The 230,686-nt window shown below is 60.9% G+C and carries 191 protein-coding genes, 1 tRNA gene and 9 pseudogenes (2 of these 201 only partly in view); 94 read left to right on the top strand and 107 right to left on the bottom strand.

Annotation, left to right across the window (positions count from 1 at the left end; all coding sequences use genetic code 11):
* The 7 genes from ACI2KB_RS22385 to ACI2KB_RS22355 form a co-directional block, all read left to right on the top strand.
* A protein-coding gene (locus tag ACI2KB_RS22385) for an FAD-dependent oxidoreductase (RefSeq protein WP_404638030.1) crosses the window boundary here: on the top strand, positions 1-489 show its 3' end. It extends 843 nt beyond the left edge of the window; the window shows 489 of its 1,332 coding nt (coding positions 844-1,332); its start codon lies beyond the left edge, outside the window; its stop codon occupies positions 487-489.
* A gap of 27 nt (positions 490-516) precedes the next feature.
* Positions 517-1,914: a CmpA/NrtA family ABC transporter substrate-binding protein gene (locus ACI2KB_RS22380; protein WP_404638028.1), complete on the top strand. Its 1,398-nt coding sequence runs from the start codon at positions 517-519 to the stop codon at positions 1,912-1,914.
* A 12-nt stretch (positions 1,915-1,926) separates the two neighbouring features.
* Positions 1,927-2,778 (top strand): nitrate ABC transporter permease, encoded by an 852-nt coding sequence (gene ntrB, locus ACI2KB_RS22375; RefSeq protein WP_404638026.1) that lies wholly within the window; start codon positions 1,927-1,929, stop codon positions 2,776-2,778.
* Positions 2,768-3,691 (top strand): ABC transporter ATP-binding protein, encoded by a 924-nt coding sequence (locus tag ACI2KB_RS22370; protein WP_404638024.1) that lies wholly within the window; start codon positions 2,768-2,770, stop codon positions 3,689-3,691. Before ntrB ends, ACI2KB_RS22370 begins: the two co-directional genes overlap by 11 nt.
* Positions 3,692-3,736: 45 nt before the next feature.
* Positions 3,737-4,186, top strand: a complete 450-nt coding sequence (gene cynS / locus ACI2KB_RS22365; RefSeq protein ID WP_404638022.1) for a cyanase — start codon at positions 3,737-3,739, stop codon at positions 4,184-4,186.
* Between the two features lie 61 nt (positions 4,187-4,247).
* Positions 4,248-5,132: an MBL fold metallo-hydrolase gene (locus tag ACI2KB_RS22360; RefSeq protein WP_404638020.1), complete on the top strand. Its 885-nt coding sequence runs from the start codon at positions 4,248-4,250 to the stop codon at positions 5,130-5,132.
* Between the two features lie 8 nt (positions 5,133-5,140).
* On the top strand, positions 5,141-5,959 hold the full coding sequence (locus ACI2KB_RS22355) for a sulfite exporter TauE/SafE family protein (protein ID WP_404638018.1): 819 nt from the start codon (positions 5,141-5,143) through the stop codon (positions 5,957-5,959).
* A 231-nt stretch (positions 5,960-6,190) separates the two neighbouring features.
* On the opposite strand, the gene ACI2KB_RS22350 is transcribed toward ACI2KB_RS22355, so the two are convergent.
* Positions 6,191-6,763, bottom strand: a complete 573-nt coding sequence (locus tag ACI2KB_RS22350) for a tyrosine-type recombinase/integrase (protein WP_404638074.1) — start codon at positions 6,761-6,763, stop codon at positions 6,191-6,193.
* Between the two features lie 23 nt (positions 6,764-6,786).
* On the opposite strand from ACI2KB_RS22350, the gene ACI2KB_RS22345 reads away from it, so the two are divergent.
* The 13 genes and pseudogenes from ACI2KB_RS22345 (at position 6,787) to ACI2KB_RS22285 (ending at position 18,312) form a co-directional block, all read left to right on the top strand.
* Positions 6,787-7,278 (top strand): AvrE-family type 3 secretion system effector, encoded by a 492-nt coding sequence (locus ACI2KB_RS22345; protein WP_404638016.1) that lies wholly within the window; start codon positions 6,787-6,789, stop codon positions 7,276-7,278.
* Positions 7,279-7,429: 151 nt separating this feature from the next.
* Positions 7,430-8,644: a methyl-accepting chemotaxis protein gene (locus ACI2KB_RS22340; RefSeq protein ID WP_404638014.1), complete on the top strand. Its 1,215-nt coding sequence runs from the start codon at positions 7,430-7,432 to the stop codon at positions 8,642-8,644.
* Between the two features lie 9 nt (positions 8,645-8,653).
* Positions 8,654-9,022 (top strand): response regulator, encoded by a 369-nt coding sequence (locus ACI2KB_RS22335; protein WP_108238895.1) that lies wholly within the window; start codon positions 8,654-8,656, stop codon positions 9,020-9,022.
* 23 nt (positions 9,023-9,045) lie between these two features.
* The gene (locus tag ACI2KB_RS22330) at positions 9,046-9,333 is read left to right on the top strand and encodes a lipid asymmetry maintenance protein MlaB (protein WP_404638011.1); all 288 of its coding nucleotides are present in this window, start codon (positions 9,046-9,048) and stop codon (positions 9,331-9,333) included.
* Positions 9,334-9,373: 40 nt separating this feature from the next.
* Positions 9,374-10,085 (top strand): annotated as a pseudogene (locus ACI2KB_RS22325) (Hpt domain-containing protein); the annotation flags it as partial.
* 125 nt (positions 10,086-10,210) lie between these two features.
* A pseudogene (locus ACI2KB_RS22320) lies at positions 10,211-11,410 on the top strand (chemotaxis protein CheA); the annotation flags it as partial.
* Between the two features lie 27 nt (positions 11,411-11,437).
* Entirely contained in the window at positions 11,438-13,090 is a 1,653-nt protein-coding gene (locus ACI2KB_RS22315; protein WP_404638009.1) for a methyl-accepting chemotaxis protein, read from the top strand.
* 33 nt (positions 13,091-13,123) lie between these two features.
* Positions 13,124-13,663, top strand: coding sequence for a chemotaxis protein CheW (locus ACI2KB_RS22310; RefSeq protein ID WP_404638007.1), 540 nt, complete (start codon positions 13,124-13,126; stop codon positions 13,661-13,663).
* Positions 13,664-13,672: 9 nt separating this feature from the next.
* The gene (locus ACI2KB_RS22305; RefSeq protein ID WP_404638005.1) at positions 13,673-14,482 is read left to right on the top strand and encodes a CheR family methyltransferase; all 810 of its coding nucleotides are present in this window, start codon (positions 13,673-13,675) and stop codon (positions 14,480-14,482) included.
* Entirely contained in the window at positions 14,479-14,982 is a 504-nt protein-coding gene (gene cheD / locus ACI2KB_RS22300) for a chemoreceptor glutamine deamidase CheD (RefSeq protein WP_404638003.1), read from the top strand. Before ACI2KB_RS22305 ends, cheD begins: the two co-directional genes overlap by 4 nt.
* Positions 14,975-16,057, top strand: a complete 1,083-nt coding sequence (locus ACI2KB_RS22295; RefSeq protein WP_404638001.1) for a chemotaxis response regulator protein-glutamate methylesterase — start codon at positions 14,975-14,977, stop codon at positions 16,055-16,057. The genes cheD and ACI2KB_RS22295 overlap by 8 nt, the downstream gene beginning before the upstream one ends.
* A gap of 208 nt (positions 16,058-16,265) precedes the next feature.
* Positions 16,266-17,183 carry an AraC family transcriptional regulator N-terminal domain-containing protein gene (locus ACI2KB_RS22290; RefSeq protein WP_404637999.1) on the top strand — a complete coding sequence of 306 codons (918 nt, stop codon included), beginning with the start codon at positions 16,266-16,268 and terminating at the stop codon, positions 17,181-17,183.
* Between the two features lie 76 nt (positions 17,184-17,259).
* Positions 17,260-18,312, top strand: coding sequence for an aldo/keto reductase (locus ACI2KB_RS22285; RefSeq protein ID WP_404637997.1), 1,053 nt, complete (start codon positions 17,260-17,262; stop codon positions 18,310-18,312).
* A gap of 52 nt (positions 18,313-18,364) precedes the next feature.
* Here the strand turns inward: ACI2KB_RS22285 and ACI2KB_RS22280 are convergent.
* Positions 18,365-19,924: pseudogene (locus ACI2KB_RS22280) on the bottom strand (diguanylate cyclase).
* A gap of 262 nt (positions 19,925-20,186) precedes the next feature.
* On the opposite strand from ACI2KB_RS22280, the pseudogene ACI2KB_RS22275 reads away from it, so the two are divergent.
* A pseudogene (locus ACI2KB_RS22275) lies at positions 20,187-20,273 on the top strand (DUF2000 family protein); the annotation flags it as partial.
* Between the two features lie 54 nt (positions 20,274-20,327).
* Here ACI2KB_RS22275 and ACI2KB_RS22270 read toward each other — a convergent pair.
* Positions 20,328-21,092: an aldolase gene (locus ACI2KB_RS22270; RefSeq protein ID WP_404637995.1), complete on the bottom strand. Its 765-nt coding sequence runs from the start codon at positions 21,090-21,092 to the stop codon at positions 20,328-20,330.
* Positions 21,093-21,109: 17 nt separating this feature from the next.
* Positions 21,110-21,814: a haloacid dehalogenase type II gene (locus ACI2KB_RS22265; protein WP_404637993.1), complete on the bottom strand. Its 705-nt coding sequence runs from the start codon at positions 21,812-21,814 to the stop codon at positions 21,110-21,112.
* Between the two features lie 105 nt (positions 21,815-21,919).
* On the opposite strand from ACI2KB_RS22265, the gene ACI2KB_RS22260 reads away from it, so the two are divergent.
* Positions 21,920-22,780, top strand: coding sequence for a LysR family transcriptional regulator (locus tag ACI2KB_RS22260; RefSeq protein WP_404637991.1), 861 nt, complete (start codon positions 21,920-21,922; stop codon positions 22,778-22,780).
* Positions 22,781-22,971: 191 nt separating this feature from the next.
* Here the strand turns inward: ACI2KB_RS22260 and ACI2KB_RS22255 are convergent, their stop codons facing one another.
* Positions 22,972-23,922 carry a helix-turn-helix domain-containing protein gene (locus ACI2KB_RS22255; protein WP_404637989.1) on the bottom strand — a complete coding sequence of 317 codons (951 nt, stop codon included), beginning with the start codon at positions 23,920-23,922 and terminating at the stop codon, positions 22,972-22,974.
* Positions 23,923-24,112: 190 nt separating this feature from the next.
* Here ACI2KB_RS22255 and ACI2KB_RS22250 point away from each other — a divergent pair, with 190 nt between their 5' ends.
* Genes ACI2KB_RS22250 through ACI2KB_RS22240 form a run of 3 tightly spaced genes read left to right on the top strand, consistent with a single transcriptional unit; the run spans position 24,113 to position 26,768 of the window.
* Complete coding sequence (locus ACI2KB_RS22250) at positions 24,113-24,544, top strand: hypothetical protein (protein WP_404637987.1); 432 nt, start codon at positions 24,113-24,115, stop codon at positions 24,542-24,544.
* Positions 24,545-24,546: 2 nt separating this feature from the next.
* Positions 24,547-25,998, top strand: a complete 1,452-nt coding sequence (locus tag ACI2KB_RS22245) for a M48 family metallopeptidase (RefSeq protein ID WP_404637985.1) — start codon at positions 24,547-24,549, stop codon at positions 25,996-25,998.
* A gap of 20 nt (positions 25,999-26,018) precedes the next feature.
* Positions 26,019-26,768 (top strand): hypothetical protein, encoded by a 750-nt coding sequence (locus ACI2KB_RS22240; protein ID WP_404637983.1) that lies wholly within the window; start codon positions 26,019-26,021, stop codon positions 26,766-26,768.
* A gap of 44 nt (positions 26,769-26,812) precedes the next feature.
* Here the strand turns inward: ACI2KB_RS22240 and ACI2KB_RS22235 are convergent, their stop codons facing one another.
* A complete protein-coding gene (locus ACI2KB_RS22235) occupies positions 26,813-27,100 on the bottom strand; it encodes a hypothetical protein (protein ID WP_404637981.1) in 288 nt (95 codons plus the stop codon).
* A gap of 282 nt (positions 27,101-27,382) precedes the next feature.
* On the opposite strand from ACI2KB_RS22235, the gene ACI2KB_RS22230 reads away from it, so the two are divergent.
* Positions 27,383-29,005 carry a hypothetical protein gene (locus ACI2KB_RS22230; protein WP_404637979.1) on the top strand — a complete coding sequence of 541 codons (1,623 nt, stop codon included), beginning with the start codon at positions 27,383-27,385 and terminating at the stop codon, positions 29,003-29,005.
* 216 nt (positions 29,006-29,221) lie between these two features.
* Here the strand turns inward: ACI2KB_RS22230 and ACI2KB_RS22225 are convergent, their stop codons facing one another.
* From ACI2KB_RS22225 to ACI2KB_RS22205, 5 genes are all read right to left on the bottom strand, one after another.
* Positions 29,222-30,235: an integrase gene (locus ACI2KB_RS22225; RefSeq protein ID WP_404637977.1), complete on the bottom strand. Its 1,014-nt coding sequence runs from the start codon at positions 30,233-30,235 to the stop codon at positions 29,222-29,224.
* A gap of 550 nt (positions 30,236-30,785) precedes the next feature.
* Entirely contained in the window at positions 30,786-31,133 is a 348-nt protein-coding gene (locus ACI2KB_RS22220; protein ID WP_404637975.1) for a hypothetical protein, read from the bottom strand.
* A 60-nt stretch (positions 31,134-31,193) separates the two neighbouring features.
* Entirely contained in the window at positions 31,194-31,427 is a 234-nt protein-coding gene (locus ACI2KB_RS22215; protein ID WP_404637973.1) for a phage/plasmid replication protein, read from the bottom strand.
* Between the two features lie 76 nt (positions 31,428-31,503).
* Entirely contained in the window at positions 31,504-31,806 is a 303-nt protein-coding gene (locus tag ACI2KB_RS22210; RefSeq protein WP_404637971.1) for a hypothetical protein, read from the bottom strand.
* 1,209 nt (positions 31,807-33,015) lie between these two features.
* Positions 33,016-33,921 (bottom strand): LysR substrate-binding domain-containing protein, encoded by a 906-nt coding sequence (locus ACI2KB_RS22205; protein ID WP_404637969.1) that lies wholly within the window; start codon positions 33,919-33,921, stop codon positions 33,016-33,018.
* A gap of 191 nt (positions 33,922-34,112) precedes the next feature.
* Here ACI2KB_RS22205 and ACI2KB_RS22200 point away from each other — a divergent pair, with 191 nt between their 5' ends.
* The 7 genes from ACI2KB_RS22200 to ACI2KB_RS22170 all read left to right on the top strand — a co-directional run bounded on the left by ACI2KB_RS22200 (position 34,113) and on the right by ACI2KB_RS22170 (position 40,668).
* Positions 34,113-35,063: a branched-chain amino acid ABC transporter permease gene (locus tag ACI2KB_RS22200; RefSeq protein WP_404637967.1), complete on the top strand. Its 951-nt coding sequence runs from the start codon at positions 34,113-34,115 to the stop codon at positions 35,061-35,063.
* Positions 35,060-36,160: an ABC transporter ATP-binding protein gene (locus tag ACI2KB_RS22195; protein WP_404637965.1), complete on the top strand. Its 1,101-nt coding sequence runs from the start codon at positions 35,060-35,062 to the stop codon at positions 36,158-36,160. Before ACI2KB_RS22200 ends, ACI2KB_RS22195 begins: the two co-directional genes overlap by 4 nt.
* Positions 36,157-36,930, top strand: coding sequence for an ABC transporter ATP-binding protein (locus ACI2KB_RS22190; RefSeq protein ID WP_404637963.1), 774 nt, complete (start codon positions 36,157-36,159; stop codon positions 36,928-36,930). The genes ACI2KB_RS22195 and ACI2KB_RS22190 overlap by 4 nt, the downstream gene beginning before the upstream one ends.
* Entirely contained in the window at positions 36,923-37,639 is a 717-nt protein-coding gene (locus ACI2KB_RS22185; protein WP_404637961.1) for an ABC transporter ATP-binding protein, read from the top strand. Before ACI2KB_RS22190 ends, ACI2KB_RS22185 begins: the two co-directional genes overlap by 8 nt.
* Before the next feature lie 78 nt (positions 37,640-37,717).
* Positions 37,718-38,866, top strand: a complete 1,149-nt coding sequence (locus ACI2KB_RS22180) for a branched-chain amino acid ABC transporter substrate-binding protein (RefSeq protein ID WP_404637959.1) — start codon at positions 37,718-37,720, stop codon at positions 38,864-38,866.
* A gap of 78 nt (positions 38,867-38,944) precedes the next feature.
* A complete protein-coding gene (locus ACI2KB_RS22175) occupies positions 38,945-39,436 on the top strand; it encodes an L-2-amino-thiazoline-4-carboxylic acid hydrolase (protein WP_404637957.1) in 492 nt (163 codons plus the stop codon).
* Positions 39,433-40,668, top strand: a complete 1,236-nt coding sequence (locus ACI2KB_RS22170) for a Zn-dependent hydrolase (RefSeq protein ID WP_404637955.1) — start codon at positions 39,433-39,435, stop codon at positions 40,666-40,668. The genes ACI2KB_RS22175 and ACI2KB_RS22170 overlap by 4 nt, the downstream gene beginning before the upstream one ends.
* 28 nt (positions 40,669-40,696) lie before the next feature.
* On the opposite strand, the gene ACI2KB_RS22165 is transcribed toward ACI2KB_RS22170, so the two are convergent.
* From ACI2KB_RS22165 to ACI2KB_RS22155, 3 genes are read right to left on the bottom strand one after another with little or no spacing between them, the layout of a single operon-like run.
* Positions 40,697-41,638, bottom strand: a complete 942-nt coding sequence (locus ACI2KB_RS22165; protein WP_404637953.1) for a homocysteine S-methyltransferase family protein — start codon at positions 41,636-41,638, stop codon at positions 40,697-40,699.
* On the bottom strand, positions 41,602-42,657 hold the full coding sequence (locus ACI2KB_RS22160) for a glycine betaine ABC transporter substrate-binding protein (protein ID WP_404637951.1): 1,056 nt from the start codon (positions 42,655-42,657) through the stop codon (positions 41,602-41,604). Before ACI2KB_RS22160 ends, ACI2KB_RS22165 begins: the two co-directional genes overlap by 37 nt.
* Entirely contained in the window at positions 42,654-44,732 is a 2,079-nt protein-coding gene (locus ACI2KB_RS22155) for an ATP-binding cassette domain-containing protein (RefSeq protein WP_404637949.1), read from the bottom strand. Before ACI2KB_RS22155 ends, ACI2KB_RS22160 begins: the two co-directional genes overlap by 4 nt.
* Positions 44,733-45,065: 333 nt before the next feature.
* Between ACI2KB_RS22155 and ACI2KB_RS22150 the strand changes: the two genes are divergently transcribed.
* Positions 45,066-46,103, top strand: coding sequence for an ABC transporter substrate-binding protein (locus tag ACI2KB_RS22150; RefSeq protein ID WP_404637947.1), 1,038 nt, complete (start codon positions 45,066-45,068; stop codon positions 46,101-46,103).
* A 69-nt stretch (positions 46,104-46,172) separates the two neighbouring features.
* Positions 46,173-47,477, top strand: a complete 1,305-nt coding sequence (locus ACI2KB_RS22145; RefSeq protein WP_404637945.1) for a tyrosine-type recombinase/integrase — start codon at positions 46,173-46,175, stop codon at positions 47,475-47,477.
* A gap of 11 nt (positions 47,478-47,488) precedes the next feature.
* On the opposite strand, the gene ACI2KB_RS22140 is transcribed toward ACI2KB_RS22145, so the two are convergent.
* A complete protein-coding gene (locus ACI2KB_RS22140) occupies positions 47,489-47,779 on the bottom strand; it encodes a LysR family transcriptional regulator (RefSeq protein ID WP_404637943.1) in 291 nt (96 codons plus the stop codon).
* Positions 47,779-49,257: an efflux transporter outer membrane subunit gene (locus tag ACI2KB_RS22135; RefSeq protein ID WP_404637941.1), complete on the bottom strand. Its 1,479-nt coding sequence runs from the start codon at positions 49,255-49,257 to the stop codon at positions 47,779-47,781. The genes ACI2KB_RS22140 and ACI2KB_RS22135 overlap by 1 nt, the downstream gene beginning before the upstream one ends.
* 226 nt (positions 49,258-49,483) lie before the next feature.
* On the opposite strand from ACI2KB_RS22135, the gene ACI2KB_RS22130 reads away from it, so the two are divergent.
* The 6 genes from ACI2KB_RS22130 (at position 49,484) to mapR (ending at position 58,878) form a co-directional block, all read left to right on the top strand.
* Positions 49,484-50,578 carry an efflux RND transporter periplasmic adaptor subunit gene (locus tag ACI2KB_RS22130; RefSeq protein WP_404637939.1) on the top strand — a complete coding sequence of 365 codons (1,095 nt, stop codon included), beginning with the start codon at positions 49,484-49,486 and terminating at the stop codon, positions 50,576-50,578.
* Positions 50,575-53,691, top strand: a complete 3,117-nt coding sequence (locus ACI2KB_RS22125) for an efflux RND transporter permease subunit (protein ID WP_404637937.1) — start codon at positions 50,575-50,577, stop codon at positions 53,689-53,691. Before ACI2KB_RS22130 ends, ACI2KB_RS22125 begins: the two co-directional genes overlap by 4 nt.
* Before the next feature lie 143 nt (positions 53,692-53,834).
* The gene (locus tag ACI2KB_RS22120) at positions 53,835-54,473 is read left to right on the top strand and encodes a TetR/AcrR family transcriptional regulator (RefSeq protein ID WP_404637935.1); all 639 of its coding nucleotides are present in this window, start codon (positions 53,835-53,837) and stop codon (positions 54,471-54,473) included.
* Between the two features lie 97 nt (positions 54,474-54,570).
* Positions 54,571-55,947: a pyridoxal-phosphate dependent enzyme gene (locus ACI2KB_RS22115; RefSeq protein WP_404637933.1), complete on the top strand. Its 1,377-nt coding sequence runs from the start codon at positions 54,571-54,573 to the stop codon at positions 55,945-55,947.
* A complete protein-coding gene (locus ACI2KB_RS22110) occupies positions 55,944-57,122 on the top strand; it encodes a cystathionine gamma-synthase (RefSeq protein ID WP_404637931.1) in 1,179 nt (392 codons plus the stop codon). The genes ACI2KB_RS22115 and ACI2KB_RS22110 overlap by 4 nt, the downstream gene beginning before the upstream one ends.
* Before the next feature lie 310 nt (positions 57,123-57,432).
* On the top strand, positions 57,433-58,878 hold the full coding sequence (gene mapR, locus ACI2KB_RS22105; protein ID WP_404637929.1) for a GntR family transcriptional regulator MpaR: 1,446 nt from the start codon (positions 57,433-57,435) through the stop codon (positions 58,876-58,878).
* Positions 58,879-59,031: 153 nt separating this feature from the next.
* Here mapR and ACI2KB_RS22100 read toward each other — a convergent pair whose 3' ends face one another.
* From ACI2KB_RS22100 to tpx, 7 genes are all read right to left on the bottom strand, one after another.
* Positions 59,032-59,778 carry an SDR family oxidoreductase gene (locus tag ACI2KB_RS22100; protein ID WP_404637927.1) on the bottom strand — a complete coding sequence of 249 codons (747 nt, stop codon included), beginning with the start codon at positions 59,776-59,778 and terminating at the stop codon, positions 59,032-59,034.
* A gap of 101 nt (positions 59,779-59,879) precedes the next feature.
* On the bottom strand, positions 59,880-61,970 hold the full coding sequence (locus ACI2KB_RS22095; protein WP_404637925.1) for a putative bifunctional diguanylate cyclase/phosphodiesterase: 2,091 nt from the start codon (positions 61,968-61,970) through the stop codon (positions 59,880-59,882).
* 128 nt (positions 61,971-62,098) lie between these two features.
* On the bottom strand, positions 62,099-63,589 hold the full coding sequence (locus ACI2KB_RS22090) for an efflux transporter outer membrane subunit (RefSeq protein WP_404637923.1): 1,491 nt from the start codon (positions 63,587-63,589) through the stop codon (positions 62,099-62,101).
* Positions 63,586-66,693 (bottom strand): efflux RND transporter permease subunit, encoded by a 3,108-nt coding sequence (locus ACI2KB_RS22085; protein ID WP_404637921.1) that lies wholly within the window; start codon positions 66,691-66,693, stop codon positions 63,586-63,588. The genes ACI2KB_RS22090 and ACI2KB_RS22085 overlap by 4 nt, the downstream gene beginning before the upstream one ends.
* Positions 66,690-69,791 carry an MdtB/MuxB family multidrug efflux RND transporter permease subunit gene (locus ACI2KB_RS22080; protein WP_404637919.1) on the bottom strand — a complete coding sequence of 1,034 codons (3,102 nt, stop codon included), beginning with the start codon at positions 69,789-69,791 and terminating at the stop codon, positions 66,690-66,692. The genes ACI2KB_RS22085 and ACI2KB_RS22080 overlap by 4 nt, the downstream gene beginning before the upstream one ends.
* Positions 69,788-71,116, bottom strand: a complete 1,329-nt coding sequence (locus ACI2KB_RS22075) for an MdtA/MuxA family multidrug efflux RND transporter periplasmic adaptor subunit (protein WP_404637917.1) — start codon at positions 71,114-71,116, stop codon at positions 69,788-69,790. The genes ACI2KB_RS22080 and ACI2KB_RS22075 overlap by 4 nt, the downstream gene beginning before the upstream one ends.
* Before the next feature lie 211 nt (positions 71,117-71,327).
* Entirely contained in the window at positions 71,328-71,828 is a 501-nt protein-coding gene (gene tpx, locus ACI2KB_RS22070; RefSeq protein WP_404637915.1) for a thiol peroxidase, read from the bottom strand.
* Positions 71,829-71,973: 145 nt separating this feature from the next.
* Between tpx and ACI2KB_RS22065 the strand changes: the two are divergent.
* Positions 71,974-72,126 (top strand): annotated as a pseudogene (locus tag ACI2KB_RS22065) (aldo/keto reductase); the annotation flags it as partial.
* 86 nt (positions 72,127-72,212) lie between these two features.
* On the opposite strand, the gene ACI2KB_RS22060 reads toward ACI2KB_RS22065, so the two are convergent.
* The 9 genes from ACI2KB_RS22060 to ACI2KB_RS22020 form a co-directional block, all read right to left on the bottom strand.
* The gene (locus ACI2KB_RS22060) at positions 72,213-72,506 is read right to left on the bottom strand and encodes a DUF971 domain-containing protein (RefSeq protein ID WP_404637913.1); all 294 of its coding nucleotides are present in this window, start codon (positions 72,504-72,506) and stop codon (positions 72,213-72,215) included.
* On the bottom strand, positions 72,503-73,474 hold the full coding sequence (locus tag ACI2KB_RS22055) for a HEAT repeat domain-containing protein (protein WP_404637911.1): 972 nt from the start codon (positions 73,472-73,474) through the stop codon (positions 72,503-72,505). The genes ACI2KB_RS22060 and ACI2KB_RS22055 overlap by 4 nt, the downstream gene beginning before the upstream one ends.
* Positions 73,471-74,319, bottom strand: a complete 849-nt coding sequence (locus tag ACI2KB_RS22050; protein ID WP_404637909.1) for an ABC transporter ATP-binding protein — start codon at positions 74,317-74,319, stop codon at positions 73,471-73,473. The genes ACI2KB_RS22055 and ACI2KB_RS22050 overlap by 4 nt, the downstream gene beginning before the upstream one ends.
* Positions 74,319-75,095 (bottom strand): ABC transporter permease, encoded by a 777-nt coding sequence (locus ACI2KB_RS22045; protein ID WP_404637907.1) that lies wholly within the window; start codon positions 75,093-75,095, stop codon positions 74,319-74,321. Before ACI2KB_RS22045 ends, ACI2KB_RS22050 begins: the two co-directional genes overlap by 1 nt.
* Positions 75,095-76,504: an ABC transporter substrate-binding protein gene (locus ACI2KB_RS22040; protein ID WP_404637905.1), complete on the bottom strand. Its 1,410-nt coding sequence runs from the start codon at positions 76,502-76,504 to the stop codon at positions 75,095-75,097. The genes ACI2KB_RS22045 and ACI2KB_RS22040 overlap by 1 nt, the downstream gene beginning before the upstream one ends.
* Positions 76,505-76,655: 151 nt before the next feature.
* Positions 76,656-76,901, bottom strand: coding sequence for a ferredoxin family protein (locus ACI2KB_RS22035; RefSeq protein ID WP_110950700.1), 246 nt, complete (start codon positions 76,899-76,901; stop codon positions 76,656-76,658).
* Between the two features lie 60 nt (positions 76,902-76,961).
* Positions 76,962-78,692, bottom strand: a complete 1,731-nt coding sequence (locus ACI2KB_RS22030; protein WP_404637903.1) for a fumarate reductase/succinate dehydrogenase flavoprotein subunit — start codon at positions 78,690-78,692, stop codon at positions 76,962-76,964.
* The gene (locus tag ACI2KB_RS22025) at positions 78,692-79,450 is read right to left on the bottom strand and encodes a GntR family transcriptional regulator (protein WP_404637901.1); all 759 of its coding nucleotides are present in this window, start codon (positions 79,448-79,450) and stop codon (positions 78,692-78,694) included. The genes ACI2KB_RS22030 and ACI2KB_RS22025 overlap by 1 nt, the downstream gene beginning before the upstream one ends.
* Positions 79,451-79,610: 160 nt before the next feature.
* Entirely contained in the window at positions 79,611-80,078 is a 468-nt protein-coding gene (locus tag ACI2KB_RS22020; RefSeq protein ID WP_404637899.1) for an Lrp/AsnC family transcriptional regulator, read from the bottom strand.
* Positions 80,079-80,286: 208 nt separating this feature from the next.
* Between ACI2KB_RS22020 and ACI2KB_RS22015 the strand changes: the two genes are divergently transcribed.
* Both ACI2KB_RS22015 and ACI2KB_RS22010 read left to right on the top strand, forming a co-directional pair.
* Positions 80,287-81,444 (top strand): cysteine desulfurase family protein, encoded by a 1,158-nt coding sequence (locus ACI2KB_RS22015; RefSeq protein WP_404637897.1) that lies wholly within the window; start codon positions 80,287-80,289, stop codon positions 81,442-81,444.
* Positions 81,445-81,525: 81 nt separating this feature from the next.
* A complete protein-coding gene (locus ACI2KB_RS22010; protein ID WP_404637895.1) occupies positions 81,526-82,668 on the top strand; it encodes a MalY/PatB family protein in 1,143 nt (380 codons plus the stop codon).
* A 43-nt stretch (positions 82,669-82,711) separates the two neighbouring features.
* Here the strand turns inward: ACI2KB_RS22010 and ACI2KB_RS22005 are convergent, their stop codons facing one another.
* The 14 genes from ACI2KB_RS22005 to ACI2KB_RS21940 all read right to left on the bottom strand — a co-directional run bounded on the left by ACI2KB_RS22005 (position 82,712) and on the right by ACI2KB_RS21940 (position 105,386).
* Positions 82,712-83,893: a DUF1624 domain-containing protein gene (locus ACI2KB_RS22005; RefSeq protein WP_404637893.1), complete on the bottom strand. Its 1,182-nt coding sequence runs from the start codon at positions 83,891-83,893 to the stop codon at positions 82,712-82,714.
* Positions 83,890-84,828: a GTP cyclohydrolase FolE2 gene (folE2, locus tag ACI2KB_RS22000; RefSeq protein ID WP_404637891.1), complete on the bottom strand. Its 939-nt coding sequence runs from the start codon at positions 84,826-84,828 to the stop codon at positions 83,890-83,892. The genes ACI2KB_RS22005 and folE2 overlap by 4 nt, the downstream gene beginning before the upstream one ends.
* A 401-nt stretch (positions 84,829-85,229) precedes the next feature.
* Positions 85,230-86,954 carry a gamma-glutamyltransferase gene (ggt, locus tag ACI2KB_RS21995; protein ID WP_404637889.1) on the bottom strand — a complete coding sequence of 575 codons (1,725 nt, stop codon included), beginning with the start codon at positions 86,952-86,954 and terminating at the stop codon, positions 85,230-85,232.
* A gap of 248 nt (positions 86,955-87,202) precedes the next feature.
* The gene (locus ACI2KB_RS21990; protein WP_404637887.1) at positions 87,203-87,865 is read right to left on the bottom strand and encodes a TIGR04211 family SH3 domain-containing protein; all 663 of its coding nucleotides are present in this window, start codon (positions 87,863-87,865) and stop codon (positions 87,203-87,205) included.
* Between the two features lie 208 nt (positions 87,866-88,073).
* Positions 88,074-88,169: transfer RNA gene (locus tag ACI2KB_RS21985), tRNA-Sec, on the bottom strand.
* 8 nt (positions 88,170-88,177) lie between these two features.
* A complete protein-coding gene (gene selB / locus ACI2KB_RS21980; protein ID WP_404638072.1) occupies positions 88,178-90,106 on the bottom strand; it encodes a selenocysteine-specific translation elongation factor in 1,929 nt (642 codons plus the stop codon).
* The gene (gene selA, locus ACI2KB_RS21975) at positions 90,103-91,533 is read right to left on the bottom strand and encodes an L-seryl-tRNA(Sec) selenium transferase (RefSeq protein WP_404637885.1); all 1,431 of its coding nucleotides are present in this window, start codon (positions 91,531-91,533) and stop codon (positions 90,103-90,105) included. The genes selB and selA overlap by 4 nt, the downstream gene beginning before the upstream one ends.
* A gap of 191 nt (positions 91,534-91,724) precedes the next feature.
* A complete protein-coding gene (gene fdhE, locus ACI2KB_RS21970) occupies positions 91,725-92,657 on the bottom strand; it encodes a formate dehydrogenase accessory protein FdhE (RefSeq protein ID WP_404637883.1) in 933 nt (310 codons plus the stop codon).
* A 4-nt stretch (positions 92,658-92,661) separates the two neighbouring features.
* Positions 92,662-93,330 carry a formate dehydrogenase subunit gamma gene (locus ACI2KB_RS21965; RefSeq protein WP_404637881.1) on the bottom strand — a complete coding sequence of 223 codons (669 nt, stop codon included), beginning with the start codon at positions 93,328-93,330 and terminating at the stop codon, positions 92,662-92,664.
* The gene (fdxH, locus tag ACI2KB_RS21960; protein ID WP_404637879.1) at positions 93,327-94,274 is read right to left on the bottom strand and encodes a formate dehydrogenase subunit beta; all 948 of its coding nucleotides are present in this window, start codon (positions 94,272-94,274) and stop codon (positions 93,327-93,329) included. Before fdxH ends, ACI2KB_RS21965 begins: the two co-directional genes overlap by 4 nt.
* Positions 94,275-97,340 carry a formate dehydrogenase-N subunit alpha gene (gene fdnG, locus ACI2KB_RS21955; protein WP_404637877.1) on the bottom strand — a complete coding sequence of 1,022 codons (3,066 nt, stop codon included), beginning with the start codon at positions 97,338-97,340 and terminating at the stop codon, positions 94,275-94,277.
* Positions 97,341-97,775: 435 nt separating this feature from the next.
* Positions 97,776-100,010, bottom strand: coding sequence for a 1,4-alpha-glucan branching protein GlgB (gene glgB / locus ACI2KB_RS21950; RefSeq protein WP_404637875.1), 2,235 nt, complete (start codon positions 100,008-100,010; stop codon positions 97,776-97,778).
* A gap of 2 nt (positions 100,011-100,012) precedes the next feature.
* Positions 100,013-103,333 carry a maltose alpha-D-glucosyltransferase gene (gene treS, locus ACI2KB_RS21945; RefSeq protein ID WP_404637873.1) on the bottom strand — a complete coding sequence of 1,107 codons (3,321 nt, stop codon included), beginning with the start codon at positions 103,331-103,333 and terminating at the stop codon, positions 100,013-100,015.
* A gap of 19 nt (positions 103,334-103,352) precedes the next feature.
* Positions 103,353-105,386 carry an alpha-1,4-glucan--maltose-1-phosphate maltosyltransferase gene (locus ACI2KB_RS21940; protein WP_404637871.1) on the bottom strand — a complete coding sequence of 678 codons (2,034 nt, stop codon included), beginning with the start codon at positions 105,384-105,386 and terminating at the stop codon, positions 103,353-103,355.
* A 316-nt stretch (positions 105,387-105,702) separates the two neighbouring features.
* Between ACI2KB_RS21940 and ACI2KB_RS21935 the strand changes: the two genes are divergently transcribed.
* The gene (locus ACI2KB_RS21935; RefSeq protein WP_404637869.1) at positions 105,703-105,912 is read left to right on the top strand and encodes a hypothetical protein; all 210 of its coding nucleotides are present in this window, start codon (positions 105,703-105,705) and stop codon (positions 105,910-105,912) included.
* Positions 105,913-105,932: 20 nt separating this feature from the next.
* Here ACI2KB_RS21935 and ACI2KB_RS21930 read toward each other — a convergent pair whose 3' ends face one another.
* The 8 genes from ACI2KB_RS21930 to ACI2KB_RS21895 are packed head-to-tail and all read right to left on the bottom strand — an operon-like array spanning position 105,933 to position 116,130.
* Entirely contained in the window at positions 105,933-107,330 is a 1,398-nt protein-coding gene (locus tag ACI2KB_RS21930) for an LLM class flavin-dependent oxidoreductase (protein ID WP_404637867.1), read from the bottom strand.
* A gap of 32 nt (positions 107,331-107,362) precedes the next feature.
* Positions 107,363-109,021 (bottom strand): dipeptide ABC transporter ATP-binding protein, encoded by a 1,659-nt coding sequence (locus ACI2KB_RS21925; RefSeq protein ID WP_404637865.1) that lies wholly within the window; start codon positions 109,019-109,021, stop codon positions 107,363-107,365.
* Positions 109,018-109,896 (bottom strand): ABC transporter permease, encoded by an 879-nt coding sequence (locus ACI2KB_RS21920; RefSeq protein WP_404637863.1) that lies wholly within the window; start codon positions 109,894-109,896, stop codon positions 109,018-109,020. The genes ACI2KB_RS21925 and ACI2KB_RS21920 overlap by 4 nt, the downstream gene beginning before the upstream one ends.
* A 37-nt stretch (positions 109,897-109,933) precedes the next feature.
* Positions 109,934-110,986: an NADP(H)-dependent aldo-keto reductase gene (locus ACI2KB_RS21915; protein WP_404637861.1), complete on the bottom strand. Its 1,053-nt coding sequence runs from the start codon at positions 110,984-110,986 to the stop codon at positions 109,934-109,936.
* Between the two features lie 38 nt (positions 110,987-111,024).
* Positions 111,025-112,374, bottom strand: coding sequence for an LLM class flavin-dependent oxidoreductase (locus ACI2KB_RS21910; RefSeq protein WP_404637859.1), 1,350 nt, complete (start codon positions 112,372-112,374; stop codon positions 111,025-111,027).
* Positions 112,371-113,645, bottom strand: a complete 1,275-nt coding sequence (locus ACI2KB_RS21905) for an acyl-CoA dehydrogenase family protein (RefSeq protein WP_404637857.1) — start codon at positions 113,643-113,645, stop codon at positions 112,371-112,373. Before ACI2KB_RS21905 ends, ACI2KB_RS21910 begins: the two co-directional genes overlap by 4 nt.
* A gap of 38 nt (positions 113,646-113,683) precedes the next feature.
* Positions 113,684-114,616, bottom strand: a complete 933-nt coding sequence (locus ACI2KB_RS21900) for an ABC transporter permease (protein WP_404637855.1) — start codon at positions 114,614-114,616, stop codon at positions 113,684-113,686.
* On the bottom strand, positions 114,613-116,130 hold the full coding sequence (locus ACI2KB_RS21895; RefSeq protein WP_404637853.1) for an ABC transporter substrate-binding protein: 1,518 nt from the start codon (positions 116,128-116,130) through the stop codon (positions 114,613-114,615). Before ACI2KB_RS21895 ends, ACI2KB_RS21900 begins: the two co-directional genes overlap by 4 nt.
* Before the next feature lie 723 nt (positions 116,131-116,853).
* Between ACI2KB_RS21895 and ACI2KB_RS21890 the strand changes: the two genes are divergently transcribed.
* The 5 genes from ACI2KB_RS21890 to ACI2KB_RS21870 all read left to right on the top strand — a co-directional run bounded on the left by ACI2KB_RS21890 (position 116,854) and on the right by ACI2KB_RS21870 (position 122,284).
* Complete coding sequence (locus ACI2KB_RS21890; protein WP_404637851.1) at positions 116,854-119,019, top strand: TonB-dependent receptor family protein; 2,166 nt, start codon at positions 116,854-116,856, stop codon at positions 119,017-119,019.
* Positions 119,020-119,100: 81 nt separating this feature from the next.
* The gene (locus tag ACI2KB_RS21885; RefSeq protein WP_404637849.1) at positions 119,101-119,832 is read left to right on the top strand and encodes a class I SAM-dependent methyltransferase; all 732 of its coding nucleotides are present in this window, start codon (positions 119,101-119,103) and stop codon (positions 119,830-119,832) included.
* A 438-nt stretch (positions 119,833-120,270) separates the two neighbouring features.
* A complete protein-coding gene (locus ACI2KB_RS21880; protein ID WP_404638070.1) occupies positions 120,271-121,218 on the top strand; it encodes an aliphatic sulfonate ABC transporter substrate-binding protein in 948 nt (315 codons plus the stop codon).
* A gap of 93 nt (positions 121,219-121,311) precedes the next feature.
* On the top strand, positions 121,312-121,956 hold the full coding sequence (locus tag ACI2KB_RS21875; RefSeq protein ID WP_404637847.1) for an START domain-containing protein: 645 nt from the start codon (positions 121,312-121,314) through the stop codon (positions 121,954-121,956).
* Between the two features lie 79 nt (positions 121,957-122,035).
* Positions 122,036-122,284, top strand: a complete 249-nt coding sequence (locus tag ACI2KB_RS21870) for a DUF3203 family protein (RefSeq protein WP_404637845.1) — start codon at positions 122,036-122,038, stop codon at positions 122,282-122,284.
* A 42-nt stretch (positions 122,285-122,326) separates the two neighbouring features.
* Here ACI2KB_RS21870 and ACI2KB_RS21865 read toward each other — a convergent pair whose 3' ends face one another.
* The 3 genes from ACI2KB_RS21865 to ACI2KB_RS21855 all read right to left on the bottom strand — a co-directional run bounded on the left by ACI2KB_RS21865 (position 122,327) and on the right by ACI2KB_RS21855 (position 127,204).
* Positions 122,327-123,922, bottom strand: a complete 1,596-nt coding sequence (locus ACI2KB_RS21865; protein WP_404637843.1) for a lactate dehydrogenase — start codon at positions 123,920-123,922, stop codon at positions 122,327-122,329.
* 110 nt (positions 123,923-124,032) lie between these two features.
* Positions 124,033-125,922 (bottom strand): propionyl-CoA synthetase, encoded by a 1,890-nt coding sequence (locus ACI2KB_RS21860; protein ID WP_404637841.1) that lies wholly within the window; start codon positions 125,920-125,922, stop codon positions 124,033-124,035.
* A gap of 148 nt (positions 125,923-126,070) precedes the next feature.
* Entirely contained in the window at positions 126,071-127,204 is a 1,134-nt protein-coding gene (locus ACI2KB_RS21855; protein WP_404638068.1) for an MFS transporter, read from the bottom strand.
* 179 nt (positions 127,205-127,383) lie between these two features.
* Between ACI2KB_RS21855 and ACI2KB_RS21850 the strand changes: the two genes are divergently transcribed.
* Together ACI2KB_RS21850 and ACI2KB_RS21845 are read left to right on the top strand one after the other, a co-directional pair.
* A complete protein-coding gene (locus ACI2KB_RS21850; RefSeq protein ID WP_404637839.1) occupies positions 127,384-127,932 on the top strand; it encodes a TetR/AcrR family transcriptional regulator in 549 nt (182 codons plus the stop codon).
* Positions 127,933-127,991: 59 nt separating this feature from the next.
* The gene (locus tag ACI2KB_RS21845; protein WP_404637837.1) at positions 127,992-129,278 is read left to right on the top strand and encodes a leucine-rich repeat-containing protein kinase family protein; all 1,287 of its coding nucleotides are present in this window, start codon (positions 127,992-127,994) and stop codon (positions 129,276-129,278) included.
* Between the two features lie 174 nt (positions 129,279-129,452).
* On the opposite strand, the gene ACI2KB_RS21840 is transcribed toward ACI2KB_RS21845, so the two are convergent.
* Positions 129,453-130,157 (bottom strand): YebC/PmpR family DNA-binding transcriptional regulator, encoded by a 705-nt coding sequence (locus ACI2KB_RS21840; RefSeq protein WP_404637835.1) that lies wholly within the window; start codon positions 130,155-130,157, stop codon positions 129,453-129,455.
* A 75-nt stretch (positions 130,158-130,232) separates the two neighbouring features.
* On the opposite strand from ACI2KB_RS21840, the gene ACI2KB_RS21835 reads away from it, so the two are divergent.
* A complete protein-coding gene (locus ACI2KB_RS21835; protein WP_404637833.1) occupies positions 130,233-130,364 on the top strand; it encodes a hypothetical protein in 132 nt (43 codons plus the stop codon).
* 131 nt (positions 130,365-130,495) lie between these two features.
* Positions 130,496-132,007 carry a type VI secretion system Vgr family protein gene (locus ACI2KB_RS21830; RefSeq protein WP_404637831.1) on the top strand — a complete coding sequence of 504 codons (1,512 nt, stop codon included), beginning with the start codon at positions 130,496-130,498 and terminating at the stop codon, positions 132,005-132,007.
* Here ACI2KB_RS21830 and ACI2KB_RS21825 read toward each other — a convergent pair.
* The 4 genes from ACI2KB_RS21825 to ACI2KB_RS21810 all read right to left on the bottom strand — a co-directional run bounded on the left by ACI2KB_RS21825 (position 131,994) and on the right by ACI2KB_RS21810 (position 136,458).
* The gene (locus tag ACI2KB_RS21825) at positions 131,994-132,767 is read right to left on the bottom strand and encodes an enoyl-CoA hydratase (protein WP_404637829.1); all 774 of its coding nucleotides are present in this window, start codon (positions 132,765-132,767) and stop codon (positions 131,994-131,996) included. The genes ACI2KB_RS21830 and ACI2KB_RS21825 overlap by 14 nt on opposite strands.
* A 90-nt stretch (positions 132,768-132,857) precedes the next feature.
* Complete coding sequence (locus tag ACI2KB_RS21820; protein WP_404637827.1) at positions 132,858-134,066, bottom strand: acetyl-CoA C-acyltransferase; 1,209 nt, start codon at positions 134,064-134,066, stop codon at positions 132,858-132,860.
* A gap of 29 nt (positions 134,067-134,095) precedes the next feature.
* Positions 134,096-134,863, bottom strand: a complete 768-nt coding sequence (locus tag ACI2KB_RS21815) for a 3-hydroxyacyl-CoA dehydrogenase (RefSeq protein WP_404637825.1) — start codon at positions 134,861-134,863, stop codon at positions 134,096-134,098.
* Positions 134,864-135,063: 200 nt separating this feature from the next.
* A complete protein-coding gene (locus tag ACI2KB_RS21810; protein ID WP_404637823.1) occupies positions 135,064-136,458 on the bottom strand; it encodes an MFS transporter in 1,395 nt (464 codons plus the stop codon).
* 243 nt (positions 136,459-136,701) lie between these two features.
* Here ACI2KB_RS21810 and ACI2KB_RS21805 point away from each other — a divergent pair, with 243 nt between their 5' ends.
* Positions 136,702-137,559 (top strand): shikimate dehydrogenase, encoded by an 858-nt coding sequence (locus tag ACI2KB_RS21805; protein WP_404637821.1) that lies wholly within the window; start codon positions 136,702-136,704, stop codon positions 137,557-137,559.
* A 38-nt stretch (positions 137,560-137,597) separates the two neighbouring features.
* On the opposite strand, the gene ACI2KB_RS21800 is transcribed toward ACI2KB_RS21805, so the two are convergent.
* Both ACI2KB_RS21800 and quiC read right to left on the bottom strand, forming a co-directional pair.
* Complete coding sequence (locus tag ACI2KB_RS21800; RefSeq protein WP_404637819.1) at positions 137,598-138,269, bottom strand: TetR/AcrR family transcriptional regulator; 672 nt, start codon at positions 138,267-138,269, stop codon at positions 137,598-137,600.
* Positions 138,270-138,359: 90 nt separating this feature from the next.
* Complete coding sequence (gene quiC, locus ACI2KB_RS21795) at positions 138,360-140,267, bottom strand: 3-dehydroshikimate dehydratase QuiC (RefSeq protein WP_404637817.1); 1,908 nt, start codon at positions 140,265-140,267, stop codon at positions 138,360-138,362.
* A gap of 304 nt (positions 140,268-140,571) precedes the next feature.
* Here quiC and ACI2KB_RS21790 point away from each other — a divergent pair, with 304 nt between their 5' ends.
* A complete protein-coding gene (locus tag ACI2KB_RS21790) occupies positions 140,572-141,921 on the top strand; it encodes an MFS transporter (RefSeq protein ID WP_404637815.1) in 1,350 nt (449 codons plus the stop codon).
* 58 nt (positions 141,922-141,979) lie between these two features.
* Here the strand turns inward: ACI2KB_RS21790 and ACI2KB_RS21785 are convergent, their stop codons facing one another.
* Entirely contained in the window at positions 141,980-142,984 is a 1,005-nt protein-coding gene (locus ACI2KB_RS21785) for a UV damage endonuclease UvsE (protein WP_404638066.1), read from the bottom strand.
* Between the two features lie 204 nt (positions 142,985-143,188).
* On the opposite strand from ACI2KB_RS21785, the gene ACI2KB_RS21780 reads away from it, so the two are divergent.
* Complete coding sequence (locus tag ACI2KB_RS21780; protein ID WP_404637813.1) at positions 143,189-144,619, top strand: mechanosensitive ion channel domain-containing protein; 1,431 nt, start codon at positions 143,189-143,191, stop codon at positions 144,617-144,619.
* A gap of 23 nt (positions 144,620-144,642) precedes the next feature.
* On the opposite strand, the gene ACI2KB_RS21775 is transcribed toward ACI2KB_RS21780, so the two are convergent.
* The 8 genes from ACI2KB_RS21775 to ACI2KB_RS21740 all read right to left on the bottom strand — a co-directional run bounded on the left by ACI2KB_RS21775 (position 144,643) and on the right by ACI2KB_RS21740 (position 152,982).
* Entirely contained in the window at positions 144,643-145,467 is an 825-nt protein-coding gene (locus tag ACI2KB_RS21775) for an IclR family transcriptional regulator (protein WP_404637811.1), read from the bottom strand.
* Between the two features lie 98 nt (positions 145,468-145,565).
* The gene (locus ACI2KB_RS21770; protein ID WP_404637809.1) at positions 145,566-147,089 is read right to left on the bottom strand and encodes an aldehyde dehydrogenase; all 1,524 of its coding nucleotides are present in this window, start codon (positions 147,087-147,089) and stop codon (positions 145,566-145,568) included.
* Between the two features lie 45 nt (positions 147,090-147,134).
* Complete coding sequence (locus ACI2KB_RS21765) at positions 147,135-148,238, bottom strand: ABC transporter ATP-binding protein (RefSeq protein ID WP_404637807.1); 1,104 nt, start codon at positions 148,236-148,238, stop codon at positions 147,135-147,137.
* Between the two features lie 118 nt (positions 148,239-148,356).
* Positions 148,357-149,430: an ABC transporter substrate-binding protein gene (locus tag ACI2KB_RS21760; protein WP_404637805.1), complete on the bottom strand. Its 1,074-nt coding sequence runs from the start codon at positions 149,428-149,430 to the stop codon at positions 148,357-148,359.
* A gap of 24 nt (positions 149,431-149,454) precedes the next feature.
* Positions 149,455-150,264, bottom strand: coding sequence for an ABC transporter permease (locus ACI2KB_RS21755; protein ID WP_404637803.1), 810 nt, complete (start codon positions 150,262-150,264; stop codon positions 149,455-149,457).
* Positions 150,261-151,175 carry an ABC transporter permease gene (locus ACI2KB_RS21750; RefSeq protein WP_404637801.1) on the bottom strand — a complete coding sequence of 305 codons (915 nt, stop codon included), beginning with the start codon at positions 151,173-151,175 and terminating at the stop codon, positions 150,261-150,263. Before ACI2KB_RS21750 ends, ACI2KB_RS21755 begins: the two co-directional genes overlap by 4 nt.
* A complete protein-coding gene (locus ACI2KB_RS21745; RefSeq protein WP_404637799.1) occupies positions 151,172-152,422 on the bottom strand; it encodes an NAD(P)/FAD-dependent oxidoreductase in 1,251 nt (416 codons plus the stop codon). Before ACI2KB_RS21745 ends, ACI2KB_RS21750 begins: the two co-directional genes overlap by 4 nt.
* Before the next feature lie 254 nt (positions 152,423-152,676).
* Positions 152,677-152,982, bottom strand: coding sequence for a DUF1883 domain-containing protein (locus tag ACI2KB_RS21740; RefSeq protein ID WP_404637797.1), 306 nt, complete (start codon positions 152,980-152,982; stop codon positions 152,677-152,679).
* 114 nt (positions 152,983-153,096) lie between these two features.
* Between ACI2KB_RS21740 and ACI2KB_RS21735 the strand changes: the two genes are divergently transcribed.
* The 3 genes and pseudogenes from ACI2KB_RS21735 (at position 153,097) to ACI2KB_RS21725 (ending at position 155,366) form a co-directional block, all read left to right on the top strand.
* Positions 153,097-153,438: an FKBP-type peptidyl-prolyl cis-trans isomerase gene (locus tag ACI2KB_RS21735; protein ID WP_404637795.1), complete on the top strand. Its 342-nt coding sequence runs from the start codon at positions 153,097-153,099 to the stop codon at positions 153,436-153,438.
* 350 nt (positions 153,439-153,788) lie between these two features.
* Positions 153,789-154,082, top strand: a pseudogene (locus ACI2KB_RS21730) (PAS domain-containing protein); the annotation flags it as partial.
* Positions 154,083-154,334: 252 nt separating this feature from the next.
* Positions 154,335-155,366 carry a methyl-accepting chemotaxis protein gene (locus ACI2KB_RS21725; RefSeq protein ID WP_404638064.1) on the top strand — a complete coding sequence of 344 codons (1,032 nt, stop codon included), beginning with the start codon at positions 154,335-154,337 and terminating at the stop codon, positions 155,364-155,366.
* Positions 155,367-155,651: 285 nt separating this feature from the next.
* Here ACI2KB_RS21725 and ACI2KB_RS21720 read toward each other — a convergent pair whose 3' ends face one another.
* Positions 155,652-156,965 carry a diguanylate cyclase domain-containing protein gene (locus ACI2KB_RS21720; protein ID WP_404637793.1) on the bottom strand — a complete coding sequence of 438 codons (1,314 nt, stop codon included), beginning with the start codon at positions 156,963-156,965 and terminating at the stop codon, positions 155,652-155,654.
* A 233-nt stretch (positions 156,966-157,198) separates the two neighbouring features.
* Between ACI2KB_RS21720 and ACI2KB_RS21715 the strand changes: the two are divergent.
* The 3 genes and pseudogenes from ACI2KB_RS21715 to ACI2KB_RS21705 all read left to right on the top strand — a co-directional run.
* Positions 157,199-158,008 (top strand): annotated as a pseudogene (locus ACI2KB_RS21715) (MCP four helix bundle domain-containing protein); the annotation flags it as partial.
* Complete coding sequence (locus ACI2KB_RS21710; RefSeq protein WP_404638062.1) at positions 158,000-158,863, top strand: methyl-accepting chemotaxis protein; 864 nt, start codon at positions 158,000-158,002, stop codon at positions 158,861-158,863. The pseudogene ACI2KB_RS21715 and the gene ACI2KB_RS21710, both read left to right, overlap by 9 nt.
* A 154-nt stretch (positions 158,864-159,017) precedes the next feature.
* The gene (locus ACI2KB_RS21705) at positions 159,018-159,155 is read left to right on the top strand and encodes a hypothetical protein (RefSeq protein ID WP_404637791.1); all 138 of its coding nucleotides are present in this window, start codon (positions 159,018-159,020) and stop codon (positions 159,153-159,155) included.
* 6 nt (positions 159,156-159,161) lie between these two features.
* On the opposite strand, the gene ACI2KB_RS21700 is transcribed toward ACI2KB_RS21705, so the two are convergent.
* The 4 genes from ACI2KB_RS21700 to ACI2KB_RS21685 are packed head-to-tail and all read right to left on the bottom strand — an operon-like array spanning position 159,162 to position 162,755.
* Complete coding sequence (locus ACI2KB_RS21700) at positions 159,162-160,352, bottom strand: gamma-butyrobetaine dioxygenase (RefSeq protein WP_404637789.1); 1,191 nt, start codon at positions 160,350-160,352, stop codon at positions 159,162-159,164.
* Positions 160,353-160,384: 32 nt separating this feature from the next.
* Complete coding sequence (locus ACI2KB_RS21695) at positions 160,385-160,888, bottom strand: thioesterase family protein (protein ID WP_404637787.1); 504 nt, start codon at positions 160,886-160,888, stop codon at positions 160,385-160,387.
* Positions 160,889-160,891: 3 nt separating this feature from the next.
* Positions 160,892-161,845 (bottom strand): L-carnitine dehydrogenase, encoded by a 954-nt coding sequence (locus ACI2KB_RS21690; protein ID WP_404637785.1) that lies wholly within the window; start codon positions 161,843-161,845, stop codon positions 160,892-160,894.
* 31 nt (positions 161,846-161,876) lie between these two features.
* The gene (locus tag ACI2KB_RS21685; protein WP_404637783.1) at positions 161,877-162,755 is read right to left on the bottom strand and encodes a 3-keto-5-aminohexanoate cleavage protein; all 879 of its coding nucleotides are present in this window, start codon (positions 162,753-162,755) and stop codon (positions 161,877-161,879) included.
* A gap of 245 nt (positions 162,756-163,000) precedes the next feature.
* Here ACI2KB_RS21685 and ACI2KB_RS21680 point away from each other — a divergent pair, with 245 nt between their 5' ends.
* Positions 163,001-163,969: a GlxA family transcriptional regulator gene (locus tag ACI2KB_RS21680; RefSeq protein WP_404637781.1), complete on the top strand. Its 969-nt coding sequence runs from the start codon at positions 163,001-163,003 to the stop codon at positions 163,967-163,969.
* Here ACI2KB_RS21680 and ACI2KB_RS21675 read toward each other — a convergent pair.
* The 3 genes from ACI2KB_RS21675 to ACI2KB_RS21665 all read right to left on the bottom strand — a co-directional run bounded on the left by ACI2KB_RS21675 (position 163,957) and on the right by ACI2KB_RS21665 (position 166,507).
* Positions 163,957-164,715: a class II aldolase/adducin family protein gene (locus ACI2KB_RS21675; RefSeq protein WP_404637779.1), complete on the bottom strand. Its 759-nt coding sequence runs from the start codon at positions 164,713-164,715 to the stop codon at positions 163,957-163,959. The two genes, ACI2KB_RS21680 and ACI2KB_RS21675, sit on opposite strands and share 13 nt — an antisense overlap.
* An 84-nt stretch (positions 164,716-164,799) precedes the next feature.
* Entirely contained in the window at positions 164,800-165,738 is a 939-nt protein-coding gene (locus ACI2KB_RS21670) for a glycine betaine ABC transporter substrate-binding protein (RefSeq protein WP_404637777.1), read from the bottom strand.
* A 217-nt stretch (positions 165,739-165,955) separates the two neighbouring features.
* On the bottom strand, positions 165,956-166,507 hold the full coding sequence (locus ACI2KB_RS21665) for a VOC family protein (protein WP_404637775.1): 552 nt from the start codon (positions 166,505-166,507) through the stop codon (positions 165,956-165,958).
* 110 nt (positions 166,508-166,617) lie between these two features.
* Between ACI2KB_RS21665 and ACI2KB_RS21660 the strand changes: the two genes are divergently transcribed.
* Together ACI2KB_RS21660 and ACI2KB_RS21655 are read left to right on the top strand one after the other, a co-directional pair.
* Positions 166,618-167,538 (top strand): LysR family transcriptional regulator, encoded by a 921-nt coding sequence (locus ACI2KB_RS21660; RefSeq protein ID WP_404637773.1) that lies wholly within the window; start codon positions 166,618-166,620, stop codon positions 167,536-167,538.
* A gap of 151 nt (positions 167,539-167,689) precedes the next feature.
* Positions 167,690-168,100 (top strand): nuclear transport factor 2 family protein, encoded by a 411-nt coding sequence (locus tag ACI2KB_RS21655; RefSeq protein ID WP_404637772.1) that lies wholly within the window; start codon positions 167,690-167,692, stop codon positions 168,098-168,100.
* 26 nt (positions 168,101-168,126) lie between these two features.
* Here ACI2KB_RS21655 and ACI2KB_RS21650 read toward each other — a convergent pair whose 3' ends face one another.
* Both ACI2KB_RS21650 and ACI2KB_RS21645 read right to left on the bottom strand, forming a co-directional pair.
* Positions 168,127-169,446 (bottom strand): LLM class flavin-dependent oxidoreductase, encoded by a 1,320-nt coding sequence (locus ACI2KB_RS21650; protein ID WP_404637770.1) that lies wholly within the window; start codon positions 169,444-169,446, stop codon positions 168,127-168,129.
* Positions 169,447-169,458: 12 nt separating this feature from the next.
* Complete coding sequence (locus tag ACI2KB_RS21645) at positions 169,459-170,412, bottom strand: ABC transporter substrate-binding protein (RefSeq protein WP_404637768.1); 954 nt, start codon at positions 170,410-170,412, stop codon at positions 169,459-169,461.
* A 556-nt stretch (positions 170,413-170,968) separates the two neighbouring features.
* On the opposite strand from ACI2KB_RS21645, the gene ACI2KB_RS21640 reads away from it, so the two are divergent.
* The gene (locus ACI2KB_RS21640) at positions 170,969-171,838 is read left to right on the top strand and encodes an oxaloacetate decarboxylase (RefSeq protein WP_404637766.1); all 870 of its coding nucleotides are present in this window, start codon (positions 170,969-170,971) and stop codon (positions 171,836-171,838) included.
* Between the two features lie 240 nt (positions 171,839-172,078).
* Here ACI2KB_RS21640 and ACI2KB_RS21635 read toward each other — a convergent pair whose 3' ends face one another.
* Positions 172,079-172,987: a LysR family transcriptional regulator gene (locus ACI2KB_RS21635; RefSeq protein ID WP_404637764.1), complete on the bottom strand. Its 909-nt coding sequence runs from the start codon at positions 172,985-172,987 to the stop codon at positions 172,079-172,081.
* 112 nt (positions 172,988-173,099) lie between these two features.
* Here ACI2KB_RS21635 and ACI2KB_RS21630 point away from each other — a divergent pair, with 112 nt between their 5' ends.
* From ACI2KB_RS21630 to ACI2KB_RS21605, 6 genes and pseudogenes are all read left to right on the top strand, one after another.
* Positions 173,100-173,903 (top strand): alpha/beta fold hydrolase, encoded by an 804-nt coding sequence (locus ACI2KB_RS21630; RefSeq protein WP_404637762.1) that lies wholly within the window; start codon positions 173,100-173,102, stop codon positions 173,901-173,903.
* A 113-nt stretch (positions 173,904-174,016) separates the two neighbouring features.
* A pseudogene (locus tag ACI2KB_RS21625) lies at positions 174,017-174,079 on the top strand (hypothetical protein); the annotation flags it as partial.
* A pseudogene (locus ACI2KB_RS21620) lies at positions 174,080-174,241 on the top strand (putative 2-aminoethylphosphonate ABC transporter substrate-binding protein); the annotation flags it as partial.
* A gap of 77 nt (positions 174,242-174,318) precedes the next feature.
* Complete coding sequence (locus ACI2KB_RS21615; RefSeq protein ID WP_404637760.1) at positions 174,319-174,699, top strand: RidA family protein; 381 nt, start codon at positions 174,319-174,321, stop codon at positions 174,697-174,699.
* Positions 174,700-174,888: 189 nt separating this feature from the next.
* Positions 174,889-176,883: a U32 family peptidase gene (locus ACI2KB_RS21610; protein ID WP_404637758.1), complete on the top strand. Its 1,995-nt coding sequence runs from the start codon at positions 174,889-174,891 to the stop codon at positions 176,881-176,883.
* 168 nt (positions 176,884-177,051) lie between these two features.
* Positions 177,052-177,621 carry a GNAT family N-acetyltransferase gene (locus ACI2KB_RS21605; RefSeq protein ID WP_404637757.1) on the top strand — a complete coding sequence of 190 codons (570 nt, stop codon included), beginning with the start codon at positions 177,052-177,054 and terminating at the stop codon, positions 177,619-177,621.
* Positions 177,622-177,627: 6 nt separating this feature from the next.
* Here ACI2KB_RS21605 and ACI2KB_RS21600 read toward each other — a convergent pair whose 3' ends face one another.
* Positions 177,628-177,957 carry a hypothetical protein gene (locus ACI2KB_RS21600; RefSeq protein WP_404637756.1) on the bottom strand — a complete coding sequence of 110 codons (330 nt, stop codon included), beginning with the start codon at positions 177,955-177,957 and terminating at the stop codon, positions 177,628-177,630.
* Positions 177,958-178,252: 295 nt separating this feature from the next.
* On the opposite strand from ACI2KB_RS21600, the gene pcsA reads away from it, so the two are divergent.
* Positions 178,253-178,972: a phosphatidylcholine synthase gene (gene pcsA, locus ACI2KB_RS21595; RefSeq protein ID WP_404637754.1), complete on the top strand. Its 720-nt coding sequence runs from the start codon at positions 178,253-178,255 to the stop codon at positions 178,970-178,972.
* A 125-nt stretch (positions 178,973-179,097) separates the two neighbouring features.
* Here pcsA and ACI2KB_RS21590 read toward each other — a convergent pair whose 3' ends face one another.
* From ACI2KB_RS21590 to ACI2KB_RS21580, 3 genes are all read right to left on the bottom strand, one after another.
* On the bottom strand, positions 179,098-182,790 hold the full coding sequence (locus tag ACI2KB_RS21590; protein WP_404637752.1) for a translocation/assembly module TamB domain-containing protein: 3,693 nt from the start codon (positions 182,788-182,790) through the stop codon (positions 179,098-179,100).
* On the bottom strand, positions 182,787-184,517 hold the full coding sequence (locus tag ACI2KB_RS21585) for an autotransporter assembly complex family protein (protein WP_404637750.1): 1,731 nt from the start codon (positions 184,515-184,517) through the stop codon (positions 182,787-182,789). Before ACI2KB_RS21585 ends, ACI2KB_RS21590 begins: the two co-directional genes overlap by 4 nt.
* 67 nt (positions 184,518-184,584) lie before the next feature.
* The gene (locus tag ACI2KB_RS21580; RefSeq protein WP_404637748.1) at positions 184,585-185,235 is read right to left on the bottom strand and encodes a GNAT family N-acetyltransferase; all 651 of its coding nucleotides are present in this window, start codon (positions 185,233-185,235) and stop codon (positions 184,585-184,587) included.
* 215 nt (positions 185,236-185,450) lie between these two features.
* Between ACI2KB_RS21580 and xthA the strand changes: the two genes are divergently transcribed.
* The gene (gene xthA / locus ACI2KB_RS21575) at positions 185,451-186,263 is read left to right on the top strand and encodes an exodeoxyribonuclease III (protein WP_404637746.1); all 813 of its coding nucleotides are present in this window, start codon (positions 185,451-185,453) and stop codon (positions 186,261-186,263) included.
* A 202-nt stretch (positions 186,264-186,465) separates the two neighbouring features.
* Positions 186,466-187,821 carry a substrate-binding domain-containing protein gene (locus ACI2KB_RS21570; RefSeq protein ID WP_404637745.1) on the top strand — a complete coding sequence of 452 codons (1,356 nt, stop codon included), beginning with the start codon at positions 186,466-186,468 and terminating at the stop codon, positions 187,819-187,821.
* A gap of 140 nt (positions 187,822-187,961) precedes the next feature.
* On the opposite strand, the gene ACI2KB_RS21565 is transcribed toward ACI2KB_RS21570, so the two are convergent.
* Positions 187,962-189,194, bottom strand: a complete 1,233-nt coding sequence (locus ACI2KB_RS21565; protein ID WP_404637743.1) for an acyl-CoA dehydrogenase — start codon at positions 189,192-189,194, stop codon at positions 187,962-187,964.
* A 169-nt stretch (positions 189,195-189,363) separates the two neighbouring features.
* Between ACI2KB_RS21565 and ACI2KB_RS21560 the strand changes: the two genes are divergently transcribed.
* The 8 genes from ACI2KB_RS21560 (at position 189,364) to ACI2KB_RS21525 (ending at position 198,148) form a co-directional block, all read left to right on the top strand.
* Positions 189,364-190,311 carry a LysR family transcriptional regulator gene (locus ACI2KB_RS21560; RefSeq protein ID WP_404637741.1) on the top strand — a complete coding sequence of 316 codons (948 nt, stop codon included), beginning with the start codon at positions 189,364-189,366 and terminating at the stop codon, positions 190,309-190,311.
* 229 nt (positions 190,312-190,540) lie between these two features.
* On the top strand, positions 190,541-190,921 hold the full coding sequence (locus tag ACI2KB_RS21555; protein WP_404637739.1) for a MerR family DNA-binding transcriptional regulator: 381 nt from the start codon (positions 190,541-190,543) through the stop codon (positions 190,919-190,921).
* A gap of 26 nt (positions 190,922-190,947) precedes the next feature.
* Positions 190,948-191,847, top strand: a complete 900-nt coding sequence (locus tag ACI2KB_RS21550; RefSeq protein WP_404637737.1) for a hydroxymethylglutaryl-CoA lyase — start codon at positions 190,948-190,950, stop codon at positions 191,845-191,847.
* A 385-nt stretch (positions 191,848-192,232) separates the two neighbouring features.
* Positions 192,233-192,475, top strand: coding sequence for a hypothetical protein (locus ACI2KB_RS21545; protein WP_404637735.1), 243 nt, complete (start codon positions 192,233-192,235; stop codon positions 192,473-192,475).
* A 94-nt stretch (positions 192,476-192,569) separates the two neighbouring features.
* The gene (locus ACI2KB_RS21540) at positions 192,570-193,733 is read left to right on the top strand and encodes an isovaleryl-CoA dehydrogenase (RefSeq protein WP_404637733.1); all 1,164 of its coding nucleotides are present in this window, start codon (positions 192,570-192,572) and stop codon (positions 193,731-193,733) included.
* A gap of 16 nt (positions 193,734-193,749) precedes the next feature.
* Positions 193,750-195,357: a carboxyl transferase domain-containing protein gene (locus tag ACI2KB_RS21535; RefSeq protein ID WP_404637731.1), complete on the top strand. Its 1,608-nt coding sequence runs from the start codon at positions 193,750-193,752 to the stop codon at positions 195,355-195,357.
* Positions 195,358-195,371: 14 nt separating this feature from the next.
* Positions 195,372-196,193, top strand: a complete 822-nt coding sequence (locus ACI2KB_RS21530) for a gamma-carboxygeranoyl-CoA hydratase (RefSeq protein ID WP_404637729.1) — start codon at positions 195,372-195,374, stop codon at positions 196,191-196,193.
* Complete coding sequence (locus ACI2KB_RS21525) at positions 196,190-198,148, top strand: acetyl/propionyl/methylcrotonyl-CoA carboxylase subunit alpha (protein ID WP_404637727.1); 1,959 nt, start codon at positions 196,190-196,192, stop codon at positions 198,146-198,148. Before ACI2KB_RS21530 ends, ACI2KB_RS21525 begins: the two co-directional genes overlap by 4 nt.
* A gap of 99 nt (positions 198,149-198,247) precedes the next feature.
* Here ACI2KB_RS21525 and ACI2KB_RS21520 read toward each other — a convergent pair whose 3' ends face one another.
* On the bottom strand, positions 198,248-201,727 hold the full coding sequence (locus ACI2KB_RS21520; RefSeq protein WP_404637725.1) for an indolepyruvate ferredoxin oxidoreductase family protein: 3,480 nt from the start codon (positions 201,725-201,727) through the stop codon (positions 198,248-198,250).
* A gap of 209 nt (positions 201,728-201,936) precedes the next feature.
* Here ACI2KB_RS21520 and ACI2KB_RS21515 point away from each other — a divergent pair, with 209 nt between their 5' ends.
* The 3 genes from ACI2KB_RS21515 (at position 201,937) to ACI2KB_RS21505 (ending at position 204,792) form a co-directional block, all read left to right on the top strand.
* Entirely contained in the window at positions 201,937-202,404 is a 468-nt protein-coding gene (locus tag ACI2KB_RS21515; RefSeq protein ID WP_404637723.1) for an Lrp/AsnC family transcriptional regulator, read from the top strand.
* Positions 202,405-203,005: 601 nt separating this feature from the next.
* Positions 203,006-203,536: a DUF4880 domain-containing protein gene (locus ACI2KB_RS21510; protein ID WP_404637721.1), complete on the top strand. Its 531-nt coding sequence runs from the start codon at positions 203,006-203,008 to the stop codon at positions 203,534-203,536.
* A 116-nt stretch (positions 203,537-203,652) separates the two neighbouring features.
* Positions 203,653-204,792 (top strand): M14-type cytosolic carboxypeptidase, encoded by a 1,140-nt coding sequence (locus ACI2KB_RS21505; RefSeq protein ID WP_404638060.1) that lies wholly within the window; start codon positions 203,653-203,655, stop codon positions 204,790-204,792.
* A gap of 111 nt (positions 204,793-204,903) precedes the next feature.
* On the opposite strand, the gene ACI2KB_RS21500 is transcribed toward ACI2KB_RS21505, so the two are convergent.
* Complete coding sequence (locus tag ACI2KB_RS21500; protein ID WP_404637719.1) at positions 204,904-205,449, bottom strand: cytochrome b; 546 nt, start codon at positions 205,447-205,449, stop codon at positions 204,904-204,906.
* A complete protein-coding gene (locus ACI2KB_RS21495; RefSeq protein ID WP_404637717.1) occupies positions 205,446-206,531 on the bottom strand; it encodes a catalase family peroxidase in 1,086 nt (361 codons plus the stop codon). The genes ACI2KB_RS21500 and ACI2KB_RS21495 overlap by 4 nt, the downstream gene beginning before the upstream one ends.
* Before the next feature lie 176 nt (positions 206,532-206,707).
* On the opposite strand from ACI2KB_RS21495, the gene ACI2KB_RS21490 reads away from it, so the two are divergent.
* On the top strand, positions 206,708-207,220 hold the full coding sequence (locus tag ACI2KB_RS21490) for a sigma-70 family RNA polymerase sigma factor (protein WP_404637715.1): 513 nt from the start codon (positions 206,708-206,710) through the stop codon (positions 207,218-207,220).
* Complete coding sequence (locus tag ACI2KB_RS21485) at positions 207,217-207,975, top strand: anti-sigma factor family protein (protein WP_404637713.1); 759 nt, start codon at positions 207,217-207,219, stop codon at positions 207,973-207,975. The genes ACI2KB_RS21490 and ACI2KB_RS21485 overlap by 4 nt, the downstream gene beginning before the upstream one ends.
* 42 nt (positions 207,976-208,017) lie before the next feature.
* Here ACI2KB_RS21485 and ACI2KB_RS21480 read toward each other — a convergent pair whose 3' ends face one another.
* The 7 genes from ACI2KB_RS21480 to ACI2KB_RS21450 all read right to left on the bottom strand — a co-directional run bounded on the left by ACI2KB_RS21480 (position 208,018) and on the right by ACI2KB_RS21450 (position 215,901).
* Positions 208,018-210,420, bottom strand: coding sequence for a TonB-dependent siderophore receptor (locus ACI2KB_RS21480; RefSeq protein ID WP_404637711.1), 2,403 nt, complete (start codon positions 210,418-210,420; stop codon positions 208,018-208,020).
* A 65-nt stretch (positions 210,421-210,485) separates the two neighbouring features.
* Positions 210,486-211,451 (bottom strand): FecR domain-containing protein, encoded by a 966-nt coding sequence (locus tag ACI2KB_RS21475; RefSeq protein WP_404637709.1) that lies wholly within the window; start codon positions 211,449-211,451, stop codon positions 210,486-210,488.
* On the bottom strand, positions 211,448-211,957 hold the full coding sequence (locus ACI2KB_RS21470; protein ID WP_404637707.1) for a sigma-70 family RNA polymerase sigma factor: 510 nt from the start codon (positions 211,955-211,957) through the stop codon (positions 211,448-211,450). The genes ACI2KB_RS21475 and ACI2KB_RS21470 overlap by 4 nt, the downstream gene beginning before the upstream one ends.
* Before the next feature lie 81 nt (positions 211,958-212,038).
* Positions 212,039-212,878 carry a cupin domain-containing protein gene (locus tag ACI2KB_RS21465; RefSeq protein ID WP_404637705.1) on the bottom strand — a complete coding sequence of 280 codons (840 nt, stop codon included), beginning with the start codon at positions 212,876-212,878 and terminating at the stop codon, positions 212,039-212,041.
* Positions 212,879-212,891: 13 nt separating this feature from the next.
* A complete protein-coding gene (locus ACI2KB_RS21460; RefSeq protein WP_404637703.1) occupies positions 212,892-213,440 on the bottom strand; it encodes a cupin domain-containing protein in 549 nt (182 codons plus the stop codon).
* A gap of 153 nt (positions 213,441-213,593) precedes the next feature.
* Positions 213,594-214,574 (bottom strand): D-erythronate dehydrogenase, encoded by a 981-nt coding sequence (gene denD, locus ACI2KB_RS21455; protein ID WP_404637701.1) that lies wholly within the window; start codon positions 214,572-214,574, stop codon positions 213,594-213,596.
* Positions 214,575-214,590: 16 nt separating this feature from the next.
* Positions 214,591-215,901, bottom strand: a complete 1,311-nt coding sequence (locus ACI2KB_RS21450) for an MFS transporter (RefSeq protein ID WP_404637699.1) — start codon at positions 215,899-215,901, stop codon at positions 214,591-214,593.
* Positions 215,902-216,057: 156 nt separating this feature from the next.
* Between ACI2KB_RS21450 and ACI2KB_RS21445 the strand changes: the two genes are divergently transcribed.
* A complete protein-coding gene (locus ACI2KB_RS21445) occupies positions 216,058-216,840 on the top strand; it encodes a FadR/GntR family transcriptional regulator (RefSeq protein WP_404638058.1) in 783 nt (260 codons plus the stop codon).
* 263 nt (positions 216,841-217,103) lie between these two features.
* Here ACI2KB_RS21445 and ACI2KB_RS21440 read toward each other — a convergent pair whose 3' ends face one another.
* The 7 genes from ACI2KB_RS21440 to ACI2KB_RS21410 all read right to left on the bottom strand — a co-directional run bounded on the left by ACI2KB_RS21440 (position 217,104) and on the right by ACI2KB_RS21410 (position 225,035).
* Complete coding sequence (locus ACI2KB_RS21440; RefSeq protein WP_404637697.1) at positions 217,104-219,497, bottom strand: response regulator; 2,394 nt, start codon at positions 219,495-219,497, stop codon at positions 217,104-217,106.
* Between the two features lie 79 nt (positions 219,498-219,576).
* Complete coding sequence (locus tag ACI2KB_RS21435) at positions 219,577-220,038, bottom strand: response regulator (protein WP_404637695.1); 462 nt, start codon at positions 220,036-220,038, stop codon at positions 219,577-219,579.
* Positions 220,039-220,057: 19 nt separating this feature from the next.
* A complete protein-coding gene (locus tag ACI2KB_RS21430; RefSeq protein ID WP_404637693.1) occupies positions 220,058-222,313 on the bottom strand; it encodes an ATP-binding protein in 2,256 nt (751 codons plus the stop codon).
* 263 nt (positions 222,314-222,576) lie between these two features.
* Positions 222,577-222,852 (bottom strand): DUF1652 domain-containing protein, encoded by a 276-nt coding sequence (locus ACI2KB_RS21425; RefSeq protein ID WP_404637691.1) that lies wholly within the window; start codon positions 222,850-222,852, stop codon positions 222,577-222,579.
* A 291-nt stretch (positions 222,853-223,143) separates the two neighbouring features.
* The gene (locus ACI2KB_RS21420) at positions 223,144-223,836 is read right to left on the bottom strand and encodes an RES family NAD+ phosphorylase (RefSeq protein WP_404637689.1); all 693 of its coding nucleotides are present in this window, start codon (positions 223,834-223,836) and stop codon (positions 223,144-223,146) included.
* Complete coding sequence (locus ACI2KB_RS21415; protein ID WP_404637687.1) at positions 223,830-224,234, bottom strand: antitoxin Xre-like helix-turn-helix domain-containing protein; 405 nt, start codon at positions 224,232-224,234, stop codon at positions 223,830-223,832. Before ACI2KB_RS21415 ends, ACI2KB_RS21420 begins: the two co-directional genes overlap by 7 nt.
* 75 nt (positions 224,235-224,309) lie before the next feature.
* Positions 224,310-225,035: a GntR family transcriptional regulator gene (locus ACI2KB_RS21410; protein ID WP_404637685.1), complete on the bottom strand. Its 726-nt coding sequence runs from the start codon at positions 225,033-225,035 to the stop codon at positions 224,310-224,312.
* Between the two features lie 156 nt (positions 225,036-225,191).
* Between ACI2KB_RS21410 and ACI2KB_RS21405 the strand changes: the two genes are divergently transcribed.
* Together ACI2KB_RS21405 and ACI2KB_RS21400 are read left to right on the top strand one after the other, a co-directional pair.
* Positions 225,192-226,403 carry a pyridoxal-phosphate-dependent aminotransferase family protein gene (locus ACI2KB_RS21405; protein ID WP_404637683.1) on the top strand — a complete coding sequence of 404 codons (1,212 nt, stop codon included), beginning with the start codon at positions 225,192-225,194 and terminating at the stop codon, positions 226,401-226,403.
* A 108-nt stretch (positions 226,404-226,511) separates the two neighbouring features.
* Positions 226,512-227,819 carry an MFS transporter gene (locus tag ACI2KB_RS21400; protein WP_404637681.1) on the top strand — a complete coding sequence of 436 codons (1,308 nt, stop codon included), beginning with the start codon at positions 226,512-226,514 and terminating at the stop codon, positions 227,817-227,819.
* Between the two features lie 162 nt (positions 227,820-227,981).
* Here ACI2KB_RS21400 and ACI2KB_RS21395 read toward each other — a convergent pair whose 3' ends face one another.
* Positions 227,982-228,710: a CerR family C-terminal domain-containing protein gene (locus tag ACI2KB_RS21395; protein WP_404637679.1), complete on the bottom strand. Its 729-nt coding sequence runs from the start codon at positions 228,708-228,710 to the stop codon at positions 227,982-227,984.
* Between the two features lie 99 nt (positions 228,711-228,809).
* Here ACI2KB_RS21395 and ACI2KB_RS21390 point away from each other — a divergent pair, with 99 nt between their 5' ends.
* Together ACI2KB_RS21390 and ACI2KB_RS21385 are read left to right on the top strand one after the other, a co-directional pair.
* Positions 228,810-229,928 carry an HlyD family secretion protein gene (locus ACI2KB_RS21390; RefSeq protein ID WP_404637677.1) on the top strand — a complete coding sequence of 373 codons (1,119 nt, stop codon included), beginning with the start codon at positions 228,810-228,812 and terminating at the stop codon, positions 229,926-229,928.
* On the top strand, positions 229,921-230,686 hold the 5' portion of the coding sequence (locus ACI2KB_RS21385; RefSeq protein ID WP_404637675.1) for a DHA2 family efflux MFS transporter permease subunit. It continues 815 nt past the right edge of the window; only the first 766 of its 1,581 coding nucleotides appear in the window; its start codon is at positions 229,921-229,923; the stop codon falls past the right edge of the window. Before ACI2KB_RS21390 ends, ACI2KB_RS21385 begins: the two co-directional genes overlap by 8 nt.

Raw genomic sequence — 230,686 nt, 5'->3', positions numbered from 1 at the left:
GCGCAGATCAGCGGTTGGGCAGATGGCAGCAAAACCCTGAGCACCGAGTGCAATCGCCATTTCGAGTTCGATCAGGTAGTGGCCGCCACCGGTCTGATGACTGAGAGCCGTCTGGCGCGCAACGCGGGCCTGGCGTTCGACCGGGGCATTCAGGTGGATCCACAGACGCTGGTCACCAGTGACGCCGACATCTACGCGCTGGGCGACTGCATCAGTCTGGCCGGGATGCCATGCCGTTTTGTCGAACCGATTGCCTTGCAGGCCCAGGTCATCGCCCATGGCCTGCTGGGGCGGGAACATGCCGGTTATGCCCATGCGCAACCGGTGATCCGCCTAAAAACCCGGTCTTTACCTATCGTGCTGCGTGGCCTGCCATCCATGGCCGGCACCTGGCGGATTGTCGAACAGGGCGAAGGGCACCTGCGCATGGAACAGGATCTGGACGGCCACATGGCGTCCAGCTTGCAAGTTGGCCAGGCAGCCGCCTGAACATCATTTACCAGAAGGACTGCGGGCATGAGCGACGAGAACTTTTACCGACCGTACAGCAGTGACGCGCCCTTGTCGGGGTGCAGCTGCGGCCAGCATGCCAGCCAGTCAGTCCACGACAGCGAGGCGGAGCGCGCACGAATGGCTCGGGGGCAAAACCCCGAAAGCCTGTCCCGTGATTTTGTCGAGGCAGCAGCCGTCCGTGCCCTGTTTCCCCATGACGTCACGCGCCGGCGCTTTCTCAAGGCGGTGGGTGCAGGCGCGGCCATGGCGGCGATCAACAGCTTGTTGCCGATACAGGCCATGCAGGCGATGGCCGAAGACAAGAGCGGCGCGCTGGAGAAGAAAAATCTCAAGATTGGCTTCATCCCCATCAACTGCGCCACGACGCTGATCATGGCTGACCCCCTGGGCCTGTATAAGGCCCAGGGGCTGAACGTGACCTTGCAGAAGACCGCCGGCTGGGCGCTGGTGCGCGACAACATGCTCAACGGTGAGCTGGACGCCTCGCACTTTCTTGCGCCCATGCCGCTGACCATTTCGCTTGGCCTGGGCTCCAACGCTCAACCCATGCGCGTCGCCAGCATCCAGAACACCAATGGCCAGGCCATCACCCTGGCGCTCAAGCACAAGGACAATCGCGATCCGCGCAACTGGAAGGGCTTCAAGTTCGCCATTCCGTTCGAGTTCTCGATGCACAACTTCCTGTTGCGTTACTACCTGGCCGAGCACGGTCTGGACCCCGACCGCGATGTGCAACTGCGGGTCACGCCGCCTGCCGAAATGATCGCCAACCTGCGCGCCGGCAACATCGACGGGTTTCTCGGTCCGGACCCGTTCAACCAGCGTGCGGTGTATGACGAGATCGGTTTTATCCATGTCCTCTCCAAGGACATCTGGGACGGCCATCCCTGCTGTTCGTTCGGCACTTCGCAGAAGTTCATCGAGGAGAACCCCAACACCTTTGCCGCGCTGTACAGGGCGATTCTCAACGCCGCTGCGCTGGCCCGTGATCCGGCCAACCGGACAATGATCGCGCAAACCATCTCCACACCGAACTACCTGAACCAGCCGGAAATCGTCATTCGCCAGGGATTGACCGGCCGTTTCGCCGATGGCCTGGGCGTGGTGCAGGACCACCCACGTCGCTCGGACTTTGACCCGATGCCCTGGTACTCCATGGCAACCTGGATGCTCACCCAGCTCAAGCGCTGGGGCTACATCAAGGGCGATGTGGATTTCAACGGCATCGCCGAGCAGGTGTTTCTGATGACAGACGCCCGCAGGCAAATGCGTGAACTGGCGATGAGCGAAGCCAGTGTTGAACCGCTGTCGGGCTACAAGGCGTTTTCGGTCATGGGTCGGCCATTCGATCCGACCCAACCCAAGGCCTATCTGGATGGCTTTGCCATCAAGCGCACGTAAGAGGAGCAGGCGATGAAAACACTGAGATTCAGGGCGGCCCTGCTGTCGCTGGCCATGCTTGCGGCGTTGCTGCTGGTGTGGCAGTTGGCGACTTTGCCGACAGCAAGAACCGCGAAGGCGGCGATGGACGAAGAGTACGCCATGCTGATGGGCAAAAGCCTCAGCAGCGAGCAACGCAAGGCCAATGGTTTTCCGACGCCAGCGGAGTTCTCGACCCTGGCGCTCAAACAACTGAGCGACCCGTTCTACGACCGTGGCCCCAATGAAAAAGGCATTGGTATTCAGTTGGCGCATTCACTGGGACGGGTTGCCATCGGCTACTTGATCGCCTTGCTGGTGGCGATTCCGCTGGGCTTTGCCATCGGCATGTCGCCGCTGCTGTACCGAGCCCTCGATCCGTTCATTCAGGTGCTCAAGCCGATCTCGCCGCTGGCCTGGATGCCGATCGCGCTCTACACGATCAAGGATTCGTCGGTGTCGGCCATTTTCGTGATCTTCATCTGCTCGGTATGGCCGATGCTGATCAACACCGCCTTCGGCGTCGCTGCGGTACGCAAGGACTGGCTCAACGTCGCCCGCACCCTGGAGGTCAGCCCGTTGCGCAAGGCGTTCATGGTGGTATTGCCGGCCGCGGCGCCGACCATCATTACCGGTATGCGCATTTCCATGGGCATCGCCTGGCTTGTGATTGTCGCCGCCGAGATGCTGATTGGTGGCACCGGCATCGGCTACTTCGTCTGGAACGAATGGAACAACCTGTCGCTGTCCAACGTGATCTTCGCCGTGCTCATGATCGGCGTGATGGGCATGTTGCTGGATCTGCTCTTTGCCACCCTGCAAAAAAAGGTGACTTATGCTGAATGAAAACTCCGGGCGCACGCCTGCGTTCATCAAGGTCGAAGGGCTGACCAAGCGCTACGGTGCCGCTTCTGCGCCGGTTTTCGAAGACATCAGTTTTTCCATCCAGCGCGGCGAGTTCGTGTGCGTGATCGGCCACTCCGGTTGCGGCAAAAGCACCATCCTCAACATCCTCGCCGGGCTGGACGAGGCCAGCAGCGGGACGGTGGTGATGGGCGGCCGTGAGGTGTCCGGGCCGAGCCTGGATCGCGGTGTGGTGTTTCAGAACCACGCACTGCTGCCGTGGATGACGGTGGATCAGAACATTGCCTTTGCCGTGCGCTCGCGCCACCCGGAGTGGTCGAAAGCGCAGGTGGCGGAACACGGTACGCGCTTTCTGGAGATGGTCGGCCTGAAAGGGGCCGGGCAGAAGAAGCCCAGCCAATTGTCTGGCGGCATGAAGCAGCGTGTCGGCATTGCCCGCGCCTTTTCGGTGGAGCCGCAAATGCTGTTGCTCGACGAGCCGTTCGGCGCACTGGATGCCCTGACCCGTGGGGTGATTCAGGACGAGCTGCTGAGCATTTGCGCCGCCACCCAGCAGACTGTGTATATGATCACCCACGATGTCGACGAGGCGATTTTGCTGGCCGACAAGATCATGTTGATGAGCAACGGCCCCCATGCGCGCATCGCCGAAATCGTCATCAACACGCTGCCTCGCGACCGCTCGCGGGAAACCATTCACCACGACCCGCAGTTCTACCGTATCCGCAACCACTTGGTGGACTTTCTGGTGCGCCGCTCCAAAACCATTCAGGAGCAGAACGCGCAAGCTGCCGCGCCCGCCGAGCCCCTGATCGTCTATCCCGGCCTCACCGATGACGGTCCACCTTCGGGGCCGGATGGCCCGTCCAGTTCCAAGCTGCGCATCGTTGCCTGAACCCTGTTTGACAATCCCGCTGCATGACTGATGAGAGAGGTTTCCATGATTTCCAATCGCGACCAAGTGACCCAGATGATTCTCGCCGCCAAAGTCAGCAAAGGCTTGAAATGGCGTGACGTGGCGGAGCGTATCGGCCTGTCCAAGGAGTGGACCACCGCCGGCTGCCTGGGCCAGATGACCTTCGACAAGGCTCAGGCCGAGACCCTGGGTACGCTGTTCGAACTGTCGGATGAGGCCGTGGCGTGGCTGCAAGTGACACCGTACAAGGGCTCGCTGCCGACGTCGGTGCCAACCGACCCGCTGATCTATCGCTGGTACGAATTGGTGAATGTCTACGGCACCACCATCAAGGAACTGATCCATGAGGAGTTCGGCGACGGCATCATGAGTGCGATCGATTTCTCCATGGACATTCAGCGCCAGCCGGACCCCAAGGGCGATCGGGTCAATGTCGTGTTGTCCGGCAAGTTCCTGCCCTACAAAAGCTACTGATCCCGCAGTGCACCGGCCGCACCTGGGTGTGGCCATTCCATGATGGCAAGAGGAGGGCGGCATGCTCATCGACGACAATATTCTGGTCGAGGCCTTTCTGGATGATGCCAGTTCCACCTTCAGCTACCTGCTGGTGGACCGCTTGACCCTGAGCGGCGCGATCATTGATAGCGTGCTGAACTTCGATTCCAAATCAGGCCATACCCATACCCAATCGGCTGACGCGATCGTTGCTCGCGTGCGGGAACTTGGCGTGCGGGTGCGGTGGATTCTGGAAACCCATGTGCATGCCGATCACCTGTCCGCCGCCCCTTATTTGAAAGACAGACTGGGCGGCCAAATCGCGATCGGCAGCCACATCACCGACGTTCAGCGGGCATTTGGTACGTTGTTCAATGAGGGCGATCAGTTCAAGCGTGACGGCAGCCAGTTCGATGCCTTGTTCGAGGATGGCGACCATTTTCTCATCGGCAGCCTCAACGCGCAGGCGTTGCACACGCCCGGCCATACGCCGGCCTGCATCACCTATGTGATCAGCGCGGGCGACCTTACGCTGGCATTCGTCGGCGACACCCTGTTCATGCCGGATTACGGTACCGCCCGCTGTGACTTCCCCGGCGGTGACGCCAGAACCCTGTTTCGCTCCATCAGAAGAATCCTGGCGTTGCCCGCCGCCACACTGATTTTCATATGCCACGACTACCGCCCGAACGGTCGGCCGATTGAATACCTGACGACGGTCGACGCCCAACGCAAGCACAACATCCATGTGCATGACGGCCTCGGGGAGGATGACTTCGTGGCCATGCGCGAAGCCCGCGATGCCACCCTGGCCATGCCCGCGCTGATCCTGCCGTCGGTGCAGGTGAACATGCGCAGCGGACACTTGCCGGAAGCCGAGGCCAACGGCGTGCGGTATCTGAAAATTCCGATTAATGCCCTGTGAGTTCAATCATGTTCGACCATGCGATGCTAAGCGTGCTGTTGGGCGGGGCTATCGGTGCGATCCTCGCCCTGACCGGCGCCGGAGGAGGGATTCTCGCCGTGCCGGTTCTGGTCTTCGGTCTGGACTTGTCACTGCCCCAAGCGGCACCGGTTGGATTGCTGGCCGTAGGACTCTCGGCAGGCGTGGGCGCGGTACTCGGTCTGCGGCAAGGGATCGTTCGCTATCGTGCCGCAGGCATGGTCTCGATGATTGGAATCGTCGTGGCTCCGCTAGGGCTCTACATCGCTCATCGTGTGCCTAATCAACCACTGGCGCTGGGGTTTTCGATGGTCCTGATTTATGCGTGCCTGCGGATGCTGCACAACGCCAATCGGGACCTGCGGCATGGAGAAGCACCACCGCGCCTGACTTCAATGCCTTGCGTGCTCAATCCGGCCTGCGGGCGCTTGCGCTGGACACTGCCCTGCGCACGCGCGCTGGCACTGACCGGAATGCTTTCGGGTTTGCTGTCCGGACTGCTGGGGGTGGGCGGTGGCTTTGTCGTCGTTCCGGCGCTGAGCCGCTGTACCAACTTGGAAATGAAGAGCATCACCGCGACGTCGTTGGCAGCCATCGCCGTTGTGTCAATGGGGAGCGTGACCACCGCGGCAATGACAGGGTCACTGTATTGGCCGGCGGCGCTGCCCTTTGCGGCGGGGGCTGTGCTTGGGTTACTGGCTGGGCGTTTGTTCGCCGGTCAGTTGGCCGGGCCACGCTTACAACAAGCCTTCTCGGTGACGGGGATGATTGCGGCCATCATGCTCGCCGGGCATGCTCTTTGTTCTTAAGTACGGGCGAAAGTCTTGTGTAGCGGAAGGAGCCTCAGTATCCGGCCTGGACTTGCATCCCCTGGTTCGAGTCGGCTGTGATGATCACGAACCCGTGTCCTAAATTTGCCACTCGGTTCAAGTGTATTGCCAGCGCTGCGACGAGCATTGGGGCTCTATCTTCGGGGCAGATGTAGAGCGGCTGCTTCTGGCCGAAAGCGACGGGATGGCTACCCCGTCGCCATTGCCTGCTCACACTTCAGTCTGCTCCGCCATTTCAAGCGCGTCGTCCACTTCGATGCAAAGGTATCTGACAGTGCTTTCCAGCTTGGTGTGACCGAGAAGTATCTGTACTGCTCTGATGTTTTTCGTCCTCCGATAGATCAATGAAGCCTTCGTCCGACGCATCGTATGAGTGCCATATGGGACTGGGTCGACGCCGATGGAGGCTACCCAAGCTTTCACTATGCGTGAGTATTGGCGTGTGGATAGATGTTCGGAAGTTCTTAGCCGACTTGGGAACAGAAAATCCCCATTTCGAAGTCGAGCCTCTTGCACCCATTCCTCCACGGCGAGTCGCGTTTGAGCAGTGATCTCGAACTGTACGGGCCGTTTTGTTTTTTGCTGCATCACCATTGCCCTGGCTACAACTTGATTTCCGTGCGCGACATCACGAACGCGTAGCTTTGTCAGGTCGCATGCACGAAGCTTGCTGTCGATTGCCAAATCGAAAAGTGCTAGATCCCTCACGTTTTGCGCTAGCTCAAGCCTGATCCTGATGCCCCAGATATCCCGCAAGCGGAGCGGTGCTTTTTGACCGACCAGTTTGCCTTTATTCCAAGGCTGATATGAGGAAGACGCAGTGTTTCCGCGAGGGGCATCAAGGCAATGCGGAAATCATCCAGGGCCTGATGGCCAAGGATCCGCATCTCAAGTCGCTGCTCGACACCTTGCAGAAGGTCAGTGGTACCCGGGCTGAGGTGATCCTGGAATTGCGTGACGAAATCAAGGAGCAGATCGAAACCGCCGCCGCCAATGGCACCCTGGACGATGAGCAACTGAAGCGGCTGGCCACCGACCGCAATAACTTGCGCATGAGCAGCATCGCCGTGTTCAAGGCGACCAACAAGGAGGACTCCTTCGTGCTGCCCACCCCTTGGGTGAATTACAGCAGCAGTAGCTCGTTGAGTGTTGAGCGTCTGCAAGGCGAGGTGAATTTCGAGTACGGCAAGGATCAGCTCGAACCCAAGTCCTTCAAGCTCAAAGGCGAACGCGCGCGCAGCGCTGACACGTCGGCCAGGGTCATGGCCGAGAAGGGTGAGAACTGGACACCGACATGAGGGACCAGGCCGGGGCGTGAGCGATCACTCACGCCTCGACGGGTCATGAACCTGACGGAAGGTACACAGACGAGTCTCAAGTTGCGACACAGTGGGCAGATAACCTGTATGTCACTTTTATGTCTGCAACAACGTTCAAGGACCGAACTCCATGACCTCGTCTCGACACGACCGTCAAGCCTTTTCCGATCACCCGCGCTTCTTCGGCGGGGTTGCGTTCATTCCGGTCGTTCCCGCCGTGGCGTGGATCCTCGCGCAGTCCACGTCCCTCGCCAATTGGATCGCGTCTGCCGCTTTGATCGCCATCGGCCTGATCGCCTGTGCCTTGAGCGCATCTAGGCACAAAGCCGTGCTCCAGTCGATGGAACAGGCGCGACAGGCTCAGGCCGGTTCGCATGCGCAGCACGGTGGTTCGGCCTCGCGCAGCCAGTTGGATGAGGTGTTGCTTGGCGCGATGCCCATCTGGTCTCGGCAGGTAGAAAGCTCGCGCCAGCAGACCGAAGAAGCGATCGTCAGCCTGACCAGCCGGTTCACCGGCATCGCCGAGCGCCTGCAGGACACCGTTCAGGCTTCGCAGCAAGCCGCCGGTGAGCTGGACGGGCAAGGCTCCGAAGGGGCGCTCAAGGTGCTCGCCACCAGCGACACCGAACTGAGCCAGGTGATCGATTCCCTCAAAGCCAGCCAGACCAGCCGTGACCAGACCCTGGCCCAGGTCCGCGGGCTGACAGCCTATACGGGCGAGCTGCGGACGATGGCCGCCGATGTCGCTGCCATTGCCGCGCAAACCAACCTGCTGGCCCTGAACGCGGCCATCGAAGCGGCGCGCGCGGGCGAGGCCGGTCGAGGGTTCGCGGTCGTCGCCGATGCGGTGCGCAGCCTGTCGAGCAAGTCCAGCGAGACCGGCCAGCAGATGTCCGCCAAGGTCGACATCATCAATACCGCGATCACGCAATTGGTCCACGCCGCTTCCAGCAGCGCCGACCAGGACAGCCACTCAGTGGCCTCGTCCGAGAAAAGCATCCAATCGGTGCTCGAACGCTTTCAGACCATCACCGCCAGCCTGGCTGAATCCGCCGATCTGCTCAAACAGGAGAGCTACGGCATTCGCGATGAAATGACCGAGGTGCTGGTCAACCTTCAATTCCAGGACCGGGTCAGCCAGATCCTCAGCCACGTGCGCGACAACATGCACGCGCTGCACGAGCATCTGGTGCAGGCCAGTCAGTCGCCCGATCAGGCCGTGGCCATCGATGCGCGCCAGTGGCTCGCCCGAATGGAGGCCACCTACGCCACCGACGAACAGCGACGCACTCACCACGGTGAGGCCGCGACGCAATCCAGTACTCAAGACATCACCTTCTTTTAGGAACACACCATGGCGAAGAATGTATTAGTGGTCGACGACTCCAGCAGCGTTCGGCAAGTGGTCGGTATTGCCTTGAAAAGCGCGGGTTACGACGTGATCGAGGCCTGTGATGGTCGGGATGCCCTGAGCAAACTCACCGGTCAGAAGGTGCACCTGATCATCAGCGACGTGAACATGCCGAACATGGACGGCATTACCTTCGTCAAGGAAGTCAAGAAGCTGGCCAGCTACAAGTTCACGCCCATCATTATGTTGACCACCGAGTCGCAGGAGTCGAAGAAGGCCGAAGGCCAGGCGGCCGGCGCCAAAGCCTGGGTCGTCAAGCCGTTTCAGCCGGCGCAGATGCTGGCGGCGGTCTCCAAACTCATTCTGCCCTAACACGTTGCGCCAGGGAGGCAGCCATGCCGATCACTCACGAATTGGTCGATGACACGATCCAGGTGGCCATCGAAGGCGAGTTGACGATCTACACCGTCGCCGAACTCGCCGAAGCGCTCTTGCGCCACGTTGGCTCGGCCCCGAGCCTGGCGCTGGACCTGTCTCAGGTCACGGAAATCGATGGCGCCGGTGTGCAGTGGCTGGCCGTGATCCACCGTGAAAGCGTCCACGAGGGCACGGCGCTCCGCCTGACCGGGCAAAGCCAGGCAGTCGTTCAGGCGCTGCAACTGTGTGGCCGTGCTGCGCTGTAGCAGCTTGACCACCGACCAGAGACAGACAAAGGAAGTCCAGGTGAGCATCAATCTCGATCAGGCACTGCAGACGTTCATCGTCGAAGCACGCGAACAGTTGCAAGTCATGGAGCAATCCCTGCTGCAATTGGAAAGCGAGCCGGGCGATCAGGACAGCATCGGCGCGATTTTCCGCGCCGCACACACCATCAAGGGCTCCGCCGGCCTGTTCGGGCTGGAACCTGTGGTCAGTTTCACGCATATCGTCGAGGACGTGCTCGACCGCTTGCGCGATGGCAGCGTCGAGGTGGACGACACGCTGATCGCCGTACTGCTCAGGTCCTGCGATCACATGCTGGAGTTGATCGATACCGTCGCCGCCAAAGGTGAGGCGCTCAGCCCCGCAGCCCTTGAGCTCGAGGGGGCGCTGCGGCAGGCGCTGCTTGCCTACCAGGCCACCCACGAGGCCGTTCGAGAGGTTCTGGCCGTTGCGGCTGAGCCGAGCAGCGAAGCGCGGCTGTGGCACCTGTCGTTACGCTTCGGGGTGGACGTTTTCCGCAACGGCATGGACCCGTTGTCGTTCCTGCGCTACCTGGGCACCCTGGGGGAGATGATTCAAGTAACGACCCTGACCGATACCTTGCCCGCGCTGGAAAGCTGGGACCCGGAAAGCTGCTACCTGGGCTTCGAGATCGATCTGCGGTCGGCAGCCAGCCACGCCAGCCTCAATGAAGTTTTCGACTTCGTGAGGGACGACTGTGAGGTCAGCATCGTGGCCATCGAGGACGCTTTGGCCGATACCGTCTGCGCCGACCACCCACTGATTGGACCGGTCGAGGAAAGTCCCTCCGCAGCGCTCGCGCAACGCTCGCCGGCCAACCGCGACGCGAGCAGCCGAGATGGCAATTTCGTGCGGGTCAATGCCGACACGCTGGACCAACTGATCAACCTGGTCGGTGAACTGGTCATTGCCAGTGCCGGCGCCAACCTGCTGGCGCGGTCGTGTCATCACGCCCCGTTGCAAGAGGCGACGTCGACGGTGTCGACCCTCGTCGAAGAAATACTCGACGGTGCCCTGCACCTGCGCATGATCCCGATCGGCGACACCTTCAACCGTTTCCGGCGCGTGGTGCGCGATGTCAGCCAGGAATTGGGCAAGGACATCGAGCTGAGCATCAGCGGAGCGGAAACCGAACTGGACAAGACGGTCGTCGAAAAGATCGGCGACCCGTTGATGCATCTGCTGCGCAACGCCATGGACCACGGCATCGAAAGTGCTGATGCACGGCGTGCTGCGGGCAAGTCGAGCAAAGGCCACCTCAGCCTCAACGCCTACCATGACTCTGGCAGCATCGTCATCGAAATCGCCGATGACGGCGCAGGTCTCAACCGCGACCGCATCCTGGAAAAAGCCCAGGCGCGAGGGTTGGTGGCCAGCGGTGCAGTGCTCACCGATCAAGAGATCTACAACCTGATTTTCGAGCCGGGGTTTTCCACGGCCGAAGCCGTGACCAACCTGTCTGGCCGCGGCGTCGGCATGGACGTGGTCAAGCGCAACATCACCCTGTTGCGCGGCAACGTCGAGCTCGACAGCCAACCGGGCCAAGGCACGCTGGTGCGCATCCGGCTGCCGCTGACGCTGGCGATCATCAATGGCTTTTTGGTCGGTATCGACCGCTCGACCTACGTCATTCCGCTGGACATGGTCCAGGAATGCATTGAACTGGATGAACACCAGCGTGAATCCGGCCGCCAGCAGGGTTATCTGGACTTGCGTGGCGAAGTGTTGCCGCTGGTGGACCTGCGCGCTCATTTCAGCCACGAAGGCCCTCCGGCCCGTCGCCAGAACGTGGTGGTGGTGCGCTATGCCGAGCACAAAGCCGGGCTGGTCGTCGATGACCTGCTGGGTGAATTCCAGACCGTGATCAAACCACTCGGCAAGCTGTTCGGTGCACTGCGCGGCATCAGCGGCTCGACCATATTGGGCAGCGGAGCGGTAGCGCTGATCCTCGATGTACCCGCGCTGCTCAATCAAATCGTACAACTTGAAGCCCGCACCAGCCCGTCGCCTTTACCGGTGTCGGTCGTTGCCCGCTGACGTGTTTGCAAGACAAGGAGATTCTCGATGAAATGGTTTTACGATCTCAAGATTTCAACCAAGCTGGTTGGCTCGTTCTTGGTGGTGCTGGTGTTGACCGCCGCCATGGGGGGATACGCCATCCTCCAACTGGGTGCCGTCAATCAGGCTGCCCAGGACATCAGGGGCAACTGGATGCCGTCGATGCGTGCCGCCTCAGGCATGCGTTTCTTCATCGCAAGCTACCGCTTGCAAGAGTACCGCCATCTGGGCACCGACAGCAGCGATGAAAAGGTCCAGGCCGAGCGCGAAGCGGCAGACGCCGCGCAGCAGTTCGAAACGCGTGTCAACACCTACCAGCAACTGCTCTCGAATGACGAAGACCGTCAGTTGCTGGCGAGCGTCACCAGCGCATGGAGTGCCTACCAGGCCACCAGCAAGCGCTTGTTCGAGCTGTCCCGGCAGAACCAGACAGACCAGGCGCGAACGGTCTTCAGTGGGGAATCCAAGACTCACTACGACGAACTGACGAGCCGTCTGCAAAAAATGGTCGAGCTCAATGCCGCAGGCGGCGCCGCTGCCGGCGACAAAGGCACCGCGCTGTACGAAAATTCACGGCTATCGATCGTTGTGGCGCTGGTAGTGGCGCTGCTGATCAGCCTGACACTGGCGCTGCTGATCGCACGGATCGTTTCTCGTCCGCTGCGCCAAGCCGCGAGGGCGGCCGAACAACTGGCCGAAGGCAACCTGAACGCCCACATCGAGCCGGGTGCCAAAGATGAAACCGGCATGGTACTCAACGCCATGCGCAACATGGTCGGCAAGCTGACGCATATCATCGGAGAAGTCCGCAACGCGGCCGACAATCTGGCCAGCGCGTCGGAGCAAGTCAGTGCCACGGCCCAATCGATGAGCCAAGCCACCAGTGAACAGGCCGCCAGCGTCGAGGAGACGAGTGCGTCGATCGAGCAGATGAGCGCCAGCATCAATCAGAACACCGAGAACGCGAAGGTGACCGATGGCATGGCCAGCAAGGCGGCCAAGGAAGCCACCGAGGGCGGCGAGTCGGTTCAACAGACCGTGGTGGCGATGAAGAAAATCGCTCAGCGCATCAGCATCATTGACGACATTGCCTACCAGACCAACCTGTTGGCGCTGAACGCGGCGATCGAAGCCGCTCGGGCCGGGGAGCACGGTAAAGGGTTCGCCGTTGTTGCCGCTGAGGTGCGCAAGCTGGCCGAGCGCAGCCAGGTCGCGGCCCAGGAAATTGGCGAGCTGTCGTCCAGCAGTGTCGACATGGCGGAAAAAGCCGGTCAGTTGCTGGGGGAAATGGTCCCGTCCATCAACAAGACGTCCGATCTGGTGCAGGAGATCAGTGCGGCTTCGGAAGAGCAGGCCGCGGGCGTCGCTCAGATCAACACCGCCATGACCCAGCTCAATCAGGTCACCCAGCAAAACGCGTCCAGCAGCGAGGAACTGGCGGCCACGGCCGAAGAGATGAACAGTCAGGCGGAACAATTGCAGCAGGCCATGAGCTTCTTCGTCCTGGATTCCAGCCCTCGCGCCGCCGCGCCGGCCGGCCCGCAGGACGGTGCCGCAAGCATGCCGCGTCAGCCCGTGCGCAAGGTGCAGCCGCCGCGCAAGGCCGTGGCCTACGCCATGGAAAGTACATTGGACGAGTCGGAATTCACGCGTTTCTGATCGCAGACGCGAGCGGGTCACAAGGAGAACGAAATGGGCGCAGTGATGACGACGCGTGATGCAGCGGTTGGCGAAGACGAAGGCGCGCAGTACCTGACCTTCATGCTGGGGGGGGAAATGTTCGCCCTCGGCATTCTCGGGATCAAGGAAATTATCGAGTATGGCAGCCTGACCGTGGTGCCGATGATGCCGGACTTCGTGCGCGGCGTGATCAATCTGCGCGGTGCGGTGGTGCCAGTGATCGATCTGTCGGCCCGCTTTGGCCGGGCGAACTCAGCGATCACTCGACGCTCCTGCGTGATCATCCTCGAGGCAGGCTCCGGAACGGGTCAGGCGCAGGATGTCGGGTTGCTGGTCGATACCGTCTCGGCGGTGCAAGAGATTCCGGACGCGCAGATCGAGCCACCGCCCAGCTTCGGCGCACGTATTCGTGCCGATTTCATTGGTGGGATGGCGAAGGTCGATGGCAAGTTCGTGATCGTGCTGGAGGTGGACAAGGTGCTCTCCCTCGACGAGATGTCCAGTCTCGCGGAAGCCGCTCAAACGCCTGCTCTCGATTTCAATCCACGCTAGGGTCGAGCCATGCCACACAACGCATCGCTCGATGACCGTGAGTTCAGCCAGTTCCAGGCCTGGTTGCACCGGGCTGCGGGGATCAACCTGTCGCCGGCCAAAAAAGCGCTGGTCGCCGGCCGGTTGTTCAAGCGCCTCAAACACTATGAACTGAAAAGCTATGGCGATTATTTCAAGCTGATCATGACCGATCAGCGTAAGGACGAGTTGCAGGTGGCGCTCGATCTGCTGACGACCAACGAAACCTATTTCTTCCGTGAGCCGAAGCACTTCGAGTTTCTGCGCCAGCACGTACTGCCCGGTGCGGCCCCCGGCAAAGTGTTCCGCATCTGGAGTGCGGCCAGTTCGTCCGGCGAGGAACCCTACAGCCTGGCGATGACCCTGGCCGAGGCGCTGGGCACCACGCCATGGGAAGTGATCGGCTCGGACATCAGCACCCAAGTACTGGCCAAGGCGCGCACTGGTCATTACCGCATGGAGCGAATCGGCAACCTGCCGCAGTCGCTGCTGACCCGATACTGCCTGAAGGGGATTGGCCGCCAGGCGGGCACGTTCCTGATCGAACGCAGCCTGCGTAACCGGGTGAGTTTCATTCAGGTCAACCTCAATGAAGCGTTGCCCAATCTGGGCGAGTTCGACGTGATTTTCCTGCGCAACGTGATGATCTATTTCGACCCGCACACCAAAAGTCAGGTCGTCGCACGCCTGCTGCCGCTGCTGAAAGCGGGCGGCTACTTGATCATCAGCCACTCCGAAAGCCTCAACGGCGTGAACGACACGTTGAAGCTGGTGGCGCCGTCCATTTACCGCAAGCCATGAAGAAGCCTGTCGGCGCGGCCGAAGTGATCCTGGCACCTGGCGACGTGAGCTTCGCCACCCAGCCAACTCGCCTGCGTACCTTGCTAGGCTCATGTGTGGCCATTACCTTCTGGCACCCACAGCGGCACATCGGTGGCATGTGTCACTTCATGCTGCCGGCGCGTGCGCGCCATGCTCAACCCCTCGATGGCCGTTATGCCGATGAAGCGCTGGAAGTGCTGTTGCGTCATGCCCGCGCCAACGGTACGCGGGCTGAGGATTATCAGGTCAAGCTGTTCGGCGGCGGCGAAATGTTTCCCGGGCAGCCGCCCACGCTCCCCATGCAGGATGTCGCCCGTCAGAATGTGCGGGCGGCGCTGGCCCTTGCCGAGCACCATCATTTGAAGCTCATCGCCCAGGACCTGGGCAGTACGGGCTACCGCACGATCATGTTCGACCTGTGGAACGGCAACGTTTGGGTGCGGCACAAACCAATGGGAATACTCCGAGACAATGCCTAACAGAAAAATCAGCGTGCTATTGGTCGATGACTCAGCCGTGGTGCGTCAGGTGATGCTGGCGATCCTCAATGACACGCCGGATATCCATGTGATGGGGGCCGCCTCCGACCCGATTTTCGCCATGGACAAACTGGCGCGGGAATGGCCGGATGTGATAGTGCTGGATGTGGAAATGCCGCGCATGGACGGCATCACCTTCCTGAAGAAAATCATGAGCGAGCGGCCCACCCCGGTGCTGATCTGCTCGTCGCTGACGCAGAAGGGGGCGGAAACCTCCCTGCAAGCGCTGGCGGCGGGCGCGGTCGAAGTGATCGCGAAACCGGAAACCGGTCTGAAAAATTTCTTGCTCGAATCAGCGAACGAGCTGGTCGCCGCGATCCGCGCCGCAGCCCTTTCCAACGTCAGCAACCTGGGCAGGCGCAGCGTCCGCGCCGCGTCACCGATGGCGCCGCCCGGGAAGCTCACGGCCGATGCAATCCTCCCGGCTGCCAATGGCCAAGCCATGGCACAGACCACCGAACGCCTCGTCGCCATCGGCACCTCGACCGGTGGCACCCAAGCACTGGAGGCCGTTCTGACGGCCTTACCGCGGGTCTGCCCCGGCATCGTCATCGTGCAACACATGCCGGAGAAATTCACCGCCTCGTTTGCCGACCGCCTCAACAGCATCTGCCAATTGGAAGTCCGCGAAGCGCGGAACAGCGACCGCATCCATCCGGGGCTGGCCCTGATCGCGCCAGGCGGCAAGCACCTTATGGTCACGCGCAGCGGGGCCTTCTATCACGCGCAGGTGATCGACGGTCCGCTGGTCAATCGTCACCGGCCTTCGGTGGACGTGCTGTTTCGCTCGGTGGCCAAATCGGCCGGCAAGAATGCCACCGGCATCATCATGACGGGCATGGGCGACGACGGCGCGCGAGGGCTGAAAGAAATGCTCGACGCCGGTGCCTCCACCGTGGCGCAGGACGAAGCGAGCTGTGTGGTGTTCGGCATGCCCAAGGAAGCCATCAAACTCAACGCCGCGCAGCGCATTCTGCCGCTGGACGCGATTCATCAGGCAATCCTGCACAAATGAAGTGACGCCCACTGCGCCTTTGGATGGGCCAGTGGGGCAGGTCATCGCAAAGCGCGGCCCCATCACGTCCTGACACGATGCCCTATCGATAAGCCAGTAGCACGGTTGTCCGGGATGATTGCACGATCCTCCACCGAGGCGAACCAATGCCTGTCGTATGTGCCGAAAGCGTGAGACAACGCTGGACGTCATCACAGGAGGGCACGGTATGTCGCCGCAGGCACGCTTGGCGAATCTCATCTCACGTCGGACCATCGGGGACGGCACGTTCGACACGCCCGTGTCAGCGGTAACGTTGATTCGCTGGTCGGCGCCCAGCGAGCCGATGCCCGCCATCTACGAGCCGACCGTCTGCTTCGTCGCGCAAGGCCGCAAACAGGCGAGCGTGGGCACCACCACCTTGACGTACGACTCTGCCCGCTACCTGATTGCCTCGATCGCTCAACCGGTCATGGGCTCGGTCGTCGAGGCCAGTGCAGAAAAGCCTTATCTGTGCTTGCAGATCAACCTCGACAAAAAAGAGATCGCGGAGCTGGCCGCGCTCCATCCCTCGTCTCTGGACCCTGATTCTCCGCCGCTGGGGCTGGCGATCAACGACGCGCCCCCAGAATTGACCGATGCGGCCATCCGCTTGTTGGCATTGTTCGATGCGCCCCAGGATGTCCCGGCGCTGGCGCCGCTTATCTTGCGCGAAATCTACTACCGGCTGTTGACCGGCCCCAGCGGCAGCCTGCTGCGGCACATGGTCCACAGCCAGAGTCAGTTCCAGCAGATCAGTCGGGCCATTTCCTGGATACGACGGCATTTCCGCACCGCCTGCCGAATCGAGGATGCCGCTGAAGTGGCCGCCATGAGCCGGTCAAACTTTCACCGGCATTTCCGTGCGGTGACCTCGCTCAGTCCCCTCGCGTTTCGTCTGCAGTTGCGCATGCAAGAGGCGCGAAGGTTGATGCTGGCCGAAGGTCTCGACGCCGCCAGTGCCGGTGCGCGGGTTGGCTACAACAGCCCCTCGCAATTCAACCGCGACTACTGCCGAATGTTCGGCGCACCGCCAGGACGGGACGTGGCCCGGCTGCGGGAGTCGGGGAATTACTACTGCATGGCCGTTTCCGAGCCGAACACCTGAGTCGCGTCTGGCGCGCGTCGGCCGTCAGACCTGTTTTTTCAAATGAAGACAAGTATCGTCCTGGGAGGAAGAGCAGATGAAATACAAGACATTGGGCAACACCGGCCTGCTGGTTTCGCAACTGTGCCTGGGCACGATGACGTTCAGCGACGGCACCGGTGTATACGAACACATCGGCAATGTGGACCAGGCTGGTGCCGATGCGTTGGTCAAAGCCAGCGTCGAGGCGGGAATCAATTTTTTCGACACGGCGGACGTCTACTCGGCTGGGGCAAGCGAGCGCACCCTCGGGCAGTCCTTCAAGAATCTGGGCATCGCCCGCCACGAAGTGGTGCTGGCGACCAAGGTCTATAGCCGCATGGGGCCGGGCCGCAACGACGTGGGCGCGTCGCGTGGGCACATCATGGATGCGGTCGATGCCAGTCTCAAACGCCTGGGCACGGACTACATCGACCTGTACCAGATCCACGCCACCGATACGCTGACGCCCCTCGACGAAACCCTTCGCGCATTGGACGACCTGGTACGGCAGGGCAAGGTGCGCTATCTGGGCGTGTCGAACTGGCAGGCATGGCGGATCGCGACGGCCTTGGGCGTGTCCGCGCGGCTCAATCTGCAACGCTTCAATACCCTGCAAGCCTATTACTCTGTCGCAGGGCGCGATCTGGAGCGAGAACTCAAGCCGTTGCTTGAGGCCGAGAAGATGGGATTGATGGTCTGGAGCCCGCTGGCTGGCGGCCTGCTGTCGGGCAAATTCAGCCGTGACCACCAGACGCCCGTGGGCTCACGCCGCTCGACCTTCGATTTTCCCATCGTCGACAAGGCGCGCGCCTGGGACGTCATCGATGTGCTCAAACCGCTGGCCGAAGCGCATGGTTGCAGCCCAGCGCGCATCGCGTTGGCATGGCTGTTGGCCAAGCCGGTCGTGACGTCCATCGTAGTGGGCGCCAAACGCCTCGACCAATTGGAGGACAACCTCGCGGCCATCGACATTGAGCTGAGCCAGGATGAAATCGCCAGGCTCGACGCCGTCAGTGAACTGCCGCCTGAATACCCCGGCTGGATGCTCGACACCCAGATGGCCGACCGCCTGGGCCCCGTGGACCTTTGGGCCGGCAAAACCTCATGACGTGGAGTGCCAGCCGTCCGGGGAGGCCTCTTGCACGCTGCCTCAATCGGGCTCACTGGCAAGTTTCGCCTTTGCGGGGAGGGGACGTTTGGGCGTTTCCCTTGTGAAGGGTCGCGTCCGAACACCATCGATTCCTGCCCGAATGCTTGGCCATGTACAAAAAAGCGTCGGCTGATTTGATCATGCCGGCGGCATCGGTGGGTTCCTTCGCGGGCGTTACCGCTGCGACCCCGGCGCTCGCTGTCACAATGCCGAGCGGGTGGTCGGCATGATCGATGTTCAAGGCGCGAACACGCTGGATCATGTCCTCCGCCACCTAGCCCGCTCCTGTTGCATCCGTTCCCGGCAGCAGCACGGTGAACTCTTCACCCCCGTAGCGAACCGCAAGATCGGCTGGCCGTTTCAGCGCCCCTCTGATGACCTGCGCGACCTGCTGCAGGCACGTGTCTCCGGCAGGGTGGCCGTACCGGTCATTGAAGCGTTTGAAGTAGTCAACATCGAGCATGATCAGCGCCATAGGCTCTTCTTGACGCTTGGCCCGCTCGATCTCCTGCTCCAGGACCATGTCCAGTTTTCGGCGGTTACCCAATCCTGTCAGGCTATCCGTCGGGGCCATATCCTGAAGCGTTTGGTGGGCCGCCCTGATTTCCCGCTCCAGTCGACATCTGGCTCGCAATTGCGCCAGCACGATGGTGCCAAAGCTCGCGAGAAAGCCCATCAGCACCAGCAGCACCATCGCGGTTTTGAACAGGTCGTGGCGCCATGGACCGATGAACGACTCGCGCGACAGCCCGGCCTCCACGACCAGGGGATAGGAGCTCAGCGCGCGGTACGCCTACAGCCTTTGCGTGTTGTCGATGACGGCCCTGACTTCCGCGACCCCCTCGTTGGATTGCGGCAGATAACGCGTAAAAATTTCGCTCCGGGCCAGGCTTTCCTCCGTTGCAGGGGAGATGAAAGGTCGGCGCACGAGCACTTCACCGCTGCGTAACGCCAAAACCAGGGCGCCCTTGTCGTCAATCTTGAAGTCCCCGTAGAAATCCAGGAAATAACTCACCTTGAGGGTGCCGAGCAGAACGCCCCCGAACGAACCGTCGGGTTTATCGAGGCGGCGAGACACGGGGATGATCAGCTCACGGGAGGATCGGCTTCTCACCACTTCGCCGATCCGTATGTCCCTCCCGGGATGCGTGCGGTGATAGTTGAAATACGCACGGTCGGAATTGTTCGCCGTTTCAGGCGTGATGTACTGATTGGTGACGATCCAGGCCCCATTGGGCGCGTAGACGAACAGGCCCTGCAGTTGGGGCATGATCCTGGTTTGCTGATCCAGCAATGCCCGTATGCGGGGTATGTCGATGTTTTGCAGCCCATCGCCCTCAATCCGTTCGCGCAGTTCAGCCGTCAGCACATCCACTTGCCGAATGGCGTCCTCGGCATGTTGTGCTGTCGCCCGGGCGAGGTTTTTCGCAGAGTCCTGAGCGGTGACATACGCATGGCGGTAATCGCGCCATGATCGCCAACCCTCCACCGCCAGAAAACTCGAGACCATCAGGAGCATGAAGGTCAACGTCATACGGAACACGGCCGATGCGCGGCGTCCGCTCGGCATCAGGCCTTCCTCTGCAGTGGTTCCTGCTGCGAAGTGCTTTTCCTGGCGTCCTGGCATCGAAACCTCCCTGGCCAATTCAATCATAGCGTCAGGATGCATGCGCGTTACCGGGTAGACACCAAGTGCGGTTCATAACTCAACGCAAAATCGCGTTGCGCGCTCTGCGGTACGGCATTCCATCTCGAAGCGCGCTTGCACGAACGTTACAGACTGAGGGGGGCAGCGCACTCCATCATCGCCAGCCAGCCCTTAGGAGTTGCCCATGTTTGATACCAAGATCGCTTTCATCGTCCGCAACGACCTTGCTCACTGGCAACGGATGAATGTCGTGGCTTTTCTCGCAACCGGCATCGCCGGCTCCACGTGTTTCCGATTGGCTGTGAAGCCGAACGGCACGATTCTCTTACGCCAGACGCCGCATTGCGCTCGCCAAATGCGCACGGGCGCTTTCAGGGTCGCCCTGGCGCATTTGCTCGTACGCGCGTTGCGCGATGTCGTGGGGTATTGGCTTGAGGTCTCGCTGCGTGGACATCGCCAGCAGTTGCACCTGGGCGGCGCGCTCCAGATAGTAGAGGTCGTCCCAGGCTTCGGCGATGGTCGGGCCGGCAACGATTACGCCGTGGTTCTTCAAGAACAACACGTCGGCTTCGCCCATGACACCGGAAATGCGGTCACCTTCAGACTCGTCGAGTGCCAAGCCGTTGTAGGCCTCATCGACCGCCGTGCGCCCGTAAAACTTCAACGCCGTCTGCCCCAGCCATAACAGCGGAGGTCCCTGCAGTGAACACAACGCCGTGGCGTAGGGCATGTGCGTATGAAACGCCACTCTGACCCTGGGCAGTCTCTGGTGAAGGCGTGCGTGAATATAGAAGGCCGTGGCCTCGGGCTGGCCTTCGCCAGCGACCACCTGGCCATGGAAGTCGCAGACCAGCAGGGTCTCGGCGCGAATTTCCTCGAATGCATGCCCATAGGGGTTGACGAAAAACACGTCATCGCGCCCCGGCACCATGGCAGAGAAGTGGTTGCAGATGCCTTCTTCCAGACCGTGCCGCGCTGCCAATTGAAAGCATGCGGCCAACTCCGCGCGCGCAGTGACGATGGCGGGCGACTCGAGATCCAGGTCGGCGTAGCGGGCGGTACGGATACCGCCTTCAAGGGTGTGCGCCATGGCAATGACTCCGTGGGTTACCAGCCAAGGGATTCGAACAGGGGCACGACTTGATCCAGCGTGCTCACGGTCGCATCCGGGCGGTAGTCGGGCAGTAATTTCCGACCCGTACCGCGGTCGATCCACACGCAGCGAAACTGCATGTCGCGTGCGGCGGTGTGGTCCAGGTGCGGGCTGGCACAGATGTGCACCACGTCTTCACGTTGCACGCCCAGTTGCTGGTGAGCATAGTCGAACAGACGTGGATCGGGCTTGTAGGCACCCGCCTGCTGGGCGGTGATGACCCGGTCAATGTGCCCACCGAGCTGCGCGACGTTGCCGGCAATGATGTCGTCGTCGGTATTGGACACGATGCACAGGTTGAAGCCCATGGCCTTGAGGCGCTCGAGCGTATCGAGCACTTCGGGGAACGGCGGCATCTGGGGAATGGCCTCGGCCAACCGCTGGCTGTCCTCGGCCGAACCGGGCAACCCCAACTCTTCCAGCGCAAGCTGCAACCCCAAGGTACTCAAGTGACGGAACGAGCAGTGAGGCGGCGTCTGCTCCAGCCGATGCTCGTGCCGGTCGTACACCCCGATCAGGCGATGGACATCGACATCGTGCTGGCCCTTGGTGCCAAGAATTGTGGCGGCGACCCTCTGCAAGCCCTCGTCCCATTGAATCAAGGTGCCGTAGCAGTCGAACGTCAGCCATTGGGGACGTGCGGTATTTTCGAGTGTCATGCTGTTCTCCTCTATCGAGAGATTCAGCTTACGAGCGAATGCCGTTAGCGGGAAATTAAATTAATATGCGCGACTCAGTGGAAAAACGAATATCAAGGAACTGCCATGCTCGACCTTGAACTGCTCAAAACCTTCGTGTGCGTGGTGGATGAGGGCAGCTTTACCCGAGCTGCTGAACGGGTCCATCGCACGCAATCGACGGTCAGTCAGCAGGTGCGCAAGCTGGAAAAGACGGTCGGCCACACGCTGCTGCTTCGCGACCGCACGGGGCAGAACATCGCCCTTAACCCACAGGGCGAAATGCTGATTCAGTACGCGCGGCGTCTGTTGGCCATCTCGTCGGAAGCGCTGGACGTGCTTGCCAGCGATTGCGATCTGGAAATCCTGCGTGTCGGCGTGCCGGAAGACTTCGACTCACGGCGCATGGCAAGCCTGCTGGCAGGATTCAATCTGGCCTGCCCGCAGGCACGCCTGGAAACCATCAGCGGCATGAGCATCGAACTCAAGCAGAAGCTGACGGCAGGAGAGATCGACATTGCGTTGGTCAAGCGGGAACCTAACAGCGGGCCCAGTTGGGCAAGCTGGCCGGAACGGCTGGTGTGGGTGAGGGGGGTGGAGCACTGTTTTGCCCAAGGTGTGCTGCCGCTGGCCTTGTTTCCGCAAGGCTGCATTTATCGGCAACGGGCCATTCGCTTGCTGGATGTTGCGCAGCGGCCATGGCGGGTTGCGTTCGGCAGTCATAGCCTGACAGGCATCCAGGCCGCCGTGGCCGCTGGACTAGCCGTCTCGGTACTGCCGATTTCGGCGGTCTTGCCAGAGCACACGCTGTGTACCGACCTCCCCGAATTGCCGCCGACCGAGCTGGCGCTGATCAGCCGCGACGGCGCGTTGACCGGCTTGCAGCGAGCGCTGGTCGAGTTTTTGCGACAGGCACTGGGCGAATCTCCTGAGCCAACGCGCACTTGATGTCCGTGTGCATTCTCGGCATTACGAACCGGGGTGTCTTCCTGCCCAGCTTTACTTGAAGCTCGCGGATGGGCTTGGGTGTACGGGGCAGGTAATCCAAGACGGTGTGGTTCGACGCTTACACGCGAAAGGGGTGATTCCGAGGGTGTTTCGGTTAATCGAGACCTTGGCGTCTACCTGCAATGCGCCGCTCACTCCAGCCTCGGCGGATAACCGAACCGTGCTTTGTAGGCATGGGTGAAATTGGCCGGGTCTGCGTAGCCGACACGGTACGCGACCTGCGCCACTTGCCATTTGCGTTCGCGCAACAACTGGCGAGCCACTTCCAGGCGACGGTCGCGCAGGTAGTGCAGCATCGACCTGCCAAAGGCCTGCTTGAAGGCGCGGCGCAGCGTGGTTTCCCCTACACCCAGCATGCGTGCCAACTCTTGGCTGGCCGGTGGATGGGCAAGGTTGTCTTCAAGCCGTTGCCGGGCTTCGTGTGCCAGCTCGCGCTGGGCTCGAGTCTGGCCTTGGAGGCGGCTTTGCGGGCCGCCCAGGTGCACGGCCAGTTCCACCAGTACCGCCAGGGTCAGGCTTTCCTGATGCAGTCTGCCCAGTGCGCCGTGGTAAGGCGTCTGATACAAACGCTCGAACAGCGAGCGCAGCGCCATGCAGCGGGGCAGTGGCGTGAAACGAACGCCGTCCTGTTGCAGACGCAGCAGGGGCAACAGCGTGGTGTCACCTTCCTCGGCCTGTTCATGTATGAACGAGCCGGCAATGCGCAGCCCCGCCAGCCGTGCGTGGCTGCCGGCCGGTAGGATGTCGACCGCTTCCATCGGCTCGCTCAGGCCCAGGCTGATCGTGGCTTGCGGCGTATAGTGATTGGGCGTGCGGCGATCGATACTGTGGCTCCATCCCCCTTCGAGGACCTGCACGATGCACAGGCTGTCGGGCAGCACCTTGTGGATGCGCAGAGGTTCGGTAAACCGTAGGTCGCAGTCGAAATACTGCATCGACGGGCGCACGGTTCGCGCTTGATAGTGGCCGCTGGCACTGCCGATGATCTCCCGCGCGGACGCGTCGAGGATGTTCGACCGGCTCAGGGGTTGTGGGCCATCGAAGAACACTTCGGTGTCGTGGTAAGGGGTCCAGCTCTGCATGGCGTTCAATACTGGCTAACGGCTATTTGACGTCAATCCGACAACGGGGCCGCAGTATAGTGCGGGTGATGCTTTTTTAACCAATACCTGTGACCGATGGCCATTCACTTGTGAGATGCGGTCAGCCATCTTGCCGATTCGGTGACTGTGGCTTATCAGGTGTCCTCACTCTGTTACCGAGGACACTGGCATGTTCCTGAGCACCTGCGTACGCGTACTTACCCTTGGCGTGCTACTGCTGACTTCCGCTATCACCCTGGCCGATGACGCCCGCCCGGAAGTGGCCGAGAAGGTTATGGCTTATCAGGGCGAGCAAGGCGTGAAGGTATGGACGCTGCGCATCGGTGCCCGCGGTGCCAACGAGGCATTGGTGCAGGTGGAAGGGGTGGACCATGACTGGAACCTGCGCATCCAGAAAATGAACGTGGAAAAGACCGCCAAGGGCACGCGCTACAGCACCGAGGCCAACGGCCAGAAGTTCGTGGCGTTGATCCTTCAGGACGGCTATGGCGAGCTGTATCTGCCTGGTGAAAGTCAGGAATTGAACGTGGGCTACAGTGAAGGGCTGTCGTCACAGGGCGACGCCCAGGCGTTCCTCACCGACTACCTGAACCAGAAGTGATCATGTCCACCCCATCACGCAGGCTGCGGCTGCTGGCGTTTCTGTTTCTGGTCCCGCTAGGGCTGATGCTCTATGCACTGCTGCAAGACGGTCGTGTGCACTGGGCGTTGAGCGACGAGCAGCAAATGCGCGACTGGATCGTGGCCGCCGTAAAAGACCCCGCACATCTGTTGCCCATTCACCACCGCTTGACCGGAGGCCATGTAGGTGCCGAGTCCATCGTGCCGTACATGCAAAAGGAGATTGCCCGTATCGTGCAGGACCACGGCTGGCTGACGCTGCGTGGGGGCCTCGCGCACCTGGCTGAGCTCTGTGCGCTGGCAGCCGCCCTGACCGGTGTGGCGCTGTTGACCAAGCTCAAGTACGACGCCCTGCGCTCAATGCGTTCACAGGACTACATGCTGCAGCACTTGACGAAGGCCTGGCGGCGGGTCACCCAACTGATCTTCCTTGATGTGGCGTTGTTGGTAGCGGGGGTCAGCCTGTGTCTGCTCTACGAAATGGCCTGGGCCTACAGCCACTGGGACCGGGGTGGGGCGATGGCGCTGCTGTTCACTCTGCCGCTGTGGGGGGTATTGACTGGTGGCGTGCTGGTGCTGCGCAGCATCCGTAAGCGGCTCACACCGCTGGAGGCACCTGCAATTGGGCTGTTGGGTCGTGAGTTGCCACGCGAGCACGCACCGGGTCTGTGGCGCTGGGTAGCTGGCATTGCCCGCAAAGCCAATGTGCCTTCCCCGGACCATATCGTGGTGGGCGTCGATCGCTCCTGGTTCGTGACCAGCAGCCCGGTGTTTTTGCAGTCGGCGCAGGCGCCGTTGCTTGGGCACACACTGTACATCCCGCTCACTTACGCCTCGGCCATGAGCCAGGACGAAGCGGCTGCGGTGGTGGGGCACGAACTGGGGCACTTCGCGTCCGGCGACACGAAGAAGGGCTCGCAGCTGTCGTCACTGTTCCACAGCGTGCGGTCACGCATCCACACCCTGCTCGAAGACAATGACAGCGACACTCTGCTGGTCGGGCCAGGCATCTGGATATCGCTGTACTTCCTTGAGCAATTCGATCATGCCTTTCATCACTGGAGCCGGCGGCAGGAGCTGGCCGCCGACGAAGTGGGGGCACGTGTGGCCGGCGCCCGTATGTTCGCTATTGCCTTGCTGCGAGTGTGTGCCTTGTCCGAGCTGATCGACCTGCTGCTGGCCAGCCCGCAGACCCGCAACGTTGTGCAAGCGCTCAACATTCACTTGGGGCAGCACGCGTTGCCGCTCAGCCCCCACACCCTCGAACACCGTGTCGAGCACCCCTTCGACACTCATCCACCCACCTTGCAGCGCGTACACCACCTCAAGGTGGCACTGGACGACGACTTACTGCGTCAGGCGTCCCGTCCGGCCAGCGAGGCCGACAGCCAGTGGTTCAATCAATTGCTCACCGAAACGACACACGCCGCGTGACCGGCACGGAGACTCGACCCATGAATCAACCCTACCAACCTGGCAGCGCTACCGATCTCGCTGCATCGCTGACCGACGAATACAACCAGGCCATACGCACCGAAGCCGAGGACGCCGCTGACACCTTGCAAAGCTTCATCGAGTCGGTGCCCGACAAGACCGAGTTCACCTCTTCGCCCAGCGTGAAATACGTCCTGCCCATCGCCGCGCTGGTGATGGCACTCCTGGCCTGGGTGGTGCTGCGTGACATGGGCGGGGAGCACCGTCCAAGTGAGAAGGGAAGCGTGACGGGCTTGATTTTCTGCCTGGTCGGGGTTGCCGTACTGGTTGCTGCCAGCTGGGCCAACCGCCACTCAGGCAAGTTTGTGTTCATGACCCTGGATCACCGTCAGCTACGTGTGCACAACCTGAAGCAGCCGATCGATCTGCTGCAGGTGGGGCATGTGAGCTACAAAAACGGCGGTTGGGTGGAATCGTTGATGCTCGAACTCGGCCCTGACTCCGGCGAGAACGCGCACCAACGCAAGGTCAGCTTCCAGTTCTCCAAGGCCCTGTTGACGCGCACTGGCGGTACGCCCAAGGTACGTATCATGTCCGTGGGCTACCGGGTCAACGGAAAAACGCTGCGCGATGACCAACTCATGGGCGTGATAGAGAGTTACTTGAATGTCGCTCGCGCCGAGCAGGAGCTGGCAGCGCTGCGTCAGCGTCAGGCGGGTTTCGTCGGAAGCCCGCATGGATCGCCGCAGGGCTGTCGGCCGCAGCGGTGAGCGCTTCGCCATACGCAACTGAGCACTTGCCGCTGGATCGTTGGTTATCGCTGCGCAACCGCGATCAATGCGGTAGATGGAATGGGCAAGACAGGATTATCGCCAGCCATTTCCCTGACGTGCGCAATCACTGTTGCCTTTTCTGTGTCGGTCAGGCTCGTCCAGTCGGGTGACACTCCAAACAGCGTGTCAGGGTTATCGAGCGACTTCACATCCAGCTGATAGGCATGTGTCACGCTCTCGATGACAGGATCCCGAAATTCGGCGGCGATTAATTCGCGGGCGAAATCCAGTGTGTTGCCCAACGCTTTTACCGCCTCGGGCATCACCATGCCCTTGCGATCCGGGAAAAGCTTTCGCCTGGCATTTCCCAATAAAAGAAACGTCGCCGCACCCGTTTCTTGCCACTTTTTGGCCGCCTTGAGGATCCTTGAGCGGCATCAGTTGCCGACAGACGCCCCCTCTGAAGGGTTGCTTTGGGTCGATAGCGGCCTCAAGATTGAGTGTCACGGTCGCGGACTGGCTTCAGCACTATCGATCCCCCGATCAACTCGATCCTCAAGGAATCACCCAAACCAACGTGCATTTCTGCAAGGAGATCCGGAGGGAGATCAATGATGACGTCTCCGCTGTTATCACCCGGATCTTGGCATTTTACGACTGCCCGCACGGATTCACTCGGTGTATTTGAAGGAAGCGAGGCCCGGCAGACCCTACTCAAAGCAATCCTCGACAACCTTGCGGAGTCCGACTTCAAGACCTTGGCCGATGACGCTCTGACGGATCTGGTGCCCACGATCGACAGCCTGGAAGATGCATCACGACTGATGCCAGGACTGGAAGGCAATGCTGGGGCGTGGGCGTGGCTAAGAGCGCACCCGATCCAGTTTTCCTCACTTGGCAATGTGATGAGTCTCTCAGAGCTCGTGCGGCTGATCGAATGGCGCTGCATCAAGATCAATTTGCCGATGTTGTCGCTGGTATGCGCTAAGTCAGAAGGTGGGCAGGGCAGTAAAAGCTCCAAGACCGAGGCTGGGGATGTGGGCGTCATGTCCTTTCGGAGACTGCAGGCTTTGGGCGTCGATGGGCTGATCGATTTGCTGTTGTCGCACGCCGACGAGTTCGTCGCCGCACTTCTGGATCAGGCAGCCCCCTTGGATGAGTCCAGCGAATCGCTTGCGAGTTTACTGGCAGAGCTGGACACGTTTAACGATCTCGCGACCAGACTCTTCGATCACACCACATGTGAGCTACGGTCGATCCAGGACGCCCCAATGCATCTGTGGGCCAAAGCACTTGAGAGTGATCGCTTTACCGCCAAATCTGACGCCGTATGGACTTATTTTGATGAGATCATCGCAACTGAGCGCCATGCTGCGGGCGATGAAAGCGGGCTGAATCCGGCGACAGTGTTCGCTGGTTTTATCGCTCGGAATGCACTCCAGCTCAAGGGCAACCTTTGGCAGTCAACCAGCGAAGACTTGGCGCTGCTGCAGTATCTTCTACGCTCTTCCGATATCAGCAACGACGTGCTCAAGGCATTGCTCGATGGCGTCGTGCTTCGAGACCTATCGGTGCTGAAAGACAAAATGCCTGAGGGACGCTGGGTCATGCTGGTGACTTCAACGTTTTTGCCATATAGCTCGGAAGTCCGAGACGTAGTTCTGGCTTCATGCCGGCACCTTGAGGGCCAATACTTGGCTGAACGGTTGAATCTCGCGAAAGCAGAGGTCGATATCGGCTCGCTCCAGCTTGAATCTATGATCACGCTAAGCAAAAGCAACGCGCTGCCACTCACCCAGAAAATCCAGATGTGGTCAGGGCTTACTTTGGAGGTGATTGAAAGCAGACCTGAAGCGGTTTCAGAGCTCGGTCGCGTGGCGACCCTGGCCAACCAAGTGGGCGAAAGGTTTGCTGATTCGCTGATGCCTGTGCTGCGAAATCTGGTACGCAGCGCAAGCTTAACCTCGGAGCATCGATCTGAAATGCTCGTGCAATGTCTCCCCGGGATGAAGTGGCCTGACGTTTCGGCAGCGCTCGCGTTACTCGATGATGCGGACTTCAAAACCGTGAGCCACAAGGTGAAGAAGATCAAGGTCAGAAACACTGAAACGAACTGGAGATTGCTCAGCGCGCTGAAGGCCGGGAACTACCTGGCAAAGCTCACCCAAGAGGACGACATCATCATCGCGACCACTAGGCCCTCATCGATGACTGATCAGGACGGCTGGCTATAGGCGCTCGTCGACGGGGAAATGGATCTTTGGCGCAATTGATGTGTTTCTTGCCCTGAATGGCTCTTTGAAAGCCTGGTTATGCAAGCGGAGCGCGCCGGCGTGAGGTTGGAAGCCCGCAGGGTCGAGACGGCCGCTTGCGGACGGCTTGATTCACGACAGCCAAGCTCGCAGAGCCACGCCAAGGTCTCATTTCCCTGATCAGTGGCATGAAGTTGGTCAGTCGCTCTCGCCAGACGTGCGACTCACCAACATGAACGTCAAGCCGCGAATCTTCTCCGAGGCCCCGGAGATTTCAGGGTCAGCTGACCCAGCCGCACTGTCGGCCAGAGTGTTCCTGACAGAAACCAGGATCCTTCCAAGGGCTTTGGAGTTGAAGGAGTGCGCGTTGTCTTTTGGAAATATTGGGATCGATGGGAGAGGGTGAAGGTGAAGGTGAAGGTGAAGGTGATCAATATTCAGGTAATGCAGGTAACGCTCGAAAACTTTGTCGAAATGGGGTGACAACGGACACCAGCCATCTTTGGCTGATCGGAATTCAACCCATCGGCCGTCCGCCCGACGGTGGAATTGGTCGAGATGGCCGGGCGCTCGGGCGTTGCCCATAATGCTCCACAGCTGGCGACCCGAGTATCTGGCAATGACCAGGTACATCTCAATTATTCGATATTCATGCACGCCCATGAAGTTTGGAAGGGATCTCAGCACCCATTCAAGCTCTGTGTCGGTCAAGAATCCTACCGCCGTGGGCTTCTTGAAAGAGAGCTCAGGGAGTGCTTTCGCGGCAACGTTTTCGCGAGTAGCTGACGAATCTTTAAGGTAGAAATCCAGAAATTGGGTTGCGCAGCGAATCTCTCGTTTCCAAACGTTTTTCTCTATTTCGCCATCATCACCGACAGAACGAAAATCAAGGAATGGGCGCCATACCGAATTGATCGACCAATGCTCATATTCGACGCCAGGCTCTGGCACGTAGCGCAGTTGAGACCCGGTAACAGTCCAGGCCTTTGGTGGATTTACGACAAATTCCGCGTAGTTTTCGAAGTCGGTACGGCGCCAGTCAATGAGGGACACGCCATGCGCAAAGCTCCAGTTGAGCATTTTCTCCAGGCCAATGATGCAGCTGTGGTACTTACGGTGGGGATTCTCTGCACCCCAGTTATGAGCGATCCAATTTACGAATCTGTCGACGTACCAGATGTTGGTGAAGGGATTGGCCGCAGGATCGATCATGGCCACCCGATCAGACACGGCTATGTTTGTAGGAAAGCGCTGAACCTGATTAGGCCTCCAGTACACGTACGGAGGGAAAATCGGGAATGGGATGAACGGCCGAGTCATGGCGCAACCAGGAGGCTAGAATGAATGATGGCTTCTTAAGCTGTAGCACAAAGCTGCGGCATTGCCATCGTCGAATCGCTGTTGGTGATTTGGTGAATCCAACCGGAGTTTAGTGAGGGACGATGATGAGGAACGGAATGAGGAAGGTTGGCCAAGCTACTGATTTTTTAGGAGCGGAGGTTTGTGGGGATTTGACCGGAGGTATGTGGGATTGGACACAAACAGACAAGCTAACGTGCGATGTCTGATTTAACATAATATACATTATACGAACCCCTGATTCATCGTCTGGAGGAAAGATGCCCAGATGAAGCCAGGTCGCGGTCACACCGCAGAGCCGCACGCTCTCTGCTTTGTGCCCGCCCCCTTTGCGGACTGGGAAAAACGCTCAGAACGCATCAGGGAGTCACGCATAACGATTGTCGCTAGACACTCGACCCTGTCAGCTCAAAACAGAGACGACGCTAAGCGAGGAGATATCGAAAAACTCCTGATAGCTGAAGCCCTCAGGCCAGAGATACAAAGAATCGGAGTGCTTAAAAACAGAAACGCCAAGGCTAAAACCTAAAACCAGACCAACAAAGCGATAGGTATAGGCAGGCTCCTCATCAACAGCCGGGCAAAACTGATCAAAACAAACGCGCTTACCAACCAAATCAGATGCTAGAAACGGAGATTTTGAGGGGTCAGAACATGATATTTTTTCAAGATGGAAGCCGTTAGAGCTACGAACGTCTGGAGATGGAGCGCACGAAATATCGTGGGTTAAGGTAAAATTTGCAGCGTCCATATATTGATCCTCTCATGATCATAAATGGAGCAATCAAGGGGGTTGCAGCCCTCTTGATTGCTATTTTAGGAAAACATCAGGTACTGAAGAATCACCACAAAATGGCTTGCCTATATCAATGCCAAGCCTGCGCAACCGAGCACGATTGACCTTCACAGCGCTTTTGTGGAGGTCAAAAACCTCCCCCTCAGACCAGCGGATAAGATAGATAAGCGAAGCATTTGCAGATGCATCGCTAGTCACAACTCCGTCAGCTAGAAGTCGAGAGTGAACATCAAGAAGCTTTATCGGCATAGATTAAAGTCACTTAAGCTGTATGGCCTCTCATACTATACAGAATAAAAAAAGACCGGCAATAGCAAAAGAGAATTCAAGAGAAAAGGCGTCGTCCGAAAGACAAAACGAGCAAAAAAACCACCAAAGCAAAATCAAAGGCAAAAGCCCCTTGAGGGAAAGCCGGAAAGGCAAAATCGGAAGGCAAAAAAAACAGAAAAGTCCGGATGTCCATACCAAAGTGGGGGTGTAACAGCACCCCCACCCCGCCAGATCCAAAACCGCAGGAAAGCGCAATGCTCGCAAAATGGATTTTCATCATGATTTTGGACGGAAAAGCCCAGATCATTTCTGAGAAGCCTACAGAGGCGCTTTGCAGGCAAGCCATGATCAGAATCATGGCAGTCGAGCGAGAGAAAGGCGTGAGACCAGTAGGCGGCTGCTACATCCTGACGACCGAATAAATCAAAAGCGCCTCCGGCGGCGAGCCCTTTGCTCGAGCGGCGGGAGTCCAGGGGAAAAGCACCCCTGAACACCCACCTCAGAGGATAAAGGGGACGAGGACGGTAAAGGGTGCGCTTCGCCCGGGTCTCCGTTTATCGCGACGATGAAGCGTGTCACGACAAGCCGTGGACGCGGCCCTTGACCTGAGACGGATCGGGGAAGGATTTGAAGGGAAAAGCGCCATAGCGGGCTTGTGGGGCCTCGTATAATGGACGTTATGGCTAAATCCGTCACCGGGTGCTTCGCGATTTTCCCGGCGCCGGATTCTGGCTGTTCGCCGCAAGTACCATAACGTCAATCACATTATACGTAACAATGTGTTTCGTTTTAAGGGAGGCCTCTTGAGAATTTCACAAACCAATCAACCCCTCCATATCACTCCAACCTGGTCATCAACCACACCTGCCGTTATCCCCGGATTATTCACTCACATCCCAATCATCGTCGCCACATTCCCCACACGACTACACGCCGGACCACTTCGTCAAGATTCTCGCCCACGATGTTTCGCGCATCCCGCATCTCTGCACCACCAGGATTTACCATGTCTTGCGCTGAAACAATCATCCTGCGTGCGCAAGTTTTAGTGCATCGGTGTCCGCTCGCCAGGCGTTTGCAAATTCAGCGCTGTGCGGCGCCGCTGCTAGCGACAGTCGTCGCTTGGCAACGAGATGAACAGGCAGCGCCATAATCGTCAAAGCGCTGAATTCGTTGCATTTAAAGAACAGAAGTCGCGGTAGACTTCATCAAGCCGGGAAATGTCATCGACGAAGATGTACGTAAGCGTATGAAACGACCGGAAAACATTTGGTGATACGGCTGTTGATCCAGGCCCGTTTGGATGATGTTTAACGTCTGCCTCAGCTATTTGGAGGATGCTGGTGCAAAATTGCAATATCCGATAACTGTCAGACCCGGATATCGCACATTGTTGCTCACCGGATCTGCTGCCGCCTAACCAGCAGATCCGGGCCAATCTCTTCAAGGCGGCTCAGCCCTAACATCCCGATATCATTCTTGGGGCGGCGTTAATACACTCGGCGCGGCTGTTTCGGCGGTTTTGGCGGTCGCATTGACGTCCGGGGACGGGGTGTAGATCGTTCGGCTACAACGGGGAACCCACCAGGCTGCGCCTGATCCAGCCATACAGGTTAAATCCCTCACGCGACAACTCGCTGTCGGCCCGCCGGCACAGGTAATAGCCGCGCCCGTCATCGACCGTGGCGTCGAACAGCTTCACCAGTTCACCACTAGCCAGATAAGGTGCCACCAGCGGCTCGCGCAGCAACGCACAGCCCAGCCCGGTCAGGGTCGCGGTCAACGCCAGTTGCCCATCCTCGAACAGCAAGCCGTTGAGCGCTGCCGGATGCCGTACGCCCTGCGCCTGAAACCATTGCGCCCAGGTCCCGCGTTCTTCGTCGTGCAGCAGAGGCAGATCGGCCAGCGCGTCAGGCGCCTCGATCGGGCCGTGGCGCTGCAAAAACGCCCGGCTGCAAAACGCGGCCATGGCGCCGGAAATCAGCGGCTCGCTGTGGTAGCCCGGCCAGTGCCCGGTACCGAACCGAATCGAGATGTCTGCCGCGTCACTCGGGTAGCTGCGGTGGTTGGCGTAAGTGACATTGATGTCCAGTCCGGGATTCTCGCTGAGAAACGTCGGCAGGCGGGGAATGAATAGGTTGATACCAAACAGCGGGATCAGGCTGATGGTCACCTGGCGCATCGCCGATTTTTCCCGCACATGGTCCGTGGCGCTGCGCAGCACGGCAAAGGCTGAGCGAATGGCCCGGTAATACTCGCGCCCTTCTTCGGTCAGGATGAGGTTGCGCCCCTGCCTGAAGGTCAGCGGCTGCTGCAAAAACTCCTCCAGCAAACGCAACTGATGGCTGATGGCCGACGCCGAGATGTCCAACTCACGGGCAGCGGCGTTAACACCGCCGTGCCTGGCAAAGGCTTCGAATGTGCGCACTGCACGCAGCGGCGGATCATTTTCTAACTGTTCTGTATTTTTCATGTATTGAGGATAATCTAAAAATAATACGCTGAAAACAGGCCTGTATCTGCGAGAAAATCGCTTTTCTCTTTCGTTATAAGCATAGCTCTTTCAGATATTTGATAAATATAGAACATATCATTACTGTGGCGCGTCTTTCTGGCCGACGCTACGCGCGCGGTCTTTACGCCGAATGAGGCTTTACCGCAACAATGGATACCCTGATACAGCAATTGCTCAACGGCCTGATGCTCGGCAGCTTGTATGCCCTGATCGCGCTGGGCTACACCATGGTCTACGGGATTCTGCGCATCATCAACTTCGCCCACGGCGACCTGTTGATGATGGGTGCCTTGATCGGCCTGTCGATCATTCGTTTCCTGCAAGCCCTATTCCCTTCCCTGCCCGGCTTGTGGGTGTTGTTGCTGGCGACCCTGGGCGCCATGGCCGCCTGTGCGGTGCTCGCGATGCTGATCGAGCGCGTGGCGTATCGGCGTCTGCGCAACGCGCCACGCCTGGCGCCGCTGATCAGCGGCATCGGCGTGTCGCTGCTGTTGCAGACCGTGGCCATGCTGCTGTGGTCACGCAACCCGCAGATGTTCGTGCAGTTGCTGCCGCTGGACCCGATCGAAATCACCGCAGGCGACGACAGTCACGCGCCTGCCATCACCAACGCCACAGCCATCGCCACCGTCGGCGTTGCCCTGGCGCTGATGGCTGCGTTGCTGGTGCTGGTGAACCACACCCGCCTGGGGCGCGCGATGCGAGCTGTGGCAGAGAATCCGCAAGTCGCAAGCCTCATGGGCATCAACCCTGACCGGGTAATCATGCTGACCTTCGCCATCGGCGGTGCGCTGGCGGCACTGGCCGGCATCATGATGGCCAGCAACTACGGCAGCGCGCACTTCTACATGGGCTTTTTGCCCGGTATCAAGGCATTTACCGCAGCCGTTCTGGGCGGCATCGGCAACCTCAAAGGGGCGATGGTCGGCGGCATTCTGCTGGGCCTGATCGAAGCCTTGGGCACGGGGTATCTCGGGGAGGCCACGGGCGGCGTGTTCGGCAGCAATTATCAGGATGTGTTCGCCTTCATGGTGCTGATCGCCGTGCTGGTGCTGCGCCCTTCCGGCCTTCTGGGCGAACGACTGGCGAGCCGCGCATGACTGTCGAATCGATACTGTCCCCCTCCGTACCCCGCGCGAAAATCGGCCTTGTGCTGTTCACTGTCGCCTTGCTGTTGGCCCCGTGGTTGTTGGGCCAGGCAGGCGGCAACGCTTGGGTTCGCACGCTGGACTTCGCGCTGCTGTACATTATGCTCACACTGGGCCTGAACATCGTCGTCGGTTACGCCGGGCTGCTCGACATGGGCTTCATCGCCTTCTATGCCGTGGGCGCGTACTTGACGGCGCTGCTCACCTCGCCTCACTTGCTGACTCAGTTTCCGGCACTGGCGGCTGCCCTGCCCGATGGCTTGCACACCCCACTGTGGTTGACCCTGCCGCTGTCGGCACTGTTGGCCGCCGGGCTGGGTATACTGCTCGGTGCGCCGACGCTGCGTCTGCGCGGCGACTATCTGGCGATTGTCACCTTGGGCTTCGGCGAGATCATCCGCATCCTCATGCGCAACCTCGACCGTCCTGTCAATATCACCAACGGCGCCAAAGGCATCGCCTCGGTGGACCCGGTGCACCTGTTCGGCGTGAACCTGGCCCGCACGCAGGAGTTGTTCGGCCTGCGCATGCCCTCGGTTTACCTCTATTACTACCTGTTCGCCGTCGCAATGGTGCTGATTCTGTTCGCCTGCATCCACTTGCAGCAGTCGCGCATCGGCCGCGCCTGGCTGGCGATTCGCGAAGACGAACAGGCCGCCGAGGCCATGGGCCTCAACACCCGCAACCTGAAATTGCTGGCGTTCGCCATGGGCGCCGGGTTCGGTGGTATCGGCGGTGCGTTGTTCGCCTCGTTTCAGGGCTTCGTGTCGCCCGAGTCGTTCAGCCTCAACGAGTCGATTGCCGTGCTGGCGATGGTGGTGCTGGGCGGCATGGGCCACATCCCCGGCGTGATCCTGGGCTGTGTGCTGCTCGCTGCGTTGCCGGAAATCCTGCGCGCCAGTATGGGCGCCTTGCAGCAAACGCTGTTCGGTCAGGTGCTGGTGGATCCGGAAATCATCCGCCAGCTGTTCTACGGGCTGGCCTTGATTCTGGTCATGCTGTATCGCCCAGCGGGCCTCTGGCCTGACCGTCATGGAGGTGCGCGATGAGTACCGCACTGTTGCAGATCGAACACGTCAACAAGCACTTCGGCGGTGTGGCGGCGTTGTCCGATGTCAGCCTAAGCATCGAAGCCGGGCATATCCACGGCCTGATCGGGCCCAACGGCGCGGGCAAGACCACGTTCTTCAACGTCATGACCGGGCTGTACCGCGCGGACGCCGGACGTTTCAGCCTCGCCGGTCAGACCTATCAACCGTCGTCGGTGCACAAAGTGGCGCAGGCGGGCATTGCCCGTACGTTCCAGAACATTCGCTTGTTCAACGCCATGAGCGCGCTGGAGAACGTGATGGTCGGCCGTCACATCCGCACCCGCAACGGCCTGTGGGCGGCGCTGACCCGTCATCGGCGCGCCCGCCAGGAAGAACAGGACACTCGTGAGCGAGCTCACCAGTTGCTGGACTACGTGGGCATCGGGCACTTCGCCGATTACCGCGCCGACAGCCTGTCTTACGGCCACCAGCGACGTCTGGAAATCGCCCGGGCACTGGCCACCGAACCGCGCCTGCTGGCCCTCGACGAACCTGCTGCCGGGATGAACCTCAGTGAAAAGCAGCAGTTACGTGAATTGCTGGAAAAAATCCGCGACGACGGCCATACCGTGCTGCTCATCGAGCACGACGTGAAGCTGGTGATGGGCATTTGCGACCAGTTGACCGTGCTCGATTACGGCCAGGTCATCGCACGGGGCGCCCCCGATCTCGTCCGCCAGCACCCCGCCGTCGTTCAAGCCTATCTGGGAGCCAGCGCTCATGTCTAACACCTTGCTGAATATTCAGGGGTTGAGCGTTCATTACGGCGCCATCGTTGCGGTGAAGTCGCTGGACCTGCACATTGCCGAAGGCGAACGGGTCACCCTGATCGGTGCCAACGGCGCGGGCAAGACCTCGACCCTTAAAGCCCTGACTGGCCTGCTGCCAATCAGCGCAGGCCAGATCCGGTTCGCGGGCCGCTCGACGCAGGGCGCTGCCGCACACGACTTGCTGCGCCAGGGTATCGCGATGGTGCCCGAAGGCCGGGGTGTTTTTGCCCGCATGAGCGTGGTGGAGAACTTGCAGGCGGGCGCCTTCCTGCGCCGCGATCAGGCGCAGATAAAAGCCGAGATCGATCACTGGCTGACCCTCTTTCCTCATCTTCAACGCCGCGCCCGGCAGCCTGCGGGCCTGCTGTCCGGTGGCGAGCAACAGATGCTGGCGCTGGCCCGGGCATTGATGTCGCGCCCGCGCCTGCTGGTGCTGGACGAACCGTCGATGGGGCTGGCGCCGATCATGGTGGAGAAGATTTTCGAGGTCATCGACCGCGTCTGTGGTCACGGCATGACCCTGCTGCTGGTGGAGCAAAACGCCCGTCTGGCGTTGCAGGTCTGTCAGCGCGCCTACGTCATGGACAGCGGCCGGATCAGTCTGCAAGGCGCTGCGAAAGACCTGCTGGACGACCCATTGGTCAGAGCCGCCTATCTGGGCGAATGAATCCGAACCGCCACCGGGCCTCCGGAGCCACTTAAAACCAGCGCTCATCAAGGGCGCGATCTGCCACAGGAAACACACATGCACATTTCTGCCCTCATCAAACGCGCCGCGCTGATCGGTGTCGCCATCAGCAGCCTGGCCGCCGCCGTGGCTCAGGCCGATCAAACCGTCCTCATCGGTTTGGCCGGACCGCTGACCGGCCCTTCCGCCCGTATCGGCAAGGACCTGGAAAACGGCGCGCAATTGGCCATTGATGCCGCCAACGCCCGTCACCCGAAAATCGGCGGTGAAGCGGTGACGTACAAACTGGTCTCCGAAGACGACCAGTCTGACCCACGCACCGCCGTCACCGTCGCCCAGCGTCTGGTGGACGCGAGTGTAGTCGGCGTGGTGGGCCACTGGAACACCGGCACCAGCATTCCGGCGGCGCGGGTTTACCACGACGCCGGTATCGCGCAGGTGGCTCCGGTCGCGACCGGCCATGCGTACACTCAGCAAGGCTTCGACACCAGTTTCCGCATCATGGGCCACGACGATGATGGCGGCCAGGTGGCCGGCGGCTATGCGCTGAACACGTTGAAGGCCAAACGCATTGCTGTGATCGACGACCGCACCGCCTTCGGTCAGGGTCTGGCTGACCAGTTCGTCAAATCCATCGACGCGGGCGGCGGCAATGTGGTGTCGCGGGAATACGTGGACGACAAGACCGTCGACTTCAGCGCGGTGTTGACCACCGTGCGCAGCAAGAATCCGGACCTGATTTTCTTCGGCGGCGTCGATGCGCAGGCCGCGCCCCTTGCCCGTCGCATCAAGCAATTGGGGATCAAGGCTACGCTGATGGGGGCAGGTGGTTTCGTCAGCCAGACCTTCCTCGAACTGGCGCAGAAGGAAGGCGACGGTGTGATTGCCCTTGAACCCGGCCTGGCAGTGGCGCAGATGCCAGGCGGCAAGGCGTTCGAACACGCCTATGAGCAACGCTACAAGCACCCTATCGAGCTGCACGCGCCGTTCGCCTATGACGGTGTCGGTGTGCTGATCGCCGCCATCGAGAAAGCCGGCTCCACCGATCCGGTGAAATACCTGCCAGCCCTCAAGGCCAGCCAGTATCAGGGCGTAACCGGCGTGATTGCATTCGACAGTGAAGGCAACCTGAAAAACCCGACCTTTACCGTTTACCAGGTCAAGGCCAACGCGTGGCAACCGGTCAGCGTCGCTGGCGGAAAATAACGAAAGAACCAAGTGCCCGGTGATCGCGGCGTGTGTCGCGCTCACCGGGTCAACCGTGAACCGATGGAGGCACCCTACATGAGTCAACATGACGGTGAACTGGGCATCCTGGCCCGGCGGCGCATCGAAGCCGAGATCATCAAACCCATCTACGAAATCCTGGTGCGCGACTACGGCAAGGACAAGGCCGCCGCCGTGATTGGCGAGGCCGTCTCCGAGGCCGCAGTCAACGCGGGCAAGCAATTCGCCGCCCGCGAACCCAACGGCCCGGACCTGCAAGGGTTCATTGCCCTGCAAGAGCTGTGGGAAAAAGACGATGCGCTGAAAGTCGATGTGATCGCCACCGACGCCACCCATTTCGATTACGACGTGCACCGCTGCCGCTACGCCGAGATGTACCACGCCATGGGGCTGGGCGAGATTGGCCACCTGCTGTCGTGCAACCGCGACGAGCTGTTCATTGTCGGTTACGACCCTCGGGTCGAACTCAAGCGCACCCAGACCATCATGGGCGGCGCATCGCATTGCGACTTCCGTTACAAAGTCAAATCCGCAGAGCAGGACACATGAGCGAACTGTTGCGCATCAACGGCGAGCGCCTGTGGGACTCGCTGATGACCATGGCCCGGATCGGCGCCACCGAAAACGGCGGCGTATCGCGCCTGGCACTGACCGAAGAAGACCGCCTCGGTCGCGACCTGTTCGTGCAATGGGCACGTGACGCAGGCTGCACTGTTCGCGTCGATGCCATGGGCAATATCTTTGCTCGCCGCGCCGGTCGTGACGACAGCCTGCCCCCGGTGATTACTGGCTCTCACGGCGACTCGCAACCCATGGGCGGCAAGTTCGACGGCATCTATGGCGTGCTGGCCGGGCTGGAAGTGATCCGCACACTCAACGACCTGAACATTCAGACCGAGCGGTCTATCGAAGTCGTCAACTGGACCAACGAAGAGGGTTCACGCTTCGCTCCAGCGATGATTGCCTCGGGGGTTTACGCGGGCGTGTTCGACTTGGAATACGGCCTGTCGCGCAGCGATGCCAAGGGCGTCAGCATCGGTGAGGCACTGAAAGCCATTGGGTATGCGGGCACAGAACCCATGGGCGGCCGCGACATCCATGCCGCGTTCGAACTGCACATCGAGCAAGGCCCGATTCTGGAAGCCGAAGACATCACCATTGGCGTGGTCACCGGTGCCCAAGGGCAGCGCTGGTATGAAGTGGAACTGACCGGGCGCAGCGCTCACGCCGGGACTACACCCATGAACCATCGGCTGGATGCCCTGCTGGGCATGGCGCGGGTCGCCGAGGCGGTGAATGCCCTGGGGCTGGCCCAAGGGGATGCCGGGCGCGCCACCATCGGTCTGGTGAACGTTTTCCCCAACTCTCGCAACGTGGTGCCAGGCCGGGTGTTCTTCAGCGTCGAATTCCGCCATCCACGGGAAGACGCGTTGGCCGAGCTGGATCGCGACTTCCGCCAGCAGGTGCAGCAGATCGCGCAAGGGATCGGCTTGCAGGCGAAGGTCGAACAAATCTTCCAGTACGCGCCGATCGAGTTCGACAGAGGCTGCATCGACAGCGTTCGCCGCGCTGCCGGGCAACTGGAGTATTCCCATAAGGACATGGTGTCCGGTGCGGGGCACGACGCTTGCTACCTCAATCGCGTGGTCCCGACTTCGATGATTTTCGTGCCCTGCGTCGACGGCCTGAGCCATAACGAAGCCGAGCACATTCATCCTGAATGGGCCGAGGCCGGGGCCAACGTATTGCTGCTGGCCATGCTGGACAAAAGCGTGCGCTGATCTGCCCGTTTCAGCGGGCAGATGCAGATCAGGTGGGAAGCAGGTGATCCTGCAACGCGGCGATGTGTTCCGGGCCGATGCCGCAACAACCGCCGACGATGCTGGCGCCCTGCTCAACCCAGCACCGTGCCCAGCGCAGGTACGATTCGGGGCCGAGGTCCTGGCGAATGTCCAGCAACGTCGCATTGGCCTCTGCCTCGGCACTGACCACCGGAAAAGCGTTGGCATAGACGCCGACGGCCACCTGCACTGGCGCATCGTCGATCACCTGCCGTGCGACGATCACCGCCTGCCCCATGACTTCGGGCTGGCTGCAATTGAACAGCACGGCTTCAGCACCCAGCGCCAGCGCCGCACTCACGGCCTGCGCCACCGACTCGCCGGAACGCAGGCGCGGGCCATGCTCCGGGTCGTCGCTCAGGGTGAACGACAGCCACAAAGGCGTGTGTTGCAAGGCATCGGCCTCGCTCAACGCCTGATGCACGGCGCGGACTTCGGCAATCGAACTCTGGGTTTCCGCCAGCCACAGATCGACGTGGCTGCGCAGCCCTTCGATCAACGTACGGTGAATCGCCACCGAGCGCTGATGATCGAACAGGTCCGGGCGATAAGACCCCAGCGCCGGAGGCAGCGAACCGGCAACCCGCACCACATCGGCGCTCTGCCCGGCAGCCTCGCGAGCCAGACGCCCTGCCCGGTCGGCCAGAACCTGAGCATGGTCGGCAAACCGCTCTTCGCCCAGATGGAACGGCACCAGCGCATAACTGTTGCTGGTCACGATCCGCGCGCCCGCGTCGATAAACGCGCGATGGGCTTGCAGCACGTATTCCGGCGACTCGATCAACGCCAGTGCCGACCACTCTGGCTGGCGAAACGGTGCACCGATGCGTTGCAGCTCACGGCCCATGCCGCCGTCGAGCAGCGTGACGGCCGTCACTGCGCGCTCCCCACGGCCTGCACGCCCAGCCATTTGTCGACCACCTTCGGGTTGGCTGCAATCCAGGCTTTGGCAGCCGCGTCGGCCGGTTGTTTTTCCTTTTCGATCTTGAGGATCAGATCATTCAGCGACTGCGGGTCGATGGCGACGTTTTCCAGGAAACTGGCGATTTTCGGCGCCCTCTTTTCCAGCGCGGTGGAAGTCAGCACATACACCTTGGCGTCCGGGTAGGCGCAGGTGATCCGGCTTTTGTTTTTCCAGTCCGCGTCGACGGTCGGGCTGATGAACTTCCAGCAGCCATCGGCCTTGTACAGCGGATCGCCCTTCTTGTTGTCCTGGGCGTAGCCGTCGAACGCGGGTTCGTCGAGGCGGCGCAGATCGAACGCCGAGAAAATCCAGTCCGGCGTATAGGCGTAGAACACCACGCCGCGATTGGCCTTGTAGGCCGCCGAGAGTTTAGCGTAGGTCACCGAAGCCTCCGTGGACACCGCCTCGAACTTGTCGGCGAAGCCGTAATCCTTGGCCTTGATCTCGCCGATGTAGGTCGACTCCCAACCGGCCGGGCCGACCAGCAATTGCGCTTCGCCCCCACCCAGCGGCTCGAACAGCTTGGCCACTTCCGGTTTTTTCAGGTCATACACCGAGTGCACGTTGTACTTGTCCTGAATGTAGCCGGGGATATAGAAGCCCTGCACGCCAAGGTACGGCTGCTTGTTCGGCACCAGCGAACGGGTGCCGCCCGTGACGTATTTGGCCCATGCCGCCGATTGGTTGGGCAGCCAGATGTCGGTCAGCACGTCGACCGAACCATCACCCTTGGCGGCGGCCGCGAACAGCACTGGCACGTCACCGGCCAGGTAGGACACGTCGCCGTCCAGACGGGTGCTGATGATCTGGCCCAGGATGTGCTGGATGGCGATGGCGCCGGTCCAGTTCTGCTCGCCGATTACCACTTTATCTTTGGCAAACGCGCAGGACACCGAAAGCGACGCCGCGAGCAGCGCGGTAGTCAGAGCAGTACGGGGGAAGACAGTTTTCAAGGCAAACCTCACGAACGATGGAAAGAGCGATCTCGCTTGCGCAAGGTCGATTGAATGATGCGGTCGGGGATCAACGCGCAGAACACGATCGCAGCGCCGGCCAACAGGCCCTCGCCGCCCTTGATGTTGCGCAGTGCGGTCATCACGTCGTAGCCCAGCCCTCCGGCGCCGATCAGCGCCGCAACGACGACCATCGACAGGCTCATCACCAGGGTCTGGTTGATGCCCAGCAATAACGAACCCGCTGCGAGCGGTAGCTCGACCTTGGTCAGTGTCTGCCAAGGCGTGGCACCGTGGGCCACGGCAGCTTCGACGGTGTTTTTCGGCACTTCATGAATACCCAGTGCTGTCAGACGGATCATCGGCGCCAGGGCGAAAATCACCGTGGCGATCACCGCCGGCGTTTTGCCCACCGAGAAGAACGCTACGGCCGGAATCAGGTAAACGAAGGTCGGCAAGGTCTGCATGACATCGAGAATCGGCGTGATCAGGCGCCGGGCCAACGGCCGTTTCGCCACCAGAATTCCCACAGGCACACCGATCAGCAGCACGATCAACACCGAGGAGCCGACCAGCGCCAGGGTCGACAGCGTGCGTTCCCAGAACCCGAACAGGCCGATATAGGCGACGGCGCCCGCCGTGGTCAGCGCCAGCACCACGCCCGCCGCACGCCAGGCAAGAAACACCAGCGCCAGCGCCGCCACCGGCCAGGGCAGCCAGGCCAGCACGCTTTCGATGCCTTCGATCACCGTGCGAACGATGAAAATCACCCCGACAAAACTGGTTTCGAAGGTGCTCTGAGACCAGCCGATAGCTGAATCGATCACATCGGCAGTGCTCAGCATCCAGGTGCGTTGCGCGGGAAATTGCAACCATGGCCCGCTGGCATCGACGACAAACGCTCGCCACAGCACCAGCGCCTGACACAACGACTGAACCACCAGCGACAGCCCACGTGAGCGGTCTGTACTGAGTCCGGGCGCCCATAACGTTGCCGTTGCCCGGCTCACCGCCAACAGTGCCAGACCCGCAATCCCGAGCAGCCACTGAGTGTTCAAAAGCCCCTGCCCCAACGCTGCCAACGCCGCGAGTTCAGCCATTAACAGCGCCCAGAACAGACCGGTTCGCCGCGTCGCGTCGAAGGCGGACGGCCCCAGCAACAGCGCCTGCCAGCGCGCCAACGACGAACGTGTTGCGGTGTCAGTCGTTGCAGTGGCTGGCACAAGATGGGTTTTATTCAGCGGTTTAATGCTGGCGACGGCACTCTGCGCCCGCTCATCCCGGAAAAAATCCGCGACCTCGGCATCCGCTGGCGCGCGCAGGATTTCTTCGGCGCTGGCCACTTGAATCAGTCGCCCTCCCCGCAGCACGGCAATCCGGTCCCCCAGACGTAAGGCCTCGCCCGGATCGTGAGTCACCAGCAAGGTGGTGATACCCCGCGCCTTCACCAGTTGCAGGAAGTGGCTTTGCAGATCGCGGCGAATGGTCGGGTCCAGTGCGCTGAACGGCTCGTCCATCAGCAGAATGTCCGGTTCGCTGATCAAGGCCCTCGCCAGGCCGACCCGCTGCTGCATGCCACCGGACAATTCGCCGGGAAAGTGATCGCCCCAGCCGTCCAGACCTACGGCACGCAGTTGCTCATCTGCCGCCACATGACGCAGGTGTTCCGCTTCGCCACGTAATTCCAGCGGCAAAGCGACGTTGTCGCGTACGCTGCGGTGCGGCAACAGGCCGAAATGCTGAAAGACCATGCCGATCCGCCGCGAACGCACCTCACGCAAGGCGGCCGGGCTGAGTTGGCTGATGTCGGCGTCATCCAGCAGAACGGAGCCATTGGAGGGTTCGATCAGACGGTTGATGTGCCTCAGCAGTGTCGACTTGCCGCTGCCCGAGGTGCCCATCAGGCACAGCACCTCACCGCGGCGCACACTGAGATTCACCTGACTGACAGCGTCTTGCGCCGCCTGGCCTGAACGGCTTTTGTAGCGTTTGCTCAGGTTGCGAAACTGCAGCACCACGTCGGTGTGACCGCCATCGACAGGGATGGGTGCAAGACCTCGGGTTTGAGGGGAAACGGCGGCAGACATGGCGACTCCTGACAATTCGCTGCGACGCTTGCGACAGCATCGAGAGGGTTTGTCAGGGGCAATTGCAGGCTTTGTGCCACAGGTCAACGGCGCGAAAGCCGGGCCTTTTGGACACCTGACCCTTCACATAACTGTCTGTTTTTTAAGCGAACTGCTCCGCAGGTGTTGCTGTAGCAACAGCCGGATCAGAGGTGCGAGCAGACGATCGAACCCGGCATATTCATATTCTCTAACGATATTTAAACTTAATTATTTATACCTATAAATTCGTTCCAACTCGCAGGTGCCGCTCTCTGGTACTTGCCCGATCAGCCGATCCTGAAGGAGCGACGTGTGCTCAAACGCCTTTTCAATTCACCCCGTACCGGTCGACTGGGGACCGCGCTGCTACTCGCCGCCAGCATCAGCGCCGGCAGTCTGATTGCACCTCAAGCCGCCCAGGCCGAGGGCCAGTTGCGCATCGCCGAGCAATTCGGTGTGGTGTATCTGCTGCTCAACGTGGCGCGGGATCAACATCTGATCGAGAAGCACGGCAAGCAGGCCGGCATCGACATCAAGGTGGACTGGACGCAGCTTTCCGGTGGTTCGGCCGTGAACGACGCTCTGCTCTCCGGCGCAGTCGATATCGCCGGTGCCGGGGTCGGCCCGCTGCTGACCATCTGGGACCGCACGCAGGGTCGGCAGAACGTCAAGGCTGTCGCGTCGCTGGGCAACTTTCCCTACTACCTGGTCAGTAACAATCCGAATGTGAAATCCATCGCTGACTTCAGCGAAAAGGACCGCATCGCGGTGCCAGCCGTCAGCGTGTCGGTGCAGTCACGTTATCTGCAACTCGCCTCCGCCAGACTGTGGGGCGACAAGGACTATGCACGGCTGGACAAATACACCATCAACCTGCCTCACCCCGACGCCAGCAACGCGATCAAGACCGGCGGCACCGAAGTGACCGCGCACTTCTCCAACCCACCGTTCCAGGAGCAGGAACTGGAAACCGACGGGGTACACGTCGTGCTCAATTCCTACGATCTGCTCGGACCCAACTCGCCGACCCTGCTGTTCGCCACCGAAAAATTCCGCGAAGAGAACCCCAAGACGTACCAGGCCTTCATCGATGCGCTGGTCGAGGCGTCCGATTACATCCAGCGCGATAAAGCGGGCGCGGCAGACACCTACCTGCGTGTCACCCAGTCAAAGGCGGATCGTGAACAACTGATCAAGATCATTTCCAATCCACAGTTCGAGTTCACCATCACGCCAAAGAATACGTACCCATTGGCGGAATTCCTCTACCGCGTCGGCGCGATCAAGCACAAACCGGCGTCATGGAAAGACTATTTCTTCCAGGACGCGAAGTTACTGCAAGGCAGTTGAGGCCTCTGCGTTGCATGTCCTGGCAGTGCAGAGGATCATGGGCGCCTTGTCCTCTGCCTGCCGTTCGCCATGCCCGCGCCTTCCAGTCCACACCCGCTTTTCGAAACCTACGCCCGCTTCTCCGAGCTCAATTTCAGCTCGCTGAAAGCCGAACTGCCCGCCATCACCGGTTATCTGGCTGCATTTCCCGCTGACCTGCAGGGTGTGGAGGGTTATCGCGCGGTTCGCAGCTTTTTGAAGTCCTACGCGGGCAACGAATCCACGTTCAACTCCTATCGCACCCATGTCGAGCGGCTTTTGTTGTGGACGCTGATCAAATCCCGAGTGCCGCTGCTCGACCTGCGCCGTACGCACGCCGAGGATTTTCTGGAGTTTTGCCTTGCACCGGACCCTGCCTGGGTCGGCCCGGTGGTCAAATCCCGTTTCAACCGAGTGGGCGCGCGCAAGAAAACCGCCACCGACACCTATGTGTTGAATCCGGACTGGCGGCCCTTCAGCCAATCGGCCTCCAAGGAAGAGCGCAAGCGCGCAAAAGAAGAGAACCGACCGCTTCAACAGGAGCATTACAAACCCGCACAGGGTTCCATCGCGCAGATTTTCGCGGTGTGCGGCAGCTTTTTTCAGCACGCCATCGACGAAGGCTTTTGCGAACACAACCCGTTCAGGGCCGTGAAACAGAAGAGCAAATACAAACAACGCACCACCGGGGATCAGGACACCCGCATCCTGACCTCATTGCAGTGGGATTTTGTGCTGGAGACCGCCGAGCAGATGGCCGTTGAAGACCCCGTGCACGAACGGACGCTGTTCATCGTGGCGACCATTTTCGCGATGTACCTGCGGGTATCGGACCTGGTGGGGCGCGACAACTGGACCCCGACCATGGGCGACTTGCGTCAGGACGGCGCGGGCAACTGGTGGTATCACGTGGTCGGCAAAGGCAACAAGGCCGGGAAAATCAGTGTCCGCGACGATTACGTCGAGAACTACCTCAAACGCTGGCGCGTGCATCAGGGATTGTCGCCCTTGCCGGGTTTTCGCGAGGCGACGCCCCTGATTGCCACGCGTCGAGGCCGCGCCGGGTTGTCGGATCGCCATGTTCGGGTACTGCTACAACAAGTGTTCGACCGCGCGCTGGAGCGCATGCAGGCCGAGGGCTGGTCGGACGAGGACGTGAGCCGGTTGCGGGCGGCATCGCTTCACTGGTTGCGGCACACCTCCGCCACCTTCGACGCGCCGCACCGCGACATGAAGGATCTTCAGGTCGACCTGCGCCACAACAGCCTCAGCACCACACAGAACGTGTATTACAACTCTGAAGATGAAAAACGTGCGTACTCCATCAAGCGCTTGCCGATGAAGGAACGCGCCTGACCCAAGTGCGCTCAACCCATCGCTATGTGTTGTAACCGTTCCAGCGCGGGCAGAATATCGTTGGCCAGCGCGATGGCTCTGGGCGTGGGGTGCATCGTGCGGTAGCCGCGAATGAACAACGGGTCGTTGAAGTGACGACGCAATTTGGCCAGCGCATTGCTCACCGCAGGCTGCCCCACCGAAAGGCAACGGGCAGCCCGGCTGACGTTGCCCTCTCGAAACAACACGGCGAAGGTCAGTAACAGGTTCAGGTCCAACTCGCAGAGCAGGCCCTCTCTCAACCGCACCGCATCGCCGTCCATCAGAGGGCCGCTTTCGCGACAGTGGCCGATTGCGGTGCATTCCAGCCACCGCCCAGGGATTTGAAACATTCCACAGCGGCGACCGATGCGGCGGACTGCGCCAACAGCTTTTGTTCCTGAGCCTGTTGCAGACGGTCATCGGCATCGAGCACTTCAATGAAACTCACGCTGCCTTGCTGGAAGGCCGAAAACGCGGCCTGACGTGCCTCGGCAAGAGAACGCACACCGTCTTCGAGCACGGCGTTCTGCTGCTCGCTCTGCACCAGTTGGGTCATCGCGTTTTCGACATCGGCAGTGGCCTGCAACAAGGTCTGCTGCCAGGCAGCGAGCGCTTCAGCATCCCGGCCCTTGGCGAATTCGACTTCAGCCTTCACCCGGCCAAAGTCGAACAGGCGCCAGCGCAAGCCCAGCACGCCTTGCGCCAGTTTCGCGTCACCCGACAACAGATTACCGCTGACGTTGGTGGCCGAGCCGAGCAACGCGCCCAGCGAGAACTTGGGGTAGTAGTCGGCAATCGCTTCGCCGATGCGGGCGTTGGAAGCGGCCAGGGTGCGTTCTGCTGCGATCACGTCCGGGCGACGCCGGAGCATGTCAGTGCGTCCTCCGGCGGTGTCGATGGCCGGGGCCGAGGGAATCGGCGCGTGGACTGCCAACTCATCGTGCAACGTACCGGGCATCACACCGCTGAGCACTTCCAGCGAGTTCATCGTGCTTTCGATGGCGCTGCGCAACGGCGGAATTTGCGCGGACACCGTCGACAGCACGCCCTCTGCCTGTTTCAACTGCAAACGGGCGACCACGCCGTTGGCGTACTGCAACTGGAGCAGCTTGACCAGATCGGACTGGGTTTTTTCGCGGCTCTGCACCACCTCAAGCCGGGCCTGCAACGTGCGCAACTGAATGTAGCCACTGGCCGTCGACGAGGTGACGATCAGGCGCACGGCCGCTTGCTGAGCCACTGCCGCCTGCCGGTCAGCGTCAGTGGCCTCCAGCCCACGGCGCAATCCGCCGAAAACGTCGGCCTCCCAACTCACTCCCGCGCCCACTTGATACAGGCTACTGGTTCTGTCGAAGCCCGGCGATGCACTGGCCAGACGGCCTGTCGGGTCCTGAAGCGACTGACGGGTGCGCGACGCCTGCGCATTCAGCTCTCCCGAAGGCAGCAATGCGGAACGAGCACCAAGCGTCAAGGCGCTGGCCTGATCGACGCGTGCCACCGCCTGCTTCAGGTCAAGGTTTTGCGCCAGCGCGCGGTTGACCAGGGTTTCCAGTTCCTTGTCGTCAAATCCCGCCCACCAGGCGTTCATGTCGGCGGCAGGCACACTGACAGTACGTTGATCGAGCACCTGCTGGCCGCGAAACGGCGCCGACGCAGGCAGTTCTGGGGCGTGGTAATCGGGGCCGACTGCACACCCCGCCAGCAACAGGGCGGGAAGCAGTCGCACGTACCACGTGATTCGGTGTGATGGGCGTGTCATGGGCAAGTCCTGTGATCTCGTGGGGCAATTATTTCCACGAACATAAATCTGTCAACACATTATTGAATTCGTCACACTGGCTTTTAAGCGAAACAGGCCAAAATCCCCATAGATACGTAGATATAGAGTGACGCTATGGCGAATCGTAAAAAATTTATCGAGTGACGTATTTACACATCCGTAAACATTTCCAAATAATGCGAGCCTGAAATTTTTGGAGCTCGCCATGTCTCTACGTCCCGCTGCACTCTTCTCTCTCACCGTCGGCGCATTACTCCTCGCAGGCTGTGGCCACCCCACCGAATCCGATCCCAGACTGGTGGATCCGGTGGTGGACATCGCCACGGTTCGTCCCGACCTTTCAGCCACTCAAACTTTCACCGGGGTGGTCGCCGCGCGGGTTCAGAGCGATCTCGGCTTTCGGGTGTCCGGCAAAGTGATTCAGCGTCTGGTGGATGTGGGACAGCGCGTCCATAAAGGTCAGCCGCTGATGCGCATTGACCCGATCGACCTGAATCTGGCGATCACCAATCAAAAAGGCGTCGTGGCCTCGGCCAAGGCCAAACTGGTTCAGGCCCAGGCCGATGAAGCGCGGCTGCGCAGCCTTGTCGCCGCAGGCGCGATTTCGGCGATGACCTACGATCAGGCCGTGTCCGCACTCAACAGCGCCAAGGCGCAACTGGACGCCGCGCAGGCCCAGGAAAACGTCGCCAGCAACGCCAGCCAGTACGCGGAACTCAAGGCGGACGTCGATGGGCTGGTGGTCAACACCTCCGCAGAACCGGGCCAAGTGGTTGCCGCTGGCCAGACCGTCGTTCAGTTGGCCGAGGACGGCGCGCGGGAAGCGGCGGTCGAACTGCCGGAAACTCTGCGACCGGCGCTGGAATCCGTCGCTCAAGCGACGTTGTACGGACGCGACGGCAAAACCGCCTCGGCCCGGCTGCGCGAGCTGTCTGAAGCGGCCAACCCGATCACCCGCACCTACGCGGCGCGCTACGTGTTGAGCGAGGCCCTCAAGGACGCACCGCTGGGGGCCACGGTCAACGTCACCCTTCAAGCGCAGAGTGGCGGCGACAAGACCGCTTTCACCATTCCCCTCGGCGCCCTGCGCAATGGCGGCGAAAAATACAGCGTCTGGGTCGTCGATCACGCCTCGATGACGGTTCAAGAGCGCGCCGTCGACGTGCGCAACCTGGGCGTCGAAACCGCCACCGTGACAGGGGAACTGAACACCGGCGAAACCGTGGTTGCGCTGGGTGCGCACCTGCTGCACGCCAATCAAAAGGTCCGGCTGGGCAATGAACTGGCGGTGACGCCATGAGCGGTTTCAACCTGTCGGCATTGGGCGTTCGCGAACGCGCTGTGACCCTGTTTCTGATCATCGCCATTACCCTGGCCGGCCTGGTGGCCTTCATGAAGCTCGGCCGCGCTGAGGATCCCGCGTTCACGGTCAAGGTGATGACCGTCACTGCCGTCTGGCCAGGTGCGACCGCCGAAGAAATGCAGAATCTGGTGGCCGAACCGCTGGAAAAGCGCCTTCAGGAGTTGAAGTGGTACGACCGGGTGGAGACCATCACCCGGCCGGGCCTGGCGTTGATGACCCTCACCCTGCTGGACACCACACCGCCCAAACAGGTGCCGGATGAGTTCTATCAGGCGCGCAAAAAGCTGTTCGACGAGACCCGCAAGTTGCCCAATGGAGTACTGGGGCCTTACGTCAACGACGAATACTCTGACGTCTCGTTCGCGCTGTACGCCCTCAAGGCGCCGGGGCTGCCCCATCGTTACTTGACCCGCCAGGCCGAAGAGGTGCGTCAGGACCTGTTGCAAGTCCCCGGCGTGAAGAAAGCCGACATTCTGGGCGAACGCCCGGAGCGCATCTTCGTTGAGTTTTCCTACGCACGACTGGCCAACCTCGGGGTGAACGCGCAGGAGATTTTCGCCCAGTTGCACAACCAGAACGCGATCACCCCCGCCGGCTCCATCGAAACCAAAGGCCCGCAAGTGTTCGTGCGCCTGGATGGCGCGCTGGAGGATCTGGAGAAAATCCGCAACACGCCGATTGCCGCCTCCCAGGGCCGCACGCTCAAGTTGAGTGATGTCGCGGACGTCAAGCGCGGCTACGAAGACCCGGCCACCTTCCTTATTCGTCATGACGGCGAGGAAGCTTTGGTCCTCAGCGTGGTCATGAAAGAAGGCTGGAACGGCCTCGACCTGGGTAAATCGTTGCAAGCCGAACAGCAGAAAATCTCCCAGAACCTGCCGCAAGGCATCAGCTTCAGCAAGATCACCGACCAGGCCGTAAACATCACCGAGGCGGTCGATGAGTTCATGATCAAGTTCGTCGTCGCGCTGGCGGTGGTGATGGTGGTGAGCCTGATCAGCCTTGGCTGGCGCGTGGGCATCGTGGTGGCCGCTGCAGTCCCCTTGACCCTCGCGGCAGTGTTGATCGTCATGCTGGCGACCGGGCGCGTGTTCGACCGGATCACCCTGGGTGCGCTGATTCTGGGTCTGGGCCTGCTGGTGGACGACGCGATCATCGCCATCGAAATCATGGTGGTGAAACTCGAAGAGGGCTACACGCGGATCAAAGCGGCTTCCTACGCTTGGAGCCACACCGCCGCCCCTATGCTGGCGGGCACGCTTGTGACGGTCATCGGCCTGATGCCCGTGGGTTTCGCCCAGTCCACCGCGGGTGAATACGCGGGCAACATTTTCTGGATCGTCGGCTTTGCGCTGATCATTTCCTGGCTGGTGGCGGTGTTTTTCACGCCGTATCTGGGGGTGAAACTGCTGCCTGACATCAAGAAGATCGAGGGCGGCCACGAACAGATCTACAACACGCCCAACTTCCAGCGCTTGCGCCGCCTGATCAGCACCGCGATTCGCCACAAGTTTTGGGTGGCCGGTATCGTCTTAGCCCTGTTCGGGTTGGCCATCGTGGGCATGGGGTCGGTCAAACAACAGTTCTTTCCCAGCTCCGACCGCCCCGAATTGCTGGTGGAAGTCCAGTTACCGGAAGGCTCTTCCATCAATGCCACCAGTACAGCCACCCAAAAGGTCGAAAACTGGATCAGAACGCAACCCGAAGCGAAGATCGTCACCAGCTATATCGGTCAGGGCGCACCCCGCTTCTTCCTGTCCTATAACCCCGAGCTGCCCGATCCGTCATTCGCCAAAATCATCGTGCTGACCGACAACGAAGCCACCCGCGACGCCCTCAAGCTGCGCTTGCGCGAGCAGGTGGAAAAACAGCTCGCGCCCGAGGCCCGTGTGCGTGTGTCGCAACTGGTGTTTGGCCCGTACACCCGCTTTCCAGTGGAATTCCGGGTCATGGGGCCAGATACCGAAAAATTGCGGGGCATCGCGCAGCAGGTCGCCGACGTCATGCGCCAGAACCCGAACATGCGTCAGGTCAATACCGACTGGAGCGAGCGCCAGCCGACCGTGCATTTCGTGCTGGACCAGGACCGCTTGAATGTCATGGGCCTGACTTCCGCTCAGGCGTCCGAGCAACTGCAATTCCTGCTCACCGGCACCTCGGTGACGCAGGTGCGCGAAGACATTCGCACCGTCGAAGTGATGGCCCGGACTCAGGGTGAGGACCGGCTCGACCCGGCCCGCATCGAGAACATGACGCTGACCAGCAAGACCGGCCAGTTGATCCCGATCCGGCAGATCGGCCATGTGGAGATTCGCGCCGAAGACCCTATCCTCAAGCGCCGCAACCGCATTCCGACCATCACCGTGCGCGGTGACATCAACGAACAGACCCAACCGCCACAGGTGTCGATGGAGGTGATGACCGCCCTGCAACCGATCATCAGCGCGTTGCCTGCCGGCTATCAGATCCAGATGGGCGGCAACATCGAAGAGGCGCTGAAAGCCAATAACGCATTGGCGCCGGTGTTCCCGGTGATGCTGTTGTTCACCCTGATCGTGATCATCATTCAGGTGCGCAGCTTTGCGGCGATGACCATGGTGATCCTCACCGCGCCGCTGGGCCTGGTGGGCACGGTGCCGATTCTGCTGGCGTTCCATCAGCCGTTCGGGTTCAACGCGATCCTCGGCCTGATTGGCCTGTCCGGGATTCTGATGCGCAACACGCTGATCCTGATCGGGCAGATTCACACCAATGAGGCAGACGGGCTCGATCCCTATCACGCAGCGGTCGAGGCCACCGTTCAGCGGGCGCGTCCGGTCATTCTCACGGCGCTGGCCGCGGTACTGGCGTTCATCCCCCTGACGTTCTCGGTGTTCTGGGGGTCGATGGCCTTCACCCTGATTGGTGGTACCGCCGCCGGGACCGTGCTGACCCTGTTGTTCCTGCCAGCGCTGTACGCCATCTGGTTCAAGATCAAGCCGCCGAAAGCCGGTGTCGAGGCTGGGCACGCCAAGCGCGAGCACGCCGCCGTCGAAACCAGCGCCACGTGAGCCAAAGGCGCAGCCGAGGATTGGCTGCGCCGTTTCATGGGACGGGATCAGGCCCCTTCGCCGGGGCCCACCCCTGTTGACTTGGAGTGCCTTCCATTTTGAGTAAAATGCCCCCCTCAGCCCCCACCCGACGTAAAGGCCCCATGCGTAGCGAAACCGATACCGACGCCATCTCCCTGCCCACCTCCGGCCAGCGAGGCCCCGTCGAGCACGAACGCCGCACCCAGATTCTGGACGCTGCCGACACACTGTTCCGCGAGTTCGGCTATCGCAAAAGCTCGGTCGCGGACATCAGCAAGGCCATGGGTATTTCTACGGCGTACATCTACCGCTTTTTCACCTCCAAGCAGGCCATCGGCGAGGCGTTGTGCGCTGCCACGCTGGAAAAAATGGACGAAGAACTGCAACAGGTGGTGCAACTGGACCTGCCGCCCACCAAACGTTTTCGCCTGTTCATGCAAACGGCGCTCAAGCGCAGCTATGAACTGTTCGTCGTCGAACGGGAAGTCAACGACATTGTGCTCGCCGCGATGGAAGGCAACTGGTGCACGGTGGGCGGGCACAAGGAACAGCTTCGCGCGATGCTGCAACAGCTCATCGTTGACGGTCGCCAGGCCGGAGAGTTCGAGAAAAAGACCCCTCTAGACGAAGTGACCGACGGTGTGGCCGAAGCGATTCTGCCGTACACCAACGCCCACAGCATGAGCCATCGCACCTGGGCCGAACTGGAAAACGGCCTGACCGCCACCACCAATCTGGTGCTGCGCAGCCTGGCGCCCTGAGCCGCAACGGCTATTCTGGAAACCTGACGCACCGCAGAAGTGCACATTCATTACGCGCAGCTGTCCATTGTGATGTCTCTGCGCGTGAGGTCATGCCATGTCAGCTGATTCCCGTCCTGCCGTCCTCGAACTGATCGGTAACACACCGCTGGTGCGCGTCACGCGCATCGACACCGGCCTGTGTACCCTCTTCCTCAAACTCGAATCCCAGAATCCCGGTGGCTCGATCAAAGACCGTATCGGTCTGGCGATGATCGACGCCGCCGAGCGCGACGGCCGCCTGAAGCCAGGCGGCACCATCGTCGAAGCCACTGCCGGAAACACCGGGCTGGGCCTGGCGCTGGTGGGCCGCGCCAAGGGCTATCGCGTGGTGCTGGTGGTGCCCGACAAGATGTCCACCGAAAAGGTGCTCCACCTCAAGGCCATGGGCGCCGAGGTGCACATCACCCGCTCCGATGTCGGCAAAGGCCATCCCGAGTACTATCAAGACGTGGCTGCCCGGTTGGCAAAGGACATCCCTGATGCGTTCTTCGCCGACCAGTTCAACAACCCGGCCAACCCGCTGGCCCACGAATGCAGCACCGCCCCGGAAATCTGGGCGCAGACCCAGCACGATCTGGACGCCATCGTGGTGGGCGTCGGCTCGGCGGGCACCCTCACCGGCCTGACGCGTTTTTTCAAGCGCGTGCAGCCGGATCTGGAAATGGTCCTGGCGGACCCGGAGGGTTCCGTCGTCGCCGAGTACAGCCGCAGTCGTACATTGCCCACACCGGGGTCGTGGGCGGTGGAAGGCATTGGCGAAGACTTCATTCCCTCGTTCACTGACCTGTCCACGGTACGTCACGCGTACTCGATCAGCGACGAGGACAGCTTCGAACACGCCCGGCAGTTGCTGCGCACCGAAGGCATTCCAGGAGGCTCGTCCACCGGTACCTTGCTGGCCGCGGCGCTGCGTTTCTGCCGCGAACAGAAAACGCCGAAACGGGTGGTCAGCTTTGTCTGCGACACGGGGACCCGCTATTTATCCAAGGTCTACAACGATCAGTGGATGACCGATCAAGGCCTGCTCCAACGCAAAAAATACGGCGACTTGCGCGATCTGATCGCTCGGCGTTTCGAAGATGGCCGAGTGATCAGCGTCGGCCCGGATGACACGTTGCTCACCGCTTTTCAACGCATGCGCCTGGCAGACGTCTCGCAATTGCCTGTGCTGGTCGCGGGACAGCGGCTGGCGGGTGTGATCGACGAATCCGACATCCTGATCGGCATGCATCAAGACCCCTCGCACTTTAGTACCACGGTGGCCGACGTCATGACCGACAAACTCGAAACCCTCCCTCCCGACGCGAACCTGGCCCGGCTGCAAGAGGTGCTGGACCGGGGCCTGGTGGCCATCGTTGCCGACGCTTCGGGTTTCCATGGCCTGATCACCCGGGTCGATCTGCTCAACCATTTGCGGAGATCCCTTGCATGACTCAGTACGACGATTCAAACCCGCACCATGCTTTCGCCACCCGGGTGATTCACGCCGGACAGACCCCGGATCCCACGACTGGCGCGCTAATGCCGCCGATCTACGCCAATTCCACCTACCTGCAAGACAGCCCCGGCGTGCATAAAGGATTCGACTACGGGCGCTCGCACAACCCGACCCGCTTTGCGCTGGAACGCTGTGTCGCCGACCTGGAAGGTGGCACTCAGGCGTTCGCTTTTGCGTCCGGACTGGCCACGATCGGCTCGGTGCTGGAATTGCTGGAAGCCGGGTCACACATTTTGTCCGGTGATGATTTGTACGGCGGCACCTTCCGTCTGTTCGACAAAGTCCGCAAACGCAGCGCCGGGCACCGCTTCAGCTTCGTCGATATGACCGACCTTTCGGCATTCGAGGCCGGGCTCCAGGACGACACGCGGATGATTTGGGTCGAAACCCCGAGCAACCCCCTTTTGCGGTTGACCGATCTGGCCGCCATCGCGCGCATCTGCCGCGACCGGGGCATCATTTGCGTGGCGGACAACACCTTCGCCAGCCCTTGGATTCAGCACCCGCTGGCGCTGGGCTTCGACATCGTGGTGCATTCCACCACCAAGTACCTCAATGGCCATTCCGACGTCATCGGCGGCATTGCGGTGGTCGGCGACAACCCGGAACTGGCCGAGCGACTGGGCTTTTTGCAGAACTCGATCGGGTCGATCGCCGGGCCTTTCGATGCGTTTCTCACCCTACGCGGCGTGAAAACTCTGGCCCTGCGCATGGAACGCCATTGCAGCAATGCGCTGGACATCGCCCAGTGGCTGGAGCAGCAGCCACAGGTGGCGCGTGTCTATTACCCGGGCCTGCCTTCCCATCCCCAGCATGCGCTGGCGTGTCGGCAGATGCGCGGGTTTGGCGGGATGATTTCACTGGATTTGAACACTGATCTGGCGGGCACGCGACGCTTTCTGGAACGGGTCGAGCTGTTTGCTCTCGCCGAAAGCCTGGGCGGCGTCGAGAGCCTGATCGAACACCCGGCGATCATGACCCACGCCAGCATTCCAGCGGAAAACCGCGCCAGACTGGGTATTGGCGATTCGCTGGTGCGCTTGTCGGTGGGCATCGAGGACGTGGAAGACCTGCGCGCCGACCTGGCTCAGGCATTGGCCGCCATCTGAATCGCGCTTTGTCACTGCGCGGCGTAAGGGCATTGTTTCCGGATGCGCAACACAGTCTTGCCGAAAGTGGAGTGGCTGAAATTCTGATAGCTTGCTAACGTTTAACGCGTCAAATCCGCCGATTTGATGGATGTCCTTCAAGCCGCCAACCCGTCCGAGATACCGGGTTCGCGGCTTTTTTATGTGCGCAACTCATCTGATCCGCTGTTTATCGAAAAATCTGCACCTGTACTGAAACCGCTACCAGGCGCATAGTCCGGGGCTAACAGGCTGTCACCCTGCCCTGCACCGGATATTCAGCGAGCCCGCCATGAAGCGTTATGAAAAGTTTGCCGACGACATTGCCGAGCTGATTCGCTCCGGCGTACTGGCTGCCGGTCAGCGCGTGCCTTCCGTGCGCTATGCCAGCCAGACCCACGGCATCAGCCCCTCCACTGTATTCCAGGCGTATTACTTGCTGGAGCGCCGTGGGCTGATCCGAGCCAGACCTCGCTCCGGGTACTTCGTCAACGACAGCCTGATCAACGAAACCTTTGCCGCCCAGCGTTTCGACGTGCCTGCGGTACTGGACAGCCTGACAGAGCCGCAGGTCAGTGAATCCACTGAGGTGGATGTCAGCGAACTGGTGTTTTCGGTGCTCGAATCGATCAAGGACCCGAATACGGTGCCCTTCGGCTCAGCGTTTCCCAGTGCAGGATTATTCCCGCTGCAACGCCTGGCCCGCTCGCTGGCCAGCGCCACCCGTGACATGGACCCGAGCATGGTAGTCAGCGACCTCTCGCCGGGCAATCCGGTGCTGCGTCGGCAGATTGCCTTGCGCTACATGGTGGCCGGGCAAATGCTGCCCATGGAGGAGTTGTTGATCACCAACGGCGCACTGGAAGCGCTGAATTTGTGCTTGCAAGCCGTCACCGAACCGGGCGATCTGGTGGCCATCGAGGCCCCTGCGTTCTACGCCTGCCTTCAAGTGCTTGAGCGCCTGAAACTCAAGGCCGTAGAAATCCCCGTGCATCCGCACACCGGCATTGACCTGGCGGTGCTGGAGCAGACGCTGGAACGCTACCCGATCAAGGCCTGCTGGAGCATGACCAGCTTTCAGAACCCCACGGGGGCCAGCGTCCCCGAAGCACGCAAACGGGAACTGGTGGAACTGCTGCGCAAGCATGAGGTGCCGCTGATCGAGGACGACGTCTACGCCGAGCTGTATTACGGCCAACACGCGCCGAAACCGGCGAAAGCATTCGACACCGAAGGGCTGGTGTTGCATTGCGGGTCGTTTGCCAAGAGCCTCGCGCCTGGTTATCGAGTGGGGTGGGTTGCGGCCGGGCGTTATGCACAGAAGGTCGAACGTCTGAAACTGATGACCTCGCTGTGTGCCTCGATGCCAGCGCAGGCGGCCATCGCCGATTACCTGCAACACGGTGGTTATGATCGGCATTTGCGCAAGTTGCGCATCAGCCTGGAGGATCAGTTGCGCGCCATGCTCGGCGCCGTCGCACGTTACTTTCCGCCGCAGACCCGGGTCAGTCAGCCTTCGGGCGGTTATTTCCTGTGGTTGGAGCTACCAGAACAGATCGATTCGCTGAAAGTGTTTCAGGTGGCGCTGGCCCAGGGCATCAGCATCGCCCCCGGCCCGATCTTCTCGCCGACCCGGCGTTTCAAGCACTGCATCCGTCTGAATTACGGCAGCCCGTGGAGTGACACATCAGAGCGGGCGATGGAGACGTTGGGCAAGATCATTCGATCAATGCTGTAACCGCCTCAGTCCCGCGCCGCGTTGCTTTTGACTTGATCTTCGTACGCGATGGCTCAGCCACCGCCGAACGCGACTTGCGTGCAGGCTGAGCGCAAGTCGCGTTCGGCGGCGTCTGGACTGTTGCGTTAAAAGATCAAGATCAGACGCGGTGCTTCAGCGTCCGCCCCCCAGATCGACGAACGTCCCGGTCGAATATGAGGCCTTGTCCGACAGTAGCCACAGGATTGCTTCGGCCACTTCGTCCGCCAGCCCGCCACGCCCCATGGGGATGGTCGGTTCAAGCTTGGTCACGCGCTGCGGGTCACCGCTCAAGGCATGGAAATCCGTGAAGATGTAACCCGGTCGCACCGCATTGACCCGCACGCCCTCGCCCGCGACTTCCTTGGCCAGCCCCAGGGTGAAGGTGTCCAGCGCACCTTTGGACGCCGCATAATCGACGTATTCGCCCGGCGAACCCAACCGCGCGGCCACCGAAGACACGTTGACGATACTCCCGCCGTGCCCACCATGACGAGGCAGCATACGCAGCAGCGCATGCTTGGTGCACAACATAGGACCGACCACGTTGCTCATCATGATCTTGAGCATGCGGAATTCCGACATGTGCTCGACTCGGGATTTTTCGCCAATGGTGGCGGCGTTGTTGACGAGGGCATCAATACGCCCCAGTTCGGCATCCACCCGGGAAAACAGATGAATGATTTCGTCTTCGTTGCTTACGTCCGCCTGAACGGCGATGGCATGCCCTCCCGCTTCGCGAATCTGGGCACAGACCCGTTCAGCGGCACCGTGATCGGAAAGGTAATTGATGCAAACGCGATAACCTTGTGACGCCGCCAGAACTGCCGTGGCCGCCCCAATACCTCTGGAGCCACCCGTAATAAGGAGGTTTTTATCCATGGGATGTCCGAATCAATGCTCAATCTTTTTCGAGCTCGTCCCCGCATCGGCTGCGCTGGCCGACACGCGGGACGAACCCCTGTTATGCAAAGCGTGAAACGTCAACGTGTGTGTGCGGATACGCGTTTGTGCGCCGCGCTAATATCCGCCATGAAGCGGTCGGCTGGCAATGGATGTCCGAGCAGATAACCTTGCAGCGAGTGGCATCCCAACTGGGTGAGGAAGCTTTGCTGGCTGGAGGTTTCGACCCCTTCTGCGACGATGCGCAGGTTCAGCGCCTGGCCCAGTGCCACGATGGCAGAAACAATCGCCGCATCATCGCTGTCCCGCTCGAGGTCGCGGACGAACCCGCGGTCGATCTTCAGCTCATTGGCCGGCAGGCGTTTGAGGTACATCAGGCTGGAATAGCCTGTACCGAAATCATCGATGGACAGGTCCACTCCCATGTCCGACAGCTGTTGCAGCACCTTCATGCTCGCATCAGCGTCGCTCATGGCGGTGGATTCGGTGATTTCCAGGGTCAGGCAATTGGGGGGCAGGCCATGCGCCGAGAGCGACCGGCCCACCACTTTCACCAATCCCGCATGACAGAACTGCAAGGCCGACAGGTTCACCGCGATACGCCAGTGCGTGTAACCGGCGTCGTACCAGACCCGCATTTGCCGACAGGCTTCGTTGAGCACCCATTCGCCGATGTTGATGATCAGGCCGGTTTTTTCGGCCAGGCCGATGAACTTGTCCGGCATCAGTAGACCGTGGTCCGGGTGATTCCAGCGCACCAACGCCTCGGCGCCAATCGGCTCGCCCGAACCGGCCGCGAACTTGGGCTGGTAATGCAGACAGAACTGCCCGTCACGCAGGCCGATGCGCAAGTCTTGCAGCAGTTGCAGTTGATTGCGGGCGTTGGTGTTCATCGAGGCGTCGAAGAAGCTGTAGCCGTTCTTGCCCGCACTTTTGGCGTGGTACATCGCCGCGTCGGCGTTCATCAGCAACTCTTGTTGAGTGCGGCCATTGCCGGGATACAGGCTGATGCCGATGCTGACCGTCACTTGCAGGTCGTGGCCCTGCACGTTGAACGGCTTGTTGACCAGCGACACCTGCCGCGAGGCGACCGTGGTGGCGTCATCGATTTCTTCCAGTTCCACCAACAACACGAATTCGTCGCCACCAATGCGCGCCAAGGTGTCGTGGCGATGGAAGTTTTCACGCATGCGCGACGCCACTTCCCGCAGCAACAGGTCGCCCACATGGTGGCCAAATGCGTCGTTGACCGGTTTGAAACCATCCAGGTCCATGAACATCAGCGCAAACAGGCCGCCTTGTGAGTCGACTTTGCGCATCGCCTGCTCGATCCGGTCCGCCAGCAGAATGCGGTTTGGCAAGCCGGTCAGCGTGTCGTGCAACGCCAACTGGGTCAGTTCACGGTTGGCTTCGCTCAGGGATTTGGCCAACTGCGCGGTGCGTGCCTCCAGTCGGGCATCCAGCACCGACGTCAGCAGCGTGATACTGAGCACGGCCAGGCTGGTGATCAGCACCAGTTTGTCGAGGCCATCGGTACGCAGACCGGTCACGGCACCGCCGCAGAAACTGCCTTCCGGGAAGTTCGCCGCCGCCATGCCGGTGTAGTGCATCCCGACAATCGCAAAGCCCATGACCACGGCAGCACCGCCGCGCAGAAGCCGAATGTAAGGGCTTTCCTTGCGCAACTTGAGTGCGATGCCCAGCGCGGCGCCCGATGCAGTGACGGCAATCAGCAACGAGGCGCCAAACAGGGTCGGATCGTAATCAATGCCCGGCTGCATGCGCAGCGCGGCCATGCCGGTGTAGTGCATGGTGCTGATGCCGACGCCCATGGCCAGTGCGCCGAACAGAATATGCAATGGCGGAACGTGATGATGGCTGACCAGCCACAGCGCAAAGCCGGACGAGAGAACGGCGACCAGCAGGGAGAGTAACGTGAGGGTCAGCTCAAAGCCCAGGTCGATCGGCAGCTTGAACGCCAGCATGCCGATGAAGTGCATGGACCAGATCCCGATGCCCATGGACAGAGCGCCGCCACAGATCCACATGACCCTCGCCCTGCCCTTGGCGGTGGAAATCCGCCCGGCGAGATCCAGCGCCGTGTAGGACGCCAAAATGGCCACGAGAATGGAAACCAGGACCAGCGACAACGTGTAGTGTCCAATCAACATGGGGCGCGACTCACGACTCAACGACCAAGGCTTTGCAGCCCAATGAATTCGGGGGCGATTCTACCGAAATCGGCAGAAATGTCGCGTCGCTCCGTCGAAATAATGGCACCGCGCCATTTTGTCCATGCTTACCGTCTGGATATCTCCGGATCCTGCGACAGACCGCTCTGAGCGTTCCACCCACCGCCCAGTGCCGCGATCAATTGAACGCTGGCAATCAGTCTGCTTTGCAACAGCGTCAGCACGCTACGTTCATTACTCAACGCTGTGGTTTGCACGTTCACTACATCAAGATAGCCAATCAATCCGGCCTTGTACTGATTAGTTGTCAAACGCAGCGAATTGCGCGCGGCTTGCAGGGCCTCCTCACGCACACTCGCTTCCTGTTCATAGACGCGCAATTGCGCCATGTAATCTTCAACTTCCTTGAAGCCGTCGAGCACCGTCTGGCGGTATTGGGCGACCGTCTGGTCGTAAACCGCTTCGGTACGGTCGACTTCAGCACTGCGTCGACCGCCGTCGAACAGGGTCATGGCCATTTGCGGCCCGACCGACCAGAAACGGTTCGGCAGCGTCAGCCAGTTGCTGTACGTACTGCTGCTGTAGCCGCCATTCATGCTCAGGGTGAAATCGGGGTAATACGCGGCCTTGGCCACACCGATGTTGGCGTTGGCCGCCATCACCGAACGTTCAGCCGCCGCGATGTCCGGACGACGCTCCAGCAGTTGCGACGGCAATTGAGCAGGAATCTGTGGCAAGACGGGCACGGTGGTGGTCGGCGCAAGGCTGAAATCAGCCGGGGGCTGGCCCATCAGCACGGCAATCGCGTTTTCGTACTGCGCCCGCTGCCAGGCCAGGTCAATGAGGTCGGCCTGGGTGCTCTTGAGCTGGGTTTGTGCCTGCGCCACGGCGTCCTGCCCGGAAATACCGGCGCGATACTGGTTCTGCGTCAGCTTGAGCGAACGCTCGTAGGCCTCGACGGTGGCCTCCAGCAAACGCTTCTGTTCGTCGATCACGCGCAATTGCAGGTAGTTTTGCACCAGTTGCGATTGCAGGCTCAGGCGCATCGAGGCCAGGTCCGCGAGGCTGGCCTGAGCGCTGGCCTTGTCGGCTTCCAGGCCCCGGCGCAACTTGCCCCACACGTCGGCTTCCCAGCTCACGCCCAGTTGCGCGTTGTAGGTATTGCGAATGCCGCTGCTGGAACTGCTCAGGCTCGAATTGCTGCTGCCGGTGCCCTGGCTTGAACGGTTCTTGCTGGTGGTCAGGTCCAGCGTCGGAAAGAACGAGGCCCGCGCGCTTTTTACCAGCGCATCGGCCTGTCGGTACTGCGCCTCGTACTGGGCGACGGTCTGGTTGGAACGGTTGAGCGTTTCCACCAGACCATTGAGCTGCGTATCCCCGTAGATTTCCCACCACGCACCTCGGGCGATGGCGTCGCTTGGGTTGGCTTGGGTCCAGCCTTCGGCCTGTTTGAACTGCGCCGGGGTGGTCACGTCGGGCTTTTTGTAGTCGGGACCGACCGCACAAGCGCTGAGCAGCAGCGCGCACAAGGCAACGCCGAACGTCCGTCGAAACGGCTGATTCCGCTGTAAGGCGCGTCGGTTCAAGGTGTCGGTCATAGCGGCGTTTCCAGAGCGGCATCCGTCTGCACACCGCGCCAGGCGTTGAAGCGGTGGCGCAGACGGTCGAGGTAAAGGTAAACCACGGGGGTGGTGTAGAGCGTGAGAATCTGGCTGAGCACCAGGCCACCGATGATGGTCAGGCCCAATGGGCGGCGCATTTCCGCCCCCTCGGCACTGCTCAGCAGCAATGGCACAGCACCGAGGATCGCCGCCAGCGTGGTCATCAAAATCGGGCGCAGGCGTTGCAGACAGGCATTGCGGATCGACTCCAGCGGCGTCATGCCGCTGCTGCGCTCCAGTTGCAGCGCCAGATCGATCATCAGAATGGCGTTCTTTTTCACCACGCCGATCAGCAGGAACAGGCCCAACAGCGAAATCAGGCTGAACTGGCCGCCCGTGAGGTAAATGCTCAACAGCGCGCCGACACCGGCCGAGGGCAGCGTGGAGAGAATCGTCAGCGGGTGAATGTAGCTTTCGTACAGGATGCCAAGCACCAGATACACCGCCACCAACGCGCCGAGGATCATCCACGGCTGGCTTTTCTGGGTCGCGGCAAAAGCGTCGGCGGTCCCGGCCATCTTGGCGATCACGTCTTCCGGCAAGCCCACTGCGGCGACGGCGCGCTCGATGGCTACCGTGGCCTGATCCAGATCCACGCCTTCGGCGAGGTCGAACGAGATGTTCTCGGACGCAAACTGGCCGTCGTGGCTGACCCGATCGTCTTCCAGACTGCGCTCGTAGTGGGCGATGGTCGACAGCGGCACCCGCGCGCCCTGCGCGGTGATGACCTGCACTTGATCCAGCGTGACCGGGTCGAGGGCGTATTTCGGGTTGACCTCCATGACCACCTGATACTGGTTCAGCGGGTCATAGATGGTAGACACCTGGCGCTGGCTGTAAGCGTTGTTGAGCACCGTGGTGACCATGTTCATGTCGATGCCCAGACGTTTGGCGGCATCGCGGTCGACGATCAGCGTCACTTGCTGAGTACCGCCGCCGTCCCGAGCGTCGATGGCGGTCAATTCCTTGAGCGACTTGAGCGCCGCGACCACTTTTGGGTACCACTCGCGCAGGCTTTCCAGATCACCGCTTTGCAGAATGTACTGATACTGCGAGGTGGTCTGCTCACGCCCACCGCCCAGTTGCAGATCCTGATCGGGTTGCAGGAACAGGCGCCCGCCCGGCACGGGCGGCATTTCCTTGCGCAGACGCTCGACGACCTGTTCGGCGCCGATCTTGCGCTCGGAAATGGGCTTTAACCGCACGATGATGAACGCGTTCCCGGTGCCGCCGTTACCACCGATGAACCCGGCGACACTTTCTACGGCGGGGTCCTTCAGAATGGCATTGCGGAACACGTCCATCTTCGGCTGCATCACCGAGAACGACAGCCCGTCGTCGCCCCGCACAAAGCCCATCAACTGGCCGGTGTCCTGTTGTGGCAGGAAGGTTTTGGGCACCACGACATACAGCGCGATGTTGACCCCAACGGTGACCAACAGCGACAGCAGCGTCAGACGGCGATGGCGCAGCACCCAGCCCAGGCTGCGATCATAGGCGGCGACCATACGGTCGTTGACCCGCTGACTCCAGCGTTGCAGGCGGTTTTCAGATCCGGGGACATGGGGTTTCAGCCAGCGCGCGCAAAGCATCGGCGTCAGGGTCAGCGACACGATCAGCGAAACCACGATCGACACCGACAGTGTGATCGAGAACTCACGGAACAGGCTTTCGACCAAACCGCCCATGAACAGGATCGACAGGAACACCGCCACCAGCGAGACGTTCATCGACAACAGGGTGAAACCGACTTCTTTGGCACCGAGGTACGCGGCCTGCATCGGCGGCACACCTTCGTCGATATGGCGGGAAATGTTCTCCAGTACCACGATGGCGTCGTCCACCACCAGTCCGGTGGCCAGAATCAACGCCATCAACGAGAGGTTGTTCAGCGAGAAACCGTACAGGTACATGATCGCGAACGTGCCCACCAGCGACACCGGTACCGCCAGCGTCGGGATCAACGAAGCGCGGAAATTGCCAAGGAACAGGAACACCACGATGATCACCAGCACCACGGCAATCAGCAAGGTCATCTCCGCCTCATGCAACGTGGCCTTGATCACCGGCGAGCGGTCCATGGCCAGGTCCAGTTTGACACTGGCGGGCAACACCGCCTGCAACGCCGGTAACTGGGCTTTGATCGCAGCCACCGTTTCGATGATGTTGGCCCCGGCCTGACGGTTGATCACCAGCAATACCGCCGCCTTGTCGTTGAAAAATCCGCTGTTGTAGCGGTCTTCGACCGAATCCTTGACCTTGGCCACGTCCTTGAGGCGCAGGGCGGCGCCATTGGCGTAATGAATGATCAGCGGCTCGTAATCCTTGGCTTTCTCCAACTGGTCATTGGCCTGCACCTGCCAGTTGTGTTCGTCCGTTTCGACGAAGCCCTTGGGGCGCCGGACGTTGGAGCCGGAAATCGTCGTGCGCACGTCATCCAGTGACACGCCGTACTGATCCAGCAGTTTGGGTTCCAGTTCGACCCGCACCGCTGGCAGTGAACTGCCGCCGATCTGCACCTCGCCGACGCCTTTCACCTGCGAAAGGCTCTGGGACAGGATGGTCGAGGCCATGTCGTACAGTTGGCCCTTTTCCAGCACATCCGAGGTCAACGACAGCACCATGATCGGCGCCTGCGACGGATTGACCTTCTTATAGGTGGGCATGCTGCGCATACCGCTGGGCAGCAGGTTGCGCGAGGCATTGATCGCCGCCTGCACTTCCCGCGCCGCGCCGTTGATGTCCCGATCCAGATCGAATTGCAGAATGACCCGCGTGCTGCCCTGACTCGACCGGCTGCTCATGGTGTTGACCCCAGCAATGGTGCCCAGGGAACGCTCCAGCGGCGTGGCCACGCTCGACGCCATGATTTCCGGGCTGGCACCGGGCAGAGACGCACTGACCACGATCACCGGGAAATCCATGTTCGGCAGCGGCGCCACCGGCAACAGGCCGAAGCTCATGCCGCCCAGCAGCATGATCGCCAGGCTCAGCAGCATGGTCGCTACTGGCCTGCGGATGAAGGGGGCCGAGAGGTTCATGCGTCGGCCTGTTCTAGCGATGCGGGTTTGGAGGACCAGCGACGCCCGAGACGATCAAAGTACAGGTAGATGACCGGCGTGGTGAACAGCGTCAGCACCTGACTGACCAGCAGCCCACCCACCATCACCAGTCCCAGTGGCTGACGCAGTTCAGCGCCGGAACCGGTGGCGAACATCAGCGGGATGGCACCGAACAACGCCGCCAGCGTGGTCATCAGGATTGGCCGGAAGCGCAGCAAGGCCGCCTCGTAAATCGCCTTTTGCGGATCAACGCCCCGGTTGCGTTCGGCGTCGAGGGCGAAGTCGATCATCATGATCGCGTTCTTCTTGACGATGCCGATCAATAGAATGATGCCGATGATGGCGATCATGCCCAGGTCGTTGCCGCTCAGAATCAACGCCAGCAACGCACCGATGGCCGCCGATGGCAACGTCGAAAGGATGGTGATCGGGTGGATGTAACTTTCGTACAACACGCCGAGCACGATGTACATGGTCACCACTGCCGCCAGAATCAGCAGCAGCGTGCTGGACAACGACGCCTGAAAGGCTTCGGCGGCGCCCTGGAACTGGGTCTGCACGCCGATCGGCATGCCGATGTCCTTCTGCACCTGTTCGATGACCTGCACCGCCTGGCCCAAGGCCACGCCCGGCGCGAGGTTGAACGACATCATCACCGCCGGAAACTGGCCCATGTGGGCAATTGCCAGTTGCGCCTGACGCTGCTCGACTTTCGCCAGACTGGACAGTTTCACCTGCCCGCCGTCGGTGGTCTTGACGTGAATCTGCTCCAGCGCCTTCGGCCCCAGATCATTGCTGGCGGCGGCCTGGAGCACCACGCGGTACTGGCTGGCCTGCGTATAGATAGTGGAAATCTGCCGCTGACCGAAGGCGTCGTACAGCGCGTCGGTGATCGCTGACACGTTCACCCCCAGACGGCTGGCCGCGTCGCGGTCGATATTCAGATAGACCTGCAACCCTTTGTCCTGAAGATCGCTGGCCACATCGGTCAATTCCGGGCGTTCGGCCAGCGCATCCACCAGCTTGCCGCTCCATTCGGCCAGCAAGTCGGCATCCGGCGAGGACATGCTGAACTGATACTGCGTGCGGCTGACGCGGTCTTCGATGGTCAGGTCTTGCACCGGCTGCATGAACAGGCGGATTTCTGACAACTGATCGACCTGCGGTTGCAGACGCTGAATCACTTGCGTGGCCGTGACATCCCGCTGGCCGTGAGGCTTGAGGTTGATCAACATTCGCCCGCTGTTGAGGGTGGCGTTGTCGCCATCGACGCCGATGTAGGACGACAGGCTCTCGACGGCCGGGTCTTGCAATACGATGTTCGCCAATGCCTGTTGACGCTCGCTCATGGCCGCGAAGGACACCGATTGCGGCGCCTCGGAAATGCCCTGAATCACGCCGGTGTCCTGCACCGGGAAGAAGCCTTTCGGCACCGCCAGGTACAACAGCACCGTGATGCCCAACGTCGCAATGGCGATCAGCAGGGTCAGCGGCTGGTGTTTCAACACCCACTGCAACTGACGCCCGTAACCGGCGATCAGCCAGTCGATCCAGGCGCCGCTGGCGCGGTAGAACCGGCCCTGCTCCACTTCTTTGGGTTCGCGCTTGAGCAGGCGCGCGCACATCATCGGCGTCAGGGTCAGGGACACCACCAACGAAATCAGGATCGCCACGGCCAGCGTAATGGCGAATTCACGGAACAGTCGCCCGACCACGTCGGCCATGAACAGCAGTGGAATCAGTACCGCAATCAGGGAAATGGTCAGCGACACCAGCGTGAAGCCGATCTGCTTCGCCCCCTTGAGCGCCGCCTGCAGCGGTGACTCACCCTCCTCCAGATGCCGGGAAATGTTTTCCAGCATGACGATGGCGTCGTCGACCACGAACCCCGTGGCAATGGTCATCGCCATCAACGTCAGGTTGTTCACCGAGAACCCGGCCAGGTACATCACACCGAAGGTGCCCACCAGCGACAGCGGCACGGCGACCGATGGAATGATCGTCGCGCTCAGGCGGCGCAGGAACAGGAAGGTGACCAGCACCACCAGCACGATGGCGATCAGCAGTTCGTGTTGTACGTCGCGCACCGAGGCGCGGATGGTCTGGGTGCGGTCGGTCAACACCACCACGTCCAGCCCGGCAGGCAGGTTGTTGGTGATGCTGGGCAGCATCGCTTTGATCCGGTCCACCACCTCGATGACGTTGGCGCCCGGTTGGCGCTGAATGTTCAGCAAGACCGCCTGATTCTGGTTGGCCCACGCGGCCAGGTGCTCGTTTTCAGCGCCGTCGATGATCTGCGCCACGTCCTTGAGGCGCAACGGGCCGCCGTTGTTGTAAGCCAGAATCAGGTTGGCGTATTCCTCCGGGGACTTGAGCTGATCGTTGGCATCGAGCATCGATACCCGGGTCGGGCCGTCGAAGTTACCCTTCGGCGTGTTGACGTTGGAGGCGCTGACCAGCGTGCGTACGTCTGCCAGGTTCAACCCGTTGGCCGCCAGCGCTTCGGGGTTGACCTTGATGCGCACCGCCTGACGCTGCCCGCCCGCAATACTGACCATGCCCACGCCACTGATTTGCGCGATCTTCTGCGCCATGCGCGTGTCGACCAAGTCGTTGAGCTTGGGCAACAGCATGGTTTTCGAGGTGATCGCCAGCGTCAGCACCGGGGTGTCGGCCGGATTGACCTTGTTGTAGGTCGGCGGTGCAGGCAGGTCGTTGGGCAGCAGATTGGTGGCGCCGTTGATCGCCGCCTGCACTTCCTGCTCGGCGACGTCCATGTTGATGTCGAGGCTGAAGCGCAGGGTGATCACCGAGGCACCGCCTGAACTGGTCGAGGCCATTTGTGTCAGCCCCGGCATCTGCCCGAACTGACGTTCAAGCGGCGCAGTCACCGCGCTGGTCATCACTTGCGGGCTGGCGCCGGGGTACAGCGTCATGACGCGAATGGTCGGGTAATCCACCTGCGGCAGTGCGGACACCGGCAATAGCGTGTAGGCGATCAGACCGGCCAGCACGATGGCCAGCATGCTCAGCGTGGTGGCAACCGGCCGCAGGATGAACAGGCGTGACAGGTTCATACGTTGCCTTTCTGCACAGGCTCAGCGTCTGCAGACTCACTGGATTCTTTCGACGGCTTGCCCTGCAACTTCTGGCCCGGCGTAACGGGAACCTCCTTGCTGTCGTTGACCACTTCGACCTCACTGCCGTCCTTCAGGCGGTCAGTGCCTTCCAGCACCACGCGATCGCCCGCTGCAAGCCCCTCGGTGATCACGGTCGAGTTCTCGTCGCTCGGGCCGGTCCTGAGCTGACGGATGCGCACTTTCCTGTCGCCGTCCATCACATAGACGAACGTGCCGTTGACCCCGAACTGCACCGCTGCCGACGGCACCAGCACGACCCCTTTCAGGGTGTTGGCCAACAGCCGTGCATTGACGAACTGATTGGGGAACAACGCTTCGTTTTCATTCTCGAAGCGTGCCTTGAATTTCAGGGTGCCGGTGGTGAGGTCGATCTGGTTGTCGATGCTCGCCAGCACGCCTTTGGCTTGCAGCTTCGCATCGCCGCGGTCCCAGGCTTCCACCAACAGCGTGTCGCCGTTGCGGTAGTGGCTGAGCACGTCGGCAAGGTCTTTTTCCGGCAGGGTGAAATTGACCGTGATCGGTCTGGTCTGGGTGATCACCGCCAGTGCAGTCGTGTCGTTGGCCGCGACGAGGTTGCCGACGTCCAGTTGGCGCAGGCCGATGCGCCCGGAAATCGGCGCGCGAATCTGGGTGAATTCAAGGTTGAGTTTTGCGTCGCCCACGGCTGCCTGATTGGTCTTGATCGTGCCCAGGTACTGGCCGACCTGAGACTCTGCGGTGTCGAGGGTCTGTTTGGCGATGCTGTCTTCTTTATAGAGGTCCCGATAGCGCTGCACGTCGATTTGGGCGTTCTTCAGCAGCGCCTGATTCTGCATCAGTGTGCCTTCAGCCTGTTGCAACGCGATCTGGTAGCTGCGCGGATCGATCACCGCCAGCAGATCACCGGCCTTGACCTGTTGGCCTTCCTGGAAGTTGATCTTCACCAGTTCGCCCGCGACGCGGCTGCGCACGTTGATGGTGTTCATCGCCGTGACGGTGCCCAGTGCCTTGTAGAAGATCGGGAAATCGCCCGTGGTCGCAGGCGCCACGCGCACCGGAACCGGGCCGGTCGAACCGCCGAAGCCCGGACGCGACGCTCCGCCCATGCGCCCCGGCGCACCGCTGCGGTTGCCGCCTTTGTGCGGCTGCTCGGCTTTTTGTGCCGTGGCGTCGGTTTTTGCCGACGAACCCGGCCAGAAATGCCAGCAAACGCCTGCGACGATCAAGAGAACCAACAGGCTGAACAGCCAGCGACGGGAGTTACGAGGACCAGACGATTGCATGAATAAGTCAACCAGTGTGCGTGGGGGCATCTTCGGGAGGCTGAACAATAAGCACTGTTGACAACCAAGCAAAGAACCTTTACCGGCAATTTACGCATTGAGCGATGCGGTAACGTGCTGAAGTGCAAATAAAAAACGGCCTGATCAGGTCAGGCCGCTATATGTTGCGAAGTATTGCCACGACAGATCGGGCAATACGCAACCGGACAACTTACTTGAGAACAGCCAGTGCCGCGTCGTAGTTCGGCTCTTGGCCAATCTCCGGCACCAGCTCACTGTGCAGAACGGTGTTGTTTTCATCCAGTACCACGACAGCGCGGGTGGTCAGCCCGACCATCGGGCCGTCCGCAATAGCCACACCGTAGTTTTCCATGAAGTCTGCGCCCCGCATGGTGGACAGGTTCTTCACGTTTTCCAGGCCTTCGGCGCCACAGAAACGCGCCTGCGCGAACGGCAAGTCAGCGGAGATGCACAACACCACGGCGTTGTTCAACTCGTTGGCCTGGGCGTTGAATTTGCGCACGGAGGTGGCGCAGGTCGGGGTATCGACGCTCGGGAAGATGTTCAGCACTTTGCGTTTGCCGGCAAAGGTTTCCAGGGTCACGTCGGCCAGGTCGCTACCGACCAGCTTGAAAGCAGGCGCCTTGCTGCCGACTGTTGGCAGTTCGCCGCTGATCTGTACCGGAGAGCCTCTACGAGTCACTTGAGCCATGAGCTGAGTCCTTATTCTGGAGGTTGCAGGGTTCGGTTTACGACAAGACCGGAAGTTAACCACGAATCCTCGCGGCGACCTACCGGTAGACGCGATTTTGTTGTTCAGGGTCCACCTTCTGATGACGGTTTGTCCAGCAGACTGGGGCGCGCGCACCGGGGCCCTGAAAAGCCCGGACGACTTCGCCGCCGATGACTACCGTCGCAGTAGCCCGCGCTTTCAGGGCGAAAACTTCACCAAGAACCTGTTGCTGGTGGAAAAAGTGCAGCAACTGGCGGCGGACCAAGGTGTGACTGCAGTCGCGGGCGGGTGGTACACGGACGCGGGAATGAAACTGCTTAATGGCTGATTTCGCGCTACCCCGTCTGCGCCCCGTGGGCCGAATCAGACCTCGGTAACTTCCAGTTCCGCCAGATACGCCCACGGGTAAATTCCGCGCTGGTGTCCGTCGCTGAACACCAGTTGCACGCCATACCCCTGTGAATGGACCGCCAGCACTCGCAGGGACGCCGCTACATGCGGCGTCATCCCACGCAAACGAAATGCCCGGCACTGCGAACACGGGCACTGCTGGCGCAACAGGACGTGGCTGATCCGTTGTTCACGGCCATCCTGCCAGCGCACGCGCAGGGTTTGCCGCTCCCTAGCGTTGCCGATGGAGACAGGCGCGGCAATCATGGCAACTGCGCCAGTGCGATGCGCACGGCCTTGCGCACTTCCGGGTCGCCGTCGTGCTCCAGTTGAAGCAAGGCCGGCCGGGCACGGCTGTCACCCAACTCGCCCAGTGCCAGGGCAGCCTCCTTGCGCACGTTGCTGATGCGGTGGGTCAGGGTCTCGACCAAGGGCCACAGGGCATCGGAATGACGCAAGCGCCCCAGGCTGCGGGTCGCGCGCAACCGAACCTGCCAGTATTCGTCGTTCAAGGCCTCGATCAGCGCCGCCCCCGCTTCTGGCTGACCAATCTTGCCCAGCGTCGTGGCGGCTTCCTCGCGCACTTGCCAGACCTCATCCTGCAACGCCTGACGCAACGCGGGCAGAACGTCGGCATTGTGGGTCAGGCCCAGCGCGCCAGTGGCGGCGCGACGCACCTCGCTGTCGGGGTCCTGGCTGGCCAGCGCAGCCAGGGCTTGCAGCGCTTCGGTTCGCTTCAGCCAGCCCAGCACGCCCACCGCTTCACGGCGTACGCTTGCGTCTTCATCCTTCAACGCCAGCAATGCAGCGGGTGCGGCCTGCTCCAGACGCAACTCACGCAAGGCACGGAACGCTGCGATGCGCACATTGGCGTCGGCATGCGTCGTCCACGGCAGCACCACCCTGCCCGCCTCGGCGGTCTTCAGCAGACTCAGGCTCTGCGCCGCCGCTTCACGCACAAGCGCTTGAGGGTCGATCAGCGCCTGACACAGCGCCTCGACCACCTCGACCTCTTCCCAAGCCTCCAGCAATGTCGCGGCCTGAGCGCGTACCTCGGATGCCGGGTCATTGGCCAGCCGATCGGTCAACCAGCCCAGGCCTTCAGGATCTTCCAGATCCGCCAGCTCGATCAGCGCAATGCGCCGAACCCCCGCGTCGGGGTTTTCGAGCCTGCTTCTGAGCGCCAGAATCTCCGCAAGCTCGATGTCATCAAAATAGGTGTTCAGGTCAGTCATAAGGCCAGTCGCAGTCCGGGGTGATCGTTGGGTAAGCCGAGAGGGTCCAGACGCGGCAACTGCCGCCCGTCCTCGTGGTGCAGCAGTTCAAGGCAATGCCGTTTCAGGCGTGAAAACTCCGGGCGCGTCACCAGTTCGCTGCTGCGCGGGCGCGGAAAGTTCAGGCTCAGGTCTTCGATGAAACGCCCGGGCCGCGGACTCATCACCAGAATCCGGTCGGCGAGAAACAGCGCTTCGTCGATGTCATGGGTGACGAACACCACTGTGGTGCGAATGCGCGTCCAAATGTCCAGCAGCAGCGCCTGCATGTGCATGCGGGTCAACGCGTCCAGCGCGCCGAACGGTTCGTCCATCAACAGCAGGCGTGGGCGATTGATCAGCACCCGCGCGATTTCGACCCGTTGCTGCATGCCGCCGGACAGTTGATTCGGCCAATGCCCGGCGAAACCTTCCAGGCCCACCAGCGCGAGCATTTCGTCAGCGGCCGCCAGGCGTTCGGCCTTGCCGACACCGCTCATTTTCAAACCAAAGGCGACGTTCTCGCGCACCGTGCGCCAAGGGAACAGGGTGTGATGCTGAAACACCATGCCCCGCTCGGGAGAAGGCCCGTGCACGTCTGCGCCATCGACGCTCAGGCGGCCTGCAATCGGTTGCAAATGCCCGGCAAGGGCGCCGAGCAACGTCGACTTGCCACAGCCTGAGGGGCCGAGAATGCACACGAACTGCCCCGACTCAATCGTGCAGTCCAGCGCCTGCACGGCCTGGAAGGCGCTCTGCCCTTCGCCCAGGGCAATGGACACACCTCGGATGTCGACATGCCCCGCCTGTTTTGTTGCGACGTTCATCAGGCTTTTCCTCGTGGTCGATGCCAAGGGGTGAACAGCCGCCCCAGACGTTTGATCAATCCACTGCTGCCCATGCCCAGCAGGCCGATCAGCAGCATACCGACGACGATGTCGGCGTAGTTCTGGATGGTGTAGGACTCCCAGGTGTAATAACCGATGCCGAACTGCCCGGAAATCATCTCCGCCGTGACCAGGCAGAACCATGACGTGCCCATGCCAATGGCCAGCCCGGTGATGATCCCGGGCGCTGCGCCCGGCAACACCACTTCCAGCAGAATGGCCCGACGCCCCGCCCCCAGACTTTTGGCCGAGGCAATCAATCGCCGGTCCACGCCCTCCACCCCATGCACGGTGTTGAGCAGGATCGGAAATAGCGCGCCCGTGAACGTGATGAACACCATGGACAGTTCGGACGACGGGAACATCAGAATGGCCAGCGGAATCCACGCCACAGCGGGGATCGGTCGCAGCACCTCAAGGGGCGGCAACAACCAGTCCTCGGCCTGACGCGATCGACCGATGATCACGCCCAGCGCCACGCCGATCACCACTGCGGCCATATAACCGGCGAACACTCGACCCAGGCTGGCCGACAGGTGCTGCATGAGCCGACCGGAGTCCACCAGCCCCGCTGCCGCTGCGATGACGGCACCGGGCGTCGGCACGTTGGCAAACGTCACCAACCCCAGATTCCAGTGGTTGCTGGCTGCCAGTTGCCAGAACAGCAGGCAGAGCAACACCGATGTCAAACGTGGAATCCAGCGCATCGAGATCATCAGCGGCTGGCCACAGCGGACTGGGCGCTGGCGTCAGTGAAATCCAGCACTTTGCCGCCTTGTGCCTGAGCGTATTGCTGAGCCTGACCTTTGAGCAGGAAGGCACTCAACCGCCCTTTGCTGTCGCTGGCAAACCACGCCTGACTGGCCAGCAGCTTGATGCCGCTGTCTTCAGCCTGAGCGTAAACCGCGCGCACCGCCTTACCCTCCTTGTTCAGCGCTTGCAAGGCCGTGAACGCAGACTCAGCGGAGGCGTAATTGCGCACTTTTGGCTCGCCTTTGACCCAGATCTGCGCGACATGTCGGTCGTCCGTGATCGGTTTGCCAGTCAGTGCGTCATTGGCCTTGAGCGGCGTCTGGGCGTAATTCGCCAGCTGCGCGTTGTAATCCAGACCGGAGGCCTTGTAGGCCGCGCGGATGTACTGGTCATCGACAAAGGTGTTGAGGTCCAGCCCGCGATCGGCCTTCTTCAGCAACTTGAGGGTGTCGATGGCGGTGCCCACGGCCTGCCGGTATTCCGGCTTCCAGGTCTGATCCCGAGTCTGCAGGCCCAGCGGGCCGTGGAACAGGTAGTTCACTTCGGCTTCGATACCGGCGACTTTCTCGATCAGCTCGCTGTACTTCTCAGGTTCGGCGGCCAGCAACTGGTTGGCTTCGATGCCTGCGCGCAGGTAGGCGACGACGATTTCCGGGTACTTCTTCGCGTAGCTTTCGTCGACCAGCGCGCCATGGAAGGTGGGTGCGCCGGATTGCGAGCCGTCGTAAATCTTGCGCGCGAAACCCCGATTCGGAAACAGCTCGCCGAACGGCACGAAGTCGGCGTGGGCGTCGACCTTGTTGGCTTGCAGCGCGGAGCCTGCGACTTCGGGCGCCTGAGCAATGATGTTGACGTCTTTCAGCGGGTCCCAGCCCTGCGCTGCAACGGCCCGCAACAGCATGCCGTGGGCGGTTGAAGCGAACGGCACGGAAATGGTCTTGCCTTTAAGGTCGGCCAGCGACTGTGCGCTGGACGATGTGGGCACGACAATGCCGTTGCCGCTGCCCTGAATGCTGCCCGACAGCACGCTGATGAACAGGCTGTGCTTGCCCGCCGCTTCGAACGCGACGCCATTGAACGCCCCCGGAAAATCGGCCATGGCGCCGAAATCCAGTTTCCCGGCAACCATTTCATTGGTCAGTGGCGCACCGCTGGTGAAGTTCCTCCACTCGACCTGATACTGCGCGTCCTTGTATTTGCCTTCGTGAGGCAGGTATTTGTCGAGCAGCCCCAACTCGCGAATCAGCAGTCCGCCGGCCGCGCAGTTGATGGTGGTGTCCTGAGTGCCAATGGCAATGCGGATGGTTTCGGCCTGAACCGACAGGGTGAGCGAAGCCAGTACGAAACCGGCCAGTGTGGCGCGCAATAGCATGGATGTATCCCCTCGAATCATTAATAGAAGTCGTCTCCGCCGCGAGACGGCGCGGTGGGAAACGAGGGGTTCTGGGTGCATCAGCGTCCGCGGTGGGCGGATGGCTCTTGGCTGTTTTTACAGAGCCCTGCCAAAACGGCGGGCTGTCGGCTCAGCGCAGCAGATACGGGATCTCGACCTTGACTGCGCCGGTCGGGCAATCCTTTTCGCAGGGCATGCAATACCAGCACTCGTCAAACGCCATGTAGGCTTTCTGGGTGGCAGGATTGATGGCCAGCAGGTCCATCGGGCAGACATCGACACACACGGTGCAGCCTTTGTCGGCGATGCACTTGTCCTCGTCCACGGTGACCGGGGCGTTGGAGCGGAAAAAGATTTCCTGGGGCTGATAGGCCATTTCACGGTGTCCTTGGCGCGTGTCGCGCTCTCTGTCTATAAAGGTGCGGGCCGTACGGTTTCAGGCGGCGTCAGCCCCCACACGCAAGCGGTCGTAGGCGAGCATTTCTTCGGCATCCAGCGCCACGATGTAGGGTTCGACCGGTTTCTTGAAGCTGACCATCCGGCCGTCCTCATCCTTTTTCAGATGGGTGTGACAGAACCAGTCGTGGTCATTGCGCAACGGATGGTCGACCCGATGGTGGTACAGGCCCCAGCGACTTTCGGTGCGATACAGCGAGGCGCGAGCGGCCATTTCTGCGCAATCGCGAATCACGCTGACTTCCATGGCGCGCATCAATTCGTGGGCGTTGCTGGCTTTCAGTTGATCAAGATCGCGCTGGATGTCGCTGAATCGTTGCAGGCCGATCTGCATCTTTTTGGTCACTTTCGGCGGTTGCAGGTAGTCATTCACAAAGCGCCGCAGCTTGTACTCCACCTGAGCGGGCGGCAGGCCGTGCTCACGATCCAGCGGTGCGTAAACCCGCGCCTGCTCGCGTTCGATCTGTCGGGCATCGACCTCGGTGAAGCCCCGCTCGGCCACGTAATCCGCTGCGTTGTTGCCCGCAAACCAGCCGTAGGTAAAAGCACCCAGCATGTAGTTGTGCGGCACTGCCGCCATGTCACCCGCTGAATACAGGCCCTTGACCGAAGTTTCCGCCCGTTCGTTGACCCACACCCCTGACGCCGAATGCCCGCTGCAGAAGCCGATTTCGGAGATGTGCATTTCCACCATTTGGCTGCGGTAATCGGTGCCGCGATTGGCGTGAAACTGCCCCCGGCTGGGGCGCTCGTTGCTGTGCAGGATCTCTTCGATGTTCTGGATGGTTTCTTCGGCCAGGTGATCGAGCTTGAGGAACACCGGACCATTGCCGCTTTCCAGTTCCTGATGAAACTCCCACATCATCTGGCCGCTCCAGTAGTCACATTCGATGAAGCGTTCGCCCTTGTTGTTAGCCGTGTAGCCGCCTAAAGGACCGGTGACGTAAGCGCAGGCCGGGCCGTTGTAATCCTTGATCAGCGGGTTGATCTGAAAGCACTCCAGATTCGCCAGCTCAGCGCCTGCGTGATAGGCCATGGCGTAACCGTCGCCTGCGTTGGTCGGGTTTTCGTAGGTGCCCATCAAGTAACCCGACGCTGGCAAACCGAGGCGCCCTGCTGCCCCGCAGCACAGAATCACGGCCTTGGCTTTGATCACGTGAAAATCCGCCGTGCGGCAGTCGAAACCCATCACGCCATTGACCGCTCCCTCGGCATCGGTGAGCAGCCGGGTACAGACCACACGGTTGGTGATGGTTACCCGCGCGCGCTTCAACTGGCGATACAGCACCTTCTTGATGTCGTGGCCCTCGGGCATCGGCAGCACATAGGCGCCCATGTGGTGGACCTTCTTGACCGCGTAATCACCGGTCTCGTCCTTCTCGAATTTCACGCCCCAGCGGTCCAGTTGCTCGATGGTTTCGAAGCTGTGGGTCGCATAGGCGTATACCGCTGCCTGATTGACGATGCCGTCGTTGGCAATGGTGATTTCCTTGGTGTACTGCTCAGGCGTGGCGTGGCCAGGGATCACCGCGTTGTTCAGCCCGTCCATGCCCATGCTGATGGCGCCGCTGCGCTTGACGTTGGCCTTATCGATCAGCAACACCCGCAGATCGCGATTGCGCTCCTTGGCCTTGATCGCGGCCATCGGACCTGCCGTGCCGCCGCCGATCACCACGATGTCGTATTCCTGCTCCAGCACGTGGCGTGTCATCACTGAGCCTCCTGGTGACGGTCGATTCGCAGGCGGTACTGAAACGCATCGCCCCGGTAATAAAGGTGTTCGAAATCCACGGGCTGGCCATCGGCAGTGTGGGTCAGGCGCTCGATGCGCATGATCGGCGAACCCGCCTCGACGTCCAGCGCCTGGGTCAAATCGCTGTCGGCCAGCACCGCGTCAATGGCCAGATCCGCATGACCCAGCGTAAGGCCGCAGTCGTTTTCCAGGATCAGAAAGATGTCGCGGGTCACCAGGTCAGCGCTTTCCAGTCGCTCGCCCAGGTGCCTGGGCAACCAGGTGACTTCCAGTGACACCGGCTCGCGGTTGATCAGCCGCACGCGGCGAATCTGCGCAACGCTTTCGCCTTCCGCCACGTTCAGGCGCTCGGCCACCCGTTTGTCGGCGGGTACGAAGCGGAAACTGCGCAGGCGGTTGATCACTTCATAGCCGCGACCGGTCATGGATTCGGCCAGGCCCTTCAGGGTGCTGACGTTTTGAAAGGTCTTGGGTTTGGACACGAATGTCCCTTTGCCGTGGATCTTGAAGATCAGCCCTTCTTTCTGCAGATCGCCCAATGCCTGGCGCACGGTGATGCGGCTGACCTTGAACATCGCGCCCAGCTCGCTTTCGGAGGGCATCTGACTGTCGGGGGCGTATTCGCCGTCCAGAATCCGGCTGCGCAGCAAGTCACGCAGTTGGCTGTGCAGGGGTACGCTGGACAGCGGAGAGAGGGTTTTGGCAGTGTCGTTCATCGAAGTCACTTGTCATAACGAGTTATGACGTGATCTTAAAGAGCTTGAATTCCGGCCGTGAAATACCGTTTGGGCATAAGGTTAGAGGCTTCTTTGCTGTCGCGTGCCCCCTTGGTGTCGGTAGCGCTTGTGCACACGCCGCCGCGGGCAAACCATACGGTTACGCAGATGAGGTGTAGGTGAGCGGCAATTGCGTGGTGGACTTGATCTGCTCCATCGCAAAGCTGGAGCTGATGTCGGTAATGCCCGCCAACTGGATCAACTTCTTGTACACCGCGTCATACCCGGCGATGTCCGGCACCACCATACGTAACATGTAATCCGTGTCCCCCGCCATTCGATAGCATTCCACCACTTCGGGCAGCGTTTCAATGAGGTTGTGAAAGCGCTCAAGCCATTGTGCGTTGTGCTGATTGGTACGTATCGCGGCAAACACCGTCACCGCGACATTCAGCAGGGCCGGGTCTAGTAACGCGACACGCCCGCGGATCAACCCCTGCTCTTCCAGCTTCTGGACACGGCGCCAACAGGCGGTGGTGCCCAGGCCAATGCTGTCGGCGATTTCAGCGATGGGACGGGTGCAGTCACGTTGCAGCATGTCCAGGATGGCCTGGTCGAACTTGTCCATGGTGAGTTAAGCCTTGAAAGATCCGGTTATGACGAATGGTGATAACCATACGCCAAATCGTGCAGCGATCCGCAGTCTTATTCTCCAAAACCGATTGATACTGAAAAAATAATCTACCCTAAGCTCAAATCGGCGCTCACTAATCAATATTTTTTCGCGCCTGCCCGCGTACTATTTTTCCCATCACGGACAGCGCGGATTTCTCCCCATGAGCACACTTCCTTGTTACTTCGATTACGCAGCCACCACCCCTGTCGATGACCGCGTCATCCAGGCGATGGTCACCTGCCTGGGACGCGAAGGCACCTTCGGCAACCCCGCTTCCAACTCTCACGCTTACGGCAATCTGGCGCGCCAGGCCGTTGAACTGGCGCGTCGTCAGGTCTCCGAACTGGTCGGTTGCAACGCCGAATCGATCATCTGGACCTCCGGCGCCACCGAGTCCAACAACCTGGCCATCAAAGGCATCGCCCAACGCGCACAAGGCCCTCGTCGCCACCTCATTACCAGCCGCATCGAGCACAAGGCGGTCGTCGACACCGTGCGCCAACTGGAGCAAGCCGGTTTTCCGGTGACCTGGCTTGAGCCGGACGCGCAGGGCTTGATTCAACCCGAGGCCGTGCGTCAGGCCTTGCGGGACGACACGTTGCTGGTGTCGCTGATGCTGGTGAACAACGAATTGGGCACACTCACCGACATCGACCGCATCGGTCGCATGGTGCGCGAACACGGAGCGCTGTTCCACGTCGACGCGGCACAAGGCGCGGGCAAGGTCGCCATCGACCTGAACGCCCAGCCGGTCGACCTGATGTCGTTCTCCGCGCACAAAATCTACGGTCCCAAAGGCATCGGCGCGTTGTATGTCGGCGAACGCGCGCGCGATCTGCTGGAAGCGCAGATTCACGGCGGCGGCCACGAGCAAGGCTATCGCTCCGGGACGCTGGCCACGCACCAGATCGTCGGCATGGGCGCCGCCTACGCGCTGGCCAGCGCCGACATGCACGAAGAGGTGCAACGCATCACCGCCCTCTCCACTCAATTACGCGATGGCTTGCTGCAACTGCCGGGTGTCAGCCTCAATGGCCACCCCGATCAACGGGTCCCACACACCTTGAACATCTGCGTCGACAAGCCCGGCTTCAGCGCCATGAGCCTGGCCAGCGAACTCGCGGTCTCATCCACCTCAGCCTGCAACTCCGCTGGCGGCGGCGCCTCTCACGTGCTGCTCGCGATGGGGCTGCCTCAAGCATTGGCCAGCAGTAGTCTGCGACTGAGTCTGGGGCGCTATACCCAGGCGGCAGATGTCGAGAAAGCGATTGCGGTCATCGCCGGTCGGGTAAACAGCCAATCGACGACATTCTGGTAACACAACCTCGAAGGGTGGGTGATCTGGCGAGCCAGTCTCTGGCACAATCGCCCATCGTTTTTTTTCGAGACCGTCACACGCATGGACCTTAACAGCGTTTATCAGCGCCTGAACACCGGCAGCAAGAAGTGGAGCCAATACCCGGAAGATGTCTTGCCAATGTGGGTGGCAGATATGGACTTTCCAGTGGCCGAGCCGATCGTTGCCGCGCTGAAAAACCGTCTGGAGCACCCCCTGCTCGGCTACTCGGTGGCTCAGGACAGCCTGCGCCAGACCTTGGTCACGCATCTCGCGCAGCGTTACGGCTGGGCCATTCAACCTGAAGACCTGGTGTTTCTGCCCGGCGTCGAGCCGGGTGTGAACATGGCGCTGAACACGCTGGTTCCCGCTGGCAGCGGCGTGCTGGTGCAAACACCCAACTACTCGCCGTTGCTTCATGCCCCGGCGAACTGGAAGCTGCCGCGGGTCGATTTGCCGTTTCATGCTGACGCCAACGGTGAGTACCCCACCGATCTGGCCGCGTTGCAAGGCGCTCTGCTTCAATCGCGAGTCTTGCTCCTGAGCAACCCGCACAACCCGCTGGGCAAAGTCTTCGAACGCGAAGAATTACAGGCCATTGGCGAGGCCTGCGTGCAACACGACGTGCTGATCATTTCCGACGAGATTCATGCCGACATCGTGTTCGACGGACGCCACCACACGCCGATAGCGTCGCTGAGTCCGGAGATTGCCGCGCGTACCGTGACCCTGATGTCTGCCAGCAAAGCCTGGAATATCGCAGGGCTGAAAACCGCGTTTGCCGTGGTGCAAAACGCCGAACTGCGCGAGCGCTTCAATGCGGGCCGTCTGGGATTGGTGGACAGCGTTAACGCGCTGGGGCTGGAAGCCACCGAGGCGGCGTATCGTCTTGGCGCAGACTGGCTCGCACAGGTGAACGAGTACTTGCAGGGCAACCGCGACTACCTCGCTCACGCCCTCGCGACCCGTTTCCCCGGCATTCGCATGAACCTGCCGCAGAGCACCTACCTGGCCTGGCTGGATTGCTCGGCGCTGGACATCGAGCATCCACAGCAATTCTTCCTCAAGGAAGCCAAAGTCGCGTTCAGTGACGGGCTGGAGTTCGGGGAAGATTGCAGCCAGTTCGTACGCCTGAACTTCGGCTGCCCGCGCCCGATGCTGGAAGAGGCATTGGCACGAATGGAACGCAGCCTGCAACAACGCTGATCCCTTCTGGCGGCGCCCCCCTTTGAAATCGGGGGCGCATGCCTCAGAAATACTTCAACCAGGCGATATCCCGACGTCGCGCCTTCAGCTCGGCAAATCCGCGCACCGCCGGAAACAACACGACCGTCAGCCCCGCCGCACACAGCCACAACGCCCACACTGAATCAAAACCAAAATAGCGGCCCTGGGTGGTCCCCCATATCGCCACGGCGATCAGGTAAAGCACCTTCAGCACATACAGGTGCAGCACGTAAAAAAACATCGGTGCAGCGCCGAAGATCATCAGTGGTTTGAGCCAGCGCTGCCCCGCGCCGCGCTCCAGCCAGGCAAGTGCCAGCAACCCCATGCCCAGCGTCAGGCAGATGAACAATAGTGACGGCGGGTACTTGGTGATGTTGAAGACACTCATCAAGGTCTGAGTGGGGGTGTCACCCGGGGTCCAGGGCTTTTCGCCATAACCGTTGAAGCCGCGCAGGGCCAGAAACAGCGCCAACAGGCCGAAACCCCAGGCAATCAGATTGATTTCCCTCGTCTGCGCCTCGGCGTTTTTCGCAAACCACGGCCCTGCTGCGTAACCCACGGCAATGACCCCGATCCAGGGCAGCACGGGATACGACGTGCGCAGCCGCAGGCTGTCGGTGGCCTCGATCCAGCCCCGATCATGCAGAATCGCCCATGGAATGTGCATCCAGGAATCCGGGCCGAAGTGCACGCCGTCCAGCAGGTTGTGCCCGGCGATGATCGCGATGCCCAGCGTCGCCAGCACTCCACGCGGGAGCCTCACCAGAATCGACAGCGCGATCATGCTCAAGCCGATGGCCCAGATCACTTGCAGGTAAATCACCGAGGGCGGCAACTGGAAGGTCCAGGCGAAGTTGACCAGGGTCAACTCCAGACCGATCAGCACCAGACCGCGCACGCACAGAAAACGCGAAACTGCGTGATGCCCGGCATGACGTTGCCCATACAAAAACGCCGACAGCCCGGTGAGAAACACAAACAAAGGTGCACAGAAATGCGCCAGCGTACGGCTCAGAAACAGCGCCGGATCGGTGTTGCCGACCTCCATGGGGTCGGACACCTGATGGTGCAGATAGAACGTCTCACGTACATGATCCAGCAGCATGAACACAATGATCAGTCCACGCAGGGCATCAACGGACTGCAAACGGGGCTGAGCCGCCGACGACGTCTCGCGGGTCGGCAATAACAGTGCCGCCGTCATGCGCGAAGCGCCTTGTCGAACGCCTGAAACGGCAACGTTCCACGGCGAGATGACGACGCCGCCGCATCGTGCGGGTGCAGGCTTTCCAGATGCGTGACGGAGACGTCGCTGGCGTGAAATCGGGTGGCCAGTGCTTGTTGCACCTTGCGCGCGGCATCTTCGACGTACATCAGATTTTCCCCGTTGAGCCGGGCGAAGGCCTGCTCATCTGCGCGCTTGACCGCCGTTTGCACGGGAGTGCCCAGTGCGCCTTCAATCAGATCGATCAGGTTCAACAAGCCCAGATGTTCTGCGTCCTGATCGATGTGCACGCGCACACGCGCCACGCTGCGTTGGCTATGGGGCGTGGCGTGCGAGCCGTTCTGGCGAATCCAGTTCGCCACGTGGTTGCTGTCCACAGGTCCTGCGCCGAAATGCGCGATGAACGCCTGTTCCAGCAACTGCCGGGACAAGGCCGCCGAGCATGGGCAGGTCGATGAATAGGTCACATCGACCGTGGCATCCAGAGACAATCGCCCCTCACACCACTGCGCCTCGATCACCACCGGATAGGATTTCCAGCCGCTCAGGCCTTCGGTCACCAGTGCAGGACGTTTGCACAACAGTTCAAACGCCAGCCGCAACCGCGATTGGGACGAATGACAATCGGCGTGGCTGTCGACCATCAGTTCCAGCAGTGCCACCAGACTCGCCGGACTCACTGCCTGATGCTCGGCAAACCGGTCCAGCAGCGTGTACAACCGCGACATGTGAATGCCTTTGATCTGCGGCATCGGCAGATTCACGTACAAGTCGGCGCGGGCATGCACCGAGGCGTCAACGCCAGGTTCATCGAGGATCAGAGGGATATCGATACCTTGCATGCCGACCCAATCGAGGGGCAGCAAGGCTTGCGACAGTTCGGAAGCAGCAACGTCAGGAAGCGGCGTATTCATGAGGGAATGGAGTCTCGAAGCGCAATGTCATAACGAGTTATAACATAACACTTAAAACACCAGCTTTACACTCTCCCCTACCTCACACCCCGGTCACGCCAGTCCCTACAGTGTGTTCGGTGCCGATCTCAGTGGGAGATTCTATGTTGGCCGGTCAACCGCGTTCGTCGGAACGCCGTCCGCACCAAGGCGGCTCCCACAGTGATGCGTGTCGAACCACAGACTCATGCTCAAAACCAAACCTGTGGGAGCGGGCTTGCTGGCGAAAGCAGCCAGCCTATTCATGCGTAACTAACCCACCGATTTCGCCAGCAAGCCCGCTCCCACAAGCCTCCAGCATGGCTTGCCTGCGGTGGCTTTCTTGCAAGCACCACCACAGGCACGTCGGACCGCTCTAGGGCTCAATACCCCAGCGACAACCCGGTGTTACGACGCGGGTCGTTGGCGCCGTAGAACCGATTGTTCCCCACCGGCTTGCCACCCAGCGACGGCGCGCCGACGAGGATGGCGGCCAGGTGGTTGGCATCCTGCGGGCCTGCGAACGTGTGACCCCAGCTTTCGAGGATCTTCTGCGTGTCAGGGCTGACCGCGAAGTTTTCCAGGTTGGTAGTCTCCGGCATCCATTGCTGGTGGAAACGCGGCGCATCGACCGCTTCCTGAATGTTCATGCCGTAGTCGATGACGTTGAGCATGGTCAGCAGGGTCGCCGTGATGATCCGGCTGCCACCTGGCGTACCCACCACCATCACCGCTTTGCCGTCCTTGGTGACGATGGTCGGACTCATCGACGAGAGCGGCGTTTTGCCCGGCGCAATCGCGTTGGCTTCACCCTGCACCAGGCCGTACATGTTCGGCACGCCGACCTTGGAGGTGAAATCGTCCATTTCATCGTTGAGGATCACGCCGGTCTTGCTCGCCATCACGCCTGCACCGAACCAGTCGTTGAGGGTGTAGGTGACCGATACGGCGTTGCCCCATTTGTCGACGATGGAGTAATGGGTGGTGTTATTGCCTTCGTGGGGCGCAACGCCCGGTTTGATGGCTTGTGAGTCACCGGCCTTTTGCGGTTCGATGGCCGCGCGCAGCTTCGCGGCGTAGTCATGATTGAGCAAATGCTCGATCGGGTTCTTCACGAAATCCGGGTCGCCGAGATAACTGTTGCGGTCCACGTAAGCGTGACGCATGGCCTCGATCTGGTAATGCAGCCCCTGAGCCGAGTGATAGCCCAGTTCCTTCATCGGGTAGCCTTCGAGGATGTTCATGATCTCGCAGATCACGACACCGCCGGAGCTGGGAGGCGGTGCGGAAACCACGTGGTAACCACGATAATCACACTCGATGGGCGCCAGTTCGCGAGTTTTGTACGTGTCCAGATCGGCCTGAACAATGATGCCTTTGCCCGCCTTGCTCGAATCGACGATGGCCTTGGCCACCCAGCCCTTGTAGAAACCGTCGGTACCTTTCGCGGAAATTTCCTTGAGGGTCCTGGCCAGATCCTTCTGCACCAGCTTGTCGCCAACGTTCATCGGCTGGCCTTTGTTCAGGAAGATCGGGCCGAGGTCCTTGTCGGCCTTGAATTCGTCCGTCGCGGTGTGCAGCAGGTCGATGTCGCCCTGCTCCAGCGGGAATCCGTTTTCGGCCAGTTTGATCGCCGGGGCAATCACTTCAGCGCGCTTCCTGGTGCCGTACTTGCTCAGCGCCAACTCCATGCCCGATACCGTTCCCGGCACGCCCACCGCAAGGTGGCCTTTGGAACTCAGGTCCGGGACCACGTTGCCGTCCTTGTCCAGATACATGTTGGCGGTCGCCGCCAGCGGGGCTTTTTCGCGGAAATCGAGGAAGGTCTTGCGTCCGTCCGCCAACTGGATGGTCATGAAACCGCCACCGCCCAGGTTACCCGCCGCCGGGTAAACCACGGCCAGCGCGTAGCCCACGGCAACAGCGGCGTCCACCGCGTTGCCACCGGACTTCAGCACATCGACGCCCACGTGGGTCGCCAAATGCTGCGCGGTCACCACCATGCCGTTTTCAGCGGCAACCGGGGCGACAGAGGCGGCGTAGGAGGGGGAAAAGGCGAGCGCGAGCGCAGTCGCGATCAGCGACCGAGTCAAGGGTTCAAACTTCATGTGTCGACTCTCTTTGTTCTTTGAATGTGGAACAGCATTGAAGGGTCGAGCCTTGATGGGGAGTACCCTCTCGCGGATCGCCCGGCATCCTTGCAACTGCAGATGCACATTTATGTAGAGCGCGTTCGATACGACCGATCAGTTCAAGACAGCACTCATCGGCCGCACCAAAATAGCGCACTCAAAAGAATCAACCTAGAGCCAATGGCAAGATATTTCAGAAAGTTTTATCGACCCACGCGCCGGATTCAAAACCAACGATCGTTGCGCTTGCGGCCACGGGTCAGCGCCGGAAGGATCAAACCCACCAGCAGGCCCGCTCCTGCGATGCTGCCGCCGTACACCATGTACCGCATCAGCACCTGATTGTTTTCGTCGCCGAGTTTGGCCTGCGTGGCGCGCAATTCCGATTGCGCATCGGTCAGTTGAGCATTGAGGTCCTTGGAACGGGCCTCCAGCTCATCCACCAGCTTCTTGCGCGAATCGAGGGTTTCCTGCATGCCCTGGACTTTGGTTTTCCAATCGTCATCGATGGTTTTCAACTGTGCGCTGAGGTCCGCGACTTGCTGGGTCAACTGCGGCAGTCGCTCGGCCTGGCCGGGCACTTCCTGCAGGTCGCTGGACGGAATCCAGACCGTATCGCCCGAGTTGCCACGCACCTGGCTGTAGTCGCCCTGGGTGTTGAGCAGTTCGACCTTCTGCCCGGATTTCAGCGTGCCGACGATGCGGTAGCCGTCGGTCGGGCCGCTGCGCACGTAGGTGCTCAAGGTGTCACTGACCCAACGGTCCTTGCCCTCGGCCTGGGCTTGTGGGGCAAGGCCTACGGTCAGCAGCGTGCCCAGCAGACCGACGCTGAGCAAATGGCGAGTAAGGGATGAGGCGCAAACAGAAGCGGAACGAGTGAGCGGCATGAAGATTCTTCGACAAAAAAATAAAAATAAAGGCCGGATGGACAGGCCCGATCCATTGAACAAAACGTGGTTTACTGACCGTACAAATGGTTACAGGTTCACTGCGCAAGGGTGACGTTCGTCTGCCTGGGGCTGAACGCGCTGCGGCCGGGGGCGGCGGATCTGGCGGGAATGACCATGGGATACCCGCTCAGGTTGGGGAGGAAAGTGGCGGAAGGCAGCCGGAGTCGAACCTGCCCGGGAACGGCTGCCGTCCCCAACCGGGTTTGAAGCCCGGCCGCGCCACCGGGCGCGATTGCCTTCCTTGATTGATTAAACGCTGTCGTCAGCCTTGTGCTGCGCCAACGCGTTGTCCGGCCGTATCCGGCGTTGGTCGCCGATTCGGCGGGTCAGGCCGATGCGGTCGAAAAACTCAAGAATCTGAATGCTGCGCTTGCGCCCGATTCCCAGCCGGTCACGAAACGCAGCCGCCTGTATCACTGGTTCGGCATCGCACAGTTGCAACAGCATAGCCGCCATTCGCGCAATCGTCGGCTCGGGATAAAACAGATCCTTCACCACCTGATGCACTCGACCGATCCGCGCCAGTTTGCGCAGCAGCAGGCGTACAACGGCGTCCGATTGACCCACGAGGCCCGCGAGGTCGCGTACCCATGGCGGATCAAAACCACCCTGCACCATCAAGGGTTCAAGCTGCGCCCACAGCGCGGCGTCCTCGTCATTGAGTTGCACCTGATGATCCGGCGCATGCAGCCACGGCCCGCTGCTGGCAATTCGGCCACTGGCGAGCAATTCGTCGAGCAGCGCGATGAACGCCGGGCGCTCCAGCGTCATGGCGGCGAATCGGCGCAGGCGGTCGCGATCCGGGCCGAGTTGATCGGGCTCCTGCTCATGAAACCGGGCCAGGTGTTGTAGCAGTTGACCCTGCAACCCCTGCCAACGCGCCTCGCTGAACAGCAACGAGCCTTGGCGGGTGGCGATGATGCGCACGTCAGAAGGTAATCGCCACGTTGCACGCAACCGGTTGAACTGCCGCTCAAGGCGCTGCGGATCAAGGCCGCTTGCGCTCTGGGCGATCAAGTCCGGCAGGGCCTGCTCCAGACCGTCAGCGAGGGACAGAATGCGCAATTGCGTCAGCCGTTCAGGGCTGCGACGTTGCCGGGAAGGCGCGAACGGATCGAGCACACGACCGCCACCCAAGGTGCGCCGAGCGCTGTGATCACGCAGCACCAGCCGGTCGCCGTGAACGGTCTGCACCGGCGCGTTGAGTAACAACTGGGCAAACAGGCGCTCGCCCGGCTTTACCTGATTACCCTCCAGCAACGCCACGCGGGCCGAGACATCCTGCGTGCCCAGGTGCACATGCACCGGGCTGAAGTGCTCGAACACCCGCGTTTCACTGGGCAGCAGGCGCAATTCGATGTCGACCCGCTGCGTCGGCGCGAACAACCAATCGGCCAGCAGCCAGTCACCTCGATGAATCTGGTCAAGCGCCAACTTGTCCGCGCTCAGGTTCAGCGCCACGCGCTGCCCCGCCCTCGCCTGCGCCGCCGCCTGGTGTTGTGCGTGCAATCCGCGCACGCGCACCGGCTTGCCTGTCTGCCCCAGTAGCAACGTGTCGCCCACCGTCACTTGCCCGGCCAGCGCAGTGCCGCTGACGACGATGCCGGAACCGGGGACGCTGAACGCTCGATCAATGTCCAGCCGAAACCCGCCTCGATCACTGCGTTCCAGCACTTCGTTGCGAGCGAGCAACAACGCCCGACGCAGAGCGCTGATGCCTTCACCGGTCTGGCTGGACACCTCGAACAGCAAGGCATCGGCATAGGGGCCGGGCGCGAGCAACTCGCGCACCTGCATCCACACTGCTTGCACCCGCTCAGCGTCTGCGCGGTCGCATTTGCTGATGACCACCAGTAGTTCGGGAATGCCCAGCAGCTCGACAATGGCCAGATGTTCTCGGGTCTGGGGCATCACCCCATCGTCCGCCGCCACCACCAGCAACACCAGATCGATGCCCTGCGCACCGGCGAGCATGTTGTGTATGAAACGCTCGTGACCGGGCACGTCAATGAACCCGGTCAGTTGACCACCGGGTTCCAGCGCTGCATAGCGATAGCCGAGGTCGATGGTGATGCCCCGCTCACGCTCTTCGCGGCGACGGTCGCCCGCTTGCCCGGTGAGCGCTTCCAGCAGCGCTGTCTTGCCGTGGTCGATATGCCCTGCGGTGCCGACAATCACGCCAGATCGCCCTCCCATTGCAGACGCTCTAGCTGCCTCAGCCAGCCCGCTTCATCGTCCAACTGACGCAAATCCAGCCATAACGCGTCGTCGTCGATACGGCCCAGCACCGGAATCGGCAGGCGCCGAAACCCCGCTTCCAATCCATGCAACCAGCGGCTGCGCAGCTTTTTCGAGACGATCGGTCGAAAACACAGCGCCGCGCTGGGAAGCCGAGCAACCGGCTGGCTGCCACTGCCGATCATGCCTAACGACGTTTCGACGAAAACGCCCCATTGCGCCCCCATCCGTCGCGCCACAATCGGCTGTAAACGCTGGGCCTGAGCCAGAATATTCGCCTGTGATCGGGTCAGTAATCGCAGGGTGGGCAAGCGTTCGGTAAGGCGGTCCGGGTCTCGATACAGCCCCAGTACGGCCTCCAGTGCAGCGAGGGTCAGTTTGTCCACGCGCAAGGCGCGCTTGAGTGGGTTCTTTTTGATTTTCGCGATCAGGGCTTTGCTGCCGACAATCAACCCGGCCTGGGGGCCGCCTAGTAATTTGTCGCCGCTGAAGGTGACGATGTCCGCGCCCTCGGCCAAGGTCTGGCGTACGGTCGGTTCGGCAGGCAGGCCCCAGCGGCTCAGGTCCAACAAACTGCCGCTGCCCAAATCCTCCAGCAGTGGCAAATCGTGTTGGTGGGCAATCTGTGCCAGTTGCGGCGTCGATACAGAAGCAGTGAAACCCTGCACGCTGTAATTGCTGGTGTGCACCCGCATCAACAGGCCGGTGCGCAGGTTGATCGCCGATTCGTAATCGGTGGGATGGGTCCGGTTGGTGGTGCCCACTTCGTGCAGTTTCACCCCGGCACGGGCCATGATGTCCGGGATGCGAAAGGCGCCGCCGATCTCGATCAGTTCGCCACGCGAGATGATGCCTTCCTTGCGCGCGCCCAGGCTGTTCAGGGCCAACAGGACAGCGGCGGCGTTGTTATTGACCACGGTGACGGCTTCGGCGCCGGTCAGTTCGCGGATCAACCCTTCGATAAGGTCATCGCGGTCGCCACGTTTGCCGGTGTTCAGGTCGAATTCAAGGTTGAGGGGGTAGCGGGCGGCGGTCTGAATGGCTTCGATCGCCTCTTCCGGCAACAGCGCACGACCCAGGTTGGTGTGCAGCACCGTGCCGGTGAGGTTGAACACGCGGCGGACCTTGCTTTGGTGTTGAAGCGTCAGGCGTTCGGCGAGTCGGCCCAGAATCACTTCATTGCCCGATTCTGCAGCACTGATTTGCCCCTGCCGCGCCGAACCGCGCAAGTCTTCCAGCAACTGGCGCAGCCCTGCCAGCACCACTTCTCGACCATAGCGATCGATCAGCGCGTGGCAGGCAGGGTGACGCAGAAGGCTGTCGACGGAGGGTAAGCGGGGTCGTTCAGAGGCGAGGCTTAGAGGCATTCAAAATTCCTTGAAAAGTGACTGCCATGCGCTGATCACTCTGTGGGAGCGAATTCATTCGCGATGCGTAGGTACAGGCGACACATCTCTATCGAATGTTCCGACCTCTCGCGAATGAATTCGCTTCCACAATTCAGACCGCGTATCTCGGCCACATGGGTGTCGGATGCTCGAAGTGTAGACGCCAATCCTCAATCGCCCCCCGGCGCCAACAACAGATTTGGCGCCGGGCGCTGAATGCCTTCCAGGTCCAGACGCATGTCCAGCATCAGGCTCGCCAGATCCGCCGACAAGGCTTCCCCCTCAGGCTCGCTTTCGAGGTAAATCTGCTTGAGATAACGATTGCACGACGGGCACACCTCGGCCCGCAATGGCGCCTTGTCCACCGCCACGCGATCGTCCTCAAGGCTGACGTATTTAAGCCCTTTGCTCTGCTCGCAATACACGCACTTGACGCGTACCACGTGCCATTCGCAAGCGCACAACGAGCACACCAGGTAGCGCAGCCCGTTGTATTTACCCCGATGACGAATCACCCCGGCCATGGCGGGCGAACCACAGGCCGGGCACTGGCTGGGGCTGTCGCAGGGTTTCAGTTCATGGCTGGGCAGGTTGAGCAACCAATGGCTCCACGCGGCCTGCAACGCAGCACCGAGAAACGGCACCAGCGCCGCAGGCACCCCGACTAACTGCCCACTGAGCAGCGACACCGCCCAGCCCCGACGCTGCCCGTCGTCGGCGGCTCGCAAACGGGTCAACGTTTGCTGGATGGCGACGGACGCAGGCGGCTGAAAACGCTCCAGCAAAGCCCGAAGCCACACCTGCCAGTGATCTTGCCGCGCCAGGCTCTCTGCCGACAGCGGCGGCAAACCGTGCTGACAACACAGGGTCATGCTGTCTGCGTCCAGCATCCATTCGGAGGGAGGCTGGTCCAGCAAGTCCTGCTGCACGCGGCACAGCCCTGCCACCAGTCGCAGGTAATCGCCCAACGGATGCCCTTTCCCTAATTGTTCAAGCCGCGCCGCACGCAAGGCGAACAGGTTGTTCGGCGGCAGATACAGAAACGGCAGTGAACTGGCCGCTGCCTCGGCCTGAATCTCTTCGGGTTCACGAATCTCGCTCAAGGCATCATCCCTTCTTGCTCACACGGTCCGGCGCCGCTTCCTTCTCGGCGATCTGCCGATACCACAGCGCATGGTGTTTTTTCGCCCAACGACGGCTGACCCAGCCGTACAACATCGCGCCGATGGAACCCTTGATCCAAATCCCGGCATAGATGTGGACGATGATGCTGGTGATCAGCACGAACCCGGCCAAGGCATGCACCAGCGCCCCGAGACGAATCACGTCGATGTTGAAATACGCGCTGAAATACGCCCGCCAGATCACCACGCCGCTGACCAGCAAGCCCAGCATGCACAGCAGCAAGGTCCAGAACAGCAGCTTCTGGCCAGGGTTGTATTTGCCAATGGGTGGCACGCCCTCTTCCTCATTTTTCATCACCCGGTCGATGCGCTTGAGCCACAGCCGGTCGTTGGGAATGAACAGGTTGGCGCGCCAGAAACGGATCACCAACCCCATGAAAAACACGAACATCGCCACGCCCAAGAACGGGTGCAGGATGCGCGTCCAGGGGCCGCCGCCAAACAGGTTCGTCAGCCAGAACATCGCCGGATGAAACAGCGCCAACCCCGACAGACCGGCCATGAAAAACAGAATGGCAACGATCCAGTGATTGGTTCGCTCGTTGGCGTTGTAGCGCAGAATGGTCTTGCCGGGTTCACGGTGCTCGCTCATGGCCGTTGCTCCCCTTCGTGACCCGGCTCATGCGGATCGTAAACATGCACCGCCGGGTCGACTTCATGCACGGCCGGATCGCTGCCGTGTTCATGCTCGTCTTCTTCACGCTGCGGGCCGATGCGCACGTAGTGGAAGAAGCCCGCCAGCACGGCAAGCCCCATGGCCAACAACCCCAGAGGCTTGGTTACGCCTTTCCACAGCCCCACCAGCGGGCTGATTTCCGGGTTGTGTGGCAGACCGGCGTACAGCTTCGGATCGTCAGCGTGGTGCAACACATACATCACATGGGTGCCGCCCACCCCGGCCGGATCGTAAAGACCGGCGTTTTCGAAGCCCCGGGACTTCAAATCCACGACGCGCTCCGCGGCGTGGACCTTCATGTCCTCCTTGGTGCCGAACACGATAGCGCCGGTCGGGCAGGTCTTCACGCAGGCCGGTTCAAGGCCGACGGATACCCGATCCGAGCACAGCGTGCATTTGTACGCCTTGTGGTCTTTTTGCGAGATGCGCGGAATGTCGAACGGGCAGCCGGTGATGCAGTAGCCGCAGCCGATGCAGTGGTCCTGATTGAAATCGACGATGCCGTTGGCGTGCTTGATGATCGCGCCGGGGCTTGGGCAGGCTTTCAGGCAGCCCGGATCGGCGCAATGCATGCAGCCGTCCTTGCGGATCAGCCATTCCAGATTATTGTCGGCGGTTTCGTGCTCAGTGAAGCGCATGAGGGTCCAGGTCTCGGCGCTCAGGTCCTGCGGGTTGTCGTAGGTGCCGTGGTTGTGGCCCACCTCGTCGCGCAGCTCGTTCCACTCCGAGCAGGCGACCTGGCAGGCCTTGCAACCAATGCATTTGGTGGTGTCGATCAGCTTGGCGACCTCTTCCGGTTGCCGCACCGACGACGGCACCGTGGTGGTGGCTGAGCGGGCAACGATGTCTTGAATGGCCATTCAGATTTTCTCCAGGTTGACCAAAAACGACTTGGATTCCGGGGTCTGGGAATTGCCGTCTCCGAGGAATGGCACCAGCGTGTTGGCCAGATAGCCGTTGCGCGTGGTGCCGGTGAAGCCCCAGTGGATCGGGATGCCGATCTGGTGCACCACCTGGTTGTTCACCTGCAATGGCCGAATGCGTTTGGTCACCACCGCAACGGCCTCGATGAAGCCGCGCTTGCTGCTGACCCGCACCCGATCTCCGGCAACGATGCCCTTCTCTTTCGCCAGCGCTTCACCGATCTCGACGAACTGCTCGGGTTGCGCGATGGCATTCAGACGACAGTGTTTGCTCCAGTAATGGAAATGCTCGGTGAGCCGGTAACTGGTGCCCGCGTACGGAAAGTCCTTGGCCACACCAAGGGAATCCCACACTGAATCGAAGATGCGCCCGGCCGGGTTGCTGGTCGCCTGTTTGTTGGTCGGGTGCAGCGGGTTGATGCCGATGGGGGTTTCGAACGGCTCGTAGTGTTCAGGGAAAGGCCCCTCGTTCATCTTGTCCACGGCGAAGAACCGCGCCACGCCTTCGGGGTTCATGATGAACGGGTTCATGCCCGCTTCCGGCGCAGACGTCGGCGCAAAATCAGGCACATCGATGCCGGTCCAGACCTTGCCGTTCCACCAGATCAGGCGTTTTTTCGGGTCCCAGGGCTTGCCTTGGGTGTCTGCCGACGCGCGGTTATAGAGAATCCGCCGGTTACTCGGCCACGCCCAGGCCCAACCTTGATGTTGGTGCATGTCGAATGGGTCGCTGTTGTCGCGCCGAGCCATCTGGTTGCCGGTTTCAGTCCAACTGCCGCAGAAAATCCAGCAACCGGATGCCGTGCTGCCGTCGTCCTTCAACTGCGCGAACCCGGCCAACTGTGACCCGCCCTTGACGGCCGCGCCGGTGGCGTCGGTGAAGTCCGTGGTGGCAGCGCCGTTGATCTCCTTGGCGATCTCCTCCGGCGACGGCTCTTCGGGCACTTTGTATGGCCAGCTCAGCTTCAGCAGCGGCTCGGCATAGGCGCCGCCCTGTTCCTGATAGCGTTTGCGCAAGCGCAGGAACAGTTCGCTCATGATGCGAATGTCCGTAATCGCCTCGCCGGGACCTTCCGCGCCCTTATAGTGCCATTGCAACCAGCGGCTGCTGTTCACCAGCGAGCCGTCCTCTTCGGCAAAACAGGTGGTGGGCAAGCGGATGACTTCGGTCTGGATGTTCGCCGTGTCCACGTCGTTGTACGGCCCGACCTTCTGCCAGAACTCCGAGGTTTCCGTGGCTAGCGGGTCCATGACCACCAGCCACTTGAGCTTGGCCAGTGCCTTCATGACCCGGTTTTTGTCCGGCAGTGCGGCAATCGGGTTGAAGCCTTGGCAGATGTAGCCGTTGACCTGTCCCTTGCCCATCAGGTCGAACATTTTCAGGATGTCGTAGTTGGGGATGTCCAGCTTCGGCAGCCAGTCGTAGCCCCAGTTGTTTTCAGCGGTGGCATTGGCGCCGTACCAGGACTTCATCAGGCTGACGTGAAACTTGCTGTAGTTCTGCCAGTAGGACAACTGGCCGGGACGCAACGGTTTCTGCGTGCGTTTGGCGATGAATGCGTTGTAATCCTGCTCAGCGTCCAGACCCAAGGTCAGGTAGCCCGGTAGCGAGTTGGACAGCAGCCCCAGATCCGTCAGGCCCTGAATGTTGGAGTGACCGCGCAAGGCGTTCACACCACCACCTGGCATGCCGACGTTGCCGAGCAACAGTTGCACCATCGCCGCACTGCGGATGATTTGCGCGCCAATGGAATGCTGCGTCCAGCCCAAGGCGTAGAGAATCGTCATGGTCTTGCCCGGCGTCGAGCAGGTGGCGATCTCTTCCCAGATTTTCATCATCTGCGCTTGGGGCATGCCGCAGGTCAGGCTGGCGATTTCCGGGGTGTAGCGGCTGTAATGCTGTTTCATCAACTGGTGGACGCAACGCGGGTCCTGCAGCGTGGGGTCGACTTTGGCGAAGCCGTCCTCACCCAGCTCGTAGCCCCAGCCTGACTTGTCGGTGTACAGGCGCTTGCTGGCGTCGTAGCCGCTGAAAATCCCGTCCTCGAAGCTGAACCCCGCTTTGACGATGAACGACGAGTCGGTGTAATTGCGCACGTATTCGTGCTGGATCTTGTCCTGAGTGATCAGGTAATTGATCAGCCCGCCCATGAAGGCAATGTCGCTGCCGGTGCGAATCGGTGCGTAATAGTCGGCCACCGAGGCGGTCCGCGTGAACCGCGGGTCGACCACGATCAAACGCGCCTTGTTGTGCGCCTTGGCTTCGGTCACCCATTTGAAACCGCACGGGTGCGCTTCTGCTGCGTTGCCGCCCATCACCAGAATCAGATTCGCGTTGGCGATATCGGTCCAGGTGTTGGTCATGGCACCACGGCCATACGTCGGGGCAAGACTTGCCACCGTCGGGCCATGTCAGACACGTGCCTGGTTATCGAACCCCAGCATGCCGGTTGCACGAACGACCTTGTGGGTCATGTAGCCCGCTTCGTTGGACGCCGCCGAGGCCGCGAGGAACCCCGTGGTCAGCCAGCGGTTGACGGTCTGGCCCTTGTCGTTCTTCTCGATGAAATTGGCGTCGCGGTCGGCCTTCATCAGGTCAGCCACGCGGTCCAGCGCCTCGTCCCAGGAAATCCGCGTCCATTCGTTGCTGCCGGGTTTGCGGATCTGCGGGTATTGCAGGCGGCTGGGGCTGTGAATGAAGTCGAGTAGACCCGCGCCTTTCGGGCACAACGTGCCGCGATTGACCGGGTGATCGGCGTCGCCTTCGATGTGGATGATGTTCTGCGCCACGTTTTTCGCGGCATCACCCAAGCTGTACATGATTAATCCACAGCCCACCGAGCAGTAAGGGCAGGTGTTGCGGGTTTCATGGGTGTGAGCGAGTTTGAAGTGGCGTATCTGTTCGGCGAACGCAGGCGTCGGGGCCATGCCCAACGCCGCGAGGCTCGAGCCTCCAAGGCCGACAGCGGCGACCTTGAAGAACTGCCGACGGTTGAGGTCCATCGTACACTCCTGATCAGGTGATGATCCCGGTACAGTGCCGGGAGCGTGTTCGATCACGGTGTCGGCGACAAGAGCGCCGACCCTTTGGAGGGTAGTCCAGATTGCCAGTAACGCAGATGAAACTTGACTGTTGGTGAATGGCTTGAGTCTGCGGTGAACAACGATTTGCGCAGCACCGCAGTTCCCACAGGTAGTGATCGTCCCCACGCTCCGCGTGGTGATGCGTTGTGTGACGCTGCGCGTCACTGGACGCGCAACGTCCTGAGCGGTATTCCCACGCGGAGCGTGGGAACGATCAGCGCTGAAAATGTGGGAGCCGGCTTGCGGGCGAAAGCGGCGTGTCAGACAACACAGTGACATCTGACCAGACGCTTTCGCCAGCAAGCCGGCTCCCACAAAAAAGCAACATCATCATCCGCGAAAGAAGTTGACCGGCTACTGATCCCCCACCGGCTTCAGAATCACCACCGCCAACGGCGGCAAATCCAACGCCAGCGACACCGCCTGGCCATGGCTCTTCACCTCATCGGTCAGCACCGCCCCGCCATTGCCCACGTTTGACCCGGCGTACACACCGGCGTCGGTGTTGAGCAATTCCGCCCATTTGCCACTGAACGGCACGCCGACGCGATAGCCGTGGCGCGGCACGGGCGTCAGGTTGGCCACCACCAGCAGCGGCTCGCCCTCCTTGCTCCAGCGCAAATAGGCATAAACGCTGTTTCCTGCGTCGTCACCAATCACCCACTGAAAGCCCTGCGGCTGGCAGTCCTGTTCATGCAGGGCCTTTTCCGAGCGGTACAGCCGGTTCAAGTCCCCCACCAGCGTGTGCACGCCTTTGTGGTCCTCGTACTGGAGGAAATGCCAGTCCAGTTCGGTGTCGTGGTTCCACTCGCGCCACTGGCCGAACTCGCAGCCCATGAACAACAGCTTTTTGCCCGGGTGGGTCCACATAAATGCCAGATAGGCCCGCAGGTTGGCGAATTTCTGCCAGCGGTCGCCGGGCATCTTGTCGATCAACGAACGCTTGCCGTGCACCACTTCGTCGTGAGAAATCGGCAGGATGAAACGCTCCGACCAGGCATACACCAGCCCGAAACTCAGCTCATTGTGGTGATGCTGGCGATGGATCGGGTCTTGCTGGATGTAGTGCAGCGAGTCATGCATCCAGCCCATGTTCCATTTGTATGAGAAGCCCAGCCCGCCTTGCTGCGTGGATTGCGTTACGCCCGGCCAGGCCGTGGACTCTTCGGCGATGACCAGTGCACCCGGCGCTTCCAGCCCGACCACGTCATTGAGATGGCGCAGAAAATCGATCGCTTCAAGGTTTTCTCGCCCGCCGTAACGGTTCGGCACCCACTCCCCGGCCTTGCGTGAATAATCGCGATACAGCATCGAGGCCACCGCATCGACCCGCAAGCCGTCGATGTGGAAGTGCTTCAACCAATGCAGCCCTGACGCGATCATGAAGCCATGCACTTCGGTGCGGCCCAGGTTGTAGATCAGCGTGTCCCAGTCCTGATGGAAGCCCTCTTGCGGGTTGCCGTATTCGTACAGCGCGGTGCCGTCGAATTGCGCCAGGCCGTGTGCGTCAGTCGGGAAATGGGCGGGCACCCAGTCGAGGATCACGCCGATGTCGGCCCGGTGGCAGGCGTCGACGAAGCCGGCAAACTGCTCGGCGGTGCCGTAACGGGCGCTGGGGGCGAATTGCGACAGCAACTGATAACCCCAGGAACCGCCGAACGGGTGCTCCATGATCGGCATCAGTTCGATGTGGGTGAAACCCAGCCCTTTGATGTAGGGGATCAGTTCGTTGGCCAGTTCGGTCCAGTTGAACGGACGGTCCGGTTCATCCTCGCCGCCGTGGTGCCATTTCCAGGACCCGGCGTGGAGTTCGTACACGGACAGCGGTTTATGAACGTCCTGTTTCTCGCCACGGGCCTGCATCCAGTCATGATCTTGCCAGTCGAAACTCAACGGTGCGGCGACTTTGGAAGCGGTGTCCGGCGGCAATGCGGTGGCCAGGGCCATGGGATCGGCCTTGAGGGGCAAGATGCCGTGTTGGCCGAGAATTTCGTATTTGTAGGTTTCACCCGGCCCGATGCGCGGGATGAAAATTTCCCAGACACCGGTCGGGTGGCGCAGGCGCATCGGGTGGCGGCGCCCGTCCCAACTGTTGAAATCCCCCACCACCGACACGCGGCGTGCATTCGGCGCCCAGACCGAAAAGCGCACCCCGTCGACGCCATCAACGTTCTTTACCTGCGCGCCCAATGCACTGCTCAGGTCACGATGATTGCCTTCGGCGAACAGGTACAAGTCCATCTCGCCCAACTGCTCGCCAAAGCTGTAAGGATCTTCAGTGATCTGCTCACCCGTGGCCCAGTTGATTTTCAGCAGGTAGGGTTCACGCACCGGGAAGTGCCCGGTGAAGAAGCCTGGCTTGTCACTCATGCTCAGCTCACCCAGGTCCCGCTGGCCATCCCGTGACAACACCCGCACGCCCAGCGCATTGGGCAGATAGGCGCGGATCACCTGCCCCTCCTTGCCATCGCTGTGTGGCCCCAGCATGGAGAACGGGTCGCGGTGTTCGGCGCGGATCAACGCGTCCATATCGCCGGCCGACGGCAACCACCCCTGGTTGCCCGTGCCGAATTGGTCAGACGCACTCATGTTCACTCTCCATCAGACAGGTTCAACAGCCCGCGCAGACCTTGAAGCGGGACCGACAACCAGGTCGGCCGATTCTCGGCCTCGTAGGCCACTTCATATGCGGCTTTTTCCAGGGTGAACAACGCCAGTGCGGCAGCTTCTCCCCGGGCATCTTTAAACACGTGGGCAACGTCGACGGTGGCTTGTTTATAGGCCCCCAGAAACGCCTCCCGCGCTTGCAACAAATACGTTTCGGCCACATGCCGACGCGCCGCAGCGGCCTGCTCCGAAGTGTCGGCGCTGTGCGCATTTCGCACGGCCATGGCGGCAGCGTAGTCGAAAGATCGCAACACGCCGCTGACATCCTTGAACGGGCTGTATTTGGCCCGTCTTTCCTGCAATGGCCGGGCCGGTTCGCCTTCAAAGTCAATTAGATAAGCGTCACCCTTCACCACCAGCATCTGCCCCAGGTGCAAGTCGCCGTGGACACGCATCCGCAGGCCGCCGACCGATTGCTTAGCCAGTGTCTGCACCTGCGCCAGCAACGGCTTGCGCTTGCTCAACAGTTCACTGACCAGTTGCTGATCAACGGGTTCCAGCGAATCGCGATGCTGTTCGAGCAAGTCCAGCGCGCGCTCGATTTGCGCCGAGACGCTTTTCGCCGAGGCCTGGCTATCCTTGACGCTGGTGACTTCGGTTTTGAAGTCCGGGTTGTCGGTCGGCGCGCTCAGCACCACGTGCATTTCGCCCAGTCGCTGACCCAGCAAGGCGGCGAAATCCTTGAGCTCCAGCAGGGCGTTAGCGTGTTTTTCAACCTCTGACTGACCATGGGCCATCTCGTCCCGCACAGCCCGTTCCAGATTGTTCTGCGTCCATTCCCAAGCATCGCCCTGATTGCTCAGGTAGCCCTGAGCGATCATTAGCAGGTTGCTCTCGCCCTGTTGATCCACGCGTACCACAGCGCCCAGCAGCGGCGAGATGTGCGCGTAACCGGCTTCAGTGAGGTAAGCGCCCATTTCCAGTTCCGGGTGCGTGCCCGCGGCCACCCGGCGGATCATTTTCAGCACCAGCGCGCCGCCCACCACCACCGAACTGTTGGACTGTTCAGCGGACAGGTAGCGCACTTCGGATGCGTCGTTCAGCCCCAGCGCGGCCAGTTTGGAAGTCTGCTGGAAGCGCAGTTCACCCGACGCGGTGGACAGCGTCGTGCCCTCCTGCATGCCCTTGATCACCGCACGGATGAAGGGTTCGAGGGTGAAGGCGTCAGTAATCAACCCTACCTGACGCCCACGACGTACGCGGGCCAAAGCCAGTTGCTGTGGCAACGCGCTGCTGAAATCGTCTTCGGCGAGAAAACCGAACGGCATCTGGTAGCGTGCAACTTCACCGCCCGCCGTGACTTCAATCTCGCTAAGCAACACAGGCCGTTCTTTGCTACCAAAGCGCACACCGTAATCTATGTGCACGTGGTCGATGGCCGTGCCCTTGCCTGCGAACCAGCGCCGTTTGGGCAAGTACACCGAGAGCGACGTCTGTTCCATGGTCTGGCGCAGCGGTGCGTCGAGCAGCTCTTCCATCCGCTGCTTGAGCACCAGCGTCGGAAAGTCCGGCATGCTTTCGGCCGGTTCTACATGCCAACTGGGCATTTGATTCTCCGCAGCCAGCAAGAACCAGTAGAAGCCATACGGCGGCAACGTCAGCAGGTAATTGAGCTGGCCAATGGGTGGGAAGGCACTGCCGCCGAGCATCTCCACCGGCACCGTACCGGCATAGTGAGACAGCTCAAGTTCGGCAGCCTGAGAGGCCGACGACACGTTGGCCACGCACAGGATGATTTCGGTTTTGCCGTCCGGTGCCGTGTATTCACGGGTGTACGCCAGAATCCGGCGGTTGCTCGGCGAAAGCATTTTCAGTGTGCCCCGGCCGAACGCCTTCTGCTGCTTGCGCACGGCGAGCATGCGCCGGGTCCAGTTCAGCAGCGAGTGCGGGTCGTGGTCCTGCGCTTCGACGTTGACCGACTGGTAGCCGTACAGCGGGTCCATGATCGGTGGCAACACCAGACTGGCCGGGTTGGCGCGGGAAAAGCCGCCGTTACGGTCGATCGACCATTGCATGGGCGTGCGCACGCCGTCGCGGTCGCCGAGGTAAATGTTGTCACCCATGCCGATTTCGTCGCCGTAATACAGAGTCGGCGTACCTGGCATGGACAACAACATGCTGTTAAGGAGCTCGACGCGTCGGCGGTCCCTTTCCAGCAAGGGGGCCAGACGTCGGCGGATGCCCAGGTTGATCCGGGCGCGGCGGTCGGAGGCGTAGTAGTTCCACAAATAGTCGCGCTCACGGTCGGTGACCATTTCCAGGGTCAGCTCGTCATGGTTGCGCAGGAAAATCGCCCATTGGCAGTTTTCCGGAATTTCAGGGGTCTGGCGCAGGATGTCGGTGATCGGGAAGCGGTCCTCCTGAGCCACGGCCATGTACATGCGCGGCATCAGAGGGAAGTGAAAAGCCATGTGACATTCGTCGCCGTCCTTGCCCTTGCGATCACCGAAATACAATTGGGTGTCTTCCGGCCATTGATTGGCCTCGGCCAGCAGCATGCGATCAGGGTAATTGGCGTCGATTTCGGCGCGGATTTTCTTCAGGACGTCGTGGGTTTCCTGCAAATTCTCGTTGTTGGTGCCTTCACGCTCCATGAGGTACGGGATCGCGTCCAGGCGCAGGCCATCGATGCCCATGTCCAGCCAGTAGCGCATGACTTCCAGCACCGCCTTCATGACCTGGGGGTTATCGAAGTTCAAATCCGGTTGATGTGAATAGAAGCGATGCCAGAAGTACTGGCCAGCGACCGGGTCCCAGGTCCAGTTGGACTTTTCGGTGTCGAGAAAAATGATTCGCGTGCCATCGTACTTCTGGTCGTCATCGGACCAGACATAGAAGTCCCTCGCCTTGGAGCCTTTCTTCGCGTGCCTCGCACGCTGGAACCACGGGTGCTGATCGGAGGTATGGTTGATGACCAACTCAGTGATCACCCGCAGTCCGCGCTTATGGGCCTCGGCGATGAACTTCTTCGCATCGGCCATGTTGCCATAGTCGCTGTGCACGCCCCGGTAATCGGAGATGTCGTAGCCATCGTCCCGCCGTGGCGAGGGGTAGAACGGCAGCAGCCAGATGGTGTTGACCCCCAGTTCGGCGATGTAGTCGAGCTTGGCGATCAGCCCCGGGAAATCTCCGATGCCATCGTCGTTGGAGTCGAAATACGACTTCACATGAACCTGATAAATCACCGCATCCTTGTACCAAAGCGGATCGTCGATAAACGCAGCGTTCCGGTTCTTTTTCGCCATGACGCCATCCTTCGAATGATTAATGGGCGGCCTTGATTCGCCAGATGCCGAACGGTTGATACGCCGGATCGATGCGCATCCACTGGGTTTTCCCGTACCAGGTCCAGGAGTGCCCGGTCATCAGGTCTTCGCCCAGCGTGGCGGCATCGTCCGCCAAGCCCATCTCCCAAAGCGGCAGTTCGAAGTGCGCCTCTTGAGCGTTATGCGGATCGAGGCTGACGGCCACCAATACGAAGTTACTGCCGTCGGCGCTGCGCTTGCCGAAATACAGGATGTTGTCGTTCCAGGCGTTATAGATGCGCAGGCCCAAGTGGGTTTGCAACGCCGGGTTTTGCCGACGAATGCGATTGAGCTGGGCGATCTCGGCAATGATATTGCCGGGGGTCGTGTAATCCCGAGGCCGGATCTCGTATTTCTCGGAATCCAGGTATTCCTCTTTGCCGGGCACAGGGGCTGATTCGCACAGTTCGAAGCCCGAATACATGCCCCACAAGCCAGACCCCATGGTCGCCAGCGCCGCCCGGATCAGGAAGCCCGCGCGTCCTGAGTCATGCAGAAAATACGGGTTGATGTCCGGCGTGTTGACGAAGAAGTTCGGCCGGTAGCATTCGCGCCACGGCGACTGGTTGAGCTGGGAAAAATACTCGCTCAACTCGGCCTTGGTGTTGCGCCAGGTGAAATAGGTGTAGCTCTGGGAGTAACCGACCTTGCCCAGCCGGGCCATCATCGCCGGTTTGGTGAAGGCTTCGGCGAGAAACATCACGTCGGGATGCTTGGCGCGCACATCAGCGATCAGCCATTGCCAGAACGGCAGCGGCTTGGTGTGGGGGTTGTCGACGCGGAAAATCTTCACGCCCTCCTCGACCCAGCCCACCACGATGTCGCGCAGCTCCAGCCACAGGCTGGGGATGGCGTCGGGTGCGTAGAAATCGACGTTGACGATGTCCTGATATTTCTTCGGCGGGTTTTCCGCGTAACGAATGGTGCCGTCCGGACGCCAAGAGAACCAGCCCGGATGCTGCTTGAGCCAGAGGTGGTCCTGAGAGCACTGAATCGCGAAGTCGAGGGCGATTTCCAACCCGTGCTCGGCGGCGGCTTTCACCAAATTGCGGAAATCTTCCCGCGTGCCCAGTTGCGGGTGTATGGCCTCATGGCCGCCTTCCGCGCTGCCGATCGCGTACGGGCTGCCCGGATCATCGGGACCGGCTGTCAGCGAGTTGTTGGGGCCCTTGCGATGAGCGCGGCCAATGGGATGAATCGGCGGAAAATACAGCACGTCAAAGCCCATGTCGCGGATCATCGGCAAACGGCTGTGCACGTCGTTGAAGGTGCCGTGGCGGTGCTTGTCGTCGGTGATCGAGCGCGGAAACAACTCGTACCAACTGGCGAACTGCGCCAGCTCGCGTTCGACATCCAGCGGGAATTCCAGGCTGCGGCTGAGAAACGCACGGTTGTCGGCCTTGGCCATGATCGCGGCGGTTTCTTTGCTCAGCAGCAACGCCACCTGAGCTTCATGTTCCGGGTTTTCGCCCAACCGTTTGAGCACGGCGTCGATTTCTCTGCGCAACCCGCCCTGGCTGCGCTCGGACGCATGCACCAGGTGCAACCGCCCTTCCTCCAGCTCCAGACCGATGGCCACACCGGCGGAATACTTTTTCTCCAGCTCATAGCGATAACTGGCGTATTGGTCGATCCACGCTTCGAGGCGAAACACGTAGCGGCTGACCGAGGTAGGGGTGAACTCGCCGATCCAGCTGTCGTTGCCCAGATCGCGCATCGGCGCGCTGTGCCACGCCTGCTCGTCGGCGGCGCGATAACAAATGCGCACGGCCAACTTGTCGTGACCGTCGGCGAACACCTTGCTCGTCACGGTCACGGGCTGGCCGGTGATGGCCTTGGCTGCCAATTGGCCGGACTCGATCACAGGCTGCGTGTCTTCAATGACGATACGCGGCAGTTGCAGGGCTTGGGTCAGGGGTAAAGGCCGGGTTGGGTGCGGTACATCAGTGGCCAGGGAATCCGGGCCGTATGGCTGATCAGCAGTCACATTCATCGAGCATCACTCCTCACGCCCCAAGGACGCTCCTTATTGAGAGTCCATTCATTCGCATCGTGTCCCTATAAAAAGAGGAAGGCCACCGGACTAAACCCATCCCGACGTGGCCGCATAGGTTCCGAACGCCTGTCTTGGGGAAAAGTTCAAAGAGCTTGTGCAGCAAAAAATCGATCCGATGCCAGCTTAGTCGCCGACAGAAAAAGCGCTGCAAAATTGCGCTGAATCATTCAAGGCCGAGCACTGTCGAAGCCTGCGGGTGCGGTGTAAAGGTGCCGCTCCCTTGGCTCACACAGCGCTGGAGGAAGGTGAAGCAATGAACATTCCGATTCCCGCAGAAACGCCCGATCCGAACATCGATGACCCGAAACTGCCGGTGCCACCGGCTGAAGAGCCGCCGCCACCGACCATGCCGCCGGTCATTGAACCACCCAAGGGTGATCCGCCCAGTCAGGAGCCGCCAGCGGTGCTGGCGGGCGCGCGGCAGGGGGCGGTGAACAGAAACAGTGCACCCAGCCAACCCTGATCAGATCAGCCGTCTGGCGCTCAGGAAAACCGCAACGGATTCGCGGGTTGCCGTAACGCAGCGGGGTCACGGTAGCGGGCGCCGAAGTGGTCGGCGGGCAGGCGCGACTGGCCCGCGCCGAACAGCCGTTCACGCAGGGTCTCGCCGTCTCGGTAGGACTCCCGAAAACGACCACGACGGCGCAGCTCCGGAATCACCAGCTCGATGAAGTCCCGCGCCGTTTCGAACGACAAGTACTGACGCAGGTTGATGCCGTCGATGCCGTCCACGTCGAGCCACTTCTCGATTTCGTCGGCGACCACGCTGGGCGTACCCGCCACGAAGAACCGTTCCCGGTTGAAGCCTTCCAGTTGCGCCAACACCGTCCCTACCGTCGCCCCCGGTTTGAAACGCGCCAGACTCTGCCAGCCCTTGACCTGCCGTTCTATCAGTTCGCCGATCAGCAGATCCCGCGGATAAGCCGTCAAATCGACCTCGAACCGCGCGTGGGCCAGTGAAGCTTCGACGCTCATCAACTTGCGATAGCTGTCCAGCTTGCGGCTGACCTCTTCATCGGTGCGTCCGACGATCACCCCGGCCATGACAATGAACTTCAGCCCTGCCGGACCGCGCCCATGTTCGATCGCTTTCTGGCGCATCGCCTGAATGTTGTCACGCACGGCTGCGGTATCGGGACCACCGGTGAATACCACCTCGGCGTGGCGCCCGGCGAACTCGATTCCGGCCGGTGAGCCAGTGGCCTGGAACAGCACCGGGGTGCGCTGTCGCGAAGGCTGGCACAAGTGCGGTCCGGCGACCTTGAAGTGCTCGCCAACATGATCGATGTAGCGCACTTTCGCCGGATCGGTGTACATCCGGCGCTCGCGGTCCTGAATCACCGCATCGTCGTCCCACGAGCCTTCCCACAGTTTGTACAGCACGTCCAGATACTCATCGGCGATCTCATAGCGATGGTCGTGAACCACTTCAGTGTCATGGCCAAAATTGCGTGCCGCGTTGGGCAGGTAGGACGTGACGATGTTCCAGCCCACTCGGCCTTTGGTCAGGTGATCCAGTGTGCTCATGCGCCGGGCAAAGGCAAACGGCGGCTCATAGGTCGTGGAAAAGGTTGCACCGAACCCCAGGTTTTTCGTGACGGCAGCCATCGCCGGAATGACCAGCAGCGGGTCGTTGCTGGGGATCTGCATGCCTTCGCGCAGCGCGGTGTCCGGCCCGTCACGATAGGTGTCGTAAGTACCGATGACGTCCGCCAGAAACACACCATCGAAGGTGCCGTATTCCAGCAACTGCGCCAGCTCCGTCCAATAGTCCAGATCATTGAAGCGATGGCGGTTGTTTTCCGGGTGCACCCAGAGGCCGTGCACGATGTGGCTGACGCAGTTCATTTCAAACAAGTTGACGTGCAATGGCTTGGGCACGGCAGGCACTCCTTCGCAGATCGGTCACAGGCTCAGATGGCCACTTGCAGATAAAACACAGCGGGGCCGCGCTCGGCTTCCAGCGTCGGAATGGCGGCGATCAGTGCGCGGGTGTAGGCATGCACCGGACGGTCGAAAACCGCCCTCACCGTCCCGGACTCCACCACCTCGCCATCCTTCATCACCAGCACCCGGTCACTGACATGATTGATCACCCCCAGATCATGGGAAATGAACAGGCACGCCAACCCCAGACGGTGCTTGAGGTCGTCGAGCAATTCGAGAATCTGAGCCTGCACCGAGACGTCCAGCGCGGACACCGGTTCGTCGCAGATGAGCACTTCAGGCTCTGACGCCAAGGCGCGGGCAATCGCAATGCGTTGGCGCTGACCGCCCGACAGCTCAATGGGGCGACGAAACAGCACGCTGTCCTTCAAACGCACCAACGCCAGCAATTGCTGCGCTCGGCTGCGCCATTCACGACGGGGCAATCCGGCGACCGAAAGCGCTTCGAACAGCACCCGTTGCACGGTGTAACGCGGGTCAAAAGAGTTCAGCGGGTCTTGGAACACCACTTGAACAGCCTTGCGTGCCTGGCGCCTCTGCCGGGCGTCGAGGGCCGACCACTGTTGTCCGGCGATCCACACCTCGCCGGCATCGGGTGTGTCCAGACCGAGCACCAGCCGCGTCAGGGTGGTTTTGCCCGAGCCGGACTCCCCCACCACGCCCAGCGTTTCGCCGCGACGCAATTGCAGCGAGGCCTTTTTCAGCACCGTACGCCGCGAACCGTCCGGCCCATTGAACGACTTGCTCAGTTCACGGGCTTCCAGCAACACGTCGCCTTGCGGCTCAGGTTCCGCTTCCACCGCCGTCAACAGCCGCCGCTCGGGCTGAAAATGCACCGCTCTGGCCGCCCGTAGCAGGGACTGGGTGTAGGGATGTTGCGGGTCATGCAGCACCTGTTCGGTGGTGCCCTGCTCGACGATGACACCGTGATGCATGACCGCCACGCGATCAGCCAGACGCGACACCACGGACAGGTCGTGGCTGACCATCAACAATGCGTTGTCCTCACCGCGCAGGCTTTCCAGCAGCGCGATGACCTGGGCTTGTACCGTGGCATCCAGCGCGGTGGTGGGTTCATCGGCGATGATCAGCCGGGGATTGCAGGCGATGGCCGAGGCGATCAGGGCTCGTTGGCGCAAGCCACCCGATAACTGCCAGGGGTATTGCCCGGCACGCCATTCGGGATCGGGAATACCGACGTCACGCAGCAACTCCAGCACCCGCAAGCGACGGGCCTCTGCGCCCAGCGTGGTGTGCAAATGCAGGGGCTCTTCGACTTCCGCGCCGACCCGACGCAGCGGGTCCAGTGCACCCAAGGCGTCCTGCATGACAAAACCGATGCTGGCGCCGCGCAAGCGTTGCCAGTGGCGCTCGTTAAGGCGCCGCAGGTCGATGCCTTGAAACGCCAGCTTGGCCGCTTGAATCTGCGCGCCCTTGCCGGTCAGGCCCGCGAGCGTGCGCGCCGTGACGCTTTTGCCGGAACCGGACTCGCCCACCAGGGCCAGGCATTCGCCCCGGTGGATGTGCAGACTGACGCCCTGCAACACCGGTTCGGCTTGACCGAAACGCACGGTCAAATCGCGGATTTCGACCAACGGGCCGAGGGTCTGGACAGTGGCATTCATAGGGGTTTTCCTTCGCTGCGCCGCAACAGTTCACGGCCGATGGCACTGATGGATATAACAGTCAAGGTGATGCCCAACGCGGGCCAGGCCACCAGCCACGGTGCATTGGCGAGAAAGCTGCGCCCGATGGCCATCATCCCGCCCCATTCCGGCGCCGGAGGCGGTGCGCCAAAGCCCAGAAAGCTCAAGGCCGCGCCCGCGGTGATGGTGCCGCCGATGCCGATGGTGGCCAGAATCAGCACCGGTTTGATGGCATTGGGCAGGATGTGCCGCAGCACCACCGCCCCGTGCGAGTGCCCCAGGGTGACCGCCGCTTCGACGTAACCGGCGTTGCGCACGTTCAGGGTCTGCGCCCTGACCAACCGCGCATACCGGGGTACGCCCGCGATGCCCACGGCAAGAATCAGGTTGGCGGTACCCTGGCCGAAGAAGGTGATGATCACCAACGCCAGCAACAGGTCAGGGAACGCCAGCAGCACATCGACGCCACGCATGATCCCGGCGTCCAGCCAGCGAGGGCCAAGACCGGAAATCAGTCCCAGCAGCGTGCCCCAGGCCAGGCCCAACGCGGTGGCGGCCAGGCCCATGAACAGCGACGAGCGCACGCCGTAGATCAACCGGCTGAGCACATCGCGACCGTTTTCGTCGGTGCCCAGCCAGTGCGTCAGGTTGGGCGGCTGGAACGCCAGACGTGCCGTTGCATCCAGCGGGTCGTAAGGAGCCAGCAGGTGCGGAAACAATGAGGCCACCAGCAACAGCGCTACAAAAACACCCGCCGCCCACAGCCCGGGGCGCAGGGGGCCAAGCCTCAACGTCCTGCTGCCGCCCGTGCCGATGGCCGGGCCGACGATGAGCGGTTCAATCGCTTGAGACATTCACAGCGTCCTCTCGTCAACTATCGATTCGGCGGGATCAAGGCGCCGGGTTCGGCACTCGCTGATGCACCGCCTGCACCTGTGCCCTGATCTCGTCATTCAGGCTCACGTCCAGCGCGCTCAGGTTGTCGCGCAATTGCGCCAGGGTGGTCTGCCCGGTCAGGGCGCTGGCCACGAAGGGCTTTTCGATGAGAAACGCCAGCGCCAGTTGTGCCGGGGTCAAACCGTGCTGCTGGGCGATGGCCACGTACCCGGCAATCGCTTCCTGTGCTGCGGGGCTGTCGTAGCGGTTGAAGGTCCGATACACCGCCGACAGCCGGGAACCTTCGGGGCGTGCGCCATTGAGGTACTTCCCGGTCAGCGCCCCGAACGCCAGCGGCGAATAGGCCAGCAGGCCAACGCCTTCACGATGGCTGAACTCCGACAACCCGCCTTCGTACAGGCGATTGAGCAGGCTGTAGGGGTTCTGAATGCTGACGATGCGCGGCAGGCCTAGACGCTCGCTCTGCTTCAAAAACTCGGCCACACCCCAAGGCGTTTCGTTGGACACACCGATGTGCCGGACCTTACCCGCCTTGACCTGATCGGCCAGCACCGAGAGGGTTTCTTCGATCGCCACGCTGTCCGCGTCGTCCTGATACGGGTATTCGCGCTGGCCGAAAATGTTGGTTTTGCGGTCCGGCCAATGCAGTTGATACAGGTCCAGGTAATCGGTTTTCAGCCGGGCCAGACTGCCGTCCAGCGCTTCGACGATGTTGCGTCGGTCATGACGGCTCAGCCCGTCGCGAATGTGCGCCTGACCGCCGGGATCACGGGCGGGACCGGCGATCTTGCTGGCCAGCACCACCTCGGCCCGACGGCCCGTCTTTGCCAGCCAGGCGCCGATATAGCGCTCGGTGGTGCGCCAGGTCTCGGCCTTGGTGGGCGTGGGGTACATCTCGGCGGTGTCGATCAGGTTGACGCCTTCGGCCAGCGCCAGATCGATCTGCTGATGGGCGTCAGCTTCGGTGTTCTGGTGGCCCCAGGTCATGGTGCCCAGCCCCAGCACGCTGACGTCGATGCCGCTGTTGCCCAGTTTGCGATAACGCATGGTAGATCCTTTGTCGTGAAAAAAGCTGGCGTCGCGGGTCAGGCCCGCAGCGCGTATTGGTTGGTCGGAAATGGCAGCCCCAAGTGCTCGCGCAAGGTGCTGCCGGTGTATTCGTGGCGGAACACGCCGCGCTGTTGCAGCAATGGCACCACTTCGTCGACGAATACCTCGACGCCTGAGGGGAACATGTCCGGCATGATGTTGAAGCCGTCAGCGGCGTGGGCCAGGAACCAGTGCGTCAGGGTCTCGGCGACCTGTTCGGGGGTGCCGACCAGCAGCCGGTGGCCCACCAGAATCCGGCGCGACAGTTGGCGAATGCTGAGGTTTTCCCGGCGTGCCAGATTCAACTGGGCTTCGAGAAACCCTTGGGAACCCCGTTCGAAGTCCGCCACAGCGCCGATGCGCGCCCACGGCAAGGGCGCATCCGGGTCCAGTTCACTGGCCGGGATGCCGATGCGCCCGGCGACCTGCTCCAATAAACCGTGCTCGCCGTGCCAGGCGTTGAGTGCGTCGAAACGGGCGTGGGCTTCCGCCTCGGTGCTGCCGATGACCGTCGACAGCCCCGGCATGATCTTCAGGTGTTCAGGGTTACGGCCCCAGCCCGCTGCGCGCGCCTTCATTTCTCGGTAGAACAGTTGCCCGTCCTCCAGCGTGGTCTGGGTGGTGAAGATCGCATCGGCATAGCGCGAGCCCAATGCCTTGCCGCCTTCGGACGAACCGGCCTGCACCAGTACCGGCCTCCCTTGCGGCGAACGCGGCACGTTCAGCGGACCTTTCACCGAAAAATGCTGGCCCACGAAATCGATGGCGTGGACTTTTTTCGGGTCGGCGAAACGGCCTGCCTTGGCGTCGCCGATGATGGCGTCGTCCTCCCAACTGTCCCAGAGCTTCAACGCCACATCGATGAATTCGTCAGCCCGCGCGTAGCGGTCCACATGCAGCGGTGCCTTCGCAAGACCGAAGTTCTGCGCGGCGGCGTCCCCAGCGTTGGTCACCACATTCCACGCCGCGCGGCCGCCGCTGAGATGATCCAGCGAGGCGAAGCGCCGGGCGATGTTGAACGGGTCGTTGTAGGTGCTGGACGCCGTGGCAATCACACCGATGCGTTGAGTCGCCAGTGCCACGGCGGTCAGCAGAATCGTGGGTTCCAGCCGCCCCGCAGGCTGCTTCGACACGTCCCCGGCCAGTGCCGGGCCGTCGGCGAGAAAGATCGCGTCGAGGCAACCCCGCTCGGAAATCCGCGCAATGTTGCGGTAGTAATCGACGTCCAGATAGGCGTTGGCCGCCACTTCGGCACTGCGCCACGCACCGGAATGGGCGCCGAAGCCGAGGATGTTCATGCCCAGACTCATCTGCCCTTCACGGATGTTTTGGGTCGCTGTGCTCATACTGCGCTCGCTTCGTCACGGGCGCCGCTGCCCTGCTGTTCGGCATCTGCCGCTTGCAGGGCACGCCACGCCGCGTTGGGGGTGATGTCGTTGAGGTAGAAGTTGCCCAGCGCCCGCTCGCGGAAGATCGCCGGATTGTGCGAAGCCAACGTGCGCGCATTGCGCCAGTGGCGGTCAAAGCGTCGGCTTTCACTGGTGGCCGACGCACCGCCCACCTCGAACAGCAAGGTGGTGGCTTCCAGCACCTGTTCCAGCACGATTTGCTGGGCCTGATAGGCGCGGATCTCCGCTTCGGTGTAATGCGCCTCGATGACGTAGCCACCCTGCTCCGCTTCGTACACATCTTGCAGCACCTGGGCCACGGCCAGTACCTGAGTGCGTGCCGAATAGGCCAGGCTCGACAACCGCCCGATCACGCGCTGCACCAGTGGGTCATCCTTGGGGCTGGACTGACCCGGAACGCCAAAGGCGCGGGTCCGCCCTTTGACGAATGCCGTCGCGTCTCGCAACACCGCGTTGGCGATGCCAGTCAGGGTCGCCAGGTGGAACAACTGGTAGAACGCCGACAAGTAGGATTCGGCGCGCAACTCGTCCTTTTTGAAGCGCCGTACGATGTGTGCATCCGGTACGTGGACGTCCTTGAAGCGGGTGGTGCCGCTGCCGGTCAGGCGCTGGCCGAAACCGTCCCAGTCGTCTTCCACCGTGACACCGGGTGCGTCGGTCGGCACCGCAAGGCTGACGAAGTCGTCGCCATCCAGCGCCACCGCCGCGATCCAGTCGGCGTAGAGGGTGCCGGTGCAGTAATACTTTTCGCCATTGAGCCGCCAGCCTGCAGCGAGGTTGCCCGGTTCGACCGCTGTAAGCGTCACCGAATTGCGCGTGGTGTCGGTGCGCTCCGCCATGGCCGCGCCCCACAGTTCTCCGCTGGCGGCTTTGCTCAGCCAGTATGCCTGGGAGTCCGCCTCCCGGCTGGACAGCCGTCCCTCGACGAAGCCGAAGTGTGCGCGCACGATCTGCGGCAGGTTGGAATCCGCTTCACCCAGCGCGATCAGCAACTCAAACAACTGCGGCAGGCTGGCGCCCAATCCGCCCAGCGTCTGCGGAACACGCAAGGCACCGAAACCGGCGTCGCGCAGCCACTGCACGGCTTCGAAGGCCAACTCTCGCTGCTGTTCGCGGGGCACAGCGGTGTCAGCGATCCGGGCAAACACATCGGCAAAGCGCCGTTGCAGGTCTTCAAACTTCACATCAGGGGCAATCGCAGCGTTCATAGGGCTTCCTTATTCGTGATCGTTGACGTTCATGGCCGTCAGGCGTGGGCCGAACGCGGGTCGATCCAGCGGTTGACCAGGTCGACGGCGAGGTTGACCACCACATAAACGGTGGCCGCCAGCAGGGTCACGCCCAGCACCATCGGCACGTCTTTGTTACTGGTGGCGTCGAGCATCAGACGACCGATGCCCTGACGCGCGAACAACAGTTCGATCACCACGGCGCCGCCCAGCAGGCTGGCAAAGATGAATCCGGCCAGGGTCACCAGCGGCACCAGCGCATGACGCAAGGCATGACGTAACCGCACGGCGGTTTCCGACAGTCCTTTGGCGCGGGCCATGGCGATGAAGGGTTGTTCGAGGGTGTCTTCCAGCGACTGACGCAGCAGTTGCGTCAACACGGCTGCGACCGGCAATGCCAGCGCCACCGAGGGCAGAATCAACGAGCGCCAGCCCACCGAGCCCGAAGGCGGCAGCCAGTGCCAGTGAAAGGAGAACGCGAGCAACAGCAGAATCCCGATCACGAAGGACGGCGCCGACGAAATCACCAGTTCGCTGCCCGAGGCCAGCGAACGCACCCAGCGCGAACGGTTGGCCGTGAGGATGGCGCAGACCAGCGCCAGCACGACGGCCAGCAGCGCCGCGCTGAGGGACAACTGGACGGTGGCGCCGAGCTGTTCGCGAATCGCCTGCGACACGGGGATACGCAGACGATAAGACTCACCCAGATCGCCATGGGCCAGCCGCTCAAGGTAATGCCCGTATTGCACGATCAGTGGCTGGTCGAGGCCGTATTCGGCGCGCACTCGCGCGAGTAATTCGGGCGTGGGCAACGCGTCCGGGCCACCGAGGATGGCCAGTGCGGTGTCGCCGCCGCTGAAGTTGACGGCCAAAAACGTCAGGGTCGCCGCGCCCCACAGCACGCCGATGCCCGCCAGCAATCGCCCGGCAATGTGTTTGACCGCGCTCATGGTTGCCCCCGGTCCAGCCAGAGGCTGGTGAAGAATGGAACGTTGTGGGAGGTGTCGAAAATCACCCCTTTCACCTGTGTGCTGTAGGCCGTCAGCACCTGACTTTCCACCGACGGCACCGCGGGCACGGTCTCGGTCAGGCGCTTTTGGGCCTCGGCATACAGCGCCTTCAACTCCACCGGGTCTCGGGAACGGCGTGCGGCACTCAGCACCCGATCCAGCTCGGCGTCGCGAAACCTTCCGGCGTTCTGGCCGATCAGTTTCGGCGTGCTGATGGACTCGCTGTGGTAGAGCACGAACAGGCCGTCCGGCGTATTGGTATGCCAATAACCCGCGGCCAGCGCCTGGAATTTCCCGGCGTAACGACGCTCGGTGACCCGCGTGAGGGGCAGCATCTCGATGGGCATGTCAAAGCCGACCTTCTTCAGGTCCGCCTGAATCGCCACCGAGACACTGGCCGGGAACGCCGGGTTGTCGTAGGTCAACAGCGTCGCTTTGAGTCGCTGGCCGTCGCGGATGCGATAGCCTTGGGCGTCGCGTTCGGTCCAGCCCGCCTGATCAAGCAATGCATTTGCAGCCTTCACGTCATAAGCCAGCGCGTCACTGTTCGGCTGATAGAACCGGGTATTGGCCGCGAGAAAGTCGGGCTTGCTGATGAACTCGCCAAAGCCGGAAATCCACGCCAGACCGTCACGGTCTATCGCCTTGGCCACTGCCTTGCGTACGCGCACGTCATCGAACGGCGCCTGCTCGACGTTGAACGTCATGCTGCGGCTGGGATTGCCTTTGCGGATCCGACTGCGCATCACCAGATTCGGGTTGGCGCGAATCGCCGCCGCGTTCTGCGCCGGGGCATCCAACGCGAAATCGGACTGCCCGGACTCCAGCGCGGTGAAGCGAATCATCGCTTCTGGCACGTAGCTCAGCTCAATACGGTCCAGATACGCCTCGCCCACATGCCGCGTCACGGGCGGCGCCCAGTGGTAACCGGGACGCCGGACGAACACTGCGCCCTGATCGCGGGTGTAGCTTTGCAATAGAAACGGGCCGCTGCCGACCGGGTGTTCGGCGATGGTTTTCGGCGCCTCACGAATCTGTTTCGGCGAGACCATGCCCAACCAGGACTGGGCCAACACATCGAGAAAGGGCGTGTAGGGTTCGCGCAAATGGGCTTCGAAGGTGTACGCGTCCACCACCCGGCCATCCAGATACGGCGCGATGTAGGCGGCGGCCAGCGGCGACTTGGTCGCCGGGTCGCGCATGTGCTCAAGGTTGGTTTGCAGCGCGGCGGCGTCGAATTTTTCGCCGTCGCTGAAGGTCACGTCATCGCGCAGATGAAAGGTGTAGGTCTTGCCGTCCTCGGAAATGTCCCAGGATTTCGCTAGCCATGGACTGATGTTGCCTTGCTCATCCTGATAGACGAGACAGTCGAACAGAATGCGCCCCATCCACTGCATGTTGCCGTTGGACAAGGCGTGGATGTCGAAACTGCCAGCGTCCGATGCCGCGGTCACGCGCAAGGTGCCGCCTTGACGACCAGGTGATGATTCATGAAAGTCCGACGGCGCATAGGAAATAACCCCATTGCTTACTGTACCGTCAGCATGAGGAGCGCCCGGTTCCGGTGAAGTGGCAGGTGAACAGGCACCGAGCACCATGACCAGCGACAACACAGTTGAAAGTTTGAATAAGGACGTCAAAGAAGTTCCCTTGAAATAACTCACTCGCGACACATGCGAACAACACCAATGAGGACTATGCAGCGAGCATGCCATCGCCACCTCGAACTTTTTGAAAGACCTTATTTATGTATCGCGCATTTAACCGACCCAGCCGCTCGTTGCCCGACGGGCCGGGCACCACGCCTGCACTCAAGACCTCTTCCGCGGCGCACGCCCAGCGGGCGACACGCCCGACGGGGCTTGCAACACTGTCTATGCTTATAACCCGATCACTGCCCCCTTTTGTTCCCACCCTGACAGACTGTTCATTAAGTGTTGATTTTTCGACAACGCCCTCCACAACACTCACCCGTGCGCACAATAAAACAACTGTTGAATTTCAGACAGCGACTCAAAACTAAGTGCAACATCACGCACGGCGCAAGGAAGAATCCCCATATAAACAGCTGTCGCACCCCAACTAGCGTTGGCACAAAATCTGCTGAATGCATAACAAGCATGACTATACGAATAGAAAGCTGGCATTTATTTATCTATTCATTAAGGAAACACACGATGCATTTAGCGTTTCGGGGAGAGTTGCAAAAATTGCCGCAGGCCATTCGCCGGGCAACATGGTTGACGAGTGTGGGATTGGGGTCTGTCTTGCTGTGCACCGGAGCCGCTCGGGCCGACGACGCGGCGACAGCATCCGACACCTCACAAGCCAACGTGCCACGGCTCAAGACCGTGACCGTACAGGCGCAGAAAGTCACGCCGGTGGAAGTGGCGAAAAGTCAGTTGGACGAAGTGCCGGGCGGCACCAGCGTGGTCGACAGCGAGCAGGTCGCCAAGGGCCGGACGGCCACGCTGCAGGACACGCTGGCCTATCAACCGGGGGTCTTCGTGCAATCCACGGGCGGTAACGATGCAGCGAAGATTTCCATTCGTGGTTCAGGGGCCAACACCTCGCCCGGCTACTTTCGCGAGGGCATCAAATTCCTGTTCAATGGCCTGCCAATCACCGGCCCCGGCGGCACGCCTTATGAGTTCCTCAACGCCTCGGGGGTGAACTACACCGAGATTCTGCGCGGCGCCAACGCATTTCAATACGGTGCGTTGACCCTCGGCGGCGCGGTCAACTTCGTCAACCAGACCGGCTACACCGCACCGGGCTTACGCGTACGGGCCGAGGCAGGCAGTTACGGCTATCAGAAACAGAGCGTCAGCGTCGGTGGTGTCGAGGGTGATTTCGATTACTACCTCAATGCCGACAACTACCGCAGCGACGGCTATCGCGATTACAGCCTGTCGAAGAGCCAGGGCATCGTCGCCAACTTCGGCTACACATTCAGCCCGAAACTGGAAACTCAGTTCATGCTGCGTTACCGCGACGAGTACCATAACGACCCAAGCCCCACGACCCTTGATGCGGTCAAGCACCACACCCGCGACGCCAGCGCCACTGCGGCCACCAGTGGAGCGGGCAGTCGGCGACCAGGCAGCGTCTGGGCAGGCAGCAAGACCACCTACACCTTCGACGATGATTCGCGGTTGTCCGTGGGCGTTTCCTACTACGAGTATGCTCACAACAACAACCCGAACAGCCCGGCCAACCCGAGCTACTGGGACTGGCACGACCTGAGTTTCGTGCTGGGTTACGACCGCACCGACAAGCTGTTCGGCCACGAAAGCCGCACCAACCTGGCGTTTACCTCCACCGAGCACTTGAAGGGTGAGGTCAACTCCACTTTCGCCAACAAACAGACCCGCAAGTTCGTGGACTACGGCTCCTCGTTCGATCACGTGTTCTCGTTCGGCAACGATCTGGAACTGGTGGACGGACTTTGGCTGACCAGCGGGCTGTCGGCCATCAACGTGCGCCGCCATGCCGATGTCAAAGAGGCCCTGCAAGCCAACACCACGACCTACCCGACGGACGTGACGTACGACAACTGGAGCCTGGCGCCACGGATCGGCGTGCGCTATGAGTTCACGCCGCAGTTGCAGGTGTTCGCCAACGTCAGCCGCTCCATCGATCCGCCTGCCTCCTGGGAATATTCGGGCTCAGGGCCGACCACGCCGTACGTCAGGCCATTGGTGGAGCAGAAGGCCAACACCGTGGAGTTCGGGGTCAAGGGCTCAGCCGGGATTTTCGACGGCAGCCTGGCGCTTTATCGCTCGTGGGTGCGTGATGAACTGTTGAACGTGCAGATCGTCGCACCGACGGCCACCACCGCAGCGGTCACCGGTGCCTTCAACGCGACCCCGACCATCCACCAAGGCATCGAAGCCGGGCTGAATACCCGTCTGTGGGAGAACGCATCCGGCGAGAAAGTCACCTTGCGTCAGGTCTACACCTACAACGATTTCTACTACCGCCACGACCCGACGTTCGGCGACAACCAGTTGCCGGGTATTCCGAAACACATCTATCAGGGCGAAGTGCAGTATCAGCATCCGCAAGGCTTCTATACCGGTGTCAACGTGCAGTCGGTGTCGCGCACCGCCGTGGATTACGCCAACACCTTCTACGCGCCCTCCTACACGATCTTTGGCGCCAACGTGGGCTACGAAACGCCGAAGAAGGACTGGAAGGTTTCGCTGGACCTGAAAAACCTGGCGAACAAGAAGTACGTCACCGCCGTGCAACCGATCTACAACGCCAACGGCCAGGACACCGCGTCACTGTACCCCGGCGACGGCATCGGCGCGTACGTCGGTGTAGAGTTCCGTTACTAGGAAGCCAAACCGTCGACAACAGGGCCGCAATGGCCCTGTCTGTCATTCATGGACAATGGTTTGCGACAAAAGGGCCACCCAGTGACTCAAAACATTTACGACACCCCCGAGTTTTTCGAAGGCTACAGCCAGCTACCCCGGTCAGTGGAGGGCCTGGCCGGAGCCCCCGAGTGGCCCGCCCTGCGCGCCCTTTTGCCAGACATGAACGGACAAAACGTCGTGGACCTGGGGTGCGGTTATGGCTGGTTCGCCCGGTGGGCCGTCGAGCAAGGCGCACGCCACGTACTCGCGCTCGATGTCTCGGAAAAGATGCTGCAACGGGCTGCACGCGATGGCGAAGATTCGCGTATCACCTTTCGACGGGCCGATCTGGAACACCTTGAACTGCCGCCTGCGAGCGTTACCCTCGCCTACAGTTCGCTGGCCTTTCACTACATCGTCGACCTGCACCGTGTGTTGCGTACGATCCACACGGCCCTCGTGCCCGGCGGGCGACTGGTGTTTTCGATTGAACACCCGATCTTCATGGCCTCGCTGAGCGCTGACTGGGTCATCGACGATCAGGGCCGTCGTTTCTGGCCAGTGGATCACTACCAGGTCGAAGGCCCACGCCGCACGAACTGGCTGGCCGAGGGCGTGATCAAGCAACACCGTACGCTGAGCACCCTGTTGAACCTGCTGATCGCCAGCGGCTTGCGCCTCGACCACGTCAACGAATGGGGACCGTCGGTACAAGACCTGCAAGATCGTCCAATGCTGGCCGATGAAATCCACCGACCCATGATGTTGATCGTCGCGGCCAGTCGCGAATGAATTCGCTCCCACAGGCTCAAAATTCGCGTTGATTTTGCTCTCCCCACGCGCTGGTCCAGACACCGCCGAACGCGACTTGCGTGCAGGCTGAACTGTTGCGCATGAAGAGCAAGAGCTAACGGCAAGGGGACACACGCAAATCTCCAGTAGAAATCCGGCCGGGCGGCGCAGCGATTTCACGAACGCCACCGCAGGCAAGCCATGCTGCTACGGTGTGGGGCGGTCCATACAGTCTCAGTCGCGAACGCGGTATCTGTGGGAGCGAATTCATTCGCGATGCGTGGATTCGGGCAACAAAGGCTCACTGTCTACCCGCATAAGCTAATAGCCACACGATATTTAAATAATATTTTTTAGAACTCTAAGATCGATAGCTCAACGCCATCCCACTCTTTCGATCACGAGTCCATCATGACCTTTCCCGCTATCCGCCTCAGAATGACACTCCGTCGCCCCGTGTTCGCGAGCCTCGCCATTGCGTTAGCGTGCACACTCGCGTTGCCCGCTCAAGCGCGAGAAACCGTGCGTATCGGCTATCAGAAGTCGTCGACATTGATCACCCTGCTCAAAGCCCAGGGCACGCTGGAGCAAGCGCTCGCCAAAGACAATATCGACATCAGTTGGCATGAGTTCCCCAGTGGACTGCCACTTCTGGAGGCGCTGAATATTGGCAACGTCGATATCAGCGCGGATGTGGCCGACACGGTGCCCATCTTTGCCCAGGCGGCTCAAGCGAAGCTCACCTATTTTGCGGAGGAATCAGCGTCCCCGAGCGCCCAAGCCATCGTCGTCGCCAAAGACTCGCCGATCCGAGAGTTGTCCGACCTGAAAGGCAAGAAGATCGCCGTGACCAAGGCCGCAGGCACCCATTACTTGCTGATAGCGGCGCTGAACAAGGCCGGTTTGAGCTTCGCCGACATCCAGCCCGCCTACCTCACGCCCGCCGACGGGCGCGCTGCCTTCGAGAACGGCAAGGTCGACGCGTGGGTGACCTGGGAACCTTTCCTGACCAGCGTGCAACGTCAATTGCCGACCCGAACCCTGACCGATGGCACCGGCCTGGCCAGCTACAAGCGCTATTACCTGACCAGCAAGGCTTACGCTGATACTCACCCGGATGTACTCAAACGCGTGTACCAGCAGCTTCAGGAAGCAGGCCAATGGGTCAAAAAGAACCCGAAAGACGCCGCCCAGGTGCTGGGGCCGCTGTGGGGCAACCTTGATACACAAACCGTCGAAGCGGCCAATGAGCATCGCAGTTATCACGTCGAACCGGTGCAGGCAGGAAACCTGGGCGAGCAACAGAAAATTGCCGATGCGTTCTTCGCCGCGGGCCTGTTGCCCAAAGCGGTGGATGCCAGCGACGTGGGAATCTGGAAACCGTAACAGACACTACCGACGATCTCCCGTCTTAGCAGCAGGCAAACTCACCTATGCTCTGAACTGTCGCGCCCCCACGTGCAGCCCTGGAGCCCCTTGATGAGAACACTGCCCGTCGTGTGCGCCCTGCTGCTGGCCACCCACTTCGGTCCCGCCTTCGCTGAAGAATGGACCCTGGCCAAAGACGAAGATGGTATCAGGGTCTACCTGAGCCAGCGCGTCGGCTCGCAATACCAGAGTTTCCGGGGGGTGGCGAGAATCAAGGCCGACGTGTCCACGCTCAGTCGCCTACAGGAAAACCTGACCATCGCTTGCAAGTGGTTGTACGCCTGCGCGGACATGCGCTTGCTGAAAGTCGATGGCGACAGCACGTTCGTCTACCTGACCACCGCCCTTCCCTGGCCCGCCAACACCCGCGACATGGTTCTGAAAGTGCAGACCGAACAGACTGACGACGGCGGCGTGCTGCGGCGTTTGAGTGCGGTCAACGGCATGGAACCGGTGGTGCCGGGGCTGATTCGCGTGGAGCAACTGGAGGGCATCTGGCAGATGGTGCCCCAAGGAGAACGGGAAACCGAAGTGACGTACCAGTTGCAGGCCGAACCGGCCGGAGACATTCCGTCGTGGCTGGCCAACCGTTTCGTGATCGACGCACCGATGGTGACGCTCAGAACATTGCGCGCGGTTGCCGAGCGCCAGGGCGGGCACTCGGCGGAACTGGACGATGGCGTCGGCAAACCTTGAAGCACCCGTCGTCGGAAATCAGCAACCCCCCAACCCGCCTGGCAGTCGTACGTTCACACGCCTGAAAAGGAGTACGACCATGCCTCTGCAATTCGATGCCACCCACGAGCATTGCTCGGCCTTAGTGGACGGCGCTGTCTACCGCAGCGCAATCGTCGATGTGGTCATCACCACCAACGACGCCACGCACATGTCCGAAGCGCAAATTGACGGGCAGAAAGTGCCCATCACCGAACCCGAAGCCGATGCGCTGACGGTGTACAGGGCCAAAGACATGCGCCATCACACCATCGGCGTCGAGCCGGGCGAGGATTCGCCTGTCATTTAGCGTGATGGGTGGGGCAACCCGCGCCGCCCCACGTCCCGGACCTCAACCTTTGAGCAGCGATGGGTCCGCCTGAAGCAGAACCTTGTCCTGGATGCCCGCCAGGGTGTCTTTCAACAACGAGGCGCCGCGCCCCTGTCTGGCTTCTTTATCCTGCTGTAGCGCTTGCTGCAGCAAGCCGAGCAGGTTCTGGGTTTTAGTGGACGTCGTCGGTGTCAGCGTTTCGTCTTCCAGCCGCCCCATCACGTATTTCGACACCCGTGTGGACTGGCTGGCCGACCGGGTAACGGACGCCTGCACCAGTTCGCCTTTGTCATAGCCGATGGTGGTCTTGCTGCTGGCCGAGTCGTTGACCTCGTAATACAGGTAGTTCTGCGAGGCCGGGTCTTTGCTCAGTTCCAGCTTCTGACCGGCGGCCAGTGGCTTGTGATAGGTGGCCACCAGATGGGACTGCTGGTCCTGAACGAGTGTGCGGTTGAGTTGATCGCGCCCCTTGGTTTCGGTTTTCTGCGACAGGTCGTAGGCGAAGCTGTCCAGTTCATTGGGCCGCGCCGGGTTACCCGCCGAGGTTTTTTCAGTGACCGATGCGCTGAAATCCGCCAGACCGCTGAGCAGTGCGTGATCGGTGTCGGACAGGGCGATGGAGCTGACGGTCTGAGGCGCGGTCGACTCGCGACTGCCGGGGTAATGGCTATGCAAGGTTTTAAAGGCGTCCTGGAACATCGACAGCAATTGCGGGTCACCGTCGCCGCGCTTGCGTGCCGCCTCAATCTGGTTCAGGTAGCTGTTCAGCGCTTTGGCCTGCTGATCGCTGTTGCCGATGATCGCGCTGTTTTTCAGGTCCACACTCAGATTCAAATCACCGGAAGCGCCGCTCATGCGCACGCTGCGTTGAGTCTCGTCGGCTTGGAACTCCAGGGTCTGCAGACTGCCATCGTCCAGTTTCAAATGCGTGTTGAGGTCGACCGAGGAAAACACCTTGCTGTCGAACCGGGTCAACGCATCGAGTTTGAGCTGTGGCGGTTTGGCGGACAGACCGTCGATGGCCGATTGAAAACCATCCGCCATTTTGCCCAAGGCCAGCAGTTCGTCATCGCTCAATTTGCCGCCGTTGACGTCCGCCTGCACCGCCAGGCCTTTGTCGGTACTGGTCAGCGTCAGTTGCACGGTTTTGCCGCTGGCGGTTTTGAGGGTCAGGCTGATGCTGTTGTCCGCCGCGTCGCTGTGCAGTTTTTTCTGCGCGGCTGCGAGGGCGGCGGGTTCCAGCGCAGAACCGCTCGTGGAACTGATCACCGACTGGGAGACGCCCTTGCCGGTTTGCGCCAGTTGAGTGATCAGCGAGGCCCCCAGGCCTTGAAAACGGCTGACGCCGGACAGGGTGCTGAAATTGCCCTGCATCACCAGCGAAACCTTGTCTTGCTGGGTGTATTCCCATGCCGGTGCGACGTCAGGGGCGTTGATGACGCCACGGGAGGTGTAGGTCTGCACATCGGCAACGCTGGTGGTCTGGCCCAGCGTGACCACGGACGACGGCGAAGTCGCACTCGTCGAGGCCTGCGTCGACGTGTTGACAGCCGGGGTCGCGGCCACGCTGGTGAGCACCAACGGTTGCACGGCTGATACAGAAGAAATCGCGGTCATGGTGGCTCCATGCTCCAATGGATCGGTAGTGTCCTGCCTGCTGTGTCGGCAGCCACCACGACAACTTGAAGAAATGTATCGGGGCCGACACATCCCTTCGGCGCGAAGACTTAGCGCAAGGCGTTGGCGATCTCCTCCAGAATCAGCGGATCATCGATGGTGGCGGGAATCGTGTAAGCCTCCCCGTCGGCAATCTTGCGCAACACGGCACGCAAGGTTTTGCCTGACCGGGTCTTGGGCAGCCGCTTGACCACCACCACGCGATTGAAACAAGCCAACGCGCCGATTCGCTCACGCATGTGGGCGATCAATTCCCGAGAAACCACATCCGCCCCCTGCTCCACGCCGTCCTTGAGCACCACCAACGCCAACGGCACCTGGCCCTTGATGTCGTCGTGCACGCCAATCACCGCGCTTTCTGCAACCGCCGGGTGTTGTCCGGTCAGATCCTCCATTTCGCCAGTAGACAGCCGATGGCCCGACACGTTGATCACGTCATCAGTGCGCCCCATGATGTGCACAAAGCCGCTGTCATCAATGAAACCGCCATCGCCTGTGTTGTAATAGCCCGCAAACGCCTGCAAATAAGCGCTGAGGTAGCGCTCGTGATCGCCCCATAACGTCTGGCTGCAACCGGGGGGCAGCGGCAAGGCAATGACGATCGCGCCCTGCTCGCCGGGGGGCAATCGTCGCCCTTCGTCATCCAGCACCTGAACGGCGTAACCCGGCACCGCACGATTGCTCGATCCAGGTGCCGGTTCATGCCCCTCCAGACCAAGGCACGGTGCGGTCACCGGCCAGCCCGTCTCCGTCTGCCACCAGTGATCGAGCACCGGCTTTGCGGTGAGCTGCTGCAGCCACTCATGGGTGCTGGAGTCGAGTTTTTCCCCCGCCAGAAACACCCGACGCAGCGAATCCAGGTCCCGCCCCTTGAGCAACCGGCCTTGCGGGTCTTCTTTGCGGATCGCGCGTATCGCGGTGGGCGCACAAAACAGCGCGTTGACCCCATACTGCTCGACCACCCGCCAGTAAGCCCCGGCGTCCGGGGTGCGCACGGGTTTGCCCTCGTAGAAAATCGTCGTGCATCCCGCCATCAACGGGCCGTAGACAATCAACGTGTGCCCGACCACCCAGCCGACGTCGGAGATGCCCCACCACACATCCCCCGCCTGCATCCCGTACACTTGGTTCATGGTGTAACGCATCGCCACGGCATGACCGCCGTTTTCGCGCACGATGCCTTTGGGTTTGCCCGTGGTGCCGGAAGTGTAAAGAATGTACAGCGGGTCCAGGCTCGATACCGGAACAGGGTCGACCGGCCCCACCCCGTGCAGCGCCTGCGCCCAGTCCAGATCACGCCCCTCTTGCAGCAACGCGAGGGACTGCGGACGTTGCCACACCAGCACCCGCCGAGGATTGAACCGTGCCAGCTCCAGCGCCTTGTCAACCAGCGGTTTGTAAGGAATGACCCGGTCAAACTCCAGACCACAGGAGGCCGTGAGCAAGAGCTTCGGCTTGAGGTCGTCAATGCGAATCGCCAGTTCATGAGGCGCAAAGCCGCCGAACACCACCGAGTGCACGGCGCCGATCCGCGCGCAGGCCAGCATGGCCATGGCGGCCTGCGGAATCATCGGCATGTAAATGATGACACCGTCGCCCTTTTCCACACCCAGTTGGCGCAGCAGCCCGGCCAGGCGTGCGACCTCGTCACGCAATTGATTGAAAGTGAAACAGGCCTGCTGATCTGTCACGGGTGAATCGTAGATCAACGCCCACTGATCACCCCGGCCCTGTTCGATTTGAAGGTCCAGCGCCAAGTGGCACGTATTGAGCTGACCGTCGGCAAACCAGCGATGGGTTCCGTCGGGCAGGGTTTGCAAGGTTTGCTGCGGCGGGCGATACCAGTCCACCTGAAGCGCCTGTTGCGCCCAGTACACCTCCGGCTCGGCGATGGATTGCGCGTAGTGCCGGGCGTAGTGTCCGTTGTTTCGGTTATTCATCCGTGGATCCCTGTGATTATTGTTATGAGGGCCAAAGCACAGCCATGACGTTAGCAGACGGCGCAGACTCGAGCGTCCGGAGGATGGTACCGGCAGACATTCTGTGTTGAACAAGACTTAACGAAAGGCCCGGTCAAACGTCCTCGAATCAAACCGCCGTGGCCTCTTCGCGACGACGCAGCAGCAGGCCACCCAGCGCCAGCAACGCCAGCACGACCACCACCGCCCCATAGACATTGGTCGTGACGATCAAACCTTCCGTCTTCACCGCCAGGCCCGCGATCAGCGACGGCACACAGAACGCCAGGTAACTGAGCACGAGGAACGTCGACATCAGCCCCGCACGCTCGTGGGCGTGTGCCAACGGCAGCAACAGCCGCAGCGCGCCGAGAAAACTGGCGCCGAACCCCACGCCTGCCACCACCGCGCCGACAAAGAATAACCAGAGCCAGCCTAGATCGACCGCCAGCAGTACCACCGACACCCCCGCCGCAAGAAAACTGCACCCGACCAGCAACGCCAGCCGTGGCGCCCGCAAACGCAGGTTCATGATGGAAATGGCGCCGCTGATGGTCAACGCGGCCACTGCCAGCCCGCCGTTGAGCACCGAGGTCGACCCGGTGGCCGCCGCCAGCAGCGAAGGCGCCAGCGACAGAAAGAATCCACCCAGCGCCCACGCCGCGATGTCGGCAGGCAATACCAGCATCAGCGTCGCACGCGCACGCTGAGGCACATAAAGCGCAGGCTTCAGGGTTTTCAGCACGCCTGGCTGCGGCGACACGGTTTCCTGAACCCACGCCAGATACAGCAACTGACCTGCGAACGCGGCCAGCAGCAGGCCGTAGGCCAATTTCGTCGGCAGCGGCGCATACTGAACCAGCGCACTCGTACCCAGTGCACCCAACGCCATGCCGAACATGGGTGCAATGCTGTTGATCAGCGGCCCTTGGGTCTGCGAGGTGTCGAGCATCGCGGCACCCAACGCGCTGGTGGCAATGCCGGTCGCAATGCCCTGCAAAATGCGGGCAGCGATCAGCCAGCTCACGTCAGTGGCGCTGATGAACAACAGCAGCGAGAGGATTTCCAGGATCAGCGCCACGCAGATCACCGGTCGTCGTCCCAGATAATCCGACAGCGAACCGAACACCAGCAGCGTTGCCAGCAAGCTCAGGGCATATACCGCAAAAATCAGCGTCAACAGCGCCGAAGAAAACCCCCACGCCTGCTGGTAAACATGGTACAGCGGCGTGGGCGCGCTGGAGGCGGCAAAGAAGCACAGCATCACGAATGCGAGATAAACCAGATGACCTCGCCCCCGACCATCGACTGGCGGGTTCTGCAAATAATCAGACACGCGTAAACTCTCCCGAAAAAGCACGCCACAAAAGCTATGAAGTTGCGTTAAAGAGTGTGCGAGCAGAAACCGCTTAAAGCAAATATTTTGTGTTAAGGTCCGCCCCCATGGCTATCAAAGAAGGCATCCGTACCGGAGGGCGCAGCGCCCGGGTGCAGACATCGATCCACGCCGCCGTACGCGATCTGCTTCAGGAACAGGAGCGTTCCGCGCTCAGCGTGCCGATGATCGCGGCGCGCGCAGGCGTCACCCCATCCACCATTTACCGCCGCTGGGGTGACCTGACCTCGTTGCTGGCCGACGCTGCCGTCGAGCGTCTGCGCCCGGACGAACCGGTGGACTGCGGCAACCTGCGCGAAGATTTGCGCACGTGGGTCGAGGTGTACCTGGAAGAAACCAACTCCGCCCCCGGCCGCGAAATGATGCGCGACGTGGTGGCCAGCAGCGCGACCCTGTGTTCGGGCAAATGCCTGAACATGGTTCGAGACCAGTTGCAGATCATCATCGACCGTGCGCAAGCCCGTGGCGAACGCAGCCCCTCTGCTGACGAACTGATCGACGCCGTCGTTGCCCCCATGGTTTACCGCATTCTCTACGCCGAATCGGCACCGACCCTGCAACGCATGCACCAATTGCTGGATCGCTGTCTGGGTTAAGCGCAACGCCCGCCAAATCGTTATGATGGCGGGCCAATGGACTCTGGGGCTTGCCCTTTATGCACACTCTTGCAGATCTGCGCGCCGGTAAGCTGGCGGGCAGCAAGCGGCTGGACCTCAGTTGCGACCTCACCACGTTTCCCGAGGAAATCTTCAGCCTCGGTGACTCACTGGAAATACTGAACCTCACCGGCAATCGGCTGACTGACCTGCCCGCTGACCTGCATCGCCTCACCCACCTTAAAATCCTGTTCTGCTCCAACAATCCGTTTACCCGGCTCCCCGACGCGCTGGGCCAATGCGAGCAATTGTTCTTCGTGGGCTTCAAGGCCTGCCGGATTGTCGAGGTGCCTGCCCGCGCGCTCCCGCCTCGCTTGCGTTCGCTGGTGCTGACCGACAACTGTATCGAGTCGCTGCCGGATGAACTGGGGCAATTGCAAGACCTGCAAAAAATCATGCTCTCGGGTAATCGGTTGCACAGCCTTCCGGCATCCCTGGCCGCTTGTGATCGACTGGAGTTGGTGCGTATCGCTTCCAACCGTTTCCGGGAGTTGCCTTCATGGTTGCTTCAAATGCCTTCTCTGGCGTGGCTGGCATTTTCCGGCAACCCGCTGACAGACATTCACACCGAAGCCTCGATCCGGCGGATCCCATGGTCGCAACTGACGCTGCACGAGGTGTTGGGCGAAGGCGCGTCCGGGGTGATTCAGCGTGCCGACTGGCGCAACGATGAGGGCGATGTCCAGGACGTCGCGGTCAAGCTGTATAAAGGCGAGCTGACCAGCGATGGCACACCATTGAACGAAATGGCCGCCTGCATTGCAGCGGGTCAGCACCCGAACCTGATCCCGGTCGAGGGCCAGGTGTTCGGCCATCCGCAGCATGCCCGAGGGCTGGTGATGCAGTTGATTTCTGCGCGCTTCGTGACCCTCGCCCGGCCGCCTAGCCTTGAGTCCTGCACCCGCGACGTTTACAACGGTACGCGGCTGAGCCTCTCCACCGTGCAGCGCATGGCGGTGGGTATCGCGTCGGCGTGCCACCATTTACACGCACGGGGCATCAACCACGGCGACCTGTACGCACACAACGTGCTCTGGGCTGAGTCCGGAGAAAGTCTGTTAGGGGATTTTGGTGCGGCAGCCTTTTACCCGGGTATCGACACCGGCTTGCAGCTTGAACGCATCGAAGTGCGGGCGTTCGGGATTCTGCTGGGGGAATTGCTGGCGTATTGCGATGCAACAGAAGAACAGACCGCCCCGCTGCGGGACTTGCAGCAGCGCTGCACACAGCGAGAGATCAACGCTCGACCGTTGTTTGCCGAGATAACACCAGCCCTGACGATTTAAGACACCCGCAAACGGTCGCCGTCGCCTTTGATTTTGCTCTTGCTCTTCGTACGCGATATCTCAGACGCCACCGAACGCGACTTGCGTGCAGGCTGAACGCAAGCGTTCCGCGGTGACTGGGCCATCGTGGATGAAGAACAAAAGCTAGAGCAAAAGCGAAAGCGGATTTTCTGTTTAACCTGCCAGGCCTACATACACGTTCTGTACGTCATCGTGGTTGTCGATGGCCTCCAGGAACGCCTCGACTTCGGCCATCTGCTCATCGCTCAGACCCGAAACCGGGTTCTTCGGCCGGTAGCCGATCTTCGCCGACTCAACGGTAAAGCCCTGCTCCGGCAGCGCCTTGCACACCGCATCCAGATCGGTGGTCTCGGTGTAGAACAGGGTCACCCCGTCGTCACCCGCCTCGACATCCTGAGCGCCCGCCTCGATAGCAGCTTCGTCCGGATCGACATCAGCATTGGCCGCAACCGCTTCAATCATCCCCAGATGATCGAAGTCCCACGACACCGAACCTGACGCACCCAATTGCCCCTTGCGGAACAACACGCGGATTTCGGCAACGGTGCGGTTCACGTTATCCGTGAGGCACTCGACGATCAAAGGCACCTGATGCGGCGCAAAACCTTCGTAGGTCACACTCGTGAACTGAACCTGATCTCCCAACAGACCGGCGCCTTTCTTGATCGCACGCTCCAGGGTTTCGCGAGGCATCGAGGCCTTTTTAGCCTGCTCAACCACCAGGCGCAGGCGGGAGTTCATGTCCGGATCGGCTCCGGCGCGGGCAGCAATCATGATTTCCTTGGACAGCTTGCCGAAAATCTTGCCCTTGGCGTTGGCTGCTGCTTCTTTGTGTTTGACCTTCCACTGTGCGCCCATGAGTGCTCTCTTGTTCCGATGGCGATTGACCGTCGCGCTGTTGTCTGACATGGCGTGCCAAACCGCTGACGATGAATGCTGAAAAAGGTGATCGATATCGACGCGCCATGGCAGAACCATCGCGCCCGGCGCATTTTATACGCGATGACGCCAGATGAAACCCCTGACATGTTGCCGCCGATCAAACGGCTGGCGATAAGTTGCTGAGCAATTGCCGACGCGAGACGCAGGATAAAAGGACCAACGTCGTAGGCAATTTCCGAAAATCTGGAACTTAACCTTTTACCCGATCGCTTTCCGTACCCTCTGCACCTCGAATTTTCAGGGTGACTCAGCAGATGCACGACAACTCGCACGTGACTTTGACGTTGGCCATTGCCGACAGCTCATACGACCTTCAGGTCGTCGGAGTCAGCGGCCATGACCGTCTGAATGCGCCATTTCGCTTTGAAGTCGATCTGGTGAGCACCGAAGCCAGACTGACGGACGCCTCCTTGCTGCACCGGAGTGCATACCTGCAAATCAGCAACCAGGCAGAAGACGTTCACGGCCTGCATGGCCAGATCCATGAGCTGCGCCACCTCTATCAAGGGCAGGACCTGAGCCTGTACCGCCTCACGCTGATGCCTTCGCTGCAACGACTGGCAAACCCGACACGCCGTCGTGTGTTCCGCGACCTGAACGTGATCGAAATCATCGAGCGCGTGCTCCAGGGCCACGACATGCCAGGCTGCACGGTTCGGTTCGACCACGTCGTCGGCGTCTACCCGCCTCGCGAGCAGTGCCTGCAATACGACGAGCATGACCTGCACTTTCTCGACAGGCTCTGCGAAGAAGAAGGCATCAGCTATCGCTTCGAACACTCACCTCGCGGCCACACCCTGGTGTTCTCCGACGATCCGATGACTTTTCCCGAGTGGCCAGCCGCCGCCGGGATGGCGCACCTGGCCGAGCGACTGTCAGCCCGCAACTGCTACAGCAGTCACGCTGGCGAGCATTACGTGCCGCTATCGTCCTGGTCGTCATCGGCCTCAGAGGCTGACAACCAGCCTTTCTGGGCGCCTTACGGCGAGACTCTCCCGCCAGGCCGCCTCCAGCAGATTCGCAGCCGCACACTGGAACGGCTGCGCTGCGAACGCCGTGATATCAAAGGGAACAGCGCCCAACCATGGCTGCGTGGCGGGCTGGTCATCCGTGTCGACGATCATCCCGAACCACAGTTCAACGATCATTGGCTGCTGACCGATGTTTCCCACACGGCCTGGGAGTTGGCGCCCTTGCGGGGCTGCGCCTCTTGCGACGTGGTCCATATTCTTCAGGCGATGGCGTTTCGGGACACTGGCGGAAACGGTGTTTCGCGTTTACTGGCCCCGGACGCCAAGGGCGGCAAGCCTCCTCTGGCGCACTACGACAATCAATTCCAGGTCATCCCGTGGACCCTGCCATTTCGTCCGACGCTCGCTCACCTCAAACCGGTGCTGCTCGACGAGGAGTACGCGACGCGGCTCTCAGGCCCTGCTGACCGTTCCGGTCGCATCCCCGTTCGCTTTGACTGGGAGACCGACGAGACCTCGCCGGGGTGCCTGGTGCGTACCGTCACGGGCCTGATGCCCCACCAAGAGGGCACGAGACTGAAAATCGGCTTTTTCGAGGGAGATCCTGAGCAACCCGTGATCGTCGGTACGCTCGACAACGAACCTGACAATGACACCCCGGTCCCGCGCGATACAGCCAAAAGCCTGTGCATCGACAGCCAAAGCCCGCTATTGCTCAAGGGCGCGCATGCCACCCTCAGCATCACTGAAGATGGCGTGCATTACCTTCCGCAAGCTGCCGTCAACGATGCTTGAACGAAGGTTCGCGCTTTTCGATGAACGCTGCCATGCCCTCTTTCTGATCGTCGCTGGCGAAAGCGGCATGAAACACCCGGCGCTCGAAGCGAATGCCTTCCGAGAGGCTGACTTCGAAAGCACGGTTGACGCTTTCCTTGACCATCATGGCCACTGGCAGCGATTTGGCTGCGATGCCTTGAGCGACCTTCAGTGCCTCTTCGAGCAACTGTTCCTGCGGCACGATGCGGGCGACGAGGCCCGAGCGTTCGGCCTCCACGGCATCGATCATGCGCCCGGTCAGGCACATGTCCATGGCTTTGGCCTTGCCAACGGCGCGAGTCAAGCGCTGGGTGCCGCCCATGCCCGGCAAAACGCCGAGATTGATTTCGGGCTGGCCGAATTTCGCGTTGTCGGCCGCCAGAATGAAATCGCACATCAGCGCCAGTTCACAGCCCCCGCCCAACGCAAATCCCGACACCGCCGCAATGATCGGCTTGCGACGATTGGCAACGCGGTCGCTATCGCTGAACAGGTCATCCAGGTAAATCTGCGGGTATGTCAGCTCCGCCATTTCCTTGATGTCCGCACCCGCCGCGAACGCCTTGGCGGAGCCGGTCAGGACGATGCAGCCAATCTCGGTGTCCCGTTCCAACGCATCCAGTGCGTGATTGAGTTCGCTGATCAGTTGCGAATTCAAGGCATTGAGGGCTTCAGGCCGGTTGAGCGTGAGCAACGCCACTCGACCTTTTATTTCTTTTAGAATTGTCGCGTAACTCATTGATAGATATACCTTATATGTATGTATTCGAATTCAAGAAATCACATCATGCAGCTTGAACTATCACGCATAACCAATTGATTTATAAAGCTACATAACCTCAACGGCCATGGCCGTCGCCTCACCGCCGCCAATGCAAATGGCAGCCACACCACGCTTCGATCCACGCTGTTTGAGCGCAGACAGTAGCGTGACCAGAATCCGTGCCCCCGACGCACCAATGGGATGACCGAGCGCACACGCACCGCCATTGACGTTGACTTTTTCATGGGGCAGTCCGAGTTTGCTCATGGTCACCAGCGCCACCACCGCGAACGCCTCATTGATCTCGAACAGGTCCACGTCGTCCACCGACCAACCGGTCTTGGCCATGAGCTTTTCAATCGCCCCGATCGGCGCTGTCGGAAAGAGTCCTGGCTGATTGGCATAGCCTGCGTGCCCCCGAATCGCCGCCAGCGGTTTGAGGCCTCGTTTCTCGGCTTCGGATTGGCGCATCAGGGTCAAGGCCGCAGCGCCGTCGGAGATCGAACTGGCGTTGGCCGCCGTCACAGTCCCGCCTTGACGGAAGGCAGGTTTGAGTTGAGGGATCTTGTCCAGCGTCGCCCTGGGCGGTTGTTCGTCCTGGCTGACGGTTTTCTGCTCCTTGCCCACCGTGACCTGTAGCGGAACGATCTCGGCGTCGAAGCGGCCTGCTTTCATCGCATCCTGCGCACGAGTCAATGACGCTACGGCGAACGCATCCTGCGCCTCGCGGCTGAAGCTTTCGAACGACGCACACTCTTCGGCAAACATGCCCATCAGGCGGCCCCGTTCGTAAGCATCTTCCAGCCCGTCGAAGAACATGTGGTCAATGATCTGACCATGGCCCATACGATAGCCGCTACGGGCCTTCCCCAGCAAATACGGGGCGTTGGACATACTTTCCATGCCCCCCGCGACCACCACCTCGGCGCTGCCTGCCAACAACAGGTCGTGGGCCATGATCGCCGCCTGCATGCCCGAGCCACACATTTTGTTGAGCGTTGTACATTGCGTGGCGTTGCTCAAGCCTGCGCCCAGTGCGGCCTGGCGCGCAGGCGCCTGGCCCAGCCCGGCAGACAAAACGCAGCCGAACAGCACCTGCTCGACGTCACGGGACGCCAGGCCTGCTCGCTCCACGGCGGCGCGAATGGCGAAGGCCCCCAGCTCTGGCGCGGTCAGGCTTTTCAGGTCGCCCTGAAAGCCGCCCATGGGTGTGCGCACGGCGCTGACGATCACCACCGGGTCTTCATTCAAAGGCTGACGTGGGTTCAACGACATGATGGAACCTCCTCGTTTGACAGACTCGATTAGCGGGCAGCCATGCGCAACGCACCGTCGAGGCGGATCACCTCACCGTTGAGCATGCTGTTTTCGATGATATGGCGCACTAGCGCGGCGTATTCGTCCGGTTTGCCCAGTCGAGGTGGAAACGGCACTCCAGCGGACAGACTTTCGCGCACTTGCGGGGTCATGCCCGCCATCATCGGGGTTTCGAAGATGCCCGGGGCAATGGTCATGACCCGGATGCCGAACCGCGCCAATTCGCGAGCCGCAGGCAGGGTCAGGCTGGCAATCGCGCCTTTGGACGCTGCATAGGCCGCCTGGCCAATCTGACCGTCGAACGCCGCCACGGAGGCCGTATTGATGATCACACCGCGCTCGCCACCTTCATCGACAGCACCTTCTGCGATGGCGGCGGCGGTCAGGCGCAACAGGTTGAAACTGCCGATCAGGTTGACGTTGATGACCCGACTGAAACTGTCCAGCCCGTGGGGCCCTTCCTTGCCCACGATCTTTTCGGCGCCGACAATGCCTGCGCAGTTGACCAGGCCGTTGATCTGTCCGAAAGCGGCCAGCGCGCTGTCGACCGCCGCTTTGGCCGCGTCTTCATTCGTGATGTCGGTGACACTGGCGCGGGCATTGGCGCCCAGCGTCTGAACCTGCGCGTGGAGCGCTTGGGCGTTGACGTCGACGAGCAACACTCTGGCCCCCGCCTCAATCAGCATCTGCGCGGTCGCCGCTCCCAGCCCGGAGGCGCCACCACTGACCAGAAATACCTTGCCTTCGATCTGCATGACTGTGTGTTCCTTACACTGTTCTTGTTTGAGTGAGGAAATACTCCGCCCTGTGGCCGGGATGGGCAATAGTCAAAGCGTGCATCAGGGGTGGCTGTTTTAGCCATTGCCCCTTGTAACGGCGCGGCCTCGACGATGGGGCCCACAAAATCGCTGCTGTCGACAAATCGTACTGTTGCAGGGAGTCTGTGACTCGGCCATTAGGCCTTACGTTGCAACACCGCCTCCCCCGATTGCGCCGACAGTCGCCGGTTATCCAGTAACGCCAACAAGGCAATCAGCGCCACCCAGACAAAGGTCAACTGAAAATCCGCCGTCTGCGCCTGCCCCTGATTGCCGTGCAAAAACATCGACCCCCGCAACAGCAGAGCCGCGATGGCCACACCCAGCCCCATGCTCAGTTGAAAGAACATGCTGAACATCGTCGACGCATCACTCATCTGCGGCTTTGGCACATCCGCGAAGCCCAACGTGTTGAAGGCCGTGAACTGCATCGAGCGCGACAGGCCGCCGACAAACAGGATCAGCAGGATCAACGGCCAACCCATCCGCTCGTTGAGCAACGCACAGGCCGCAATCGCCAGGACGCCAATCAGGCCATTGCCCATCAATACGGCACGAAACCCCCAGCGTTCCATGACCGCGCTGGTGAAGGGCTTCATCGCCAGATTGCCCGCGAACACGCCCAGCACCAGCAAGCCCGCGTCAAATGCCGACAATCCGAACCCCAGTTGAAACATCAATGGCAACAGAAATGGCAAAGTGCTGATGGCAATACGAAACAGCGAGCCGCCCAGCAAGCTGACACTGAAGGTGCGGATGCCAATCACCGCGACATTCATCAACGGATCGTTGCGTTTGCGCATGTGCGCCCAGGCCAACGCACCGCTGATCAAGCCTACGCCCGTGACGAGCAACCCCGGCCACTGACTGGCGTGCCCCTGCCCCAACATTTCCATGCCGTACAGAATCGCCATGCAGGCCACGCCCACCAACACGAAACCGATGAAGTCAAACGCCCGCTGAGTGACGTCATTGCGGCGCGGAATCAATACCCAGGTCGCGATTAACGCCAGCACACCCAGGGGCAAATTGAGGTAGAAAATCCACGGCCACGACGCGTGAGTGACGATGAACCCACCCAATGGCGGCCCGAGGACCGGTGCGACCAGTCCCGGCCAGGTGATCAACGAAATGGCCCGTACCAGGTCCTTCTTTTCTGTGGCTCGCATCACGGCCAGCCTTCCCACCGGCACCATCATCGCGCCGCTGATGCCTTGGAGAACACGCGCCGCGACAAACGCATCAAGGCCGGTGCTGATCCCGCACAATAACGATGACACCGTGAACAACACGATCGCACCACCAAACACCAGCCGCGAACCCAGACGGTCCGCCAGCCAGCCACTGATGGGGATGAACGCCGCAATGGCTAGCATATAAGCGCTCATGCCTATGTTCAGATCGACAGCCGCCACACCAAAGGTTTTGGCCATTTCCGGCAGGGCAGTGGCGATCACCGTGGCATCGAGGTTTTCCATGAAGAAGGTGACGGCGACCAGCAAAGCGATCAGCGTCGATTGGCGTTGCGACATCAACGGGTTCCTTGTTCGAGGTACAGGCCGCCCCAACAGTGACCAGGCTCTAGAGTATAGGTTTCACGTCATGTCGAGCAGACCGGAATGACCTCAATAGTCATTACAAAGGAACAGGGCGATTACCGAACACATTGTGAAGGCGATCTGTGGTTCGATACTTTTACTTAATTAACCATCTGGTACATTTTGCTCATACAAGGCAGCCGACACAGGACTGCCGCATAACAAGAGCCCATCATCATGACGTCATCCATCCCTCAACCCTCCATCCTTGTCGGCCTCATCGGTGCTGGCATTCAGGCTTCCCGAACCCCTTCGCTTCATGAATACGAAGGCGATGCCCAAGGCATGCGCTACTTGTACCGGATCATCGATCTGGACGCCCAGAAACTCGACACCACGGCCCTGCCCCAATTGCTCGATGGCGCCCAAAGCTGCGGCTTCACCGGACTGAACATTACGTTTCCGTGCAAGCAGGCGGTCATTCCGTTGCTCGATGGGCTGTCCGACGAGGCGCGCAGCATCGGTGCGGTCAATACCGTGGTGTTCAAGGATGGGAAACGCATCGGGCACAACACCGATTGCCTGGGCTTTGCCGAAGGCTTCCGCCGTGGATTGGGTGATGTCGCGCGCGGGCGCGTGGTGCAACTGGGTGCCGGGGGTGCCGGGGCGGCGGTGGCTCACGCGCTGCTGAGCGAGGGTGTCGAGCAACTGAGTATTTTTGAAGTTGACCCTGCTCGGGCGCAGAGTCTGGTGGACAACCTCAACGCGCATTTCGGTGCTGGACGTGCGCGGTTCGGCCTGGATCTGCCCGGCGCGATGGCGGTGGCCGATGGTGTGGTGAACACCACGCCGGTGGGCATGAGCAAATTGCCCGGTACGCCGCTGCCGCCACAATTGCTGCGGGCCGAACATTGGGTCGCCGAAATCATCTACTTCCCGTTGGAAACCGAACTGCTGGCCCACGCCCGCCGCCTGGGCTGCCGCACGCTGGACGGCAGCACCATGGCGGTGTTTCAGGCGGTCAAGGCATTCGAATTGTTTACCGGGCGGCAGGCGGATGCGCAGCGGATGCAGGATTTTTTCAGTTCGCTTTAAGAGACGCTGTCGAACACTCCACCTGTAGGAAAAGGCGCTTACGGCATCAAATACCGCGTCACCGAATCGCACACCATCGCCTTCTGCCGCGCCTTGACCTCGGGGTCTTCCAGCTCGATCTGGAAGATTTCCGAGAACGTGTGGCGGTTGGACACACGATAGAAGCAGAACGAGCTGATCAGCATGTGCAGATCAACCGCCTGCACGCCCGACCGAAACACCCCTTCTTTCTCCCCGCGGCGCAGGGTTTCGTCCAGCGCCAGCAACACGTGCTGGCTCAAGGCGCGAATGGTCGGTGACTGCTTGACGTTGTCGCCGTTATGGATGTTTTCGATGCAGACGATGCGCACGAAATCAACGTTGCGGTCATGGTGATCGAAGGTGAATTCGACCAGACGCCGAATGGCCTCCATCGGTTCCAGCACGTCGAGTTTCAGGCTGCTCTCGGTGTGGCGAATGTCGCCGTAAAGCTTCTCCAACACTTCGGTATACAGCTGTTCCTTGCTGTTGAAGTAGTAATAGATCATCCGTTTGGAGGTTTGCGTACGTTCGGCGATGGCGTCGACCCGGGCGCCTGACAGGCCCTGGGCGACGAACTCGGCGACGGCTGCCTGAAGGATGCCGTCGCGGGTTTTCTCCGGATTGTTCTTGCGGCCCTTGCGTGGCGCCTCTACGGGCGCATCGAGCAGGGTGTCGTCGACAGTTTTCATACTTGGCTCACGACCACGGTGGAATCGCGCGATTATGAGCCGCACCGCTCCGTTACGGAAGCGGCATATGCCAGCATGCCATCAACGGGTTCACAACCGCGCCTGACGCGACGCCCCGCTGCGAGACTTGGCCATCGCCGCTAGACGCACCGCCACGTTGGCTGCGCCGTACCCGACATAGCCATTTTTGCGTTGCAGGATTTCAAAGAAAAACCGATCGTCGAACGCTTCGGTGTAGACGTGAAACAGCTCGCCGCCGTTGGCGTCGCGGTCATACAGGACGTTGTAATAGGCCAGTTCGCTGAGGAATTCGTCGTCGAAGTCGAAGCGCGCGGCCAGGTCGTCGTAGTAGTTGAGGGGGATGTCGAGCAGCCGCACGCCGGCCTCTTTCGCCCGAGCGACCTGCACGAAAATGTCGCCGCAGGAGAAGGCAATGTGGTGCACGCCCGAGCCGCGATAGCTGGACAGCGCGTGGGAAATGGCCGTGTTGCGGTTTTCCGAGATGTTCAATGGCAGACGAACGGTGCTGCAGCGGCTGCGCAGGGCACGGCTTTTCACCAGGCCGTACGGGTCCGGCAGCACCACCTCGTCGTCGGCTTCGAAGTCCAGCAGGCTTTTGTAGAACAGCACCCAGCTGTCGAGGCTGTCGGCGGGCAACGCCATGGCCATGTGGTCGATGCGTTGGAGACCGGCGTTGACCGGCGTCTGAACAGTGATGTTGAAATCGCTGTCGTAGATCGACTGGCCCGGCACGCCGGGTTCCACCAAATAGATCAGACTGCCGTCCGGAGCGCGTACCGCCGGGATTTCCCGCTCGTTCGGCCCGACCAGCCCGCGATACGGTTGACCTTTGTATTGCCGCGCATGCTCCAGGGCGGCGCTGCCGCTGTTGACGCGCAAGGCCGTGGCACACAACGACGGGCCATGGGATTCGAAAAAACTGTGGGCAAACGAATAAGGTTCAGCGTTGAGCACAATCTTGATGTCGCCCTGCCCCAACAGGCTCACGGCCTTGGAACGGTGTTGGCCGAGCTTTTCAAACCCCAGGCCTTGCAACCAGCCGCCGAGGCGCGCGCCTTGGGCATCGTCCACGGCAAATTCGAGAAACTCGACGCCATCGTAAGTGCTCGCTGGCGGCGGACTGAACAACAATTCCCGGGCGACGGGTTGCGCCTCTTTAGCCAGCAGGTCCCGGGTTTTCTCCTCCAGATACAGCAACGAACGCAAACCATCGGCGGCGTTGGCCCGTGGCGGCGCGGCGCGGAAGCCGTCGTTGAAGATTTCCAGCGACAGCGGGCCGGTGTAGCCACTGCGCAGAATCGGCGCCAGAAAACCTGGCAGATCGAATTCGCCCTGACCGGGGAAGCAGCGGAAATGGCGGCTCCACTCCAGCACGTCCATGGCCAGAATCGGCGCGTCGGCCATTTGCACAAAGAAGATTTTGTCGCCGGGAATGTCGGCAATCGCGCCGGGATCGCCCTTGAGCGACAGCGTGTGGAAGCTGTCCAGCAAAACACCCAGCGCCGGATGATCGACCTGGCGCACCAAATTCCAGACCTGCTGCCAGGTGTTCACATGACGTCCCCAAGCCAGCGCTTCGTAACCGACCCGCAGTTTGCGCGCACCGGCCCGCTCGGCCAGCAGCGCCAGGTCATCGAGCAGAATGTTCTCGTCGCCCAGCGAATCGCTGGCGGTGTTGCTGCACACCAGCACCAGATCTGTGTCCAGCTCCTGCATCAGATCGAACTTGCGCTCGGCGCGGTCGACGTTGCGTTGCAGGCGGTCACGGCGGCAGCCCTCGAAGTCCCGAAACGGCTGAAACAAGGTGATGGCGATGCCCAGATCGGCGCACATCTGCCGCACGTTGCGGGGGCTGCCGTCGTAATAAAGAAGGTCATTTTCGAAAATTTCCACGCCGTCAAAACCGGCGGCGGCAATGGCTTCGAGCTTTTCCGGCAGGGTTCCGCTCAAGGAAACGGTGGCAATCGAGCGCTGCATGATCATCTGACTCCTGGGTAGAGGCACCTGACGAGCAGTTCTTGGGCTGATGTTCAGGTGTGAAAGCGATTATTCTCCCGGTATTCTGCGATCGCAATTTAAATGTACGGACTGGTTAGTTTTGTGTTCGATAATCGCCCAAAAGCGTATTGAGTCAATTGACGCTCCTGCCGACGCGCTCCACCATCAGCTCCACATTGTCGGACAAGGTAGACCCTCACCTTCAGCTTTAACCCGATGCCGCCTTGCATCGGTACATGCGTCACAGACAAAACCATAACAATTCCAAGACAGGTTAATGCTCATGCGCTCATACCCTGCTTCGCCTGCGCCCACCGCTGCCACGCCCGTGCACCCCCACGCCGGGATTGGCGAAAAGATCCGTGGCGCCCTCGCCATCGGCAAGACACGCTGGGGCATGCTGGCACTGGTGTTTTTCGCCACCACCCTCAATTACATCGACCGCGCTGCACTGGGCGTCATGCAGCCGATCCTCGCCAAACAGATGAGCTGGACGGCGATGGACTACGCCAACATCAATTTCTGGTTTCAAGTGGGTTACGCGGTCGGCTTCGTGCTGCAAGGCCGGTTCATCGACCGGGTTGGTGTCAAACGTGCGTTCTTCCTGGCCGTGCTGCTGTGGAGCTTCGCGACCGGCGCCCACGGCCTGGCGACTTCAGCGGTCGGTTTCATGGTCTGCCGGTTCATCCTCGGCCTGACCGAAGCGGCCAACTACCCGGCCTGTGTCAAGACCACCCGGTTGTGGTTCCCGGCGGGCGAACGCGCCGTGGCCACGGGCATTTTCAACGCGGGCACCAACGTTGGCGCGATGGTCACCCCGGCGCTGTTGCCGCTGATTCTGACCGTCTGGGGCTGGCAGGCGGCGTTCATTTGCATGGGTTCGTTGGGCCTGATCTGGGTCATCACCTGGCGTTTGAAATACTTCAACCCTGAAGATCATCCGACCGTTCGCCAAAGCGAGCTGGATTACATCAACCAGGCCAGCGAACCCGAGCCCGTCGCCGAGAAAGTGCCTTTCTCGAAAATCCTGAAAATGCGCGGCACCTGGGCCTTCGCCCTCGCCTATGCCATGACTGCGCCGGTGTTCTGGTTCTACTTGTACTGGCTGCCACCGTTTTTGAATCAGCAATACAACCTGGGCATCAGCGTCACGCAAATGGGCATTCCGCTGATTCTGATCTGGCTGACAGCAGACTTTGGCAGCATCGGTGGCGGCATTCTCTCTTCATGGCTGATTGGCCGGGGCATGCGCCCGACCACCTCCCGGCTGCTGTCGATGCTGATCTTCGCCTTGACGATCATTTGCGTGGTGTTCGCCGCGAACGCCAGTGGACTGTGGGTAGCGGTTGCGGCGATCGCCCTGGCGGTGGGTGCGCACCAGGCCTGGACTGCGAACATCTGGAGCCTGGTGATGGACTACACGCCCAAACACATGATGAGCACGGTGTTCGGTTTCGGCGGGATGTGCGCGGCGATTGGCGGAATGTTCATGACCCAGATCGTCGGTGCGATCCTGACCGCGACCAACAACAACTACAACGTGCTGTTTACCCTGATTCCGGCAATGTACTTCATTGCCCTGACCTGGCTGTACTTCATGGCCCCGCGCAAAGTCGAAGCCATCGGCGACTAAGCCACGCTATTGCGCCATCGAAAGGGCCGCCCGAGCCATCGCGCGGCCCTTTCCATCTTCAACTCACCTGCGCTGAAACCACGTACTGGCGATAGAAATCCTCGACCGCCAAGTTCTTATCCTTGGCTTCGAACATGATGTCGAAGCGGTCCACGAACTGCAGCGCATAGCGATTGGTCCAGTCGTTCCACATCCGGTCGCTGTGCAGGTACAAATCTCGCTTGTTGACCACCTTCAGCAGCGCCTCCATCTCCAGCTTTTGCGCTGGCATAAACCCCAGACCTTGCAGGCTTTCGGGCGGCTGAGAGTAATGCATCGCAGGCCGCACACCACGCCAACTGTCGATGATGCGTCCAACGCGAGGATCATCCGGCGCGATGTACTGCTCTTCATGAATCCAGCAGTGGTGAATGTCCAGCACCACGGGCGCCAGATCGGCCAGTTTCAGGCAGTCGTCGACGCCGTAGGTCTTCTCGTCGTTTTCGAAGGTGATGCAGTGCCGCGCTACGTCCGACAGGCGCGGCCACACCGTGCGCACGCCTTCGGCCCCAAGGCGGCCGGCGATGTGTACGTTGCATTTGAAATCCTGAAAACGTCGGCCGTACCCCATCATGCGGATCATGTCGGCGTGGTATTCGAACTCGGCGAGGCTGTTTTCGACCACTTCTGGCCGATCTGAACCCAACACGCAGAACTGGCCGGGATGAAAGGACAGACGAATGTCAGCTTGCCGTGCGGTATCGCCAATGGCGCCAAACAGCGTCTCAAGACGGCCCATGACAGAAGGCGATTGATAGAACGCGGCGACCTTGGGGTGGCTGTAGAACGGCAACAAGTCACTGCTCAGGCGAAGCATGCGGCGCGCCACCGGCAATTGCGCGACATACCCCAACAAGCGGATCTGTGCGGCGAGGTTGTGCTCGACAATATCCAGCAGCTTGTCCTGCGCCTCTTGCGCACTGACGCTGTCCATCCAGCGCAAGGTGGTGGTGCGCGGGTTGTAATCGCCTTCCAGAACCTTCAATTCCTTGAGCGACAGCGCGCGCTCCGGGTGACGGTACATGCAGGCAAAACCAAGACGGGGTGTATTCAAAACAGGTTCCTGAATTCAGTGAACGGGATTGAAGAGAAGACTGCGCCCGCTGCCTGAGAGTTCGCGGCAGAACGAACGAGCACCATGCCGCATTCGTTATAGACAGCCAACCCCGCCGCTCCCTAACATCCCCGTGCCACAGCGACCCGCCTTTTTTTCAGTGGAACTCTGCCTATGCCGCCAGCTGTCCCTCATTACGCCCTCGCCTGGAGCCTGTTGCTGCTGCTCGCTGACGTGATCGCCTGGCACCTGCTGGCCGATCGCAACCGCATGGCCCGGATCGCCATCCGCCTCTTCGGGTTCGTCGCCTACAGTCTGGTGATCATCAATGCCGGTGTCAGCCCGCTGGAGGCCCCGGCCTGGCCAGACAACAGCGCCATGCAATTCGCCGCAACGGCGCTGGCCATCGTCTGGTGGATGTACGCGGCGCGCACCCTGACAGTATTGCTCGGCCTGCTGCTGACCGGACGGGTCGGTCACAGCGGGCGCTTGCTGCAAGAGGTCATCGGTGCGGTGATCTTTCTGATCGCCATCGTCGCGGCCGCCGGTTACGTGCTGCAACTGCCGGTCAAAGGCTTGCTGGCGACCTCGGGCGCCATGGCGATCATCGTCGGTCTGGCCTTGCAAAGTACGCTGAGCGACGTGTTCTCCGGGATCATTCTCAACACCACCAAGCCTTATCAGGTCGACGACTCGATTTCCATCGATGGCATGGAAGGCAAAGTGATGGACATCGACTGGCGCGCCACGCATCTGTTGACCGGGGTCGGCAGCATGGTAGTGATCCCCAACTCGGTGGCAGCGAAAGCCAAAATCGTCAATTTGAGTCGACCGGTCCATATTCATGGCGTGTCGATCAACATCATGATGTCGCCGCACATTCGCCCCCGTCGGGTGCTGGACGCACTTGAACGCGCTTTGCAGGGATGCAGCGCGCTGCTGCAAACGCCCAAGCCCCGCGCCGTCGTCAAAGACACCAGCCCGACCACCATCGAATACTCGATGACCGGTTTCATCAGCGATCTGGGGACCAAGAGTGACGTGCGCAACCTGCTGTTCGATCTGGCCTACCGTCATCTGGAGGCAGCGGGTATCGCGTGGCAGTCGGAAACCACCGCCGAAGAAGTCTCACGCCCCCGCGCGCTGCTGGACGAGGTGAAGGTGTTCCGCACCAGCAGCGCCGAGGAAAAAGACCAACTCGCACAGGCGATGGTCTCCCGGGAATACGCCACCGGCCAGACCATCATCGAACTGGGTGCGATCACCGACGGGCTGCTGGTCATCGCCACCGGCGTGGTCTCGGCCAATATCCCGGATGGCAACAGCATGGTCGAAGCCGGGCGTATGGGGCCAGGCGAGGTCATGGGCGAACAGAGTGTGCTGACCGACACGCCATCCGAAGCGCGCTTTATCGCGCTCACTTCATGCGTGGTCTATCGGATCGACAAGGCCGCCACGCGCAAGGCCATGGAACAACGAGTGGAAATCACCACCGCCTTGAACAAGCTGCAAGCCATCCGCCAACAGAACAGCCAGCACGTGCTGTTGCGCAAACCGGTGGCGATCAAGAAGAACAACTTCCTGGGCTGGCTACAGAAACGCTGATCCTGCGCACCGGCCTGATCGTTCTACCGAAACCCGCCCGCCCGCTGGCTTCCGCCCGCACTGGAAATCGCATGGGCCGTGTGAATCAGCGCCGGGCCAAAGGCCTTGCGCGCATCCTCGTGGCTCCAGCGGCTGGCCGGGACCGAAATGTTGATCGCCCCCAGTGGCGTGCCACCTGCGTCGACAATGGGGGCCGCGAGGCTGATGTCACCCAGGAAATATTCGCCCTCGATGCTGCTGAAGCCCTCCTCCCGCGCCTGGGCGATCTTGTCCAGCAGCGTCTCCAGATCAGTGATGGTGGCGTGGGTCTGCGCCGGACGTGGCATGGCCCTGAGCAGCTCGGCACAGGACTGAGGCGCCATGCGTGACAGGTACGCCCGACCCGACGCCGTGCAGTACATCGGCAAGCTCAGGCCCAGCGGCATCGGGATCATTACCTGGTTGTGGCTGGGGAAACGGGCGACGAACACCATTTCATGGCCGTCCGGCTCGGACAGGTTGCAGCTTTCGTGGCATTCGCGGTTGAGCTGGTGCAGGTACGGCGACGCGCGGTCGATCAGGCTGTCGGTCTGCAAATAGCCAAAGCCCAGTGACAGCGCTCGGGGTGTCAGTTGATAGCGCTTGCTTTGCGGGTCTTTGCGTAAATAACCCAAGGCTTCGAGGGTAAAGGCAAAGCGTTGTGCCGCGCTTTTGGTGATCCCGGTGGCCGCCGCGATTTCCGGCAGGTTCATGCTGGGATTGCCCGCACGAAACGCCATGATCACGTCCAGTCCTCGCGCCAGGGTACTGGCGAACAGCGGTGAGTCTTCAGGCGCGACTTTCTCGGCAGGCAGTTTGTCGTCAGGCATGGAGTCTTGGCTCATGAGCGCTCAAATAAAAGCAGAGTGTTATTCGCGAACAGGTACATCCGCACGGCAGCGCGACTGTACCCGACCATTGCGGGGCGTCAACCGCCCAGATGCACCCACACCGATTTGGTCTGGGAATACTGGGTCAGCGCTTCAAGGCAACGGTCGCGGCCATTGCCTGACTGCTTGAAACCGCCCCAGGGCTGAGTCATGTCGCCGTGGTCGAAGCAGTTGACCCAGACGATCCCCGCCTCCACATCACGAGCGAAGGTCAGGGCCTGATCGATGTTCTGGGTCCAGACCGACGCCGCGAGGCCGTAGATCGAGTCGTTGGCAATCTCCAGCGCGTGTTCCAGGCCTTTGACCCGAATCGCCGCCGCCACCGGCCCGAACACCTCTTCCCGTGCCAGAGTCATCTCGGGCGCGACGTCGGCGTACAAGGTCGGGCTGACGAACGCGCCGTGCTCCAGGCCTTTCGGCACGCCGCCGCCGAACACCAGACGTCCGCCCTCGGCGTTGGCCTTGTCGATGTAGCCGAGCACCCGCTTTTGTTGCTGGAACGAAACCATCGACCCCATGCGTGTGGCCGGGTCGAACGGATCGCCCGGCAGAAAACGCGCCTGCGCCACCGCGGTGAAGCGCTCGATGAAATCGTCGTACAGGCTGTCTTGCACCAGCAAACGGGAGCCTGCGTTGCACACTTCGCCCTGATTGGCGTAGATGCCGTTGACCGCGTAGCTCACCGCCCGGTCCAGATCGGCGACGTCGGCCAGGATGATTTGCGGGCTTTTACCGCCGCATTCGGTGGTCACCCGCTTCATGTTCGACTGACCGGCGTACACGAACATCTTCTTGCCCACGTCCACCGAACCGGTGAAACCGATCTTGTCCACGTTCATGTGCAGTGCCAGGGCCTCGCCCGCTTCCCGGCCGAAGCCCTGAATCACGTTGAACACACCGGGTGGCCCGCCCGCCTGAATGAACAGATCGGCCAGCAATACCGCGCTGGAGGGCGATTGTTCGGCGGGTTTGAGCACCACCGAATTGCCCATCGACAATGCCGGGGCCAGCTTCCACGCCGCCATCAGCAGCGGGTAATTCCACGGCACGATCAAGCCGACCACACCGAGCGGTTGACGCAGGATGTAGTGCAACGCCTCCGGCGTGGTGCTGGTCACCGCACCTTCAAGCTTGTCGATGGTCTCGGCAAAAAACTGGAAGGACAGCGCCGAATACGGCACGTCGACCTCCAGCATGTCGGTGATCGGCTTGCCCATGTCCAGCACATCGAGCATGGCGAAGGCTTCGGCCTGTTCTTCTATGAGCTGGGCAAAACGATACAACACCGCCATGCGGTCCCGGGGCGCCAGCCGTGACCAGCTTCCGGACTTGAACGCCCGGCGCGCGGACGTCACCGCAACATCGACATCAGCGGCCTGACTGCGCGGTGCCGTGCCGTGGACCTTGCCGGTGGCCGGATTGACCACCTCGAACGTCTCACCGCTCAGAGCCGCACAACACTCACCCTCGATGAAATTGCTGAGGCGGTAATCGAAGCCGCTCAAGCGTTGCTGCCAATCGGCGGCGCTGCGTTGCGCCAGGGTCTGGTAGATCGTGGTCATGAACACATCCTGCACGAGCGAAAAATGGAAACGTTGTTGGGTGTCTCAGTGGGGAGCTGCCGCGAAGGCCCTGGCCGCTCCCGGCGCGACGCTGAGGCAAATGCCATCGCCGGGGCGCAGCACGTCGTTCGCCTGACCCTGGCCATCGCGAGGCAAATCCAGTGTCAGCGCGTCCACGCCCGGCACTCGCACCTGAATGCGTAATGAACGGCCATGAAACAGCGTCTGCACCACAGTGGCCTGGGTCATGGCCGGATCGCTGCTGGCGGCACGGGATTCGACTCGCAGGTCTTCAGGACGCAGCGACACGGTCACCTGATCGCCCGTGCGCAGTGGCTGGTCGCTGCGGGCCATCATCTGCATCGCACCGACCTTGACTCGAAACAGATGCTCATCGGCGCCCGTGACCTCACCGGGCAGCAGATTGCTCGCGCCGATGAAGCCCGCCACGAAGGTGGTGGCGGGCTGGTCGTAGAGTTCAGCGGGGCCTGCGATCTGCTCGATTCGGCCATGGCGCATCACGGCAATGCGGTCCGAGATCGACAGCGCCTCGGTTTGATCGTGGGTGACCATGACGAAAGTGGTGCCCAGTTGCGATTGCAAACGCTTGAGTTCGACCTGCATGTGTTGCCGCAGGTGAGCGTCGAGTGCGGACAACGGTTCGTCGAGCAATAACACTCTGGGCCGACAGACCAACGCTCGGGCCATGGCGATTCGTTGCTGCTGACCGCCGGACAAATCCTGAACTCGCGCCTTGGCCTTGTCTGCCAGACCGACCAGTTCGAGCATTTCACGAATCCGCGTACGCGCCTCGCCTCTTCCGACACCGGCCAGACTGAGGCCGAAGCCCACGTTGTCAGTGACGTTGAGGTGTGGAAACAGCGCGTAATCCTGAAACACGGTATTGACCGGGCGCCCGTATGGCGGCGCGGAAGTCAGGTCCCGGCCATCGATGACAATCTGCCCGGAGGTCGGGCCTTCAAATCCGGCGATCAGCCGCAGCGTCGTGGTTTTGCCACACCCGGACGGCCCGAGCAGGCTGATGAACTCGCCGCTGGCAATGTCCAGGTCGATGTTATCGACGCTCAGAATGCTCTCGGTGTAACGCTTGCTGACGCCCCGGAGGCTGACCACATGGGTGTCTGTCATGGGCGAATCCTCGCTGAAATAGGTGCAACGTGCTTTCCAGTCGTTCCCAGTCCTGCTTAGCGATGGCAGCGATCTCACCGACGCCACCGCAGGCAAGCCATGTGCAACAGAGCTGGACCTAACCGCCCGCCTTCACCCGCTCGAACAATTTGGCCAGTTCGTCATTGCTCGGAATCGGCTTGGTCAGGACGGTATCGCGCAGCATGGTTTCCGGGTCGTTGGGCAGGGACAGCTCTTCGAGCTTGGCCGCCGGGACTTTTTTGAAGGCCGCTTCACTGGCGCTGCCGTAGCCGTATTCGTTGATCAGGCTGGCACCGGAATCCGGGTTCATGCGGGCGTTGATGAAGTCATACGCCAGGTCCACATGCTTGGCGTCCTTGAGCATGACCATGCCGCACACCCAGGTCAGCATGCCTTCCTTGGGCTTCATGAACGCCACCGGCACGTTCTGTTTCTTCAGCGCCGTGGCCGAAGCGTTCCAGGCCATGGCCGCGACCAGCTCGCCACTGGCCAGGCTTTGCTCCACGGAGGTCATGTCGGTGGTGTACGAGGACATCAAAGGCCGCTGCTGACGCAGCATCGCGCCGACTTTCTCCAACTGCGCGTCGTCCATCTTCTTGAACGGATCGACACCCGCGAGCAAAGCCGCCACCAGCGGTGTGTCGTGCACCGCGTCGATGGTGGCCATCTTCCCGGCATAAGGTGACGCCGGGTCGAAGAACATTTTCCAGGTCGGTTGCGGGTCTTTCACCAGGTCAGTGCGGTACAGGATCGAGGTATTGCCCCAGTCCCACGGCACCATCCAGACCTTGCCATCGGCATCGACAATGCCCGGCAGTTTCTGCAAGACCGGGAAAATCTGGCCCCAGTTCTTCAACCGTTTCGGGTCCAGCGGCTGAATCAACCCGGCCTGTTTCCAACGGTCCAGCTTGTCGTAGCACGGGTGCGCAAGGTCCGGGTGAAAGCCCGCCCGGGCCTTGGACAGCGCGTCGTCGTCATCACCGAACACCGAGATGTCCACCTGTCCGGCGTGGGCTTTTTCGAAGTCGCTGTGAAACTGCGGCAGTTCGTAACCCGACCAGGTGAAATAGGTCAGCTTGCCGCTATCGGCCGCCTGCGCCCCTTGTTGCAACAACGTGACACCAAGGGCAAAAGCCCCCAGCCCCATTACCCAGGCGCGTGAATCTGTCATGCGGATTTTCATGAGACCTCCGAGCTATTTCGTTATGGAGTTGGCAGAGGAACGGGTGTCGCGGCGACGAAGGTGTTCGGCCAGCGCCGCGATGATTACGGAGACCACAAGGATCACCGTACCGAGCGCCATCACGCTCGGCAGTTGCTTGGGAAAGCGCAGTTGGCTCCAGATATAGATCGGCAACGTAGGCTCGGTGCCGACCAGGAAGAACGCGACGATGAACTCGTCGAACGAGGTGATAAACGCCAGCATGAACGCCGACACCAGCCCCGGTAACGCCAATGGCAGGGCCACGCGACGAAAAGTGATCCACTCGTCCGCGCCCAGGTCCATGGCCGCGTCCTCAAGGCTGCGAGGAAAGGCCGCGAACCGGCTGCGCATCACCACCACCGTCGTCGGCAGGCAAAAACACACGTGCCCGACCACGATCGCCCCCAACGACGGCCCCGGCCCGATCAAGTTCACGCCCACCAGCAACGCAATGCCCAACACCACGCCGGGCAGCAGGATCGGCAGCCGCGCCAGTAACGAGATGCTGCGGGCCAGTGGCGAGCTGCGGCGCAGGTCCGCATAGGCAATCAGACACCCGGCAGCCGTGGCGATGGCCGCCGCCGTGCTCGCCACGATCAGACTGTTGAGCGCGGCATTGCGCAGGCGCGGATCATCCAACAGGCTCTGGTACCACTGCACCGTGAAGCCTTTGAGCGGGAACGCCGGAGCGATGGAATCGTTGAACGAAAACACCGGAATCAGCAGCGTCGGCAAATACAGAAACACGAGATAGGCCGCAACGTACGCCGCCAGCCAGTTGCGCGTCAGGTAGCGAGTCATGTGCGGGTGCTCCAACGGGTGATGATCCAGCGCGCCGCCACCACGACCACGGCAATGGCGATCATGCTGATCACCGCCAGCGCCGCCCCTGCGGGCCAGTCGTTGGCTTTGCCGAATTGCGCCTGAATCAGGGTGCCTATCATCGAGCTGTTGGGGCCGCCGACCAGCGCCGGGGTCACGTAGTCGCCCACCGTCGGCACAAACACCACCAGCGCCGCCGACAGAATGCCGGGCACCGACAGGGGCAACACCACGCGGAAAAAGCCCTGCCACGGTTTGGCCCCGAGATCGGACGCCGCTTCGAAGAGGTTTTTTGGCAGGCCTTGCAGGCAGATGTACAACGGCAACACCGCGAACGCCGCATAGGCGTGGGCCAGGGTCACCACCACCGTGGACGGGGTGTTGAGCAGGCCGTTCAGCGGCGTGTCGATCAGCCCCAACTGCATCAGCGCCGAATTGAGCACGCCGTTGTAGGCCAGGACGATTTTCCAGGCGAACACCCGCAACAGGTAACTGGTCCAGAACGGCAGCGTCACCAGAAACAACAACAGATGACGCCAGCGACCGGCACGAAACGCGAGGAAATACGCCACGGGGAAAGCCAGCACCACGGTGGCGGTCGTGACAATCGCCGAGAGCACAATCGAGCGCAACAGCACCAGGCGTGTCAGCGGATCGGTCAGCGCCGACCACAGATTGTCCAGACTGAACGCCGACCCGAGGATCTGCCCGTCATTGACCCGCACGCTCATGTACAGCAGCAGCCCCAGCGCGAACAGAATCAAGGTGCAGGTGATCAACCCACCCGGCAGATTGAGCAAGGCATCGAACAGTCGCGCGCGCGAGCGTCGTGGCGCAGGTGTGGCGGATGCGGTCATGGGTGCACTGACCTCGGCGTGTAGGCGGCTCATCGTCTGGCTCCCCTGACCCGGCGCTCGAACAAATCCTGAAAGCGCATGACGTTGGCGGCCACCCGCGCTACGTTGCGGTGCAAAGGCGCAGCGGGCATGGCTTTGAACGGCGTCACCGGGTAGACACTCTCTTCAGCGGGCAAGCCGCGAACCAGATCGGCCACCAGTGCGCCCATGCGGGTCGCCATCGCCACACCACGCCCGTAATAGCCCAACGCGACCGTCAACCCCGGTTCAGGCTGGCTCAACATCGGGATACTCGCTGCGGGCACCGCGACTCGACCGCACCAACAGTGAGTGATCGGGACGTTTTCCAGCATTGGGTAGATGTCGAGCATCTCGGCCCTGACCCGAGCGACATCGGCGAGGTTCAATGCATCGCGGAAGGCACCTCGCGTCCCGAGCACAAAGCGACCATCGTGAGTACGACGGAAATAGCGCAGCACGCGAAAGGTGTCCGACACCGGCAGGCCGCCCGGCAACACTTGCGCCAGCATTTCGGCAGGCAACGGCGCCGTCGCGGCTTGCAGACTCCACAGCGTGACATAGGTGTGGGGCAACGCGGGCAACAGGGGCGAAGAATAAGCATTGGTAGCAATGACCACCTGCTCGGCCCGGACCTCACCGCTGGCCGTCACCACCGTCCAGCCGCCCTCCGTGCGACGCAATTGCAGTGCCGCACTGTGTTCGAAGATCCGCACGCCCCGTTCCCGCGCCGCTGCGGCCAAGCCGTGAACGTACTGATAGGGTTGCACTTGCCCGGCGCGGCGATCCAGCAGCGCGCCCTGGTAGATCGACGCGCCCAACAACTGGCGAGTCTGGCCCTTGTCCAGAATCTGCACATCGGCACCCCGGCCCTGCCATTGAACCGCGCGATTGATCAGGCCATCCAGCGCCGTTTCGTGGTGGGCCGCCTGTAGCCAGCCATCCTGCCGGGCGTCGCATTCGATGCCCAGGCGGCGGATCAACTCGAAGACATAATCTGCCGCGCCGCCAACCAACTCCACCAATGCCGCGCCCCGCTTTTGGCCGAAACGCTGCTCCAGCTCGTCAGGATTGAGCTTGAGGCCTGGAATGACCTGTCCCCCGTTACGCCCCGAGGCTCCGTCGCCAATGTTCATCCCGTCGAGCACCAGCACGTCCTGCTCGGTGGCCGACAAGGCGAGCGCGGTGGACAAACCGGTGTACCCCGCCCCAATCACCACACAGCGCGCACGGGACGGCAGGGTGGCAGCGAACGAGGGCATTGGACAGTGGGCATGCCAGAGACAATTGAACGGATCGGACGCAGTTTTCAAGATTCACCCGTATCGATGTTCGATATGTTTCTATTTATATTCGATAGAAAGGGATGCGCAAGACCAGGAAACGACGGGTGTCGTTTCCGGTGTTTTGAGGTCGTTAACGTGAGCGAAGGGTATCGATGTTCGATAGGACGGCAGGCTTGGGACAAGCCTGCGCAGGGATCAGAGGCGAAGCGGCATCAAGACCGATCGTTCGATCAGCGAGGCAAACCGGCGCCAGACCGGCGAATGATCTTGATCGAATGCTTGATCGCGGGTTTGCGGGTCACACTGATTGCCCGCCGGGTCACGGTGTCGAGGGTGATGTTCCAGAAGCCGGTGCTTGGCACCACGATCTTCGCCGGAAAACGGTCGAACGCCCCACCGTGGTAGGTGTGGCGCCCACCGTTCTTGAAGCTGCGAAAGTTGGCATCGCTCATGAGGCGAATATTGCAAACACCCGATGACTCGATGACGACAATGTCACCTTCATTGAGGTGCTCACGCTGATGAATGAATTTCACGGGACTCCACGGGGTAACCGACAAAGCGCGAGGATACCACGACAGCTACGGCAAGGATTGCCAGCGCCCACCCCGCACCATTAGCATCGCGCCCTTTCGCACGGACAACACACCATGAATGAAGAACTCCAGATCATTGACCTTGAAGAAGGCACCGGCAAGGCGGCGGTCAAAGGCGCGCTGATCACCACGCAATACACCGGTACGCTGGAAGACGGTACGGTGTTCGATTCCTCCTGGGAGCGCGGCAAGCCCTTCCAGTGCGTGATCGGCACAGGCCGCGTGATCAAGGGCTGGGATCTGGGGCTGATGGGCATGAAAGTCGGCGGCAAGCGCAAGCTGCTGGTTCCGTCGCACCTGGCCTACGGCGAGCGCAGCATGGGCGCGCACATCAAACCCCATTCGAATTTGATTTTCGAGATCGAGTTGCTGGAAGTGCTGACGCGGGACGACTGATCCGACTCGGTCGAGCGTTCTGTGCGAGGTACCCTGGTGGAGCGCGTCATTTTGTCCTGCGTGCGCTCTTGCCGTTTGCTCTTGCTCTTGCTCTTCATACAGAAATAGCTCAGACACCGCCGACCGCAACTTGCGTTCAGCCTGCACTCAAGTCGCGTTCGGCTGTGTCTGCGCCATCGCGTAAGAAGATCACGATCAAGATCAACGGCAATCGTCGGTGTAAAACAGGCGATCTGCCGGATTTTGTTGCCGCCCACCACAGATTCATCGTTCTGCGGCATTGCACCCTCCATTCCCTAAAAATGTTGTGCTACACCTAGTTACAGGCTGTATATCCAGCACTTTCAGAGATGAGACCGTCTATGCGTTTGAACATGCCGGTGACACAACAGGAACGCACCTTTGCAGCCAGCGAGCGCTTGATTTCCACCACCGACCTCAGCAGCCACATCACCTACTGCAACGACGCCTTCGTTGCCTTGAGCGGCTTCACCCGTGAAGAACTGATCGGTCAGCCCCACAACCTCGTGCGCCACCCCGATATGCCACCGTCGGTGTTCGCCCATATGTGGGACACCATCAAACAAGGCAAACCCTGGATGGGCGTGGTGAAGAATCGCAGCAAGAACGGCGATTTCTACTGGGTCAGCGCCTACGTCACACCGATCTACGAAAACGGCAAGATCGCCGGCTTCGAATCGGTCCGCTCCCTGCCCACCCGAGACCAGGTGCGCCGCGCCGAGGCGCTGTACGCCCGATTGCGGGCGGGCAAACCCGCGGTGTCCTCGTTCAGCACCGCGCGCTATCACCTGATGCGCCAATTACCGCTGCTGCTCGCCGCCCTAGTGCTGGGCGTGTGCAATTACGTACTGCCCGAGCATGCCACCCTCGGCGTCATGCTGCTGACCCTCATTGCCCTGAGCGCGGTACTGGAGTGGCGCCAGAACCAGACCCTGAAAACCATTCTCGACGATCACCCGAAAGCCTTCACCGACCCGCTGATCGCCCTCACCTACAGCGACAATCACGGCCCTCAGGCCAGGCTCGATCTGGCGCTGCTCAGCGAGGAGGCTCGTCTGCAAACCGCCCTGACGCGCCTGGTGGACGCAGGAGAAAGCGTCAAACAGCGCGCCGGGCAATCCGCCAGCCTGTCGCTGCTGCAAGCCGAAGCGCTGGATCAGCAACGCAGTGAGACTGAGCAGTCGGCCACCGCCATCAACCAAATGGCAGCGACGATTCAGGAAGTCACCCACAACGTGCAAAGCACCGCCCACGCCGCTCAAGAGGCTGACACCCTCGCCCAGCAAGGCCGCGGATTGGCGGATGACAGCCTCTTGGCGATTCGGCACATGGCCAATTCGGTGAGCGAAATCGGCGAGGCCGTGGGCGAACTGGCAGGGGCCACACAATCGATTGGCAGCGTCGTCGACGTGATCAACGCCATTGCCCAGCAAACCAACCTGTTGGCCCTCAACGCGGCCATTGAAGCGGCGCGGGCCGGTGAACAAGGTCGAGGATTCGCGGTGGTGGCCGACGAAGTGCGCTCACTGGCTTCGCGCACGCAAACCTCCACCGAACAGATTCAGGGCATCATCGGCGAACTGCGCGAAGGCGCAAATCGCGCCGTGGCCACCGCCACGCGTGGCCAGGCCATGTCTCAGGAAAGCGTGGCCAGTGTCGAAGCCGTGCAACAGGCCCTCAGCGGCATCAGCGAAGCGGTGACGCGCATCACCGGCATGAGTCAGCAAATGGCTTCGGCCTCCGAGCAACAGACCCACGTGGCCGAAAGCATCAACCAACAGATCAATCGCATCGCCCAATTGTGCGATCAAAGCGCGGGCCAGGCCCAGCAAGGCTCCAGTATCAGCCGGGAACTGGAGCATATGGCGCAGTATCTGCACAGCCTCGCCGAACGCTTCAATCGTTGAGCGGGCCTGCCATCAGACCCGCGTCATCGATCAGACTCAGGATTGCCGAGGCAGAGGACTGACCGACGGCCCGGCAAGCAGTTCCGGCCTCTTCGCCGGAACGTGCGCATTGGCGGTCGAAGGCTGCCCCGCCTGGGAGCAAGCGAAGAAATCCTCCTTGCGCAAGATCACCAACGCAATCAGCGACGCGCCACCGTGGCGACGTAAAAATACTTTTTCGGTTTCTTGAACGAGGCCATGCGCGACACGAACCAGGTGTTGAGCGCATCGTGGTTCAGCGCTTGTCTACTCCCCCGCTGCGATCTTGTTCGAGGCAAAGCGGTACTGTCCCTTGCCTCGACGCTTGGCCTCATACATCGCCGAATCGGCAGCACGCATCAGGCCTTCGACGGTGTTGCCGTTTCTGAGCAGGCAGGCGATGCCAACACTGGCCCCGAGTCGAAAGGTCTCCTGATCGGCGGACACCTGCGCAATCAGTTTCCCGGCGACGGCCGCAGCATCGTCCGGTCCGTTGACCCCCTCGATGATGACCGTGAATTCATCGCCGCCGATTCTCGCCAATCGGTCGTAAGGCCGCAGGCATCCCTGCAGTTGAGTGCTCACCCAGCGCAACGCGTCATCGCCGCGCTCATGGCCGAACTGATCGTTGATCTGCTTGAAACCGTCCAGGTCCAGATACAGCAGCACACTCATGCGGTCGGTCCGTTGGGTTCGGGCGATGGCGGCCTGCAACGCTTGCATGAAACCCCGTCGGTTGAGCAGCCCGGTCAGTGCATCGGTGATCGTCATCACTTCCAGTTGGTGGTGCAGTTCGCGAACGGCGGACATGTCCAGCGCCAGCAACGTCATCGCGCGTTGGTCAGGGGGGAGCGGCGAACAGGACAGCGCCACCGGGAGGCTTCGCCCCTCCCGAGTGCGCAAGTTGGCGTCATGCAGGCGAAGGCTTTCGCCGCGCTGTAAATGATCGTGCCACACCGAATGCTGCCAGGTGTCTTCGTGGGGCGATTCGATCCACTCCAGCAGCGCAGTGCCCTGCAACTCGCTACCGGCGCAGCCCAGCATGCGGGTGATCGCCGGATTGGCGAAACGGATGATGCCCTCGTCGCTGACCACCAGAATGCCTTCGGCGGTGTTGTCCAGAATCGACGCGTTGAACGAACGCTCACGCTCCAGTTGCTCGCTGGTGTGCTTGAGCCCTCTTCGATAATGGTCGTGCTCCAGCAGAATGCGCGCCTTGTGCAGCAACATGTTCGGCTGCACCGGTTTGCTGAGGAAATCCACGGCTCCTGCGGAATACCCCTGATTGAGCACGGTGTCGGTCTGGCGAATGCCGGAAATGAAAATGATCGGGGTGAAGCGGGTTTCCGGGTCGGCACGCATCCGTCGCGCCACTTCAAAGCCGTCCATGCCGGGCATTTGCACGTCCATCAGCACCAGGCCGATTTGCCCGGTGGCCATCCGTTCAAGGGCTTTGACGCCGGAGTCGACGCAGCGCACCGTACGACCGAGGTCTTCGAGCAACTCCTGCATTTCTTCCAGATTTTCGGCCTGGTCATCCACCACCAGAATTTCCAGCGCTTGGCCTTCCACGTGCAACACGCACCTCCATGTTCAGGGCGCCCACCTCTTTCGGCCTGCTGCCAAACAGACCTCGCGGGCAACGCAGCGAAAGCATAGACGATGCGCTGAAACAGACGACCGGTCAAAACCCTCGAACGCCCGTGAATCGGGCTTTTTGTCGCCTTATAATGCTCAACTTGACCCAGTGACGGTGCATTTCTGCCAAAACAGGTGACGAAATATCTTTAGCTGAATCGCTTCATGACGATATCATGGCGCCATCATTACGTCGGACGTCCTATCTCATGAACCTCAGAAGCCTGAACATTGCCCCCCGATCACTGATGTGTTTCGGTTTTTTTGCCCTCCTGATTTCCGCTGTCGGGGTGTTCTCGCTGATGCAGTCTTCGCGCTTGAAAGACGCCCGCGACGCCTTGCAAGACAACGTGCTGCCCACCCTCATGACCATCGCCGACATCAAAAATGACCTGCTGACGATTCGCCTGGGCAACACCAGCCTGCGTGCCGCGCAAACGACCGAGAGCGCGGACAGCGCGCGCAAGCGGGTCAATCAAGGCCGCGCCGATCTGGAAAAAGACGTAAAGCGCCTCAAACCCATGCTGGTCACTGAGCGTGGCCAGAATGCGTATCAGGCAATGGAAGCCAACATGATCGCCTACCTCGCCGTCCATACCCGTTACCTGGAGGCGGTGGCGCAGAACCGCGATGACGTGATCACGGCGATGACCCAACCATCTGGCGAGCAAACCCGCGCCGCTGACGTTCTGACCCAAGACATCGCCACCATTTCCCAATTGGCGACGCTCAAGATGGAGGACTCCGACGCGGCGGCTGACGACAGCTATGAACAGTCGCGCAACGTCGTCATCGCCGCGATTCTGGTTGCACTCGCTGCGACGGTGACCCTGGCCGCCCTTTTCACCCGCAGCCTGGTGGCACCGATTGCCAAAGCCCTGGCCGTAGCCGAGCAGATTGCCGCCAATGACCTGAGCCAACCGATTCAGGTCGATGGCTCCGATGAGCCGGGGCGTCTGCTTCAGGCCCTGTCGTTGATGCAGGACAACCTGCGTCGCACCATCGCTGAACTGGGTGATTCCTCCAGTCAATTGGCGTCGACGTCCGAAGAAATGACCGCTGTGACCGAGGACGCCCTGCGGGGTGTTCAGCGACAGAACGACGAAATCAATCAGGCGGCCACGGCGATCAATCAGATGAGCGCCGCCGTCGAGGAAGTCGCCCGCAATGCGGCATTGGCCTCTGCGGCAGCGCGCGAATCCAGCGAATCGGCGCAGAACGGTCGTCAACGCGTGGACGAAACCGTCAGCGTCATCAATGAACTGCATCAGGCGGTCGGTGCAACGGCCGTGGAAATCAACGGCCTGGCCAGTCAGGTACAAAGCATCAGTGGCGTGCTGGACGTGATTCGCGGCATTGCCGACCAGACCAATCTGTTGGCCCTCAACGCCGCCATCGAGGCCGCCCGTGCCGGTGAAGCCGGTCGCGGCTTTGCGGTGGTCGCCGATGAAGTGCGCGCGCTGGCCCATCGGACCCAACAATCGACCGCCGAAATCGAGAAAATGATCGCCTCCATTCAAGGCGGCACTGACAAGGCCGTCACGGCGATGGACCAGAGCAGTGACCGCGCCCGGGCCAGCCTGGAGGTGGCCGAAGCGGCCGGAATCGCGCTGGCGCAGATCACCAGCGCCATCGTGCAAATCAACGAGCGCAACGTCAGCATTGCCTGCGCGACGGAAGAACAGGCCCAGGTGGCCCGTGAAGTCGACCGTAACCTCACCAGCATTCGCGATTTGTCGTTGCAGACCTCTGCGGGCGCCAACCAGACATCAGCCGCCAGTGGCGAACTGTCGCAACTGGCGGTGGGATTGAATGGGTTGGTGTTGCAGTTCCGGACGTGACCCATCTCGGGCAGCATCGGATATTGCTCAACAGCGGCCAAGCCCGCGACGATGACTTCGCTTGAGACAAAATTGTCGGTAAAGCCTTGAAGGTAGCCTTGCGGCCAATGGATCGCGTGCATGGTCGTGGGGACTCGATGAACGGAATGTCGCCATGATCGAGCCGCCACTGGCGATCCCGGGCTTCAGCAAAACCCTAGCCTGGCATGAGCGCACCCACCGGGATGCGGGGCATCAGTGGCTGCGCTCGGTGGTGCTGGACACCTGCGTAACGCTGGCGTCCAGGGAGTGAGCCGAATCACTCGGCACGTTGCAACACCAAAATGCGCGACAGCAACTCATCACGGTCCATGTAGCACCCGCGCAAGTGGCGCATGCCGCTGGCCTGATCGAAGGCCTGTCGGGCGTGCATGGTGCGGCGGTTGTCGAAGCACCACATTTCTCCGGCGTTCAGGCGTTTGCGCACGATGAACTTGGGCTGGCGGGTCAGTGCGCTGAAGGTGCGATAGGCCTGATAGAACGCGGGCATGTCCCGTTCGGCGACATCGAACGGCGCACGCAACCAGTTGGCCAATCGGATCTCGCTGACCTCCCCCCGCGCATTCAGGCCGATGATCGGGGCCAGGCTGCGATAGTCGCTTTGCGGCGCCTTGTTGCGGAAGCTCACCGGGATCTGGGTCAGCAGTTCGAAGGCCTCCGGGTGTTCAAGCCGCAACTGGTGGGCAATCGCAAAGCCGTCGACGAAGGTGCTGTCGCCGCCGGTGGCGTCGTTGACCAGGCAATGCAGAAATTGCAGCCCCGGTTGCAGCTCGCGTGTTGGCAGGTCGGTGTGGTGAGGTAATTCCAGCGTGGTGTAGGCGTTGCTGTTCACCGCTTCGACTTTGGTGCGCACCTCGAACACCACGCCAAAGTTGCTCTCGCGAATGAACGAAATGCGCCGCGCCACCTGTTCCATGGTTTCTTCCGTGGTGGGCATGTTGACCATGCGTGTCAGGCCCACGTCGCGGGCGGCCAGCAGCCAGTCGAGCAACGCGCGGTCGTCGCTCATCACGGCCTGATAGTCGAAGGTCGGGATGGGCAGATCATTGCGCCACATCTGCACCGTACGTTCGGCGCTCAAGCGTTCCAGCCGTGTCGCGTGGTCGTAGGCATGGGCGCGCAACCAACCGGCGCCGAAGACACTGCGGTGCCCGTCGGACCAGCCGATGGCCAATTCGCCCTGCCCGTTCAGACCCGCACTTTCAGCATGCAGGTCGACCGACGTATCGATGATCTCGAACACCTGCTCGCGGGTTACCGGGTGTACGCAGGTTTCACAGGGGCAGTTGTCACGCAGCCACTCGGCATGGAACAGGCTTTTGCGGCCATCGTCCCACTGCACGGCGACGCCACCGGGTTGCAGCAGGCAATGCTCGATGCGCCTGACCGTGGCGAAGCTGCGCCAGTCAGACGAAAACACTTCAGCGGTTTGTTTCTGAACGGCACTCATGATCATCTCCAGACAGCTCAGGGTGACAGGAATCAGACAGGCAAAGCGATTGACCGACCAAGGTCCGGTGGTCGTTCACGGGTACGATGACAGGCCAACACAGCACTCACGTTCGCGTGAACCGAGGGCGCGAACGGCGCGGATTTCGGGCCGCTCATGTCGACGTTGAGCCACATTTGCTCAGCCGTTGCCGCGACCAGCTCACGGCCCCGAGGGTGCAGGCTGAAATGCAGGTGCAAGCGTTTGGCGTCAGCACCGATCAACTGCCAGCGCACCTCGGCGTCATCGCCGTGTTTCATCTCTTTCAGGTAATTGAGGTGGCATTCGAGGGTGAACATCGAATGCCCGGTGCGCGCGCGGCCTTCGCTGTCCAGCCCCAAATGGTCGAGCAGTGCGTCGCCCGCCAAGCTGAAAATCAGCAGGTAAAACGCGTCCCGCAGGTGGCCGTTGTAGTCAGTCCACTCCGACAAAATCGGGCCGGACCACAGCACGTCCGGAACGTCATTCACGGCATGTATGGCACCGTCAGCACCCATGGCTCAGTCCTCGATCCGGTGGCGGGCCTTGACCTGCGCGATGGTCTGCTGAATGGACTGCAGGCAGTCGTCCCGGTAACGCTCCAGCGCTTCGATGCTGCGCCCGGCCAGTTGCGCTTCGGACCCGCTGACGATGTCGTCCAGCAATGTATCCGTCAGTTCCGGCGCCTCAAGGTAGGTCCAGGGCAACTTCAGCGCCGGACCGAACTGGCGCATGAAATGGCGCATGCCCTGCGCACCGCCTGCCAATGAGAACGTCATGAACGATCCCATGAAGGCCCAGCGCAAACCACAGCCGAAGCGCACGGCATCGTCGATTTCTGCAGGCGTTGCGACACCGTCGTTGATCATGTGCAGGGCCTCGCGCCACATCGACTCCATCAGCCGATCGGCAATGAACCCCGGCACCTCATGGCGCACTCGCAGTGGGTGCATGCCCAAATTCCGGTAAACCTCGGTGGCCCGATCAAGGGTTTCAGTGGACGTGCGCACGCCGCCGACGATTTCAACCAGCGGCAGCAGATAAACCGGGTTGAACGGATGGGCCACCAGACAGCGCTCAGGCTGCGAGGCGTCAGCGAAGAACTCGGAGGGCAGCAGCCCGGACGTGGACGAGGCGATGAGCGCGTGATCCGGCGCCGCACGGGAAATCGTCGCATGCAGGTCGATCTTCAGCGCGAGGTTTTCCGGGGCGCTTTCCTGAATCAGATCGGCCTCGGCAACACACGCCTCGATGCTGTCGACGGTTCGAAAATCAGCCAGGGCGGCATCCAGCGAACGGGTCGCATAACCCAGCGTTGGCCAAGCATTGGCCACACGCTGGCGAATCTGCGCATCGGCTTCAGGCGACGGGTCCCATGCGGTCACCCGCAGGCCGTTGGCCAGAAAACGTGCGGCCCAGCCACTGCCGATGACACCCGCGCCGATGATGGCAACGTGTTTAACAGTTGATTGCATGATGTGTCCTGCGCACGGGTTAGAAAGGGGTTCAGAGCAGATTCAGGGTTTTGCGCGCTTGCGCCGGGGTTTGTGGGGTCGCGCCCATGCGCAGCATCAGTTCGATGACTCGCTCTACCAGGCTGCCATTGCTGGCGTACACACCTTTGTCGAGCCACAAGTTGTCTTCGAGCCCCACCCGCACATGGCCGCCCAGCAGCATCGATTGCGCGGCCATGGGCATTTGCATGCGACCGATCCCGAACGCCGACCACTGCATGCCCGTGGGCAGGTTGTCGACCATGGCTTTCATGGTCCCGGTGTCGGCAGGCGCGCCCCACGGAATGCCCAGACAGAGTTGGAACATCGGATCGACCAGCAATCCTTCGCGCAGCATCTGGCTGGCGAAGCTCAGGTGCCCGGTGTCGAAGATTTCCAGTTCAGCCTTCACACCCAGTTCGGTGATTTTCTTTGCCCCGGCGCGCAGTTGCGGCGGGGTCGCCACATAAATGGTGTCGCCGTCGCCGAAGTTCAGCGTGCCGCAGTCCAGGGTGCAGATGTCCGGCAGCAGCTCCTGCACGTGCACCAGCCGCTCCAGCGGTCCAACCAGATCGGTGCCCGCGCCAAACTGCATCGGTGTTTCGCCCTGGCCGATTTCCAGATCGCCGCCCATGCCGGCGGTGAGGTTGACGATGATGTCCACGCCGCTGCCGCGAATGAGCTCCATCACCTCGCGGTACAACACGGGGTCGCGACTGGGCGTGCCGGTGTCAGGGTCGCGAACGTGGCAATGCACAATGCTGGCGCCCGCGTTGGCCGCCTCGACCGCCGCTTGTGCGATCTGCGCGGGTGTGACGGGAATCGCCGGGTGTTTACCGGTCGTATCGCCTGCACCGGTCAAGGCACAGGTCACGATGACGTCTCTGTTCATGATTTGCCGCGTTCCTTTTCCAATCCCCAATGGACCCGTCCTGGACGCCTGCACCGCGTGACACGGCGTGGCGCTGTGACGGGGCGGCCCACCCGATGAACGCAGGCCGTTGAGGCATACGTTACGGATCGCGAACCGGCGCAAACCGTAACTTCGCGTCGAGGATGGCGACTTTTGCGACATGCTTGCGGGGCTTTGGCCGATGGCTTGCATACCCCGATGCAACCCGTCCATGGAGGTGTCAGGTGTCCAGGTTATTCACGTTCTTGTTGATTCCCGGTTTCTCGATGATGGACTTCGCCGCCGTCGCCGAACCGCTGCGGTCGGCCAACCGCATGGGCGGCGATTTGTACCGCTGGCGCACCATTAGTCAGGACGGCCAGCCCGTCGCGGCGAGCAATGGCATGTCCATCGCAGTCGATGGCGCGCTGCTGGACCTCGGCCCCGAAGACACGCTGATCATCGTCGCGGCCTATGAACCGATGGCGTCGATTTCTGCGCCGTTGACACCGTGGCTGCGGCGTCAGGACAAGGCCGGGGTCACGCTGGGTGGAATCGACACAGGTGCCTTTGTGCTGGCCCACGCCGGCTTGATGAAGGGCTATCGCATGACCGTGCATTGGGAGGCCATCGATGCATTTCTCGAAAGCTATCCCGGCTTGCAGGTGAGCCATGAGCTGTACGAGATCGATCAACGCAGACTGACCTCGGCCGGCGGCACGGCCTCAATGGATTTGATGCTGGAATTGATCGCTCAGGCCCACGGCTCGGAGCTGGCGCTCAAGGTTGCGGAGCAGTTCGTGCACGGCCCGATTCGTGCCCGTCAGGTGTTGCAGCGTCTGGAGGCGCCGAAACGCTACAACTTCACCAACCGCAAGATTCACGCGGTCATCGAGCGCATCGAGCAGAATCTGGAAAAGGACATGGACGTCGACGACCTGGCCCGTGGCGTCTGCGTGACACGGCGGCATCTGGAGCGGCTGTTTCGCGCGACAGTGCAGGCTTCACCGGCCGAGTTTCGTCAGCGGCTGCGCCTGGACAAGGCGCGGCAACTGTTGCAGCAGAGCGACCTGACCATCCTGCAAATCAGCGTCGCCTGTGGCTACGAATCACCATCGTATTTCGCCCGTTGCTACAAGGAGCGGTTCAAGTGCACGCCGCGTCAGGACCGGGCCATTCTCACCGGTCGATGCAGCCCTGCTCAGGCGCAGTAATCATCACGCTGACTGGCCACCAGTGTGAGCGCCGCGTTCCAGCCGGTCTGGATGTAACGCATGCCCTCCTCGTCATCACTGAACTGGCTGGCCGTGAGCCGACACACGGCCTCGCTGGGGAAAATCAGTTTGCTGCCACCGGCCAGCGCCTGAATCTGCGCCTGACAGGCCCGCTCCAGGAAGTGGATTTCGTGAAAGGCCTCAGCGACGTTGCGCCCAGCTGCCAGCAAGCCGTGATTGCGCAAAATCATCGCCCGATGTGGCCCCAGATCCGCCACCAGCCGCTCGCGCTCGGTGAGGCACAGCGCGACGCCCTCGTAAGTGTGATAGGCGAGCTTTTCGTAGAACTTCAGCGCGTGTTGAGAAATGGGCAACAGGCCCTGTTCTTGCGCTGACACGGCAATACCCGCCGCCGTATGGGTGTGAATCACACAATGCACGTCAGGCCTCGCCTTGTGGATGGCCGAATGAATGGTGAACCCGGCGGCGTTGACCTCAGCCTTGTCCGCGTCTTCGCCGACGACGTTGCCCGCGTAATCGATGACGATCAGGTCGCTGGCTTTCATGTGATCGAATAACACCCCATAGCGATTGATCAGAAAGCGATCCTGCGCGCCAGGCAAACGCAAACTGATGTGGGTGTCGATGAGATCGGTCATGCGAAAGTGCGCAATCAGCCGATACAGCGCCGCCAGTTCGCAGCGTGCGTTCCATTCTTCAGTCGTGGTGTTCAGGCGCTCAGCCATGGCGGTTCCTTGAGGTGAAAACAGCACCGCCGAATCGAACGGTTTTTTCGACTCGGCGGTGTGCGTAGGTATAAGAAGGTGTGTTCAGTTGGCGGCGATAGTCGCCGTGTCGCCATTGAAGCGGGTCACCCCGGCCAGCCAGTCGTTGACCAACGCAGGGTTGGCCTTGAGGAAATCCCGCGCCACTTTCATTGGGTCTTCGCGATTGAGGATGCGCTCCATCATCTGCGCTTCCTGTGCACTGTTGAACCTGATGTTGCTCAGCAGACGCGCAGCGTTCGGACATTGTTGCGCGTAATCGCCGCGCACCACCGTCCACACCGTCGCCTTGCCCTCATCCGCCCCCATCAGCCCATCGCTGCCGGTGAGGTACGTGAGGTTGAAGTGGATGTTCATCGGGTGCGGCTTCCAGCCGACCAGAACGATGGCCTCCTTGCGGTTTTCTGCCCGGGCCACGGCTGACAGCATCCCGGCTTCGCTGGATTCCACCAGTTTGAAGCCCTCCAGATCGAAGCGCTTGGCGTCAATCGCGGCCTGCAACCGACGGTTGATGTCGGTGCCCGGATCAATGCCGTAGATCTTGCCGCCCAGCTCCTTCTTGAACTTGTGGATGTCCTGAAAGGTGCGCAGCCCCTTCTCGGCCAGCCAGGTGGGCACCGCGAGGGTCATCTGACCGTCGGCCAGGCTTGGCTCATCGAGCACTTTGACCTGGGCCTTGCTGCGAAACGGCTCGACAATCGAATCCGCCGACGGGCTCCAGTAGCCCAGAAAGGCGTCCAGCCGGTTATCGCGCATCGCGCCGAAGATGATCGGCTGAGACGCCGTGCTGTCAGAGGTTTTGTAGCCCAGATCCTCGAACAAGGTGCGCGCCACGGCGGTGGTGGCGGCCAGATCGGTCCAGGCCATCATGCCGAAACGCACGGTTTCACACGACGCTGCCTCGGCTGCCGAAGCGCCGTTGCAGGCCACGGCCAGCCCAAGGCCGACCAACAAAAACTTGAGTGAGCGGTTGCCACGTTTCATCAGGTGTTTCTCCGACCAAGGCTAAACGGAGACAGTGAGAAAGAACCACGCCATTCTGGTCAGGCAACGGGCTGCCTGCATCGCTCTGTTGGCGACCGGCTTACGTTACGAAGCGAGCGTCGGTAAAAACCCTAAAAGCGCGGCTTAAACAGGGAGTTTTGCGACATGGCGGGTTCGGGTGTGTCTCGCGCAAATCAGCCGAGGCCGGAGACGGCCATCAACTGGCGGCAGGCAACGACACCAGTTCCAGTTGCGAACCCCACGGTGTCAGCACGTAGAACCAGCGAATGCCGTCCGGGTTGGTGATCGGCTCGTTCAGCACTTTCAGGCCCCGCGCCTTGACCACCGCCAGGCTGTGGTCGATGTCCGGGGTGCGCAGCGCGATGTGGGTTGCACCGATGTCGTCTTCATGGGGTTGCTGGTGATTGATCTGCGCGCCCTGGTACTGGAACAACTCGATTTTCGAGCCACCGCTCAGTTGCAGCATGGCGAAGCGTTGCAACTCGCTGGATTCGCGCCAGTTGAAGCTGGCTTTCCATTCGGCGGGAATGGGGCCTGGGCGAGTGTCACTGAGGACTTTGACGCCCACCAGTTCGTTGAAAAATGCAGTGGCGGCGTCGATGTCCGGCACGTTGATGCCGACGTGATCAATGACAGCGGCTTGCAATGCCGGGGCCTGGGCCTGGGCCTTCGGAGCCGAAGTTGCGGCCTGGGCGCCGACGCTGAAAGCAAGGCTCAAAGCCAATGCGGTGAGTGCGAATGTTTTCATGGGGCTTCTCCTGAAGGTTGCTGCAGAAGTGCTGCAAGTGGGGAGAAGCTTATCGACGGCTCGACACTTCCAAAATAGAATCATCTGCAAACCATCGTTGCAGAAATGAAATGAGCAAACTTCCCGATTTTGAAGGTCTGGCCATGTTCGCCAAAGTGGCTGAAGAAGGTTCGTTCGCCGCCGCTGCGCGCATCATGGGGGTTTCGGTGCCTACGGTGTCCCGCGCCGTTGCGCGATTGGAAGAACGTCTGGGCGGGCGCCTGTTCAACCGCACGTCGCGGCAACTGGCCCTGACCGAGTTCGGTTCGAGCATGGCGGCCAAGGCCGGTGATATCTATCGCCAGGCCGAAGAGGTGGAAAGCGAAGCCCAGGACTTGTCCGTACAGCCACGGGGTCAGGTGCGCCTGGCCGTACCAATGTCGTTCGGCCTGCGCTGGGTCGCGCCGTTATTGCCCAAACTGTTGCGCCAATACCCCGAGCTCTCGGTGGATTTGCATTTGTCCGACGCCTCGGTGGACCTGATCGCCGACGGCTTCGACGCAGCGCTGCGCATCGCCGTGATGCCCGACTCCTCGCTGGTCGCTCGCCGCTTGTGCGCCGTCACTCAATTCGCGGTGGCCTCGCCCGCCTACCTCGCCGAACACGGGCGCCCCACTCACCCGCGCGAACTGGCCAGCCGCCCCTGCCTCAGTTACGCCTACCGCGCCCGCAGCCAGGTCTGGCGTTTCACCCATACCGACGGCACAGAAGAAGACGTGGTGCCGAACGGGCCACTGCGCGTGACCAACTCCGATGCCCTGATTCCGGTGTTGCTGGAAGGCCTGGCCATTGCCGAATTGCCGGAGTTCATCGCCAGCGAATACCTGGCCGATGGCCGACTCGAAGCGCTGCTGCCCGACTGGAGCATGACCCGGGGCGGCCTGTATTTCGTGACGCCTTCGGCTCGCAGCCGACCCGCGAAAATCCGGGCACTGTCGGATTTCTTTGCGCAGCACCTGGCCGACCCTGAATGGCGCTGGCCCCGCCCTTGATGCTCATCAACGACAAGCTGATCAGATTTTCAAAAAAGAAACGATGACTTTCACATCCTTCTATTTTTGAAATCATGGGAGCTCCTTAACCTGTGTCTCAACCGCCGCACTCAACCACGGCGGATCCCACACTCGTTCAAGGAGCTTCACCATGAAAAACGCCGTCCAACTGCTGCAAATGTACCTGGAATCCATTCAGGACCCACGCAAGGCTGCCAGCCTGTTCGCCGAAGACGGCGTGCTTGAGTTGCCCTACCTACAAACCCTGGGCATCCCTCACAGCGTGCAAGGCCCTGCCGCCATCGAAGCCTTCATCGGCTCGCTGTTGAAGAAAGTGCCCACCTTCAGTTTCCAGCGCGTGCGTTTCCTGATCGAAACGCCAGACCAGGTGTTCGCTGAATACGACGTCGAAGAACCCGTGCCTGCCACGGGGCGTATCTACAAACAGTCCTACGCCGGGCGGTTGGTGGCCCGGGACGGCAAGATCCAGTTGCTGCGTGAGGCGATGGACACGGTGGCGGCGCAACGGGCGTTTGCGCCGGTCGAGGCTGATCAGGACTGACTGTGCCCCCCCCTCGCTTGCTGCCGTCAGCGACGGAAACCGGGGATCGCCAGGCCCAGGCTTTCTCGCAGCGTCGTACCTTCATACGCCGTACGGTACACGCCGCGTTCCTGTAACTGCGGGATCACTTCCTGGGTGAAGCGGCTGAACTGTTCCGGATGGCCGATGTAAATGTTGAAGCCGTCCAGCGCCCGGGCCTCGAACCACTCCGACATCTTGCGCGCCACGGTGTCGGCGGATCCTGTAAAGGCGCCGGGGCGCAGTTGCCGTCCGAATTCCACCGCCTGGCGCAGGGTGAACCCCTTCTCTCGCGCCTGATCGGCAATGCGTTTGGCATTGGTGAAGAAACTGCTGCGTGCGGCTTCCAGACTCTCCTGCGGGAATGGCGCGTCAAGGTCGTACTGACTGAAGTCGTGCCAGCCGAAATTGCGTCCGAACTCCTTGAGCGCCAGCTCAAAGCTGTGATCGAGCTGATGGTAGTGGCGCTCGATTTCACGGGCATGCTCGTCCGTGTCGCCCACGTAAATCTCGGCGCCCGGTAGCACCAACAGTTGCTCCGGATCACGGCCCAGGCGTTGCGCCCGGCCCTTGACGTCCCGATAGAAAGTCTGGCCCTGCTCAAGGCTGGGCGCCTGGGTGAAGATGACGTCCGCGGTAGCGGCACCCAATTCACGGCCCTGCTCCGAGTCCCCCGCTTGAAAGATCACCGGCTGACCTTGCGCAGAGCGCTGAATGTTCAAAGGCCCGGCCACCGAAAAGTGCTCACCCTTGTGATTCAGGGCGTGCAGCTTGTCCGGGTTCAGGAACTGGCCGGTGGCGCGGTCGCGCACGAATGCGTCGTCCTCGTAGGAATGCCACAACCCCTGCACCACCTTGACGTGTTCGGCAGCGCGTCCATAGCGAGTGTCGTAATCGTAATGTTCATCGCGGCTGTAGTTCCCTGCCGTACCGGCGTCGCCGCTGGTCACAACGTTCCACCCGGCCCGGCCTTTGCTGATCAAATCCAGCGACGCCAGACGCCGGGCCACGTTATAGGGCGAGTTGTAGGAGGTCGTCAGCGTGCCGACCAGCCCCAGACGCTTCGTGCTCATCGCCAACGCCGACAGCAGTGTCAGCGGCTCCAGCCGGTTCAGGTAATGGGGCGGCGAGCCGGGGGTGATGAACTGGCTGTCGACAATGAACATCAGGTCAAACAGCGCCGCTTCTGCCTGCCGGGCAATATCGACGTACCAGTCGATATTCACGCTGGCGTCGGCGGGCAGTGCAGGGTCGCGCCACAGGTTATGCCGTCCCGGCCCGCCACAGCCCATGGTCAGCGCACCAAGTTTGATCTGTCGCTTGCTCATCTCGTCAGTTCCTTACTGTGCTTGCGCGGTGGCGGGCTGAAGCGTGCTGGAGAAGGAAGTGTCGAACAGGCTTTGTGCCGGGTAGGACTTGATCAGCCCTATTCCTGCAAAAAAATCGACGGTTTTCTGCGCGTCGGCGACCACTTGAGGGTTCAGTGCCTCGACGTTGGTTCTGGCCCGGGCGAACCAGATGCGGGCGATCTCACTGTCTGCACGGGTACGTTTGGCCCAGGCATCGGCGTAGGTCGCCGTGTTGGCAGGATCCTTCAAGGTCCATTCACGGGCTTTTTTCAGACGGTTGAGGAAGTCTTCGATGACCGCGCGTTTGCTGTCAATGACATGGGCATTGGCGACCACATAGCTTTGTGCCGGAATCAACCCTTCGGCCGTTGCCAGAACTCGCGCGCCCTGACGCTCCTGTTGGGTGACGTAGGGTTCCCACGTGGCGATCACGTCCACCGCGCCGCCGTCCAGTGCATGAGAGGCGTCCAGCGCGCTCAGGTAACGCAGGTCCAGCGAATCTCGCGGCACGCCCGCCTTGTCCAGCGCACTGAACAGCAGTTGCTGGCTCCACGAACCTTTCCAGATCGCCGCACGCTTGCCGCGCAGATCCGCCAGGCTGTGAATGTCGGAATCCTTGCGTACCAGAATCGCCACGCCGCCGAGGTTCTGGCGGGTGATCGCGATGACTTTGATCGGTGCGCCCAAGGCGCCGAGAAACAGCGGGGGCGCGTCGCCCAGCAGGCCCAGATCCAGACTGCCGACGTTCAAGGCTTCTGCTACCGGCGAGCCGGCCGTGAATTGTTTCCACTCCAGGGTATAGGGCAGATCGTTCAACACCCCTGCCGCTTCCATCACGGACTGAGCGTTGTAGCTCTGGTCACCCACCACCAGGGTCTGGGCGTGGGCAGTGAACGCGACAAGCGAAATCGCGGCAGTGGCGAGTAGATTCTTGAGATGACGCACGTGGGCTCCAAATGCCGGAATCGGCAAACAGGGGCCGATCCGCACGTGCGGTCTCGACATGTTCAGGCAGAAACGCCCGGATGGCTAATAGCTGCCGGATCTAAATATCCAGTGGTTTATAAGCTAATGCCTCGATCGCCGATTGTTAAATTCCATTTTTGCATAACCTAATGAACCAACATGCAGCCGATGCATTTCTTCACCCAGCGTCGCGGTGCTTTCTATGAACCGTAACCTGAGCCCGCTGGCTGCGACTCAGGTCCGTTTAGGCTCGCTTCTGGTCAGAACGTTACAATCGCTCGAACGCTGAACCACATCCCGACCGCCCGCGCCTTCGCGGATGAAAAAACCGGAAAAACGGGCCACAAAAAATGCACCATAGAAGTGCGCAAATCCGATAAGCGCCCTTTAATCATGCAGTTATGGCGACCTATGTACTTGCCGCATGGGGCATGCCAAAACGACATAACTTCGGAATATTCCGCATGTTAGTCTCGCGGCTCAAATGAAAGGCGTAGATCGTCAGTCTCGATGACGACCCATATCAGGAAACACCATGTCCAGAATGTCCCACACCGCTCTGCGCCGTAATTTTCGCGAATTGCTCGCGTCCAACGCGTGCTTCGAAACAGCCTCCGTCTTCGACCCGATGTCCGCCCGTATCGCGGCAGACCTGGGTTTTGAAGTCGGCATCCTCGGCGGCTCCGTCGCGTCGCTGCAAGTGCTGGCAGCGCCGGACTTTGCGCTGATCACCCTCAGCGAATTCGTCGAACAGGCTACCCGCATCGGCCGCGTGGCCCAGTTGCCATTCATTGCCGACGCCGACCATGGCTATGGCAACGCCCTCAACGTCATGCGCACCGTGGAAGAACTGGAACGCGCAGGCGTCGCTGCACTGACCATCGAAGACACCCTGCTGCCTGCCCAGTTCGGACGCAAATCCACCGACCTGATCTCCATCGAAGAAGGTATCGGCAAGGTCAAGGCCGCCCTGGAAGCCCGTGTCGACCCTGAGCTGTCGATCATCGCCCGCACCAACGCCGGGGTGTTACCGGTCAAGGACATCATCGAACGCACCCAGGCCTATGAAAAAGCCGGTGCCGACGGCATCTGCATGGTCGGCATCAAGGACTTCGACCACTTGGAGCAGATCTCCGAGAAGCTCAGCGTACCGTTGATGCTGGTCACCTACGGCAATCCTAATCTGAGCGACTACGCACGTCTGGCAAAACTGGGCGTACGTGTCGTCGTGGCGGGCCACGGCGCCTACTTCGCGGCGATCAAGGCCACTTACGACAGCCTGCGCGCCCAGCGCAAAGTGACTCACAGCACGGAAAACCTGAGCGCCACAGAACTGACCCACACCTACACGCTGCCCGAAAGCTACGTGAACTGGGCCAAAGAGTTCATGGACGTCAAAGAGTGATGTCGCGGGCCTGCGATGCTGAATCGCAGGCATTAAAAAACCCGCCGAAGCGGGTTCTTTTCTATCAAGGCCATTCCAACGTCCTGTCGGTAGCGTTCCGGGCAAATGGCAGATCATCCTTGACCTCTGAAGCGCGTCCTGCGCTTCAGTCGATGGATCCAATTTAGGGTTTTGCCCTGTCGCTGTAAACGGACAGTTTGCTGAACCGTGTGTAAGCCTTTGGCTATACCCGTGTGCGATTCAACGCTGCTCCCAAGGCAACGTCCCCGCAAGCGCTGACGCCACGTGGTCGATGAAACAGCGCAATTTCGACGGCACGTAGCGGGCCGTCGGATAGACGGCATGGATCGCCAGTTCCGTCAGGCAAAAGTCCGGTAATAACGCCACCAGATTTCCTTCCCGCAGCGCCTGCCCGAAGACAAACGTCGGGCCATAAGCAATGCCCAACCCCGCCAGCGTCATCGACAGCAGCATTTGCATGTTATTGGCCTGAGCGCGGATCGGCCCATCGACCCGAAAAGGCCGGCCCTCGGTATCCCGAATCGTCCAGCCATCGCCGGAGACCGCTTCGCTGAACGCCAGACGCGGCAAGGCCCGCAGCGCCACCGGTGTGGTCGGCAAGCCATGACGTTCGATGAAGTCGGGGGACGCACACATGACCATTCGACACGCGCACAGTCGCCGGGCGATCAGCGATGAATCTGCCAATTCGCCGATCCGGATGGCGACATCGATTCCGGCCGCGTGCAGGTCGATGAAGCGATCATCAGCAATCAGTTCGACGTTCAGGTCCGGATGATCACGCAACAATCCGGCCATCACATCGCCCATGTATAGCGCGCCAAACGTCACCGGCACCGCGACGCGCAGTGTGCCGCGTACGCTGATTCCGGTGTCGCTGGCTTCATGATTGGCTTCATCCCAGGCCTCGATGATGCCTTTGCATCGGGCGTAATACGCCCGACCTGCGTCGGTGGCGCTGAGTTTGCGCGTGCTGCGTTGCAACAAGCGCACGCCCAGTTGGGCCTCCAGCGCGCTGACGTGTTTGCCCGCCATTGACGGCGACAACCCGAAACATCGCCCTGCCGCGACAAGGCTGCCCTTTTCGAGGGCGGTGACGAAAACGCTAATACTGGTCAGACGGTCCATGGCCCATCCATTCGATAATCTGGTGATCGATTCATGATAAGAATCGGCAGATTATCCTCCACAGCGCTGCAATTTAAAGTGTTCGTCCCCACTCAACTGACGAGCATCAACCATGAACGTGGTTTCAAATGGCGTACACCTGCATGTCGAAGACCAGGGCGAAGGCGTACCGACGCTGATTTTCCTGCATTACTGGGGCGGCTCTGCACGCACTTGGGACGCCGTCGTCGCGGCCCTGCCCGCGCGTTACCGCACAGTGAGGCCCGACCTGCGTGGCTGGGGCCAGTCACAACGGTTCGAAACGCCCGCAACGCCCATCGCGTTCAGTCTCGACGCCTTTGCCGATGACGTGCTCAACGTCGTGCAGGCGCTGAGGCTGGACCATTACGTACTGGTCGGCCACTCGATGGGCGGCAAGATCGCGCAACGGATCGCCTCGCGCCGACCGGTCGGCTTGAGCGGTATGGTGCTGGTGGCTCCGGCGCCTCCCACTCCGTTGAACATGCCGGAAGACGCCCTCGCGGCCATGGCCAGGGCCTATGACTCGGTGGCCTCCGTTGAGCTGGCCATTGACCACATGCTGACCGCCCGCCCCTTGAGTCCGGCGCAACGCCAGCAAGTGATTGAAGACAGCCTGCAAGGTATGCCCGACGCCAAGCGGGCATGGCCGCAGTTCACCAGCCGTGAAGACATCGCCGAGTCGGTGGCGCGCATCGAGGTCCCCGTTGCGGTGATTGCCGGGACGCTGGACAAAGTGGACTCGGTGACCACGCTGCAAACCGAATTGCTGAGCCGCGTTCCTCACGCGGCGTTGCACGAATTGACGGACATCGGCCACCTGTCGCCGCTGGAAGCCCCCTCGGAAGTCGCCGCGATCATCGATCAGTTCATTCGCCAGCATCGCCTCGCCGGTTGATGCCAACAACGCTGCCGATGCCTTGCGCTAAAAAACCGCTTACGATGCACTTCCCATCGTTTCAGATTCAAGGTGCTGGTGTGTCCATGCTCTCGGCATAGCTCAAAGCGTTTTACACGGCGGCGCGTCTCGGCAGCGTGACGCAGGCGGCAAAGAAGCTGGGCCTCAGTCAGCCTACCGTGCTGGCCCAGGCCGACCTGGCCAAGCCACCTGCCGAGTTGCCTGAAGACTCTGAGCAGCACCTGATCAAGAACGACTTCGCCTGGGCGTCGAAGGAACGCGACCGCATTCTCGGCGAATGGCGCAAGCGCCATGACGGCAAGTCGGCGAAACAGTGACGAGCTGCGTATGATAAGCACCCTGCGTCAGCCGACCTTCGGCGGATGCAGGGTTCCTTTTTCAGCACGAGACGCGTATGTCCAGCCAAGACCTCATCTTCACCCCCGATCCTGACCAGGACTCCATTTCCTCCGACGTCGCCAGCTTCAGCGGCATCATGGTCTCGACCCAGATCCCGACCCGCGCCGACGGCAGCCTGGAACTGGGCGACATCACTCTGCAAAGCGAATGCACCCTGCAAGCCCTGAAAGTCGCGCTGGAGCGTGCGGGCAGCTCGATGGATCGGGTCATGCACCTGACCATCTACCTCACCGACATGGCCGACCGTGCTGCGTTCAACGAGGTGTACAAGCGTTTCTTCGCCAAACCGTGGCCAGTGCGCGCGGCGGTGGGCGTTGCCGCATTGGCTGTGGAAGGCATGCGCGTGGAAGTGACCGCGATGGCGGCGAAGGCCTGAAGTTCAGCGCATTACCTTGTAGCAGCATGGCTTGCCGGCGGCAGCGATTTCAAAGACGCCATCGCAGCCAAGCCATGCGGCTACAGGTCGGTTTTCCTCGGTTTCCACCACCCGGCAGCCGAAAGATGCCGGTCAGGCGTTTCACCGCTACAATGCGCGCCTTGACCGTGAAGATCCGACTAAAAAAACATGTCCCTACCCAAGCATCACCTGGAATTGCTCAGCCCTGCCCGCGATGTGACCATCGCGCGCGAGGCCATTTTGCATGGCGCTGACGCCATCTACATTGGCGGCCCGAGCTTTGGCGCGCGGCACAATGCCTCCAACGAGGTCAGCGACATCGCCGGGCTTGTGGAATTCGCCCATCGCTATCACGCGCGCGTGTTCACCACGATCAACACCATTCTGCACGACAACGAACTGGAACCGGCGCGCAAGCTGATCCACGAATTGTACGACGCCGGCGTCGACGCGCTGATCGTCCAAGACCTGGGCGTGATGGAGCTGGACATTCCGCCCATCGAGCTACACGCCAGCACGCAGACCGATATCCGCACCCTGGAGCGGGCCAAGTTCCTCGATCAGGCCGGATTCTCGCAACTGGTGCTGGCCCGCGAGTTGAACCTGCAGGAAATCCGCGCCATTGCCGATGAAACCGATGCTGCCATCGAGTTCTTCATTCACGGCGCGCTGTGCGTGGCGTTCTCCGGCCAGTGCAACATTTCCCACGCTCAGACCGGCCGCAGTGCCAACCGTGGCGATTGCTCCCAGGCCTGCCGCCTGCCCTACACGTTGAAAGACGATCAGGGCCGCGTTGTTGCCTTCGAAAAACACCTGCTGTCGATGAAGGACAACAACCAGAGCGCCAACATTCGCGCGCTGGTCGAGGCCGGTGTACGCTCGTTCAAGATCGAAGGCCGCTACAAGGACATGGGCTACGTGAAAAACATCACGGCCTACTACCGTCAACGCCTGGACGACGTGCTAGAAGACCGCCCGGACCTGGCCCGCGCCTCCAGCGGCCGTACCGCGCACTTCTTCGTGCCTGACCCGGAAAAGACGTTCCACCGTGGCAGCACCGATTATTTCGTCACCGACCGCAAGATCGACATCGGGGCCTTCGACACCCCAACCTTCACCGGCCTGCCGGTGGGCGTGGTGGAGAAAGTCGGCAAGCGCGACCTGCAGGTCGTGACCCATGACCCGCTCACTAACGGCGACGGCCTGAACGTACTGATCAAGCGCGAAGTGGTGGGTTTCCGCGCCAACATCGCCGAGCCCAAGGGCGAGTTCGACGAAGATGGCGAGAAGCGCTACCGCTACCGCGTCGAGCCTAACGAAATGCCCGCCGACCTGTACAAGGCGCGCCCGAATCATCCGTTGAACCGCAACCTCGATCACAACTGGCAGCAGGCGCTGCTGAAGACCTCGGCCGAGCGCCGCATCGGCCTGACATGGCAGGTGCAATTGCGCGAAGAGCGTCTTGAACTGACCGCCGTCAGTGAAGAAGGCGTGCGCGCCAGCGTGTCGCTGGATGGCCCGTTCGGCGCCGCCAACAAGCCGGAACAGGCACTGGAACAACTGCGCGACTTGCTGTGCCAGCTCGGCACCACCCAGTATCACGCCCTGGACGTGAAGCTGGACGCGCCGCAAGCGTTCTTCATCCCGAACTCGCAGCTCAAGGCCCTGCGCCGCGAGGTCATCGAGGCACTGACCGAGGCCCGGGTCGCCGCTCACCCTCGCGGTGGCCGTAAAGCCGAGACCAGTCCGCCTCCGGTATACCCGGAAGCGCATTTGTCGTTCCTGGCCAACGTCTACAACCAGAAGGCCCGCGATTTCTACCACCGCCACGGCGTCAAACTGATCGACGCCGCTTACGAAGCCCACGAAGAACCAGGCGAAGTGCCGGTGATGATCACCAAACACTGCCTGCGTTTCTCCTTCAACCTGTGCCCGAAACAGGCCAAAGGGGTGACCGGCGTGCGCACCAAGGTGGCGCCAATGCAATTGATTCATGGCGATGAGGTGCTGACCCTGAAATTCGACTGCAAGCCTTGCGAGATGCACATCATCGGCAAGATGAAAGGCCACATCCTCAACCTGCCGCAACCGGGCAGCGCGCCAGTGGTGGGGCACATCAGCCCTGCCGACCTGCTGAAGACCATCACTCGGGCACCGCACTGAGTGATGATCGGGCGTGCCGCAATGGCGCGCCTGATCCTTCTGTCATCCCTCTCCAGCCCTCAAGAACGACGGCCGTCGGCCTGATTGCGACGTTGCCCCATGCGGCATTGGCCTCACGCTGAAACGGCACGCTATAACAGGCGCCCCAACACCCGTGGAGCCTTGTGAATGCCTGTCGTATTTCGCCCAGCGACCCGTGCCGATGCGCGTGAGATTGCCCGCCTGTTCCAGATTACGTCCGAAGGGGCGTCGGATTACATCTGGAGCCAGTTGGCGGAGCCCGGCGAGGATTTACTGGAAGTCGGCACCCGCCGCTATGCCCGCGAAGGCGTGGATTTTTCGTTTCAGAACTGCCTGATCGCTGAAGCACACGGAGAAGTCATCGGCATGATGCACAGCTACGCCATGTACGAAGATCCGAATCCGGCACCCGCGACCGACCCGGTACTGGCGCCGTACGCCGACATGGAAGTCCCCGACACGCTCTATATCTCAAGCCTGGCACTGCATGACGGCTGGCGGAACAAAGGTTTGGGGCTGCGCTTTCTGGAGCAGGCACAGGCGCGGGCCGATGGCATGAAACTCAAAGGCCTGAGCCTGATCGACTACGCGGCCAATACCGGAGCGCGTCGGTTTTACGAGCGCCACGGTTTCTCTGTGATAAAAACCTGCCAGATCACCCCGCACCCGATGATCCGGGTAACGGGCGAGGCTTATCTCATGCAACGGTTGTCCTGAAACACCCTACCGGCGTGCCAGTTCATGGCGGGTGCACCCTTCGTAATAAACCTGACGCACACTCTCGGGGCGCATACGCGAAGGGCTGTCGTAGGTTTGTTCGGTAATGCCCAGAGCGCTCATGCGCATCCACTGCTGAGGGAAACGCCGCGCCTGTAACTTGTTGCGAGCGCCATACAGCGTCAGCCCGGCGAGTTTGTACTGTTGCGCGGTGGCGGCAATCCCCGCACCCCAGGTACACAGATCCCGTTCGTTCTTGCTCAAATCCCTCGCCCAAACGCCATTCGAAGCGCCCGCTAACACAACCAACACCAGACAGCGCGTGATAATTCGCATGCAGTTCCGTGCCTAACTTCCTGATAAGGCGAGGATTCTGCCGAGGTTTTTTCAGGGCAGGGGCCAGCAAATGGCCTGCTTTGCCGGGCAGCCGACCAGTGACACGTTTCAGCGCGCCGAATGACTTCACCCCCGTCACAAATGAATCACCAAAGCCCCCGCCGCCTGCTACCGTGTAAGGGAGCGAGGTGAACCTTATCGGCTGACAACCGGTCGATAGTTGCACCCGTGGTCAGGTCGAGCGTATCCGTCTGGTGCATCGATCTGGCTGGCTTCATTTCCAGAAGGACCATCCATGATCCCGATTCAACGTATTGCCTGGCTCAAAGCATGGGGTGCCCATGGTTTCACGGCCACTGGCGTCGTGCTCGCTTTCCTGGCGACCATTGCCCTGTTCGACAACCAGCCCAAGGCCTGCCTGCTGTGGCTGGGCATCGCCCTGATCGTCGACGGTCTGGACGGTTCACTGGCGCGCAAGGTCAACGTGCAGTCGGTGCTGCCGCATTTCGACGGCTCGGTGCTGGATCTGGTGATCGACTACCTGACGTACGTCTTCATTCCTGCACTCTTTATCTACCGCTACATCCCGCTGCCGGATTACACCCTGCTGCTGACCATCTCGATCATTCTGGTGTCGTCCCTGTTCTGCTTTTGCAACACCGAAATGAAAAGCAAGGACAACTACTTTCAGGGCTTTCCCGCCGCCTGGAACGTGGTGGCGCTGTGCGTGTACATCCTGTCACCCGCGCCATGGCTGACGTTCATCACCGTGATCTGTCTGGCCTTGCTGACCGTCACCCGGATGAAATTTCTCCATCCATTCCGGGTACGACGCTTCATGCCAATCAATATCGCCGTGACCAGCGTGTGGTTTCTGTGCAGCTTTCTGCTGGTGATCAACCATCCGTACAACGGCTCATGGGTGTTGAGCGTGTGGTTGTTGATGTCGGCGTATTTCCTGGGGATTTGCGTCTGGCGCACGTCGATGGAGTGGATCGACAAGGCGCGGTATTGAGCGTTACCACCAGTAAGCGCAGGAGCGTGGTGAAGGGAGCGCAGCGTCTGACACTGCTCGATTAGCCAGACCGTGCACCACACCCCCGCGCCCCCGGGACAGCGCAGATTGATTCGAACCGCCCTTTAGAAATCTCGCTTGTAAAAAATGTCCAGGGAACTGGCCACACCGCTTGCGGCTTCCACGTACACTTTTTTGCTTAACAGGTAACGCAGCGCGATGGTATTGGCCGGTTCGAACACACCCACGCCGTAACGCAGGCTGAGCCTGTCAGTGATCTTGCCACTGGCAACCACCGAGGTCTTGTCACCGCTGCCCGAGGTGTCCAGGTCGAAGTCCTTGATCCCGAGCCCCGATGCCAGCTTGCCTGCTGTCGACGAACTCCCCGCCAATCCCAGCGCCAGCGCGGCCTGGGCCATCATGTTGTTGTCTTCACCGTTGGTGCTCAACGGTCGTCCCAGCACCAGATAGGACAACGCCTGCTCCTGACTCATCGCCGGTTCCGAAAACACCGTCGTGGTCGGCTGCTCGGCGCTGCCCGTCAAGCGAATTCCGGCGATCACGTCATCGGTCTGGCGTATGGCCTCGATGTCCAGATACGGCTGATCCACCGGCCCGGCAAACAACAGCCGCGCCTTGCGAATGGTCAGACGCTGACCATAGGCGCGATAACGACCGTCATTCAGACTCAGTTCGCCACGGGTGTCGAGGTTGTCGCCGATGTGTACACGACCGGCCAGGTTGGCGGTCAAGCCAAAGCCGCTGAAACTCAGTTTGTCCTGACCCACTACGACGTTGACGTCCATGGCGATGGCCATCGACGGTTTGCCCTGCTCGGTCTGCGCGCCGACGATCACTGTGTCATCGGACACTTTCACCGTGGACGGCGGCAACTGCCGAACCGTGATTTCACCTTTGGGGATCAGCACGTTGCCGGAAACCGCCAACCGGTCACCCTGCAACGTGATGTTCAGGTCCGGCGCAGCTTCCAGCTTGGCATAGGGTTCCACCGTAATCGGCAACTGCGAGCCTTTCACGCTGACGTCGACATCCAGCGCTTCAGCCCAGCCGATGTGCCCACCGATACTGCCCTGCCCGCTCGGCCCGCTGGTCCAGTGGCCCTTGAGTTGAACGTTTTCACCGGCAATCAGCGCCTGCACATTGAGTTTTTCCAGGCTGACCGGCAATTCAGGCCCTGACACCTCACCGTCGCTAAGGACCACGTCGCCGTTGACCTGCGGCGCCAACAACGTGCCGGAAATGCGGCCGTTGCCGTTGAGCTTGCCATTGAGTTTTTCGATCATTGGCACGAACGGCCGCGCCACCGAGATATCCAGGCCGCTCAGGTTGAAATCGCCATTCACCGGCTTGTTTTTTGCCAGTGGGTCAATGCTCAAACGAGCCAATAACTCACCCAGTTGGCCACCGCGAAAATCCAGTGTGGTGTCGACCTTCTTGGGCGTCAGATTGCTGGTCAGTTTCAAGGCCTGATAGGGAAAATCCAGCCATTGGTTCTTGTCCTTGACGCGCAATGTACCACCGCTGGCGTCGATCACGATCTGACCATTGGGGCCTGCCGCCGGGACGTCCAGCTGGACATCGGCATTGAGTGCGCCTTTCCAGGCGAAATCCTTGGGCATCCACTGCGCCAGGCTTTCCAGCGGAAACTGTTTGAGGTGGTAACGCAGACGCGGATCCGGCATCAGACGCTGGTCCTCGCCGCACAGACTGGCAGGGCCTGACATCCAGCAATGGGCGCCAAAGTTGACTTTACCGTCCGCCAGCCGTTCCAGTTTCGCCGGTTGCTGCAGCTTCCAGTCCTGCCCGCCCGTCTGGATATCGCCGCTGGCCAGCCGTCCGCGCCAGTTGCCTTTGTCGAGGCTGCCATCAAGGGCGAGCGCCAGCTTGAGCAGCGGCCCTTGCAGATCGAGTTTCATCTGTTGCTTTTTGATGTCGCCTTGCCCTGTCACCACCAGTGTGCCTAGGGCTGTGTCTGCGCTCTGAATGCCCGATATCTTCAGATCGATATCGGCCCGTTGGGCGCTGTCCAGCTTGGCCGCTAGCGTCAGGCTTTGCAGCTTGTTGGTCTCATACGCCAATTGGTTGCCTTGCAGAGCCAGTTGCCCTTGAGGCGCCTGTAACGTGCCCGCCAGATCCAGACGGCCTTTGATCTGCCCTTGCAACCGGGGCCACAACTGCCCCAGACGCGGCAGGTTCATATCAAGTTGCCCGGCCAGTTTCTGTTGCAGACTACCCGTGCCCTGAATGCGGTTGTCACCCAACCGGATTTCCAGGGCATTGACCGTCCACTTGTCCGCTGCACCCTCCGCTTTGGTCTGCAACACCGCTGGCTGGCCGCGCAGCCGCCCCTTGAGGTCCAGGTCGGCGCTCAGGCTCAGTTGTTCATTCTTGAAGGCACCCTTGCTGCGCAACGGACCGGCCAATGAGCCGGGCAACTCGCCCACCCAGAAAGACGGATCGAGCGCGCTCAGATCCAGCGCGGTGTCCCAGGACACGCCATCGGCGAACCCGACATTCGCGTGCCCGCTGGCCTTGCCCTGCCCGGCCACCAGCTCCAGTTGCGGCAGGAAGATCTGTTGCAGGTCTCCACTGAACGGGCTTTGCAACGTAAAAGGCCCGGCAGGCCCCTTGAAGGCGCCGGTGAAATTGCCGAGGTATTTGCCGTCGGTGTAAGACACTCCACCGGAGAAGGTATGAACACTGACCTCAGGCTCGTCGATCAGCGGGTACAACCGATGCCAGGGGAAGTCCAGCCAGTCGATTTTCGCGTCGGCACGCAGGCCGGTTTGCCAATCGACCTTGCCGCTCGCGCTCAAGCGCTGATTGGCGCTGGCGGCCAGGTTCAAGGTATCGATTTCAGCGCCTTTGGCGTCCACGCGCCCTTGCAATGCCAATTCCACAGGGCCCTGCTCGGCAGGCAGGCTCGCGTTGCCGAGGATGGCATAGCCTTGGGCAAGATCGCCTTTGGCGTTCAGATTCAACTGGTTGAGTTGCAGCGTGTCCGGCAGGTCGGCAGCCGGTTTGAAGCCGTCACTGGTGATGACCACGTCAGCCGGTAGATTGGCCGCAAGAGGTTGCAAATGCCCTACCAGTTTCGCGTTGATGTAACCCTGCGTCTGTGCGTTGAGGTTCAGCGTCTTGAGCAGGTCGCCCTCCACGTTCAAGGCCAGGAACAGTGGCTGGCCGCTGATATCGGGCAGTTTCACCTGCCCCTGCGCCGTCAGCGGCCAATTGGCCGTCGGTTTCAGCAGGCCGTTCAGGTCGAGAATGATGTCGTCCCGTTGCGCGTGAAGCGAATCGATCTTCAGGCCCTCGACCGTCCAATGTGCCGACAGGTGTAGATCACGCACTTGCTCGGTGCCGTCCAGTTGCACACTGCCCACCTGAACACGGCCCAGCTCGATGACGACGGGCAGGTTGAGATCGGGCAAGGCGATCGGGTCGCTGCTCTCGTCTGCACCTGATGGCGCGAAATGCAGGCGAATGTCGCCGGTTTGCAGATCGTCAATGCATACGGTCATGCGCGTAAGGCACGTCGGCGACCAGGCCAGCACGGGCGCATCCACTTCGACCCTGCTCTCACCGTCCTGCCAGACCAGCGAATCGGCCTGCCACATTCCGCCCAGGTGTCCGGTGAAGTTCTGCACGGTCAAGCCCGGCACTCTTGCGAGCGCCCAGCGGCTGCCGGATTCCGTGCCCAGCATCCAGCCCGCTGCCGCACCGATGATCAAAATCACCGTCAGCAAAGCCAACAGCGCAAACAGCGCAATACGTTTAACCCGTGCCGTACCCGTCACAGTTCAGGTCCCATCGAGAAGTGCAAACGAATACCACCGTCGTCATCCAGCGCGTGAGCCAGGTCCAGGCGTAAAGGTCCGACTGGCGATACCCAGCGAATGCCGATACCCACACCGGTTTTGAGACTGGGGAAATCCAGCGAATTGAAAGAATTGCCTTCGTCAATGAAGGCCGCCACGCGCCATTTTTCGGCGATGGAGTATTGATATTCCGCACTGCCAGCGACCATGTAACGCCCACCGATCTTGTCGCCATCGGAGTTTTCCGGAGACAGCGACTGGTAGTCATAACCGCGCACGCTCTGATCGCCACCGGCAAAAAAACGCAACGAGGGCGGAATGGATTTGTAACCATTGGTGGCCGTACCGCCCACTTGTACCCGCCCCAGAAAACGATGGTTTTGCGCAATCGTCGTCAGTCCTTTGAGAGTGGCTAGGCCATGCACGACGTTGGCGTCAGAACCCAGCCCCTCCTTCGCCACTTCGGTTTCAAATTGCAGACGATAGCCATTGTGAGGGTCGATCCGGTTGTCGCTGCGCAGATACGAATAGCTGATCCCCGGCATCAGCAGCGTGCTCAATCCCGAGTCGTTACCCAGGCGATATTCTTCGCGCTGCCACTTCAGGGAAATCACCCGTTCCCAGCCGCTGGGCAACTTGCTGTGCCATTCGGGACCGACGGTGAGCAATTTACTCAGGCTGTCGGTGTCAGCGATCTCTTCGTATTGGTAGCCGCCCGCGAAGCGCAGCTTGTCGGTCAGCGGAGGATCGAGCGGGATGTCATAGAACAGGCCGACGTTCTGCCGAGGTGCGGACAGCTCCGACTCAATGCCGTAACTGTGGCCTTGGGGGTTGACCCAATGGCGGGTCCAGTTGGCCTTGATCCTCGGCCCCACATCGGTTGAATAGCCAACCCCAAGCCCCATGGTGCGGGGCTTACGGGTTTGCAGTTGAACGTCAACCGGAATCACTTGCCCCTGCGCGGTGGTCGGGGACGCGTCCACACGAACGCCCTCGAAGTAACCACTGGATTGCATGGCCTGATTGAGTTCGGCGATCAATTCGGAATCGTAGGGGGTGTCTGCCTTGAACGGCACCATCCGGTTAAGCAGGTCTTCATCGAACGGCGCATCCCCGCTAAACGTCACCTTGCCCAAGGTAAAGCGCGGGCCACTGTCATACACCAATTCGATGTCCGCCACGCCCGCTCGCGGATCGACGGAAAGGCGTTGCGTCACGAAACGGCCATTGAAGAAACCGTAGCGAGCGGCCTGGTTCTGGATCAGTTTCTTCGCGTCTTCGTAATAACCGTGATTGAGCACGGCACCTGACTTGAGCGCATCGCTTTTCGGGACTTTGAAAGCCTTGAGCTGACTGGCCGGACCTTCGATACGGACGGTGACATTGCGCAGATGCACCGGCTCGCCAGGCTGTACGCTCAGGATCAGGTGCCAGTCCTTGTCGACCTTTTTGACTTCGCTGTCGATCTGCGCCTGATAGTAGCCCAGGGCTTGAGCGGCCTTTTGTGCCTGCTCGACGGCGCCCACACTGAACCGCTCAAGCGCCTGTTCATCGCGCTCGCCAAGGCTGCCCACGTACCCTTCGATATTGGATTTGAGCTCGGAATTGGAAGGTTTGATCCGCACATCCAGTTGGGCATCGGCGAAGGCTGCGCAACTGGACAACATCAGGAGAAAACCGCTGGTGAATCGACCGGGAAACTTCATAGGCGCGGATGCTAACACGAGCAGCGGGGACGTCTGGAACCCGCGAAGGTTGAGAGGACACCCGCGTTCAAGCCGTGGAACCCAACGACACCTGGGGATTCGGGTGAAAAAAAATGTGTTCGCGGATTGGTCCTACAGCAATTTCGCCAATTTCCTCGTACCCCTGTCGGCGATAGAACTCAAGATAATGGCCATTTCCCGTGTCCAGCACGACCCCTTGTGAATGCTCATCCACCGCACACCAATCATGGAGTGCCTGCAACAATTGCTCACCGTAATGTTGCCCCTGAAATTCCGGATGAATGCCGAACAGGGGCAACACATGCACGGCATCGGAGGGCAAACACCCCAACACCGCCTGGTAATACTCCAGATACCGCTGAGTGCAGCGCAAGCCGGTGCCCATGACCATGCGCAAGCGCCAGGCCCAACTTTCGGTGATACCCAGTCTGCGTTGCGGCGGCGCGATCAGCGCAACGCCCACCAATCGGTCTTCGACGAACAGCCCCAATGCCGGCAAGTCTTGTAGAAAGTGCTGTTTCACCAATTCGCGGATGGTGGCGCGCACCCGTTGCTCATAACCTGAGCGGCCCGACTCGAACAAATAGCCGAAGCTCGGCTCGTGGCGATAAGCCTGATACAACAGCGAACGGGACTCACGGGAGTAGCCGCTGTCGAGCTGACGAATGTCGGTTGCGGTGTGCACTGATTCAGGCATGAGAAAGCGTCCCTTTGGTTGACCACCCGCTTCGTACGAGCGGCTGCGTGGTGTCAGGCGTTCGAGTCGCCGCCGTTGGCGACAGTTCCGACAAACTCCTTAGGCGTTTCTGACAGCGTAGCAGCCCTGTCGGTCTATTGAATTCGCTCTGGCGCTGGCCGTCATTCGGCAGGTCGGCTAGCATCGCTGTTTGATTTTTGCCAGGACTGCCGTCTATGAAAATTGTGTCTTTCAACATCAACGGCCTGCGCGCCCGCCCGCATCAACTGACGGCGCTGATTGAAAAGCACCAGCCGGACGTGATCGGCCTGCAGGAAACCAAGGTCTCGGACGACCAGTTCCCCCAGGCCGAAATCGAAGCACTGGGCTATCACGTCCACTTCCATGGCCAGAAAGGCCATTACGGCGTGGCGCTGCTCTCGCGCCAAGCGCCGCTGACCCTGCACAAAGGCTTCGACACCGATGATGAGGACGCCCAGCGCCGCTTCATCTGGGGCACGTTCGCCGATCGCGATGGCCAGACGGTGACGATCATGAACGGCTATTTCCCACAAGGTGAAAGCCGTGATCACCCCACAAAATTCCCCGCCAAAACCAGGTTCTACGCCGACCTTCAGCAATTGCTGGAGTCGCGTTTCAAGAACGATCAGCCCGTGATCGTCATGGGTGACGTGAACATTTCCCCGGAAGACAGCGACATCGGTATTGGCCCGGACAACGCCAAACGCTGGCTGAAAACCGGCAAGTGCAGCTTCCTGCCGGAAGAGCGCGAGTGGATGGCCAGGCTGAAAAACTGGGGTCTTGTAGACAGTTTCCGCCACCTGTACCCGGAAGTGGTCGATCAATTCAGCTGGTTCGACTATCGCAGCCGCGGTTTTGAAGACGAGCCAAAGCGCGGCCTGCGCATCGACTTGATCCTGACGTCCAACGGCCTGCAACCTCGTATCAAGGCTGCGGGCGTGGACTACGAACTGCGCGGCATGGAAAAGCCGTCGGATCATGCGCCGATCTGGCTGGAACTGAGCTGATATCAGGCACCACTCTCCCCCTGTGGGCACGCATTCATTGGTGATCGGCCGGTACATTCGATACACCTTCATCGGATGTACGACCGAATCACGAATGCATCCGCTCCCACAGAGGTGAGTCCCCGCCATTTCGCACGTCACATCGCTGTAACCCATCTGTCTTATTCTCCGAGCACTTTTGGCCAATAAGAAGATGTCGCACATGCAGCGCACGCGTTTTCTCGTTCTCCTCTCTGCGGCATTGCTGACGCTGATCACCCCCTTTTCGTCCGGTGCGGTCGGGCTTTCAGCCCCCACAGACGGCACGCCCGCCCTGCGCATTCAAGGCTCCAACACCATTGGCGCACAACTGGGTCCCGCGCTGGTCATGGGCTTATTGAGCCAACAAGGCGCACAGGGCATTACGCAACAGCCAGGGTTGCGCGCCAACGAAATGCACATCGTCGGCCGGTTGCCCTCCGGGCAAAGTGCGAGTGTCGACGTGGCTGCCCATGGGTCGAGCACCGGGTTTGCCGCCCTCAAGGCGGGGCAGGCGGACCTGGCCGCGTCGTCCCGCCCCATCAAGCACAACGAAATCAGCGAACTCATGGAATTGGGCGACTTGCGCAGCCATGACGCCGAACAGGTGATCGCCATCGACGGCGTCGCGGTGATTGTGCACCCGGCCAACCCGGTGCGGGAGTTGAGCATCGACCAGTTGGCCAAGGTGTTCTCCGGCGAAATCCACGATTGGGAGGCGCTGGGCGGCATCGGCGGCGCGATTCATCTCTACGCTCGGGATCAGCAATCCGGGACGTACGACACCTTCAACGAACTGGTCCTGACCAAATCGGGCAAGAAGCTGGCCAGTGAAGCGAAACGTTTCGAGTCCAGCGAGGCGCTGTCCGATGATGTCAGCCATGATCGCCGGGGTATTGGGTTCATCGGCCTGCCTTATGTCCGTCAAGCCCGTGCAGTGGCGGTTATAGACGGTCAGTCTAAACCGATGTTGCCCACCCTCGGGCTGATCGCCACGGAAGATTACCCCCTGTCGCGCAGGCTTTACTTCTACCTGCCGCCCGATTCAAAACAGCCCTGGGCCAAAGCGCTGGTGCGCTTCGCCCAGAGTCCGCAAGGCCAGTCCATCGTCGCGCAGAACGGATTTGTGGCGCAGACCGTGCAGGCGGTCAAGGTCCGCGCCACGTCCGAGATGCCCACCGAATACCAGAACCTGACCCGCGAAGCTGAGCGGCTGTCGGTGAATTTCCGTTTCGCACAAGGCAGCGCCACGCTCGACACCAAAGCCCGTCTGGACGTCAAACGCGTGGTGGATTACCTGAAAACCCACGACAAACTGAATCAGAAAGTGACCCTGGTGGGGTTCGGCGACGCCAAGAGCGACCCGGCCCGGGCGCAGCTTTTATCGAAGCTGCGGGCCATGGCGGTGCGCCGTGAGCTGTTGAAAAGCGACGTGATTCTGCGCGATGTGCGCGGTTTCGGCGACGAAATGCCGGTTGCGGCCAATGACGCCGATGAAGGCCGGATCAAGAATCGTCGGGTTGAGGTGTGGGTTGAGTAGAGACTCGAAGTCGCGCAAAGCGTGGGAGCGAATTCATTCGCGATGGCACCATCAGATTCAACACATCCGTGGCGTCTGAACGACCTTTCGCGAATGAATTCGCCTACACACCGCGTCTGCGAGACACGAATGCGGTCGATTCAACGATGCTCGCTGCGCATCATCTCTCTTGGCACGTATTTACCCACTTCATATTTCCCGATAGCCGCACGGTGGACCTCGTCCGGGCCGTCCGCCAGGCGCAGCGTGCGTTGCATCGCGTACATGTAGGCCAGCGGAAAATCCCCTGAAACCCCAGCTCCGCCATGCATCTGAATCGCCCGGTCAATCACCCGCAGTGCCACGTTGGGCGCGACCACCTTGATCTGGGCAATTTCACTTTTCGCCACCTTGTTGCCGACGGTGTCCATCATGTAGGCGGCTTTCAGAGTCAGCAGACGGGCCATGTCGATTTCCATACGCGAGTCGGCAATTTTGTCGATGTTGCCGCCTAACCGCACCAACGGACGACCAAACGCCGTGCGCTGCACAGAGCGCTTGCACATCAACTCAAGCGCCCGTTCAGCCATGCCAATCGAACGCATGCAATGGTGAATCCGGCCCGGCCCGAGTCGCCCTTGAGCGATTTCGAAGCCCCGGCCTTCCCCCAACAGCACATTCTCATAGGGGACGCGGACGTTCTCGAACAGCACTTCGGCATGACCATGAGGCGCATCGTCGTAACCGAACACCGGCAGCGGGCGAACGATTTTCACCCCTGGTGTGTCAGTCGGGACCAGGATCATCGAGTGCTGCTGATGACGCGGGCCGTCCGGGTTGCTCAGCCCCATGAAAATCATGATCTTGCAGCGCGGATCACAGGCGCCAGAAGTCCACCATTTACGACCATTGATGACCCATTCATCACCTTCTCGCACGGCGCGGGCGGCCATATTGGTGGCGTCTGAGGACGCGACATCCGGCTCGGTCATGGCGAAGGCCGAACGAATCTCGCCACGCAACAAAGGCTCAAGCCACTGACGCTTGTGCGCCTCGCTGCCATAACGCACCAGCACTTCCATGTTGCCGGTGTCCGGTGCCGAGCAGTTGAACGGCTCAGGCCCCAGCAACGAACGGCCCATGATTTCGGCCAACGGCGCATATTCAAGGTTGGTCAGCCCTGCCCCCAGTTCTGACTCAGGTAAAAAGAGATTCCACAACCCCTCGGCTTTGGCGTTGACCTTGAGTTCCTCCATGATCGCCGTTGGCTGCCAGCGATCCCCTTCAGCCACCTGGCGCTCGAACACCGGCTCGGCCGGATAGACGTAAGCGTCCATGAATGCGGTGACGCGCTCGCGCAGTTCCTGAACCTTGGGGGAGTAAGCGAAATCCATGGGCAGCTACCTTCTGGTGAGGTGTTTCAAGACATGCAGCGGATGCTAGAACACGCCTCCGCATTTATCTAACCTATTCTCGGCGTGTATTAACATTCATCACTGATATATGATCGGCTCGTTTCTGCACGAAAGTCCCAATTACAAGAACAGCATGAGGCGCACAGCAATGAATCTGAGCAAGGTCGATCTCAATCTCTTTATTGTCTTTGACGCCATCTACACCGAAGCCAATCTGACACGCGCCGGTCAGATCGTCGGTATTACCCAGCCTGCGGTATCCAACGCCCTCGCCCGTCTGCGGGAAACCTTCAACGACCCGCTGTTCGTGCGCACGGCCCAAGGCATGGTGCCAACGCCCATGGCCCAGAACATCATCGGCCCGGTGCGCAACGCCCTGGCGCTGCTGCGGGTTTCGGTGCAGGAAAGCCGGATTTTCAATCCACAACAGGCCAGCAAGAATTACCGCATCAGCATGACCGACCTGACGGAGGCAATCATTCTTCCGCCGCTGTTTCAGAAACTGCGACGCCTGGCACCCGCCGTGACCATCGAGAGTTTTCTGTCCAAACGTCGGGAAACCACCAAGGAGCTGGCGGCCGGTCGACTGGATTTTGCCGTGGACGCGCCACTCAATACCGACCCGCAGGTGCGTCACGTGAAGTTGATGGAGGACAATTACGTCTGCGCGATGCGCAAGGGCCACCCGCTGGCGCAGAAGGGTTCGATCACTCTGGATGATTATCTGTCCGTGGCGCACATCCATATCTCCAGTCGCCGCAGTGGCCTGGGCTACGTCGATCTGTCGCTGGGCAAAATGGGCATTCAACGCAAGATCGCCCTGCGTTCGCAGCATTACCTGATGGCCTCCCAGGTGTTGCATCAGACGGACATGGTCATGACCGTCCCGGAGCGCTTCGCTCGGCGTAATGACCTGCATTTCGTGCCGTTACCCGTCAACGACGTACCGAGCGTCGAGACCCATTTGTACTGGCACGAAAGCACCGATCAGGACCCGGCCAATCGCTGGATGCGTGAGCTGATCATCGAGCTGTGCCAACTGGTGGTGGCGCAGGAGCGCAGGCAGGAAAAACAGCTTGAAGAGGCGCTCAAGTAGTTGCGCTGAAGCTTTAAGCAGCTTTCAAGGCCGACAAGGGTTTGCTCTGTGGGAGCGAATTTATTCGCGATAGCGTCAGCTCAGGCGTAGGTGATATTGACCGTGCAGACGCCATCGCGAATGAATTCGCTCCCACAGGCTTGCGTGAGGTAACGGAAAACCTTTCACCTTGACGTTTACGTCAAGGTCGCCGTAGGTTAGCTCCACGCCACTCCCGTCGAGCACGCCGATGACCAACCCGACCTACAGCATTTCCGATCTGGCCCGTGAGCTGGACATCACCACCCGCACCATCCGTTTCTATGAAGAGCAAGGCATGCTCAGCCCCGAACGGCGCGGCCTTGAGCGCATTTATTCGGCCAGAGACAAAGTCACCCTCAAGCTCATTCTGCGCGGCAAGCGCATCGGTTTCTCTCTGGCCGAATGCCGCGACTTGATCGGTCTGTACGACCCCAGCGGCGATAACCAGAAGCAGTTGGTCACCATGCTGGCCAAAATTGCCGAGCGCCGGGCGCAACTGGATCAGCAACTGCTCGACATCCAGCAGATGCAACTGGAACTGGACACCGCCGAAGAGCGCTGCAAAGCCGCACTCGGTCAGGCCCAATGACAAGCACTTTCAAGGACTCCCCTGCCATGTCGCTCCCTCAACACGTTCGCCTGGTTGAAGTCGGCCCCCGAGACGGCCTGCAAAACGAGGCTCAGCCCATTTCGGTGGCGGACAAGATCCGCCTGGTCGACGATCTGACCGACGCGGGCCTTTCCTACATCGAAGTGGGCAGTTTCGTCTCGCCCAAATGGGTGCCGCAGATGGCTGGTTCCGCCGAGGTGTTCGCCGGTATCCAGCGCAAAGCCAACGTCACTTATGCCGCGCTCGCGCCCAACCTTCGCGGCTTCGAGGACGCGCTCGCCGCAGGAGTGAAGGAGGTGGCCGTCTTTGCCGCCGCTTCGGAGGCGTTTTCCCAACGCAACATCAATTGCTCGATCAGTGAGAGCATCGATCGTTTCCTGCCCATCATGGAAGCCGCTCGCCTGCACGGTGTTCAGGTGCGCGGTTATGTGTCTTGCGTGCTGGGTTGCCCGTATGAAGGCGACGTTGCGCCGGAACAGGTGGCCCGCGTGGCCAAAGCGCTGTTTGCCATGGGCTGTTACGAAGTGTCACTGGGAGACACCATCGGCACCGGCACACCGGGCGCAACCCGCGCGCTGATCGATGCCGTCGCGGCGTTCATCCCACGCAGCAAACTGGCGGGGCATTTCCACGACACCTACGGGCAGGCACTGGCCAACGTCTACGCCAGCCTGCTGGAAGGGATTCAGGTGTTCGACAGCTCAGTGGCCGGACTGGGCGGCTGCCCCTATGCCAAAGGGGCAACCGGCAATGTGGCGACAGAAGACGTGCTCTATTTGCTCAACGGCCTGGGGATCGACACTGGCGTCAACCTCGACCGGCTGATTCGCGCCGGGCAGCGCATCAGCGAGGTACTGGGTCGGCCCAATGGTTCGCGTGTAGCCAAGGCACGTTTGGCGAGTTGACGCTTGTGGGAACTACGTTTGTCGGAGCAGTGTGCGACAACTTGTCACAGAGTGTTACCCTGATCGGCATTGAAGCGCTGGAAACGGGTAACACGGAAACACCCAGTCATGATTTAACCGAACAGTTAAACCTGACATTTCCCTGAACGCCCCAGTTTCCGGGCAATCGTAAAAAGTGGCATGGCTTCTGCTATGTCTTAGGTACAACAAAAATAACAAATCGCAGCAACCCAATAAAAACAAGACGTATCGGCTCTGACATAACAAGAACAAGACGGACAGAGGCGCAGCTAACTGATTTTTTTGGAGTGGATCGCTTTGTGAGGCTCAGGCCTCTCGACCGACAGAGAACAACAAAACTGCCTTCAGGCAGCGACCGTGCCGGATGAATCGCAAGATCGAAGCAGTATCAGCGCTCAAAAAAATACGTTTGCTCTTGACCCCGGATGGGGGTCGCTCAAAAAGCCAAAAAGGTCTGGCCACCAAAAACAACAACAGGCCACCTAAAAACAAAAAAGAGCATGCAATGCAACAACTTGAGGGGGAGCTACGGCTCCCCTTTCTGCTGTCTGGCGTTCGGAAATCCCTTCAGGCTGCCGCCAATCTCCCTCCTCTCAATGCGCGTTGACATCCTTACGCCCACAGGTTTACGTTAACGTAAAGGTGATGGATACATCACTCTCTGGCAGCCCCGCCAAAAATAACAAAGGGAATGCAGCCTCATGAATTACCCCACCCTCAATTTCGGCCTCGGTGAAACGATCGACATGCTGCGTGACCAGGTGCAGGCCTTTGTCGCGTCGGAACTCACGCCGCGGGCCGCGCAGATCGACAAAGACAACCAGTTCCCCGCTGACATGTGGCGCAAGTTCGGTGAAATGGGCCTGCTGGGCATCACTGTCGAAGAGCAATATGGCGGCGCAGGCCTGGGTTATCTGGCCCACGTGGTGGCGATGGAAGAAATCAGCCGCGGCTCGGCATCGGTGGCGTTGTCCTACGGTGCGCATTCGAACCTGTGCGTGAACCAGATCAACCGCAACGGCAACCCGACTCAAAAAGCCCGCTACCTGCCCAGTCTCATCAGCGGCGAGCACATCGGCGCATTGGCAATGAGCGAACCCAATGCGGGCTCCGACGTGGTCTCGATGAAGCTGCGCGCCGACAAACGTGGCGACCGCTTCGTGCTCAATGGCAGCAAGACCTGGATCACCAACGGCCCCGACGCCAACACCTATGTGATCTACGCCAAGACCGATCTGGAAAAAGGCCCTCACGGCATCAGTGCGTTCATCGTCGAGCGTGACTGGAAAGGTTTTTCCCGCAGCCAGAAATTCGACAAGCTCGGCATGCGCGGTTCGAACACCTGCGAATTGTTTTTCGACGACGTAGAAGTGCCGGAAGAAAACCTGCTCGGCGCCCTGAACGGCGGTGTAAAAGTGTTGATGAGCGGGCTGGATTATGAACGCGTGGTGCTCTCCGGCGGCCCGACCGGGATCATGCAGGCCTGCCTGGACGTGGTGTTGCCGTACATCCACGACCGCAAACAGTTCGGCCAGAGCATCGGCGAATTCCAGCTGATTCAGGGCAAGGTCGCCGACATGTACACCCAACTCAACGCCAGCCGCGCCTACCTCTACGCCGTGGCGCAAGCCTGCGAGCGCGGCGAAACCACACGCAAGGACGCCGCTGGCGTGATCCTCTACACCGCCGAGCGCGCGACGCAAATGGCGCTGGACACGATCCAGATTCTGGGCGGCAACGGCTACATCAATGAATTTCCCGCAGGACGCTTGTTGCGCGACGCGAAGCTCTACGAAATCGGCGCAGGGACCAGTGAGATCCGTCGCATGCTGATCGGTCGCGAACTGTTCAACGAAACCCGCTGAGCGTCTCGGAGGCTGTATGACCATTCTGCATACCCGCATCAATCCGCGCTCGGCGGAGTTTTGCACTAACAGCGATGCCCTGCGCAGGCAAGTCGACGCACTTCATACGCTGCTCGCGCACGTGTCTGAAGGTGGCGGCGCCAAAGCGCAGGAGCGCCACACCTCCCGAGGCAAACTGCTGCCCCGTGAGCGCATCAATCGCTTGCTGGACACCGGGTCACCCTTTCTCGAACTCAGCCAGTTGGCGGCCTACGAGGTCTACGGCGAAGACGTTCCGGCTGCAGGCGTGATCGCCGGAATTGGCCGCGTCGAAGGCGTCGAATGCATGATCATCGCCAACGACGCAACAGTGAAAGGTGGCACCTACTACCCGCTCACTGTGAAGAAGCACCTGCGCGCCCAGACCATCGCCCAGCAAAACCGCCTACCCTGCATCTATCTGGTGGATTCGGGTGGCGCCAACCTGCCCCGTCAGGACGAGGTTTTCCCCGATCGCGAGCATTTCGGACGGATCTTCTTCAATCAGGCCAACATGAGCGCTGAAGGCATTCCGCAAATCGCGGTGGTCATGGGCTCCTGCACCGCAGGCGGCGCGTATGTGCCGGCCATGGCGGACGAAGCGATCATGGTCCGCCAGCAGGCGACGATCTTTCTCGCAGGTCCTCCTCTGGTGAAGGCCGCGACGGGCGAAGTGGTCAGTGCCGAAGAGCTGGGCGGCGCCGATGTGCACTGCAAGGTTTCCGGCGTGGCCGACCACTACGCCGACAGCGACGAACACGCGTTGGCCATCGCTCGCCGCAGCGTCGCCAACCTCAATTGGCGCAAACAGGGTCAGCTACAGTTTCGCCCCCCCGTTGCGCCGCTCTACGCCAGTGACGAACTCTATGGCGTGATTTCAGCAGACCCCAAACAGCCCTTCGATGTACGTGAAGTCATTGCACGGCTGGTGGACGGCTCTGTATTCGATGAATTCAAAGCCCTGTTCGGCACCACGCTGGTGTGTGGCTTTGCCCATGTCCATGGCTACCCCATCGCGATCCTCGCCAACAACGGCATTCTGTTCGCCGAAGCCGCGCAAAAAGGCGCGCACTTCATTGAACTGGCCTGCCAGCGGGGCATTCCGCTGCTCTTTTTGCAGAACATCACCGGCTTCATGGTCGGGCAGAAATACGAAGCAGGTGGCATTGCCAAACACGGGGCCAAGCTGGTCACCGCCGTTGCCTGCGCCAACGTCCCCAAATTCACCGTGATCATCGGTGGCAGCTTCGGCGCCGGGAATTACGGCATGTGCGGCCGGGCGTACGACCCTCGTTTTCTATGGATGTGGCCCAATGCCCGGATCGGCGTCATGGGCGGCGAACAGGCCGCAGGTGTATTGGCCCAGGTCAAACGCGAACAGGCCGAACGCAGCGGCCAACCCTTCAGCGCGGCACAGGAAGCCGAGATCAAGCAGCCGATCCTCGATCAGTACGAACATCAAGGCCACCCCTACTATTCCAGCGCCCGGCTGTGGGACGACGGGGTGATCGACCCGGCCCAGACCCGCGACATCCTGGGCCTGGCCATCAGCGCCGCGCTCAATGCCCCCGTCGAACCGAGCCGCTTCGGCGTGTTCCGCATGTGACCCGAGGAGCGACCATGACTGATTTTGACACCCTGGAACTTGAGCGTGACCCTCGTGGTTTCGTGACGCTCTGGCTCAATCGTCCGGAAAAGAACAACGCGTTCAACGCGCAGATGATTCGCGAACTGATCATCGCGCTGGACCGCATTCAGGGCGACAGCACCCTGCGTTTCATGCTGTTACGCGCCCGCGGCAAACATTTCAGTGCGGGCGCCGATCTGGCCTGGATGCAGGAATCCGCGAACCTGGACTACAACACCAACTTGGGTGATGCCCAAGAGTTGGGCGAATTGATGTACAACCTGGCCAAGCTCAAATTGCCCTCGCTGGCCGTGGTGCAGGGCGCCGCCTATGGCGGCGCGCTGGGGCTGATCAGTTGCTGCGACATGGCCATCGGCGCCGATGATGCGCAGTTCTGCCTGTCGGAAGTGAAGATCGGCCTGGCCCCTGCCGTCATCAGTCCGTTCGTGACCCAGGCCATCGGCGAACGCCACACCCGTCGTTATGCGCTGACGGGAGAACGTTTCAATGGCCTGCGGGCGAAGGAGATCGGTTTGCTGGCCGAGTCCTGCCCCGCCGCCGAGCTTGAGCCACAGGTGCAGCGCTGGATTCAGAATCTGCTGCTCAACAGCCCGCAGGCCATGCGCGTGAGCAAGGAATTACTGCGCGAAGTCGGCCACGGCGAACTGAGTCCGTCGCTGCGTCGCTACTGCGAAAACACCATCGCTCGCATTCGAGTCAGTACGGAAGGTCAAGAGGGCTTGCGGGCCTTCTTGCAAAAACGCGAGCCGAGCTGGCGCGCCGAGTCGGATGAACCCAAGGGAGCGCGTTCATGAGTGACCAGGCACGCAACACCTTCACCTCGTTACTGGTGGCCAATCGCGGCGAAATAGCTTGCCGAGTGATGCGCACCGCCAAGGCCATGGGACTTTCGACTGTCGCCGTACACAGTGCGACCGATCACAACGCGCGCCACGTACGCCAAGCGGATCTGGCGGTGGATTTGGGCGGCAGCAAGGCCGCCGACAGCTATTTGCAGATCGACAAGCTGATTGCCGCCGCTGAAAACAGCGGTGCTCAGGCGATCCATCCGGGTTATGGATTTCTCTCGGAGAACGCCGGTTTCGCTCGGGCTGTCGAAGCCGCCGGACTGGTATTTCTCGGCCCTCCCGCCTCAGCGATTGACGCCATGGGCAGCAAATCCGCCGCAAAATCCTTGATGGAAGCCGCCGGCGTACCGCTGGTGCCCGGTTATCACGGCGAAGCGCAGGACGCGGCCACCTTTCGTGAAGCCGCTGCGCGCATCGGCTACCCGGTGCTGCTCAAGGCAACGGCGGGAGGCGGCGGCAAAGGCATGAAGGTGGTCGAGCGGGACGAAGACCTGGCCGACGCGCTGGCCTCGGCGCAGCGCGAAGCCCAGTCATCGTTCGGGGATGCACGGATGTTGGTGGAAAAGTACGTGCTCAAGCCACGCCATGTGGAAATTCAAGTGTTCGCCGACCAGCACGGCCATTGCCTGTACCTGAACGAGCGCGACTGTTCGATTCAGCGCCGCCATCAGAAAGTGGTCGAAGAAGCACCAGCGCCGGGCCTGACACCTGAACTGAGGCGCGCGATGGGTGAAGCCGCCGTGCGTGCAGCGCAGGCCATCGGCTATGTCGGTGCGGGCACCGTGGAGTTTCTGCTGGATGCCCGCGGTGAGTTCTTCTTTATGGAAATGAACACCCGCTTGCAGGTCGAACACCCGGTCACCGAAGCCATCACCGGGCTGGATCTGGTGGCCTGGCAGATTCGCGTCGCCCAGGGCGAGCCGCTGCCGATCACTCAGGAGCAGGTGCCACTGAACGGGCACGCGATTGAGGTGCGGCTGTACGCCGAAGATCCTGCCCATGATTTCCTGCCTGCCACTGGCACTCTTGAAGTCTATCGAGAATCAATGGCCGGACCGGGACGTCGTGTCGACAGCGGTGTGGAGGAAGGCGATGAGGTGTCGCCCTTCTACGACCCGATGCTTGGCAAACTGATCGCCTGGGGCGAAGACCGCGAGCAGGCGCGCCTGCGGTTACTCGCGATGCTGGACGAATTTGCCATTGGTGGGCTACGCACCAATCTGGCATTTCTGCGCCGGATCATCGCGCACCCGGCCTTCGCCGACGCCGAGCTGGATACCGGGTTCATCCCACGTTATCAGGCGGATTTGCTGCCTGTGGCCGAGGGGTTGTCAGACACTTTCTGGTCGTTGGCGGCCAACGCCTGGCGTCTGAGCACGCCCCGCCGCACGCGCGAAGACGACCCACACTCGCCGTGGTCCGCCATCAGCGGCATGCGTCTGGGGTTGAATCAAGACGTGGGCCTGTCGCTGGGTTGCCTCGATGAAACCCGCCATATCGTGCTTTGCGGCGTACTTGAGGGCATTCAGTTGCAAGGCGACCAACTCGTCTACGAACAGCACGGTGTTCGCCATCGCACCCTGGCGATTCGTCGTGATGACACCCTGTACCTGGGCTGGAACGGCGAACTGCACGCTGTCCACCGCGTTGACCCGATTGCCGCGAGCGAGGCCAGCCATGGCGCGCACGGCGGCCTCAGTGCGCCCATGAACGGCAGCATTGTTCGGGTGTTGGTGGAAATCGGTCAGGCCGTCGAAACCGGGACGCCGCTGGTGGTGCTGGAGGCGATGAAAATGGAGCACAGCATTCGGGCGAATCAGGCGGGCGTGGTGTCAGCGCTGTATTGCACGGAGGGTGAAATGGTCAGCGAGGGGGCGGTGTTGGTGGAGATCACCGTATAAAGCACCTTGTAGCCGTCCGGCTTGCCGGCGGTAGCGATCAACATGACGCCACCGCCGGCAAGCCGGACGGCTACAGGAGCACACCGGCGTATTGCCGACCTACGCGGCCACCTCAAATAGTTTCGGCAACTCCACTTCCCCGCTGATCAAGCTCTGACGTAAACGCTCGGCCTGTAACGCCGCCGCGTTCATCGCCGCTTCCTTCACATGCCCATAGCCACGAATACGTTCCGGCAAGCGTGCCAGGCTCAGGGCCGTGTGGCGATTGGTGGGCGTCAATTGCGTGAGGATCAGGTCGATATCCGCCACGTAACGCTCGATCAACGCCCGCTCCTGACGTCGCTCCAGGCTGCGTCCAAAGGGATCGAACGCCGTACCGCGCAGGAATTTGAACGTTTTCAGCACGCCGAAGGCTTTCAGCATCCAGGGACCGAAACTGCGTTTGCGCGGCGTGCCACCTTGCGAATCACGCTTGGCCAGCCACGAGGGCGCCAGATGAAACTCCAGTCGGTAGTCGCCCTCGAACTGCGTGTGTACCTGACGGATGAATTCGCCATTGCTATAAAGGCGGGCCACTTCGTACTCGTCTTTGTAGGCCAGCAGTTTGAAATAGTTGAACACCACAGCCTCGGTCAACGCCGGTTGCTCGCCCGGAAACAAGCGCTCCTCCGCCGCACGCACTCGCTCGACCAGCGCCCGGTAGCGCTCGCCGTATGCCGCATTCTGGTACTCGCCGAGGGTTTTAACGTTATTCATCACACGCTGTTCCAGAGTCAGCGGCTCGGCCAAGGGCGTTGACTCAGGATGGGCCGCAGCTTGCACGGCAGGCAGGTCGAACGCCGCACGACGCCCCCAGATAAAAGCCTGCTGATTGAGATTGACCGAGACACCATTAAGCTCGATGGCCTTCTCGATGGCCGCGGCCGACAACGGAATCAGGCCTTTCTGATAAGCAAAGCCGAGCATGAACAGGTTAGTGGCAATGCTGTCGCCCATCAGCCGGGTCGCCAGATCGGTGGCAGGTACAAAATGGGTCTTGTCCGCTCCCACCGCGTCACGGAGGGTTTGCATCATCGCGTCGGCCGGGAACTCGGCATCCGGGTTGCGGGTGAATTCAGCGGTCGGGGTCTGCTGGCTGTTGACCACCGCATGGGACTTGGCGCTGTTGAGTTTGGCGATGGCATCCGGCCCGGAGGCCACCAGCAGATCGCAACCGAGCAGCAAATGCGCTTCGCCTGCGGCAATACGGACGGCGAACAAATCTTCCTGGCGAGCCGCAATACGAATATGGCTGACCACCGGGCCGAATTTTTGCGCCAACCCTGCCTGATCCAGCACGCTACAGCCCTTGCCTTCCAGATTCGCGGCAAAGCCCAGCATCGCCCCCACGGTGGTCACGCCGGTACCGCCAACGCCGGGCAGCAGGATATTGAACGGTTGATCCAGGCCTGGCAGCGTCGGCTCAGGCAATTGGGCGAACGTCTGCACCTGCTTCGGTAACTGCGGCTTGCGCAGTTTGCCGCCGTGCACGGTGACAAAGCTCGGGCAGAAGCCTTCGACGCAACTGAAATCCTTGTTACACGCACTCTGATCGATTTCGCGCTTACGCCCCTCAGCGGTCTCTTTGGGCAGGATCGACAGGCAACCCGACTTGGCGCCGCAATCGCCACAGCCTTCACAGACTGCCGGGTTGATCACGGCACGTTTGTTCAGATCAGGCATCGTTCCGCGTTTGCGCCGACGGCGTTTCTCGGTCGCGCAGGTCTGGTCGTAGATGATCACCGACACGCCTTTGAATTCACGCAGCTCGCGCTGGACGCTGTCCAGGTCGCGGCGATGATGGAACGTGGTGATCGGCGCGAACGCATCACGGCTCGGGTACTTGTCCGGATCATCCGAGACCAGCGCGATGCGCTGCACGCCTTCGTTGAATACCTGACGGCTCAGTTGATCCACCCGCAATATACCGTCGATGGGTTGCCCGCCAGTCATGGCGACGGCGTCGTTGTAAAGGATCTTGTAGGTGATGTTGACCTTGGATGCCACCGCCGCGCGCAGTGCCAGATGCCCGGAATGGAAATAAGTGCCATCGCCGAGGTTTTGAAACACGTGAGGCGTTTCGGTGAACGGCGCCTGACCGATCCAGGTCACGCCCTCGCCGCCCATCTGGGTGAAGGTATCGGTTTCCCGGTCCATCCAGATGGTCATGTAATGACAGCCAATTCCCGCCAGTGCGCGGCTGCCTTCCGGGACTTGGGTCGAGCTGTTGTGCGGGCATCCTGAGCAGAAATGCGGCGTGCGCTGGGTCTTGAACAGCGGCGCCGCGAGGGCCTTCTCTTTCTCCAACAGAAATTGCAGGCGTGCCTCGATTTGCGGACTGCAATAGATCGGCGCCAGGCGTCTGGCGATCACCCGGGCAATCATGGCCGGGGTCAATTCCGCCAGGTTGGGCAGCAACGAGCGCCCTTCTTCGTCGAACTCGCCGACCACCCGCGGACGCTTGTCTACTGGCCAGTTATAGAGCTGCCCGGTCAACTGGTCCTCAATGACGCTGCGTTTTTCCTCGACCACCAGAATCTCGTCCAGACCTTCGGCGAAGTCGTGGACCGACACCGGTTCCAGCGGCCAGCTCATGCCGACCTTGAGCACCCGAACACCCACGGATGCGCACAGCGCTTCGTCAATGCCCAGCTCTTCAAGGGCCTGGCGCACGTCGAGGTAGGATTTGCCGGTGGTAATGATGCCCAGGCGCGGCTGCGGTGAATCGATGACCACTTTGTTCAGCTTGTTGGCCCGGGCAAACGCCCGCGCGGCGTAGATTTTATAGGTGTTGAGGCGGGCTTCCTGCGCCAGCGGCGGATCAGGCCAGCGAATGTGCAAGCCGTCTTCGGGAAGCTGGAAGTCCTCGGGAACGTGCGTTTGAATGCGCAGTGGATCGACCTCGACCACGGCGGAGGAATCGACATTTTCGGCAATGGTCTTCATCGCTACCCAGCACCCGCTGTAGCGCGAAAGCTCCCAGCCGATGATGCCGTAATCGAGGATTTCCTGAACGTTGCTCGGGTTGAGCACCGGAATCATCGAGGCGATGAACGCGTGTTCACTCTGGTGCGCAATGGTCGAAGATTTGCAGCCATGGTCGTCGCCCGCGAGGATCAGCACCCCGCCCTTTTCCGCGACACCTGCCGAGTTGCCATGTTTGAACACGTCGCCGCAACGGTCGACACCCGGCCCCTTGCCGTACCACAGCGCGAACACACCGTCGTATTTGCCATGGGGAAACAGATTCACTTGCTGGCTGCCCCAGACCGCAGTGGCCGCCAGTTCTTCGTTGACACCGGGCTGGAAGTGGATGGCGTTTTCCCGGAGGTAATCCTTGGCGTCCCACAGGCTTTTGTCGAGATTGCCCAGTGGCGAGCCACGGTAGCCGGAAATGAAACCGGCGGTGTTCAGCCCTCGCGCCTCGTCGCGTTGCTTTTGCAGCATGGGCAGGCGGGTCAACGCCTGGGTTCCGGTGAGGTACAGGTTACCGGTTGCGAGCCGGTACTTATCGTCCAGACGGATGTCGGCCAGGGACATTCAGGCACTCCTTTGTTGTTATTAGGTGCATGTTGAATGCAGCGACGCAGCCTCGTGAGCCACGACCGCCGTGGCGCCGGGACGGTTCAGCCCGACGCGCTCAGGGTCAATACTGCCTGTGCGGTGCGGGCTTTTTCTTTCTAAATGGGCCGAAATCTGCTCATATCCTGCATGCCTGTTCCACTTCAAGAATAAAAAAGGGTCAATTCATGCAGGTCAAACTCAGCCCCATCGATCGCAAGATTCTTCGCCTGTTGCAGCACGACGCCGGGCTTTCCGCAGCGGACATCGCCGAGCGCGTCGAGCTCTCGCAATCGCCCTGCTGGCGGCGGATCAATCGGCTGGAAGAGGAAGGCGTGATCGAACGCCGGGTCGCGCTGCTCAATCCGGGCAAACTCGGCCTGACCATGACGGTATTCGTCGACGTGAAACTCTCAGGCCACGGGCGGCGCTACCTCACGGAATTCGAAGAAGCGATCATCGGCTACCCCGAAGTGCTGGAGTGCTACACCATGGCCGGGGACATGGATTTCATGCTCAAGGTGGTGGTGCAGGACATTGCCAGCTATGAACGGTTCTTGCGCGACCACCTGTTACAAAGCCCTCATGTGCAAGAGGCGCATTCGAACATCGCGATGAGTGTGGTCAAGCGCACGACGGAGTTGCCGTTGGAGTGACGATGTCCGTAGCAGTATGGCTTGCCGGCGGTGGCGGTGTGTCAGTGACATCCAAGACCCAGGCACGACGCAGCCGCCAGCAAGCGGAACGCCGCCCAGCCGTACTGCTGCAGAGATCAGGGTTGGTCGCAGAAGGTGCAGGCACACGAAAATTTATTTTCACGAGAGCGCAAAAAACATTTGACGTGCAAATGATAATGATTATTATTGAGCGCAACCGGTCGCGAGACTGGTTGGTAACCCTGAAGCCTTAGGTCGGCTTCTGGATTATCTCCTCATCAGGCTAATCACGGTTTTTGACCCGGCATTTTTGCCGGGTCTTTTTTTTCTGCCCTTGAAAGGGTCTAGGTTCGGTCAAGTGCTGCTTCTTCAGGCTAATGAAGAGGGGTCGACGTTGCGATGGCGCGCATCATAGCAAAAGAAAAATGAGCGCTGAACCGTCGAGGAGGTCAAAAACGACATATTTGGTAAAAAATCGCAAATTAACGACCACTTACTTGAGAATGACTCTCATAAACATTAATATCGGGTCCGCGTCATGGATGATGCCCCCACTCCTCCCTCAAAGGACGGCCCACGGATGACTTGCGAGTGATACACCATGACTGATCAGCTCACTTCATCGTTCCCCCTGTCGACCCGTCAGCCGGACGCACCGGTCAGCCCGGAAGCCGACGCCCTGCGCCGCCGCATCCAGAAGCTGCCACGCAAGGCACAGCAAGTATTTCTGCTCAGTCGTCTTGATCAGCTTTCCTACGCCGACATCGCCCATTTGCTGGAAATTGAAGTGGCCTGCGTCGAGCGTTGCATGGTCCGCGTGCTTGAGCATTGCAACGATCGTGCGGGAGCGAGCGAACCCGCACGCCTGCAAGCCTTGAACTGGTACGTGCACCTGCAAAGCCCTCACGCCACCGCCAGCCAGCGCATCGAGTTCCGTCATTGGCTGGACGCCGACGCATTGCATTTGAACGCCTTCCAGGACGCGGAACGACTTTGGCGCCGCCTCGAAGCCCCGGCGGCGGTCATGGGCGCCAGTGGTTGGCATCGACGCAAGCGCCGCGTGTACATCGGCTGGGTCGTGTTGACCGCATTCCTGTGCGGCCTGTTGGTCACCGCCGAAGCCTTCACGTGAGTCTCATCGTCAACCGTTTCTGTCGCGGCTCGCTGTTCTGATGCGTGTAAAGTACCGGTCATAAGCGCCATATGATGGCGTTGAGTTGGTATTGACATACTCAGGACCTTTCCGTGATTCAGACCGCCCTTTCCATCACCTGTGATTTCGACAGCGGCAACATCGTTGTGCTCGACGCCAGCGATGCGCAGAACGTGCAACTGGCCATCCGCCCGGACACCCGCAGCCCACATTTTCAGTGGTTCCACTTCAAGGTCGACGGCATGCAGGTCGGCCAGCCGCACGCCTTCAGCCTGACCAACGCCAGTGAATCGAGCTACAACCGGGCGTGGACCGGCTACAACGCAGTCGCTTCCTATGATCAGGAAAACTGGTTCCGCGTCCCCAGCCAGTTCGACGGTAAGGCGCTGAACTTCGCCCTGTCTCCCGAGCAGCCGCAGATCTGGTTCGCCTACTTCGAACCCTACAGCCGCGAGCGCCATGACCGGCTGATCGATCAGGCGCTCAACCAGGCAGGCACCGAGCTGTTGGCCACGGGCAAGAGCGTGGAAGGCCGCGACATCCCTCTGTTGCGCAAAGGGGATGGGGCAGCGGGCAAACGCAAGGTCTGGATCATCGCCCAGCAACATCCGGGCGAGCACATGGCGGAATGGTTCATGGAAGGTGTGATCGAGCGCCTGAAAGAGAACGACGCTGAACTGCAAGCGCTGCTGGCGTCGGCAGACCTGTACTTGGTGCCACACATGAACCCTGACGGTTCGTTCCATGGCCACCTGCGCACCAACGCCAATGGCAAGGACCTCAACCGTGCGTGGCAGGATTCGACGCCGGAACTGAGCCCTGAAGTGTTTTTCGTCAAAGAGCAGATGGAAAAATACGGCGTGGACATGTTCCTCGACGTACACGGTGACGAGGAAATCCCTTACGTCTTCACCGCCGCCTGTGAAGGTAACCCGGGTTACACCGAGCAGCAAAAAGCCTTGGAAGCGGATTTCCGCGCGCGCCTGAGCGGGTTGACCCAAGACTTCCAGACGCGCTACGGCTACCCGAAATCCGCACCCGGCAAAGCCAACATGAATCTGGCCTGCAACAGTGTCGGTGAGCGTTACAAATGCCTGTCGCTGACCTTGGAAATGCCGTTCAAGGACAACGACGACGCGCCGGATATCGTCACCGGCTGGTCAGGCAAGCGCTCAATGCAACTGGCACGGGATGTGTTGACCATCATCGGGCAAATGGTGTCGGCTCTGCGTTAAGTGCCCTCTCTGTAGCCGTACGGCCGGGCGGCGTTCTGCTTGCCAGCGGTGGCGCCCTCGAAATCGCCACCGCCGACAAGCAGTGCTGCCACAGGTGCGGTCGTAACTGTCCTACCCTCGCGCCTTCCCCCGCAACATGCTGTTCAGCACCTCATCCCGACGAACCCAGCCGTGAAACAACGCCGCCGCCAGGTGCGCGAGGATGGTCAGGAAAAACAGATATGCCAGATACCGATGCGCCTTGCGCAAGAAAGCAAAGGTCTCAGCATGGGCGCCAACGATTGAGGGCAGACGAATCGAGTGTCCCAGCATCACCGGATCTCCGGCGGCTGAAATCATCGCCCAACCGATCAGCGGCATCGCCAGCATCAGGGCGTACAGCAGATAGTGCGAAAGCTTGGCCGCCAGCACTTGCACCGCGGGCAAATCAGCGGGCAGCGCGGGTTGTCGCGTGCTGAAGCGCACGATCAGACGCACGATCACTAGCGCCAGAATCGCGATGCCCAGCGGCTTGTGAATGTTCAACAGCCATTCATGGCGCTCGGACACCGAGGCGACCATCCCGGCACCGATGAACAGCATGGCAATGATCATCAACGCCATCAGCCAGTGCAGCAACCGGGCCAGCGGCGCGAAATGTGAAGTGGGTGCACTCATGGCTGTTTCTCCTGCGCAGGGGCGGCTTTCAACTGGTCGACTTCGCTGGTGCGGCGCATGTAAGACGCGGCGTAGGCCGCCGAACGCGCCGCCAACAGCGGGTCATCCGAGCCTTCGATGCCGCTCGGCAAAACCAGTGGGTCGTAGTTGATGTCACGGCAATCGCCGGTCAGCTGCGCGCTGTCGCTCTCGACCACCAACGTCCCCGCGTTCACCGTCTTGTGTTCCCCGGACCAGGCTTTCGACGCGTCGTTGGTCGGATCCTGCGCATTGGCCAGCGTCAGCACCAGGCTCCAGCGCTGTGGACCGCTGGCGAGTTTGTCGCTCAAATCCTGCTGCAAATAGTCCTTGGCATCCGGGGCCGGAGCATCGCCCTTGGCTTCGGGCACCAGACTCCAACGCACCGCCTGACGCTTGCCTTGGGCATCCACCAGCACGAACGCGTTGACGCTGTTGTAGGTTTCGGTCACGAAACTGGCCGACGGTTTGGCGGTTTTCACCCACGCCAGAAACGGCTGGGCTTCAGGGTGCGCAGCGAAGAAGGCTGGCGGTTTGGCGGGGTCGGGCTTGCCGGTCTTGGGATCGGGCGCGGTGGCTTTTTGCAGGTCAACGAAGGCCTCGGGGGTGCCGACGGGAAACACCGGCATGCTGTTCATGCCGCTACGCCATTGCTGGCCGTTGGGTTGGGTGAATTGCACCGCAAAGCTGCGAATCGGCGCGGCGCTGTCCGGTGAGTACGGATTTCCGGTGGGCAGTGCGAGGCGTCCGATGACCGGGGTGCGCCCGGGGGCGAACACTTCGGCTCGGGACAGAGACGCTGCGGCGCCATTGCTGTCGAAATAGCCGGCCACGCAAATGCCTTTCGGGTGATTGCGGCGATAACCGGGGTGGACGCCATTGTTGTGTTCGAACACATCGACCACTCGCGCGGGCGTCAAACGTTGTGGGTCCAGGCTACCGTTAACGTAGGCGAACGCCCCGGCGGCAACCAGCACCACCAGGCCGATGCCGGCCAGACGAACGAGCTTTTGCGATGCACTCAACGGGGGCTTGCGGGGATACGGTGGCTCACGGTCAATCATCGGTTACACTCCGGGCCTTCGGCCTCTATCAATACAGGTCGCGGTGGGACGCAGCATGCGCCGCTTTATTCCCTCGGATCAGATTTATTTTTTTCAGGGTGGAATAAGACCCGCCGACCGTCGTCTGGCAGTTACACGAACCGAGCGCTCCTGCCGGTCGATCCGGAAACCTTCCAATGAACGATGTCGACGATCAATTACGAGAACTGTTACCGCGAATGCGCCGGTTTGCGGTGTCGCTGACCCGCGACCCCAGCAGCGCCGACGACCTTGTGCAGTCCAGCCTGGAAAAAGCGCTGTCCGCCTGGAGCAGCAAGCGTCCGGAAGGCGACCTGCGTGCCTGGCTGTTCTCCATTCTTTATAGGCAATTTCTCGACGCCCATCGACGCTCGCGCCGATACAGCCGCATGCTTGAGCTGTTTACCGGAGGCAAAGAAGATCATTACGAGCCGTCGGTCGAGCGCACGGTCGTCGCCCAGACCACCTTGCAGGCCTTCGAACGCTTGAACACCGAGCAACGTGCCTTGCTGCTGTGGGTGTCGGTGGAGGGCTTGAGTTACAACGAAGTGGCCGAAATTCTCGACGTCCCGGTGGGCACCGTCATGTCCCGCTTGTCTCGCGCGCGTCAGGCCTTGCGCCTGCTCAGCGAAGGCGAAATCACCACCCCTGCCCTGCGGATACTGAAATGATTACCCTGCCCCCCTCCGAACGCGATCTGCACGCTTACGTCGACGGCCTGCTCACCGAGGCCGATCAGCAGACTCTGGAAACGTACCTGGCCGCCCACCCCGAGCTGGCCCGACAGGTGCAGGCCTGGCAACTGGATGCACAAAATCTGCGCGCTGCACTCAGCGGAGAACTGCATCGCCCGCTGAACCCGGATCTCGACCCGGCTTTCATCCGTCAGCGCATGCGTCGCAACCGCACCCGGCATTTCGCGACGGCAGCCGTGCTGTTGATCGCCGTCAGCGTCGGAGGCATCAGCGGCTGGCAGGCACGGGAGATGACCCTCACCAGCGGCGTGCTGCCCATGGCCGACGCCGTACAGGCCTATCGCATGTTCGCCCTGAACGACACCATGGCCAACGACTGGAACCCTGCCAAGCCGAACAACGTGCAAGTCTGGCTGGACAAGAACTTTGCCCAGGCCAACCGCCTGCCGGATCTGGAGTCCGCAGGGTTCAAACCGGTCAGCGGGCGCCTGACCAGCACCGAACAGGGCGCAGCCGCGATGGTGGTGTACAAGGACGCCCAGGGCCGCACGTTGAGTTTTTACATACGCCCGCCTGCCGAGCGTAACCGCCTGCTCTCGCCGGGCACCCGCCGGGATGGCGAACTGCAGGCCGATTACTGGTCGGGACCGGGTTACAACTACGCCATGGTCAGCCCGGCAGATGATCCGGCAGCACAGGCGGCGCGTCAGACGTTGAAACACGCGATCTGAGAACGTTCGCAGCGGCTCCGTCGAAACCGGGGCCACTGCACGTCAGAAACCGATCGTGGCTGAGAGCAGCCAGGTTCTCGGCGTCGACAGGGTCAACCCCGGCTCGCTGTCATCCGAGGCGCCCGCCGAACTCCAATAGCGTTTATCGGCCACGTTCTCCACAGCAGCGCGCAAGGTCACATCCTTCTGATCGACCTTGAACGCGTAACGCGCCCCCACATCGAAGCGCTCCCACGCATCGATTTCCTTGCTGTTGGCCTGATCCAGATACTGGGAACTGGAATACATGCCGCGGCTGGTCAGGGTCAGCCCTTGAACGCCCGGTACGTCCCATTCGGCGCCCAGGTTGACGTTGTATCTGGGCGTTGCAGGCGCGCGATTGCCGTCGAACGCACCGTTCACGGTGTGGGTCAGTTCGCTGTCGATGTACATCACACCGCCCAACAGCCGCACGCCTTTGAGGGGTTCACCAAACAGGGTCAGCTCCACCCCGCTGTTTTCTCGCTTGCCGTTTGGGCCGAACACGCGGGAGGTGGCATTGGTTTCATACGCGGGTTGTTTGATGCGAAACGCGGCGGCGGTCAGCGCGAAATTGCCCAGATCGTATTTGGCGCCCACTTCCACCTGACGGCTGATGAAGGGTGGAAAGATTTCGTCTTCGTTGATCGAGGTGGACGGGGCGATCTTGCCCTGGCTCAAGCCTTCCAAGTAGTTGACGTACAACGACAGGCGATCGGTGGCCTTGAACAGCAACCCGCCAGACGGGGACACTTTTTCCTCGTCGTACGAGGTGTCGCCTTTGACGCCATCGGTCCAGTCGTCCACTTTCACCCGCTGCCACCGCGCGCCCAGGGTCAACAACAGCTGGTCATCGAAAAAGCCCAGGGTGTCGGACAGCGCCACGCCACTGAAGCGGTTTTCGGTGTAGACCTTCGCGTCCTGGCGCGTCGGGTTGCTGGGCGTCGGGGTGTCCACCGGGTTGAACAGGTTGCTGGGCGACGCCGCATAACGTGCGCCGCCGTTGGTGAAGTCCATGTAGAAATAGCTGGCCGCCAGATTGACCTCGTGGCTCACCGGTCCTGTGTGGAACCAGTTGCGCACGCCCGCCGTGGCAGTTCTGACGTTTTCGTCGCGGGTGAAATCCCGTGGCTGAACGCTGAAGTCACCGGCGTTGTTGGTGATCGACACCGCGTGACGCAGGAAGTCGTGATCGCTCTTGCGCGCCCCGACGCCGCCGTAGACCATCATCGACTCGCTGACGTCGTACTCGGCATTCACCGCGCCGAACGTGTCTTCGGTGCGCGCCTTGCTCCAGGCTTGTGCGTAGTTGCGGTGCACGTCATTGGCATTGGGCACTTGAGCGTTGGCGCCAATTTGCACCCGCTCTTGCGGTGCGTCGGTGTTGCGTTCGGTGTGGCCGATGTCGGTGGAAAGGCGCAACCGCTCGCCACGGAAATCCAGCCCCAGCACGGCCATTTCCCGGTCCACGCTCTGGTGATCCCATTCGGTGTCGCCGGACTGCTTCACACCATTGAAGCGAATGCCGAACTTATCCTCGTCACCAAAGCGGCGGCCCACGTCCACGGCACCGCCCACCTGGTTGTTGGACGCGTAACTGGTGGTGAATTCGGTGATCGGCTTGTCGGTGGCGCGCTTGGGCACCACGTTGATTCCGCCGCCGACGCTGCCTCTTGGCGAAATGCCATTGATCAACTGGCTCGGGCCTTTGAGGATGTCGACGCGCTCGGCCATTTCCATGTCGATGCTGTACGTCGGCAGGATGCCGTACAAGCCGTTGTAAGACACATCGCTGTTGAACAGGCTGAAACCGCGAATGGTGAACTGCTCATAGCGTCCGCCCGCCGGGTTGGTGGCGCGTACCGAGGGGTCGCTGGCCACCAGATCGCCCAGTGTCCGGGCTTGCAGGTTCTTCACCGCTGCGCTCGTGTAGGTGATCTGGCTGAACGGGGTTTCCATGAAATCCCGGCTGCCGAGCAAGCCTTGCGAGCCTTTGCGGGCGACCTGTCCCCCCGCGTACGCCTGCCCATCGGTGGTCTCGTTGGCGCCGAGGATCGAAGTCGGCGCCAGTTGCAGGCTGCTGCCTTCGGGGGCCGGGATCAGCGTGTAGGCCTCCTCGCCCACCGAAACCCATTGCAAACCGGAGCCTTGCAACAGCCGGGCAAAACCCTCTTCCACGCTGTAACTGCCCGACAACCCCGCACTGCTGCGACCATTGACCAGCGCCGGGTCCACCGACAGGTTGACGCCCGCCAACCCGGCGAAGCGCGTCAATGCAGCCCCCAAGCTGCCTGCCGGGACTTCATAGCTGCGCCGACTGGCGGTTTCGGCCCAACTGGGAGCGATGAACAAAGGACTGGAACTCAAGGTCAGCAACAGGCTGAACTGCAACAGCGGGCGCAGGCGATAAGACGAAACGGCGGGCATCGGAGGCTCTCGTATTTTGTTCACTTACCTGGAATGACCGGCGAGGTGAAAAAAAGGGACAGGCTTCACGCGTTATTTTTTGTTGAAGGGGTTTGGCGAGGGACAATCGTGACCCAATAACGTGTCCGACTGTGGACCTCCACGGGCAACGTGGCAGCCAGCAACGCGAGAATGCGGTCGGTGTTGTCCAGTCGGAAACTGCCTGTGACGCGCAACGCCTCAAGCGCCGGTTCCCAACGCAGCACGCCTGCGCGGTAACGGCCCAGTTCTCGCAGGAAATGCCCCAATGGCTGGTTTTGCGCGCTTAACACGCCATCGCGCCAACCGTGTAGCGAGGCATCGAAGCTGCTGACGGCACCGGCCCCCGAGCGCTGCAATATGACTTGCTCGCCGCTGCGCAAAGTCAGCACCGGCCCGTTGAGGGGCTGTAATTGCACGCTGCCGTTGACGACCTGAACCCGGCAACGGTCATCGTCCAGGCGCACGCACGCCTCACTCTGGCTGACCACAATGCGGCCATAAGGCCCGTCGACGATCAGCGGCGACATACCCGGCACCTTCAGCGCCATTTCGCCACGCAACAGCGTCAGACGGCGGGCCGTCATGTCGATATTGGCCGCGCTGGCAGTGTTCAGTTGCAGCACGATACCATCGGCGAGGTTCCAGCGCTTTTGCTCGCCGGTCGCCGTTTGCAAATCGGCGCGCCAGACATCAATAGGCAACTCTCGCCATGCCAGCCACGCCGCCGGGGCCACGATTGCCAGCCCCAACGCTCGCTTGAGTGCTGCGCGGCGGGCGTGATCAGGGCGGTCCAGCGTGGCCATGGCCAGCTTCGTCGGCAAACCACTGAAACGCTGGCGCAACTGCTGCGCCTTCTGCCAGGCGCGTTCGTGACGCCCATCGCTGTCGCGCCAATGCTGTAGCTGACGCTGGTCGGCTTCCGATGCATCGCCCGATTCGAGCAATGCCAGCCACTGTGCGGCCTGGCGGACGACGTCACGCTCGTCATGGCTGGGCGCGGTACGACTCACAGGTCCACCAGCAGGCAATGCTCGTAGGCCTGGGCCATGTAGCGTTTGACAGTGCGCTCGGAGACTTCCAGTCGTTCGGCGATTTCGCGGTAGCCCAGGCCTTCCAGTTGACTGAGCAGGAATGCCCTGCGCACCCCGGCAGGCAAACCGTCGAGCAGTTCGTCCAGCGCGTGCAGGGTTTCCAACAGCAGCCAGCGTTGTTCGGGGGACGGCGCGCACGCTTCCGGCAGTTGGGCCAACGCGTCGAGGTAAGCCTGCTCCAGACTGCGACGGCTGTAGAAACTGCTCATCAGTCGCTTGCCAACGGTCAGCAAGTAAGCGCGAGGTTCCCGGACGTCGGCCAACGGCTGGACGCTGGAAAGCACCTTCACAAAGGTGTCATGACTCAGGTCTGCTGCATCCCACGCATTGCCCATGCGCCGCCGCAGCCAGCTTTCCAGCCAACTGTGGTGGTCGCGATACAGGGTGTGGAGCGTGGGTAACGAAGGCGTCGCGGCATCAGTCATGGAGAACAAACCAGAAGATGTAACAAATGCGAATGATTCTAAAGACTGTTACATCCGGACACCAAGCGCTTTTTCACCTGCTCACAGGCTCGCTTCGTAGGCTTTGAGCGATTTAACCCAGTCACGAGGGTTCAGCCCGGTTTTTCGCCGGAACGCTCGCGCGAGCGCTGACGGGCTTTCGTAACCCACCTGATCGGAAATCAATGCGATGGGCTTTCCTTCACGGAGCAGTTGCTGCGCCAGACTGACGCGCCAGCTCAGCAGGTAGTCAGCCGGCGTCTGACCAATGACCTCTTTGAAATGCGCTGCGTAACTGGCCCGCGACATGTTGGATTCATTCGCCAACTCGGCAATTGACCAGGGGTGTTGCGGTTCGTCGTGCATCCTGACCAATGAACGCGCCAGACGTGGATCGGCCAGGCCCGCCATCATCCCCGTTTGCAGTTGGTGGTGGTCCAACAAATGCCGGAACAGTTGAATCACGATCAGTTCGAACAGCCGATCCAGCACCGCATGACGCCCGCAGTGGTCTTCGGCGGCCTCAGTGAACAACCATTTGAGGGTGTCATCGAGCATGGGTAGCTCGGCCAGTGGCAGGACCAGCACATCCGGCAGAGAACCGGCGAGCGGATTGTTTTCGCCACCGGCAAATTCCAGTGACGCACATTGCACGAAGGCGCTCGACGATTCGTCACCGCCAAGCCGATGCTCGCACGGGCGTGGCATGAAAATCAGGCTGGGTTGCGTCAAGCGCTGGTCCGGACTGCCCGACAGCGCCAGTGTCAGGGTGCCTTTCTGCAACAGATGAAGATAACCGCGCCGCTGCGCACCGTCATGGGCGGAAACGCCGCACAGCTCGCCACTGTAAAACAGCGTGGCGCGCACTCCAAACAGAGACAGCAGCGTCGACAGCCGATCCATTTGCGCCTCGACCTCAGAAGTTGGCCGGTGTATTGGCGCTGATGATTTCCGCTTCGTCCTGGCCAATGTTGCGAAAGCTGTGGGGCAAGGTCGTCGGGAAATAATAGCCATCGCCCGCATTCAGAATGCTGATTTGCCCATCGACCGTCAGCTCGATGGTGCCCCGGGTCACCAGACCGCACTCCTCACCCTGGGCATGCACGATCGGCTCATCGCCCGAACCGGCGCCGGGGGCGTACTGCTCGCGCAGCATGCGCATCTGGCGGCTGGGCAGCGAGGCGCCAATCAGCAGCATGCGCAGACCGTCACGCCCCAGATCCGGCTGTTCACCGGCCCGGAAGATGTAGCGTTGATCCTGAGGAGGCTGGTCGAAGGAAAAGAAATCGGCGAGGGTCATGGGAAACCCCTCCAGCAGCTTTTTCAACGAGCTGACCGACGGGCTGACGCGGTTCAATTCAATCAGGGAGATCGTGCCGTTGGCGACGCCGCTGCGTCTGGCCAGCTCCCGCTGAGACATCTTGTAGCTTTCGCGCACTAACTTGAGTCGTGACCCCGTATCCATGACAGCCCTTTGTGAAATGAGGGTATCGAGGACGCTGGCGCGGTGCCCGCAGGCATACGACGCGTTGGCCGTCCTCCGTTTGAGTGGAGGTGATTAGAGCACGTTTGAGCGCCCTCACCTATACGGCTACGCGACATATGAAAGCGTTGTGAATCACACGCCCTGTGGCGGGTACTCGGCGATGAATTGCCCGATCACGTCGGCAAAATCGTGATCGGCCGTAAAGCCGAGGCTTTTCGCGTAAGTGGCGGTGAACGACCCTGGCCAGGAGCCGACGATCTTTTCAATCGCCGTGTTGCGCTCCAGTCGAATTCGCCCGGCCACGACGTCACCTGCGGTACGACGCAAGGCATCGATCATCTGCTCGACCCTGATCGACAGGCCGGGCATGTTGATCACTCGACCCTGTTGCAGACGCTCGGCGCTCAGTTCATGGCCGTGAATCAGGTTGGCGATCGCCTGGGCCGGGGACATCAACCACAGCCGCGTGTCCAGCGGTACGGGGCACACGCTTTCAACGCCGTTGAGCGGCTCGCGGATAATGCCGCTGGCAAAGCTCGATGCCGCCATGTTCGGCTTGCCGGGGCGGACCACGATGGTCGGCATGCGCAGGCTGCGGCCGTCGACAAACCCTCGACGGCTGTAATCGGCCAGCAGCAGATCGTTCATGGCTTTCTGCGTACCGTAGGAGCTTTGTGGCGCCCAGACCTGATGGTCTTCCACCTGCTCCGGCAGTTGCCCGCCGAACACCGCCACCGAACTGGTCATGACCCATTTCGGGCAGGTGCCCAGTGCACGGATGCGCTCCAACAGGTGATGGGTCGCCGTGAAGTTGATGCGCATGCCCAGATCGAAATCCTGCTCGGCCTGGCTGGAAACGACAGCAGCCAGATGAAACACGCTGTCGGTTTCGGAGGTGACCAGGGTTTCCAGCACCTGCGGATCGGCGATGTCGCCACACACCGCATGAACGCGAGGGTCGTCGATGCCGGTCAACGGCACCACATCAAACGCCACGATGCGTTTAAGCGGGCGCTGGGTGCCCTGTCGATCCGTCAACGCGCCGCGTTGCAGCAGCGCTTCGATCAGGCGGCGACCGAGAAAACCGGCCGCACCGGTCACGAGAATGTTCATGAAAGACTCCTGATACTCAGCGATTTACAAGTTTGGCGGGAATGCGGAACACCAGTACGGCCCCCAAAAACAAGGCACTGGCCATGACATACATGCCGACGGTGGTGCTTTGGGTCATGTCCTTGAGAAAGCCCATCAGGTACGGCGACACGAACCCGGCGAGGTTGCCGCAGGAGTTGATCAGCGCGATCCCCGCGGCCGCAGCCGTGCCGCCAAGGAATGCCGTTGGCAACGGCCAGAACAATGGCAAGGTGCTGAGCGCGCCCATGGCGCCGAGGGTCAGGCCGATCATCGAAACGGTGAAGTTGTCGCTCCAGGTCGCCGACATGATCAAACCGATGCCGCCGACGATCGAAGTCAACGCCAGGTGCCAACGCCGCTCGCGCAGCCGGTCAGCGTTGCGCGAGACCAGCACCATGGTCGCCACCGCAGCGCCATAGGGAATCGCGGTCAACAGACCGATCTGCAAGACATCGGTCACACCCGCCTGACGCACCAGCGTCGGCAACCAGAACCCCACGGTGTAGAAACCGGCGATCAGGCAGAAATAGATGCCTGTGAGCAACCACATGCGCGGCTGCATGAACACTTCACGCACGCTGTGGGCGACGTGGCCTTTGGTTTCGGCGTCGATACGTGATTGCAACAGCGTCTTTTGTTCCTGCGTCAGCCACCCGGCGTGGGAGATGCGGTCGCTGAGGCAGAAGATCACCAGAATGCCCACCGCAATCGACGGCAGACCTTCGATGAAGAACAACCACTGCCAACCGGCGTAACCATGAGCGCCATGGAATGCCGTCATCAACCAGCCCGACAACGGCGCGCCGATCAGTCCGGACAACGGCACGGCCGTCGCGAACATGGCGAACATCTTTCCGCGACGGTGGGTCGGGAACCAGTACGACAGGTACAGAATGACGCCCGGATAGAACCCCGCCTCGGCCAGCCCCAGCAGGAACCGCATGATGTAGAACGACATCGGCGTGGTGACGAAGGCCATGCACGAAGAAATCACGCCCCAACTGATCATGATGCGGGCGATCCACAGCCGCGCGCCGACCCGGTGCAGGATCAGGTTGCTGGGGATTTCGACGAGGAAGTACGCGATGAAGAAAATCCCGGCGCCTAGGCCGTACACCGCTTCGGAGAAATGCAGGTTATCGGACATTTGCAGCTTGGCGAACCCAACGTTGACCCGGTCCAGATACGCCAACAGGTAGCACAACAACAGCAACGGCAAGATTCGCCAGGCGGCCTTGCGATAGGCCGCGTCTTCTGAAGCATCGACAGGTGCGCCGATGACATCCTGAGTCAGTGATTCACTCATGTCTTTCCCATCCCTTTGTTTTTGTAGTAGGCGATGTGTGGGGTAGAACGGTGTGCGACATAACAAGTAACATAATACGTCATACGAATTCAACACACTGTCGACAGGGGACGCCGGGGACGAAATGCAGTAACGTGGAATCATTTGAAACATGAGATTTCCATGTCCGCTTCTGATCCCGCCCTGCCCCCGATTCCGTCGGGCAGCCTCAAAGACGCCTCCAAAGGCACCCTGGCCGATCAGGTCACTGCCGCCCTCAAAGCCCACATCGCCAGCGGCGAGGCCCTGCCCGGCTCGCGCCTGCCCACCGAACCTGTATTGTGCGAGCGCTATGGCGTCAGCCGAACCGTGGTGCGTGAAGCCATTTCGCGGCTCAAGTCAGCGGGGCTTGTGGAAGTGCGTCAAGGCAGTGGGACGGTGGTGTGCGAAGGGGCGCACATCAAGGCGTTCACCATTGAAATGGACGTGCGCGGTTCCATCGACGCCGTGCTGCGGGTGACCGAACTGCGTCGGGGCATCGAGGGCGAAGCGGCAGCACTGGCTGCGCAGCGCCATACGCCCCAGGAATTGGAGATCATCGAGCGCGCATTGAAGGCCATCGACATAGCCGAGCACGAGGGTCATGACGGGGTCGATGAGGACTTGGCGTTTCATCTCTCGATTTCCCATGCCACGGGCAACCCGCTCTACCCTTCGCTGCACGAATTCATCGCACAGTTCGTCAAGGAGGCGATTCGCATCACCCGTTCCAACGAAGAACGTCGCCAGGAAATGGCGCGCACGGTGCGCATCGAGCATTTTGCGATCTACAACGCCATCGCGGCGTGCGATCCCGATGCAGCGCGACAGGCCGCACTGACACACATCAATAACGCAGTAGAGCGTTTGAAGAGCGCCGACCCGGCGTTCTGGCAGGACCCGGTGCACAGAACCCCTTGAAGATCACAGCCTGGGGACGGATCGATGACCATTCGTCGCCAATTTCTAAATAGGAATTAGTTATAAAACGGTTTTCACAAACCTTTCACGTCTGAGGGTTCAATCTGTACCCACTCCTTTTGATCCTCTTTAAGCCCGTCTTCCCCAGCGGGCTTTTTTCTGCCCGTCGTTTGGCCGACGACAGGCACAGCAACAAAACGCTTTTGAGTCTGCATGCCCCTGTGGCCGATTTGCTGGCCAAAGCGAGCATGCGCGCCCTGGCTCTATGACGCCACGCCAGCCCCCGTTTTAGCCAGCGCATTGGCCAGCTTTCGCGCCAGCTCTTCTTCCTTGTAAGGCTTCTGCACGATCAGCTGTTGGTCAACGTCGAGAATATCGATATCGGCAAAACCGGTGATGAACATCACGGGCACGCCGGGGTGATCTTGCCGGACCAGCTCGGCCAGCTCGGCGCCCGTCATGTTGGGCATGGCGAAGTCGGTCAACACCAGCTCAATGCTCGAATCGATCTTCTTCAAGGCGTCGGCGCCGTTCTCCGCTTCCACCACACAATAGCCCAGCGAACTGAGCGTCATCGAGGTCACCGAACGCACTGCCGGGTCATCGTCCACCAGCAGAATCGTACGGTGCTGATCGTCTGCATCGGCATGGCCGGGCGTGTCCAGCGCGTTCGTCACCGATTGCGCCGTACCTGCGATGCTGGGCAGAAACACCTTGATCGTGGTGCCAACGTCCTCGGCCGTCTCGATGCGGACCCCGCCACCGGACTGTTTGGCAAAGCCGAACACCTGCGCCAGCCCCAACCCCGAGCCTTTGCCCACCGCCTTGGTGGTGAAAAACGGTTCGAATGCCTTGGCCAACACCTCTTCACTCATGCCACAACCGGTGTCGCTGACCGACAGCACCACGTAAGCCCCCGGGTCAGGGTCTTCCGGGCGCTGCGGCAGGTGATAGACCATTTCATTCCAGGTGCTCAGGCGCAATTGCCCACCCTGCGCCATGGCGTCTCGCGCGTTGATGGCCAGATTGAGGATGATCATTTCGGTCTGAGTGGGGTCCACCAGCGCACTCCATAAGTCGTCAGCCAGATCGGTTTCGACCCAGACACTGCCGCCCAGCGCACGCGCCAACAACTCGCGCATGCCGCCGATGGTGTCGTTGAGGTTCAACGCGACCGGCTCCAGCCGCTGGCGACGGGAGAACGACAGTAACTGGCTGGTCAACTTGGCGCCTCGCTCACCGGCCGAACGGATGTTTTCCAGGCGCTGCGGCGACTTGGCGAACACGCCTTTTTCCAGATCCCGGGCCAGGAAATTCGCACTGGTGAGGATTACCGTCAGCAGGTTGTTGAAGTCATGGGCGACCCCCGCCGTGAGTTGCCCGACCACTTCCAGTCGCTGCATCTGTTGCAGCGCGGCCTCGACACGCTCCCGCTCGCGGATCTGATCGCGCAAGCGTTTGTTGGTCGCCGCCAGTTCGTCCATTACCGTTCGCTCACTGGTGATGTCACGTACCGCGGCGTACATCACCCCCTCGTCCGGCACGATGGTCCACGACAACCAACGGTATCCGCCCTCGGCGTGGCGCATGCGGTTGACGAAACGGGTGGTCACGTTGCCGTTGGCGACGCTGGCGGTCTCACGCAGCGTCGCCTCCAGGTCGTCCAGATGAATCAGCTCGCCGAGGAACTGGCCATTGAAATCGCTGCGCGCCCACCCCAAGGTCGCTTCCCATGCAGGATTCAGGGCAACCGGGGTCAGGTCGAACCGCAGCACGCCCAGCAATTCACGGGACAGCTCCCACGTGCGGTCGCGCTCTCGGGTCCGTTGCACGACACGCTCGCTCAGGATCTCGTTGAGCTGTTGCAGGCCTTGGGTCGCTTGCTTGCGCTCGCTGATGTCCTGCATGACGCCAGTAAAGCGCACGCACAGGCCGTTTTCGAACAATGAACGGCCATTGGAAAACACCCAGCGCTCTTCGTCGCCCTCGACCATGATCCGGTGTTCGATCTGAAAGCCCGTGTCGGCGGTCAGCGCCGCCATGACTTTGGCTTGCAGCAGATCACGGTCGTCCGGATGGCAACGAGAAAACATAAACGGCAGGCTCACGTGAGCGTCGGCGGGCACGCCGTACAGGGTTTTGCAGCGCTCGTCCCAGAGCAAAATTTCGCTGCGCGGGTCGTAGTTCCAGACGCCCATGTCCGCCGCCTCGATCGCCAGATGCGCGCGGATTTCGGTTTCCTTGAGCGTCTGTTCGGCACGCTGGCGCTTTTCCCGCTCCTGCACCTCAAGCACGGCCCGGGTCACTGCTTTAGGCAGCATTTTCAGGTTCTGCTTGAGGACATAATCGATGGCGCCCATGCGCATCATCTCGACCGCATGCTGCTCGCCAAAAATGCCAGACAGAAAAATGAAGGGGGTCTGGGGGGCCAGCCGCAAGGCGTTTTCCAGCACCTCGGGGCCTGAGGAGCCCGGCAGCAGATAATCGCTGAGAATCAGGTCGAATCGCCGCGCCGACAACTCGCGCTCCACTTCCTGGTGGTTGTAGACCAGCGTGGCGTCAATCTTCAGCCCACTGCTTTCGAGGGTGAGCAGGGTCAGCTCCGCGTCGTGCGGGCTGTCTTCAACCAGTAGCAACTTGAGTAGCGGTATCGGCATGAATAGTCGTCGATCATTACACGAAGGCCTTCGCCGCCGACAGGAGTTGCGACGGCGCAGGCCTTGAGGGACGGGGCAATCAGGATCCCGGGCGGCGTGACAGTCGCAGAGAGCCGGGCGGCGGCTCGTTGAGAACGGCCCAGAAAACCCCGAGGTCGGAGATTGCCGAGACGAATTCCTTGAATTCGACCGGCTTGACGACGTAAGCGTTCACTCCCAACGCATACGCGCGTTGCAAGTCCGGCTCTTCGCGGGAAGAGGTCAGCATGACCACCGGCACACTGCGCAGTTCTTCGCTCTCGCGGATGGCCTTGAGCACTTCAAGGCCATCGAGTTTCGGCAGTTTCAGGTCCAGCAGCATCACGGCCGGATTGCCCGCCGCGCGATCGTGCCAGGCATTGCGTCGGAAGAGGTAATCCAGCGCTTCAGCACCGTCGCGCAACACGATGACTTCGTTGGCCAACTGGCTTCGTTCCAACGCAACCAGAGTCAGCTCCAGGTCGTTGGGATTGTCTTCCACCAGAAGAATGGGTTTGAGCATTGGGCGTCTCCTCGGACACTCAAAGGGTTACGGTCAAACTGCGCTTGGGCAGCGCAAAATAAAAAGTGGCTCCCTGCCCCAGCTCGCCATGGGCCCAGACCGAGCCGTCATGGCGCTCGATGATCCGGCGTACGCTGGCCAGGCCGATCCCCGTGCCTTCGAATTCTTCCATTCGGTGCAGACGCTGAAACACGCCAAACAGTTTGCCGGCGTATTGCATATCGAAGCCCACTCCGTTGTCGCGGATGTACACCACGACCTTGCCGTCCTCTTCGTAGCTACCGATCTCGATGACAGCCGCTTCCTGATTGCGGCTGTACTTGATGGCGTTGGACAGCAGATTGCGCATCGCCAGATGCAAAAACGCCGCATCAGCGATGACCACCGGCAACGGCTCTGGAATGCGCCATTGCAAATTCCGGCGCTCATAGTCGGGCTGCATTTCCCGGCGTATGGCCTCGATCATCGCATTGAGGTCGACGTGCGAGTAACGCATGGCCGAACGGCCCATTTGAGAGAAACTCAGCAAGTTGTCCACCAGCGTTCCGGCGAAACGCGCCGACTCGCCGATGTTTTCCAGAAAACGCACACCCCGGTCAGACAACTTGCTGCCTTCGATATCCCCCAGCAGCTCGGCGTAACCGACAATGTGCCGCAGCGGCGCGCGAAGGTCATGGGAAACGCTGTAGGAAAACGCTTCGAGTTCTTTGTTGGACTTCTTCAATTCTTCGGCCAGCTCAGCCATTTCCTCGGCCTTGCGCAAGACGATACCCAGCACGGCCGCCCGCAACTCGATCACACCTTCGGTGTCCAGCTCGTCCCAGGGTTGTGAGAAGCCCCGCACGGTTTCCTGCCACAGCGCAAAGCTGTGCCTCGGGCTCAGCGAGCCGCTGTCATCGACAGCCTTCTCGGGCCTGCCCGCCCAGTTCACCACACGGGTCTGTTCCGGGCGGAACCAGATGATGTAGTTCGAATGCAACTCGGAGATCGCCATGGCCAAGACGCCGCTGACGGAGCGACCGAGCTCGGGCAGCTCGGGAATGTCCCGACCCACGTTGTCCGACTGGAATACGTCGTGGGAGCCACGCTGGCTCAACCATTGCGTCAGGGCCTGAATCTGCCCGTGGTCCGGCGTCTCGCCGTAAACGTCCAGGGTCGATTCGGAGATGACCGCCGCGCCGGATGCGCCTACGAACGCCAGCAACACGTCGGGCATGGAGCGCAGGCCACTGATCACGCTGTCCCGGTCCGCCATGGCAGCAAGCATCTGCACAATCTGTCGACGCAGGCTCAACATGCGTTGGGTCTTGGCCTGAGCCTCTTTGGTTTCGATCTGCAACGACAACACGCTGCCCAACAGCTCACAGGCCGTACGGGTCTGAAAACTCACCGAGCGAGGGGTGGCGTGGTGGCAGGAAATCAAGCCCCACAACTGTCCCCGGACGACGATGGAGATCGACATCGACGCCAGCGTCTGCATGTTGCGCATGTATTGAAGATGCACCGGAGACACGCTGCGCAGGGTAGCGAAACTGAGGTCCAGCGGCGCACCGGTCACCGGATTGTCCACCGGCACCAAGGGCGAGGACTGGTAGTTCGCGTCTTCAATCACACGAATTCGGTTGGCCAAGTACAAAGCGCGTGCCTGGGCAGGAATGTCAGAGGCCGGGAAACTCAGGCCCAGATAATTGGGGTAGCCGTCGTCGGCGATTTCAGCATTGACCAGCCCGTTACCGTCGGCGTCGAAGCGGTAGGCCTTCACCCGGCCAAAACCGGTGATGCGCTTGACCTCTGACACCGAGCGCTGACACAGCGCCTCAATGCTTTCGGTCTCCTCCATCTGACTGATGAACGTGCGCATCAGCGGGTAGACGTTGCCGTAGGCCGACGTCATGTCGCTGGACGGTTCGAACTCGGCGAGCAATACCCGATCGTGCCGGTGCACCATCATCGCAATGGGCTTGCCTGCTTGCGCACCGATCAGAAAGCGCACATCGCCGACGTGAAAGGGGTTCTGGTCGTCTTCGGGCAACGCCGCAAAGCGCTCCAGCAGCCGCTCGGAGTGGTCGAACACCGTTCCCAGTGCTGCACCGATCAGCGCCTGCGGTGCGATCCCCAGCCAGTCACTGACGTTGGCACTGACCTGAACGACAGTCATCGTCACTTCTTCGATCACCAGCAAAAAGCCCTGGGGCTGAATGCTGCCGGGAATCTGGATCGGTTCACGGGCGCACTGGTCGATTGCGCTCTGCTCAAGCGCCGGACGGTGGGTCAACGGTCAATCTCCTTCACCCCGACCTGCATCGCACAGGCAGCTCCCGAGGTGGGTGCCAGACAGGTCGGCACTGAATGAATGGGTGTAAACAGTAACAAAAATATTCCATGGACACGATACAAGCCACGGCAATTCAGACTCAACGCATGATGTAACGCCACAAGGAAGCGCCGTCAAGGCAACAGCATGATGCGCCGTTGGTTCCATGGCGCTGCGACGCGGCGGAACGGCAAAACACCCGTCGGCCCGTCTGCGCCGTGGCTTTACGCACCGCTGGGCATGGTGAAGAAGGAAGGCGTCGAGCCAAAGGGCGTAGCGCAGGTGCGCAGATCATAGCGCAACTCGGCCACCAGTTCGGCCAGCGCGCGAACCGTGGTGAGGTGGGCAATCGAGACGTTCTCCGCGAGCATCGCTACACGCCCGGTGTCGGGGTCGAAGATTTTGACCATCAGCGCGTCGCCAGGCATCAGCGTGCATTCACACGCCAGCGGCCGAAAACTGCTCTCGATCGTCCTGCGCATTTCCGGGGTAAACAGCATGGTCCTACCTCCCTGTTGAGCACGCCCGGGCACCGTGATGCCTGCCTGTTTCAGACCGATGTGTCAGTGTAGGTTCACCGGGCAAAACGAGACAGGTCCCATTACAAGAATGTGGTGTCGATCACGGATTCAGCCACCGTCCCCAGCACAGGACAGTTGTCGGCGGTCATCGGAAAAGCCCCACCGCATTTGAAAACCCGTAGGTTCATCCCTGCAACATGCACAGCGAATCAGCGGGTGTGGCGCTGAGCGTGTGAGTGCACACGCGATTGCAAGTTGAACCGATGACTGTCATGCACCGGCAAGGCGATGAACGCTGGTGATGCGACCATTCCAGATCATTTCGTAATGCGCACTCTGGTGAATGGATACAACGTGGCGCGGCGTCATCAGCGCCCAGCAGACATTCCCCGGTGAGCGCACCGAGTGGTATCGCAGCCCCGCAACGCCTTTGCGTTTCAAACCTTCGCCCAGAAAATGGGAGGCCGAGTAATCGTCGGGGGCATAAATGGGATCGGACAACGGGACGTCAATGGCATCGACGCAACCCACCTCGCGAAACCGACACGACAAGCCACGAAAGACGAAGCGGTCGTAATTCAGGTGCTCCACGCCGGACCAATAGCGCTGTTGATGATGCTTCACCTCGGCAATGGCCGTGTCCACGGCATCCGCCAGATACAACACCCCGAACGTCCCGTTGCTGAAACGCGATCCGGCCGGGTTTACGTGGGTGAAAGGCGCTGTCGCGTAGGCGCAACCGGGAATGCCGAACGGGATGTCCTGCCGTGGGATCAGTTCCAGTCGGCCGAGCTCGTTCTGCAACCGGGGATTGGTCAGCGACTGGATCTGGTAGAGCGTTTCGAACTCATCGGCATCCGCCACATCGTTAAACAGGCTGATGGGCGGATATTTGGAATTGATCAGGCGCCAGGCATGCTGCTTTTCATCCGCAAGTGCAGGCAGCGCGTCTGGCGTCACCATTGCGCGCCCCGCAGGGCATCGATACGCCGAAACGTTTCATAGAGCGAGGTCATGTCACCTTGCGTCATGACGTCCAGCGGCGAGCGGCCGTTGAAAAATTCGTTGTGATTGGGCATCGAAGGAAAGCCGTAGACATTGTCCGGGTTGTCGAACAGCGTACGTAGCGCGGCATGGATGTTCAGCACGAAACTGATGCGTTGCAACTGATCCAGATCCAACGCCACTGACCAGTCGGCATCGTCCTGCCGGGCGCGGGTGTACGTGCTGCGGGAGATGCGCAAGATACGACAGGCCTGCTCACTCGACGTTTTCCATTTATCGAGAATGCGCAACGCCGTGCGCAGGCCCACAACGCCTTGCGCACGGGATAACGCCTGAATATTGAGCGCAGCAGCCATTAAACGGTCTCCTCACCTGATTCCACAGAATCAAATATAGACCATTCGCCTCTGAAGACGCAATCAGTGAAGCAGTCAGCGGCGGATAGAGTCCGGATGTTCGGCCTCATCGCGCACCATCAACATGATCGCGTCGCGCTTCTCCAGCAGGTGATGACGCAAGATGTGGCTCAACCGTTTGCCATCCCGGGTTTCGAGGGCTTCGATCATCTCTTCATGATCGTGAAGCGCCCGCTCCCACTTGGGGGCCTGTTGGTTGGACAGGAACCGCAGCGCCTGAATGCGCCGGTTCAGTGACAGGTACACCTGACGCAGCGCCGTGTTGCGCGCGGCCTGGTTGATCAGATCGTGGATCGCGCGGTTGCGCTGGTAGTAGCCGGGCAAGTCGTTCTGGTTCTTGCTCACCACCATGGCGTAGTGCAGCGCCTTGATTTCATCGAGTTCCTCGGTGGTGATGCGGTCGCATGCCAACTCTCCGGCGAAGGCTTCGATACCGCTCATCAGTTCGAAGGTTTCGCGAATTTCCAGCTCCGACATGCGCGCCACCGTGGCGCCTCGGTTCGGATTGATCTCAATCAACCCCTCTACGGCGAGGACTTTGAGCGCTTCACGCAGCGGCGTGCGGGAAATGCCGAGGGTTTCGCACAGCTCACGCTCGTTGAGTTTCTTTCCTGGAGCCAAAACCCCCTCGGTGATGAAACCGCGCAAGTGTTCGACGACGACATCGTGCAAGCGCTGACGCTCGACCTTGAGCAGCGGGCGGGCACTTTCCGGTTCGGCAAACGCTTCAAAATTTTGCATACAAAATCCTCTACAGCGACGTTTTGGACCAACGCCTTATGCTGAAAACACTCATCAGACCCCGGATATTAGCTCAATTGTGACGTTTGACACACTTGGACCCAGTGCTAATGTATTTTGCATTCAAAACACAAAGAACAAAAAAGGAGTCATCGAATGCTGAAGCTCGATTACCACCCGGCCGGTCGTCACTTCCTGCAAATCCCTGGGCCAAGCCCGGTTCCGGACCGCATCCTGCGCGCCATGAGCTACCCCACCATCGACCACCGCGGACCGGAATTCGGTGAGCTGGGGTTGAAAGTGCTGTCGGGCATCAAGCAGATCTTCAAGACTCAACACCCGGTGATCATCTACCCCGCCTCAGGAACCGGCGCCTGGGAAGCCGCGCTGTGCAATACCTTGAGCGCTGGCGATGAAGTGCTGATGTTCGAAACCGGCCATTTCGCCACCCTGTGGCAGAAAATGGCCCTGAGCCTGGGCCTCAAGCCACAGTTCATCGGCAAGCCCGGAATCGAGGGCTGGCGCGGCGGCGTTGACGCACAGATGATCGAATCCCACTTGCGTGCCGACAGCGCCCATCGCATCAAAGCCGTGTGCGTGGTGCACAACGAAACCAGCACCGGCGTGACGTCCGACATCGCTTCGGTGCGCAAGGCCATCGACGCCGCAGGCCACCCGGCGCTGCTGCTGGTGGACACCATTTCCGGTCTGGCTTCGGCTGATTACCGCCATGACGAATGGGGTGTTGACGTTACGGTCTCCGGCTCGCAGAAAGGCCTGATGTTGCCGCCGGGCATCAGTTTCAACGCCTTGTCGCCCAAGGCCATCGACGCCAGCAAAAGCGCGAAACTGCCGCGCAGCTTCTGGGGCTGGGACGAAATCATCGAGATGAACAAGACCGGCTACTGGCCGTACACGCCGAACACTAATCTGCTCTATGGATTGTCCGAAGCGCTGGACATGATCCTCGGCGAAGGCCTGGACAACGTGTTCGCTCGCCACAAACGCCTGGCGCAAGCCTGCCGCACCGCTGTCAACGCCTGGGGTCTGCCGATCCAGTGCGCGGACCCCACCGTCTATAGCCCGGTGCTGACCGGCGTCATGACCCCGGAAGGTGTCGATGCCGACCAAGTGCGCAAGCTCATTTACGAGCGCTTCGACATGTCGCTGGGCACAGGCCTTGGCAAAGTCAAAGGTCGCATGTTCCGCATCGGCCACCTGGGCGACTGCAACGACCTGACCCTGATGGCGACCCTGACTGGCTGCGAGATGGGCCTACAACTGGCGGGCGTGAAGCTACAGTCCAGTGGCGTGCTGGCAGCGATGGATTATCTGGGAGGGCAATCGGTCCCGCTGCGACGCGAATGACATGATCCGCGCTGCGGCACTCTTCGCAGCGCCTGTGCAAAACTGACTTACCTATCCCGAATCAACGCGCTGGCCCCAGCGCGAACAACAAGAAAATGGAGATAGAACATGAAGTTTTTACGCCTGCGCCCCACTACGGTGGTGCTCATCATGCTGTGCGCCATGTATTTCATCACCTACCTGGACCGGGTCAACGTCAGCACGGCAGCGGTGGGTTTTGGCAAGGAATTCAACCTCACGAAAACTGAAATCGGGCTGGTGTTTTCTGCCTTCGCTTACCCGTATCTGGTGTTTCAAATCATTGGTGGCTGGGTCAGTGACCGCTTCGGCGCCAAGCGCACGCTGGTGGTGTGCGGTCTGATCTGGGCCGGTGCGACGGTGCTGACCGGGCTGGCCGGTGGCTTCGTCTCGCTGATCATCGCTCGCGTCCTGCTGGGCCTGGGTGAAGGCGCCACCTTTCCCGCCGCAACGGCAGCAATGTCGCGCTGGGTGGCCAAGGATCAACGCGGCTTCGCTCAAGGCATCACCCACGCCTTCGCGCGCCTGGGTAACGCATTGGCACCGGCGGCGATGATTGCAGTGATGGCCGCCTATGGCTGGCGGGAATCGTTCTACGCCTGCGCTGCGATCAGTTTCGTCTGGGTCATGCTATGGATGCTGGTGTTCACCGAGCACCCCAAAGACCATCCGCGTATCAGCAAATCAGAACTGGACGTACTGCCGCCGCCCAAACCCAAGAGCAAGATCCCGCTGCCGTGGGGCCGCCTGTTCAAGCGCATGGCGCCGGTCACCATTGTCTACTTCTGCTACGGCTGGACGCTCTGGCTACTGCTCAGTTGGGTGCCGATGTACTTCATGAACATGGGGCTGGACCTGAAGAACACGGCGATCTTCTCTTCTACTGTGTTCTTCGGCGGCGTGGTCGGTGACACCCTGGGCGGCATCGTCAGCGACCGCATCTACAAACGCACGGGTGACCTGAACAAAGCCCGCAGCCGGATGGTCGCGATCTGCCTGACCTGCACGCTGTTGGCGCTGGTGCCGTTGATGTTCACCCACAACATGTACGTGTCGCTGGCGTGCCTGGCGGTGGGGTTCTTCTTTTCGGAAATGACCATCGGCCCAATGTGGGCGATTCCCATGGACATCGCGCCCGATCATTGCGGCACCGCCAGCGGCATGATGAACACCGGCTCGGCCATGGCAGCGATTGTCAGCCCGGTCGTCGCAGGCCTGTTGATCGATCAGTTCGGTAACTGGCAGTTGCCGTTTCTGGTCAGCGTCGTGCTGCTGGCGATTGGCGTGTTGTTGTCATTCCGTATGCGCCCACAGAGCAAATTCGATTACGGCAACACTGCTCAGGCAGCGCCCTCGAAAACCCCGGAGGCTCCAGCCGCCGTCGTCACCAGCAAATAACCCCGAACGGCTCGCCTGCGGGCGGGCCATTTTTGATAAGGATGCTTATACACCTCGACATCTTCCCCGGCACGACTCGCGCAACTGCTCGTTCAGGCGCAAAAAGACCGCCAACCGCCGGGCAATCTGCCCCCCCCCCTCGTAACGGGTAGATGACGCGTTTCAAGGAGCCTCCAGACGGCGCGATAAGCCCTGATCCCGCTGCCGCATCAGACCTTCCAGCGTAAAGCGGGCCTGGGTCAGCACTACCTCCCTCACCTGCTCCATTTCCTTCTGGTTGATCTGCGTCCACTTAAGCGCTTCGAGCAGCTTCGGTTTCTGCACCCTGAACGCCAGGCCCTGAGTGAACAGCGCCATGGAATGAATCACTGTACGGTCATCCTCGACGGCAAAGCCGGACAGGCGCGCGATCAACTGACGAATGACCACACCAACGCGCTTTTTGAAGCGGTCTTCGAAGGCCATGGTCGCGCTCTCCGGGCACAACCCGGCCTGATGGCGGTCGAGAAAAGCCCGCCACGCAGTGGTCTGCGGGCTGTCCTGAATGGTCGACACCACCGCGCCGAGAATCCCCAATGACGCTTCGATCAACGCCTGATCATCAGCATCGGCGGCGGCCAGCGCGCTTTCGGCGATGTCCACCGTTGGCCCCATCTTGCGCCATAACAGGCCAATCAAATGTTCGACACAGGCCAGGTACACCCCTTCCTTGCCATCGAAGTAGTACTGCAAGGCCGGTGAATTGACCCCGGCGGCGGTGGCGATGTCACGCGTCGATGCGCCGTCGTAGCCGCGTTCACCGAACACCGAAACGGCGGCCTCGATGATCCGTGCGCGAGTCTCTTCGCCGCGTTGATAGCCACCCTCGGCGGCGGGTTTGTGTCGTGCCATGTGCAGCTCCCGTTCGGTACCGGGCCAAAATATACCAGTTGACAAAAATTCGCGAAAAAACGAATTTATTCCACCTGGTATAAATTCTGGAGTGACCTGATGTCCGCCGCACAACCCACGCCTCAGGTCGCCCCTGAAGACGCCGCCGACACCACCAACGGTCAACGGGGCAAGGCCCGACGAATTTTGTTGAGCCTGGTCGGCGCCGCCTTGTTGATCGCGCTGTTCTGGGGCGCCTGGTGGTGGATCACCGGACGCTTCATCGAATCCACCGACGATGCCTATCTGCAAGCCGACAGCATCAGCGTGGCACCGAAAATCAGCGGCTACGTTGGCGAGGTGCTGGTGGTCGACAACCAAACCGTCAAGCGCGGAGATGTGCTGGTGCGGCTGGACGCGCGCAAGTATCAGGCCGTCAGTGATGAAGCATCAGCCACGATTGCGGCTCGCAGCGCTGATCTGGCCAAGGCCCATGCCGAACTCGTACAGCAGGACTCGACCATCGCCGAAGCCCGCGCGCAATTGCAAGGCGCCGAAGCCGATGCTCGCCACGCCCAGACCGAAGTCGCTCGTTATGCTCCGCTGGCCCGTTCTGGCGCCGAACCCGAGGAGCGTCTGGCGCAGCTCAATAACCAATTGGCTCAGGCCCGCAGTACCGTCGCGGCCAAACAGGCAGCGCTGCGTTCCAGCGAAACCCGTTACGGCACGCTGCAAGCCCAACTCAAACAGGCACAGGCGCAACTCGGCGTGGCCAAGGCCAGCGAGGCGCAGAGCCAACTGGACGTCGACGACGCGGTGATCCGCAGCCCCATCGACGGGCGCATCGCTGACCGTGGCGTGCGTCTGGGCCAATACGTTCAGCCCGGCACACGCCTGCTGACGGTGGTGCCGGTCGATGCGATCTACCTGACCGCCAACTACAAGGAAACGCAGATCGGCGACATGCGGCCCGGCCAAACCGTGAGCGTTCACATTGATGCCCTGCCAGGGCGCACGCTGCAAGGTCATATCGACAGCCTGGCCCCCGGCACTGGCGCGCAGTTCGCCTTGCTGCCGCCGTCCAATGCCACGGGCAACTTCACCAAGATCGTGCAACGGGTTCCAGTGCGCATCGCGCTGGACATTCCCGACGACGTGCGCCCGGCGCTGGTCCCCGGCCTGTCGGCCACCGTGGAAGTCGACACCCGCACCGGCAACGCGGACGCTCACCATGGCTGAAGCCACTGCAACCGTGGCGTACGCCGAGACGCCACGCAACGCTTCGCTGACCGACTGGATCGCCGTCGCTGCGGGTTCACTGGGTGCGTTACTGGCGACACTGGACATCTCGATCACCAACTCGGCGTTACCGCAGATTCAGGGACAGATCGGCGCGACCGGCACTGAAGGCACCTGGATCGCCACCGGCTACCTGATGTCGGAGATCGTCATGATCCCCCTCGCTGCGTGGCTGACCCAGGTGTTCGGCCTGCGCCGCTTTCTGATCGGCACCACGCTGATGTTCACCTTCTTCTCGATGTTCTGCGGCCTCTCCTCCAGCCTCGGCGCGATGATCGCCGGGCGTATTGGTCAAGGGTTTGCGGGAGGCGCGATGATTCCCACCGCACAAACCATCGTGCGCACGCGGCTGCCTGCCCATCAACTGCCCATCGGCACCACCATGTTCGGCATGACGGTGATCCTCGGCCCCTTGCTGGGGCCGGTCATCGGAGGCTGGCTCACGGAAAACATCGACTGGCGCTGGTGCTTCTTCCTCAACCTGCCCATCACCATTGCCCTGATCACCCTGCTGTTGACCGGTTTGCCGTCCGAACGCATGAACCTTGAGCGCTTCATCAAGGCCGACTGGGCGGGGATCCTCGGCTTGGCGATGGGCTTGAGTTCGCTGACCGTGGTGCTGGAAGAAGGCCAGCGCGAACACTGGTTCGACTCATCGCTGATTGTCTGGCTGAGCATTGCGACCGTGGTCGGTTTCT

The organism is Pseudomonas sp. NPDC088444 (assembly GCF_044900175.1).
In the GTDB taxonomy this organism is placed as follows: domain Bacteria; phylum Pseudomonadota; class Gammaproteobacteria; order Pseudomonadales; family Pseudomonadaceae; genus Aquipseudomonas.
This window is presented reverse-complemented; position numbering and strand designations above follow the sequence as displayed.

Coding starts and splice junctions, on each gene's coding strand:
- ACI2KB_RS22380 (WP_404638028.1), top strand. CDS start 517: ATGAGCGACGAGAACTTTTACCGACCGTACAGCAGTGACGCGCCCTTG.
- ntrB (WP_404638026.1), top strand. CDS start 1,927: ATGAAAACACTGAGATTCAGGGCGGCCCTGCTGTCGCTGGCCATGCTT.
- ACI2KB_RS22370 (WP_404638024.1), top strand. CDS start 2,768: ATGCTGAATGAAAACTCCGGGCGCACGCCTGCGTTCATCAAGGTCGAA.
- cynS (WP_404638022.1), top strand. CDS start 3,737: ATGATTTCCAATCGCGACCAAGTGACCCAGATGATTCTCGCCGCCAAA.
- ACI2KB_RS22360 (WP_404638020.1), top strand. CDS start 4,248: ATGCTCATCGACGACAATATTCTGGTCGAGGCCTTTCTGGATGATGCC.
- ACI2KB_RS22355 (WP_404638018.1), top strand. CDS start 5,141: ATGTTCGACCATGCGATGCTAAGCGTGCTGTTGGGCGGGGCTATCGGT.
- ACI2KB_RS22345 (WP_404638016.1), top strand. CDS start 6,787: ATGAGGAAGACGCAGTGTTTCCGCGAGGGGCATCAAGGCAATGCGGAA.
- ACI2KB_RS22340 (WP_404638014.1), top strand. CDS start 7,430: ATGACCTCGTCTCGACACGACCGTCAAGCCTTTTCCGATCACCCGCGC.
- ACI2KB_RS22335 (WP_108238895.1), top strand. CDS start 8,654: ATGGCGAAGAATGTATTAGTGGTCGACGACTCCAGCAGCGTTCGGCAA.
- ACI2KB_RS22330 (WP_404638011.1), top strand. CDS start 9,046: ATGCCGATCACTCACGAATTGGTCGATGACACGATCCAGGTGGCCATC.
- ACI2KB_RS22315 (WP_404638009.1), top strand. CDS start 11,438: ATGAAATGGTTTTACGATCTCAAGATTTCAACCAAGCTGGTTGGCTCG.
- ACI2KB_RS22310 (WP_404638007.1), top strand. CDS start 13,124: ATGGGCGCAGTGATGACGACGCGTGATGCAGCGGTTGGCGAAGACGAA.
- ACI2KB_RS22305 (WP_404638005.1), top strand. CDS start 13,673: ATGCCACACAACGCATCGCTCGATGACCGTGAGTTCAGCCAGTTCCAG.
- cheD (WP_404638003.1), top strand. CDS start 14,479: ATGAAGAAGCCTGTCGGCGCGGCCGAAGTGATCCTGGCACCTGGCGAC.
- ACI2KB_RS22295 (WP_404638001.1), top strand. CDS start 14,975: ATGCCTAACAGAAAAATCAGCGTGCTATTGGTCGATGACTCAGCCGTG.
- ACI2KB_RS22290 (WP_404637999.1), top strand. CDS start 16,266: ATGTCGCCGCAGGCACGCTTGGCGAATCTCATCTCACGTCGGACCATC.
- ACI2KB_RS22285 (WP_404637997.1), top strand. CDS start 17,260: ATGAAATACAAGACATTGGGCAACACCGGCCTGCTGGTTTCGCAACTG.
- ACI2KB_RS22270 (WP_404637995.1), bottom strand. CDS start 21,092: ATGGCGCACACCCTTGAAGGCGGTATCCGTACCGCCCGCTACGCCGAC.
- ACI2KB_RS22265 (WP_404637993.1), bottom strand. CDS start 21,814: ATGACACTCGAAAATACCGCACGTCCCCAATGGCTGACGTTCGACTGC.
- ACI2KB_RS22260 (WP_404637991.1), top strand. CDS start 21,920: ATGCTCGACCTTGAACTGCTCAAAACCTTCGTGTGCGTGGTGGATGAG.
- ACI2KB_RS22255 (WP_404637989.1), bottom strand. CDS start 23,922: ATGCAGAGCTGGACCCCTTACCACGACACCGAAGTGTTCTTCGATGGC.
- ACI2KB_RS22250 (WP_404637987.1), top strand. CDS start 24,113: ATGTTCCTGAGCACCTGCGTACGCGTACTTACCCTTGGCGTGCTACTG.
- ACI2KB_RS22245 (WP_404637985.1), top strand. CDS start 24,547: ATGTCCACCCCATCACGCAGGCTGCGGCTGCTGGCGTTTCTGTTTCTG.
- ACI2KB_RS22240 (WP_404637983.1), top strand. CDS start 26,019: ATGAATCAACCCTACCAACCTGGCAGCGCTACCGATCTCGCTGCATCG.
- ACI2KB_RS22235 (WP_404637981.1), bottom strand. CDS start 27,100: ATGGTGATGCCCGAGGCGGTAAAAGCGTTGGGCAACACACTGGATTTC.
- ACI2KB_RS22230 (WP_404637979.1), top strand. CDS start 27,383: ATGATGACGTCTCCGCTGTTATCACCCGGATCTTGGCATTTTACGACT.
- ACI2KB_RS22225 (WP_404637977.1), bottom strand. CDS start 30,235: ATGATCGATCCTGCGGCCAATCCCTTCACCAACATCTGGTACGTCGAC.
- ACI2KB_RS22220 (WP_404637975.1), bottom strand. CDS start 31,133: ATGGACGCTGCAAATTTTACCTTAACCCACGATATTTCGTGCGCTCCA.
- ACI2KB_RS22215 (WP_404637973.1), bottom strand. CDS start 31,427: ATGCCGATAAAGCTTCTTGATGTTCACTCTCGACTTCTAGCTGACGGA.
- ACI2KB_RS22210 (WP_404637971.1), bottom strand. CDS start 31,806: ATGATTCTGATCATGGCTTGCCTGCAAAGCGCCTCTGTAGGCTTCTCA.
- ACI2KB_RS22205 (WP_404637969.1), bottom strand. CDS start 33,921: ATGAAAAATACAGAACAGTTAGAAAATGATCCGCCGCTGCGTGCAGTG.
- ACI2KB_RS22200 (WP_404637967.1), top strand. CDS start 34,113: ATGGATACCCTGATACAGCAATTGCTCAACGGCCTGATGCTCGGCAGC.
- ACI2KB_RS22195 (WP_404637965.1), top strand. CDS start 35,060: ATGACTGTCGAATCGATACTGTCCCCCTCCGTACCCCGCGCGAAAATC.
- ACI2KB_RS22190 (WP_404637963.1), top strand. CDS start 36,157: ATGAGTACCGCACTGTTGCAGATCGAACACGTCAACAAGCACTTCGGC.
- ACI2KB_RS22185 (WP_404637961.1), top strand. CDS start 36,923: ATGTCTAACACCTTGCTGAATATTCAGGGGTTGAGCGTTCATTACGGC.
- ACI2KB_RS22180 (WP_404637959.1), top strand. CDS start 37,718: ATGCACATTTCTGCCCTCATCAAACGCGCCGCGCTGATCGGTGTCGCC.
- ACI2KB_RS22175 (WP_404637957.1), top strand. CDS start 38,945: ATGAGTCAACATGACGGTGAACTGGGCATCCTGGCCCGGCGGCGCATC.
- ACI2KB_RS22170 (WP_404637955.1), top strand. CDS start 39,433: ATGAGCGAACTGTTGCGCATCAACGGCGAGCGCCTGTGGGACTCGCTG.
- ACI2KB_RS22165 (WP_404637953.1), bottom strand. CDS start 41,638: ATGGCTGGGCGTGCAGGCCGTGGGGAGCGCGCAGTGACGGCCGTCACG.
- ACI2KB_RS22155 (WP_404637949.1), bottom strand. CDS start 44,732: ATGTCTGCCGCCGTTTCCCCTCAAACCCGAGGTCTTGCACCCATCCCT.
- ACI2KB_RS22145 (WP_404637945.1), top strand. CDS start 46,173: ATGCCCGCGCCTTCCAGTCCACACCCGCTTTTCGAAACCTACGCCCGC.
- ACI2KB_RS22140 (WP_404637943.1), bottom strand. CDS start 47,779: ATGGACGGCGATGCGGTGCGGTTGAGAGAGGGCCTGCTCTGCGAGTTG.
- ACI2KB_RS22135 (WP_404637941.1), bottom strand. CDS start 49,257: ATGACACGCCCATCACACCGAATCACGTGGTACGTGCGACTGCTTCCC.
- ACI2KB_RS22130 (WP_404637939.1), top strand. CDS start 49,484: ATGTCTCTACGTCCCGCTGCACTCTTCTCTCTCACCGTCGGCGCATTA.
- ACI2KB_RS22125 (WP_404637937.1), top strand. CDS start 50,575: ATGAGCGGTTTCAACCTGTCGGCATTGGGCGTTCGCGAACGCGCTGTG.
- ACI2KB_RS22120 (WP_404637935.1), top strand. CDS start 53,835: ATGCGTAGCGAAACCGATACCGACGCCATCTCCCTGCCCACCTCCGGC.
- ACI2KB_RS22115 (WP_404637933.1), top strand. CDS start 54,571: ATGTCAGCTGATTCCCGTCCTGCCGTCCTCGAACTGATCGGTAACACA.
- ACI2KB_RS22110 (WP_404637931.1), top strand. CDS start 55,944: ATGACTCAGTACGACGATTCAAACCCGCACCATGCTTTCGCCACCCGG.
- mapR (WP_404637929.1), top strand. CDS start 57,433: ATGAAGCGTTATGAAAAGTTTGCCGACGACATTGCCGAGCTGATTCGC.
- ACI2KB_RS22100 (WP_404637927.1), bottom strand. CDS start 59,778: ATGGATAAAAACCTCCTTATTACGGGTGGCTCCAGAGGTATTGGGGCG.
- ACI2KB_RS22095 (WP_404637925.1), bottom strand. CDS start 61,970: ATGTTGATTGGACACTACACGTTGTCGCTGGTCCTGGTTTCCATTCTC.
- ACI2KB_RS22090 (WP_404637923.1), bottom strand. CDS start 63,589: ATGACCGACACCTTGAACCGACGCGCCTTACAGCGGAATCAGCCGTTT.
- ACI2KB_RS22085 (WP_404637921.1), bottom strand. CDS start 66,693: ATGAACCTCTCGGCCCCCTTCATCCGCAGGCCAGTAGCGACCATGCTG.
- ACI2KB_RS22080 (WP_404637919.1), bottom strand. CDS start 69,791: ATGAACCTGTCACGCCTGTTCATCCTGCGGCCGGTTGCCACCACGCTG.
- ACI2KB_RS22075 (WP_404637917.1), bottom strand. CDS start 71,116: ATGCAATCGTCTGGTCCTCGTAACTCCCGTCGCTGGCTGTTCAGCCTG.
- tpx (WP_404637915.1), bottom strand. CDS start 71,828: ATGGCTCAAGTGACTCGTAGAGGCTCTCCGGTACAGATCAGCGGCGAA.
- ACI2KB_RS22060 (WP_404637913.1), bottom strand. CDS start 72,506: ATGATTGCCGCGCCTGTCTCCATCGGCAACGCTAGGGAGCGGCAAACC.
- ACI2KB_RS22055 (WP_404637911.1), bottom strand. CDS start 73,474: ATGACTGACCTGAACACCTATTTTGATGACATCGAGCTTGCGGAGATT.
- ACI2KB_RS22050 (WP_404637909.1), bottom strand. CDS start 74,319: ATGAACGTCGCAACAAAACAGGCGGGGCATGTCGACATCCGAGGTGTG.
- ACI2KB_RS22045 (WP_404637907.1), bottom strand. CDS start 75,095: ATGATCTCGATGCGCTGGATTCCACGTTTGACATCGGTGTTGCTCTGC.
- ACI2KB_RS22040 (WP_404637905.1), bottom strand. CDS start 76,504: ATGCTATTGCGCGCCACACTGGCCGGTTTCGTACTGGCTTCGCTCACC.
- ACI2KB_RS22035 (WP_110950700.1), bottom strand. CDS start 76,901: ATGGCCTATCAGCCCCAGGAAATCTTTTTCCGCTCCAACGCCCCGGTC.
- ACI2KB_RS22030 (WP_404637903.1), bottom strand. CDS start 78,692: ATGACACGCCACGTGCTGGAGCAGGAATACGACATCGTGGTGATCGGC.
- ACI2KB_RS22025 (WP_404637901.1), bottom strand. CDS start 79,450: ATGAACGACACTGCCAAAACCCTCTCTCCGCTGTCCAGCGTACCCCTG.
- ACI2KB_RS22020 (WP_404637899.1), bottom strand. CDS start 80,078: ATGGACAAGTTCGACCAGGCCATCCTGGACATGCTGCAACGTGACTGC.
- ACI2KB_RS22015 (WP_404637897.1), top strand. CDS start 80,287: ATGAGCACACTTCCTTGTTACTTCGATTACGCAGCCACCACCCCTGTC.
- ACI2KB_RS22010 (WP_404637895.1), top strand. CDS start 81,526: ATGGACCTTAACAGCGTTTATCAGCGCCTGAACACCGGCAGCAAGAAG.
- ACI2KB_RS22005 (WP_404637893.1), bottom strand. CDS start 83,893: ATGACGGCGGCACTGTTATTGCCGACCCGCGAGACGTCGTCGGCGGCT.
- folE2 (WP_404637891.1), bottom strand. CDS start 84,828: ATGAATACGCCGCTTCCTGACGTTGCTGCTTCCGAACTGTCGCAAGCC.
- ggt (WP_404637889.1), bottom strand. CDS start 86,954: ATGAAGTTTGAACCCTTGACTCGGTCGCTGATCGCGACTGCGCTCGCG.
- ACI2KB_RS21990 (WP_404637887.1), bottom strand. CDS start 87,865: ATGCCGCTCACTCGTTCCGCTTCTGTTTGCGCCTCATCCCTTACTCGC.
- selA (WP_404637885.1), bottom strand. CDS start 91,533: ATGCCTCTAAGCCTCGCCTCTGAACGACCCCGCTTACCCTCCGTCGAC.
- ACI2KB_RS21965 (WP_404637881.1), bottom strand. CDS start 93,330: ATGAGCGAGCACCGTGAACCCGGCAAGACCATTCTGCGCTACAACGCC.
- fdxH (WP_404637879.1), bottom strand. CDS start 94,274: ATGGCCATTCAAGACATCGTTGCCCGCTCAGCCACCACCACGGTGCCG.
- glgB (WP_404637875.1), bottom strand. CDS start 100,010: ATGAGTGCGTCTGACCAATTCGGCACGGGCAACCAGGGGTGGTTGCCG.
- treS (WP_404637873.1), bottom strand. CDS start 103,333: ATGGCGAAAAAGAACCGGAACGCTGCGTTTATCGACGATCCGCTTTGG.
- ACI2KB_RS21940 (WP_404637871.1), bottom strand. CDS start 105,386: ATGAATGTGACTGCTGATCAGCCATACGGCCCGGATTCCCTGGCCACT.
- ACI2KB_RS21935 (WP_404637869.1), top strand. CDS start 105,703: ATGAACATTCCGATTCCCGCAGAAACGCCCGATCCGAACATCGATGAC.
- ACI2KB_RS21925 (WP_404637865.1), bottom strand. CDS start 109,021: ATGAATGCCACTGTCCAGACCCTCGGCCCGTTGGTCGAAATCCGCGAT.
- ACI2KB_RS21920 (WP_404637863.1), bottom strand. CDS start 109,896: ATGTCTCAAGCGATTGAACCGCTCATCGTCGGCCCGGCCATCGGCACG.
- ACI2KB_RS21915 (WP_404637861.1), bottom strand. CDS start 110,986: ATGCGTTATCGCAAACTGGGCAACAGCGGCATCGACGTCAGCGTGCTG.
- ACI2KB_RS21910 (WP_404637859.1), bottom strand. CDS start 112,374: ATGAGCACAGCGACCCAAAACATCCGTGAAGGGCAGATGAGTCTGGGC.
- ACI2KB_RS21905 (WP_404637857.1), bottom strand. CDS start 113,645: ATGAACGCTGCGATTGCCCCTGATGTGAAGTTTGAAGACCTGCAACGG.
- ACI2KB_RS21900 (WP_404637855.1), bottom strand. CDS start 114,616: ATGAGCGCGGTCAAACACATTGCCGGGCGATTGCTGGCGGGCATCGGC.
- ACI2KB_RS21890 (WP_404637851.1), top strand. CDS start 116,854: ATGCATTTAGCGTTTCGGGGAGAGTTGCAAAAATTGCCGCAGGCCATT.
- ACI2KB_RS21880 (WP_404638070.1), top strand. CDS start 120,271: ATGACACTCCGTCGCCCCGTGTTCGCGAGCCTCGCCATTGCGTTAGCG.
- ACI2KB_RS21875 (WP_404637847.1), top strand. CDS start 121,312: ATGAGAACACTGCCCGTCGTGTGCGCCCTGCTGCTGGCCACCCACTTC.
- ACI2KB_RS21870 (WP_404637845.1), top strand. CDS start 122,036: ATGCCTCTGCAATTCGATGCCACCCACGAGCATTGCTCGGCCTTAGTG.
- ACI2KB_RS21865 (WP_404637843.1), bottom strand. CDS start 123,922: ATGACCGCGATTTCTTCTGTATCAGCCGTGCAACCGTTGGTGCTCACC.
- ACI2KB_RS21860 (WP_404637841.1), bottom strand. CDS start 125,922: ATGAATAACCGAAACAACGGACACTACGCCCGGCACTACGCGCAATCC.
- ACI2KB_RS21855 (WP_404638068.1), bottom strand. CDS start 127,204: ATGCTGTGCTTCTTTGCCGCCTCCAGCGCGCCCACGCCGCTGTACCAT.
- ACI2KB_RS21850 (WP_404637839.1), top strand. CDS start 127,384: ATGGCTATCAAAGAAGGCATCCGTACCGGAGGGCGCAGCGCCCGGGTG.
- ACI2KB_RS21845 (WP_404637837.1), top strand. CDS start 127,992: ATGCACACTCTTGCAGATCTGCGCGCCGGTAAGCTGGCGGGCAGCAAG.
- ACI2KB_RS21840 (WP_404637835.1), bottom strand. CDS start 130,157: ATGGGCGCACAGTGGAAGGTCAAACACAAAGAAGCAGCAGCCAACGCC.
- ACI2KB_RS21835 (WP_404637833.1), top strand. CDS start 130,233: ATGCTGAAAAAGGTGATCGATATCGACGCGCCATGGCAGAACCATCGC.
- ACI2KB_RS21830 (WP_404637831.1), top strand. CDS start 130,496: ATGCACGACAACTCGCACGTGACTTTGACGTTGGCCATTGCCGACAGC.
- ACI2KB_RS21825 (WP_404637829.1), bottom strand. CDS start 132,767: ATGAGTTACGCGACAATTCTAAAAGAAATAAAAGGTCGAGTGGCGTTG.
- ACI2KB_RS21820 (WP_404637827.1), bottom strand. CDS start 134,066: ATGTCGTTGAACCCACGTCAGCCTTTGAATGAAGACCCGGTGGTGATC.
- ACI2KB_RS21815 (WP_404637825.1), bottom strand. CDS start 134,863: ATGCAGATCGAAGGCAAGGTATTTCTGGTCAGTGGTGGCGCCTCCGGG.
- ACI2KB_RS21810 (WP_404637823.1), bottom strand. CDS start 136,458: ATGTCGCAACGCCAATCGACGCTGATCGCTTTGCTGGTCGCCGTCACC.
- ACI2KB_RS21805 (WP_404637821.1), top strand. CDS start 136,702: ATGACGTCATCCATCCCTCAACCCTCCATCCTTGTCGGCCTCATCGGT.
- ACI2KB_RS21800 (WP_404637819.1), bottom strand. CDS start 138,269: ATGAAAACTGTCGACGACACCCTGCTCGATGCGCCCGTAGAGGCGCCA.
- quiC (WP_404637817.1), bottom strand. CDS start 140,267: ATGCAGCGCTCGATTGCCACCGTTTCCTTGAGCGGAACCCTGCCGGAA.
- ACI2KB_RS21790 (WP_404637815.1), top strand. CDS start 140,572: ATGCGCTCATACCCTGCTTCGCCTGCGCCCACCGCTGCCACGCCCGTG.
- ACI2KB_RS21785 (WP_404638066.1), bottom strand. CDS start 142,984: ATGTACCGTCACCCGGAGCGCGCGCTGTCGCTCAAGGAATTGAAGGTT.
- ACI2KB_RS21780 (WP_404637813.1), top strand. CDS start 143,189: ATGCCGCCAGCTGTCCCTCATTACGCCCTCGCCTGGAGCCTGTTGCTG.
- ACI2KB_RS21775 (WP_404637811.1), bottom strand. CDS start 145,467: ATGCCTGACGACAAACTGCCTGCCGAGAAAGTCGCGCCTGAAGACTCA.
- ACI2KB_RS21770 (WP_404637809.1), bottom strand. CDS start 147,089: ATGACCACGATCTACCAGACCCTGGCGCAACGCAGCGCCGCCGATTGG.
- ACI2KB_RS21765 (WP_404637807.1), bottom strand. CDS start 148,238: ATGACAGACACCCATGTGGTCAGCCTCCGGGGCGTCAGCAAGCGTTAC.
- ACI2KB_RS21760 (WP_404637805.1), bottom strand. CDS start 149,430: ATGACAGATTCACGCGCCTGGGTAATGGGGCTGGGGGCTTTTGCCCTT.
- ACI2KB_RS21755 (WP_404637803.1), bottom strand. CDS start 150,264: ATGACTCGCTACCTGACGCGCAACTGGCTGGCGGCGTACGTTGCGGCC.
- ACI2KB_RS21750 (WP_404637801.1), bottom strand. CDS start 151,175: ATGAGCCGCCTACACGCCGAGGTCAGTGCACCCATGACCGCATCCGCC.
- ACI2KB_RS21745 (WP_404637799.1), bottom strand. CDS start 152,422: ATGCCCTCGTTCGCTGCCACCCTGCCGTCCCGTGCGCGCTGTGTGGTG.
- ACI2KB_RS21735 (WP_404637795.1), top strand. CDS start 153,097: ATGAATGAAGAACTCCAGATCATTGACCTTGAAGAAGGCACCGGCAAG.
- ACI2KB_RS21725 (WP_404638064.1), top strand. CDS start 154,335: ATGCTGCTGACCCTCATTGCCCTGAGCGCGGTACTGGAGTGGCGCCAG.
- ACI2KB_RS21710 (WP_404638062.1), top strand. CDS start 158,000: ATGCAGGACAACCTGCGTCGCACCATCGCTGAACTGGGTGATTCCTCC.
- ACI2KB_RS21705 (WP_404637791.1), top strand. CDS start 159,018: ATGATCGAGCCGCCACTGGCGATCCCGGGCTTCAGCAAAACCCTAGCC.
- ACI2KB_RS21700 (WP_404637789.1), bottom strand. CDS start 160,352: ATGAGTGCCGTTCAGAAACAAACCGCTGAAGTGTTTTCGTCTGACTGG.
- ACI2KB_RS21695 (WP_404637787.1), bottom strand. CDS start 160,888: ATGGGTGCTGACGGTGCCATACATGCCGTGAATGACGTTCCGGACGTG.
- ACI2KB_RS21690 (WP_404637785.1), bottom strand. CDS start 161,845: ATGCAATCAACTGTTAAACACGTTGCCATCATCGGCGCGGGTGTCATC.
- ACI2KB_RS21685 (WP_404637783.1), bottom strand. CDS start 162,755: ATGAACAGAGACGTCATCGTGACCTGTGCCTTGACCGGTGCAGGCGAT.
- ACI2KB_RS21675 (WP_404637779.1), bottom strand. CDS start 164,715: ATGGCTGAGCGCCTGAACACCACGACTGAAGAATGGAACGCACGCTGC.
- ACI2KB_RS21670 (WP_404637777.1), bottom strand. CDS start 165,738: ATGAAACGTGGCAACCGCTCACTCAAGTTTTTGTTGGTCGGCCTTGGG.
- ACI2KB_RS21665 (WP_404637775.1), bottom strand. CDS start 166,507: ATGAAAACATTCGCACTCACCGCATTGGCTTTGAGCCTTGCTTTCAGC.
- ACI2KB_RS21660 (WP_404637773.1), top strand. CDS start 166,618: ATGAGCAAACTTCCCGATTTTGAAGGTCTGGCCATGTTCGCCAAAGTG.
- ACI2KB_RS21655 (WP_404637772.1), top strand. CDS start 167,690: ATGAAAAACGCCGTCCAACTGCTGCAAATGTACCTGGAATCCATTCAG.
- ACI2KB_RS21650 (WP_404637770.1), bottom strand. CDS start 169,446: ATGAGCAAGCGACAGATCAAACTTGGTGCGCTGACCATGGGCTGTGGC.
- ACI2KB_RS21640 (WP_404637766.1), top strand. CDS start 170,969: ATGTCCAGAATGTCCCACACCGCTCTGCGCCGTAATTTTCGCGAATTG.
- ACI2KB_RS21635 (WP_404637764.1), bottom strand. CDS start 172,987: ATGGACCGTCTGACCAGTATTAGCGTTTTCGTCACCGCCCTCGAAAAG.
- ACI2KB_RS21630 (WP_404637762.1), top strand. CDS start 173,100: ATGAACGTGGTTTCAAATGGCGTACACCTGCATGTCGAAGACCAGGGC.
- ACI2KB_RS21615 (WP_404637760.1), top strand. CDS start 174,319: ATGTCCAGCCAAGACCTCATCTTCACCCCCGATCCTGACCAGGACTCC.
- ACI2KB_RS21610 (WP_404637758.1), top strand. CDS start 174,889: ATGTCCCTACCCAAGCATCACCTGGAATTGCTCAGCCCTGCCCGCGAT.
- ACI2KB_RS21605 (WP_404637757.1), top strand. CDS start 177,052: ATGCCTGTCGTATTTCGCCCAGCGACCCGTGCCGATGCGCGTGAGATT.
- ACI2KB_RS21600 (WP_404637756.1), bottom strand. CDS start 177,957: ATGCGAATTATCACGCGCTGTCTGGTGTTGGTTGTGTTAGCGGGCGCT.
- pcsA (WP_404637754.1), top strand. CDS start 178,253: ATGATCCCGATTCAACGTATTGCCTGGCTCAAAGCATGGGGTGCCCAT.
- ACI2KB_RS21585 (WP_404637750.1), bottom strand. CDS start 184,517: ATGAAGTTTCCCGGTCGATTCACCAGCGGTTTTCTCCTGATGTTGTCC.
- ACI2KB_RS21580 (WP_404637748.1), bottom strand. CDS start 185,235: ATGCCTGAATCAGTGCACACCGCAACCGACATTCGTCAGCTCGACAGC.
- xthA (WP_404637746.1), top strand. CDS start 185,451: ATGAAAATTGTGTCTTTCAACATCAACGGCCTGCGCGCCCGCCCGCAT.
- ACI2KB_RS21570 (WP_404637745.1), top strand. CDS start 186,466: ATGCAGCGCACGCGTTTTCTCGTTCTCCTCTCTGCGGCATTGCTGACG.
- ACI2KB_RS21565 (WP_404637743.1), bottom strand. CDS start 189,194: ATGGATTTCGCTTACTCCCCCAAGGTTCAGGAACTGCGCGAGCGCGTC.
- ACI2KB_RS21560 (WP_404637741.1), top strand. CDS start 189,364: ATGAATCTGAGCAAGGTCGATCTCAATCTCTTTATTGTCTTTGACGCC.
- ACI2KB_RS21555 (WP_404637739.1), top strand. CDS start 190,541: ATGACCAACCCGACCTACAGCATTTCCGATCTGGCCCGTGAGCTGGAC.
- ACI2KB_RS21550 (WP_404637737.1), top strand. CDS start 190,948: ATGTCGCTCCCTCAACACGTTCGCCTGGTTGAAGTCGGCCCCCGAGAC.
- ACI2KB_RS21545 (WP_404637735.1), top strand. CDS start 192,233: ATGAATCGCAAGATCGAAGCAGTATCAGCGCTCAAAAAAATACGTTTG.
- ACI2KB_RS21540 (WP_404637733.1), top strand. CDS start 192,570: ATGAATTACCCCACCCTCAATTTCGGCCTCGGTGAAACGATCGACATG.
- ACI2KB_RS21535 (WP_404637731.1), top strand. CDS start 193,750: ATGACCATTCTGCATACCCGCATCAATCCGCGCTCGGCGGAGTTTTGC.
- ACI2KB_RS21530 (WP_404637729.1), top strand. CDS start 195,372: ATGACTGATTTTGACACCCTGGAACTTGAGCGTGACCCTCGTGGTTTC.
- ACI2KB_RS21525 (WP_404637727.1), top strand. CDS start 196,190: ATGAGTGACCAGGCACGCAACACCTTCACCTCGTTACTGGTGGCCAAT.
- ACI2KB_RS21520 (WP_404637725.1), bottom strand. CDS start 201,727: ATGTCCCTGGCCGACATCCGTCTGGACGATAAGTACCGGCTCGCAACC.
- ACI2KB_RS21515 (WP_404637723.1), top strand. CDS start 201,937: ATGCAGGTCAAACTCAGCCCCATCGATCGCAAGATTCTTCGCCTGTTG.
- ACI2KB_RS21510 (WP_404637721.1), top strand. CDS start 203,006: ATGACTGATCAGCTCACTTCATCGTTCCCCCTGTCGACCCGTCAGCCG.
- ACI2KB_RS21500 (WP_404637719.1), bottom strand. CDS start 205,449: ATGAGTGCACCCACTTCACATTTCGCGCCGCTGGCCCGGTTGCTGCAC.
- ACI2KB_RS21495 (WP_404637717.1), bottom strand. CDS start 206,531: ATGATTGACCGTGAGCCACCGTATCCCCGCAAGCCCCCGTTGAGTGCA.
- ACI2KB_RS21490 (WP_404637715.1), top strand. CDS start 206,708: ATGAACGATGTCGACGATCAATTACGAGAACTGTTACCGCGAATGCGC.
- ACI2KB_RS21485 (WP_404637713.1), top strand. CDS start 207,217: ATGATTACCCTGCCCCCCTCCGAACGCGATCTGCACGCTTACGTCGAC.
- ACI2KB_RS21480 (WP_404637711.1), bottom strand. CDS start 210,420: ATGCCCGCCGTTTCGTCTTATCGCCTGCGCCCGCTGTTGCAGTTCAGC.
- ACI2KB_RS21470 (WP_404637707.1), bottom strand. CDS start 211,957: ATGACTGATGCCGCGACGCCTTCGTTACCCACGCTCCACACCCTGTAT.
- ACI2KB_RS21465 (WP_404637705.1), bottom strand. CDS start 212,878: ATGGATCGGCTGTCGACGCTGCTGTCTCTGTTTGGAGTGCGCGCCACG.
- ACI2KB_RS21460 (WP_404637703.1), bottom strand. CDS start 213,440: ATGGATACGGGGTCACGACTCAAGTTAGTGCGCGAAAGCTACAAGATG.
- denD (WP_404637701.1), bottom strand. CDS start 214,574: ATGAACATTCTCGTGACCGGTGCGGCCGGTTTTCTCGGTCGCCGCCTG.
- ACI2KB_RS21450 (WP_404637699.1), bottom strand. CDS start 215,901: ATGAGTGAATCACTGACTCAGGATGTCATCGGCGCACCTGTCGATGCT.
- ACI2KB_RS21440 (WP_404637697.1), bottom strand. CDS start 219,497: ATGCCGATACCGCTACTCAAGTTGCTACTGGTTGAAGACAGCCCGCAC.
- ACI2KB_RS21435 (WP_404637695.1), bottom strand. CDS start 220,038: ATGCTCAAACCCATTCTTCTGGTGGAAGACAATCCCAACGACCTGGAG.
- ACI2KB_RS21425 (WP_404637691.1), bottom strand. CDS start 222,852: ATGCTGTTTACCCCGGAAATGCGCAGGACGATCGAGAGCAGTTTTCGG.
- ACI2KB_RS21420 (WP_404637689.1), bottom strand. CDS start 223,836: ATGGTGACGCCAGACGCGCTGCCTGCACTTGCGGATGAAAAGCAGCAT.
- ACI2KB_RS21415 (WP_404637687.1), bottom strand. CDS start 224,234: ATGGCTGCTGCGCTCAATATTCAGGCGTTATCCCGTGCGCAAGGCGTT.
- ACI2KB_RS21410 (WP_404637685.1), bottom strand. CDS start 225,035: ATGCAAAATTTTGAAGCGTTTGCCGAACCGGAAAGTGCCCGCCCGCTG.
- ACI2KB_RS21405 (WP_404637683.1), top strand. CDS start 225,192: ATGCTGAAGCTCGATTACCACCCGGCCGGTCGTCACTTCCTGCAAATC.
- ACI2KB_RS21400 (WP_404637681.1), top strand. CDS start 226,512: ATGAAGTTTTTACGCCTGCGCCCCACTACGGTGGTGCTCATCATGCTG.
- ACI2KB_RS21395 (WP_404637679.1), bottom strand. CDS start 228,710: ATGGCACGACACAAACCCGCCGCCGAGGGTGGCTATCAACGCGGCGAA.
- ACI2KB_RS21390 (WP_404637677.1), top strand. CDS start 228,810: ATGTCCGCCGCACAACCCACGCCTCAGGTCGCCCCTGAAGACGCCGCC.